This window comes from Streptomyces sp. NPDC107562, from assembly GCF_055657325.1.
In genome coordinates this window covers 792017-1020878 of the sequence record NZ_JBVKBE010000002.1, presented here as the reverse complement: position 1 = coordinate 1020878, position 228862 = coordinate 792017, and the positions used below count along the sequence as shown (strand labels likewise).

Here is a 228862-nt window from a genome sequence, read left to right as displayed (position 1 = left end):
ACGCCGCGCACGGCGCCGATCACACGGACGACGCCGGGCACACCGGCGACCACACCGACCTCGGCGACCACACGGGCCTCGGGGACGACGTCGTGGACGGCGCCGCACACCACGGCACCGACGCCCCGGGCACCCCGCCCCACCAGGGCACGGACCTCCCGGGCAGCGGCACGGGAGAGCCCTTCGAGTACAAGCCCGTCATGTCGGCGGACGACTTCGACAACTTGGCCACCGACGCGGAGCGGCACGCGGTGGCGACGGCGGAGCTGGAGCGGGGGACGAACCCGTACCCGAGCTCCAGCAACCGTGCCGGACAGGACTATGGCGACGCGTACTGGAACAACTACATCGACCAGCTCGACCCCGCCGCCAAGGATGCGCTGAACAAGTACAGCGACTTCTACTACACGCAGATCAACGGCCAGCTGCGGGACGGCACCGTACGGCCGCCGGTCACGGACATCGTCGACAACATGGACCGGGTGATGGGCACCCGCCCCGTACCCGAGGACATCATGGTCGTCCGCGGTACCCGGATCGACCACCTGGAACTGGACTCGCCGCTCGACATGCAGGGCGGGACCTACGGCGACGACGGCTACACTTCCACGTCGCTCGGCAAGGACCCGGCCTTCGAGCACCAGCCGGTGGTCATGCACTGGCGTGTGCCCAAGGGCACGCCCGCTCTGTGGATCGACTACATCTCCGCCAACAAGGGTGAGCGGGAGCTGCTGCTGGCGCGCGGCACGCAGTACAAGGTGACGCGAGTCTTCATGGACTCGGCGGGCAAGTGGCACGCGTACGGGGAGGTCCTGCCGAGGTCGCACTGATCGGCCCTTGACGAGGTGACGGGGCCGTCTTTGCGGATCGCGCAGACATACAGGAATGTGGACATCATGAGCAGCGAGCAACCACTCAACTCGCGTTTCGCGGAAGACCTGCAGATGAAGCAGGTGGCAGGTCCCGCGACGTACAACCGGAACACCGACGGACCGGTCGCGTACCTGGAGGTCGCCGACCGCGCCGGCACGGTCATCGGGTACGTGTGGGCGAACGACGAGGACGGCGCGGCCGGCTGGGTGGTGCCGCAGGGCCTTTCGCCGCAGGCCGTCAACGCCGGTGGGCGGTGGGTGCGGGCGTTGCGGGGTGGGCGGGCCCGTGAGCTGGCGCCGACCGCGCTGCTCACCGAGCTCGCGCAGGGCGCGAACGACAACGAGCACAGCCACGTCGTGCCGGGCTCCCGCACCGAGGCCCCGTCCCTGGCCGTGCTCAAGGAACTCGCTGCGGGAGGCTGAACCCGTGCCGCAGGGCCCGACCAGCACACCCGACCCCGTGCACTACGTCACCGTCACCACTCCCGACGGCGAAACCGCCGGGTACCTCTGGGGCGATGCCGCCAGTGTCGGCTGGGTGCAGCGCCCGGTGGACGGCCTCGCGGGAGCGGAGTGGCACGAGAGGGCGCGGGAACTGCACGGACGTGGCCTCGCCCCGCGCGGCGTCCTCAGCCTGCTCAGCCGTGAACCCGGTATCGGCCCGGTCGCGCAGGCCCTTGATGTCGCCGCGATCGAGGACATGGCCCGCCACCCCGCCGCCGCCCCGGACCACGATCGGCGTCCCCTCGACCAAGCCGACGACGAGGCCTCGCAGGACCGGCCGGAACCCGCCGGCGACCGCGAGGGTTCCCTCCTCATGTGCAGGTTCTGCGGAGGTTCCCCCGCCGTGGACGTAGCCTTCCGGGCGCACCGTGGGCTCGTCGTCCTCATGGGGTTCGAGAAGACGGCCGGACCCATGTGCATGACCTGCGGGCTGGCCGTGTACCGGGCCTACACCACCCACACCCTCTGCGTCGGCTGGTGGAGCCCCCTCTCGCTGTTCGTCTTCGCGCCGTTGACGCTGGTCCGCAACGTCCTCGCGGTGCGCCGGGTGAAGCGGCTGCCCGCCCCGGGCCCGGGGACCCTCGGCCCGCGTCACGACCCGGGCGTGCCGGTACGCCGGCGGCCGCGCGCGTACGTCGCTCTCGTCCCGGCCCTGTGGGTGCTCTTCATGATCGTCACAGGGCTGTCGGGAGGGGTGTGAAAAGCCGCGAGAGGCCGTCGCACCCCGGCTGTACGCATGGCGCGTCCATGACTTATGTTGCGGAAGCGAAGTCAGGGGGAACCGCATGCCGCAGGAGATGAGTCTCACCGAGGTCGAGGCCGTCGCCCGCACCGCGCACGACGGGCAGACGGACAAGGCCGGACGGCCCTACGCCGAGCACCTGTCGGCCGTCGCCGAAGGGGTGCGCGCACGGGGCGGGGAGGACGACCTCGTCGCCGCCGCCTGGCTGCACGACGCGGTCGAGGACGGGGTGCTCAGCGAGGAGTGGCTGACGCATGCCGCGCTGCCGCAGCGCACCAAGGACGTCGTACGGGCCGTGACCAAACGGCCGGGTGAGGAGCCGCAGGCGTACGCGCGCCGGATCCTCACCACCCCGGGGGCCCGGCTCGTCAAGGCCGCCGACCTCGCCCACAACGCGGACCCGGACCGTCTGGCCGTGCTCGACGAACACACGGCGCGGCGGCTGACGCAGAAATACGCCACCATGCGCGGCCTCCTCGGTCTCACCCCCGACGACTGACGCCCCCCGGCGCGCGCACCCTCGCACCAGACGGCGACGCGACGACCGACGACGCACGCTTGACGACGAACGAACGACGACGAACGAACGACGACGACCACTACGGCACGGGACGACGACTGAATGGCACGGGACTACGACAGCCAACTGCTGGAGTCGGTGGCGGTGCGCCGGCGCCGGATGCGCGACGCGCTGCTGTTCGGCGCGCAGCGCGCCCGGCGCACGGCCGACGAGCGGCTCGGCAAGATCTTCGCGGGCATCGCCATCGCCGCCGTCCTGTGCGCCGGCTGCATCGGCTGGTCCTTCATCCAGTCCACCCTCGCCAAGCAGCGGGCCGAGCAGGAGAAGCAGCGCCAGCAGCAGGAGCAGATGTACAACCCGTCGCCCGACAGGTCCGCCGCCGACGGTGGGGAGAAGCAGTGAACCCGGTGTGCGTGACTGACGTGAGCACGTCGGCCGACGCCGATGGCCGAAACGACACGATGATAGGTTCCGGTGAGTGGTGAGCACATCAACGACGTCCCGGACTCAACTGAGCCGGGTCACCCTGGTCGGTGAGCGGCGACGCGCCGACATCGTTCTGCCCTCGGACACGCCGATCGGCCAACTGCTCCCCGACATACTGCAGTTGCTCGACGACCGGGCCGCCGCCCGGCCGACCACACGGCAACTCATCAGCACCGACGGCTCGGTGCTCCCGCACGAGGCCACGCTGTCCTCGGCCGAGGTCCCGGACGGCGCCGTACTGCGCCTGGTGCGCGCCCACGCCGCTCCGCCCGCCCCGGTCGTGCACGACGTCACCGACCAGGTCGCCGACGACCTCGACCTGCGTGCCTGGCGCTGGCGTCCGGCCGCGCGCCGGGCCAGCGCCGGGGTGGCCACCTTCGCCTTCGCCGTGGCCGCGGCGGTGCTGGCCCGCCGGGAGTTCGGGCCGGAGTCCGTCGCGACCGCGCTGCTCGCCGTGACCGCCGTCTTCCTGATCGCCGGCGCGGTGGCGGCGAAGACCGGCGGCGGCAACGTGGCGCTCGCCAGCGCCCTGTTGATGGCGTCCGGCGGACTCGGCGTGCTCGCCGCCTGGACCACGGCCGACGCCTACGACTGGCCCGGCACCGCCCGGCTGGCCGGGGTCGTCGCCGCCCTGGTGGTCACCCTGGTCCTGTTGGCCTTCTTCTCGCCGCTGGGCCGCGGCGGACTCATCGGGGCCGGCGCGGCCGCCGTGATCACCGTCGTGTGGGAGGCCGTCGCCTCCGTGCAGGACCGGCCGGAGCGGCTCGGCGCCGTGATGGCGGTCTTCTCCGTGGTGCTGCTCGGCCTGCTGCCCCGGCTCGCGCTGATGGCCTCCGGGCTCACCGGGCTCGACGACCGCCGCTCCACGGGCACTTCCGTCAGCCGGCACGAGGTGGGCAACGCGCTCGCCGCCACCCATCGCGGCCTCGCACTCGCCACCGTGGTCACCGCCGCCTCGGCCGCCGCCGGCGGCTGGCTGCTGACCACCGGTGAGGACCCGGCCGCGTGGTCGGTGGTCCTGGCCTCGCTCACCGCGGTGGTCCTGCTGTCCCGGGCGCGGGCCTTCCCGCTGGTCGCCGAGGTCGTGGCGCTGTTCGGCGCCGCGGCGCTGCTCGTCGTACGGCTCGCGGTGCTGTGGCTGGACCACGCGGGCGGTGCCGGCGCGCTCGTCCTGCTGGCCGCCGCGGCGCTGCTGCCGCTGCTCGTCCTCGCGATCGAGCCGCCGGAGCACGTGCGGGTGCGGCTGCGGCGCGTGGCCGACCTGATCGAGTCCCTCGGTGTGATCGGGCTCTTCCCGCTCGCCGTCGGGGTGTTCGGCATCTACGGGCAACTGCTCAACAAGTTCTGAGGCTTCGAATACCAGACGCCGACGCGCGTCGCTCCGGGCGGGACGACGAAGCGGGAGCGCCGCGGGAGGGAAAGGGCGACATGCCGAGCGGGGACAACTGGCAGGGCGACGTCCTGCGCGACCTGAGGGCCGGCGCGGGCGGAGCGCGTGCCGCGCAGCCGGGCGCCCGGTCCGGGTCCGGGGAACAGTCCGGCGCGCAGCCGGACCAGCCGCATTCACCACAGGAGCAGCCGCAGCAGGGGTCCGCCGGGCAGCCGGGCCCCCAGCCCGGCCCCGCCCCGGCGTACGGCTACCCCCAGGCCCAGGCCCCACAGCCCGGTCCCGGCCCCGCCTACGGCTACCCGCAGCAGCCCACCCCGGACGTCCCGCAGCAGCAGACGCCGCACGGCCACCAGCCGCAGCAGACCCCGCACGGCCACCAGCCGCAGGCCGCCCCCGGCCCGCAGCAGGGACACCCCGGCCACGGCGGGCAGCACGCCGTCCCGGCACAGCAGTACTCCGACCAGGGCCAGGCCTACGCCGCCCACCCCCAGCAGCAGGCCCCGGCGCCCGCCTCCGCACGGCCCGCGCCCGCCCGCCGCGCCCCGGCCTCCCGCGCCACCCCCGACTCCCGCCCGGCCGTCGACAGACGGATCGCGGACACCGGCCTCAAGCCCCGCCGCGGCGAACCGTTCGCCGCCCGCGCCCTGCGCGCGGTACGCCGTACCGTCTCCTCCTCCGCCGCGCGCGAGGTCGCCGAGACGACCGCCACCGCCGAGGTGCTCCAGCAGGCCGTCACCACCGGCCGGCAGATCGCGGTCACCTCCATCCGCGGCGGCTCAGGAAAGACGACGGTCGCCGCCCTGCTCGGTACCACCTACGCGCACTACCGGCAGGACCCGGTCCTCGTCGTCGAGGCCGACCCGGCGCTCGGCTCGCTGCCGCTGCGGCTCGGCGCGGAGAACCTGCGCTGGACCACGGGCGACCTCGCCGACGTCGTCGAGCCGCAGATGTCGCTGCTCGACGTCACCGGCTACCTCGTCCAACTGCCCGACAACGCCTGGCTGCTGCCCGGCAGCCAGGGCCAGGTCGGCGCCATGCTCGACACCAAGGCCTACGAGCGCGTCATGGTCTCGCTGCGCCGCTATTTCGGGGTGACCGTCGTCGACTGCGAGACGCTGCCCGCCGAGGTGGCCCGTACCGCGCTGTCGGCCGCCCAGGCCCGGGTGCTGACCGTGCCCGCCACGCTGGAGGGCGTCGCCAGCACCCATGCCGTGCTCCAGTGGATGCGCGGACTGCCCCGGGACATCACCACCTCGACGGTCGTCGTGCTCACCGAGACGGTGCCGCACGCCGGCGTCGACCTCGCCAAGGCCGCCGAACCGCTGAAGGCGACCGGCGCGAACGTGCGGATCCTGCCGTACGACCGGCATCTCGCGGCGGGTGGTGCCATCCGCACCGACCTGCTCGCGCGGGCCACCCGGCAGGCCGCCGCCGGCCTCGCCGCGGAGGTCTTCCAGCTGTCCCAGAAGCGCCGTTGAGCTCCCCGGAAGGGAACCCGCAGAGGCACCGACGATGAGCACCCGACTGATCCACCGCCCGGCCCGGACCACCCGTCCCCCGGCCGCCCCCGCGTCGCGCACCATAGAGGCACCGCCCAACCTGCCCGACGGCAAGACGGGTTCGATCGCGACCTCGCTGCTGCCCGTCGCCGGTGTGATGTCGTCCGTCGTGATGATGACCGTCGTGCGCAACAGCCAGTTCGCGGCGCTGGGCGCGATCATCCTCGTCGTCACCATCATCGGCTCGCTGATCCTGGTGTTCTCCCAGCGCGGCAAGGCCCAGCGCACCCGCCGCACCCAGCGCGAGGCCTACCTCGCCTACCTGGAGGACCTGCGCGAGGAGCTGTCCACGGAGGAGCGCGAACGCCGGGAACGCGCCCAGGTCCTCAACCCGCCGCCGGACGCCCTGTACGACATCGTGCGCGACCCCGCCCGGCTGTGGGAACGGCGCCGCATGGATGGCGACTTCCTGCGCGTGCGGGTCGGCACCGGCGAGATGCCGGTCCGCGACCTGAAGGTCGGCGACCAGGGCTCCTCCGTGCTCACCCCGCCCGACCAGTTCATGCTGAACGAGGCCTCCGCGCTGGTCTCCCGCTTCGGCACCGGCACCGAACTGCCGCTCACCGTCCCGCTCGACCGGGTCGGCAACATCAGCGTCATCGGCCGCCGCGAGGACACCCTCCGGGTCGCCCGCGCCCTGCTCGCGCAGGCCGCCGCCACCCACGCCCCCGACGACGTGGCGATGGCGCTGGCCGCGCCGGGCGAGCGCATCGGCGACTGGGAGTGGGCCAAGTGGCTGCCCCACCTGCTCGACGGCGAGCAGTTCGACGGGCCCGTCGCCGCCCGCCGGATCGCCCCCTCCATGCCCCAGCTGGCCCGTCAGATCGGCCCTGAGCTGCGCCGCCGCGCCTCCTACGCCGCCGAGGTGCGCCGCGGTCTGTCCGGCCGCGACGCGCTCGCCATGTCCTCCCGGCTGATCGTCGTGGCCGACGCGCACGGCGACGACGCCGTGGACCTGCCGCGCCCCGACGACGCGGTCGGTCTGCGCGACATGGGTGTCAGCGTGCTCCACCTGCTCGACGAGCGGGTGCAGGAACCCGGCAGCGTCGGCGTCCGCATCACCGTCGAGGGCGAACGCGTCGTCATCGAGGACCTGCGCGAGAGCGAGCCGATCAGCGCCCACGGCACCGTCGACGAGGTCGGCACCGCCTTCGCCGAGGGCCTGGCCCGGATGCTGGCCCCGCTCAGGCTGTCCGCCGACTCCATGGGCGCCGACGCCCCGCTGACCGGACCCGTCGACTTCGCCGAGCTGCTCGGCATCGACGACGTGGCCCGCCTGGACCTGGACCGGCTGTGGGCGCCGCGCGGCGAACGGGCGTTCCTGCGCGTGCCGATCGGCATCAGCGACTCCCGTGAGCCCGTGCTGCTCGACCTGAAGGAGTCCTCCGAGCTGGGCATGGGCCCGCACGGCCTGTGCGTCGGCGCCACCGGCTCCGGCAAGTCGGAGCTGCTGCGCACCCTCGTGCTCGCGCTGGTCGCCACCCATCCGCCGGAGGACCTCGCCCTCGTCCTCGTCGACTACAAGGGCGGCGCCACCTTCGCCCCCTTCGCCGATCTGCCGCACGTGGCCGGCGTCATCACCAACCTGGAGAACCAGGCCGGCCTGGTCGAGCGCGTCCACTCCTCCCTGGCCGGCGAGGTCAAGCGCCGTCAGCAGGTGCTCAAGAACGCCGGCAACGTCGCCGACATCGGCCACTACGCCGCCCTGCGCGCCGAGAAGCGCCCCGACCTGGAGCCGCTGCCGCACCTGTTCGTGGTGATCGACGAGTTCGGTGAACTGCTCACCGCCAAGCCGGACTTCATCGACCTGTTCCTCTCCATCGGCCGGATCGGCCGCTCCATCGGCGTGCACCTGCTGCTGTCCAGTCAGCGCATCGAGGGCGGCAAGCTCAAGGGCCTGGACACCTATCTGTCGTACCGGCTGGGCCTGCGCACCTTCTCCGCCGACGAGTCCCGCACCGTGCTGGACACCACGGACGCCTTCCATCTGCCGCCGCTGCCCGGCTTCGGCTACCTCAAGGTCGACACCAGCCACTACGAGCGGTTCAAGGCGAGCTACGTCTCCGGCGGCTACAGCGGCCCCGTGCAGCGCGAGAGCGAGGACACCGGCCCGCTCGCCCTGGCCTACGACGCGTACAACTCGCTCGGCGAGGAGTCCGCCGCCGCTCCCGTGGAGCAGCCGCAGATGCGGCGCCGGGAGACCGGGCCCACCGAGATGGGCGTGATGATCGACCAGCTCGAAGGCGCCGGCGCCCGCCCGGTGCGGCAGATCTGGCTGCCGCCGCTGCCGGCCGCCGTCGCCCTGGACAAGGTCGCCGGCCCCATCGAGGTCGGCCCGCGCGGCATGCAGCTGGCCAAGCGGAGCGGCCCGCTGCGGGTGCCGCTCGGCGTGCTCGACGACCCCACCAAGCAGTGGCAGGGCCAGTGGTACCTGGACCTCACGCTGGCCGGCGGCCACGCGGCCGTCATCGGCGGGCCCGCGTCCGGAAAGACCACCCTGCTGCGCACCCTCGCCCTCTCCCTGGCGCTGACCCACACCCCGCAGGAGGTCGGCGTCTACGGCCTCGACCTGGTCGGCGGCGGTCTGCAGGCACTGTCCGGGCTGCCGCACGTCGGCGGCATCGCCGGCCGCGCCGACCGGGAGCGGGCCGCCCGCACCATTGACTCGGTGCGGGCCATGCTCGACCAGCGCGAGGAGCTCTTCCGCGTCCACTCCGTCGACTCGCTCGAACAGCTGCGCACGCTGCGCGCCGCGGGCCGGGTCACCGAGCTGGCCTCCACGGAGATCGTGCTGCTCATCGACGGCTTCGGCGCGCTGCGCGACGACTTCGAGGAACTGGACGACGCGGTCGCCGACATCCTCAAGCGCGGCAGCGGCTACGGCATCCACGTCGTCGCAGGCATGCTCCGCTGGAACGACGTGCGCATCGCCACCCAGTCCCAGTTCGGCACCCGCGTCGAGCTGCGCCTGAACGACCCCAGCGAGTCCAGCATCGAACGCAAGCTCGCCCAGACGCTCTCGCCCGAGGAGAAGGGCCGCGTCCTCACCGACGGCAAGCTGTTCGCCCAGGTCGCCCTGCCCCGCACCGACTCCCTCGCCGACACCGCCGACCTCGGTGCCGTCCTGGAGCGCACCGCCCGCACGGTCCGCGCCACCTGGACCGGTGAGGTCGCCCAGCCGGTGCGGGTGCTGCCGCACGTCCTGGAACCCCAGCAACTGCCCACTCCGGCGGCCGAGCCACGCCGCGTCCCCATCGGCCTGGACCAGACGCAGCTCGCCCCGGTCCTGCTGGACCTGTTCCACCACGACCAGCACCTGCTGATCATGGGCGACAGCGAGTGCGGCAAGACCAACCTGCTCAAGGTGATCACGCAGGGGCTGATGGAGCGGTACAGCGACGACGAGCTGGTCTTCGGCGTCTTCGACCCCCGCCGCGGCCTGCGCGGCGCCATCCCCGAGGAGTACCGGGGCGGTTACGCCTACAACGCCAAACTGTGCGCGGGCCTGGCCGCCGGCATCGCCTCCGAACTGGAGAAGCGGCTGCCCGACGAGGCCGCCGACGGCGCCGACCTGGAGCCCGGCAGCTTCTCGGGACCGCGGATCGTGATCCTCGTCGACGACTACGACGTCCTGACCACCGCCGGCCAGCAGCCGCTGGCGCCCTTCGTGCCGTACATCCCCTCCGCCGTCGACATCGGCCTGCACTTCGTCCTGACCCGGCGGGTCGCGGGCGCCTCCCGCGGCCTGTACGAGCCGATGCTGCAGAGCCTGCGCGAGTCCGGCGCCTCGGCGCTGGTGATGGCCGGCGACCGCAGCGAGGGCCAGCTCTTCCCAGGCGTGTACGCGAGCCAGCAGCCGCCGGGCCGGGGCACCCTGCTCCGCCGCGGCGAGGCCACCCGCCTCATTCAGACCGTCTACGCGGGGACCAGGTGAACCCATGACCAAGGACGTCATCGCCCTCACGAAGAAGATGCCCGACCCGCTGAGCGTGCTCGCGGGCCTGCTCTCCGGCGGCCCCGACAAGCTGGTGGGCGCCGAGGGCGACGGAGCCGTGGTGCGGCTCTGCGACGAACAGGGCCGCCCGCTGGTCTCCGTCGAGGCACCCCTGCTCGTGCAGGTCCGGGGCGAGGCCGAGCGGCTGCTCGGGGCGCGGGAGCCGGAGACGCCGTACTGGTGGACCGAGGCCCGCGCCACGACCGGCGTCAAGGAGGCCGAGGACCTCGCCGGGACGTTCGCCGCCCGGCTGGCCACGCTCGTCGGCGGCACCGCCTGGCCCCGGGAGGCCGCGCGGTCGATGGCCCTGGTCCGCACGGACGGCATCAGCGTCGTGCCTGCCCAGGCCGCCGCACAGCCCGCCGTCGACGTCCTCACCGACAAGGTCGCCGTCGTCATCCAGGACCGCCCCGTCGTGGCGATGACGGCATGGCTGGCGGACGCCTTCCGCGCCGCCGGGGAGGCCGGACGCGGCCTGCAGATCGTCACCCCCGCGGGCACACGCATGTCCCCGGCGGTGCGGAACGCCCTGCCGGGCTGGCCCTCGCGCTGGGTGGTGCAGGACGAGCGGGACGGCTACTACGACGGGCTGTCCGGGGCCGTCCTGCGCTGGGACAACGGTCTCTTCGTCACCGTCGACTCACCGGAGGCGACCCCCGAGGACCCGCGCACGCCGGTCGCCCGCACCTTCGGGGAGGGCGTCGAGGACACCGGCGAACGCCAACTGGCGATCTCCTTCCGCACCGTCCACCCTGCCGACGACCGTCTGGTGCTCGGCGGCGCCGTGGAGGCCGTGTGGCGGGCGGTCACCGGCGAGCCGCCGGCCGGCTGGGGCACCGAGGAACCCGCCAACCTGCCCTGGTCGCTGCGCCAGCTGACCGACGTCGCCCACGAGCGGACGCCCGCGTCGACCTGGCTGGTGGTCGTCGGCACACCCGAGCGGCCCGGCCTCGCGACCGTGCGCGTCACCCGCACCAAGGCCGGTGTGGAGGAGGACGTCACCATGGCGTTCGGCTACGGCGCGCACGAGCAGGTGCCGCACGACGCCGTGCCCGCCGCCGCGGAGGAGCTCGCCACCCGGCACGACCTGCAGTCCATGCTGGTGCAGATCCGCCGGGCCCGCCGCGACCTCTCGGTGCCGCCCCGCTTCGAGGGCCCGGGCGTGCCGTACGCCTTCGTGCTGGGCGCGGAGGAGGTCCGCACGATGCCCGGCGACCGGGCCCGGCGCACCCCGTTGCCGGAGCGCCCGCGTGAACTCGGCCCGCGCACCCGCCCGGCGCTGTACTACCCGCTGCCCGGCGACCCCTCGGACCTGTCGGGCTGGCAGGACTTCGAACGCCTCATGCGGCACCTGAAGGGCGCGTCCTGAACCGCGTGGGCTCCTGAAGCCGGTTCCTGAGCGGGGCCGGGCCGCCACCGCGCGCACAGCGGAGGCGGCCCGGCCCTGCGTCTTCATCCCATCGGGGACTTGTCCCGGCCCTGCGCCCTCATCCCACGGGAGACTTCTCCCGCCCCTTCTCCGCCCGGGCGTCCGGGGACCTCTCCGCGGCCTCGCGCGCCGCCTTCTCCCGCTCCCGCGCCCCCTGGGCCGGGTCCTGCCGGAACGCCCAGGCCATCTTCGGCTCCATGGCGAACCGGAAGGCGCGCTGCACCGGCCCGGTGCACAGCAGCGTCACGGCGACCGCCGCGAGCGCGCTGACGAGGATCTGGCCGGACGGCCGGTGCAGCCAGGCGGGCTCGAACCAGCCGCGGTACTCACCGGCCTTCACCAGGAAGCCGTGCAGCAGATAGCCGTAGAGGGTGCCCGCGCCCAGTGCCGTGAACCACATCCGCCGGCCCGGCACCCAGGCGAAGAAGCAGGCGGTCAGCAGCAGCGAGCAGCCGAACATCGCGAGCACCATCACCGGACCGACCCACCAGGGCGCGCCCATCTGCTGGGCGGCGTCCCGGTGGAAGAACCATCCGGTGCCCATCCGTGGCACCGTCCACCAGCCGACCGCGAGCGCGACCGCGAACACCGGCACCGCCAGGATCCGCACCGACCGCCGGCGCACCAGGTGGAAGTGCTCGGGCTTCATGCACAGGCCCAGCACGAAGTACGGCAGAAACTGGAGCACCCGCTGGAGGTCGAGGTCCTCCCCGATCGACGGGGAGAGGGAGGCCAGCATGGCGATGCCGAGCGCGAGGGGCAGCGGCCAACGCACCAGATTCCACAGGGGAGTGGTGAGCCGCCAGACGAACAGCGCGACCAGGAACCAGGTCAGATACCAGGGGTCCAGCAGACTGATGTCCTGACCCGGATCGTCGTCCACGACCCGCTTGAAGAGCGGATAAGCGGTCTCGAAGATGACATACGGCACGGCGACGCCGGTGACCAGTCTTTTCAAGCGGTCGGGGCGCATGTCGAAACTGCGCGAGAAATAGCCGGAGATGATGATGAACGCCGGCATGTGGAAGGCGTACACCACGTGGTACACGCCTTCCAGGACCCGGCTGTCCTCCTTCAGCGGCTCCCATGAGTGAGCCACCGCCACCAGGACGATCGCCAGGTATTTGGCGTTGTCGAAGAAGGCATCGCGCTGTGTGACCTGTGCCTGAGACATCTGAGGCACCCTAGCCCCGCCCCAGGGTTGCCGTAAAACTCTCCACGTCATTCCGGGTTCAGTCGCCGGTCACCTTCGTTTAGGTGCTGAGATACCTCGGAAAAACGAGAAATCGGGCAATTGGAAATAAGTGCGTGCGGGTTGTGGGTGACGTTGTGTGGGTGTGGAAACGATCAGGTTGAATTCCCGCGACGGCGGCTTGTCAATTCCCTTACGGGGCGCACGCGGTGGGCGTGCGGGGCATGGCGGAACACGCCGGGGTGCGGCGCGGCTGTGGTCTGCGTTACGTCACGCGCCGCATAGGGGAGGCCTGTTGGTGGCACGATGGTTCTGGCGGGGGTTGCGCGGGCACGTGGCCCCGGCCGGGAGAGCGGACCGACCGAGGGTGTGATCAGTTGTGGCCATTTCACTGTCAGTGGTGCTGCTGTTGGCGATCATCCTGGTGGTGATGATGCGAGGGGGCTCGATCAAGGCGGGACCCGCCGTAGTGGCGATCCTCTTCGGCTTCTTCCTCGCCTCGACCGGGATGGCCCCGTCGATCAACCGCTTTCTCGACTCGATAGCGGAGACGATCAACTCGATCAGCTTCTGACGTCGACCGGTGGTCGAGGAGCGGTCCGGGAACGCCTCAGGGCCCGGCAGGAGGGTGAACCTCCTGCCGGGCCCTGAGGCGACAGAGCGGGCGACGGGAATCGAACCCGCGTAGCCAGTTTGGAAGACTGGGGCTCTACCATTGAGCTACGCCCGCGCACAACGCGCCGCAGGTCAGTGGACCGCGGCACTGGAGGCATCCTAGCGGGTCGGCCCCCCTCGCCGCACACCCCGCTCCGCACGGACGCCGACATCGCACCGTGCCAGGGAAAGCGGCAGCTCCGCTGCCTGCGGGCATGTACCCTACGTGTCGCACCAGACGGGGTGTGGCGCAGCTTGGTAGCGCGTCCGCTTTGGGAGCGGAAGGCCGTGGGTTCAAATCCCGCCACCCCGACCAGTCACCCGATCACCACACGTGATCGCCTTTTGGGCCGTGTAGCCGCTGCCGTTACTATGCAAGCTGCACGCCCGTGCGTCTCATCACTGATGGTCCACTGATAGTCCTCCGGGCGGCCACATCCGCCGGGCCCGTCGGGCGCCGGCAGAACCCCAGAAGTCAGCCACAAGGAGACCGAACCGTGAAGAGCGCCGTGGAGAACCTGAACCCGACCCGGGTTCGGCTCACTGTCGAGGTGCCCTTCGAGGAGCTCAAGGACAGCCTCGACGCGGCGTACAAGAAGATCAACCAGCAGGTCACGGTGAAGGGTTTCCGCAAGGGCAAGATCCCCGCCCGGGTCATCGACCAGCGGTTCGGCCGCGGTGCCGTGCTGGAGGAGGCCGTCAACGACGCGCTTCCGAAGTTCTACACGGAGGCGGTCAACGAGGCCGAGCTCAACGTGCTGGGCCAGCCCGAGGTCGACATCACCGAGCTGAAGGACAACGAGCTGCTGTCCTTCACCGCCGAGGTGGACGTCCGCCCGGCCATCGAGATCCCGGACTACTCCGGCATCGAGGTCGAGGTCGACGCCGTCGAGGTCACCGAAGAGGACATCGACAAGTCGGTCGAGCAGCTGCGTGAGCGCTTCGCCTCCACCACCCCGGTGGAGCGCGCCGCCGAGGACGGCGACGTCGTCACCATCGACCTGGAGGCCAAGGTCGGCGGTGAGGTCCTGGAGGACGGCATCGCGAGCGGTGTCTCCTACACGATCGGCTCCGGTGAGCTGCTGGACGGCATCGACGAGGCCGTGACGGGCGTGGAGGCCGGTGGCGAGGCCACCTTCACCTCCGAGCTCAAGGGCGGCTCCGCGGCCGGCCAGGAGGCCGAGGTCACCGTCAAGGTCACCCAGGTCGCCAAGCGTGAACTGCCTGAGCTGGACGACGAGTTCGCGCAGCTCGCCTCCGAGTTCGACACGCTGGACGAGCTGAAGGCCGACAGCCGCAAGCGCCTGGAGAACATGAAGCAGTTCGACCAGGCCACGCAGGCCCAGGAGCGCGTGCTGGAGAAGCTGCTGGAGCTCGTCGAGGTGCCCGTCCCCGAGAAGCTGCTCGAGGACGAGATCAACACCCGCAAGCACAACCTGGAGCACCACCAGCTCGGCCAGATGGGCCTCGACCTCGACAAGTACCTGGAGATCCAGGGCAAGACCGCCGAGGAGTTCGAGACCGAGACCCGCGAGGCCGCGGTCAAGGGCATCAAGACCCAGTTCGTCCTCGACGAGCTGGTCAAGCAGGAGAAGCTCAACGTCAGCCAGGACGAGCTCACCGAGCACCTGATGCGCCGGGCCGCCTCCTCCGGCATGTCCCCCGACCAGTTCGCCCAGGCCGTCGTCGAGCAGGGCCAGGTTCCGCTCCTGGTCGGCGAGGTCGCGCGCGGCAAGGCCCTCGCGGTCGTCGTCGAGTCCGCCACGGTCAAGGACACCAACGGCGAGATCGTCGACCTGGACGACGAGGAGGACGAGGCCGGCGAGACCGCCGAGGCCGCCGAGTCCGAGTCCGCCGAGGTCACCGAGGGTGACAAGAAGGGCGACGAGGCGTAAGCAGTCGTAGCGAGGGCCCCGGGACGATCATGCCCGGGGCCCTTTGCCGTACGGCCGCCCCCCGGCCCGCGTCGCCACACCCCCGACGCGCGTCGCTACGCCCCCGGCGAACACTCCCGTCTCCGGGATTCCCCGAAGGGACCCGCGCGTTAGGGTCCATGAATACGACACGTGAGACGGCCCCGCGCCGTCGCAAGACGAGCAGGTGGATACGTGACGAATCTGATGCCCTCCGCCGCCGGCGAGCCCTCCATCGGTGGCGGCCTCGGCGACCAGGTCTACAACCGGCTGCTCGGCGAGCGGATCATCTTCCTCGGCCAGCCGGTCGACGACGACATCGCCAACAAGATCACCGCACAGCTGCTGCTCCTTGCCGCCGACCCGGACAAGGACATCTACCTCTACATCAACAGCCCCGGCGGCTCGATCACGGCCGGTATGGCGATCTACGACACCATGCAGTTCATCAAGAACGACGTGGTGACCATCGCCATGGGCCTCGCGGCCTCGATGGGGCAGTTCCTGCTCAGCGCGGGCACGCCCGGCAAGCGCTTCGCGCTGCCGAACGCCGAGATCCTGATCCACCAGCCGTCCGCCGGACTCGCCGGCTCGGCCTCGGACATCAAGATCCACGCCGAGCGGCTGCTGCACACCAAGAAGCGCATGGCCGAGCTGACCTCCCAGCACACCGGCCAGTCGGTCGAGCAGATCACCCGTGACTCGGACCGCGACCGCTGGTTCGACGCCTTCGAGGCCAAGGAGTACGGCCTCATCGACGACGTCATCCCCACGGCTGCCGGCATGCCGGGCGGCGGCGGCACCGGGGCGGCCTCCTAGCGGCCTACGGGGCCCTCCAGGGCCCCGTGAGCCGCCCAGCGCCCCAGCCATCGCCCCAGCCCCCTTCAGGAGACACCGTGAACGACTTCCCCGGCAGCGGCCTCTACGACCGTACGCGCGCCGAGTACACCGGCCCGCAGGCCGAGTCCCGCTACGTCATCCCGCGCTTCGTGGAGCGCACCTCCCAGGGCATTCGTGAGTACGACCCGTACGCGAAGCTCTTCGAGGAGCGCGTGATCTTCCTCGGCGTCCAGATCGACGACGCCTCCGCCAACGACGTCATGGCGCAGCTGCTGTGCCTGGAGTCGATGGACCCCGACCGGGACATCTCGGTCTACATCAACAGCCCCGGCGGTTCCTTCACCGCGCTGACGGCGATCTACGACACGATGCAGTTCGTGAAGCCGGACGTCCAGACGGTCTGCATGGGCCAGGCGGCCTCCGCCGCGGCCGTGCTGCTGGCCGCCGGTACACCCGGCAAGCGCATGGCGCTGCCGAACGCGCGCGTCCTGATCCACCAGCCGTACAGCGAGACCGGCCGGGGTCAGGTCTCCGACCTGGAGATCGCCGCGAACGAGATCCTGCGGATGCGCTCGCAGCTGGAGGAGATGCTGTCCAAGCACTCCACCCAGTCGATCGAGAAGATCCGTGAGGACATCGAGCGCGACAAGATCCTCACGGCCGAGGACGCGCTGGAGTACGGCCTGATCGACCAGATCATCTCGACGCGCAAGATGAACAACTCGACGGTCCGCTGACGCGGATCGGGTAATGTACGCCGCTCCTTGGCACGGTGTGACACTGTGCGTGGCAAGGTGCACGTCAAAGTGAACCGTGCCAAGGGGGGCCCGAACGGGGGGCTCGGCAAGGTACCGTCGGACATAAGGCAGCACCAGGAGACGCTGGACCAGGTGTCCAGTCGTCTCCCAGGCGAAGGGGAAGCACACCGTGGCACGCATCGGTGACGGCGGCGATCTGCTCAAGTGCTCGTTCTGCGGCAAGAGCCAGAAGCAGGTCAAGAAGCTCATCGCAGGCCCCGGTGTGTACATCTGCGACGAGTGCATCGATCTCTGCAACGAGATCATCGAGGAAGAGCTCGCGGAGACCAGCGAGGTGCGCTGGGAGGAGCTGCCCAAGCCCCGTGAGATCTACGAGTTCCTCGAGGGGTACGTGGTCGGCCAGGAGGCGGCGAAGAAGGCCCTCTCCGTCGCCGTCTACAACCACTACAAGCGCGTCCAGGCCGGGGAGAACGGCGGCGCCCAAGGCCGCGACGACGCCATCGAGTTGGCGAAGTCGAACATCCTGCTGCTGGGCCCGACGGGCTCCGGCAAGACCCTCCTCGCCCAGACCCTGGCGCGGATGCTGAACGTCCCGTTCGCCATCGCCGACGCGACGGCGCTCACGGAGGCGGGCTACGTCGGCGAGGACGTCGAGAACATCCTGCTGAAGCTGATCCAGGCGGCCGACTACGACGTCAAGAAGGCCGAGACCGGGATCATCTACATCGACGAGATCGACAAGGTCGCGCGGAAGAGTGAAAACCCGTCCATCACCCGGGACGTGAGCGGCGAGGGCGTGCAGCAGGCCCTGCTGAAGATCCTGGAGGGGACCACCGCCTCCGTGCCGCCGCAGGGCGGACGCAAGCACCCGCACCAGGAGTTCATCCAGATCGACACGACGAACGTGCTGTTCATCGTGGGCGGCGCCTTCGCCGGACTGGAGAAGATCATCGAGTCCCGGGCCGGCGCGAAGGGCATCGGCTTCGGCGCGACGATCCGCTCCAAGCGCGAGCTGGAGGCCAAGGACCAGTTCCAGGACGTCATGCCGGAGGACCTGGTCAAGTTCGGCATGATCCCCGAGTTCATCGGCCGGCTGCCCGTCATCACCTCGGTCCACAACCTCGACCGCGAGGCCCTGCTCCAGATCCTGGTCGAGCCGCGCAACGCCCTGGTGAAGCAGTACCAGCGCCTCTTCGAACTCGACGGCGTGGAGCTGGACTTCGAGCGCGAGGCCCTGGAGGCCATCGCCGACCAGGCCATCCTCCGCCAGACCGGCGCCCGCGGCCTGCGCGCCATCATGGAGGAAGTCCTGATGTCCGTGATGTACGAGGTCCCGTCCCGCAAGGACGTCGCCCGCGTCGTCGTCACGGCGGACGTCGTCCACTCCAACGTCAACCCGACCCTGATCCCGCGCGACGCGCGGGGGCGGGGCCCGGGCGAGCAGAAGTCCGCGTAGCCCGCGGAGCACGACACACGAGAAGGGGCCCCGGTCAACCGACCGGGGCCCCTTCTCGGTTGGGACGACGTCAGGCCTTGACGCGGATCTCGGGGCGCAGCTTCGAGGTGAGGTCGATCGCGATGTCCTTCGTCACGCCCTTGGTGGTGTCACCGGGGGAGACCATGACGATGGTGCTGTAGTCCGCCCAGGCGCAGAACCAGTCGGTCTTCTCCTTCTTGGTCGCCGGGTCGGTGCCCTTGGCCGCCTGGCACTTCATGTAGGCGCCGTCCAGGTCGGCCTCCTCGGGCTCCCCGACCAGTTCGGTCTTCGGGGTGCTCGGGTCGCTGGAGGTGTCCTCCTCGGCCGACTTCTTGAAGTTGGCGAAGAACGTGTCGAGGGCCTGCTCCGGGTCCGCGATGTCGCCGTAGGCACCGGCGAACGTGAGGCCCTTGGCGTTGGCGAGCTCGCTCGGGTCGGGCGCGGTGCTCGGGTCGGAGGGGTCGTAACCCGTCAGGTCCGCGGTCGAGTAGATGCCGAGCACCGTCTTGGCGTTCTTGACGCCGCTCTTCTCCAGCTCGGCCACCGAGTCGTCACCGGCGCTCGCGCCGTCGTCGGAGACGCGCTTGTAGTCGGAGAGCACGGTCTCCGGGGTCGCCACCTTGTGCGCGCCGTCGTCCTCGACGCCCGCGCCGCCGCCCCCGCCGATCACGAAGTACGCGCCCACCGCGATCGCCGCGACGACCGCGACGGCGCCGATGATGAGGCCGGTCTTCTTCTTGCCGCCACCCGGGGCCGGCGGCATCGGGGCGCCGTAGGGGGCCTGGCCGTAGGGCGGCTGGCCGTACGGCGGGGTCTGGGGCGGGACGCCCTGCGGAGGCTGCTGCGGGTAGCCGTACCCCGGCTGCGGCTGGCCGGGCTGCTGGGGGTAGCCGTAGCCGGGCTGGGGGGCCTGCGGCTGCTGGCCGTACGGACCCGGCTGGCCGTACGGACCGGGCTGCTGGGGCTGCCCGCCGTACGGGCCCGGCTGGTTGTAGCTCATTCCTGGGTTCCCCTCCAGATGCTTATGTGTTCACGACATCCTGGCGCAGTCACAGGAAACGCACCGCATCGGGGCCCTCACCGTTACACAAGAATCGTGTTTCGGGACCACCCGGTGACACCCCTAAACTGAGCGGGTGACCGAGAACGCTCAGCAGCAGCCACCAGCGCCCCACACCGAACTGCCGACCCAGTACGCGCCGGCCGACGTAGAGGGGCCGCTGTACGAGCGCTGGGTGGAGCGGGGTTACTTCGAGGCGGACGCGAAGAGCGACAAGCCGCCGTTCACCGTCGTCATCCCGCCGCCGAACGTCACGGGCAGCCTGCACCTCGGGCACGCCTTCGAGCACACCCTCATCGACGCCCTGACCCGCCGCAAGCGGATGCAGGGGTACGAGACGCTGTGGCAGCCCGGCATGGACCACGCCGGCATCGCCACGCAGAACGTCGTCGAGCGGGAGCTGGCCAAGGAGGGCAAGTCCCGGCACGACCTCGGCCGTGAGGCGTTCGTCGAGCGCGTCTGGCAGTGGAAGGCCGAGTCCGGCGGGCAGATCTCCGGGCAGATGCGCCGCCTCGGTGACGCCGTCGCCTGGTCGCGCGAGCGCTTCACCATGGACGAGGGCCTGTCGAAGGCCGTCCAGACCATCTTCAAGCGGCTCTACGACGACGAGCTGATCTACCGCGCCGAGCGCATCATCAACTGGTGCCCCCGCTGTCTGACCGCCATCTCCGACATCGAGGTCGAGTACCAGGACGACGACGGCGAACTCGTCTCCATGAAGTACGGCGACGGGGACGAGACCATCGTCGTCGCCACCACCCGCGCCGAGACGATGCTCGGTGACACCGCGGTCGCCGTCCACCCCGACGACGAGCGCTACAGGCACCTGGTCGGCAAGCTCATCAAGCTGCCGCTGACCGACCGTTCCATCCCGGTCGTCGCGGACGAGCACGTCGACCCCGAGTTCGGCACGGGCGCCGTCAAGGTGACCCCGGCGCACGACCCGAACGACTTCGAGATCGGCCAGCGTCACGACCTGCCCGCCATCACGGTCATGGACGAGCACGCCGTCATCACCGCCCACGGCCCCTTCCAGGGCCTGGACCGGCTGGAGGCCCGCTCCGCCATCGTCGCCGCGCTGCGCGCGGAGGGCCGGATCGTCGCCGAGAAGCGCCCGTACGTCCACTCCGTCGGGCACTGCTCGCGCTGCAAGACGACGATCGAGCCGCGCCTGTCCATGCAGTGGTGGGTCAAGGTCGGCCCGCTCGCCAAGGCCGCCGGTGACGCGGTCCGCGAGGGCAAGGTCAAGATCCACCCGCAGGAGATGGAGAAGCGGTACTTCGACTGGGTCGACAACCTCCACGACTGGTGTATCTCGCGGCAGTTGTGGTGGGGCCACCGCATCCCGGTCTGGTACGGCCCGCAGGGCGAGGTCGTCTGCGTCGGTCCCGACGAGGAGCCGCCGAGCGGTGCGGGCTGGCATCAGGACTCCGACGTCCTCGACACCTGGTTCTCCTCCGGCCTGTGGCCCTTCTCCACGCTGGGCTGGCCCGAGCAGACCGAGTCGCTCGCGAAGTTCTACCCGAACTCCGTCCTGGTCACCGGCTACGACATCCTCTTCTTCTGGGTCGCCCGGATGATGATGTTCGGGCTGTACGCGATGGACGGCACCCCGCCGTTCCACACCATCGCGCTGCACGGCATGGTCCGTGACCAGAACGGCAAGAAGATGTCGAAGTCCTTCGGGAACGTGGTCAATCCACTGGACTGGATGGACAAGTACGGCAGCGACGCCCTGCGCTTCACGCTGGCTCGCGGCGCCAACCCCGGCGTCGACGTCCCGATCGGCGAGGACTGGGTCCAGGGGTCGCGCAACTTCGCCAACAAGATCTGGAACGCCACGCGCTTCGCACTGATGAACGGCGCGACGGTGGATGGCCCGCTGCCGGACGCGTCGAGGATGTCCCCCACCGACCGCTGGATCCTCTCGCGCCTCAACTCGGTCGTCGCCGAGGTGGACGCGTACTACGAGGACTACCAGTTCGCGAAGCTGTCCGACGCCCTGTTCCACTTCGCCTGGGACGAGGTCTTCGACTGGTACGTCGAGCTGTCCAAGACCACCTTCCAGGCGGGCGGCGAGGTGGCCGAGGTCAGCAAGCGGGTCCTCGGCGAGGTCCTGGACGTCACCCTGCGGCTGCTGCACCCCGTCGTCCCCTTCGTCACGGAGACGCTGTGGACGACGCTGACCGGCGGCGAGTCGGTCGTCATCGCCGAATGGCCCGCCGACAGCGGCTTCCGTGACGCGGACGCGGAGCGGGAGATCGAGACGCTCCAGTCGGTCATCACCGAGGTCCGCCGCTTCCGCGCCGACCAGGGCCTCCAGCCCGGCCAGCGGGTGCCGGCCCGTCTCAGCCTCGGCAGCACGGCGCTGGCCCCGCACGAGCCGGCCATCCGCCAGCTGCTGCGACTCCAGCCCGAGGGCGAGAGCTTCGCGGCGACGGCGACGCTGCCGGTGGCGGGGGTCGAGGTCGCGCTGGACCTCTCCGGCGTGATCGACGTCGCGGCGGAGCGCAAGCGGCTCGCCAAGGACCTCGCCGCCGCCGAGAAGGAGAAGGCCCAGGCCACGGCGAAGCTCGGCAACGAGGCGTTCCTCGCCAAGGCACCGGACGCGGTCGTGGACAAGATCCGCACGCGGCTGGCCAAGGCGGACGAGGACATCGCCCGCATCCAGTCCCAGCTGGAACGCCTCCCGCAGCCGTGACGACCGAGGCTCCCGGCACCTTTCCCGCCGGGAGCCTCCCGCCGATTTCTGGGGCGCGGGGTTCTGCGAGGCGCCGGGTTCGTGTGCCGACTGCAGGGGCGCAAGGTTTTGTGAGGCGCTGGGTTCGTGTGCCGACTGCAGGGGCGCGGGGAACTGCGCGACCAGCCCCCACGACCCGCACCCGCACGACGACCCCGAGAGCGCGGGGCCTGTGCGGGGCGGGGGCCGCACGCCGACCTCTGGGGCGCGGGGTTCTGTGGGGCGCTGGGTTCGTGTGCCGACTGCAGGGGCGCGGGGAACTGCGCGACCAGCCCCCACGACCCGCACCCGCACGACGACCCCGCCCTCCCCCCGCCCCCGCAGAGCGCCCCCGCACGCACTGTCGGCCCCCCTCCGTAGACTGGGCCCCGTGAGTGAGCTCCCCCCGCACGACAGCGGCGACCAGTCCGACCCCGGCGAGTCGTTCGACGAGATCATCGCCGCCGAAACCGAGCGCGACCCCGACCTCGCGGTCATCGAGGCAGGCAGCCGCACCCTGCGCACCCAGGGCGGCCCGCCGGAGCCCGACGTACCGGCGCGCCCCGAGGACCCCGAGACGGACAAGGCGCTGCGTGAGGTCGAGGCGGAGCTCGCGACCCGCTGGGGCGAGACCAAGCTGGAGCCGTCCGTCACGCGCATCACCGCGCTGATGGACGTGCTCGGCGAGCCGCAGCGGGCGTACCCCTCGATCCACATCACGGGCACCAACGGCAAGACCTCCACCGCACGCATGATCGAGGCCCTGCTGGGCGCCTTCGAGCTGCGGACCGGGCGGTACACCTCACCCCACGTGCAGTCCGTCACCGAGCGGATCAGCCTCGACGGAGCGCCGATCGCCGCCGAGCGCTTCATCGAGACGTACCAGGACATCAAGCCGTACGTCGAGATGGTCGACGCCCAGCAGGACTACCGGCTGTCGTTCTTCGAGGTGCTGACCGGCATGGCGTACGCCGCCTTCGCCGACGCGCCCGTGGACGTCGCCGTGGTCGAGGTGGGCATGGGCGGCAGCTGGGACGCCACCAACGTCATCGACTCCGACGTCGCCGTCGTGACGCCGATCGACCTCGACCACACCGACCGCCTCGGCGGCACGCCCGGCGAGATCGCCGGTGAGAAGGCCGGGATCATCAAGTCCGGCGCCACCGTGATCATGGCCCAGCAGCCGGTCGACGCCGCTCAGGTGCTGCTGAAGAAGGCCGTGGACGTCGACGCGACCGTGGCCCGTGAGGGGCTGGAGTTCGGCGTCGTGTCGCGGCAGGTCGCCGTCGGCGGCCAGCTGCTGACGCTGCGCGGGCTCGGCGGCGAGTACCCCGAGGTGTTCCTGCCGCTGCACGGCGCCCACCAGGCGCACAACGCCGCCGTCGCGCTGGCCGCGGTGGAGGCGTTCTTCGGCGTCGGCGCGCAGCGGCCCGAGTCGCTGAACCTCGACACCGTGCGCAAGGCCTTCGCCGCCGTCTCCTCGCCGGGCCGCCTGGAGGTCGTACGGCGCTCGCCCACCGTCGTCCTCGACGCCGCGCACAACCCTGCGGGCGCCCGCGCCGTCGCCGAGGCGGTCGGTGAGGCCTTCCAGTTCAGCCGGCTCATCGGGGTCGTCGGAGCCAGTGGCGACAAGGACGTACGCGGGCTGCTGGAGGCCTTCGAGCCCGTGTTCGCGGAGGTCGTCGTCACCCAGAACTCCAGCCACCGCGCGATGGACGCCGACGAGTTGGCGGGCGTCGCCGTCGAGGTGTTCGGCGAGGACCGGGTCCAGGTGGAGCCACGGCTGCCGGACGCGTTGGAGGCCGCGATCACCCTGGCCGAGGAGGAGGGCGAGTTCGCGGGCGGGGGCGTCCTCGTCACCGGATCCGTCATCACCGTCGGCGAGGCCCGACTGCTGCTGGGAAGGGGCTGACCCTCGATGCGTACGCTCTGCGCCTCGACCCTCATCGGCGAGGTCTTCGTCATCGGCTTCGCCGGTCTGGTCGCGATGAAGGACCCCGATCTGGCCATGTCGACGGTCTGGACGGTCAGCGGCATCGCGATGTTCCTGTGCCTGGTCCTGTGCGGCCTGGTGACCCGGCCGGGCGGGGTGGCCATGGGCTGGGCGCTCCAGCTCGGACTCATTGCTTCCGGATTCTTCGTCCCCACGATGTTCTTTCTGGGGGCGATGTTCGCCGCGCTGTGGTGGGCTTCCGTCCACTACGGCAGGAAGATCGACGAGGCCAAGGCCCGATTCGCCGCCCAGGCTGACACTGCGTGACGAAGGCCCGGTCGGGCCCTGTAGCCTCATCACCCCGCACATCGCGTGATCCCAGAAGGAGCCCCGTCGTGACCCAGCGCACCCTCGTCCTGCTCAAGCCCGACGCCGTCCGTCGTGGCCTGACCGGCGAGATCATCAGCCGCATCGAGCGCAAGGCGGACTGGCGGATCACCGCGCTGGAGCTGCGCACCCTGGACCAGGAGACCCTGGAGCTGCACTACGGCGAGCACAAGGGCAAGCCCTTCTACGAGCCGCTGGTCGCGTTCATGGCGTCCGGCCCGGTCGTGGCACTGATCGTCGAGGGCGAGCGGGTCATCGAGGGGGTCCGCGCGCTGGCCGGCCCGACCGACCCGATCGCCGCCGCGCCCGGCTCGATCCGCGGGGACTACGGCGTCATCGTCCGGGAGAACCTGATCCACGCGTCCGACTCCGAGGAGTCGGCCGAGCGTGAGGTGAAGATCTTCTTCCCCGGGCGCGCCTGACACGCCGCCGCGGAAACGGAACGAATTCACCGCGCGTCCTTCTGAGGGACCGTCACCTTTTCAAACCGTCTGACCTGGGGCGGCCGCGCATTTCCGGCCGTCCCGCCGCATATCCGTGCCGATCGGGGGAACGAGTGCCCCCGATGGCCCGTCTCCACAAGCGAGGCGACGCGCCATCTGATGACAATGGCGAAGACCCTCGCGCAGTGTTCGCGAAGGCGCGTCTACGATGGAAGCCTTCACGTCACAGCACCCACCTCGCCGACCTGAAAAGCCCTCAAAAGCTCCGTGGGAAGGCCAGACGAATCCTGATGGGGAACTCAATGTCGTTCATCGGCCGTGACATGGCTGTCGACCTCGGGACCGCCAACACGCTGGTGTACGTCAGGGGTCGCGGGATCGTACTCAACGAGCCGTCCGTCGTCGCGATCAACACCAACACCGGTGGCATCCTCGCGGTCGGTGCCGAAGCGAAGAAGATGATCGGGCGCACGCCCGGCAACATCGTTGCCGTCCGTCCGCTGAAGGACGGCGTGATCGCCGACTTCGAGATCACCGAGCGGATGCTCCGCTACTTCATCCTGAAGATCCACAAGCGGCGTTATCTGGCTCGTCCGCGGGTCGTCGTCTGTGTGCCCTCCGGCATCACGGGCGTCGAGCGCCGCGCCGTCATCGAGGCGTCGTCCCAGGCCGGCGCCCGTCAGGTGCACATCATCGAGGAGCCCATGGCCGCGGCCATCGGCTCCGGCCTGCCGGTCCACGAGGCCACGGGCAACATGGTGGTGGACATCGGCGGCGGCACCACGGAGGTCGCGGTCATCTCCCTCGGCGGCATCGTCACCGCCCAGTCCATCCGGGTCGCGGGCGACGAGCTGGACAACGCGATCATCCAGCACATCAAGAAGGAGTACTCCCTCCTGCTGGGTGAGCGCACGGCCGAGCAGATCAAGATCACGATCGGTTCGGCGTACGACCTCGACTCCGACGAGCACACCGAAATCCGCGGCCGGGACCTCGTCTCCGGGCTGCCCAAGACCGTCGTCATCTCGGCCGCCGAAGTGCGCAAGGCCATCGAGGAACCCGTGAACGCGATCGTGGACGCGGTGAAGACGACGCTCGACAAGTGCCCGCCCGAGCTGTCCGGCGACATCATGGACCGCGGAATCGTTCTGACCGGCGGCGGCGCGATGCTGCGCGGCCTGGACGAGCGGTTGCGCCGGGAGACCGGAATGCCGATCCACATCGCCGAGGATCCGCTGGACAGCGTGGCGCTCGGGTCCGGCAAGTGCGTCGAGGAGTTCGAGGCACTCCAGCAGGTTCTGGACGCCCAGCCGCGCAGATGAGGTAACTCTTCGATTCCGCCGTACGAGACCATCGCCTCTCGTACGGCGGATCGTTGATATAGAGGCATAAGCTGCCACAAACAGCCCGTGGGAATCCGCCGTTCGGATTCCCGGCGGGCCACCCGATTTCCCGGATTCCTATGAGGAAGGGCACGGCCGCCGCACGTGAGGGACACACGAGAGAGCCGGCTGCTTCTGGTGCTGCTGGTCGCCATCGCGTTCGCGCTGATCACGGTGGACATTCGCGGCGGGGAGGATTCACCGGTCGACGGTGCCCGCGGTGCCGCGGCCGCCGCCTTCGGCCCGGTCGAGAACGGCGTGTCGTCCGCGGTCGACCCGGTGGGCAACGCGATCGCAGCGATCCGCGACTCCGGCGAGCGGCACGACCGACTCGCCGAACTGGAGCGGCAGAACGCCGATCTGAAGGCGAAGCTCGGCAGCGACGACCGTAACCGCAGCCGCCTGAAGCAGCTCGACAAGATGCTGAAGATCGCCGGTCAGGGGCAGTACGGCATCAAGGGCGCCGAGGTCATCGCCATAGGAGCGGCCCAGGGCTTCTCCTGGACCATCACCATCGACATCGGCGCCGACGACGGCATCAAGCGCGACATGACCGTCCTCAACGGCGACGGCCTCGTCGGCCGCGTCACCACCGTCGGCCCGAACACCGCGACCGTACTGCTCGCCAGCGACCCCGACTTCACCGTCGGCACCCGTATGGAAGGCAGCGACGAACTCGGCTTCGCCTCCGGCCAGGGCGACCGCCCGCTGCGCGTCGAACTCCTCAACGGCAAGGCCCAGATCAAGAAGGGCGACCGCCTGGTCACCTTCGGCTCGCAGGCCGACAAGCCGTTCGTGCCCGGCGTCCCGGTCGGCGTGGTCTCCCGCGTCGACCCCTCCGGCGGCGGCCTGACCCGCACCCTGTACGTCACCCCGTTCGTCGGCTTCAGCAAGCTCGACATCGTCGGCGTGGTCGTCCAGACGCCCGAGCGGGACCCGCGCGACACGGTGCTGCCGGCCAAGCCCAAGCCCACGCCGACGCCCACCGTCACGGTGACCGTGACCCCGGGCGCGGAGAACGCCGACGCGTCCGCCGACGGTGACGCGGCCACGGACGGCGACGCGGCGACCGACAGCGACTCGGCCACCGACGACCCGTCACCCGACGACGGCCAGTCCCAGCAAGAGGAAGACCAGTAGGGGGAGCTGTACCCATGCGCTTCAACAGGATTCTGCTCTCCTCCACACTGGTCGTCGTCGCCCTGGTGCTCCAGGTGAGCGTGCTGGCCCGGCTGCACCTCCCGGGCGCCGTCCCCGACCTGGTACTGCTCACCGTGCTGGCCCTCGCCCTGGTCTACGGACACGTCGGCGGCGCCCTGATCGGCTTCGGCGCCGGACTCCTCGCCGACCTGGCCCCGCCCGCCGACCACGCCGCCGGCCGCTACGCGCTGGTGCTCTGCGTCATCGGCTACCTCGCGGGCCTGGTCAAGCCGGAGAACGGCCAGCTCAAGTCGGCGACCGGCCCGATGGCCGTGGTAGTCGCCGCCGCGGTCGGCAGCACCCTGCTGTACGCCGGGGTGGGCGCACTCGTCGGCGACACCGCCGCCCGCCACGTCGGCCTGCCCGGACTGCTGTTCACCGCAGCCCTGTACGACCTGCTGCTCGCCCCCTTCGTCGTCCCCGGGCTGATGGCGCTCGCCCGGCGCGCGGACAACAACCCGCTGGAGGCCGGCTCGTCGGCCAAGGCGACCGACATCTCCAGCGGCTGGCTCTCCTCCGGGACCGGCCTGCGCATCGGAGGCCAGCGCGGCGGATTCGGGGGCCTGAAGGTGAAGGCGGCCAGAGCACGGGTGGCCCGGGCCGGGCGCATCAAGGGGGTCAAGCGGCTGTGAGGGCAGGTCAGTTCACCCGAACGGGGGAGCTCAGGAGGAACCCGGCCTCGCGGGTCGGCCGTTCATCACTCGTACCCGCACACGCGTACGCGCTCTGAGAGGGGGAGGCAGCCGCAGTGACCAACATTCCCGAGACCGGACGGACCCCACGGGTCCAGACCCGGCTCGTCGTGATCCAGATCCTCGTCCTCTCCCTCCTGGCCACCCTCGGCGGCCGGCTGTGGTACCTCCAGATCCGTGAGGGCGAGGCCTACGCCAAGGAGGCCTCGGGCAACCACGTCCAGCAGGTGGTCGAGCCCGCGGTGCGCGGCTCGATCCTGGACGCCCGCGGGGTGGCCCTCGCCGACAACGAGACCCGGCTGGTGGTCTCCGCCTCCCGCACCGAGCTGCTGAAGATGAAGGACGACGGCAAGGCCGTCCTCACCAAGCTGGCGGGCGTGCTCGGCATGGCGCCCAAGGACGTCATGGCCAAGGTGCGGCTGTGCGACTCCCAGACGCCGCAACCGTGCTGGAACGGCTCGCCCTACCAGCCGATCCCCATCACCGACGAGGCCACCGCGCGCCAGGCCCTGCAGATCCGTGAGCGTGCCGAGGACTTCCCCGGCATCACCGCCGAGCCGCAGGCCGTCCGCCGGTACGCGAGCCCCGGCGCGGCCAACAGCGCCCAGGTGCTCGGCTACCTCTCCCCGGTCACCGACCAGGAGATCCAGCAGGCCCAGGACACCGACTCGCCCTATCTGCGCTCCGACCAGGTCGGCCGCAGCGGTCTGGAGCGGACGTACGACAAGGAGCTGCGCGGCAAGGCCGGCGTCACCCGCTACGAGGTGGACAACCTCGGCCGGGTCATCGGCCAGGCCGAGGCGGACGCCGCCGAGCCCGGCTCCAACCTCGTCACCAGCATCGACGCCCGCGTCCAGCGGGTCGCCGAGTTCGAGCTGAACGAGGCGATGAAGACCGCCCGCAAGGAGTGGGACCGCAACACCAACGAGCGCTACAAGGCCGACTCCGGCGCGGTGGTGGTGATGGAGGCCAAGACCGGCCGGGTCGTCGCCATGGCCTCCAACCCGGCCTACGACCCGAACGCCTGGGTCGGCGGCATCTCCGCCAAGGACTACGCCCAGCTCACCGGCAAGAAGTCCAACTACCCGCTGCTCAACAGGGCCATACAGGGTCAGGCGGCACCGGGCTCCATCTTCAAGGTGGTCTCCACCGCGGCCGCGGTCCAGGCCGGCTACGCCTTCGACGGCCGCTACAACTGCTCCAGCGCCTACTCGGTCGGCGGCCAGGTCTTCAAGAACTTCGAATCGCAGAACCACGGCCCGATCAGCCTGGGCCGCGCCCTGGAGGTCTCCTGCGACACGGTCTTCTACCAGCTCGCGCACAACGAGTGGAAGAAGGACGGCGGCATCAACCCCAAGAAGGGCCAGCCCAAGGACCACTTCTACAAGGCCGCCCACCAGTTCGGCCTCGGCAAGGAGACCGGCATCGACCTGCCCAACGAGGTCACCGGCCGCGTCCCCGACCGCCAGTGGAAGCAGCAGTACTGGGAGGCCAACAAGGACGCCTGGTGCAAGACCGGCAAGAAGGACGGCGACTACGTCCAGCGCATCTCCTACGAGAACTGCCTCGAAGGCAACAAGATGCGCGCCGGTGACGAGATCAACTACTCCATCGGCCAGGGCGACACGCTGGTGACGCCGATTCAGATGGCGACGATCTACGCGGCCATCGCCAACGGCGGCACGCTCTACGACCCCTCCGTCGGCAAGGCGATCATCAGCCCCGACGGCAAGCGCGTCTCGGAGATCAAGCCCAGGTCGCACGGGAAGCTGCCGGTCACCCAGCAGACGCTGGCCCAGATGGACGAGGCCCTGGAGGGCGTGGCCACCCGGGGCACGGCGGCGTGGCGGTTCGGCGGCTGGCCGCAGGACAAGATCCCGATGCACGCCAAGACCGGTACGGCGGAGGTCTACGGCAAGCAGACCACCTCGTGGTTCGCGACCTACACCGACGACTACGCGATCGTGATGACCATCTCCCAGGGTGGTACGGGTTCCGGCGCCTCGGGCCCGGCCGTGCGCAACATCTACGACGCGCTGTACGGCGTCGCCGACGACGGCGCCATCAACCAGAAGAACGCCCTGCTGCCCACCCCGCAGAAGAACCTGCCGAAGATCCAGCCCGACGGCTCGATCATCGCGCCGAAGGTCTCCAAGGACCCGGCCAAGGACCAGCAGGCCAGCCAGAAGGCGCCGGTGGACGAGGGCGGGCAGGTACAGACGGCGGCGACCCTGCCGTCCTCGCCCGAGGGCAACCGCAACACCCGACGGCAGGGCCGCCGGGGCCCGCGCAACCGCCGTGGGTCGCTCAGCCGAAGGATGCTCACATGACGGGCGCGAACAGCTTCCAGGTCTCCGGTTACGGACCCGAGCGCGCGGGCTGGACCCGGCTGTTCGCCCGTGACTCGCTCGCCCGGCGGCTCGACTGGCCGATACTGCTGTCGGCGCTGACGCTGTCGCTGATCGGCGCGATGCTGGTGTACTCGGCGACCCGCAACCGCACCGAGATCAACCAGGGCGACCCGTACTACTTCCTGGTGCGCCACCTGCTCAACACCGGCATCGGCTTCGCCCTGATGATCGGCACGGTCTGGCTCGGCCACCGCACCCTGCGCGGCGCGGTGCCGGTCCTGTACGGAGCGTCGGTCTTCCTGGTCCTGCTGGTCCTGACCCCGCTCGGCACCACGGTCAACGGCGCCCACTCGTGGATCGCGGTCGGCGGCGGCTTCTCCCTCCAGCCGTCCGAGTTCGTGAAGGTCACGATCATCCTCGGCATGGCGATGCTGCTGGCGGCCCGGGTGGACGCGGGCGACAAGACGTACCCCGACCATCGCACGGTCCTTCAGGCGCTGGGCCTGGCCGCGGTTCCGATGATGATCGTGATGCTGATGCCCGACCTCGGGTCGGTCATGGTCATGGTCGTGATCGTGCTGGGTGTCCTGCTGGCGTCCGGCGCGTCCAACCGATGGGTGTTCGGACTGCTCGGCGCCGGCGCGATGGGCGCCATCGCGGTCTGGCAGCTGCACATCCTCGACGACTACCAGATCAACCGCTTCGCGGCGTTCGCCAACCCGGACCTCGACCCGGCGGGCGTCGGCTACAACACGAACCAGGCGCGCATCGCCATCGGCTCCGGCGGGCTGACCGGCTCGGGCCTGTTCCAGGGCTCGCAGACCACCGGACAGTTCGTGCCGGAGCAGCAGACGGACTTCGTGTTCACCGTCGCGGGCGAGGAGCTCGGCTTCCTCGGCGGCGGCCTGATAATCCTTCTGCTGGGTGTGGTGCTCTGGCGGGCCTGCCGGATCGCGCTGGAGACGACCGAGCTGTACGGCACCATCGTCGCCGCCGGGATCGTGGCCTGGTTCGCCTTCCAGGCCTTCGAGAACATCGGGATGACCCTGGGGATCATGCCGGTCACCGGTCTGCCGCTCCCGTTCGTCTCCTACGGAGGATCGTCGATGTTCGCGATCTGGGTGGCGGTCGGACTGCTGCAGTCCATCCGGGTGCAGAGACCCATGTCCGCGTAGACCCATGTGCCCGTTGTATCGGGGCCGCGTGAAGTTTCTCCCGATTCAACCCTCTGGTCACCTGCCGCTGTGCCCCGACGCACATTAGATTCGGGGCATGGCGGATACGAAGCGTGAGATCGAGCGCAAGTACGAGTCCGACGACAGCGGGCTGCCGGACCTGACCGGCGTCGCCGGCGTGAGCGCCGTCCTCGACCAGGGCGTCGCCGAACTGGACGCCACCTACTACGACACCCTCGACGAACGACTGGCGGACGCCTCGATCACCCTGCGGCGCCGCACCGGCGGCTCGGACGCCGGATGGCATCTGAAGCTCCCGGTCGCCACCGGCGTCCGCGACGAGATCCACGCGCCGCTCGCGGACCATGTGCCGTCCACCCTCGGCGCCCTCGTCCGCTCCCGGGTGCGCGACCACGAGCTCGCCCCCGTGGTCCGGCTGCGCTCGACCCGTGACGTACGCCACCTCGTGGACGCCGACGGGCAGCTGCTCGCCGAGGTCGCCCTGGACGCCGTACGGGCCGAGCGGCTCACCGGGAGCGGCGGGAAGGCCGAGTGGACCGAGATCGAGGTCGAGCTCGCCGACGGCGGCGACCCGGCGTTCCTCGACAAGGTCGACAAGCGGCTGCGCAAGGCCGGCGTACGCCCCTCCGAGGCCCCGTCCAAGCTGGCCAAGGCGCTGGCGGAGACCGGCGGCAAGGGAAGGCCCCGCAAGGAGGACCGGGCAGAGCCGGTCACCGCCGGTGACCATGTGCTCGCGTACGTGCGGGCCCAGCGGGACGTGATCGTCGAGCTGGATCCCGCCGTCCGCCGGGACGTCGAGGACTCGGTGCACCGGATGCGGGTCGCCACCCGCCGGATGCGCAGCACCTTCAGGTCGTACCGCAAGATCCTCGACCGGGCCGTCACCGACCCGATCGGGGCCGAGCTGAAGTGGCTGGCGGGCGAGCTGGGCGGCAGCCGGGACCACGAGGTACTGGCCGAGCGGCTGCGCGAAGCCGTGGCGGAGCTGCCCCCCGCCCTGGTCGTGGGACCCGTCCGCAACCGGATGCGGACCTGGTCCACGGCGCGGGCCGGCGACGCGAAGCGCGAGATCGTCGACGTGCTCAACGGGTCCCGCTACCTCGCGCTTCTCGACTCGCTCGACGCGTTCCTCGCGGACCCCCCGTTGCGCGCGGCGGCGTCCGGGAAGCCGTCGACGGAGCTGGCCAAGGCCGTGCACAAGTCCTACGACGTGCTCGCCGGACTGGTCGAGCACGCCTTGGCCACCCCGCCCGGCACCGACCGCGACCTGGCACTGCACGAGGCACGCAAGAAGGCCAAGCGGGTCCGCTACGCGGCGGAACTGGCGTCTCCCGCGCTCGGCAAGCCGGCCTCCAAGCTGGTGTCGTCGGTGAAGGACGTGCAGAAGCTGCTCGGCGAGCACCAGGACAGCGTGATGAGCCGGGAGACCCTGAAGGAGCTGGCCGAGCAGGCGCACGCGGCCGGTGAGCACTCGTTCACGTACGGCGTGCTGCACACGGCGGAAGCGCGGCGGGCCACCGAGGTGGAGGAGGAGCTGCCGGGCGTCTGGAAGGCGACGAGGGGGACGGCGGGGATCTGAGCGTGCGGAGGGGTGCCCCGGTCGCGTTAGGCTTGATGGTCACCCGCCCCCAGCCTCCGGCCGGGGGTACCCCCAGTCAGCTCACGAAAGTCCCACGATGTCTGCCGAGTCGGTTTTCCCGCAGCTCGAAGCCCTGCTCCCGCATGTGCAGAAGCCGATCCAGTACGTCGGTGGAGAGCTCAACTCCACCGTCAAGGACTGGGACGCCTGTGATGTCCGCTGGGCGCTCATGTACCCCGACGCGTACGAGGTGGGTCTGCCCAACCAGGGCGTCATGATCCTCTACGAGGTCCTGAACGAGCGTGCGGGCGTCCTCGCCGAGCGGACGTACAGCGTGTGGCCGGACCTGGAGGCGCTGATGCGGGAGCACGGCGTCCCGCAGTTCACGGTGGACGGCCACCGCCCCGTCAAGGACTTCGACGTGCTCGGCGTCAGCTTCTCCACGGAGCTGGGCTACACGAACCTGCTGACCGCGCTGGACCTGTCGGGGATCCCGCTGGAGGCCAAGCACCGCACCCTCGACGACCCGATCGTCGTGGCCGGCGGCCACGCGGCCTTCAATCCCGAGCCGATCGCCGACTTCATCGACTGCGCGGTGATAGGTGACGGCGAGCAGGCCGTCCTGGAGGTCACGGACATCATCCGGGCCTGGAAGGCGGAGGGCCGCCCGGGCGGGCGCGAGGAGCTGCTCTTCCGCCTGGCGCGGACCGGCGGCGTGTACGTGCCCGGCTTCTACGACGTGGAGTACCTGCCGGACGGGCGCATCGGGCGCGTCGTACCGAACAGGTCGGGCGTGCCGTGGCGGGTGTCCAAGCACACCGTGATGGACCTCGACGAGTGGCCCTACCCCAAGCAGCCCCTGGTGCCGCTGGCGGAGACGGTCCACGAGCGGATGTCCGTCGAGATCTTCCGCGGCTGCACGCGCGGCTGCCGTTTCTGCCAGGCCGGCATGATCACCCGCCCGGTGCGGGAGCGCTCGATCACCGGCATCGGCGACATGGTCGAGAAGGGGCTGAACGCGACCGGTTTCGAGGAGGTCGGCCTGCTGTCGCTGTCGTCGGCCGACCACAGCGAGATCGGCGACATCGCCAAGGGCCTCGCCGACCGCTACACGGACGACAAGATCGGACTGTCGCTGCCGTCGACCCGCGTGGACGCCTTCAACATCGACCTGGCCAACGAGCTGACCAGGAACGGCCGCCGGTCCGGCCTCACCTTCGCGCCGGAGGGCGGGTCGGAGCGCATCCGCAAGGTCATCAACAAGATGGTCTCCGAGGACGACCTGATCCGCACCGTCGCGACGGCGTACGGCAACGGCTGGCGGCAGGTGAAGCTGTACTTCATGTGCGGCCTGCCCACCGAGACCGACGACGACGTCCTCCAGATCGCCGACATGGCCACGCGCGTGATCCAGAAGGGCCGTGAGGTCTCCCGTTCGAACGACATCCGCTGCACGGTGTCGATCGGCGGCTTCGTGCCCAAGCCGCACACCCCGTTCCAGTGGGCGCCGCAGCTGTCGGCCGAGGAGACGGACGCCCGTCTCGAAAAGCTCCGGGACAAGATCCGCGGCGACAAGAAGTACGGCCGTTCCATCGGCTTCCGCTACCACGACGGCAAGCCCGGCATCGTCGAGGGCCTGCTCTCCCGCGGCGATCGCCGCATCGGCGCGGTCATCCGCGCGGTCTACGAGGACGGCGGCCGCTTCGACGGCTGGCGCGAGCACTTCTCCTACGACCGTTGGATGGACTGCGCGGACAAGGCGCTGCCGCAGTTCGGCGTCGACGTCGACTGGTACACCACCCGCGAGCGGACGTACGAGGAGGTCCTCCCGTGGGACCACCTGGACTCCGGCCTCGACAAGGACTGGCTCTGGGAGGACTGGCAGGACTCCCTCGACGAGACCGAGGTCGAGGACTGCCGGTGGACTCCGTGCTTCGACTGCGGGGTGTGTCCGCAGATGGACACGGCCATCCAGATCGGCCCGACGGGCAAGAAGCTGCTGCCCCTGACGGTGAAGAACGCGGCGCCGGCGGCGAGCGGTCACACGCACTGAGTGAGCGACCCGCACGGCGATGATGAGCCCTCTCTGACCTCAGAGAGGGCTCACTGCTGTCCGGGGCCGATGAGACGGCAGAACGAAGGGTGGCTTGCCTTTGGCACGGTGATGAGCAGCGCCAGAGGGAAGCCGAGGCGAGACAGCGCAGTACTGGGCTCCTTCCGGCGTAGCCCGAACGGTGACTGGGACTTCGTCCTCGGCGGAAAGGGCTGTCTCTCATGCGCAGGTGTTGTCGGGGGTCGGGGTCGGGGTGGGTGCGCAGCAGCCCTCGCCCTGCCGAGCGTTGCGGGCTTCCTTGACGGCGGTGGCCGCCTACCCCGCCGACCTCGTCGACGCACTCCGAGAATCGTAATCGAGGGGCAGAGGGGTGCAGCGGGGTGTGCGGGGAGGGCTTGTGGGGTGGAGGGGGTGCGCCGGGCGTGGGGGAGGGGTGAATTCGTGGAGCGGCAGTGATTCGTGCGCCGTTGTGGGATGCCTCAAGCTCACCGGTGCGGTCACCGATCCATGGGGCAGGAACGGTAATTCAAGAAAGGCTGGTTCCTGTGACGTCAGTTTCGGTGCCGCGTCCGGATGCGGGCTTCGGCACGGTGGCGGTCGCCATCGAGGAGTTGCGGGCCGGCCGGCCCGTGATCGTGGTGGACGACGCGGATCGTGAGGACGAGGGCGATCTCGTCATGGCGGCGCAGTTCGCGACCGCCGAGGCCCTGGCCTTCTTCGTGCGCTGGACCAGTGGACTGCTCTGCGTACCCATGGCGTCCGAGGTGGCAGACCGGCTGGAGTTGCCGCTGATGGTCCCGGCCGCCGACGGTGTGGAGGCGACCGCGTACACCGTCTCCGTGGACGCGGTCGGCGTCGGTTCCGGGATCTCGGCCGCGGACCGGGCGCTGACCGTCCGGACGCTCGCCGAACCCGGCTGCCTTCCGGACCGGTTGACGCGCCCTGGGCATGTGTTCCCGCTGCGTGCCCGCCCCGGGGGGATCGGGGAGCGGCGGGGGCACACGGAGGCGAGTGTCGACCTCATGCGCCTCGCCGGGTTGTCCCCGGTGGCCGTGATCAGCGAGGTCTGTGAGGACGACGGTTCGGTGGCGCGGCCCGATCGGCTGCGGGCGTTCGCGGACGAGCACGCGCTGGCGCTGGTGTCGATCGAGGAGCTCTCGGGGGCGCTGCCGCGGCGTCCGGACGAGGCCTCGGTGTGAGGGCCGCGCGGCGGGCGACGGTCTTCGACCTGGACGACACCTTGATCGACAGCGGTGCGGCGTGGGGGCGGGTGTGCGCCGCCTTCACCGCCCGTCACGGGCACCGGTGGCGGGCCGAGGACGACGTGGCGATCCATGGCAACGGCGCGTGGGCGTCGTATGTCGCGGGGCTGTGCCGCGACTCGGTGAGCGGTGCCGAGGTGGTGGAGGTCTGCACCGGCGCGATGGTCGACGAGTGCGTCGCCGGGCGGGTGCGGGCGCTGCCCGGGGCGGTGGAGCTGGTGCGCGAGGCGGCGCGGCACGGGCGCGTGGGTGTGGCCACCGCCAGTCCCCGCCGTTTCGTGCTCGCGGCGCTCCAAGAGCTCGGTCTGGCCGGGGAGATGAGCGCCCTCGTGTGCGGGGAGGACGTGGTCCGGGTCAAGCCCGCGCCGGACCCGTATCTGCGTGCCGCCGCCGAGCTGGGCGTTCCGCCGGAGCGGTGTCTGGCGGTCGAGGACTCTCCCGGTGGCATCCGCTCGGCCGCGGCCGCGGGGATGGCCGTCCTCGCCGTTCCCCGCGCCGGGGCGGAACTCCCCGCCGATGTCGCCGCGCTGTCCGCGGCGCAGGCCGTGACCGCGGTCGACGCCCTGCGCCTGCTGCCCGGCCTGCTGGCGCCTCGGCCCGCACAGCCGGTGTCCGGAGGCGATCATGACGAACTCGGTCCGTCTGCTGATCGAGATCCGGCCCTGGTGCTCAGGGCGGCGGGAGGAGGGGGCCGAGGGGGCCCAGGTCGAGGTTGAGGTCGTCCATGGTGAGGTCGTAGCGGCGGCACAGTTCCGTCATACGGTCGTGGAGGATCATCAGCGTCAGGCCCAGCCGCTCCTCCTGCTGCTCGCTGAGCCCGCCCTGGTCGACGCGGCGCAGCGCCTGACGTTCCATCAGCTGGCGGAGCAGTTCGACGATCGTGAGGACGAGCTTGACCAGGTCGCGTTCCACCGACTCCGGATCGGTGTTCAGGCGCCGGGCCACCGAGGACCCCTCGTCCTCGCCCAGCGGCGGCACCTCGTCCGGCCGCGCGGGCAGCAGCGCGAAGGCACGCGCGGCCGCGTCGGCGACCTCGTCGAGACGACCGGTGCGCGGGCCGTCGAAGGGCTCGCTCTCGGTGGGCGGGCCCCCGGAGTGCGGATCGGAGGGCCGGCGGTCAGCGGAACCCGTCATGGCCGCCGTCCTCGACGGGCGTCACTCCCGGCACCGCCGCGGCGCCGTCCGCCGGAAGCGCGACGTCCCACTGCTGCTCCTGCACGGCGACGATCACCGCGCGCAGCGAGATCCTGACCAGGTCGATGTCCGCGATCGACAGGATGACGTCGCCGGTGAGCACCACGCCGCCGCTCAGCAGCCGGTCGAGCAGGTCGATCAGGGCCACCTGACGCTGGGCGAGCGGAGGGTCGTCGTACGCGGTCACCGCTGTCCCGCCTCCTCCGGAGCCGGGTCATGCGGCACCTGGGCGAACGAGTACGGCACCCAGGGCCCTGTGACCTCCACACGGACGCCGTCGAGCCCTTCGGCCGCCCCCTGGACCCGCTCGCGGAACTCCTCGGCGCGGTCGCGCGGGACGAGATAGGCGTCGTTGGCGACGTTCTCCCCGGTGCCGCCGGCCAGTCGGCCCTGTTGCGGCCGGTGCCGCGCGTGCGCCACGGCGAGACTGCCGGCCTGTGCCTCGACCCGGCGTACGGCTTCGGCGGCGGACGACCAGGCGTCCTCCCGCGCGTGCCGCTGCCGTCGGCGTTGCCGCAGGTAGGCGCGGCCGGAATCGGGCGGCTCGGGGGCGTCGGAGGGCGCCTGCGGCCGGGCGGCGGCGGGGGCGGCGTCGGCGTAGACCTTCACACCCCACTCCACCTGGCCGGCGAGGCGGTCCAGGAGCTCGGTCAGGGTCCGCTCGCGCTCCTCCAGCATGTCGCGGACCCGGCTGTCGTCCAGGTAGACCGTCGCGAGGCGCAGCGGAAGCACTGTGGTGCGCGCTCCCAGCGCCGCCACGACCTCGTCGTGGGCCCTGGCGACGCCCTCCAGCCAGTCCAGGTCCTCCAGATGGGCCTTCAGGGCCGCCTCGGAGAAGTCCGACCTCGCGACGTGGCTGACCGCCGCCGCCATGCCGCCGTGCCGTACCAGCGCGACGGGTGCGTCCTCGACGCCGCGGACGCCGGGGGGCACGGCGTCTCCGGGGGAGGCGGCGTCGGGGCGCAGCACGCCGTACACGTAGCTGAGTCGGTCGTCCATGGGTCAACTCCGGCCGTCGTCGTCCTCGGCGCTCCTGCGCCGCCTGCGCCGGGGCTCGGCCTCGGGCTCACGGTCCCGATCAGCGTCCCGGTCACGGTCCCGGTCACGGTTTCGCTCACGGTCCTGATCGTCACGGTCACGGTCGCGTTCGCGGGCGCGGCGGCGTCCGCCGGGGGCGCCGGTGCCCTCCGCCAGTTCCCCCTGCGACTCCGCCATCTGCCTGCGCAACTCCTTTACCTCGTCGCGCAGGCGGGCGTTCTGTTCCTCCAGGTCGCGGGTGCCGTCGGCGCGCGACGACAGGGCCGGGTCGCGCTCCCACCAGTCGATGCCGATCTCCTTGGCCTTGTCCACCGAGGTGACCAGCAGGCGGAGCCGGATGGTGAGCAGCTCGATGTCGAGCAGGTCGATCTTGATGTCGCCGACGATGACGATGCCCTTGTCGAGCACGCGCTCGAGGATGTCGGCGAGGTTGGCACTCGTTCCCTGGTTGTACGGCTGCAGCGTCCGCGCAGGGGAGGGGCCGGCAGCTGGGGGCTCGGTCACGGTGTCCTCGACCTCGTTCCTGGAAGCGGCTCGGCGCGCCGGCTACCTGCTCCGCCGACGGCTCTCGGCCGGGGGTTCCTCTTCGTCGCGGTCCTCGGGCTCTTCGTCCTCCTCCTCGTAGTCGTCCTCGTCGTCGTAGTCGTCGTACGACGCCTGGTCCTCGTCGTCTTCCTCGTCCTCGTCGCGCTCTTCGTCCCCGTCCCGCTCCTCGTCCTCGTCCCGCACGTCGTAGCGGTCCTCCGGCTGTGCCTCGTCCTCCTCCGCGTCCTCCGCGTCCTCGCCCCGGGCCTCGCGGTCGTCGCGCTCCTCGCCCTCGGCCTCCTCGTCCGGGCCCCGGACCACCTCGCCCTCGCGGATCTCTCCGCGCCAGCCGCCGGTGGCCTCACCGCGCAGCATCACGAACTTGCGGAACAGCTTCAGGTCGAGCCGGGTACGGCGGCCCTGGGCCCGCCAGACGTTCGCGGTCTTCTCGACGAGACCCTTGGGGTAGTAGTCGAGGACCAGCAGGACCTTGGTCAGGTTCTCGGCCACCGGGTGGAAGGTGACCACGCCCCGTGTGGTGCCCTTGGCCCCCTCGGAGGTCCAGGCGATCCGCTCGTCCGGCACCTGCTCGGTGATCGTCCCGGTCCACGCCCGGCTCGCCTTGGCGATCTTGACCTGCCACTGGGTGGTGGTGTCGTCCTTCTGCTCGACGCTGACCACGCCCTTGGTGAACCGGCCGAACTCCGTGAACTGCGTCCACTGGTCGTACGCCTCGCGCACCGGGACGCCGACGTCGACGTCCTCGATGATGGTGATGCTCTTGCCTCCGCCGCCGTGCGAGGCCCCGTGCTTGTGCCCGGTCGCCTCCTTGAGCTTGTCCGTCACGGCGTCCTTGGCGTGCGCGGCGGTGTCCTTGGCCTGGGACGCCACCTGCCCGCCGAGCAGCTTGCCGCCCTTGCCGAGGGCGTGGACCAGCGGGCCCGGCCCCACATGGGCGGAGCCGATCCGGTTCGCCGCGGCGCCCATCTTGTGCCCCACGCCGGTCAGGGTGTGTTCCAGACGGGCCTCGGCGTAGTTGCCGAGTTCCTCGACCAGCTTGTTGGCGCCGGGGCTCTTCAGAAGTCCCGTACCGCCCTGCGAGCCACGTCCGGACGTCTTGCCGTCAGTCATCGTCGGACTCCCTCGCTCTCGAGGAACCGCCGGACCGTGAGGACGTCCTGCGCGGCGCCCCGCTGCCGGACTTCGACTGCGACGAGGGCCGGCGTGCCGTCTTCTTGGCCTTGGGCCGCGGCCGCCGCTCCTCCTCGCGCGGTTCCTCGTCGTCCCGTTCGTCGTGCGTGTCCTGCTCGTCGCGCTCGTCGTCGCGGTCCTCGTCCGCGTCCTGGCTCCGCTTGCCCTTCTGCCCCGTCTGCTCCGCCATCCCCTGCAGTCCTGCCGTGCGCTGGTGCAGGGCGTCGGCCAGGTGGCCGGCCTGGGCGTTCAGTACGGAGCCCACCGCGGCCTTGGTGGCACCGGCCAGTTCGTTGCGGGCCTGCTGGTTGAGGTTGCCGAGCACGGGTGCGAGGACCTCGGCGAGGTCTCCGGCCTTCGCCCGTTTCACGGCGATGGCCATGGCGAGCCCCAGGGCGGCCTTGGCGTTCTTGTTACGGCCCAGCAGGTAGCCGCCGACGAGGGCGGCTCCGATCTTGGCGTTGCTCATGATGCCGCCCTTCCGAGCTGGTACAGCCTGATCTCCTCCAGCCGCCCCAGCAGTTCCTCCTCGCGTGCCACGAAGTCCTCCTCGTCGATACGGCCCTCCGTGCGCGCCCGCTCCAGGTCGGCGAGTGCGGCCTGGATGGGGGTGGGGTCGTAGTACTCGTTCTCCGCGGCCTGAACGACCTTGTCGAGCACCCAGCCCACGCCTCGCACCGGTGCGAAGGGCAGTGCCAGGACCTCGAAGACCAGTCCCACGGTGCCTCCTTGTGTCGTGCGGCAAGCGCCGTCGTCGGGTGTCAGGCGAAGCTGTAGGGCGGCAGCGGGCCGCGCAGCCGTAGCTCGGCCCCCTCGGGCAGTTGCCCGGCGAGCTCCCCGCAGGCCTCGGTGAAGTCGTCGGAGCTCTCGTCGTCCACCAGGAACGAGGCGTTGACGAAGTACTGCTCCGAGGACGGGGACAGGCTCTCCGCCTGTGCCAACGGCCGCAGGGCGGTGACGACCTGGGTGGCGAGCGCCTCCTCGCGGGCCTGGACCTCCTGGGCCACGAGCTGGCCGAGTTCCATCCGCTCTTCGGGGCGCCCGCCCTCGCGGGTCGCCTCGTTCAACTCCCTTATCCGGTCGGAGTCCTCGATGATCCGCCGCAGCAGCGCGTCCTCGTCCTGCACGCCCTTGACGTTGAACTCCACCCGGTCGGCGAGTTCCGCCATCCGCTGGGCGTACTGGTCGGCGCCCTGCTCCAGGACGATACGTACCGCGTCGTCGTCCTGGGCGACGAACCCGAAGCCCAGCGGCAGCGAGACGCCGTCGGACCACAGTCGCTCCTGCACCGTGTGGTGCGCCTCCAGGTCCCGGCGGGCCACCGACAGGTCCGCGGGGGCCTCACTGACCACGGCGCACAGCGAGTCGCCGCGCACCACACGCAGTTCGGAGGGTCCCTCGCCGACGCCCTTGAGGCCGTCGAGGCGCAGGGGGTGCGACGCCTTGGTGATGGCGTAGACGTACAGGGACATCGCTCACTCCTCGCGGTCCTTGGAGGAACGGCGCTCACTCCGCTCGACCGGCTCGCGTTCCCGCTCCCGCCGCTCACTCCTGCCGCGCCGGGGTCGTTCGCCGCTCTCGATCTCGTCGCGGCCGCCCTGCAGGGACTCCGTGAAGGCTTCGACGGCGCCGGTCAGCGCGCCCTTGCTCTTGCCCTTGGCGCCGCCCTCGGTGACGCGCTCCACCACGTCGGGCAGCTGGGCCGGGGCCTTGCGGCCCGATTCCAGGTCCAGCCGGTTGCATGCCTCGGCGAAGCGCAGATACGTGTCCACGCTGGCCACGACGATACGGGCGTCGATCTTGGCTATCTCGATCCCGACCAGGGAGACCCGGACGAACGCGTCGATCACCAGACCGCGGTCCAGGACCAACTCCAGTACGTCGTAGAGGTTCCCGGAGCCCGAACTGGGGGCGGGCACCGCACCGCCGCCCGGGGTCACAGTCACGATCTGCTCCCTTCGTTACGGTCGAGCTGGGCGCGCGTGTAGCGGCGCCTGCGCTTGTAGGCCAGCAGCCGGCCGGCCGGGTCCATCGCCACCTCGTAGCTGGCCATCACGCTCGTCGTCTCGGGGATGCGCTCCAGTTCGAGGACCTCGACCTCGGCCTCCCAGCCGTCGTCGGTGGGCTTCAGCGCGGAGACGGACTCGGGTCGCCGGCCGAGCAGCTCCGCGAGTTGCTCGGACGCCTGCCGCATCGCTTCCGGTGCCGAGACCCTCTCGGTCACTGGCTCGTTGTCGGGCATATCATCACCAACCATCCTTAATCACCCGTGTCTCCCAAAACCTCCACCTGTATCGCTCCGGTCAGCAGGTTTTCGGGGCGCGACGCATCCGAAGGCCGTCCGGTGGCGTCCACAGGGGTATGGATCTGGAAAAACCGCCAGCTCAACCGCCGCCCGACGGGTGCCTCGCGGTCGCGATCCGGGTGCCGGTGCGGATCGTGATGCTCGTCCTCGTCCTGCCGGTGCGCATGGTCTGGGACGCACTGGTCGTCGCCGGGCGGTTCCTGAACGACACGGTGCTCAGGCCGGTGGGGCGGGCCTTGCTCTGGCTGGGGCGGGCGGTGTTCGTGTGGCCGTTCGTCGCGCTGTGGCGCTGGGTCCTGGTTCCCGCGGGCCGGGCGCTCGCCTGGCTCGCGAACGTGCTCGTCGTCCTGCCGTGCGCAGGGCTGTACCGGTACGTCCTGACCCCCGTCGGCCGGGTTCTCGCCGCCGGGTGTGCGTGGGTGTACGCGCGCGTGCTCACGCCCCTCGGACACGGGGTCATGTGGGTCCTGAGGGGCGTCGGGGCCGTGCTCGCCGCCGTGGGTGCGGGGGTGTTCACCGCCGTGGCGTGGCTGCTGCGCCACCTCCTGGTCGCGCCCGCCGTCCTGCTGTACACGTGGGTGCTCGCGCCGGTGGGGCGGGCGATCGCCTGGTGCCTGACGGGGCTCGTACGGCTCGTGGGCATGCTCCTCACGGGAGTCGGCACGGCCCTGTACTGGATCTGCCGGATCCTGTTCGTGCTGCCCGCCCTCGCGGTGTGGCGCTGGGTCCTGGTGCCCGTCGGTCACGTGCTCGCGGTCGTCGGGCGCGAGGTCGGGGCCGCCCTGGGGCATGCCTGGCGGGTGGCCGGGCACGTCTCGCGCGCCGTGGGCCGCTTCCTCGGGACGCTCCTGCGGTGGATCTTCGTGGATCCGGCGCGCTGGGTGTACGCGCGCGTGCTCACGCCCGCCGGTCATCTCGTCCGGGACGCGCTCCTGCGGCCGGTGGGCGAGGCGCTGCGCGCCGTGGGACGGGCCTCCCGGCAGGCCCTCGCGTCGGCGCGGGCGAGCGTGCGCCAGGCGCGGGCCGACTTGCGGCGCATCCTCCTCGGCGAGCCCCGGCAGCCGCAGGAGGTGGCCAGGCGGCCGCAGGAGGCGGCCCGGCATCCGCGAACGGTGGCCCGGCGGGAACCTGTGGCCGCCGAGCCACGTACTCTTGGTAGCAGTACGACCGCTCTCACGAAGGATTGAGACACTGGGCAAGCGACAGCCCGAAGGCCCGCCGCCGGCACCCGCGGTGCAGCGCGTCCGACTGCGCTACACCAAGCGCGGCCGCCTCCGGTTCACCAGCCACCGTGACTTCCAGCGCGCCTTCGAGCGTGCGCTGCGCCGCGCCGAGGTGCCCATGGCGTACTCGGCGGGGTTCACCCCGCACCCGAAGGTGTCGTACGCCAATGCCGCACCCACCGGCACGGGCAGTGAGGCGGAGTACCTGGAGATCGCGCTCACCGCGCCGCGCGATCCCGACAAGCTCAGGATCCTGCTCGACGAGTCGCTGCCCACCGGGCTCGACATCGTCGACGCGGTCGAGGCCCGTACGTCGGGCCTCGCCGACCGGCTGACGGCCTCCGTCTGGGAGCTGCGCCTGACCGGTGTGGACCCGGCCGAGGCCGCGCGTGCCGTGGCCGCGTTCAACGCGGCCGAGGCCGTCGAGGTGCAGCGGATGACCAAGAACGGCGTCCGTACCTTCGACGCCCGGCCGGCCGTCGTGAGCCTGGTGAGCGGTGACGGCGGTACGGCTTCGGAAACGCAGCCTTCGCAGGCTGATAGGCCGACCGACCAGCCCTGTGCGATACTGCGGCTGGTTGTTCGGCACGTGACGCCTGCCGTACGACCCGACGACGTCCTGTCCGGTCTCCGCGCCGTGGCCGACCTGGCGCCGCCGGTCCCCGCAGCGGTGACCAGGCTGGCGCAGGGGCTGTTCGATGAAGAGACCGGCACGGTGACAGACCCGCTCGCGCCTGACCGCGAGGCGGGTCCCGCGTAGGACGGACGTCGTAGCGCAGCCCTCGTACTCGGGAGCCACCTGGGTCGGGCAGCGCACCGACCAGAAGACTTTCGCCAGGCCGTACGCAACACGGCGTACGGAACCGGCGAGACAGGACAACAGAGAGCTCCCGTGCGGCGCCCGCGCCCCGGACGGCGGCAGTCGCGCATCGCGCGAGCCGCGGACGTCACCGGCACCACTGCCGGACCAGGTGCGGCGCCCGGGAGCCTGACGGGAGAAACGCCCGCATGCTCGAGCCGATCGAACCCGCCGAGGGTTCCGAACTCAATACACCCAGCGACACCCTGCCGCCGCGTCGTCGGCGCCGGGCCGCTTCCCGACCGGCGGGCCCGCCGGTCGACGCCTCCGGGACGCCCGCGGAGACGGTCGAGCCGGCCATACCGGCCGCCGAGGCCGCCGAGCTCGCCTCGGGCGACCTGCCCTCCGCCGAGGCCGACGCACTCGCCTCGACCGATCTCTCCTCCGCGGCTTCCGAGGAGGCAGGAGACGTCGAGGAGGCGCTGGAGGCCTCCGAGACCGAGGAGGCCGGGGCCGAGGCGGCCACCACACAGCCAGAGGCTCCCGAGGAGGCCGCGTCCGCCGGGCGTCCGCGTCGTCGCGCCACGCGCCGGGCGTCCGCGCCCGCCGGTGCGCCGGTGACCGCGGAGGCCGCCGAGACCGTGGTGGCGACCACCGCTCCCGCGGAGCCGGTTGACGAGAGCGCGGTCGCGCACGTCGTCGACGAGCCCGCGGCGCCGCGTCGCCGCCGTGCCACCCGCCGCGCGTCCGCGCCCGCCGGTGCCCCGGTGACCGTCGAGGGCGCCGAGCCCACCGAGTCCACCGCACCCGCCACGGCCGCCGCCGGGGAGTCCGCGCCCGTCGAGGAGCCCGCGCCCGCCGGACGCACGCGACGCCGGGCGAGCCGCCGCGTCTCCGCGCCCGCCGACGCTCCGGGCGCCGCCGAGACCGTGCCTCACGACGACGGCGTCGCACCCGTCGCCGAGACGCTCCCGCAGGACGACGTCGTACCCGCCGTCGAGGCCCCGGCCGCGACCGGCGCGCAGGAGTCCGCGCCGACCGACGAGGCCGCTCCGCGCCGCACCCGTCGCCGGGCCACGCGCCGTGTGACGGCGCCCGCCGAGACGACCGGCGGCTCCGCCGACGAGCCCGTCGAGCCGGCCGAGGCCGTCGAGACCGTCCAGGCCACCGGTGAGCAGGGCGCCGAGAGCGAAGGTGAGCAGGCCGACGAGGCCGCCGCGCCGCGTCGTACGCGCCGCCGCCGGGATGCCGCCGCCGAAGCCGCCGAGCCCACGCCCGCGGAGTCCCTCCCGTCCGCCGAGCACGGCGAGGCCGAGGCCGACCAGGGCGGTGCCACGCGTCGTGCGCGGCGGCGGGTGGTGCGCAAGGCGGCCACCGGCTTCGCCGCACCCGCGCAGTCCGGGGCCGGCGAGGGTGACGCGCTGCGTCCGCCGGCGCGCCCCGCGGTCGCGGTGTTCCAGCCGCCGGTGTTCACCGAGCCGAGGTTCCAGACGCCCGAGCGCGCCGCTGCCGAGGCCGCCGCCGAGGCGGCGGACGAGGTCCCCGAGGCCGAGGAGTTCCCCGAGGAGCCGACCGGGTCGCGGCGTCGCCGTCGGCGCCGGGGTGCCGGGCCCGCGGAGGAGCCCGAGACGCGGACCGCCGAGACCGTCGTGGACGACGAGACGGAGGAGCCCGAGGAGGGCGACGCCGAGAACGCCGTCGAGGACGACGAGGGCGAGGAGACCGGCTCCCGTCGCCGTCGTCGCCGGGGTGGCCGGCGCCGCCGCCGGGGCGAGTCCGGTGACTTCGCCGACGGTGACGGCGACGAACTCGCCGCCGAGCAGGCGGCGCAGGACGCCGAGGACACCGCCGAGCAGATCGAGGAGGACGCCGACGAGGACGACAGGTCCGCCGGTGACGGGGGTTCGTCCTCCAGCAGCCGTCGCCGTCGCCGTCGGCGTCGCCGTGCCGGTGACAGCGGTCCGGAAGCCGAGCCGTCCGCCGACGACCCGGAGCGCACGGTCGTCAAGGTCCGTGAGCCGCGCCCCGCGCGGGAGAAGGGCGAGCCGTCCGACGAGGTGCAGTCCATCAAGGGCTCCACGCGCCTGGAGGCCAAGAAGCAGCGCCGCCGTGAGGGCCGTGAGCAGGGCCGCCGGCGGGTGCCGATCATCACCGAGGCCGAGTTCCTGGCCCGCCGCGAGGCCGTCGAGCGCGTGATGGTCGTGCGCCAGCACGGCGACCGTACGCAGATCGGCGTCCTGGAGGACGGCGTGCTCGTCGAGCACTACGTCAACAAGGAGCAGTCGACCTCGTACGTCGGCAACGTCTACCTCGGCAAGGTGCAGAACGTACTGCCCTCGATGGAGGCCGCCTTCATCGACATCGGCAAGGGCCGTAACGCGGTCCTGTACGCCGGCGAGGTCAACTTCGAGGCGCTGGGCATGGCCAACGGGCCGCGCCGCATCGAGTCCGCCCTGAAGTCCGGCCAGTCGGTCCTCGTGCAGGTCACCAAGGACCCCATCGGCCACAAGGGCGCGCGTCTGACCAGCCAGGTCTCCCTCCCGGGCCGTTACCTCGTGTACGTGCCCGAGGGTTCGATGACCGGTATCAGCCGCAAGCTGCCCGACACCGAGCGGTCCCGGCTGAAGACGATCCTCAAGAAGATCGTCCCCGAGGACGCGGGCGTCATCGTGCGCACCGCGGCCGAGGGCGCGAGCGAGGACGAGCTGCGCCGTGACGTCGAGCGGCTCCAGGCGCAGTGGGAGGAGATCCAGAAGAAGGCGAAGAGCGGCAACGCGCCGACTCTGCTGTACGGCGAGCCGGACATGACCGTCCGCGTCGTGCGCGACATCTTCAACGAGGACTTCTCCAAGGTCGTCGTCAGCGGCGAGGACGCCTGGAGCACCATCCACGGCTACGTCGCGCACGTCGCGCCCGACCTGGCCGAGCGGCTGTCGAAGTGGACCTCCGAGGTCGACGTCTTCGCCACCTACCGGATCGACGAGCAGCTCGCCAAGGCGCTGGACCGCAAGGTCTGGCTGCCCAGCGGCGGTTCGCTGGTGATCGACCGGACCGAGGCGATGGTCGTCGTCGACGTCAACACCGGCAAGTTCACCGGCCAGGGCGGCAACCTGGAGGAGACGGTCACCAGGAACAACCTGGAGGCGGCCGAGGAGATCGTGCGTCAGCTGCGGCTGCGCGACCTCGGCGGCATCATCGTCATCGACTTCATCGACATGGTGCTGGAGTCCAACCGGGACCTGGTGCTGCGGCGTCTGCTGGAGTGCCTGGGCCGGGACCGGACGAAGCACCAGGTCGCCGAGGTGACCTCGCTGGGCCTGGTCCAGATGACCCGAAAGCGGGTCGGACAGGGCCTGTTGGAGTCGTTCTCCGAGACCTGCGTCCACTGCAACGGGCGCGGCGTCATCGTGCACCTGGATCAGCCGACGGCGAGCGCCGGCGGCGGCAAGCGCAAGAAGCGCGCCCGGGCCGGCGGCGAGCACCCGGAGCACACGCACGAGGTGGTGGCCGGCGGAACCGTCGAGGAGGAGGCGGAGAGCGAGTCCGAGGTCGCCGCCGAGGTCGCCGAGCCGCTGGCGCTGGCGTCGCCGGAGTTCGCGCCGGACGAGGAGCTGTACAGCAGCGTCGCCGAGGCCGAGGCCGCCGCGTCGCGCGGTCGTTCGCGCCGTCGTTCCAGCCGCCGGGCGTCCGCTCCGGCGGGCGCGCCCGCGCTGAAGAGCGAGGCCGGCGTGGAGGCGCCCACGGCCCAGGACGTGACGGCCGAGGAGGAGGTCGCGCGCCCGGTGCAGCCGGAGCCGGCCGCCGCGGCGCACGCCGAGCCGATGGCCGTCGAGGACCCGGTGGTCGAGGCCGCCCCGGCCTCGGCTCCCGCCGAGGAGGCCGCGCCCAAGGGCCGTACGCGCCGTCGCGCCACCCGCAAGGTGAGCGCACCGGCCGGTTCGCCCGCGTCGGCGTCGGCGGAGACGGTGGTGACGGTCGCCGAGACCGTGCCGTCGCCCGAGCCGGAGGCCGCGCCGGCGCCGGAGGTGGCGCGGCCGGAGGAGGACGGGACGCCCGCCGAGGCGGTCGCCCCGGCCCGTCCGCGCCGCCGTGCGGTCCGCAAGGCCACCGCGCCGACCGCGTCGGAGGAGACGGCCGTGCTGGTCGTCCCGTCGGCGGAGACGCAGGAGCCGGTCGCGCAGCAGGCCGCCCACGAGGCCGAGCAGGCCCTCGTGGAGGCCAGGGAGGCCGCCGCCGAGGCCGTCGCCGGGACCGAGGGCGACGAGTCCGCCCCGGCCAGGAAGACGGCCGCGCGCAAGACGGCGAAGAAGGCGACGGCCAAGAAGGCCGCCACCAAGAAGACCGCGGCCAAGAAGACGGTCGCGAAGAAGGCGACGGCCAAGAAGGCGGCGGCGAAGTCCACCGCCAAGTCGACCGCCGCCAAGGCCACCAAGGCGACGTCGAAGAAGACGGCGGCGGCCGAGCAGTCCCAGCCGACCGTGTCGGTCTCGACCGACGAGGGCTGACGCCGTGGGTGGGGTGGGCGTCCGGGTGACCGGCCGCACACCCCGCCCGACGGGGCCCGGTTTGACCCCCTCGGCCACCGCCCCGTAACCTTGACCGTCGGCGTGTCCATCGAACACGCCACATCCCCGTAAACCCTCTTCCTCCCGGGCACTCGGTTGGTCGGGAGAGGCTGCCGGTCGGTATGTCGGTGGCTGGACTGCGGGGGTGCCGTTCCCGAGCGAGAGAGTGAGATCCGCGTGTACGCCATCGTGCGCAGCGGTGGTCGCCAGCACAAGGTTGCTGTCGGCGACATCGTTGAGGTTGACAAGATTTCCACCGCCCAGGTTGGCGACACGGTCGAGCTCTCGACCCTGCTCGTTGTCGACGGCGACGCTGTGACCAGCGACCCGTGGGTGCTGGCCGGCATCAAGGTCCAGGCCGAGGTCGTGGACCACCACAAGGGCCAGAAGATCGACATTCTGCGCTACAAGAACAAGACCGGCTACCGCCGTCGTCAGGGCCACCGCCAGCAGTACACGGCGATCAAGGTCACTGAGATCCCCGCGGCTGCGAAGTAAGGGACTGAGGAGAGATGGCACACAAGAAGGGCGCATCGTCCACCCGTAACGGTCGTGACTCCAACGCTCAGCGCCTCGGCGTGAAGCGCTTCGGCGGTCAGGTCGTCAACGCGGGCGAGATCCTGGTCCGCCAGCGTGGCACGCACTTCCACCCCGGCGCCGGTGTGGGCCGTGGCGGCGACGACACGCTGTTCGCGCTGCAGGCCGGTTCGGTGGAGTTCGGTACCCACCGTGGCCGCAAGGTCGTGAACATCGTTCCGGTCGCCTGATCGGAAGCTTTCGCGAGGCGGGCCTCACTTCCCTCCGGGGAAGCGGGTCCGCCTTTCGCGTGTTGCACAAGAGACATTCCCGTACGTAACTGGAGGCACAGACCATGACCACCTTCGTGGACCGCGTCGAACTGCATGTCGCCGCGGGTAACGGAGGCCACGGCTGTGCCTCCGTCCACCGTGAGAAGTTCAAGCCCCTCGGCGGCCCCGACGGCGGCAACGGCGGGCGCGGCGGTGACGTGATCCTTACCGTCGACCAGTCGATCACCACGCTGCTCGACTACCACCACTCGCCGCACCGCAAGGCCACCAACGGCAAGCCGGGCGAGGGCGGCAACCGCTCCGGCAAGGACGGCCAGGACCTGGTGCTGCCGGTGCCGGACGGCACCGTGGTGCTGGACAAGGCGGGCAACGTCCTTGCCGACCTGGTCGGACACGGCACCGCGTTCGTCGCGGCGCAGGGCGGCCGGGGCGGGCTCGGCAACGCCGCGCTGGCCTCCGCCCGGCGCAAGGCGCCCGGTTTCGCGCTCCTCGGTGAGCCGGGCGACCTCCAGGACGTCGTGCTGGAGCTCAAGACCGTCGCCGACGTGGCGCTGGTGGGGTACCCGAGCGCCGGCAAGTCCTCGCTGATCTCGGTGGTCAGCGCCGCCAAGCCGAAGATCGCCGACTATCCCTTCACCACGCTGGTGCCGAACCTCGGTGTGGTGACGGCCGGTTCGACCGTCTACACCATCGCCGACGTGCCCGGCCTGATCCCGGGCGCGAGCCAGGGCAAGGGGCTGGGCCTGGAGTTCCTGCGGCACGTGGAGCGGTGCAGTGTGCTGGTGCACGTGCTGGACACCGCGACGCTGGAGTCCGACCGCGACCCGGTCTCCGACCTCGACGTCATCGAGGCGGAGCTGCGCGAGTACGGCGGCCTCGACAACCGGCCGCGGATCGTCGTCCTGAACAAGATCGACGTTCCGGACGGCAAGGACCTCGCCGAGATGGTGCGGCCGGATCTGGAGGCGCGCGGCTACCGTGTCTTCACGGTGTCGGCGGTGGCCCGGACCGGGCTGAAGGAACTGTCGTACGCGCTGGCGGAGTTGGTGGCGCAGGCGCGTGCCGCCCGGCCCAAGGAGGAGTCGACGCGGATCGTCATCCGGCCCAAGGCCGTGGACGACGCCGGCTTCACGGTGGTGCGCGAGGACGACGGTCTGTACCGGGTGCGGGGCGAGAAGCCGGAGCGCTGGGTGCGGCAGACCGACTTCAACAACGACGAGGCGGTCGGCTACCTCGCCGACCGGCTCAACCGGCTCGGCGTGGAGGACCAGCTGGTCAAGGCCGGAGCCCGGTCCGGGGACGGCGTGGCCATCGGCCCCGAGGACAACGCCGTGGTCTTCGACTGGGAGCCGACCGTCATGGCCGGTGCGGAGATGCTGGGCCGCCGTGGCGAGGACCACCGGCTCGAGGAGCAGCGCCCGGCCGTGCAGCGGCGCCGCGACCGGCAGGCCGAACGGGACGAGCTGCAGCAGGAGTTCGACGACTTCGAGCCGTTCTAGACGGCGGCCCCGAGGGGGCTTCTGAAGGTCTGCGGGCCCGTTGCGGCAAGGTGGCGTTCCACACGCCGTCGCCTTGCCGCAACGGGCCCCTTTCCGTCCGTCCAATTGTCATGCACGCGCTCCCCTGAGTTCAGCGGGCGGACCAACCGGACGTGGCCCAGGAACCCCGACGTCGTTCTCTTCGTCGGCGACTACATCTACGAGTCGGCACCCTCGGCGACGGGCCCGCGCAGGCACGAGGGCACCGGCGAGCCGTACACCCTCACGCAGTACCGCAACCGGTACGCGCAGTACCGCGCCGATCCCGACCTCCAGGCCATGCACGCGGCCGCCCCGTGGGTGGTCACCTTCGACGACCACGAGGTCGACAACGACTTCGCGGGTGAGATCCCGCAGGACCCCGACAAGCAGGCGCACGACGCGTTCGTGAGCCAGCTCACCGCCGCCTACCAGGCGTACTACGAGCACATGCCGGTCCGGGCGGGCGCCGTCCCCGACGGCCCCCACATCCGGATGTACCGCCGCCTGGAGTTCGGCACGCTGGCCCGGCTCAACGTGCTCGACACCCGCCAGTACCGCAGCGACCAGGCGACCGGCCAGGCCGCCGCGCTCAGCCCCGGGCTCACGATGCTGGGCGCCCGCCAGAAGCGGTGGCTGCTCGACGGGCTGCGCCGGTCGCCCGCGCGCTGGAACCTGGTCGCCTCGCAGATCATGATGGCGGAGACGGATCTGCTGGCCGGGGCCGGCAAGCAGTGGTTCTACGACGCCTGGGACGGCTACCAGGCCGAGCGCAACCGGTTCCTGGCGGAGTTCCGCCAGGTCAGCAATCCGGCGGTGCTCTCCGGCGACCGGCATCTGACGATGGTCAGCGACCTCAAGGAGGACTTCGCCGACCCGGCCTCCCGCGTCGTCGGCGCCGAGTTCGTGGGCACGTCCGTCTCCAGCAACGGCGACCAGGACCAGGCCGCGTTCCGCAAGGAATGGGACCCGCGCATGCCGGACAACCCGCACTGGAAGCTGCTCGACGCCCATCGCGGTTACCACCTGTTCGACATCGGCCGGGAGGGCATCGACGCGCCGGTGCGGATCGTGGACACCGTGCTCGGCCCCCGGGCGACGCCGAGCACGCCGGCGCGGCTGCGGGTCGACGCCGGACGGCCCGGGGTGCGGGTGGTCTGACGCCTTCCGGGGCCGGGGAACGCGCCCGAGGGCGGGGCTCGGAGCGGGTTGTCGTTGTGATGGTGAACGATTCGACGAGGACGGCCCGATGGGCATGTTCGAGACACTCCTCGGCCTTGCGGAGAAGTCGCTCCACTCCGTCGCGGATACGGCGAATCGCTCACCTCTGCTCGCCGGGACCGAAATGCCCCGCAATCCTCGGCAGTGAATTGCGGGCCAATGGGCTGCCTGGCGAGCTGTATTCCGGGATCTCCCGAAAGGAAGCCGTGACGCATATGAAGAACGCGTGCACTCCTTCTCCGCGGGCTGTGAAGATCGGCACCGGCCGCACCCGCCGAGTGAGCCATCTCTCCCGCCCTGCGCGGCCGACATGGAGGTGCGATACCGCGGCACCACCATGTCGCGTACGGATTCCCGCACTTCTTTCCGGGAATTGGTGAAGTTCCCCGCGTTCCTTGCGGAGAACGTGCGCGGAACCGGCGCGGCACCCGAAGGTCGCAAATCCTTGTGCGGTTACTCACAACATTTCCACGCATGTCCGGGGAACGTCGCGCGGGGCATGGGAAGTGCAAGGTGAATGGCAGGTTGCGTGTACATTTTCGGCCGCCGTCACTCGCCTTGCACAGCGGTAACCGCAAGTGCGACCCTTTGCGAGTTCCCAGTCGCCACAAGGTAGGTCACCTGTGTCACAGCACATAGCCAAGCCCCGAACCACCGCCGTGATCCTGGCCGGTGGTACCGGTCAGCGCGTGGGTCTGTCGATCCCCAAGCAGCTGCTGAAGATCGCCGGCAAGGCAGTCATCGAGCACACCCTGACCACCTTCGAGAAGGCCGACTCCATCGACGACGTCATCGTGCTGATGACACCGGGCTACGTACCCGACGTCGAGAAGATCGTCGCCAGGGCCGGGTTCACGAAGGTCTCCCGTGTCATCGAGGGCGGCTCCTCGCGCAACGAGACGACCGAGCGCGCCATCGCGGCGCTGGGCGAGGGCCTGGCCGAGGGCGAGGACCTCCACGTCCTGTTCCACGACGCCGTGCGCCCGCTGCTGTCGCGGCGCGTCATCGACGACTGCGTGGGCGCGCTCGACCGCTACCAGGCCGTGGACGTCGCCATCCCGTCCGCCGACACCATCATCGTGACGCGGACGCACGGCGAGGACGGCGAGTTCATCACCGAGATCCCGGACCGCGCCCGGCTGCGCCGCGGCCAGACCCCGCAGGCCTTCAGACTGTCCACGATCAGGCGCGCCTACGAGGTCGCGGCGGGCGACCCCAACTTCCAGGCCACGGACGACTGCTCGGTCGTGCTGCGCTACCTGCCGGACGTGCCGATCCATGTCGTCGCGGGTGACGAGTACAACATGAAGGTCACCCAGCCCGTGGACGTCTTCATCGCCGACAAGCTGTTCCAGCTGGGCTCCACCGCCGCGCCCGAGCAGATCGGCGCGGACGACTACCGCGAACTGCTCACCGGCAGGACCGTCGTCGTCTTCGGCGGCTCGTACGGCATCGGCAAGGACATCGCCGAACTCGCCGAGTCCTACGGCGCGCACGTGTACGCCCTCGGCCGCTCCACCACCGGCACGCACGTCGAGAACCCGCAGGAGGTCGACGACGCGCTGGCCCGGGCGTACGCCGAGACCGGGCGCATCGACTACGTCGTGAACACCGCCGGGGTGCTGCGCATCGGCAAGCTGGCCGAGACCGAGAACGCCGCCATCGAGGAGGCGCTGAAGGTCAACTACCTGGCGCCGGTGCAGATCGCGCGGGCGGCGTACAAGTACCTGGCCGAGACCGAGGGGCAGTTGCTCCTCTACACCTCCAGCAGCTACACCCGCGGCCGCGCCGAGTACTCCCTCTACTCCTCGACCAAGGCGGCCATGGTGAACCTCACCCAGGCGCTGTCCGACGAGTGGGCCGCCGACGGCATCCGCGTCAACTGCGTCAACCCGGAGCGGACCGCCACCCCGATGCGCACCAAGGCCTTCGGCGACGAGCCCGCGCATTCCCTGCTCTCCTCCGAGACGGTGGCGCGCACCTCGCTCGACGTGCTGCTGTCCGAGCTGACCGGCCACGTCATCGACGTCCGCCAGCAGGACCCGACGGCCGGCGCCGTCACGGCCTCCGGTTTCGAGCAGGCGCTGGCCACGGTCCTGGACCGCCAGGACGACGTGGCGTGATCACCCACCGGTAGCCGTACGGAACGCGCCGCCGTACGGAACGTCGACCAAGACCGGCCCCTTTCGACAGAGCAGGTTCTTCGTGATCTCCACCGCTGTACGCGTCGCCCGGGTGGGCAGCACGGCCGAGCTGGCCGCGGCGGCCCTCATGCTCCTCGGCTACCCCTGCCTCATGCTGGCCGCGCTCGCGCCGAGCGTCCCCGCCTTCGCCGTCGCGGCCGCCGTGACGTACCTGGCCGACCACTACCTGCACCGCCGCGGCAGCTACCTGGTCAACCGGCTCAGCAAGGTCCGGGCCGGACTGTCGATCCGCTTCCTGATCCGGCAGCTGCTGCTGGTTCTGCTGCTGGCCCGGCTCTCCCTCTCCGACAACCTGCTCTTCTACGGCGCGGTCGGTTGCTTCATCGCCTTCTACGGGCTCCAGGCCCCGCACGGCGCCCTGGTCACCCTGATCCGCAACCGCCGCCGGCTGCCGGTCGCCACCCGCAACGTCGACCTCGCGTCCCGCATCCGGGTCCCCGACGCCCCGCCGCGCCGCCTGCTGCACCGCTCGGCGGAGAAGATGCTGCACCTCGACCTCGCCGCGTTCGTCGGCGTGCTGATCTCCGCGGCCGCCGACTCGGCCGTGGCCGGCTTCGTGGGCATCGGCGTCACGCTGGTCCTGGGCTGCGGCTACGTCCTCGCCCTGGTGCCCTACGTGCGCGGGCGGCGGGTGCCGGCCCGTCCGGACGCCGTGCTGGCCGCCGTCGACGACTGGCTGCGCGCCCACCGGCCGGAGACGGTGCTGTACTTCTCCGGCTCCAAGGACTCGGCGTACCAGGTCAACATGTGGCTGGAGACCATGGAGCGGCTGGAGACCAGGCCGCTGGTCATCCTGCGGGAGCGGGTCGTCCTGCAGAACCTCGCGCCCACCACGGTCCCCGTGATCTGCGTGCCCGGCGGCGTGCATCTGATGAACATGGACCTGTCCACCGTGCGGGTCGCGCTCTACGCGGCGAACGTCGGCAAGAACATCCACATGCTGCGTGTCCCGACCATGCAGCACGTCTTCATCGGCCACGGCGACAGCGACAAGCTGGCCAGCGTCAACCCGTTCAGCAAGGTGTACGACGAGGTGTGGACCGCCGGCCGCGCGGGCCGCGACCGTTACGCGCTCGCCGACGTCGGTGTCCGCGACGAGGACGTCGTGGAGGTGGGCCGCCCGCAGCTGGCGCCGATCCGGACCGGGGAGGGCGTGCCCGACGACCGCGTGCCCACCGTGCTGTACGCCCCGACCTGGGAGGGCTGGGACGACAACCCGGGCAACACCTCGCTCCTGCTCGCGGGCGAGAACATCGTGCGGCGGCTGGTCACCGCCGACCCCCCGGTGCGCGTGCTGTACAAGCCGCACCCCTTCACCGGCACCCGCAGCGCCGAGGCCAAGGCGGCCCACCGGCGGATCACCGCGCTGGTCGCGGAGGCATCGGCGCTGCGCGCCGCCGACCCCGCCTTGACCGACCCCGCCGGCATCGCGGAGCGCAACGCCGCCCGGGCCGAGCTCGCCCGCATCGACGCCCGGCTCGCCGCACTGTCCGCCGGCACCGGCAGGACACGGGGCGACGAGGCCGAGGCCACGCGTGAGGGCAGCACCGACCTCGCGCGGCACCAGGAGGTCGCCCGGCTGCGCGCCGAGCGGAACGAGGCCTACTGGCGCTCCTTCCCGTCGTACGAGCACCGTGTCGTGACAGGCGCCGAGCCGCGTCTGTACGACTGCTTCAACGTCTCCGACGCGATGGTCTCCGACATCTCCAGCGTGGTCTCCGACTTCCTCGCGAGCGGCAAGCCGTACGCGGTGACGGACTCGGCCGGGCTGGGCGCCGAGGAGTTCCGGCGGCAGAACACCGCCGTGCGCGCCGCGGTGATCCTCACCAACGACGCCGCCGGGCTGGACGCGCTGCTGGCGGCGGTCCGCGACCCGGCGGCCGACGCGCCGGCCGAGGACCGCGAGGAGCTGAAGCGGTATCTGCTGGGGCCCGACGAGCCGAAGTCGATCGACCGGTTCAACACGGCGGTGGGGGATCTGGCGCTGAAGGCGCTGACCCGCAATCTCGGCCAGGAGTCGCGCGCCGCGGCCGGGGCCGTGGAGGAGGTCGAGCCGGAGGACGCCGGACAGCCGGCCGTCTAGGGCCGCTCCCGCTGTCCGGACGCTGGACCGATGCGCGGGGGGCGATCCGCTTCGCGTAGATTGCGAGCCGGGGCACACGTACCTACCCGAGGGGACGCGGAGCAAGGTGGCAGGGGCAAGGCAGGCCGTGCACGAGGCCCGCAGGATCGTCGTCAAGGTGGGTTCCTCGTCACTGACCACCGCCTCCGGCGGGCTGGACGCGGACCGGGTCGACGCCCTCGTCGACGTCCTCGCCAAGGTCCGCAGCGGTGGTGAGCGGGAGGTCGTGCTGGTCTCCTCGGGGGCCATCGCCGCCGGGCTCGCCCCGCTGGGCCTGCGCCGCCGTCCCCGGGACCTGGCCCGCCAGCAGGCCGCCGCCAGCGTCGGCCAGGGCCTGCTCGTCGCCCGCTACACCGCCTCCTTCGCCCGCTACGCCGTCCGCGTCGGGCAGGTGCTGCTCACCTCCGACGACATGAGCCGCCGCGCCCACCACCGCAACGCCTCGCGCACGTTGGACAAGCTCCTCGCGATGGGCGCCCTGCCCGTCGTCAACGAGAACGACACCGTCGCCACCGACGAGATCCGCTTCGGCGACAACGACCGGCTCGCGGCGCTCGTCGCCCATCTGGTCCACGCCGACCTGCTGGTCCTGCTCTCCGACGTGGACGGGGTCTACGACGGCGACCCCGGCAGGCCCGGCACCTCGCGGCTGGCGGAGGTGCGCGGCCCCGCGGACCTCGCTGGTGTGGAGATCGGCAGCAGCGGCAAGGCCGGTGTCGGCACCGGCGGCATGGTCACCAAGGTCGAGGCCGCCCGGATCGCCGCCGCGGCGGGCATCCCCGTGGTCCTCACCAGCGCGATCCACGCCGCCGACGCGCTGACCGGCCAGGACACCGGCACGTTCTTCCACCCCACCGGCAAGCGCTCCGCCGACCGGCTGCTCTGGCTCCAGCACGCCTCCGCCCCGCAGGGGGCACTGACCCTGGACGACGGCGCCGTGCGCGCGGTCGTGGAGCGCCGCACCTCGCTGCTGCCGGCCGGGATCGCCGCCGTCGAGGGTGAGTTCAGCGCGGGGGACCCGGTCGAACTGCGGGACACCGGCGGGCGCGCGGTGGCGCGCGGGCTGGTCAACTTCGACGCCAAGGAGATCCCCCTGCTGATCGGCCGCTCCACCCGGGAGCTGGCGCGCGACCTGGGCCCCGCGTACGAGCGGGAGGTCGTCCACCGCGACGACCTGGTGATCCTGCACCACTGACGCGGCCCGGCGCGCAGCCGAAAACGGGGGGAACGCCCCGCAAAAGCCGCCGCCCTGAGGTGGACGTTCCGCAAAACCGCCCCGCGATCCCGTGGGGCCTGCTCAACTTTGTCTCAGAGGCAGATTCCGCACGGGCATGGCTCGACCCCTGCTCGACCATCGTGTAAAGGAGGCCGTCGTGAGACGAGTGCGCCCTGGGACAGCGTCCCGCGGCGGTGCCGGTGGAGCCTCCTCCCGCCCCGTGGGCGAGGAGCGGGCCCTCACGAGCGTCGCCGCCGGTGACCGCTACCCGGGCGAGGAGCCGGAGAACGTGCCCCGGCTGTGGCACGTCACCCTCAGTGTCTCCGGCGAGGCGGCCCCGCTGCCGGAGCTCCGGCGCGCCCTGGAACAGCTCGCCCACGACCACCCCTTCCTGCTGACCAGCAGATACGCCGACGACCACGCGGAGATCCGGTACTGGGAGGAGGCCCGCGACCTGCACGACGCGGCCGCCGTCGCCCTGCGTCTGTGGGGCGAGCACCGCCAGACCGCGGGGCTGCCGGCGTGGGAGATCGTCGGCCTGGAGGTCATCGACCGGGTCACCTACCACCAGCGCATCTCCGAGGGCTATGGACCGCTGCCCGCGTCACCCGTGGGTGTGCACCCCTTTTGACGTTTTGACGACCGTGCGGGCGTGTCTCGGGGTGTGGGATGGCCCCCGGACCGGCCGGTGCGGCGCACTACGCTTCCCTCATGACCACGCTTTCGCCGTACGACTCCATGACCCCGGTCACCCGGGCCGCCTACCGCGCCAAGGCCGCCGCCGCCGACCTCGCGCCGCTGCCGCGGGCCGTGAAGGACGACGCGCTGCTCGCGGTGGCGGACGCCCTGGAGGTCCGTACGAACGAGATCGTCGAGGCCAATGCCAAGGACGTGGCGAAGGCACGCGAGGCCGGCACCAGTGAGGCCATTGTCGACCGGCTGACCCTCACCCCGGAGCGCGTGCGGGCCATCGCCTCCGACGTCCGGGACGTTGTCGCGCTGCCCGACCCGGTCGGCGAGGTGGTCCGGGGCTCGACCCTGCCCAACGGCATCGACCTGCGCCAGGTGCGGGTGCCGCTGGGCGTCGTCGGGATCATCTACGAGGCCCGTCCGAACGTCACCGTGGACGCCGCCGCGCTCTGCCTGAAGTCCGGCAACGCCGTCCTGCTGCGCGGCTCGGCCTCCGCCTACGAGTCGAACAGCGCGCTCGTGCGGGTGCTGCGCGACGCCGTGGGCGGCGCCGGGCTGCCCGCCGACGCGGTGCAGCTGGTGCCCGGCGAGAGCCGCGAGAGCGTGCGCGAGCTGATGCGGGCGCGCGGCCTGGTCGACGTGCTGATCCCGCGCGGCGGGGCCTCACTGATCCGCACGGTGGTCCAGGAGTCCACCGTCCCTGTGATCGAGACCGGCACCGGCAACTGCCACGTCTACGTCGACGCCGACGCCGACCTCGACACGGCCGTGGAGATCCTGATCAACTCCAAGGCGCAGCGGGTGAGCGTCTGCAACGCCGCCGAGACGCTGCTGGTGCACCGGGACATCGCCGACCGGTTCGTGCCGCGGGCCCTGGAGGCCCTCGCCGAGGCCGGGGTGACCGTGCACGCCGACGAGCGGGTGATGGCGTACGCGCAGGACAGCAAGGCGACCGTCGTGGAGGCGACCGCCGAGGACTGGGAGACGGAGTACCTGTCGTACGACATCGCCGCGGCGGTCGTGGACTCCCTGGACAAGGCCGTCGAGCACATCCGGCTGTGGACCTCCGGCCACACCGAGGCCATCGTGACCACCTCCCAGCAGGCCGCCCGCCGCTTCACCCAGCTGGTGGACTCCACCACGGTCGCGGTCAACGCCTCCACCCGTTTCACCGACGGGGGCCAGTTCGGCTTCGGCGCCGAGATCGGCATCTCCACGCAGAAGCTGCACGCCCGAGGGCCGATGGGGCTGCCCGAGCTGACCAGCACCAAGTACATCGTGACCGGGGACGGCCACGTACGGCGCTGAGGCGCGCGACCCCGGCGCGCGCCGCCGGGAGAGGTCCCGGCGGCCGGTTGAATTTCCATACCGTCTGCCCAAATTGACCCCCCAGGTCTACTCTGGACACGTGCCGGAGGACGTGGGGGGCACGCCGTTCCCTGACGGCTGGGAGCCCGACGACGACCACGACCGCGGGGTGTCGGACGAAGAGTTCGCCTCCGTGGTATTCGACGAGGCCTTCGTACGGGCGGCCGCGGTGCACGAGCCGACCGCCGTCGAACGCCTTCTGGCCGCGGCGCAGGCGAGGGCCGAGGCGTCCGAGGCGGAGGCCCGCAGGTCACACGGCCGGGGCGAGCGCTACGACGACGGGTACGACCCCGGTGACGACTCCCGCGGTCTCGGCCACGACCCGGACTTCGACGACCTGGACGACTTCGACGACGTCCTCGACGACCCCGACGGCGCCCCGGGGCCCTACGGGAAGCAGGTCCGCTGGCATCGCCCCGTCGCCTGGCTGCTCGCCTTCGTGATGGGTGTCGGCATGGTCGCGCTGGCCTTCGCCGCGGTCTACCGGGGCGCCTCGTCGCAGCGTCAGGACCCGGTCCCGCCGCCCGCCTCGACCGGCCTGGAGCACGGCACGTCGGCGGCGCCCTCCGCATCCGCCGGCCACTCCCGGCCGGCCGTCTCCGCGGTGCCGCGCACCCCCTGAGCGGCAGCTTCGTGAGACCGGCCGCGGGGCTACGGCGCAGGCCCGGACAGAGGCCCGCAGACATGGTGAGTACCTGTCAGAAGTTGTCGCGGGGCGCGGCGTTTATCGGGGCTTGCGGAGACCTACTCTGAAGATATGGGCGGGCCCGGAGAACCACCTGAGGGGACACCCGACGGCGCCTCCAACGGAGCGGACGACGAATACCGATCCGTCGTGTTCGACGAGTCGTTCGTCCGCGCTGCCCGCCTCCAGGAGTCCTCGGCCCAGGAACGCGTCGGCGACCACGCGCCCGCCGTGCGCCGCCGCCCGCCCCTGCGCCGGACCAGGAGACGGGGCCTGCCCCGACAGGCCCTGATCCTGGTGCTGCTGATCGCGGTGGCCTTCGGTACCGCCATCTACCTGGGCGTACGGCATCCCTACCAGGGCTCGGGGGGCGGTCGGCCCGCCGAACCGCTGCGGATGACCGTGATCCCGCTCTCCCCGCGGGGCAGGGTCCCCGGCGCCACCGATCCCGAACAGCTGTACGCCAACAGTCCCGCCGCGCAGTTCCGTGTCGGCGCCGACGGAATCGCGCTCCCGGCCGCACGGCGCACCGCGAACTTCTCCGACTCCCAGGTCGTCACCGCCCTGACCACGGCGAAGGACTACCTCGTCCGCTCCTCGCTCTATCCCGACGTGCTCACGGGCGGGCAGACCAGACCGGTGCGGGTGCTGCTCGACCCGGATCAGCTGGAGCAGTTCGACCAGAGCTTCGCGCTGCCGACCGCCGACGGCCGGCACGCCCCCCTCGGCTGGCTGGTGCGCTTCGACCCGACCCGGGCCGAGCTCGCCGACCGCAAGATCCGGGTGCGGGGCTCGCTGGAGGCCACCGAGGCCGACCCGTCCACCCTCGAAGTCAGCACGGACCACACGTTCGTGTACGCGCTGCGACCGGCCGGGGCCGGGGACGGGGCCGAGGCGTCGCTGTTCACCGTCCGGCGCGAGCTGCGCTTCCGCTTCGACCGCGAGGACCTGCGGCTGCACCAGGCCGAGCTGGTCGCCTCGATCCTCCAGGCCGGTCCGCTGTCCTGCGCGGACGACGCCACCAACCACCTGCGTCCGCTGCTCGCGGGCCGCACCGCCGAGGCGGGCGGCCCGGCCGGCACCGATCCGTACGCGCCCCAGGGCGCCGTGGCACTGTGCGGGACGCTGGCGGACAACGCGCAGCCCCGTACGTAGCGGGACGCGAGGGGTCAGTCCTCGTCGCGCGGCGGTTCCTTCGACGAGGGGTCGGCCGGCCCGCCGGACCCCGAGGAGCCGTTGGAGCCGCCCGCGCCCGGGGAGCCCGACGCGCCGGAGGGGCCCGCAAATCCGCCGAAGCCCCGCCGCACCCGGCTGCCGAGGTCGCCGGCGCCGCCCGCGAGGTCCGTGACCAGCTTCATCAGCGGGTCCTTGCTGTTGCGCACCTGCCCGGCGTAGCTGGCCGCCGACTCGCGGAAGGAGTCGGTGACCGAGGTGTCCTTGTCCTCGCCGCGCCGCGGGTAGTGACCGTCCATGATCCGCTGGAAGTCGCGGGAGGCCGCCCACTTCTTCAGCTCGGCCGCGCGGATCGTGGCGAACGGGTGGGAGCGGGGCAGCACGTTGAGGATCTTCAGCACGGAGTCGCGCAGGTCGCCGCCCGCCTCGTACTCGTCGGCCTGCTCCAGGAAGGCGTCCACGTTCATCTCGTGCAGATGGTTGCCGCCGGCGAGCTTCATCAGGCCGCGCATCGACGCCTGGAGGTCCTGCCCGACCAGCAGCCCGGCCCGGTCGGCGGACAGCTCCGACTTGCGGAACCACTCGCGCAGCGCGGTCACGATGGCCATGACCGCGACGTTGCCGAGCGGTATCCAGGCGACCCGCAGGGCGAGGTTGGTCAGGAACAGCAGCACCGTGCGGTACACGGAGTGGCCGGACAGGGCGTGGCCCACCTCGTGGCCGACGACCGCCCGCATCTCCTCCTCGTCGAGCAGCTCGACGAGCCCCGTGGTCACGACGATGATCGGCTCGTCCAGACCGATGCACATCGCGTTGGGCAGCGGGTCCTGGTTGACGTACATCGGCGGGACCTTCTTCAGGTCCAGGATGTAGCAGGCGTCCCGCAGCATGTCGTGGAGATGGGCGAACTGGCGGTCCGAGACCCGCACCGAGTCCGACAGGAACAGCAGCCTCAGACTCCGCTCGGGCAGCAGGCCGCTGAGCGCCTTGAAGACCGTGTCGAAGCCGCTCAGCTTGCGCAGCGCGACCAGGGCGGAGCGGTCCGCCGGGTGCTCGTACGCGCGCGAGGAGATGTCCGGGAAGCGCCTGCGCTGCCTGCTCGGCACCTTCTCGAAGCCGCCCTGCTGACTGCCGTCGTCGGACATGTGGTCCCCCATGTGCGTCGGTGTGCCCTGGTGTGTGCGCCGTGTTGCCGTACGCCCCCGAAGCAAGCTCCAGCCTAGGCGGAGATACCGTGGTCGGGCAGTACGACGAAGGAGTCCGCACCATGCAGTACATCGCCGCGACCGACTGGTTCAGCGCCGCTCAGGAACAAGGGGCGGGGAATCTCCTCCGGGTCGTACTGATCGTGATGGTCGTCGGCTGTGTGCTGACGGGGTGGTTCCTGCTTCGGGGCTACAGGCGGAAGGACGACTGAGGGCCCGGGAAGGTTGCCCGACGGCGGAGTCGGCGTGAGCGTGGCCGAGGCGCCCGCTTACGATGAGCCGACCGTCTTTATCCCGCCCACACGCGATAGGTTCTGCCGAAGATGAGCTTCCACAGCGCCGCTGCCCAGTTGGTCACTCTCGCCGCCGAGGGCGAGGAGCACGGCGGCAACCACGAGAGCCTCAGCCCTTTGCTCACCGGCGGTGGCGCCTTCATCGCCCTGTTGCTGCTGCTGTGGATCACCACGCGCTTCAACCGCGACCGCTGACTCCACGGACCGGGCCGGTAGGGTCTGCACGCATGGGAGAGCAGGACATGCCTACCGGCCCGTCGACCCCGGCCAAGCGCCGCCTCGGCGTCATGGGCGGGACGTTCGACCCGATCCACCACGGGCACCTGGTCGCGGCCAGTGAGGTGGCCGCGCAGTTCCACCTCGACGAGGTGGTGTTCGTACCGACCGGGCAGCCGTGGCAGAAGACCGACCGCAGTGTCTCCCCGGCCGAGGACCGCTATCTGATGACGGTCATCGCGACCGCCGAGAACCCGCAGTTCTCGGTGAGCCGTATCGATCTCGACCGCGGGGGCCCCACGTACACCGCGGACACCCTGCGTGACCTGCGCTCCCTCAACCCCGACACGGACCTGTTCTTCATCACCGGCGCGGACGCCCTCGCCCAGATCCTGACCTGGCGCGACAGCGAGGAGCTGTTCTCCCTCGCGCACTTCATCGGGGTCACGCGGCCGGGGCACGTCCTGACCGACGCCGGCCTCCCGGAGGGCGGCGTCTCGTTGGTCGAGGTTCCCGCCCTCGCCATCTCCTCCACGGACTGCCGTGCGAGAGTCGCCAAGGGCGATCCTGTCTGGTATCTGGTGCCCGACGGAGTCGTGCGCTACATCGCAAAGCGACAGCTGTACCGCGGCGAGTGAGCCGAGAGGGGCACCGGTGAACGACCGATACGACGCGGGGTACGGGGACGAGCAGTACGAACTCGTCGGCTACGACGAGTACGGCCGGCCCGTCTACCGGCAGGTGCCGGCCCAGCGGCAGGCACCGCAGCAGTACGACCCCTACGCGCAGCAGCAGGGCTACGGCTACGACCCGTACGCCACCGGACAGCAGCAGCCGGTGCCGCCGTACGACTTCGGCACCGGCCAGCAGCCGCCCGTGACCTCGTACGACACCTACGACGGGTACGACCCCTACGGGCAGACCGCCACCAGCGGGCAGCAGCCGCGCGTCGCCGAGCAGACGGCGTACATCCCGCAGCAGGCCCGGCCCGCCGACCACGGACAGCGCCAGGAGCCGGGGCCGGGCGCCCCCGGCCCCGGGGGCGGGTATCCCGGTCACGACGACCGCGATGACCGGGACTACCGGACGGAGCAGTTCGCCTTCGTCGAGGAGCCCGACCAGGACTCCGAGGACGTCATCGACTGGCTGGCGTTCACCGAGAACCGCACCGAGCGCCGCGAGGAGGCCAAGCGCCGCGCCCGCAGCCGCCTGACCGCCCTGGTCGTCGTGCTGGCCCTGGTCGCGGCCGGCGGAGTGGGCTACCTCTGGTACGCCGGGAAGCTGCCCGGCGTGTCCGCGCCCGCGGACAAGAAGGGCGGTACGACCTCCGTCGCGGCGCAGAAGCGGGACGTGATCGTCGTGCACCTGCACGACACCAAGAAGGGCGGCACCGCGACGGCGCTGCTCGTCGACAACGCCACCACCAAGCGGGGCACCACCGTCCTGCTGCCCAACTCGCTCGCCCTGTCCGGCGACGACGGCACGACGACGCTGGCGAAGTCGGTCGAGGACGACGGGTCCTCCGGCACCCGCGAGGCCCTGGACACCGTCCTCGGCACCTCCATCCAGGGCACCTGGCGCCTGGACACCCCCTACCTGCAGAACCTCGTCGACCTCGTCGGCAACATCGAGGTGGACACCGACGCCGCCGTGCCCGACCCGGCCGCCGAGAAGAAGGGCGAGGCGCCGCTGGTCGACAAGGGCGAGGGCCAGACCCTCAGCGGCAAGATGGCCGTCGCCTACGCCACCTACCGCGCCCCGGGGGAGCCCGCGAACGCGCAGCTGGAGCGGTTCGGACAGGTCATGCACGGGGTGCTGCGCAAGGTGTCGTCCGACACCCAGGCCGCCACGACCACCGTGCAGACGCTGGCGCAGATCCTCGACCCGTCGCTCACCGACAAGGACCTCGGCACCTTCCTCGCCAAGCTCTCCGACCTCGCCAAGAGCGGCGACTTCGAGACCGCCGTGCTGCCCGTGCAGAGCGACGGCACGCTCAGCGCCGAGGCGAGCGACAACGTGGTCAAGGACGTCCTCGGCGGCACCGCGAAGAGCCCCGACCAGGGCGCGGCCGTCCGGGTCTCGGTGCAGAACGCCACCGGAGTGAAGGACAACGCGGAGAAGGCCCGCGTGGTGCTCCTGAACGGCGGCTTCACCTTCCTGGAGGCCGGCGCGGCGAGCGCCGCCCTGTCCACGTCCGAGGTCACCTACGCGGACGCCGCCGACAAGCAGGACGCCGTCGAGGTCGCCAAGACCCTCGGCCTGCCCGACAGCGCGGTCACCAAGGGTGAGGTCAAGTCCAACGCGAACGTCTCCGTGGTCCTCGGCCAGGACTACGAGCCGGCCCCCGCCGGGTAATGCGTGGGGCGCCGTCGGCGGTCCGTGAGACCCTTGAGGTCAAGTGACCGCCGACGGAAAGCCATGCAGTGACCGCGACAGACCGTTCCCTCGATCTCATCAACACCGCCGCCCAGGCGGCCGCCGACAAGCTCGCGCACGACGTCATCGCCTACGACGTGAGCGACGTGCTGTCGATCACGGACGCCTTCCTGCTCGCGTCCGCGCCCAACGACCGCCAGGTCAAGTCGATCGTGGACGAGATCGAGGAGCGGCTCCAGAAGGAGCTGGGCGCCAAGCCGGTGCGCCGCGAGGGTGACCGGGACTCCCGCTGGATCCTGCTCGACTACGTCGACATCGTCGTGCACGTGCAGCACAGCGAGGAGCGCGTCTTCTACGCCCTGGAGCGGCTCTGGAAGGACTGCCCCGAGCTGGAGCTGCCCGCCGACGCCGAGGCCACCCGGGGCAAGGCCGCGGAGCACGCCCGGCTGAAGGCCGCCGAGGAGGCCGCCGAGACGGACGGTGACTGGCGGTGAGTGCCACCGGTGAGGTCGGCGCCGCGCGGCCCGGCAGAGGCCGCCGGATCATCCTGTGGCGGCACGGCCAGACCTCCTGGAACGTGGAGCGCCGCTTCCAGGGCTCCACGGACGTCGAGCTCACCGAGGCCGGCGTCGCCCAGGCCCGCCGCGCCGCCCGCCTGCTCGCCTCCCTCAAGCCCGACGCGATCATCGCCTCCGACCTCGTGCGCGCCACGCACACGGCCGCCGAGCTGGCCACGCTGACCGGCCTGGAGGTCCACCGCGACGAGGCGCTCCGCGAGACGTACGCGGGCGTCTGGCAGGGCCTGACGCACGACGAGATCATCTCCCGGTACGGCGAGGAGTACGCCGCGTGGAAACGCGGTGAGGCGGTGCGCCGCGGCGGCGGCGAGCTGGAGTCCGAGGTGGCCGACCGCGCCGCCCCCGTCGTGGTCGGGCACGCCGAGAAGCTGCCCGACGACGGCACCCTGGTGGTCGTCAGCCACGGCGGCACGATCCGCACGACCATCGGCCGGCTGCTCGGCCTGGAGCCCCATCACTGGGAGAGCCTCGGCGGCCTCTCCAACTGCTGCTGGTCCGTCCTCGGCGAGGGTGCCCGCGGCTGGCGGCTGCTGGAGCACAACGCCGGCACGCTCCCGGAGCCCGTCCTCGGCGACGACGACTGAGCGGGTGCGGACGCGGCGGGCATCCGGATTTCACTTTCCGGCAGGTCGCAGGCTAAAGTTCTTCTTGTTCGCCCCGCCGAGCGGGGCGAAACACCATGCGGCCGAGCCGCGTGGGGGCCAGGGGCTATAGCTCAGTTGGTAGAGCGCCTGCATGGCATGCAGGAGGTCAGGAGTTCAATTCTCCTTAGCTCCACGGACGAATCCCGTCCCCTTCGGGGGGGCGGGATTTTTCGTCTTCAGGCGTTTGAGCAGGACCGGCCCGGCAGGCGTATACCTCTGTGGAGGCGACCCGGGCTGCCCGTGGCCGGACTGGTACTCAGGCGTCGCTGACCGTATTGGTCCGGCCGTGGCAGAATCAAACGGCCGGAAGGGGGCGCGGCCCGACGGGAGGGAGTAGCGATGCCTGCGAGCATCCTGGGGGAGGTCGGCCACCTCCTTGGCGAAGCGGCGTTGATACGGGACACGACCACCCGGCTCAGCTGCCCTTCCTGCGGCTCCGCGCATGTCGCCCAGGTCCTCGGCGACAACGGCGGGATCTCCTACGTGTGCACGGCCTGCGGCCACAGCTGGAGCTGATCGATGGGTGCACACAGGCGGAAGTGCGACTGGTGTGGCAGCGGTACACCGATCGTCCGCGACATGGAACCGGTGAATCCCGACTACCAGTACTGGTGCGAGGAATGCGCACGGGCGCTGATCATAAAAGGCGACCCGATCGAGACCTACCGCGAACTGGAGGGTGAGCCGATCTACGGACGGCTCCTCGAGGAGCACTGCACGCTCAAGCGGTTCTACTCCTTCGTGACGGCCTGACCCTTTCGGGTGGTGGTGGCGGCGATCACCAGAAACAGGCAGCCGGTGGCGGCGTAGAGACCCGACAGGGTGAACTCGCCCGGGTTCTGCTGCAGTTCGGGCCGGCCGGGGGTGTGCGGCACCCACCACAGGGCGTACGAGCAGAAGACCAGGAGCGTGGCCGCGGCGGCCGCGCGGCGGTCACGGACCGCGAGGAGCAGGACCAGCGGCACGCACCAGACCCAGTGGTGCGACCACGACACCGGGCTGACGAGCAGCGCCGTCACGCCGCAGCAGACCACCGCCCAGGCCCGCTCGCCGCGCCACTCCGCCCGCACCGCCACCGCCAGCCCCGCCGCGGCCACGAGAGCCGCAACGACGGCCCACGGGGCCCCCGGGTCGGGAGTGTGCAGCAGCCGTGCCATGACGCCGCGCAGGGCCTGGTTGGCGGTCTCCTCGGCGTGCCCGGCACGGTCCGCCCGGAACACCACGTCGGTCCAGAACCCCCAGGAGTCGCGCGGCAGGACCACCGCCGCGAGAAGGGTCGCCGACAGGAAGCTGCCGACGGCACGCCGGCCGTGCCGCAGCCAGGGGCCGGCACGGCGGCCCCGGTGCGCCACGACGGCGGTGGCGAGCAGGAGGACCGCGAAGAGCGCCGGGGTCAGTTTCACGGCCGCCGCGACACCGATGCCGACGCCTGCCCAGCGGTCGCCCGGCCGCCGGGTGAGGTCCCACAGGACGAGCACCGCGAGCAGCAGGTTGACCTGGCCGTAGCGCAGGGTCGTCCAGACCGGCTCGCACCACACCGCCGCCGCCGAGGCCCACCAGACGGTCTCCACGCACGCGTGCCCCACCAGCCGCAGGGAGAGGTGCACGAACGCCACGAGCAGGGCGAGGTTCCCGGCGGTGGCCAGCGTGCGCAGGGAGCCCGTGTCGAGAAGCGTCAGCGGGGTGAACAGCAGGGCGGCGAAGGGCGGGTAGGTGGCGGGCAGTTGGGCGGCGGTCGCGCGCAGGCCGTACAGGTCGCCGCCCGCGAGCACGGCCGCGCCCTCGGCCCGGTACACCATCAGGTCGATCATCGAGACGTGCGCGGCCCGCTGGGCCGCCCAGAACGCCACGAAGGACAGCAGGCAGGCACCCAGGGCGACGGGCGGCCGGCGGTGGACTGCGGTGGACGTGATCACGGACACGAGGGCCGACGATATCGGTCGTTTCGGCTGTATCGGTTGTATCGGCGCAGACGGGAAACGATTTGGTGGAGTGCCCGGTCGACCGTGTAATGTTGGCGTCGCCGCCGGGGAGACCCGCCGGAACAACGCAAGGGGCTATAGCTCAGTTGGTAGAGCGCCTGCATGGCATGCAGGAGGTCAGGAGTTCAATTCTCCTTAGCTCCACACATGGATCCCACCTGGTCGAGATGACCGGGTGGGATTTTTTCTTTCCTCGGAGCCGTAGCCAAGGAGACAAGGGACAAGGCGACAAGGGGCAAGGGGAGTTGGGCCGCCTGATGTCAGGCGGCCCGTCGTCCGTGCGTCAGCGGCCGAGGGCGCGGCGGCCGCGGCCCTGGGAGAGGACCGGGAGGTTGTTGCGGGCCGGTGCCCGCTCCGCCTGCTCCTCGATGCGCAGGGCGAGGGCCGGGCAGCGGCGGACCGCGCGCAGCGCCTTCTCCTCCGCGCGGCGCGGCACCTGGGCCTGGGCGACGGTCGGGAAGCCGTCGGCGCCGAGTTCGAAGACCTCCGGGAGGATGTCGGCGCACAGGCCGTGACCCCGGCACAGCGTCCAGTCGACGAAGATCTTCTGGCGGCTGGGGCCGTTCTCGCCGCCCCCGCCCCCCGGGATGCCCGTCGGGGTCTGGCCGCCCTCGAAGAGGGGCAGCACGCCCTGCACCGGCCGTCCGCAGCCGTTGCCGAGGACATGGGCCGCCAGGTCGTCGGTGAAGGCCTTGACGGTCGATTCGAGGAACATCGCGGAGCCGTCGGGATGGGAGCAGGCGCCGCGTCGCTTGACGTTCTTGGCGACCTGTTTGACCGCCTCCAGAGCCGCGGGGCCGCCGCCGTTGAGGATGTCCTCCAGGCCGCGCGCGGCCGCCGGCAGACCGAGGTAGCAGGGGCCGCACTGGCCCGCGCTCTCCTCCGCCAGCCACTGGGCGACCCGCAGCGACTCGCCGAGGGGACAGGTCTCCTGGGTGATCGGCAGGATCGCGCCGGCGCCCAGCGAACCGCCCACCGCGTCCAGCGAGTTGCGGGAGACGATCGCCTCGTTGACCGTCGCCGCGTCGATCCACTTGCCGTGGTAGCCGCCGGTCAGCACGCCCTGCGGGACCGGCGGGGCGCCGGCGAGCTGGAGGACGTAGCGCAGGGGCACTCCGGTGGGCACCTCGATGACCATGGGGCGGGCGACGGCGCCGGAGACCGTCAGCATGACGGTGCCCGGCTCGTCGTACAGGCCGGTGTTGCCGTAGCGCTCCGGGCCGATGCGGGCGGCGATCGCCAGCTGGGCGAACGTCTCGGCGTTGGAGAGCAGGGTGGGGGCGCCGCCGACGCCGCTCTGCGAGGCGCTGATCTTGCGGCCGGGCGGGATCGCCGGGCCGCCGTCGATCGAGCGGATCAGGGAAGCGGCGGCACCGGTGACCATGCGGACCGGATTGCGCTGCACGCGGACGCGCAGTGCCGAGCGGCGGCCGTTGCTGAGGCCGCGTTCGGCGAGCGCGGCCTCCATGGAGCGCTGCGTGGACTCACGGGTGACCCCCACCACGAGCGTGCGGGCGCCCATCGCCTCGGCGCACAGCAGGGCACCGTCCAGGATCAGGTGCGGAGCGCGGTTGATCAGCACGGTGTCCTTGCGGCAGGCCGGTTCGTCCTCGCTGCCGTTGACGACGACGACCGGCCGGACGCCGCGCTTGATCGCCGTTTCGGCGACCGAGCGCAGCTTCTTGTGGAAGGGGAAGCCCGCGCCGCCGCGGCCCCTGAGGTTGATGCGCTCGGCGAGCTGCGCGAGCTGCTCGCCGCCCAGCGGTTCGAGCGGCCCGTGCACCTTGAGGTGCATGGGCAGATCGAGTCGTTCGACAAGGTCGAAGCCCGACGTGAGCTGAGGAAGCCCGACCACGCGGACTTCTGGGACGTCGGGCAGGGCCTCGTTCACTTAAAGCCTCCGGAAGGCGTGTTCCAAGGTTCGCCCGAACCCGGTGCGTCGAAGTCGTAGGACGCACCGGGCAGTGTTTCAGTGGCGGGACCGCTGTTGTTGTACGTGTCGTCCGGGTAATACGTGCCGAAGGCGGCGTTCATCTCACCGGTGTCGTACACGTCACTCGATCCGTAGCCGGCCGCGCCTGAATTGTCGTAGGTCGGGATGTTGTATCCCGTGTCCTGGAGCGGGTCGTAGGCCGACGGGGGCGCCTCGCCGACCGGCGGCGGGGACGGGATCGGCCATGAGCCGGAGGGGCTCTCCAGGCGCGGGAAGGCCTCCGTGGGCCGCTGGTCCGGGACCTCCATGCGGGCGTCCCGGCCGGCGAACGACTGCTGGGGCCGCGGGGTGTTGCCGACGGCCCGGTAGGCGGCCGCGAAGCCACCGGTGGTCTCCGCGGCGGACGGGCGGGCGGAGGCCTCGAAGGGGGCGTACGACGGGGTCGCGCCGCCGGTCGCGCGCTGCCTCTCGTAGCCGGGCAGCGCGTTCTCGTAGCCCGGCAGGGCGGACTCGCCGGCCGCCCGCGCGCGGCTCGCGTCCAGTTCCTCGCGGCCCGGCAGTCGCCGCTCGCCGAGGAGGTCGCCCAGCCGGTCGGCGACCTGGCGCTTGACCGAGCGGGGTGCCGAGCGCAGGGCGAGGGCGGCCATCACGGCGACCAGGGACAGGCCGTAGAGGATCACGAAGACCGGCTTCGCCTCGCGGCCCGCGAACAGTCCGTGGACCAGGGCCGCGCACCAGGCCGGGTAGGCCAGGGTGTGCATCGCCCGCCAGCGCGAGGCGACCGGCGCCGGGGAGGCGAAGGCGCCGCGCAGGGCTCCGGTGATGCCGACGAAGATCATCAACAGGCCGGCCGCGGAGCCGAGGCCGATCAGCCCGGCACTGCCGGTGACACCGAGTGAGAACGGGATGATCACGGCGAGGAAGCCGACGTGATCGAGGGCGAGCTTGGTCGTGATGTGCAGCAGCAGGAACGCGATCGAGGCGACCGCCAACGTCCGGTGCACCGCCTGTCCGAGGATGCGCTGACGCGCGTTGAGCAGGATCCGGTCCTGGGCGAAGAGGCCCCACAGCACCGAGCCGGTGAGGGTCACGAGGGTCAGGACGCCCGCGCCGAAGTCCAGGAACTGGCGGAACTGATCACCTCCGACCAGCACGGCCACGGGTATGAGCACAAGGGCGACAGCGGTCGCGACCCCATAGGCCGATCGGCCCGGCTGGGGGAGCGAGCTGGTACTACGTCGAGGGTTCATGGGGGCAACTCCGAGCGGATTCGGGAAAGCGGTCCCGCGCCGCACTCTAAGTCGCGCCCAAACCGATCGGTACGAGGTTTGAGTTATTGCGTTGTTATCAAACGACAATGCACTTGCAGTTCTGCCCCTTAGTGGCCGTTACGCGGAGTAATTTTTGACCGACGTTCAACTCCGTCGCGGCCAGGTCGGCGGCTGCGGTACCCTGACGCCATGCGTGCCGTACGCCTTCTGCTTAGCGGGCCGCGCTGATCAGTCCCGGCCACCGGGTGAGTCGAGTGGCCGGAGTCGGCGCGGCGTCCCCTCCTGTGTGAGGGGATTTTTCGTTTCCGAGGAATCACAGCCGCTGGCAGAGACGATCGATGGAGCTTTGAGGATCATGAGCGAGACGAACCCCGCAGCCGCCACTGGCATGCCGGCGGATGCCGCGCCGCACCGCTACACGGCCGCCATGGCAGCCGAGATCGAGGCACGCTGGCAGGACTTCTGGGACGCCGAGGGCACCTACGCGGCGCCGAACCCCAAGGGTGACCTGGCGGGCGACCCCGAGGTCGTCGCGCGACCCAAGAAGTTCATCATGGACATGTTCCCGTACCCCTCCGGTGCGGGCCTGCACGTCGGCCACCCCCTGGGCTACATCGCCACCGACGTCTTCGCGCGCTTCCAGCGCATGACCGGCCACAACGTGCTGCACACCCTGGGCTTCGACGCCTTCGGCCTGCCGGCCGAGCAGTACGCCGTGCAGACCGGCACGCACCCGCGGGTGTCCACCGAGGCCAACATGGAGAACATGAAGGTCCAGCTGCGCCGGCTGGGCCTGGGCCACGACAAGCGCCGGTCGTTCGCCACGATCGACCCGGACTACTACAAGTGGACCCAGTGGATCTTCCTGCAGATCTTCAACTCGTGGTACGACGACGAGGCGAACAAGGCTCGTCCGATCGCGGAGCTGGTCGCGCGGTTCGAGAGCGGTGAGCGCGCGCTGCCCGGCGGGCGCTCCTGGAACGAGCTGAGCGCCGGCGAGCGCGCCGACGTGCTGGGCGAGTACCGTCTGGCGTACGCCTCGGACGCGCCGGTCAACTGGTGCCCCGGCCTGGGCACCGTGCTGGCCAACGAGGAAGTGACCGCCGACGGCCGCTCCGAGCGCGGCAACTTCCCCGTCTTCAAGGCCAAGCTGCGCCAGTGGAACATGCGGATCACCGCCTACGCCGACCGGCTGCTGGACGACCTGGAGGCGCTGGACTGGCCCGAGGCCATCAAGCTGCAGCAGCGCAACTGGATCGGCCGCTCCGAGGGCGCCCGCGTCGACTTCCCGATCGACGGCGAGCACATCACGGTCTTCACCACGCGTCAGGACACCCTGTTCGGCGCGACCTACATGGTGCTGGCGCCCGAGCACCCGCTGGTCGAGAAGTTCACCCCGGACCAGTGGCCCGAGGGCACCCACCAGATGTGGACCGGCGGCCACCGGACCCCGGCCGAGGCGGTCGCCGCCTACCGCGCGCAGGCCGCCTCCAAGTCCGACGTCGAGCGGCAGGCCGAGGCGAAGGACAAGACCGGCGTCTTCACCGGTGCCTTCGCGACCAACCCGGTCAACGGCGAGCGCGTCCCGGTCTTCATCGCCGACTACGTGCTGATGGGCTACGGGACCGGCGCGATCATGGCCGTCCCGGCGCACGACAGCCGCGACTTCGCCTTCGCCCGCGCCTTCGAGCTGCCGATGCGATGCGTCGTCGAGCCCTCCGACGACCGCGGGACCGACGCCTCGACGTGGGAGGACGCCTTCGCCTCGTACGACGCGAAGATCGTCAACTCGTCCGGCGCGCACGTCTCCCTGGACGGGCTGGGAGTCGTCGACGCCAAGGCGCGCATCACCGAGTGGCTGGAGCGCGAGGGCATCGGCGAGGGCACCGTCAACTTCCGGCTGCGCGACTGGCTGTTCAGCCGCCAGCGCTACTGGGGCGAGCCCTTCCCGATCGTCTACGACGAGGAGGGCATCGCGCACGCCCTGCCCGAGTCGATGCTGCCGCTGGAGCTGCCGGAGGTGGAGGACTACTCGCCGCGCACCTTCGACCCGGACGACGCCGACACCCAGCCCGAGACGCCGCTGTCGCGCAACGAGGACTGGGTCAACGTCACGCTGGACCTGGGCGACGGTCCGAAGAAGTACCGCCGCGAGACCAACACCATGCCCAACTGGGCAGGTTCCTGCTGGTACGAGCTGCGCTACCTGGACCCGCACAACAGCGAGCGGCTGGTCGACCCCGAGATCGAGCAGTACTGGATGGGCCCGCGCGAGGGCCAGCCGCACGGTGGCGTCGACCTGTACGTGGGTGGCGCCGAGCACGCCGTGCTGCACCTGCTGTACGCCCGCTTCTGGTCCAAGGTGCTGTACGACCTGGGCCACGTCTCGTCCGCCGAGCCGTTCCACCGGCTGTTCAACCAGGGCATGATCCAGGCCTACGTCTACCGGGACGGCCGCGGCATCGCGGTGCCGGCCGCCGAGGTGGAGGAGCGCGACGGCGCGTACTGGTACGAGGGCGAGCAGGTCACCCGGCTGCTGGGCAAGATGGGCAAGTCCCTGAAGAACGCCGTCACTCCGGACGAGATCTGCGCCGAGTACGGCGCCGACACGCTGCGGCTGTACGAGATGGCCATGGGCCCGCTGGACGTGTCGCGGCCGTGGGACACGCGCGCGGTGGTGGGCCAGTACCGGCTGCTGCAGCGGCTGTGGCGCAACATCGTCGACGAGGACAGCGGCGACGTGACCGTGGTGGACGCGGAGCCCGACGACGACACGCTGCGCGCCCTGCACAAGGCCGTCGACGGTGTCCGCGGCGACCTGGAGGGCATGCGGTTCAACACCGCGATCGCCAAGGTCACCGAGCTGAACAACACGCTGACCAAGGCGGGCGGCGCGGTGCCCCGGCAGGTCGCCGAGGCGCTGGTCCTGATGGTCGCGCCGCTGGCACCGCACATCGCCGAGGAGCTGTGGCGTCGGCTGGGGCACAACGGCTCGGTGGTCCATGTGGACTTCCCCGTGGCCGACCCGGCGTACGTCGTGGACGAGACCGTGACCTGTGTGGTGCAGGTCAAGGGCAAGGTCAAGGCGCGGCTGGAGGTGCCGCCGTCGATCTCCGACGAGGAGCTGGAGAAGGTGGCGCTGGCCGACGACAAGGTGGTCGCGGCGCTGGGCGGCGCCGGGATCCGCAAGGTGATCGTGCGGGCGCCGAAGCTGGTGAACATCGTTCCGGCGTAAGGGCGGTGCCTTGCGGGGGCCTGCGACGGCTTGCAGGACCTGGGGTGCCTTCCGGGGTGTGCGGCCCGTCGCAGGTGTGGGGTGCATTGCGGGTGTGCGGCGCCTCGTAGGTGTGGGGTGCCTTCCGGGGTGTGCGGCCCCTCGCAGGTGTGGGGTGCCTTCCGCGTGGGGGCCGGGTTCCGGGCGGGCTGATGTCCGGGGGCCGGTGCGGGTCCTGCTCCGAGGCGTCCCCTACGGGACGGTTCAGGGTGTTGTGCGGGCAGGTTCGGGGTTCCTCCGGAACTCGGGGCCTGCCCGTTGCGTTTACCGTTGAAGAGGAGCGCGGCGTGTGCCGCGGCCGGTTCGGAGGAGGAGCGTCGTGGAAGCAGTGATCATGGTGTTCGCCCTGCTCTTCGTGCTCTTCCTGGGCCTGGGCGCGTACGCCACGGTCAAGGTGGTCGGCGCCGCCAGGCGCGGCGTGGACCGCACCCTCACGCAGGCCCGGCGCACCGTCGAGGACCACACCCTCCGGGCCAAGTCCTTCACCCAGCCCGGCCCCGTCGGTGAGATCGCCCAGCTCCGGCTGAAGCTGCGTACGTCGATGCGGGCCACGCAGGACACGCTGCAGGCGGGCGCCGCCGAGGACGAGTCCCTCAAGGAGGCGCTCGGCCTGTTCCAGCGCCTCAGCGCCCACGGACACGAACTGGACGCCGAACTCAGGCGCCTGGAGTCCGAGCCGGACCGCGCGACGCTGAGCGGGCGGCTGCCCGAGCTGCGCGACCGCACCGAGCGCATCACACACTCGGCGGAGTCGCTGCGCTGGGCCGCCCGGGACCGCGCCGGCCGCTTCGCCGACGACGACCTGGACGCGCTGAGCGCGCAGATCGACGTGGAGAGCGGGGCGCTGCGGCACTGGACGACGACGGACCCGACGGCCACGCCCCCCACCGCGACCGACTCCGCGCGCAAGGACTCCGCGACCCCTCCGCCGCCGTGGCCCGAGGCCCCGCCCGCCGACGCCCCCGGCACGCGGCAGACCTGGACGGACACACCGCGGTCGCGCACGGCCGAGGAGCCGACGCGGCCCGCCATCACCCCGCCGGGACCGCGCCCGACCTACCCGTGGCAGAAGAAGCCCCGCCCCGAGAGCACGACCTGAGCAGGCGGCGCCGGACCGGCGGCCGGTGCGGTGCGGTGCGCGCGGGCCGGGCGTGACATGCTCGCGGATGTGCCGGGCAGGGGAGAGGCCCGGGCTGCCGCCCGGACGCTACGGCAGGTAACCTCCAGCTCATGTCCCGCCATGTCGCGATCGTCACCGATTCAACGGCCTACCTGCCGCCCCGGACGATGGAGCGCCACGGCATCACAGCGGTTCCTCTGACGGTGGTCCTCGGCGACCGCGCGCTGGAGGAGGGCACCGAGATCTCGACACGCTCGCTGGCCCAGGCGCTGCAGAAACGACGCCCTGTCACCACCTCGCGGCCCAGCCCCCAGCTGTTCGCCGAGACCTACCGCAAGGCCGCCGAGGCGGGCGCCACGGACATCGTCTCCCTGCACCTGTCGGCCGAGTTGTCGGGGACGTACGACGCGGCTCTGCTCGCGGCCCGCGAGGCGCCGGTGCCGGTACGAGTGGTGGACACCGGCATGATCGCGATGGCCCTGGGCTTCTGCGCGCTGGCCGCGGCGGAGGTGGCGCGGTCGGGCGGCACGGTCGACGAGGCGGTCACCGCGGCGGAGAAGCGGGCCTGCGGCACCTCGGCCTTCTTCTACGTGGACACCCTCGACTATCTGCGGCGCGGCGGCCGGATCGGCACCGCCCAGGCGTTCTTCGGGTCCGCGCTCGCCGTGAAGCCGCTGTTGCAGCTGGACGGGGGCCGGATCGAACTCCTGGAGAAGGTCCGCACGGCGTCCAAGGCGATCGCCCGGCTGGAGGAGATCGTGGCCGACCGGGCCGGGGGTGCGGCCGTGGACATCGCGGTCCACCATCTGGCCGCGGCGGATCGTGCGTCGGCACTGGCGGACCGGGTGCGGGGGCGGGTGCCGGGGCTGGCGGACCTGCATGTGAGTGAGGTGGGCGCCGTGATCGGGGCGCATACCGGGCCGGGGTTGCTGGGGGTTGTGGTGTCGGTGCGGTGAGGCGACTCGCTTCTTGAGCGGCCGCACCCGTGTGGGTGGCGGAGTTTTCCACAACCGGGGGGTAGTCCCCGGGAATTGAGCATGATCATCGCGAGGGCGCGAGGTCGCCGCATCCTCGTCGCATGGCACTTCGATCACGCACACGCGCGGCATCCGTGACGAGCGGACCCGGCCGCGGACCCGCCTCCGACGGCCGTACGGCACATCGTCGGCGCCGCACTCCGTCCCTGACCCGCGCCCGGCACCGGCAGGCCGCGGCGCAGGACCTCCGACGCCGCGCGGAGGCGCTCTTCGGCGAACACACCGAGGAGTGGCGGGAGTCGGGGGCGGGGCCTCCGGAGGACGTGCGGCTTCCGGGGGAGGCGGGGCCTCGGGATGACGTGCGGCCTCCGGGGGAAGCGCGGCCTCCGACGGACGCGGGGCTTGCGCAGGACGCGGGCACTCCGGAGGGCGTGCGGCCTCCAGGGGAGGCGGGGCCTCCGGCGGACGTGGGGCTTGCGCCGGACGCGGGTATTCCGAAGGGCCCGGGGCTTCCGGGAGGCGTGGGGGCGCCTGCTGCCACGGACGTGTCTTCCGAGGCGGACGGCCGGCGGGATCGGGTCGCGCTCGCCGTGCGGGAGCGGATGCCGGTCTGGTTGCAGGCGCGGTGCGGTCTGGAGCGCAGGAGCGTGTTGGCGCTCGGCGTGCTGCTCGTCGTCGTCGCGGCGTTCGCCGTGCAGCACTTCTGGGCCGGGCGGACGCAGTCCGTGCGGGCGCCCGAGGTGGTCAGGGCGGCGGCGCCGTTCGCGCGGCCGGAGGGCGCGCCGCCGTCCGCCGCGGGCGTGGTGGCGGATCCCTCCGCCACCACCACCGGCCCGCCGGTCGCCGAGATCGTCGTGGACGTCAGCGGGAAGGTGCGCGAGCCCGGGATCCATCGGCTGCCGGCCGGTTCACGGGTCGCCGACGCGCTGAAGGCGGCCGGCGGTGTGCGGCCCGGCACGGACGTCGAGGGTCTGAACCGGGCACGGTTCCTGGTCGACGGCGAGCAGGTGGTCGTCGGTGCCCCGGTGACCGCGGCCGTCCCGGCGGCCCCGGCCGCCCCGGGCGGGGGAGTGCCGGCCGGCGGGGCGGGTGCGCCGGCGGCTCCCGTCTCCCTCAACACCGCCACCGCGGAGCAGCTCGACACCCTCCCCGGCGTCGGCCCCGTGCTGGCGCAGCACATCATCGACCACCGCACCCGGCACGGCGGTTTCCGCTCGGTGGACGAGCTGCGCGAGGTCGACGGGATCGGTGAACGGCGCTTCGCCGACCTGCGGGACCTGGTACGGCCATGAGGCGCTCCCAGGGCCTCCAGGGCGCGCGCCCCTCGGCGCACACGCCCGCCCCGGGCCGTCTCGGCGTTGCCCACCCCCGGCAGGAAGGACCGGCGGACCTGCGGCTCGTGCCGCCTGCTCTGGCCGCCTGGGCGACGGCGGCCACGGCGCTGGACGCCTCACCCGGGCTGCTCGTCGGCGTGGCCGCCACCTGCCTGGTCGTGGCGTGCGGACTGCTGCTCGGCGCCGTGCCCGGGGCGGTGGCCGCCCGGCCGCGTGCCCCCGTCGCCGCCGTGCTGCTCTGCGTCGCCGCTGCCGCCGTCTCGGCCGGGACGCACGGAGCCGATCTGCGCCGGGGACCGGTGCCGGGGCTCGCGGCTCGGCACGCCACGGTGACCGCGGAGGTCACGGTCACCTCCGACCCCCGGCTCACGCGGCCGAGGGTCACCGGGAACCACCTGGCCCCGGTGTCCGTGCTGGTGAAGGCGGAGGTCCGGGGGGTCGAGGAGACGGGTGGGGCGAGGGCGGTGACGCGGACCCCCGTGCTGGTGATCGTCGAGGCGGGGGCGGCCGGGCGGCGCGAGTGGCTCGGGCTGCTGCCCTCCACACGGGTCAGGGTCATCGGGCGGCTGGCACCCGCCCTGGTGGGCGGGGACCGGATCGCGGCGGTGCTGCGCGTACGGGACCGGGCCGGGCCGGAGGTGGTGGGGGAGCCGTCGCGGACACAGCGGTTCGCGGGACGGCTGCGGGCGGGCCTGCGCGAGGCCACGGACGGACTGCCGGCGGACGCGCGGGCGCTGCTGCCCGGGCTGGTCGTCGGGGACACCGCGCGGATCACCCCCGAGCTGGACGCGGCCTTCAAGGAGACCGATCTCGCCCATACGCTCGCCGTCTCCGGGAGCAACCTCACGATCATCCTCGCGCTGCTGCTGGGACCACCCGGTCTCGCGCAGCGCAGTGAGCGGCGTGGCCTCGCTCCCCGGCTCGGCATCTCACTGCGGACGACCGCGGTGTGCGGCGGAGCCCTCACCTTGGCGTTCGTCGTCGTATGCAGACCGGACCCGAGCGTGCTGCGGGCCGCGGCCTGTGGAGCCGTGGCGCTGCTGGCCCTCGCGACCGGCCGCCGCAAGTCGCTGATCCCGGCACTGGCGACGGCGGTGCTGCTGCTGGTGCTCCTCGACCCATGGCTGGCCCGCAGCTACGGCTTCCTGCTCTCCGTGCTGGCCACGGGCGCGCTGCTCACCGTGGCGCCCCGGTGGAGCGCCGCGCTGCGCCGGCGCGGGGTGCCGCCGCGGCCGGCGGAGGCGCTGGCGGCGGCGGGGGCGGCGCAGGCGCTGTGCGCGCCGGTGGTGGCGGTGCTGTCGGCGCGGGTGAGCCTGGTGGCGGTGCCGTGCAACCTGCTCGTGGAGTTCGCGGTCGCGCCGGCCACCGTGCTGGGCTTCGCGGCACTGGCGGTGGCGCCGCTGACGATGCCGGTGGCCAAGGCGCTGGCCTGGTGCGCGAGTTGGCCGGCCGGGTGGATCGCGGACGTCGCCCGGACCGGGGCGGCGCTGCCCGGTGCCGGGGTGGACTGGCCGGGTGGCTGGGGCGGGGCGGCGCTGCTCGCCCTCGTCACGGTGGCCGTCATGGTCGTCGGCCGGCGGCTGCTGCGGCACCCGTGGTGGTGCGCGGGCTGCGGAGTGCTGCTGGTGCTGGCGGTGGTGCAGCCGCCACCGCTTGCCTCCGTCGTCACCGGCTGGCCGCCCCGGGGTTGGCGGCTGGCGATGTGCGACGTGGGCCAGGGCGACGCGACCGTGCTCGCGGCCGGGCCGGGCGCGGGGGTCGTCGTCGACGCGGGGCCCGACCCGGGACTGGTCGACCGGTGCCTGCGCGACCTCGGCATCACCCGCGTTCCGCTGGTGGTCCTCACCCACTTCCACGCCGACCACGTGGCAGGGCTCCCGGGAGTGCTGCAGGGGCGGGCCGTGGGGGCGATCGAGACGACCGGTTTCGAGGAACCGGTGGACCAGGCGGAGTTCGTCCACAGACAGGCGGCGATGCGGGGCGTGCCGGTCACCCGCGCCCTGGCCGGAGAACAGCGCCGCACCGGGGACCTGTCGTGGCAGGTCCTGTGGCCGCCGGGACCGTCACGGGCGCCGGAGGGCGCGAACGACGCCAGTGTCACGATGCTCGTCCGGTCGGCGGGCCTGCGGATGCTGCTGCTCGGGGATCTCGAACCCCCGGCCCAGCAGGCGCTCTTGCGGTCACCGGGGGCGGCGCTGGTGGACGGCGTCGATGTGCTGAAGGTCGCTCATCACGGTTCCGCCTACCAGGATCCGGAGCTGATACGCCGGGCCGCGCCGCGGCTCGCGCTGATCTCCTGCGGTGCGGACAACCCTTACGGCCACCCGGCTCCCAGTACGGTCGCGGCGCTGCGCGACCGGGGCGCGACGGTGCTGCGGACGGATGTCGACGGCGCGATGGCGGTCGTGGGTGCGGGTCCGGGGTTGCGCGTGGCGCGAGACTGAGGGCATGAACTCCGCACAGGTCGACGCCTACCTCAGCCGCCTCGGGGTCCGGCCCCCGGCATGGCCCACCATCGACGTCCTGCGTGAACTGCAACTGCGGCATCTGCAGACGGTCCCCTTCGAGAACCTGGCGATCCATCTCGGGGAGGAGATCGTGCTGGAGGAGAAGCGACTGCTGGACAAGGTGGTGGGCGCGCGCCGGGGCGGGTTCTGCTACGAACTGAACGGGGCGTTCGGGGCGCTGCTCGCCGCGCTCGGGTACGACGTGTCGCTGCTGGCGGGGCGGGTCCACACGGAGGAGGGGCGACTCGGGATCCCCTACGACCACCTGGCGCTGCGGGTGCGCACGGTGGACGCGGGCGAGTGGCTGGCCGACGTCGGGTTCGGCGCGCTCAGCCACTACCCGCTGGTCTTCGAGGAGGGGCATGAACAGCAGGACCCCGGGGGCGCGTTCCGGATCACCCAGGTGCGGCCGGAACCGCCTGGCACGCGGGGGCCCGGGACTCCCGACGTGGACCTGGTGCGGGACGGCCGTCCCGTGTACCGGCTCGAGACGCGGCCGCGGGCGCTCGGGGACTTCGTGGCCGGGGCCTGGTGGCACACCACCTCGCCCCGGTCGCACTTCGTGCAGTCGCTGGTGTGCTCCCGGCTGACCGAGGACGGCGGACGGATCACGCTCAGCGGGCGGCAGTTGAAGGTGACGGCGCCGGACGGGACGCGGGACGCTCGGGAGCTGGAGACGGACGAGGAGGTGCTGGCGGTGTACCGGGAGCGGTTCGGGATCGTGCTGGACCGGGTGCCGGTGGTGCGGGGGAGCGAGGGCGGGGCGAGCTGACCTGGATGCTCGCGGGACCGGGCGGTGCCGGAAGATGGCTTGCGTGAGTGATGTGAGACATGTGCTGGTGCTGCCCGACCGTGATGCCGCGCAGGAGGTGGCGGAGGCGCTCGGGGAGCGGTTCGGGCTGCGTGAGGAGCCGCTGCTGGTGCGGGACGCGCTGGCGGGGGAGGACGACGCCGAGGACGCGCAGTGGCTGGTCGTCCTGCGGGACGAGGACGGGCGGCTGGACGCCGGGGAGCTGGACGCGTTCGCGGCGGAGTGGGAGGGATGGCGGGAGGAGCCGTAGGCCACAGGCCGGTCGCGGCGGGCGGTCGTGACCGCGATCGCGATCGTGGCTGTGGCTGCGGGCGGCGTCGTTGTCGGTGGTGCGTGGGATGCTGTGCGGGATGGCCAGGAAGACTGCTCAAGACGACCCTCTCGCCCCCGTGACGCTCGCCGTGGGCCAGGAGGACCTCCTGCTCGACCGTGCCGTGCAGGAGGTGGTGGCCGCCGCGCGGGCCGCCGACGCCGACACGGACGTGCGGGACCTGACGCCTGACCAGCTCCAGCCGGGCACGCTCGCGGAACTGACCAGTCCGTCGCTGTTCGCGGAGCGCAAGGTCGTCGTCGTGCGCAACGCGCAGGATCTGTCGGCCGACACGATCAAGGACGTGAAGGCGTATCTGGGGGCGCCGGCCGAGGAGATCACGCTGGTGCTGCTGCACGCCGGCGGGGCCAAGGGCAAGGGGTTGCTGGACGCCGCGCGCAAGGCGGGGGCGCGGGAGGTGGCCTGCCCGAAGATGACCAAGCCGGCGGACCGGCTGGCGTTCGTCCGGGGAGAGTTCCGCGCTCTGGGGCGGTCCGCGACGCCGGAGGCCTGCCAGGCGCTCTGCGACTCCATCGGCAGCGATCTGCGGGAGCTGGCGTCCGCCGTGTCCCAATTGTGCGCGGACGTGGAGGGCACGATCGACGAGGCGGTCGTCGGGCGGTACTACACGGGGCGGGCGGAGGCGTCGAGCTTCACGGTGGCCGACCGGGCCGTCGAGGGACGGGCGGCGGAGGCGCTGGAGGCGCTGCGGTGGTCGCTGGCGACCGGGGTGGCGCCGGTGCTGATCACCAGTGCGCTGGCGCAGGGCGTGCGGGCGATCGGGAAGCTGTCGTCCGCGCGGGGTGGGCGTCCCGCCGATCTGGCCCGCGAGCTGGGGATGCCGCCGTGGAAGATCGACCGGGTGCGGCAGCAGATGCGGGGCTGGACGCCGGACGGGGTGGCGATGGCGCTGCGCGCGGTCGCCGAGGCCGACGCGGGCGTGAAGGGGGGCGGCGACGACCCGGAGTACGCCTTGGAGAAGGCGGTCGTGACGATCGCACGGGCGGCGCGGTCGCGGGGGCGCGGCTAGGGCCTGTCCGGCGGATCATGCCGGAATCGAGCGCGTCGCCGTGCCGGACGTGGGAAGGTCCCGGTGGCCGCGTCGCCGTGCCGGACAGGCGAAGGCCCCGGTGGCCGCTCTGGGGAAGAGCGGACGCCGGGGCCTTCGACTTGAGCTGCTGGATTCGCGCCCGCGTGGCGAACGCAGGCCGCGCGCGAATCCGGGGTGCCGGGAGGGGGCGGATGAGAGAGGGCCCGCCCTGGATCCTGCCGGCGATTCAGATCAGTGCACGATCAGATCGGTGCAGGGGTTCAGCCCTTGAGCGCGGTGACCTTGGAAGCAAGCGCCGACTTCTTGTTGGCGGCCTGGTTCTTGTGGATGACGCCCTTGGAGACGGCCTTGTCGAGCTGACGCGCGGCAGCGCGCTGGTACTCGGTGGCCTTCTCGACGTCACCCGCGGCAGCTGCCTCACGGGCCTTGCGGATCGCGGTCTTCAGGGAGGACTTGACGGCCTTGTTGCGCAGCCGGGCCTTCTCGTTGGTCTTGATCCGCTTGATCTGGGACTTGATGTTCGCCACGAATGAGCCTTTTCAGGTTCAGGCGCGGGACCGGACTGACGCCGGGACCCGTGCCAGGTGATTTCTTGGGTCGCGCCTCGCGCTGAGAGGGCATGAGGCACAGCGACCCACGGTATCAGTGGCGCCCTCGGTGGCCCAAACCGGTCCCCGGTCGCCGCCCATGGGACCATGGAGGCTACGTAACGATCCGACCCGAGGCATAAGGCGCCTCAAGAGACAGGACCCTGCGTGCCCGCGACCCCTAACCATGTGCCCGAGCCGAGCCGTACCGACCCGGCTCTGATCCGCAATTTCTGCATCATCGCGCACATCGACCACGGCAAGTCCACTCTCGCCGACCGGATGCTCCAGCTCACCGGTGTGGTCGAGCAGCGGCAGATGCGTGCTCAGTACCTCGACCGGATGGACATCGAGCGCGAGCGCGGCATCACGATCAAGTCCCAGGCCGTGCGCCTGCCCTGGGCTCCCTCCCAGGACCCGGGCAGCACGCACATCCTCAACATGATCGACACCCCGGGGCACGTCGACTTCACCTACGAGGTCTCGCGGTCGCTCGCCGCCTGCGAGGGCACCGTCCTCCTCGTCGACGCCGCCCAGGGCATCGAGGCCCAGACCCTCGCCAACCTGTACCTGGCGATGGAGAACGACCTCACCATCATCCCCGTGCTGAACAAGATCGACCTGCCGGCCGCGCAGCCGGAGAAGTTCGCCGAGGAGCTGGCGAACCTGGTGGGCTGCGAGCCCGACGACGTGCTGCGGGTCTCCGCCAAGACCGGTCTGGGCGTGGACGCGCTGCTCGACCGGGTGGTCCGGGAGGTCCCGGCGCCGGTCGGCGTCAAGGACGCCCCCGCGCGCGCCATGATCTTCGACTCGGTCTACGACTCCTACCGGGGCGTCGTCACCTATGTCCGGGTCATCGACGGCCAGCTCAACAAGCGCGAGCGCATCCGGATGATGTCCACGGGCGCCACCCACGAGCTGCTGGAGATCGGCACCAACTCGCCCGAGATGCTGGGGGCCGACGGCCTCGGCGTCGGCGAGGTGGGCTACCTCATCACCGGGGTGAAGGACGTCCGCCAGTCCAAGGTCGGCGACACCGTCACCAGCCAGGCGAAGGGCGCGACCGAGGCCCTCGGCGGGTACAAGGACCCCAAGCCGATGGTCTTCTCCGGCCTGTATCCGCTGGACGGCTCGGACTACCCCGAGCTGCGCGAGGCCCTCGACAAGCTCCAGCTCAACGACGCCGCGCTGGTGTACGAGCCGGAGACCTCCGCCGCGCTCGGCTTCGGTTTCCGCGTCGGCTTCCTCGGGCTGCTGCACCTCGACGTGATCCGGGAGCGGCTGGAGCGCGAGTTCGGCCTCGACCTCATCGCCACCGCGCCGAACGTGGTCTACCGGGTGGTGATGGAGGACCGCACCGAGCACGTGGTCACCAACCCGAGCGAGTTCCCCGAGGGCAAGATCAGCGAGGTCTACGAGCCGGTGGTCCGGGCGACCATCCTGGCGCCGACCGAGTTCATCGGCTCGATCATGGAGCTGTGCCAGACCCGGCGCGGCAGCCTGCTCGGCATGGACTACCTCTCCGAGGACCGCGTCGAGATCCGTTACACGCTCCCCCTCGCGGAGATCGTCTTCGACTTCTTCGACCAGCTGAAGTCCAAGACCCGCGGCTACGCCTCCCTGGACTACGAGCCCACCGGCGAGCAGACCTCCAGCCTGGTCAAGGTCGACATCCTGCTGCACGGCGACAAGGTCGACGCCTTCTCGGCGATCACCCACAAGGACGCCGCGTACGCCTACGGGGTGCGGCTCGTCGCCAAGCTGCGCGAGCTGATCCCGCGCCAGGCCTTCGAGGTGCCCATCCAGGCGGCCGTCGGCTCGCGGGTGATCGCCCGCGAGACCATCCGCGCCATCCGCAAGGACGTCCTCGCCAAGTGCTACGGCGGTGACATCTCCCGTAAGCGGAAGCTGCTGGAGAAGCAGAAGGAGGGCAAGAAGCGGATGAAGATGGTCGGTTCCGTGGAGGTTCCGCAGGAGGCCTTCATCGCGGTGCTGTCCAGCGACGACAGCGCGGCGTCGGGCAAGAGCAAGAAGTAACCGCCGCCGACCTCCGTCGAGGGGTTACCTCACAATTCGCGCGAACAGGGGCCTGCCGTACGCCACGGCGGGCCCCTTCGGCGTGTGTACGACCGTCCTTCTGGAGGAAGTGACAAAGCGCGGACTCTTACGCAGTGGCCGGTAGGCATCTAACCTGATGCCTGCTCGATAGTTACTCGCGAGTTAAACAACGGCTCGCGAGTGAAAAAACTGCCGCATTGAAGGCGCTAGACGCCCTGAGCCAGCCGCACCGTCGCGGGCCCCGGAGGATGTCGTGAGCGACACACAGACTTTGATCGAGAACCGTCCGCCGTCCGTCGCGGGCCTCTTCCTGGAGCGCGTTTCGGCCACCCCGGACGCCGAGGCGTACCGCTATCCGGTGCCGTCGGCCTCGGGGCAGGGGCCGGACGACTGGAAGTCGCTGAGCTGGGGGCAGGCCGCCGAGCGGGTGTACGCGATCGCGGCGGGACTGATCGAGCTGGGCGTCGAGCCGGAGCAGCGGGTCGCGCTGGCCTCCGCCACCCGCATCGAGTGGATCCTCGCCGACTTCGGCATCATGTGCGCGGGCGCGGCCACCACCACGATCTACCCGCAGACCAACGCCGAGGAGTCGGCGTACATCCTCGCGGACTCCGGCAGCCGGGTGCTGATCGCGGAGAACGCCGAGCAGCTGGCCAAGGTGCAGCAGAGGCGCGCCGAGCTGCCCGACCTCACGCACATCGTCGTGGTCGACGCGCAGGGCGTGGAGAGCGGCGACGGGGTGCTCAGCCTGGCCGAGCTGGAGGCGCGGGGCGCGGCCCGGCTCCAGAAGGAGCCCAGCCTGGTCAAGGAGCGGGTCGGCGCGATCACCAAGGACCAGCTCGCCACCCTGATCTACACCTCCGGTACGACCGGCAGGCCCAAGGGTGTGCGGCTCCCGCACGACAACTGGTCGTACATGGCGAAGGCGATCGCCTCGACCGGGCTGCTCGGGCCGGACGACGTGCAGTACCTGTGGCTGCCGCTCGCGCACGTCTTCGGCAAGGTGCTGACCTCCGGGCACATCGAGGTCGGGCACATCACCGCCGTCGACGGCCGGGTCGACAAGATCATCGAGAATCTGCCGGTGGTGCAGCCGACGTACATGGCGGGCGTGCCGCGGATCTTCGAGAAGGTCTACAACGGCGTCGCGGCGAAGGCCCGTGCCGGTGGCGCCGCCAAGTACAAGATCTTCCAGTGGGCGGCGGGCGTCGCGCGCGAGTACGCCAAGGTCACCCAGGACAACTTCCGGCGCACCGGGACCGCGTCGGCGCCCTTCGCGCTGGCGTCGAAGCACAAGGTCGCCGACGCGCTCGTCTACTCCAAGCTGCGGGAGGCCTTCGGCGGGCGGCTGCGGGCGTGCGTGTCCGGCTCGGTGGCACTGGCGCCCGAGATCGGCTACTTCTTCGCCGGTGCCGGCATCCACATCCTGGAGGGGTACGGCCTGACCGAGTCCTCGGCGGCGTCCTTCGTGAACCCGGGTGAGGCGTACCGGACCGGCACGGTCGGCAAGCCGCTGCCCGGGACCGAGGTGCGGATCGCCGAGGACGGCGAGATCCTGCTGCGTGGGCCCGGGATCATGGAGGGCTACCACGGGCTGCCGGAGAAGACCGCGGAGGTGCTGGAGCCCGACGGCTGGTTCCACACCGGGGACATCGGGGAGCTGTCGCCCGACGGGTACCTGCGGATCACCGACCGCAAGAAGGACCTGTTCAAGACCTCGGGCGGGAAGTACGTCGCGCCCACCGAGATCGAGGGCGCGTTCAAGTCGGTGTGCCCGTACGTGTCCAACATCCTGGTGCACGGCGCCGACCGGAACTTCTGCGCCGCGCTGATCGCGCTCGACGAGGCGTCGATCACGCAGTGGGCCCAGGAGAACGGGCTGGGGGGCAAGCCGTACGCCGAGGTGGTGGCCGCGCCGGCGACCGTGGCGATGGTCGAGGGGTATGTGCAGCAGCTCAACGCCGGGCTGCAGCGCTGGCAGACGATCAAGAAGTTCCGGCTGCTGCCCCGGGACCTCGACGTGGAGCACGGGGAGATCACGCCGAGCCTGAAGCTGAAGCGGCCCGTGGTGGAGCGCGAGTACCAGCATCTGCTGGAGGAGATGTACGAGGGCACGCGCGAGGCGTAGGGGGCGCTGAGGGGCGCACGCGCGGTCGGCCGATCCTGGGCCGGTCGCGCGTCCGCGGTGTTGCGGTATATGGACACAGCCCCGTGCCTCAGGGGGCTGGTTCGCGCCCGCGCGGAAGCGCGACTGGCGTTTTCTGGTCGAAATTGGCCACTTCGGTAACTCCGCGCTGATGTGCGGGACCTGTCTGTCACCCTGTCGGACGTGATCGAGGCGTATGGGTCCGAGCCGCTCAGGGAGCCGTAGATGGGGGCCGTTCCGGCGCAGAGGGAGTCCGGGTCCCTCGCCGCCGTGCGCCCCGGCGCACAGGTGCGCGCCGCGCTGGGCGGAAGCCCGCTCGCGCCGGGCACCGCGCGGGGGCTGCTGCGCGCGGCGTTCCAGGAGTGGACCGCCCTCGGGCTGCCCGGCGCCGAACGGCTCACCGACCGGCTCGCCCATGACGCCATGGTCGTCCTCAGTGAGCTGGTCACGAACGCCGTCGTGCACGCGGGTACCGACGTCGAGCTGGTCTGCCGGCTGGAACCGGACACCGGTGCCGTCGTCGTCGAGGTCTGCGACCACCATCCCTCCCGGCCGCCCCGGGACGGGGACGGCACGGCGGCGTGCGACCCGCCCGAGTACGGCCGCGGGCTGCGGCTGGTCGCCGCGCTCTCCGAGTCCTGGGGCGTGACGTACCGGCGGGGCGCCAAGTCGGTGTGGGCGCGGATGTCCGCCGACGTGTGCCCGGACACGGAGGGGTACGACCCCGAGGAGACGGGGTTCTTCGGTGCCGAGCTGCTCGCGCCCGCGCCGCAGCGGGCGGAGCGGGACCGGGACTGGCTCGGGCGGGGCGCGCTGTCCTTCCTCGCCGAGGCCTCCGACCTGCTCGCCGGGCAGCTCGACGAGGACCTGGTCGCCGCGCTCACCGGACAGCTGATCGTGCCCCGGCTCGCCGACTGGTGCGCGGTCTGGCTGGAGGACGAGGCCCTGGGCGGCGGGGCGGGCGCACCGCGCCTGGCGCGCGTGTGGCACACCAGCGAGGAGCGGATCGAGGAACTCCGCAGCTGCCTGGAGAAGGAGCCACCGCGCCCCGCCGAGGGCCTCGCACCGTCGGGCCCGACGCCCTACCCCTGGCCGTCCGACCCATGGCCCACGGACCCCTGGCCCGGCGAGCCACGGGGAGACGGCATCCTGCCCGAGGGCACGCCGGCGGGCACGGCCCCCGCCGACGGGTCGTCTCCCGCGGCCCGTACGGCTTCCGGCCCCGGAGCGTCCCCGGCCGCCGCCGGTACGCCGCGCGGCTCCGGTGTCTTTGTGGGGCCCGGTCACGGGGTCGACGGCACGGGCGGTCCCGTCGGGGCCGGCGCGGCGGTGCGTGCGCCCGGTGTTTCCCCTGGTGCCGGTGTTCCCCCTGGTGCCGGTGCTTCCCGTCCGGGCGGGACGGACCACGGCGGCAGTGCCCTGGCGTACCGGCTCGTCGCCGGGGGGCGGCCGCTCGGGACCTTGGTCATCGGTCGGGCCGGCCTCCTCGGCTTCCCGGACGAGATCACCGGACTCGTCGAGGACCTGAGCCGGCGGGTGGCGCTGGCCATCGGCGCGGCCCGGCAGTACGCCCGGCAGGCCACCATCAGCGCCGTGCTCCAGCGCGGCCTGCTGCCCGGAGCGGTGGCGCAGATCCCCGGCGTGCGCAGCGCCCTGGTCCACGAGCCCTGCGACAAGGGCGGCCCCAGCGGCGACTTCTACGACCTCTTCCCGGCCGGTGACGGGCGCTGGTGCTTCGCCATCGGGGACGTGCAGGGCAAGGGGCCCGAGGCGGCCGTCGTGATCGGGCTGGCCCGCCCCTGGCTGCGGCTGCTGGCCCGCGAGGGCTACCGCGTCGCCGACGTCCTCGACCGCCTCAACCAGCTCCTGCTCGACGACGCCACGGAGGCCGCCGACGCGGCCGCCCGCGCCCTGGTGGGGCCCGTCGGCCCCGGCGAGGGCCCGCAGACCCGTTTCCTCTCGCTCCTCTACGGCGAGCTCGCCCCCTTCGACGGCGGCGTCCGCTGCACCGTCGCCTCCGCCGGGCACCCGCTGCCGCTGCTCCTCGGGCCCGCCGGCGACGTCCGCACGGCGGCGCGGCCCCAGACCCTGCTCGGGGTCGTGGAGGACGAGACGTACATCAGCGAGACCTTCGAGCTGCGGCCCGGCGACACGCTGCTGTGCGTCACGGACGGGGTGACCGAGCGCCGCAGCGGCTCGCGCCAGTTCGACGACGGGGACGGCCTGGCGGCGGCGCTGGCGGGGTGCGCGGGGATGAGCGCGGAGCTGATCGCCGAGCGGATCCGGCACCTGGTCCACGAGTTCGGCGGACGCCCGCCGGAGGACGATCTGGCGCTGCTGGTGCTCCAGGCGGAGTGACGCCCGGCGTACGGGACAATGGGGGACATGCCTTCCGCACTTCCCGACGGCGAGCCCGTCCCGCACGACGGCGCGCTGCCCCCGGCCGCGCTCGCCGGGGCGGCGGACCGACCCCTCGGGTTTTATCTGCACGTCCCGTACTGCGCCACCCGCTGCGGCTACTGCGACTTCAACACCTACACGGCCAACGAGCTGCGCGGCACGGGCGGCGTGCTCGCCTCGCGCGACAACTACGCCGACACCCTGATCGACGAGATCCGGCTCGCCCGCAAGGTGCTCGGCGACGACCCCCGCGAGGTCCGTACGGTCTTCGTCGGCGGCGGTACGCCGACCCTGCTGGCCGCGGACGACCTCGTCCGGATGCTGGGTGCGGTCCGGGAGGAGTTCGGGCTGGCACCGGACGCCGAGATCACGACCGAGGCGAATCCGGAGTCGGTCGACCCGGCGTATCTCGCGGCCCTGCGCGAGGGGGGCTACAACCGGGTGTCGTTCGGGATGCAGAGCGCGAAGCAGCACGTGCTGAAGGTCCTGGACCGCACGCACACCCCCGGCCGGCCCGAGGCGTGCGTCGCGGAGGCCCGGGCGGCCGGGTTCGAGCATGTGAACCTGGACCTGATCTACGGCACCCCGGGGGAGTCCGACGACGACTGGCGGGCGTCGCTCGACGCGGCGCTCGGCGCCGGGCCGGACCACATCAGCGCGTACGCGCTGATCGTCGAGGAGGGCACCCAGCTCGCCCGCCGGATCCGGCGGGGCGAGGTGCCGATGACGGACGACGACGTGCACGCCGACCGGTACCTGATCGCGGAGGACCGGCTGTCCGCGGCCGGGTTCGCGTGGTACGAGGTGTCCAACTGGGCCACCTCCGAGGCCGCGCGCTGTCTGCACAACGAGCTGTACTGGCGGGGCGCCGACTGGTGGGGCGCGGGACCGGGCGCCCACAGCCACGCGGGGGGCGTGCGCTGGTGGAACGTGAAGCACCCCGGCGCCTACGCCGCCGCGCTCGCGGAGGGCCGTTCCCCGGGCGCGGGCCGCGAACTGCTCACCGAGGAGGACCGCCGCGTGGAGCGCGTCCTGCTGGAGCTGCGCCTGTGCGAGGGTGTACCGCTGTCGCTGCTGCGGGAACAGGGCCGGGCGGCCGCCCGGCGCGCCCTGGCGGACGGCCTCCTCCAGGAGGCGCCGTACGCCGAGGGGCGTGCCGTGCTCACACTGCGGGGCCGCCTCCTGGCGGACGCCGTGGTGCGGGACCTCGTCGACTGATCGCCCGGTCGGCGCGGATCAGGGCGGATCAGCGCAGCGGCTGCGCCCCGATGACGGAGAGCAGCCGCAGCTTGTCGTGGCTCTCGGTCCCCGGCGCGGCGGTGTACACGAGCAGGTAGTGCGACTGGTCCGGGTCGAGCAGGGTCTGGCAGTTCAGCTCCAGCGGACCCACCTCCGGGTGGACGAAGCGTTTGACCTGACCGGGGTGGACACCGACCTCGTGCAGCTTCCACAGGCTTCGGAGGTCGGGCGCGCCGAGGACACCAGGCAGGTGCGGCTGATCCGCGCCCTGTCGTCGAGCGGCCTGCTCGTGGGCACGGTCCATACCGCTCCGCTGCCCGCCCTCCACGCCGCCACCTCCCCCGACGCCCGGCGCGGCGGGTTCTACGGGCCCACCTGGCCCGGGCGCATGGGAGGCCCTCCGGGGGAGCAGAAGCTGTACAGCCGGCTGCGCGGCACCGACGCGGCCGAGCGGGTCTGGCAGCTCTCCGAACGGCTCGTGGACGTTCCGTCCCTGGGGTAGCGCGGCGGACACGCGGTCCTGGTGAGGCCGCCGCGCGGGCCCTCGCTCAGGGCTGCGCCGTGACGAAGTCGATCAGTTCCTCCACGCGGCCCAGCAGCTCCGGCTCCAGGTCCTTGTAGGACCCCACCCGCTTCAGGATCGCCTGCCACACGGCCCCGGTGTTCTCCGACGGCCAGCCCAGGGCCCGGCACACCCCCGTCTTCCAGTCCTGCCCGCGCGGCACGGCCGGCCACGCGGGGATGCCCAGTGCCGACGGCTTCACCGCCTCCCACACGTCGATGTACGGGTGGCCCACCACCAGGGCGTGCTCGCTCGTCACCGACTCGGCGATGCGCCATTCCTTCGTGCCGGGCACCAGGTGGTCCACGAGCACGCCCAGCCGGGCGTCCGGGCCCGGCGCGAAGGACCGCACGATCGCCGGCAGGTCGTCCACGCCCTCCAGGTACTCCACGACCACGCCCTCGACGCGCAGGTCGTCGCCCCAGACCTTCTCGACGAGCTCGGCGTCGTGCCGGCCCTCGACGTAGATGCGGCCGGCGCGGGCCACGCGCGCGCGTGCGCCGGGAACGGCGACCGAACCGGAGGCGGTGCGGGTGGGCCGTTCCGGACCGGTGGCGGGCCGCACCAGGGTCACCACGCGGCCCTCCAGCAGAAAGCCCCGGGGCTCCAGGGGGAACACCCGGTGCTTGCCGAAGCGGTCCTCCAGGGTCACCGTGCCCGCCTCGCAGGCGATCACCGCGCCGCAGAAGCCGGTGCCGGGCTCCTCGACCACCAGACCGGGCTCCGCGGCGACCTCCGGCACGGGTCGGGGCTTCTTCCACGGCGGTGTCAGGTCCGGAGAGTACTGGCGCATTCGCATGACGATATGGACAGCTCGCCGGTCATTCGAGCGACACGCCGAACCGCGCGGCCAGTGCGTCGCGCTGGCGCCGCACGAACGCGGCGTCCACGACCGCACCGTGACCGGGCACGTACAGCGCGTCCTCGCCGCCGAGGCGCAGCAGCCGGTCGAGGGCGGCGGGCCAGTGGGACGGCACGGCGTCGGGGCCCGCCTGCGGCTCGCCCGACTCCTCGACGAGGTCGCCGCAGAAGACCACCTCGGGGTCGCCCGCGCCGTGCCCGGGGACCAGCACCACGAGGTCGTGGGCCGTGTGCCCAGGACCCACGTTGGCGAGCAGGACCTGACGGCCGGGGTCCAGATCGAGGGTCCACTCGCCGCTGACGAGATGGCGGGGCGCCACCAGCGTGTCCGTCGCCTCCTGGGCGGCCGCCGCGTCGAGGCCGTGGCGGACGGCGTCCGCGCGCACATCCTCCCGGCCGCGCCGCCCCCCGAGCACGGTGTCGGCGCCGACCGCGCCGAAGACCTCCGCGCCCGCGAACGCCGCGGCGCCGAGGACGTGGTCGAAGTGGGGGTGCGTGAGCGCGAGATGGGTCACACGCCGCCCGGCGAGTGCCTCCGCCCGCGCCCGCAGCGCGGCACCCTCCGCGAGGCTCGACCCTGCGTCGATCAGCAGCGCCGCGCCCCGGCCGGTCACCAGCCCCACCGTGCAGTCCCATCCCGGCAGCCGGCACCGCCCGACACCGCCGGCGAGCCGCTCCCAGCCCACCTCTTCCCAAGTCACGCTCATACGGCGACGCTAGGCCCTGTCGCGGTGTTCGCGCGCCCGGCGGCGAAGGTCCGGAATCGGGAGCACGGTGGCAGGGGCGAGGGGCCCGACGGGCCCGCCGTCCGCCCCCGTCCGGCACGACCTGGCAGGACGGGCCTTGCCCGGGGCGTACCCGACGGCCGTACACTGGGCCGGTAAGGCTGGCACTCGCGTCTGTCGAGTGCCAGGGGGAGCGCCCAGGGACGACGTACTGGAGGTGCGCGCGGATGCTCAGTGAACGACGGCTGCAGGTACTGCGCGCGATCGTCCAGGACTACGTGGGTACGGAGGAGCCGGTCGGTTCCAAGGCGCTCACCGAACGGCACAGTCTCGGCGTCTCCCCGGCGACGGTCCGCAACGACATGGCGGCGCTGGAGGACGAGGGGTTCATCGCCCAGCCGCACACCAGCGCCGGGCGGATCCCGACCGACAAGGGCTACCGGCTCTTCGTGGACAAGCTCGCCGAGGTCAAGCCGCTGACGGCGCCGGAGCGGCGCGCGATCCAGAACTTCCTCGACGGCGCCGTCGACCTGGACGACGTGGTCACCCGGACCGTGCGGCTGCTCGCGCAGCTCACCCGGCAGGTCGCGGTCGTGCAGTACCCCTCGCTGACCCGCTCCACCGTGCGGCACGTGGAGCTGCTGTCACTGGCGCCCGCGCGCGTGATGCTGGTGCTGATCACCGACACCGGGCGGGTCGAGCAGCGGATGGTCGACTGCCCGGCCCCCTTCGGCGAGGCGTCGCTGGCCGATCTGCGGGCGCGGCTGAACAGCCGGGTCGCGGGCCGCCGTTTCACGGATGTGCCGCAACTGGTGCAGGATCTGCCCGAGGCCTTCGAGGCGGAGGACCGCGGCACGGTCCAGACGGTGCTCGCCACGCTGCTGGAGACGCTGGTCGAGGAGACGGAGGAGCGGCTGGTGATCGGCGGTACGGCCAATCTCACCCGCTTCGGACATGACTTCCCCCTCACCATCCGGCCGGTGCTGGAGGCACTGGAGGAGCAGGTCGTGCTCCTCAAGTTGCTTGGCGAGGCGAAGGATTCGGGCATGACCGTGCGCATCGGGCACGAGAACGCCCATGAGGGACTCAACTCCACCTCGGTGGTGTCGGTGGGCTACGGTTCGGGCGGCGAGGCGGTTGCCAAGCTCGGCGTGGTCGGACCGACCCGCATGGATTACCCGGGAACGATGGGAGCGGTACGCGCAGTGGCACGGTACGTCGGACAGATCCTGGCGGAGTCGTAAGTGGCCACGGACTACTACGCCGTCCTCGGCGTGCGCCGCGACGCGTCGCAGGAAGAGATCAAGAAGGCCTTCCGGCGGCTCGCACGCGAGCTGCATCCGGACGTCAACCCGGATCCGAAGACCCAGGAGCGGTTCAAGGAGATCAACGCCGCCTACGAGGTGCTCTCGGACCCGCAGAAGAAGCAGGTCTACGACCTCGGCGGCGACCCCCTCTCGCAGGCCGGCGCCGCCGGTGGCGCGGGCGGCTTCGGCGCGGGTGGCTTCGGGAACTTCTCGGACATCATGGACGCGTTCTTCGGTACGGCGTCGCAGCGCGGGCCGCGCTCGCGCACCCGCCGGGGCCAGGACGCGATGATCCGTATCGAGGTCGAGCTGGACGAGGCGGCCTTCGGCACGACGAAGGACATCCAGGTCGACACGGCCATCGTCTGCTCCACGTGCAGCGGTGAGGGAGCGGCGCCGGGTACGGCGGCGCAGACCTGCGACATGTGCCGCGGCCGTGGCGAGGTGTCGCAGGTCACCCGGTCCTTCCTGGGCCAGGTCATGACCTCGCGCCCCTGCCCGCAGTGCCAGGGCTTCGGCACCGTCGTCCCGAACCCGTGCCCGGAGTGCGCGGGCGACGGCCGGGTGCGGTCCCGCCGCACCCTGACGGTCAAGATCCCGGCCGGCGTCGACAACGGCACGCGCATCCAGCTCGCCGGCGAGGGCGAGGTCGGGCCCGGCGGCGGTCCCGCCGGTGACCTCTACGTCGAGATCCACGAACTGCCGCACTCGACCTTCCAGCGTCGCGGTGACGACCTGCACTGCACGGTCACGATCCCGATGACGGCGGCGTCCCTCGGCACCAAGGTGCCGCTGGAGACCCTGGACGGCATGGAGGAGGTCGACATCCGCCCGGGCACCCAGTCCGGCCAGTCGATCCCGCTGCACGGCCGGGGCGTCACGCACCTGCGCGGCGGCGGTCGCGGCGACCTCATCGTGCACGTCGAGGTCCAGACCCCGACCAAGCTGGACGTGGAGCAGGAGCGCCTCCTGCGCGAGCTGGCCAAGCTGCGCGGCGAGGAACGGCCCACGGGCCAGTTCCAGCCGGGCCAGCAGGGTCTGTTCTCGCGGTTGAAGGACGCGTTCAACGGGCGCTGAGGCGTCGGGCGGCGCGGGTGCCGAGGCCGGCCGGGGGTCCGGGGGCGTCCCCCGGGCAGGCACGGTCAGCCGGGCCGGCAGGGTCTGTTCTCGCTCGGGCCGCTGTCGGCCCCTGCGGGGCGGCAGGGTCGATTCGGACTTGTTCGGAGGACGTGACAACATGCCGTCATGTCCTCCGCACTGACCGATCTCGTCCCGCTTCCGATCGTGCAGGCCCCCATGGCGGGCGGCGTCTCCGTACCGCAGCTCGTCGCGGCCGTGTCCGAGGCCGGCGGGCTGGGTTTCCTCGCGGCCGGCTACAAGACGGCCGACGGCATGTACCAGGAGATCAAACAGGTGCGGGGGCTGACGGGCCGCCCCTTCGGCGTGAACCTGTTCATGCCCCAGTCCGAATATGCCGAGCCCGCCGCCGTCGACGTCTACGCGCACCAGCTGGCGGGCGAGGCCGCCTGGTACGAGACCGAGCTCGGGGACCCCGACAGCGGCCGTGACGACGGCTACGAGGCCAAGCTCGCGGTGCTGCTGGACAACCCGGTGCCGGTGGTCTCCTTCCACTTCGGCGTCCCCTCCCGCGAGGTCCTCGACGCGCTGCGCCGGGCCGGAACGTTCACCCTGGTCACCGCCACCACCGCCGACGAGGCCCGGGCCGTCGAGCAGGCGGGCGCGGACGCCGTGATCGTGCAGGGCGCCGAGGCCGGCGGCCACCAGGGCACCCACCGGGACACCCCCGAGAACGACGGCTCGGCCATCGGTCTGCTCTCCCTGCTGGGCCAGGTCCGCGAGGCGGTCGGCCTGCCGCTGATCGCCGCCGGCGGCATCATGCGCGGCAGCCAGATCGCCGCCGTGCTGGCGGCCGGCGCGAGCGCGGCGCAGCTCGGCACGGCCTTCCTCGCCACCGCCGAGTCCGGCGCCAACGCCGTGCACAAGCAGGCGCTCACCAACCCGCTGTTCGTGCGGACGGCGCTCACCCGCGCCTTCTCCGGCCGCCCCGCCCGCGGCCTGGTCAACCGCTTCCTGCGCGAGCACGGCCCCTACGCTCCCGCCGCCTATCCCGAGATCCACCACCTGACCTCCCCGATCCGCAAGGCCGCCGCGAAGGCGGGCGACGCGCAGGGCATGGCGCTGTGGGCGGGGCAGGGGCACCGGATGGCGCGTGAGCTGCCGGCCGGGCAGCTGGTGGAGGTGCTGGCGGCCGAGCTGGCGGCGGCCGGGACAGCGTTGTCCGGCCGGGGCGGTGCCGGATGACGGCGCCGGTGTTCGTCGTCGCCCACTTCGACGCGGGAGGCGGCGGGCGGTACGTCCTGGACGGGCCCGAGGGACGGCACGCGGTCTCCGTGAAGCGGCTGCGGGCGGGTGAGGACGTGGTCCTCACCGACGGGGCCGGACGCTGGGCGGAGTGCGTGGTCGTGGACACCGAGGGCAAGGACCGGCTGATCGTCCACATGGACTCGGTGGCCGAGGAGCCGGTCGCGCAGCCGCGCGTCACGGTCGTCCAGGCCCTGCCCAAGGGCGACCGGGGTGAGCTGGCCGTGGAGACCATGACCGAGGTCGGGGTCGACGCGATCGTGCCCTGGGCCGCGTCGCGCTGCATCACGCAGTGGAAGGGCGACCGTGGCGCCAAGGCGCTGGCCAAGTGGCGGGCCACCGCGCGCGAGGCGGGCAAGCAGTCCCGGCGGGTGCGCTTCCCCGAGGTCGCGGACGCGGCGACGAGCAAGGAGGTCGCCGCACTGCTGGCGAAGGCCGGCTTCGCCGCCGTACTGCACGAGAGCGGTGAGGAACCGCTGGCCGCGGCCGAACTGCCCACCGAGGGCGAGATCGTGCTGGTCGTCGGCCCCGAAGGGGGCGTGGCCCCCGAGGAGTTGTCCCTGTTCGCCGAGGCCGGGGCACCCGCCTACCGCCTCGGGCCGTCCGTGTTGCGCACCTCGACGGCCGGTACCGCGGCGGCGGCCCTGCTGCTCGGCCGTACCGGACGCTGGTCCTGATCCCCACCCGGGAGGACGCCATGGAACTCGCCCACGTCAGGCTCCTGGTCAGCGACTTCGCCGCCTGCTACCGCTTCTACGCCGACGTCCTCGGCCTCAAGCCGCAGTCCGGCGCCGCCGAGGGCCCCTACGAGAAGTTCAGCCCCACGACCGGTGCCGCCGGCATCGTCCTCCAGGACCGCGCGACGATGGCGGGCCTGCTCGGCGAGGTGAACGACACCGTCTCGGGCCACCGTTCCCTCGTCGTCCTGCGGGTGGACGACCTCGACGCCACCTGCGACCGCGTCACCTCCCGCGGCGCGACCCTCCTGCACGGCCCGGCCGCCACGGCGGACCGCATGCGCACCGCCCACCTCAAGGACCCCGAGGGCAATCTGGTGGAGCTCCAGGAGTGGCAGCTCCTGAACGTCTGACGCGGGCCACGACGAACGGCTTCCCGGGGCCGGGGTCGCGCGGGACGGCCGTACGCGCTCTGTCGCGACGGACGGGAGGGTGGGACGCTGCCGTGCATGGGGGCCTTACGAGTGACTCGAAGCCGGCGCCGGACGCGGGCTGCCGGTGTGGTGGTGGGTTTCATGGCCGGTGCGGGCGCGCTGGTGGGCTGCGAGCCGGGGACGATGAGTTCCGCGACCGTGGCCTGGACGACCGACGAGCTGGTGACGCGGGAGCTGGAGCGGCGCGAGGTCGCGGTGCAGTGGCTCACCTGCACGGCGCATCTCGGGGAATCGAGCGCGTCGGCGCCGTCGGCGAGCGTGCGCAGCGTCGCGGACGTCGACTGCGAGGGCCGGACCACCGACGGCCGGGACATCACCGTCACCGGAGAGGTGACCCGTGCGGTCGGCGGCTCCTGTGTACGCGGAGACCTCACCGTGGAGGTCGACGGCAAGGAGCGGTTCCGGTTCACCGGGCTGGGGGACTGCGACGCCACCTCCGCCCCGCCGGTGGGCGGCGCACCGCCGGCCGGCCCCACCACGACGGTGACCGTCACCAAGACCGTCTACTGCCGCAGCGCACCCACGTGCTGGCCCGAGGGCAAATAGCAGGTGACGCAAGTGATCCAAACCCCTGTGCGCGGACCCCGGTGCCTGCGTAGGGTGACCTGGTGACCCAGTCCGCAGTGCCCGCGTATCTCCGGTTTCCGCATGTCCAGGGCGAGTTGGTGGCCTTCACCGCCGAGGACGACGTCTGGCTCGCGCCGCTCGACGGGGGACGCGCCTGGCGGGTCAGCGCCGACAACGTGCCGGTGACCCTGCCGCGCATCTCCCCCGACGGCACCACCGTCGCCTGGACCTCCACCCGCGACGGCGCCCCCGAGGTGCATGTCGCGCCCGTCGACGGCGGCCCCGCCAAGCGCCTGACGTACTGGGGCAGTTGGACGACCCGGGTGCGCGGATGGACCCCCGACGGGCGGGTCCTCGCCCTCACGACCCACGGCCAGGCCACCCTCCGCCGCACCTGGGCGCACGCCGTCCCGCTCGACGGCGGACCGGCCGAGCGGCTGCCGTACGGCCCGGTCGGCGAGGTCGCCCACGGCCCGCACACCGTGCTGCTGTCCGCGCCGATGGGCCGCGAGGCCGCCGCCTGGAAGCGCTACCGGGGCGGCACGGCGGGCAAGCTGTGGATCGACCCGGAGGGCGACGGGGAGTTCGTACGGCTGCACGCGGACCTCGACGGGAACATCGAGTTCCCGGTCTGGGCCGGCGACCGGATCGCCTTCCTCTGCGACCACGAGGGCACCGGCGCGCTGTACTCCTCCCTCGCCGAGGGCTCCGACCTGCGCCGGCACACCCCCCTCGAGGGCTTCTACGCCCGGCACGCGGCGGGGGACGGCACCCGCGTCGTGTACACCTCCGCCGGTGAGCTGTGGGTGCTGGACGACCTCGACGGGGCCGAACCCCGCCGTCTGGACATCCGGATCGGCGGGCAGCGCACCGACCGCCAGCCCTACCCGGTGAACGCCTCCCGCTGGTTCGGCTCGGCCGCCCCCGACCACACCGCGCGCGGCAGCGCGGTCGCCGTGCGCGGCGGCGTGCACTGGGTGACCCATCGCTCCGGGCCCGCCCGCGCCCTCGCGGTCGAACCCGGTGTCCGGGCCCGGCTGCCCCGCACCTTCCGCGCCGAGGGCGAGGAGTGGGTGGTGTGGGTGACGGACGCCGAGGGCGAGGACGCCCTGGAGTTCGCGCCCGCCTCCGGGCTGGCGCCGGGCTCGACCCCGCGCCGGCTCGCCGGCGGCCGGCTCGGCCGGGTCCTCGGGCTCGCCATGGCCCCCGACGGCAGCCGGGCCGCCGTCGCCTCGCACGACGGACGGCTGCTGCTCGTCGAGCGGGAGACCGGCGAGGTCCGCGAGGTCGACCGCAGCGAGAACGGCGACGTGCGCGGTGTGGTCTTCTCGCCCGACTCGGCCTGGCTCGCCTGGTCCCACCCCGGCCCGCGCCCGCTCAGCCAGCTGAAGCTCGCCAACACCACCGATCTGTCGGTCACCGAGGCGACCCCGCTGCGCTTCCAGGACTACGCGCCGGCCTTCACCCCCGACGGCAAGCACCTCGCGTTCCTGTCCAACCGCGCCTTCGACCCGGTCTACGACGAGCACGTCTTCGACCTGGCGTTCGTGGTCGGCGACCGGCCGCACCTGATCACGCTGTCGGCGACGACGCCCTCGCCGTTCGGACCGCAGCGGCACGGGCGGCCCTTCGAGACGCCGGACAAGGACGAGACGCCGGACAGCGAGGGCACGCCGACGACGCGCATCGACCTCGAAGGCCTCGCCGACCGGATCGTGCCGTTCCCGGTCGAGGCCGGGCGCTACTCCAACCTGCGCGCCGCGAAGGACGGTGTGCTGTGGCTGCGCCACCCCGTGCAGGGCGTCCTCGGCTCCGCCCGGGCCACCCCGGACGACCCCGACCCCAAGACCGAGCTGGAGCGCTACGACCTCGCCCAGCAGCGTCTGGAGCACCTCGCGGCCGACGCCGACCACTTCGCGGTCAGCGGGGACGGCAAGCGGGTGCTGCTGTGGACCGACGGCCGGCTGAAGGTCGTACCGAGCGACCGGCGCGCCTCGGGCGACGACGACAGCGACACCAACGTCACCGTCGACCTCACCCGCGTCCGCCAGACCGTCGAACCGGCGGCGGAGTGGCGGCAGATGTACGAAGAGACCGGCCGCATCATGCGCGACCACTTCTGGCGGCCGGACATGAGCGGTGTCGACTGGGACGGCGTCCTCGACCGCTACCGGCCCGTGCTGGAACGGGTCGCCACCCACGACGACCTGGTGGACCTGCTGTGGGAGGTGCAGGGCGAGCTGGGCACCTCGCACGCCTACGTCGTCCCGCGCGGCGGGCACGGCGACGGCGCCCGCCAGGGGCTGCTCGGCGCGGACATCTCCCGCCATCCGGACGGCAGCTGGCGCATCGACCGCATCCTGCCCTCGGAGACCTCCGACCCCGAGGCCCGCTCCCCGCTGGCCGCGCCCGGCGTCGCGGTGCGCGCCGGGGACGCGATCGTGGCGGTGGCCGGACGCGCGGTGGATCCGGTGACCGGCCCGGGGCCGCTGCTCGTCGGTACGGCGGACAAGGCGGTCGAGCTGACCGTGTCGCCGTCCGGCGGGGGCGAGGCGCGGCACGCCGTCGTCGTGCCGATCGCCGACGAGGAGCCGCTGCGCTACCACGCGTGGGTCGCGGACCGGCGGGCGTACGTGCACGAGCGGTCCGGCGGCAGGCTCGGCTATCTGCACGTGCCGGACATGCAGGCGCCCGGCTGGGCGCAGATCCACCGGGACCTGCGGGTGGAGGTGGGCCGCGAGGGGCTCGTCGTGGACATCCGGGAGAACCGGGGCGGGCACACCTCCCAACTGGTGGTGGAGAAGCTGGCCCGGCGGATCGTCGGCTGGGCGGTGCCGCGCGGCATGCGTCCCTACAGCTATCCGCAGGACGCGCCGCGCGGGCCCGTCGTCGCCGTCGCCAACGAGTTCTCCGGGTCGGACGGCGACATCGTCAACGCGGCGATCAAGGCGCTCGGGCTCGGGCCGGTCGTCGGGGTGCGCACCTGGGGCGGCGTGATCGGTATCGACAGCCGCTACCGGCTGGTGGACGGCACGCTGATCACCCAGCCGAAGTACGCCTTCTGGCTGGAGGGTTACGAGTGGGGCGTCGAGAACCACGGAGTGGACCCGGACGTGCAGGTCGTGCAGCGCCCGCAGGACCACGCGGCGGGGCGCGACCCCCAGCTCGACGAGGCGATAAGGCTGGCACTGGAGGCGCTGGAGGACACCCCCGCGAAGACACCCCCGGACCTGCCCGCCTAGGCCTGTCCGGCGGATCACGCCGGAATCGCGGTGCCTGTGCTGATGAGGCACCGTTGCCCGGAGCCGGCCCGATCCGCCGGACAGGCCCTGGTTCTGTGCCGCTGCGGGGCGCGGTCGCGGGGGCGGGAGCGGCCGCAATTCCGGCCCCCCGACGACGTACGATGCCCCCACACGATCAATCCGTTCGAGCCCCGGAGGGACCATGGCAGGGGAGCCGCAGGACGACTGCTTGTTCTGCAAGATCGTCGCGGGCCAGATCCCGGCGACGATCGTGCGCGAGACCGGGACCACCGTCGCGTTCCGGGACATCAACCCCCAGGCGCCCACCCACGTCCTGGTGATCCCCAAGGTGCACCACCGGGACGCGGCGGCCCTCGCCGCCGCCGAACCGGCGATCGCCGCCGACGTCCTGCGCGAGACGCAGGCGGTCGCCGACGACGAGAAGCTGGAGAGCTACCGCGTCGTCTTCAACACGGGAAGCGGAGCAGGCCAGACCGTCTGGCACGCGCACGCCCACGTCCTGGGCGGTCGCGGGCTGGAATGGCCGCCCGGGTAAGTCGTCGTGTCCGTACGTGAACTGGTGGTCCTCGGCACCGCCAGCCAGGTTCCGACCCGGCACCGCAACCACAACGGCTACCTGCTGCGCTGGGACGGTGAGGGCCTCCTCTTCGACCCCGGCGAGGGCACGCAGCGCCAGATGCTGCGTGCCGGGGTCGCCGCCCACGACCTGAACCGGATCTGCGTCACGCACTTCCACGGGGACCACTCGCTGGGCCTCGCGGGTGTCCTCCAGCGCATCAACCTCGATCAGGTGCCCCACCCGGTCACCGCGCACTACCCCCGCTCCGGGCAGCGCTTCTTCGACCGGCTGCGGTACGCCACCGCCTACCGCGAGACCGTCGGGATCACCGAGGCGCCGGTGGACCGGGACGGGGTCCTCGCCTCCTCGGCGTCCTACAGTCTTGAGGCGCGCAGGCTCTCCCACCCGGTCGAGGCGTACGGCTATCGCCTCATCGAGCCCGACGGGCGCCGCATGCTGCCCGAGCGGCTGGCCGCGCACGGCATCACGGGTCCCGACGTGGGCCGCATCCAGCGTGAGGGGGCGCTCGGCGGGGTCGCGCTGCACGACGTCAGCGAGGTGCGGCGCGGCCAGCGGTTCGCGTTCGTCATGGACACCCGGCTGTGCGACGGCGTCTACGCGCTCGCCGAAGGCTGCGACCTGCTGGTGATCGAGTCGACCTTCCTCGACGAGGACGAGGAACTCGCCGTCGAGCACGGTCATCTGACGGCAGGTCAGGCGGCGCGGGTGGCTGTGGAGAGCGGGGTGCGCCATCTCGTGCTCACGCACTTCAGCCAGCGCTACTCCGAGCCGGAGGAGTTCGAGCGGCAGGCGCGGGCGGCCGGCTTCGACGGCGAGCTGAGCGTGGCGCACGATCTACTCAGAGTGCCGCTTCCGAAGCGCAGGTGAAACGCCCGTACGATGAACTGATGCCCCTCCCGAAAGCCGAACTGCACCTTCATATAGAAGGCACCCTGGAGCCGGAGCTCGCCTTCGCGCTCGCCGCACGGAACGGCGTGACGTTGCCCTACGCGCACACCGACGCATTGCGCGAGGCCTACCGTTTCGAGGATCTCCAGTCCTTCCTGGACCTCTACTACGAGCTCATGGCCGTGCTGCGTACCGAGCAGGACTTCGCGGACCTCGCGAACGCCTACCTCGCCCGGGCCGCCGCGCAGGGGGTGCGGCACGCGGAGATCTTCTTCGACCCGCAGGCGCACCTCGCGCGGGGGGTCGGCATGGGCACGGTCGTGGAGGGCCTGTGGCGGGCGCTGGAGCACAGCGAGTCCGAGCACGGCGTCTCCACCCGGCTGATCATGTGTTTCCTGCGCGACGAGTCCGCCGGGTCGGCGATGGCGACGCTGGAGGCGGCGAAGCCGTATCTGGACCGGATCACGGGGGTCGGACTGGACTCCGCCGAGGTCGGGCATCCGCCGGCGAAGTTCCGCGAGGTGTACGAGGCCGCCGCCGCCCTGGGGCTGCGGCGGGTCGCGCACGCCGGTGAGGAGGGGCCGCCGGAGTACATCACCGAGGCCCTCGACGTGCTCGGCGTGGAGCGCGTCGACCACGGGCTGCGGTGCATGGAGGATCCGGCGCTGGTGGAGCGACTGCTGCGGGACCGGATCCCGCTGACGCTGTGCCCGCTGTCCAACGTGCGGCTGCGCGCCGTCGACGCCCTCGCCGACCACCCGCTGCCCGCCATGCTCGACGCCGGGCTGCTGTGCACCGTCAACTCCGACGACCCGGCCTACTTCGGCGGGTACGCGGGGGACAACTTCGACGCCGTGCGCGCGGCCCTCGGGCTGGGCGAGGAGCGGCTGCGCGAGCTGGCCCGCAACTCCTTCGTCGCCTCCTTCCTGGAGCACGACGAGGAGCGGCGGGCGCGGTACCTCGCGGAGGTCGAGGCGTACGAGTTCCCGTAGGGCTCAGGCGGTCGCCGCCCCGGGCGCGGCCGCTGCCTGGCGGGGTCCCGCGGTGCCGTAGGCGTGCTGCTGGGCGGGCATGGCCGAAAGGGCGTCCACGGGGATCTCCAGCACGTCGACGACCTGCGTGGGCCGCCGGGACGCGCGCACCGCCACCAGGGTCATCGGCACGGCGATCACCAGCAGCCCGGCGGCCAGCACCGCGCCCATCGCAGGGAACCCGGCCTGCGCCGACAGGAGACTGCCGGTCAGCGGACCCGCCGCCGTGCCGAGCGAGGACGCCGAGCCGACCAGCACCGCCCAGCGGCCCCGCGGGTCGAGGGAGGCGGCGAGGCCGATGACGTACGACAGGACGATCGGGTAGAGCGTGTTCCAGGCGATCTCGCCCGCCGCGAAGGTCGTCAGTCCGGTCGCGGACGCGCTGACCACGATGCAGCCCGCGATCAGGCCGGTGCCGACGCCGATGGGTGCGGCGTGCCCGAGCCGGGGGCCGAGGGCTCCGGCGCCGACGACGCCCAGCAGTCCCGCGCCGAGGGCGACGGCGAAGACCACACCGACGGTCGCCTCGCTCAGGTGCGCCTGGGTGAGGCCGATCCTGCCGCTGACGCCCCAGAGGGCGTTCTGGGCCATCGACCAGCAGGGCATCACGGCCGCCAGGAGCAGGCCGGAGCGCAGGTGGGGGAGCGGCTCGCGGGGGCGGCGCACGGCGGGCGCGGCCGCCCGGGCGTGGAGCCTGCCGGTGAGCGGCCAGACGGCGAGCGCGGTGAGGGCGATCGCGGCCAGCGGGAGTCCGTGGCCGGGACCGAGGTGCGGGACGGTCAGGTAGACGGCACCGGCCAGCGCGGAGACGCTGAGCAGGCCGAGCGTGGTGACCCGGTGCGGATCGCGCTGTGCGGCGATCCCGATGGCGGCGACCGCGGTCGCCGTACCCGAGCCGAAGCCGCCGGCCATCGCGCCGACGACGACGGCGGGGACGGTGGTCGTGAGGGTGGCGCCGCCGTAGCCGAGCACGGCGAGCGCCAGTCCGGCGCGGGCCAGAGCGCGCGGGCCGATCCGGTCGACCTGGGAGGCGAGCAGGAACCCGGCGGCCGCCGAACTCAGCAGCAGGGCACTGCCGATGGCGCCCGCCTCGGTGGCGGAGACGGGGAGACCGGAGTCCAGCCTGCCGACGACGGTCGGGAGCAGGTAGGGGGCGAGGTACCCGGCCGTGAAAAGGGCGACGAGGGGCCAGGGCGTGGTGGAGCGGGGGGCGAACACGGGCGTTCCCAGGGCATGCGAAAGGACGGCACAGGAAGGGGGATGGGGCGACGACCGTCGATGGACAGGAACGCGCGGGCAATTTGTATCAAGCGGGGGGAGGGCGACGGGAGGCCGGGGTTGGTGATCTGGATCACGTTCGGTTTGGGCTCGGGTCGGCCGGGTAAACGCGGGCCTTCTCGCGGGCTTCCGGCGGCTCTCCGGCGGGTTCGGTGGCCGCTTCCGGTCGGCCTGACACGGGCCCCATTGACGGCGGCTGTTCACCTATCTAATCTCCGTTCCCATACGTGGATAGGTGCGCGGGTGGGCGCATGGCTGAGCGCGTGGATGAGCAGGCGGACGAAGTCCGCCGGGGAGAGGGCGACGTGGGTCTCGACAACGACGTGACGGCGAGCCTGCGGGCGGGAATGGCGCGCGGCGTGCTCTCCTTCCCGCTCACCGCCTTCCACGACGACGGCTCCCTCGACCTCGACGGGTTCCGGGCCCACCTCGCCGGGCAGCTCGCCGCCGGGCCCGGCGCGCTCTTCCCGGCCTGCGGCACCGGCGAGTTCTTCTCGCTGGACGAGGACGAGTACCGGCAGGTCGTCACCGTCGCCGTCCAGGAGACGGCGGGGCGCCTGCCGGTCGTGGCCGGCGTCGGCTACGGCTGGGCGCAGGCCGTACGGTTCGCGCGCATCGCCGAGGAGGCGGGCGCGGACGCCCTGCTCGTGCTGCCGCACTACCTCGTCAGCGCGCCCCAGGAGGGACTGGTCGCGCAGCTGGAACAGCTCGCCGCCCGCACCCGGCTGCCCCTCGTCGCCTACCAGCGCGGCCAGGTCGCCTTCGGCACCGAGGCATTCCGCCGGATCACCCGCGTCCCCGGCGTCATCGGTCTCAAGGACGGCCACAGCGACCTCGACAGGCTCCGGCGCCTCACCCTCGCCGCCCCGGAGGGCTTCCTGTTCTTCAACGGCGCCGCCACCGCCGAGATCCAGGCCCGCGCCTACGCCGCCGTCGGTGTCCCCGCCTACTCCTCCGCCGTGCACGCCTTCGCGCCCGAGATCGCCGGCGCCTTCTTCACCGCCCTGCGTGCGGACGACGCCCTGGTGGAGAAGCTCCTGCGGGACTTCTACGTGCCGCTCGTGGAACTGCGTGACCGGACGCCCGGCTACGCCGTGTCGCTGGTCAAGGCCGCGGCCCGGCTGCGCGGACGACCGGCCGGACCGGTGCGCGCCCCGCTGACCGACCCCTCGGCGTCCGACCTCGCCGAGCTGAGGACCCTGCTCGCCTCCGGACTGGACCTCGTAGGAGCCACCCTGTGAACCTCACCGTCACGGATGTCACCCTGACCCCGATCCTGGTCGCCGACCCGCCGCTGCTGAACACGCAGGGCGTCCACCAGCCGTACACGCCCCGGCTGATCGTGGAGGTGGTGACGGCGGACGGGGTGACCGGCGTCGGGGAGACGTACGGGGACACCAAGTACCTGGAACTGGCGCGGCCGTTCGCGCGGAAGCTGAAGGGACGGCGGGTCAGCGACCTGAACGGGCTGTTCGCCGTGGCCGACGAGGTGTCCGTGGACGCCTCGCGGGTCTCCGAGGCGGTCGACGTCGGCGGACTGCGGGGCGTGCAGACCGCCGACAAGCTGCGGCTGTCCGTCGTCTCCGGCTTCGAGGTGGCCTGCCTGGACGCGCTCGGCAAGTCGCTCGGGCTGCCGGTGCACGCGCTGCTCGGCGGCAAGGTGCGGGACACGGTCGAGTACAGCGCGTACCTGTTCTACAAGTGGGCCGAGCACCCGGCGGGCGTCCCGAGCGAGCGGGACGACTGGGGTGCCGCGCTCGATCCGGCCGGGGTCGTGGAGCAGGCGCGGAAGTTCAAGGAGCGGTACGGGTTCTCCTCGTTCAAGCTCAAGGGGGGCGTCTTCCCGCCCGAGGAGGAGATCGCGGCCGTGCGCGCGCTGGCCGAGGCCTTCCCCGGGCATCCGCTGCGACTCGACCCCAACGGTGCCTGGTCCGTTCAGACGTCGGTCGAGGTGGCCGAGGAAGTCGGTGACCTCCTGGAGTACCTGGAGGACCCGGCGCTCGGCACGCCCGCCATGGCCGAGGTCGCCGCGCGGACCGGCGTACCGCTCGCCACCAACATGTGCGTGACGACGTTCGCCGAGATCGGGGAGGCGTTCACCCGGGGTGCCGTCCAGGTCGTCCTCTCCGACCACCACTACTGGGGCGGGCTGCGCAACACCCAGCAGCTCGCCGCGGTCTGCCGGACCTTCGGCGTCGGGGTGTCCATGCACTCCAACACCCACCTCGGGATCAGCCTGGCCGCGATGACCCACGTGGCGGCCACCGTCCCCGGTCTCCACCACGCCTGCGACTCCCACTACCCCTGGCAGTCGGAGGACGTGCTCACCGAACGGCTGGTCTTCGAGAACGGCTCCGTGCGGGTCCCGGACGCCCCCGGTCTGGGCGTCGAGCTCGACCGGGACCGGCTCGCCCGGCTGCACCGACGCTGGCTGGACGACGACGGCACGCTGCGCGACCGCGACGACGCGGCGGCGATGCGGACCACCGACCCGCACTGGACCACCCCCACGATGCCCCGCTGGTGATCTCGGCCCCATCGCACCCGCCGTTGCAGGTGCGGGTGCAGGCCGGGGGCTGGGCCATCGTCGTACTCACGTGGCTCGCTGGTGACGGCGGCGGTGTGGAACGTCCCCGGCGCGTCTCGCGGGGAGCCGGGGCGGGGGCCGGGGCCGGGGCCGGGGCCGGGAGCCGGGTTCGTGGCGGGTGCGTGAGGGCCCTCGTGCGCCTCCCTCGTGCGGTGGGCGCCGGGTTGCTCCGCGGCTGGGCGACAGGGCGTTGTCGGTGGCGTGGTGCAGACTGGCCGGGTCCGCACCACGTCAGGGAGCGCATTGTGATCGGGTCCGACGGAGAGGGGCCGCTGCCCGCCGCCAGGGCGATGCCGACCATGCGGGAGGGCCGGTACTGCCACGCCCATGTCGATCCCCTGGCCGCCCTGCGCGGTCCGGGCGAGCCCCCCTGGGACGTGTACCTCACCGGCACCGTCTTCCTCGACATCATCTTCACCGGGCTCGACTCCGCCCCGGTGCGCGGGACGGAGTCCTGGGCACGCGGGATGGGATCGAGCCCCGGCGGCGTCGCCAACATGGCCACCGCGCTCTCCCGCCTCGGCCTGAGGACGTCCCTCGCGGCGGCCTTCGGCGACGACCACTACGGCGACTACTGCTGGGACGCCCTGGAGCAGGGCGAGGGCATCGACCTCGCCCCGTCGCGCACGGTGCCCGGCTGGCACTCGTCGGTCACCGTCTCCATGGCCTACGAGGGCGAGCGCACCATGGTCTCCCACGGTCACGAGCCGCCCCCCGAGGAGCCGGCCCCCGACTGCCCGCCCCGCGCGCGTGCCGCCGTCGCCTCGCTCACCCCGGGCGAGCGCGCCCCCTGGATCGCGCAGGCCGCGCGCAACGGCACCCGCGTCTTCGCCGACGTCGGCTGGGACGACACCGGCGCCTGGGACCTGGCCGGCCTCGCCGACCTCGAACACTGCGAGGCGTTCCTGCCCAACGCCGAGGAGGCGATGCGCTACACCGGCACCACCTGCCCCCGCGCCGCCGCGCACGCCCTCACCGAACACGTGCCGCTCGCCGTGGTCACCCTCGGCGCCGACGGCGCGTACGCCGTGGACCGCCGCACCGGCGAGAGCGCCGCGGTCCCGGCGATCGCCGTGGAGGCCCTGGACCCCACCGGCGCGGGAGACGTCTTCGTCGCCGGCTTCGTCACCGGCACCCTGGCCGGCTGGCCCCTCGCCGACCGGGTCGCCTTCGCCGGCCTCACGGCCGCCCTGTCGGTCCAGGAGTTCGGCGGCTCCCTCTCGGCCCCCGGCTGGTCCGAGATCGCGGCCTGGTGGCGCAGGGTGCAGTCCTACGAGGACCAGGACCCCGCGGCCCTGCGCCGGTACTCCTTCCTGGAGGACCTGATCCCCGCCACCGCCCGGCCCTGGCCCCTGCGTCGCGCGGTCCCCACGATCGGCTTCGGCCGGTCCGCCTGAGGAGGCCTCCCGCGGCCCCGTGTGTTCGCACGGCGTAGCGAAAAGCCCTACGGCGATGTCAGTTCCGCGGCGTACCCTGGAACTCGCCAGGCCGCCCTTGTGGCAGGCGAGTCGTATCGAGGAGGACGAGCAGGCCTTAAGCGCCGGCCCATGACTCAGACACCCACAGCTCACACCCCCGCGCAGGGGCAGGCGAGAGCACATTTCACCGTCCCCGCCCAGCACCCCATGGTCACCGTCCTGGGGTCCGGCGATTCCCTGCTGCGCGTGATCGAGAAGGCCTTCCCGGCGGCCGACATCCACGTCCGGGGCAATGAGATCAGCGCGCTCGGGCCCGCGGCGGAAGTCGCCCTCATCCAGCGCCTGTTCGACGAGATGATGCTGGTGCTCCGCACCGGGCAGCCGATGACGGAGGACGCAGTGGAACGCTCGATCGCCATGCTCCGCGCGACGGAGAACGGTGAGGGCGCGGAAGAGACGCCGGCGCAGGTGCTCACCCAGAACATCCTGTCCTCGCGCGGCCGCACGATCCGCCCCAAGACCCTCAACCAGAAGCGGTACGTCGACGCGATCGACAAGCACACGATCGTCTTCGGCATCGGCCCCGCCGGCACCGGCAAGACCTACCTCGCCATGGCCAAGGCGGTGCAGGCCCTGCAGTCCAAGCAGGTCAACCGCATCATCCTGACCCGCCCGGCGGTCGAGGCCGGCGAGCGCCTCGGCTTCCTCCCCGGCACGCTCTACGAGAAGATCGACCCCTATCTGCGCCCGCTCTACGACGCGCTGCACGACATGATCGACCCGGACTCCATCCCCCGTCTGATGGCCGCCGGGACGATCGAGGTCGCGCCGCTCGCCTACATGCGCGGCCGCACGCTCAACGACGCCTTCATCATCCTGGACGAGGCCCAGAACACGAGCCCCGAGCAGATGAAGATGTTCCTCACCCGTCTCGGCTTCGAGTCGAAGATCGTGATCACGGGTGACGTGACCCAGGTCGACCTGCCCGGCGGCACCAAGTCCGGTCTGCGCCAGGTGCAGGAGATCCTGGAGGGCGTCGAGGACGTCCACTTCTCCCGGCTGTCGTCCCACGACGTCGTCCGGCACAAGCTGGTGGGCCGTATCGTCGACGCGTACGAGAAGTTCGACAGCCTGAACGGCACGGACGACGGCACGCACAAGGGCCGTGGCAGGACCGGCGCCAAGGGCACCAAGGGGAAGTAGACCAGCACGACCATGTCGATCGACGTCAACAACGAGTCCGGAACCGAGGTCGACGAGCAGGCGATCCTCGACATCGCCCGCTACGCGCTCGCACGGATGCGCATCCACCCGCTCTCCGAGCTCTCGGTGATCGTCGTGGACGCCGACGCCATGGAGCAGCTGCACATCCAGTGGATGGACCTGCCCGGCCCGACCGACGTCATGTCCTTCCCGATGGACGAGCTGCGCCCGCCGACGAAGGACGACGACGAGCCGCCGAACGGTCTGCTCGGCGACATCGTGCTGTGCCCGGAGGTCGCCGCCAAGCAGGGGGCCGAGGCCCCGACGCAGCACTCCATGGACGAGGAGCTCCAGCTGCTCACCGTCCACGGAGTGCTGCACCTGCTCGGGTACGACCACGAGGAGCCCGACGAGAAGGCCGAGATGTTCGGCCTGCAGGCGGCCATCGTGGACGGCTGGCGTGCGGAGAAGGGCCTCACCGGCCCCTCCCCGGCCCCCACCGTGTCATGAGCCTCCCGCTGGTCACCGGCGCCGTCGCACTGGTCGTCGTCGCCTGGCTCGCCGCCTGCGCGGAGGCGGGCCTCGCCCGCGTCTCCAGCTTCCGTGCCGAGGAGGCGGTCCGCTCCGGCCGGCGCGGGGGCGCGAAGCTCGCCCAGGTCGCCGCCGACCCCACCCGTTATCTCAACGTGGCACTGCTGGTCCGCGTCGCCTGCGAGATGGCCGCCGCCGCCCTCGTCACCTACGCCTGCCTGAACGAGTTCAGCAGCACCACCGAGGCGCTCCTGATCGCCATCGCGGTCATGGTCCTCGTCAGTTACGTCGCGGTCGGTGTCTCCCCGCGCACCATCGGCCGCCAGCACCCGCTGAACACGGCGACCGCGGCGGCCTACGTCCTGGTCCCGCTGGCCAGGATCATGGGCCCGATCCCGTCCCTGCTGATCCTCATCGGCAACGCCCTCACCCCCGGCAAGGGCTTCCGGCGCGGACCGTTCGCCTCGGAGGCGGAGCTGCGCGCCCTGGTCGACCTCGCCGAGGCGGAGTCCCTGATCGAGGACGACGAGCGCCGCATGGTGCACTCGGTCTTCGAGCTCGGCGACACCCTCGTACGGGAGGTGATGGTCCCGCGCACCGACCTCGTCGTCATCGAGCGCTACAAGACCATCCGCCAGGCCCTGACCCTCGCCCTCAGGTCCGGTTTCTCGCGCATCCCGGTGACCGGGGAGAGCGAGGACGACATCGTCGGGATCGTGTATCTGAAGGACCTGGTCCGCAAGACGCACATCAGCCGGGAGGCCGAGACCGAGCTGGTGTCGACGGCCATGCGGCCGGCCGTCTTCGTGCCGGACACCAAGAACGCCGGTGACCTGCTGCGCGAGATGCAGAAGGAGCGCAACCACGTCGCCGTCGTCATCGACGAGTACGGCGGCACGGCCGGGATCGTCACCATCGAGGACATCCTGGAGGAGATCGTCGGCGAGATCACCGACGAGTACGACCGCGAGCTGCCGCCCGTGGAGCCGCTCGGTGAGGGCCGTCACCGCGTCACCGCCCGCCTCGACATCGGCGACCTCGGCGAGCTGTACGGGCTGGAGGCGTACGACGACGAGGACGTGGAGACGGTCGGGGGACTGCTGGCGAAGGCGCTGGGCCGGGTCCCGATCGCCGGGGCCACGTCCGTGGTCGAGCTGCCGGACGGCCGGCTGCTGCGGCTCACCGCCGAGGCCGCCGCCGGCCGCCGGAACAAGATCGTGACCGTGCTCGTGGAGCCGGTGGCCGCAGCGGATCCACCGCAGGAGGCGAAGCCGGAGTGACGCCCGAGGAGCTGCGCGCCCTGTGCCTGACGTTCGACGCCGCCGTCGAGGAGTTCCCGTTCGGGCCGGAGGCCTCGGTGTTCAAGGTGGCGGGCAAGATGTTCGCGCTGAGCTCCCTGGGCGCCCGCCCGCTGACGGTGAACCTCAAGTGCGACCCCGAGGACGCGGTGCGCCTGCGCGCCGACCATCACGGTCTGATCTCTCCCGGCCGGCACATGAACAAGCGGCACTGGAACACCGTCACGGTGGACGGCTCGCTGCCCCGCCGTCTGGTCCGGGAGCTGATCGAGGACTCCTACGACCTGGTGGTGGCGGGCCTGCCGCGGGCCGAGCGGCTGCGGCTGGACCGCCCCTGAACCCGGCCGCCTGCCTCCGTATGCTCGGGACATGACCGAGAGCAACGCGCTGGATCCCGAGGACCGCAAGATCGTCACCCTGGCCCGCTCGGCCCGGGCTCGCAACGGCGTCCCGGAGGGTGCCGCCGTGCGGGACGAGACGGGGCGTACGTATGTCGCCGGGACCGTCGACCTGGATTCGCTGAGCCTCAGCGCCCTGCGGACCGCCGTGGCCATGGCGGTGGCGTCGGGCGCCAGGTCGCTGGAGGCGGCGGCGGTCGTCACGGAGGCCGCGTCCGCGTCCGCGGAGGACCTGGCGGCCGTGCGGGACCTGGGCGGCCCGGGGACGCCGGTGCTCGTCGCCGGACTCGACGGGACCGTACGGCTGACCGTCCCCGCGAGCTGAGGGGGCCCAGGGCCTGTCGTCGTGGCCTCTCGTCGAAGGCCGGAAATACGCCTTGCCGCCGTGCGCCACCGGCGTATCAATGGAATCGTAAGTTCCGACGGACCGTCAGATCCGAGCCCGCTCGCGTGTCCGCACCCCGCGGCGCGGGTGGTCCGCCGGTGCACCTCCCGCCCATCCCCCCACATGGCATTCCCCACCAGGGAAGGGAGCCCCCCATGAGAGGCAAGCGCATTGCGTCCGGTGCGGCACTGACGATCGGCGCCCTCGCGGTGACCGGAGTCCTCCTCGCACCCACGGCCCTCGCCGTCACGCCGGAGTCGGCGACCCTCACCGCCGACTGCGGCAGCTTCGGCGGCGGCGAGGGCACCCTCACCGCCACCCAGGACGGCACCGCGGCCACCATGACCCTCACGTCCACCGCGATCACCGCGCCCATCGGTCTCGGGGCGGACTCGATCGCCTCCACGCTCACCCTGGTCGAGGGCGGCGGCGGCACCACCGCCTTCACCGGCACGAAGAACCCGGCCATGGCGGCCGGTGACCCCGTCACCGTGGGCCCGCTCAGCGGCACCGTCGCCTCCGGCGACAGCCTGGAGGCCTTCGGCGGCTCGCTGCGGATGTCCGTCTTCGGCATCACCCTCACCTGCACGGCGACGGGGCCGCAGTCGCCGGGACCGTTCGTGTTCGACTGATCCACGCACCGTCGTGACCCCGGCCCGGTCGGTGCCGGGGTCACGCTGTGCGCCACGGCTCCGGCGATCAGGGAGAATGGGCGCCATGAGCGTTCGTACCCCGTCATCCGAGCAGCCGGCCGAGACTGTCCACAGGGCCGGCTTCGCCTGCTTCGTGGGCCGCCCCAACGCGGGCAAGTCCACCCTCACGAACGCACTGGTCGGGCAGAAGGTCGCGATCACCGCGAACCAGCCGCAGACCACGCGGCACACGGTGCGGGGCATCGTGCACCGGCCCGACGCCCAGCTGATCCTGGTGGACACCCCCGGGCTGCACAAGCCGCGCACCCTGCTCGGCGAGCGGCTCAACGACGTGGTGCGCACGACCTGGGCCGAGGTCGACGTGATCGGCTTCTGTCTGCCGGCGAACGAGAAGATCGGCCCCGGCGACCGGTTCATCGCCAAGGAGCTCGCGGGGATCAAGAAGTCGCCGAAGGTCGCGATCGTCACGAAGACCGACCTGGTCGACAGCAAGACCCTGGCCGAGCAGCTGATCGCGATCGACCAGCTCGGCAAGGAGCTGGGCATGGAGTGGGCCGAGATCGTGCCGGTCTCGGCGGTCGGGGACAAGCAGGTGAAACTGCTGGCGGACCTCCTCGTCCCGCTGCTCCCCGAGGGCCCGGCCCTCTACCCCGAGGGCGACCTCACCGACGAGCCCGAGCAGGTCATGATCGCGGAACTGATCCGCGAGGCTGCGCTGGAGGGTGTGCGCGACGAGCTGCCGCACTCCATCGCCGTCGTCGTCGAGGAGATGCTCCCGCGCGAGGACCGCCCGGCGGACAAGCCGCTCCTCGACATCCACGCCAACGTCTACATCGAGCGGCCCAGCCAGAAGGGCATCATCATCGGCCCCAAGGGCAAGCGTCTGAAGGAGGTCGGCATCAAGTCCCGCCGCCAGATCGAGGCGCTGCTCGGCACCCCCGTCTTCCTGGACCTGCACGTGAAGGTGGCCAAGGACTGGCAGCGCGACCCGAAGCAGCTGCGCAAGCTGGGCTTCTGAGCCGTCGGCCGCGGGGCGTGCTTCAGCGCCGGGCGCGGAGCAGCTCCCGGTACCAGTGGTACGAGGCCTTCGGTGTCCGTTCCAGCGTCGCGAAGTCCACGTGCACCAGCCCGAACCGGCGCGCGTACCCCTCGGCCCACTCGAAGTTGTCCAGCAGCGACCACACGAAGTACCCGCGTACGTCGACCCCTGCCGCGAGCGCCGCGTGCAGCGCGCGCACATGGCCGTCCAGATAGGCGATCCGCGCCTCGTCGTCGAGCCCCTCGTAGGAGCAGCCGTTCTCGGTGACGACCACCGGCGGCAGCCTGTCGCCGTAGCGGTCCCGGAAGCCGGTGAGCAGCTCGGTCAGCCCCTCCGGCACCACCGGCCAGCCGAAGTCCGTCACCGGCACGCCCTCGATCTCCCGCACCGAGAAGGGCAGTTCGGCCGGCAGCCGGACCCCGCCGAACTCGATCTCCGCGCCCTCCGGCGCCCCCACCCTGGTCGGCGCGTAGTAGTTGATCCCGTACCAGTCGAGCGGCTCGGCGATCACCTTCAGGTCGGACGCCACGTCCCCCGGCATCAACTCGCCGAGCCCCGCCGGGTATTCGCCCAGCAGCAGCGGGTCGGCGAACAGCCGGTTCAGCAGGACGTCGTAGAAGTCCGCCGCCTCGACGTCCGCGCTCTGCGCCGACGCGGGCCAGGTCGGTCCGTGCGAGTTGGCGATCCCGATGTCGGCGGCGCCGGCCGCGCGCAGCGCCTGTACGGCCAGTCCGTGCGCCAGCAGCTGGTGGTGGGCCACCGGCAGCGCGTCGAACAGCAGCCGTCCGCCCGGTGCGTGGACGCCGAGCGCGTGGCCCAGCAGGGTGTGTTCGGCGGGCTCGTTGAGCGTGATCCACTTCGTGACCCGGTCGCCGAGCCGCTCCGCGACCACCCCCACGTACTGCGCGAACCGGGCCGCCGTGTCCCGCTCCAGCCAGTCGAGTCCCACCGGAAGGTCCCAGTGGAAGAGCGTCGGGACCGGCCGCACGCCCGCCCCGCACAGCTCGTCCACCAGCCGGTCGTAGAAGTCGAGGCCCCCGGCCGAGCGCACCCGGGGCCAGGAGATCGAGAAGCGGTACGCGTCCACCCCGAGGTCCGCCAGGAGCGCCACGTCCTCGCGGTAGCGGTGGTAGTGGTCGCAGGCCACCGTGGCGGTGGACCCGTCCTTCACCCGCCCCGGCTCGGCCGTGAAGGCGTCCCACACGGACGGTTCACGCAGCTCGGTCGCGCCCTCGATCTGGTGCGCGGACGTCGAGACGCCCCACAGGAATCCGGCCGGGAACGGGGGTACGGGGTTCGTCGCCATGCGCGGATCATCGGCACCGGCGGTGATCCAAGTCAACGGCGCGGCCCGAAGCCGGAGTTACGCACCCTCCTTCAGGACCCGGGAGATCAGTCCGCGCTGTTCCTCGGTCAGCCGGGGGTCCGCGCAGTACACCGTCCTGCCGTCCACCGTGATCCGGTAGCTGAAGCCGTCCGGCACCCCGGTGGGCGGTGTGTTCCCGCCCGCCGTGAGCGCCCGCTCGGCGAGGGCGTGCCACTCGTGCGCGTCGGGCCGCCCCGAGGTGTCCACCTCGGCCTGCCGCTCGATGCCCGCGAACCCGCCCGTGCGCCGCACCTGAATACGCATGGGTCCCTGTCTAGTACGAACCTGCCCGGCGGGGAAACGGCGGGGCCTACAGCGTCCGCACCCCGACCTGCTCCCAGGCCTTGGCCACCGCTCGCAGCTCCTCGCTGCCGTCGCCGAACCTTGCCCTGGCGGCGGCGGCGGTCAGCGTGGCGAACTCGGCGAACATCGCGTCCTCCTTCAGCTCGCCGCCGGTCAGCACGTCGTACCAGATCTGCCCCGCCCGCTCCCAGGCGTGCCCGCCGAGGGCGGTGGCGGCCAGGTAGAAGGCGTGGTTGGGGATGCCCGAGTTGATGTGGACGCCGCCGTTGTCACGTCCGGTGCGGACGTAGGCGTCCATCGTCGCGGGCTGCGGGTCCTTGCCGAGGACGTCGTCGTCGTACGCCGTGCCCGGGGCCTTCATCGAGCGCAGGGCCACGCCGGACACGCGCGGGGCGAGCAGTCCCGCGCCGATCAGCCAGTCGGCCTCGGCGGCGGTCTGGCCGAGCGTGTACTGCTTGATCAGCGCGCCGAAGACGTCGGAGACGGACTCGTTGAGGGCGCCGGGCTGGCCGAAGTAGGTCAGGTTCGCCGTGTACTGGGTCACGCCGTGGACGAGCTCGTGGCCGATGACGTCGATCGGGAGGGTGAAGTCGAGGAAGATCTCGCCGTCCCCGTCGCCGAAGACCATCTGCTCGCCGTTCCAGAAGGCGTTGTTGTACTGCTCGTCGTAGTGCACGGTCGCGTCGAGCGGCAGTCCGGCGCCGTCGATCGAGTCGCGGCCGTAGGCGGCCAGGAACAGCTCGAAGGTGGCGCCGAGGCCCGCGTAGGCGCGGTTGACCGTGGCGTCCCGGCCGGGCTCGTCGCCCTCGGCGCGGACCTTCAGGCCGGGCAGGTCCGTGCGGTGCCGGGCGTCGTGGATCGTGCGGTGCGGGGTGCCTTCGGCGGCCCCGGCGGGCTGGGCGACCGCGGGGGCGCCGATGACCGTGGTGAGGCGGCGGTGGGTGCGCTCGTAGGCGTCGCGCTGGAGGGTCTGGCGGGCCGGGCCGGACAGCGCCGGGTCCTCGGAGCGGGCGAGCTGGTCGAGGACGTGCGGCGGGACGATGGTGCAGAAGGTCGCGGTCATGCCCGCACCTTTGCACCGAGTCAGTGGCCTGTCACCATCCGCAACCTCGATTGGTGAAATATGGGGATGTGGCGGCCGAGGCCGGTCGCGCTGTGTTATTCCGTGCGGCGGTGTGGGGGTTCTCGCGCGGTTCCCCGCCCCCGTTTCGGGCACGCGGTCCCGCATACTGATACAGGACCGCGCGATCCGGAAGGGCTCGACTAGCATGCTGCGCATCATGCGTTTCGGGCTGCTTCTTCTTAGCTGCCGCGGCGAGGGCCTGTAGTCGAGGCCGACCCCCTCCCCGCGGAGCTTGGTGTTGCGTCGTCGGCCGTCCTTCCGGACACCGGATTCCACCGGATTTCTCGAGGAGCCCACGCCACATGGCAAACCGCCAGCAGCCCAGTTCCCTGCCGATCCACAAGTACGGCCGGTACGACCAGGTCGACATCCCCGACCGCACCTGGCCGCAGAACCGGATCACCACCGCGCCGCGCTGGCTCTCCACCGACCTGCGGGACGGCAACCAGGCCCTGATCGACCCCATGTCGCCGGCGCGCAAGCGCGCGATGTTCGACCTGCTGGTCAGGATGGGCTACAAGGAGATCGAGGTCGGCTTCCCCGCCTCCGGTCAGACGGACTTCGACTTCGTGCGGTCGATCATCGAGGACGAGGACGCGATCCCGGACGACGTGACGATCTCGGTGCTGACCCAGGCCCGTGAGGACCTGATCGAGCGGACCGTGGAGTCCCTCAAGGGCGCCAAGCGCGCCACCGTCCACCTGTACAACGCCACGGCGCCGGTCTTCCGCCGGGTGGTCTTCCGCGGATCCAAGGAAGAGATCAAGCAGATCGCCGTCAACGGCACCCGGCTGGTGATGCAGTACGCGCAGAAGCTGCTCGACCCGGAGACCGAGTTCGGCTACCAGTACAGCCCGGAGATCTTCACCGACACCGAGCTGGACTTCGCGCTGGAGGTCTGCGAGGCGGTGATGGACGTCTGGCAGCCCGGCCCGGGCCGCGAGATCATCCTCAACCTGCCGGCGACCGTCGAGCGCTCCACGCCCTCCACGCACGCCGACCGCTTCGAGTGGATGGGCCGTCACCTGTCCCGCCGTGAGCACGTCTGTCTGTCCATCCACCCGCACAACGACCGCGGTACGGCTGTGGCGGCGGCCGAGCTGGCGCTGATGGCCGGCGCCGACCGGGTCGAGGGCTGTCTGTTCGGGCAGGGCGAGCGCACCGGCAACGTCGACCTGGTCACCCTGGGCATGAACCTGTTCTCGCAGGGCGTCGACCCGCAGATCGACTTCTCCGACATCGACGAGATCCGTCGTACGTGGGAGTACTGCAACCAGATGGAGGTCCACCCGCGCCACCCGTACGTGGGCGACCTGGTCTACACGTCCTTCTCCGGCTCCCACCAGGACGCCATCAAGAAGGGCTTCGACGCCATGGAGGCCGACGCGAAGGCCAAGGGCGTCACCGTCGACGACATCGAGTGGGCGGTGCCGTACCTGCCGATCGACCCCAAGGACGTCGGCCGCTCCTACGAGGCGGTCATCCGCGTGAACTCGCAGTCCGGCAAGGGCGGCGTCGCGTACGTGCTGAAGAACGAGCACAAGATGGACCTGCCGCGCCGGATGCAGATCGAGTTCTCGAAGATCATCCAGGCGAAGACGGACGCCGACGGCGGCGAGGTCACCCCGAAGGACATCTGGGCCGTCTTCGAGGACGAGTACCTGCCGAACCCGGACAACCCGTGGGGCCGGATCCAGGTCAGGACCGGCCAGTCGACCACCGACACGGACGGCGTGGACAAGCTCACCGTCGAGGCCACCGTGGACGGCACGGACACCGTCCTGTCGGGTATCGGCAACGGCCCGATCTCGGCGTTCTTCGACGCCCTGCAGTCGATCGGCATCGACGTCCGGCTGCTGGACTACCAGGAGCACACGATGAGCGAGGGCGCCTCCGCGCAGGCCGCCTCGTACATCGAATGCGCGATCGAGGACAAGATCCTCTGGGGGATCGGCATCGATGCGAACACGACACGTGCGTCGCTGAAGGCGGTCGTCTCGGCCGTCAACCGGGCGGCTCGCTGACCCCTCTGACCGGGCGTTTCGGGTCCCGTCCGCCGATTCTGTGGCGGGCGGGACCCCGTCGTTTACCAGCCAGGTCACGGAGAGGTCTCGTCCGGGGTGCTGACTCCACCTCACGGATGTGGCTAACATCACGCCAGCGCGGCGATGTTGCCGTGGGGTTACGGAGGTGCGACGTGCTGCCAGTCCGGGGACGAAACGGCCGTGCCGCCAGGCGTGCGCGCGTACTGGGCACCCGCACCGCGTGGACGGCCGTCGGGGACGGCGAGTTCTTCTGCCCCGGCTGCGGGGGCGACCGCAACTACCAGCGGCTGACCGGGCGTCGGCGCTTCACGCTGCTCGGCCTGCCCGTGCTGCCCCGCGGGGACACCGGGCCCGTCGTGGAATGCGCGGCCTGCCGCCGGCACTTCGGCACCGACGTCCTCGACCACCCCACCACGACGCGCTTCTCCGCGATGCTCCGCGACGCGGTGCACACCGTCGCCCTCGCGGTGCTGGCCGCGGGCGGCACGCGCACCCGCCCGTCGCTCACCGCGGCCGCCGGCACGGTCCGCGCGGCCGGGTTCGAGGACTGCACCGAGGAGCAGCTGAACGCGCTCGTGGAGGCGCTGGCCGCGGACACCGGCCGGGTCGCCGGCGCACCCTGCGGTCCGGGCCTGGCCATAGAGCTGCACGAGGCGCTCGACCCGCTCGCCCCGCATCTCGCCCCGGCGGGACGGGAGTCGATCCTCCTCCAGGGCGCCCGCATCGCCCTGGCCGACGGCCCCTACACGGCCGCCGAACGCGAGGTCCTCGCCACCGTCGGCGCCGCCCTCACCATCACCTCGGACGAGGTGACCCGCCTCCTGGCGACGGCCCGCACTCCCTCCTGACACCCACGCCGCTCACCGTGGCGTGCGCGAGCGGGGCGGTGACATTGGGGACGATGTGATCGGCATCCCGTCACCGACCCCGAGGGGCCCACCCGATGAGACCTCCCCGACGTGCCTTCCTGACCGCCGCGGCCGTCCTCGTCCCGCTCGTGTTCAGCCCGTTCACCGTCACCCTGCCGGCCTCCGCCGCCCGCTGCACCTCCTCGGTGCCCTACACCGCCGGGACGGGCGGCTACGCGGCCTTCCGCATCCCCGCGGCCGTGACGACCCGCGAGGGCACCGTCCTGGCCTTCGCGGAGGGCCGGCGGGGCGGTTCGAGCGACTCCGGCGACATCGATGTCCTCGTACGCCGCTCCCTGGACGGCGGCTGCACCTGGGGGCCGCTCACGGTCGTCGTCGCCGGGAAGGGGGACACCCGGGGCAACCCGGCGCCCGTCGTCGATCCCCGCACCGGTGCGGTCGTCCTGCTCACCTCCTACAACAGCGGCGCCGTGACGGAGGCGCAGATCATGCGGGGCGAGGTGACGCCCGCGCAGAGCCGCCGGGTGTTCGTGCAGCGCAGCACGGACGACGGCCGCACCTTCAGCGCCCCGCGGGAGATCACCGGCTCCGTGAAGCGGGCCGACTGGCGCTGGTACGCCACCGGCCCCGGGCACGCCGTCGCCCTCAGGCGCGGACCGCACGCCGGCCGCCTGGTGGTCCCCGCCAACCACTCCGTCGCCCCGCCCGCCGGTTCCCCCGACACCGGTCAGGAACCCCGCTACTACGGCGCCCACGCCCTCTACAGCGACAACGGCGGCGTTAGCTGGCGGCTGGGCTTCGTGGACGACTCCTACGACGGCCTGGACAACGCCAACGAGAGCACGGCCGCCGAACTCCCCGACGGCACGCTCTACTTCTCCGCCCGCGACCAGCACGGCACCAACGCCGGCCACCGTCTCGACAGCCGCTCCACCGACGGCGGCCGCACCCTCGACCGGCCCTACGCCGCCCAGTCCACCCTGAGCGACGTGCCCATCGTCCAGGCGAGCGTCCTCCAGCCCGACGCCCCGAACGCCCCGTTGCTCTTCTCCGGCCCGTCCGTGCCCACCGCCCGCCAGGCCATGGCGGTGTGGCGCAGCACGGACGCCGGCGCGACCTTCACCAAGGCGCTGACCCTGTCCGGGCAGCCGGCCGCCTACTCCGACCTGGTGCAGGTCGGTCCGGACACCCTCGGCGTGCTGTACGAGACGGGAGCACAGGGAACGCACGAGCGCATCGAGTTCCGGACGGTCCCGCTCGCCGACCTGACGGGTCTCTAGGGCCCGTCTCGCGTCTGCCGGACAGGCCCGTGGACCCGCCGTCAGAGCAGGCCCGCCGCCGCGAGGAACTTGCCCACCCGCTCCACCTCCTCCGGCGACAGCGGCACCTGGGGCTCCGCCGTCGCCGGGCAGTCGATGATCCCGCGCAGATGCAGCGCCGCCTTGAACGCGCCGAGCCCCGAGGAGCTCCCGCCCATCCGGGAGGGCGCACCGACGCCGACGAGGCCGAACAGGGCGCACAGCCGGTCCTGTTCGGCACGGGCGCGTTCCTGGTCGCCGGCCCGGCACAGCCGGTAGAGCCGTACGTAGCCGTGCGGGTCGACGTTCGCGAGGCCCGGCACGGCCCCGTCCGCGCCCATCGCCAGGGCCGCGTCCACGACGGTCTCGGACCCGGTCAGCACGCTGAAGCCGGAGGTGCCGGCGTGGGCCTGCAGGCCGGTGAGGACCTGACGGAAGCCGGTCATGTCCCCGCTGGAGTCCTTCAGCCCGGCCAGCACGCCGTCGGCGGCCAGCTCCAGGACCAGCTCCGCGGGCAGCTTGCTGTGGACGGCGACCGGGATGTCGTACGCCAGGACCGGGACGGGGGAGGCGGCGGCGACGAGCCGGTAGTGGCGGGCGATCTCCGCCGGGTGGGTACGGGTGTAGAAGGGCGCGGTGACGACGACGGCGTCCGCGCCCGCCGCCGCGACGGCCCGGACGTGGTCCAGGACGCGTGGGGTCGTCATGTCGATGGCGCCGGCCAGCAGCGGGAGCCGCCCGCCGAGGTGACCGGCGACGGCCTCCACGACGAGGGTGCGCTGCCGGTCGGTCAGATAGGCGGCCTCGGAGGTCGAGCCGAGGACGAACAGCCCGTGCACGCCACCGGCCACCAGATGGTCGACCAGCCTCAGCAGCGAGCGGACGTCCACCTCGCGCTCCGGTGTCAGGGGCGTGCAGACGGGCGGGACGACACCGGTGAGCGGAGAGGGGAAGGTCATGCGGGTTCCTTTGGTGCCTGGGCCTGGCCGACGAGTTCTCGGGTCGACTCTTCCTCTCCCACCGGATGGTGGCACCGGAAACGATGCGTCGGAGTGGCGGCCGCGGAAAATCCGGGCATCGACCCGGCGCACACCTCGTCCGCCTTCCAGCAGCGGGTGCGGAACGGACAGCCGCTCGGCGGCCGCGTCGCCGACGGGACCGGGCCGGCCAGCGGGATCGGGTCGACCGGGTCGAGCAGGCCGGGCGTCGCCGAGAACAGCGCCCGGGTGTACGGGTGCCGGGCGTGGTCGGTGACGCGGCCGGCCGGGGCCACCTCCACGATCCGGCCGAGGTACATGGTGATCACCCGGTCGCTCATCCGGCGTACCGTCTGGATGTCGTGCGACACGAACACCAGGGCCAGCCCCAGCCGCTCCTTCAGGTCCAGCAGCAGGTTGAGGATCTGGGCGCGCACCGAGACGTCCAGCGCGCTGGTCGGCTCGTCGGCGACCACCAGCTCGGGGTCGAGGGCGAGCGCGCGGGCGATGGCGACGCGCTGGCGCTGGCCGCCGGAGAGCTGGCCCGGCAGCCCGTCGGCCAGGGCCTTCGGCAGACCGACCAGCGCCATCAGCTCGCGTACCCGCTCCTCGCGCCCGGCGGTCGTGCCGCGCCCGTGCACGTCCAGCGGGTCGCGCAGGATCTGCCGTACCGTCAGCCGCCGGTTCAGGGCGGTCGAGGGGTCCTGGAAGATCATGCCGGTGTGGCTGCCGACGGCCGTGCGGCGCTCGCCGGGCGCCATGGCCCACAGGTCACGGCCCTGGAAGGACACCGTCCCGGACGTCGGCGGCTCGACGCCCACCAGCACCTTCGCCAGCGTCGACTTGCCGCAGCCGGACTCGCCGACCACGCCGACCGTCTCGCCCGGCGCGACGGACAGGTCGGCACCGGTCAGGGCGTACACCTTGTCGCGGGTCAGCAGCCCGCCGCTGCGGGCCTTGTGCACGACGTGCACGTCGGCGAGTTCCACCAGTGCGTTCACGTCACGACCTCGCTCTCCGCCTCGCCGCTGTTCACCAGCTGGATCGCCGGACGGTGGCAGGCGGCCGTGTGCGTCCGGGTGCCCGTCAGACCGGGGGCGGTGCTCCGGCAGATCTCGCCCGCCAGCGGGCAGCGGTCCGCGAACCGGCAGCCCGCCGGGAAGTCCGCCGGGGACGGTACGACGCCCTTGATCTGCGTCATCCGCTCGGCCGCCCCCTCCAGCGACAGCACGCTGCCGAGCAGTCCCCGCGTGTAGTGGTGGGCCGGCGCCTCGACGACGTCGGCGGTCACGCCGGTCTCCACGATCTGCCCGCCGTACATCACCACCACCCGGTCGGTGACGGCCGCGACGAGCGCCAGGTCGTGCGAGACCAGGATCAGGGCGAAGCCCAGCTCCTCGCGCAGCCGCAGCAGCAGTTCCATGATCTGCGCCTGCACGGTGACGTCGAGCGCGGTGGTCGGCTCGTCGGCGACGATCAGCTTCGGGTCGCGGGACAGGGCCATGGCGATCAGGACACGCTGGCGCTGGCCGCCGGAGAGCTCGTGCGGGTAGCTGCGCAGGGTGCGCTCGGGGTCGAGGCCGACCAGGGTCAGCAGCTCGGCGGGGCTGCGCCGGCCACCGCGCCGTACGAGCTGCCGGAGCTGGGCGCGGATGGTCATCGCCGGGTTCAGCGAGGAGAGCGCGTCCTGGTAGACCATGGCCATCTCGTGACCGAGCAGCCTGCGCCGGACCCGCATCGGCTCGCTGAGCAGGGGCCGCTGGTGGAAGCGGACCTCGCCGCGCACCCGGGCGCCCTTCGGCTGCAGTCCCATGACGGTGAGCGCGGTCAGCGACTTGCCGCAGCCGGACTCACCGACCAGGCCGAGCACCTCGCCCGCGCGCACCTCGAAGCTGATGCCGTCGACGATGTCCACGCCGTGGTGCCGGGCGGGGAAGCCGATGGCGAGGTTCTCGACGGCGAGCACCGGACCGCCGCCGGGCAGCGGGCGGGCGCGGGAGCGCAGCCGCAGGGCGGCCTGGGTGAGGCCGGGGAGCGGGGTGACCTTGCCGCTGCCGGGCTCGGGTGCCTCCAGCTGGTCCTGGGGGGTCTCGACCTCGCGGGGGGCCGGAGCCGCCCACGCGTCCGACACGCCCTCGGACAGGATGTTCAGCGACAGCACGGTCACCAGCATCAGCAGCCCGGGGAACACGGTGGCCCACCAGCCGCCGGTCAGCACCATGTTCTTGCCGTCCGCGATGACGCTGCCCCACGAGGGGTCGGGCGGCCGGACGCCGGCGCCGATGAAGGACAGCGAGGCCTCGAAGACGACGGCCTCGGCGACCTGCACCGTGCAGAACACGAGGACCGGCGCGGCGCAGTTGACGGCCACGTGCCTGATGACGATGTGCGGGGTGCGGGCGCCGATGACCCGTTCGGCCGTCACGTAGTCCTCGCCGTACTGGTCGAGGATGTTCGCCCGTACGACGCGGGCCACCGGCGGGGTGAACAGGAACGCGATCGCGCAGATCAGCACCGTGATCCCGCCGCCGAACACGGCGACCAGGACGGCGGCCAGCGCGATCCCCGGGAACGCCATCACGACGTCCAGGCAGCGCATCAGCGTCTCGTCCACCGCCTTGCGGGAGGTCGCCGCGACCGCCCCGATCAGCGAGCCCACCAGCAGCGCCAGCGTGGTGGCGCCGAGCCCGATGGCGAGGGACCAGCGGGCGCCGTGGATCAGCCGGCTGAGGATGTCCCGGCCGAGGCTGTCCTGGCCCATCCAGTGCGCGGCGGAGGGGTGCCCGGTGCCGTCGACGGGTGGCAGCTGCTCCAGCGGGTCGTAGGGCGCGACCAGCGGTGCGAACACCGCCACCAGCACCACCAGCGCGAGGAAGCACACGGCGACCTTCGACAGCAGCGGCAGCCGGCGCCAGCCGCGCAGCCGGACGCCGGGGCGGGAGAGCGCCTCGGTGAGGCTCTTGCGCGAGAACATCAGGCGGCATCCCTCAGTCGCGGGTTGACCAGCAGGTAGAGGATGTCGATGACGAGGTTGACGACCACGAAGCCGATCGCCGTGGTCAGGACGACGCCCTGGACGACGGCCGGATCGCCGTTCTTCACGGCGTCGATCATCAGCTTGCCCATGCCGGGCAGCGAGAAGATCGTCTCGATGACGACCGCGCCGCCGAGCAGGTAGCCCACGCGCAGCCCGAGGACGGTCAGCGGGTTGATGAGGGCGTTGCGCAGCACGTTGCGCCCGACCACCACCCGTGGCGGCAGCCCGCTGCCGATGGCGGTGCGGACGTAGTCCTTGTCCAGTTCCTCGACGACGGCGGTCCGCACGATCCGGGTCAGCTGCGCGGCGACCGGCAGGGACAGCGCGAGGGCGGGCAGCGTCATGGTCTGCAGCCAGCCGGTGACGGAGTCCCGCGGGTTGATGTAGCCGCCGGTCGGGAACCAGCCCAGGTCGACGGCCAGGTACTGGATCATCAGCAGCGCCAGCCAGAAGCCGGGCGCGGCGACGCCGGTCAGGGACACCACCCGGATGATCTGGTCCGGCAGCCGGCCGCGGTAGATCGCGGCGAGCACCCCACCGACCAGCGACAGCACCACCGCGATGCCGAGGCCCAGGAAGGTGAGCTGCAGGGTGAGCGGCAGCGCGGTCATCACCTGGTCGACGACCTCGCTCCGGGTGAGCGCGCTGGTGCCGAGGTCGCCGTGGAGCAGATCGCCGAGGAAGGCGACGTAGCGCACCGGCAGCGGGTCGAGCAGACCGTGTTCCGCGCGGAAGTCGTGCAGCTGCTGGGCCGTGGGGTTCGCGCCCTGGAAGAACGCGGACGCCGGGTCGACGTCCGAGAACCGCATCACCAGGAACACGAACAGCACGATGCCCAGCACCAGGGGCACGAGCAGCAGGACACGGCGGGCCAGGATCCTGACGACGGCGGCCACCGGCTAGGCCCACCTGGCCTGGAGGACGTTGATACCCGGGTACGGCTGGGCCCTTATCCCGGCCAGGTCGCTCGGGTCCCAGGCCGTCATCAGCTCGTTGTGGACGACCGGGTAGAGCACCGCCTGCTCGGCGACGACGTCGACGTAGTCCTGGATCATCGCCTTCTTGCGGGCCGCGTCGGGCTCCCTGGTGGCCCGGTCCATGTCCTTGAAGAGCTGCCGGGCGACCGGGTCGCCGGCCCAGCGGGCGTACCCCATCCAGAGGTTCTGGGGCCCGTAGTTGTAACGCATGATCAGGTCGGCGTCGAGACCGAACTGGTTGGGGTTCGAGGCCGCGGCCACCACCTGGTAGTCCTGCTTCTGGTCCATCTTGGTGAAGACGGCCGTGGTCTCCTGCGGCGACAGCGTGGTGCGCACCCCGATCGCGTCCCAGGACGACTTGATCGTCGGCAGGCAGTCGACGATCCAGCTGACGTTCACGGCGAGGATCTCGATCCGCAGCCCGCTGACCCCGGCCGCCTTCAGCAGCGCCCGCGCCCTGTCGGGGTCGTGGTCGTAGACGGTCCTGGCCCGCCGGTACGCGGGATTGGCCTCGTCGAGGAACGACGAGGACGGCTTGCCGTGCCCCTTGAGCGCGACCTCGACCATCTGCTCGGAGTCGATGGCGTAGTGCAGCGCCTGCCGGACCCGTACGTCGTCGAACGGCCCCCGCGCCGTGTTGAACATCAGGAAGAGGTTGTTCATCCCGAAACCGCCGGCCACCGTCAGGCCGCCGCTCTCCAGCACGCCGATGTTGGCGTAGGGGATGTTGTCCGCGATCTGCGCGCCCGCGCTGCCGCCGGAGATCTTGGCCACCCGGGGCGCGGCGTCGACGATCGTCAGCCAGTTCATCTTCTTGAAGGCCGCCCTGCGCGGCCCGTTGTAGCCCGCGTACGCCTCGAAGGTCGTGTTGGACTTCGGGTGGTGCGCGCTCTGCCGGTAGGGCCCGGAACCCACGGCCAGCCCCGCGATCGCGTCGTTCCAGGCGCCGGGCCGGGAGAAGACGTGCTTCGGCATGACCTTGGCCAGGGTGAGCCGGGCGGCCCCTTCCGGGAAGGGGAACTTCAGCAGCAGCTCGACGTTGCGCTCGTCGATCTTCCGTACGTCCTTCAGCCAGGGTTCGAAGAACCCCTTGACCAGGGTCTGGGTGTCCGGGTCGAGGATCCGGTCGAAGACGAAGACCACGTCGTCGGCGGTGACGGGCCTGCCGTCGTGGAACGTGGCGCCCGGGCGCAGGGTGAACCTCCAGGAAGTGGCGCCGAGGTCCGCGGGCACCCGGGTCGCCAGCGCGGGGTACGGCTCCCGGGAGATCGGGTCGGTGTCGAGCAGCCCCTCGTAGATGTGGTTGTTGGCCGCCATGCAGAACGCCGACGCCGTCTGCGTCGGGTCCCAGGTCCCGTCGTTCCCGTAGCCGATGACCGCCGTCAGGGTCCGGTTCGGGCCCTCGCCGCCGTCACCGGTGTCGTTCGTCGACTCGGGGCCCGCCGAGCAGGCCGCCAGCGACGCCGGGAGGGCGCAGGCGGCGGCGAGGGCGCCGGAGTGCTTCAGGAACGACCGGCGGTGCGGCGCCGGCACGTCGTGGGTCACGTCGCGCACGGGTCCTCCGAAGAGTGTGGGGGGAGGCGGTCGGATGAGTCCGCGTCACTCGGACGACGGGTCGGACGACGCGTCGGATGAGGGGGAGGTACGACGTCCTACGTCCCGCGGTGTGCGCGACGATAGGAGGGGCCGTGAGGGCGGTCAAGAGAGCGCACACGAATGGGGTATCCGCCACCGGCCGCGCCCATGGCGGCGCGGAACAGGGGGAGTTGACGCGACGCGGCGCACACCGCGACCGGACCGCCCGGCGCCCGCGACCGCCCGGACGGACCGCCCCCCGCGCTCACCGGTCACCGTCATCGCGCCATCATCACCGCGCCGCGCGCCCGCGACGTGGAGGGCGCGCAGCGCGTGACGGCAGTTCACTTCCGTGGCGGAGAGGGCCGGCGACCAGGTACCGGCCGCCGTCCAGGACCGACACGCCCCGTGGACCACCCCTCGCCCGGAACCGGTTGCCCCCGGGGAGGCGAAGAGGTTCGAATGACTCCATGACGACGGCGGGCGGGTGGGACGAGCGGATGCCGGGCGTGCTCCGGCTGCCCTCGGGCCGGCTGGTCCGGGGCCGGGGCCTGCGGCGCCCCCTCGATCCCGCGGCGCCCGCGCCGTCGTTCGGCCTGTACCTCCTCGGCGAGCCACCGCCCGCCTTCCCCTGGGAGTCCCGCTGGATCTCCTGGCCCGACTTCCGTCTTCCCCGGGACCGGACCGACGCGCGGGCGGCGCTGGCCGGCGCCTGGCGGCGGGCCGGCGGTGAGCGCGTCGAGATCGCCTGCGGCGGCGGACGCGGGCGCACGGGGACGGCGCTGGCCTGCCTGGCGGTCCTGGACGGCGTACCGCCGGAGGAGGCCGTGGCGTACGTCCGGGCGGGCTACGACCGCCGGGCGGTGGAGACGCCCTGGCAGCGGCGGTACGTGCGCGGCTTCGGCGCACGGTGAGGCCCCGCGTACCCCGGGCGGCCCGGGCGCCGGGGCGGTCGGCGGGCGGGGGGCGGGGCGCGGGGTGACCATGGGCGAGGAGGTGCGCGCATGGAATGGACCCTTGAGGTGATCGTCGTGCCGGTCACCGACCTGGACCGGGCCAAGGCCTTCTACCGGGACCGGTGCGGATTCCGCGCCGATGTCGACGCGCGGTCCTCCGAGGGTGCCGGCCGCTTCGTCCGGCTCACCCCGCCCGGCTCCCGCTGCTCGATCGTGCTGGAGTCCGGCGTGCCCGACTCGCCGGGACAGGCCCGGATGGCCCCCGGTGCCCTGCAGGGCCTCCAGCTGTGCGTCACCGACATCGAGGCGGCCCGCGCCGAGCTCGCCGGACGCGGGGTCGAGGTGACCCCGGTCCTGCACGTGACCGACTCGGGCTGGGCGCCCGGCCCGGGCGAGGAGCAGGGGAACGGCTTCCTCTTCTTCCAGGACCCGGACGGCAACGGCTGGGCGGTCCAGGAGGCCCCTCGATCCGCGGAGCGGCGCCGGGAGCCTGCCGAGTGTAGAGCCGGCGCGTGGCCGGGGAGTTGCAAAGAGTGAAACCCGACGGGGTCGGGGAGCCACACGGTGATGCACTGGCACACCGCACGGGAAAAGGCCGGAAGCCGATGAAGTCGAAGAAGCCGCCGCAGCCGCCGATCGGCTCGTACGTCGTGGACACCCACAGCGGAAAGGTGGGGATCGTCATGGGGCACGAGGGGCCGTACGTGCAGCTGAGAGCCGTGGGCGGCGGGAAGGAGTGGGACTGCGATCCGGAGGCCCTGCGCACCGCCACCGCGGCCGAGCGGCTCAGCGCGGCGACGGCCTACGCGAACGCCCGCAGCCGGGGCGAGGTCCCTTGAAGGAGGCCTCGCCGGCGTAGGGGACAATGTCGGCATGAGCCTGTTCCGCGACGACGGCATCGTGCTGCGCACCCAGAAGCTGGGTGAGGCCGACCGGATCATCACGTTGCTCACGCGGGGGCACGGGCGGGTGCGGGCCGTGGCGCGGGGCGTGCGGCGGACGAAGTCGAAGTTCGGGGCCCGGCTGGAGCCCTTCTCCCACGTCGACGTGCAGTTCTTCGCGCGGGGCAGCGAGCTGATCGGACGCGGGCTGCCGCTGTGCACGCAGAGCGAGACCATCGCACCGTACGGCGGCGGCATCGTGACCGACTACGCGCGCTACACCGCGGGCACGGCGATGCTGGAGACGGCGGAGCGCTTCACGGACCACGAGGGCGAGCCGGCCGTGCAGCAGTACCTGCTGCTGGTCGGCGCCCTGCGGACCCTCGCCCGCGGCGAGCACGCCCCGCACCTCGTGCTGGACGCCTTCCTGCTGCGCTCCCTCGCCGTGAACGGCTACGCCCCCAGCTTCGGCGACTGCGCCAGGTGCGGAATGCCCGGACCCAACCGGTTCTTCTCGGTGGCGTCCGGCGGCTCCATCTGCGTCGACTGCCGGGTTCCCGGCAGCGTCGTACCCTCGCCGCAGACCCTGGAACTCCTCGGGGCACTGCTTACGGGAGACTGGGAGACCGCGGACGCGTGCGAGCCGCGGCATGTGCGGGAGGGCAGCGGGCTGGTCTCCGCCTACCTGCACTGGCATCTGGAGCGCGGGCTGCGCTCCCTTCGGTACGTGGAAAAGTAAGAGCTGAGGGAGACGAGAAGCACATGGCCGTACGCGGGTTCCTGGGGCGCCAGCGGCGCGAGTACCTGACGCCCGAACCGCATCCGTCCGGTGCCCGCCCGCCGAGGCTGCCCGGCGAGCTGATCCCCCGCCACGTGGCGATCGTCATGGACGGCAACGGCCGCTGGGCCAAGGAGCGCGGGCTGCCGCGCACCGAGGGGCACAAGGTCGGCGCCGAGCGGGTGCTGGACGTGCTCCAGGGCGGGATCGAGATGGGCGTCGGCGCGATCTCGCTGTACGCCTTCTCCACCGAGAACTGGAAGCGCTCGCCGGACGAGGTGCGCTTCCTGATGAACTTCAACCGGGACTTCATCCGCAAGACCCGCGACCAGCTCGACGGGCTCGGTGTCCGGGTGCGCTGGGTGGGGCGGATGCCCAAGCTGTGGAAGTCGGTCGCCAAGGAGCTCCAGATCGCCCAGGAGCAGACGAAGGACAACGACCGTCTGACGCTGTACTTCTGCATGAACTACGGCGGCCGGGCCGAGGTCGCCGACGCGGCGAAGGCGATCGCCGAGGACGTGCGGGCCGGGCGTCTGGACCCGTCCAAGGTGACCGAGAAGACCGTCGCGAAGTACCTCTACTACCCGGACATGCCGGAAGTGGACCTCTTCCTGCGTCCCAGCGGGGAGCAGCGCACCTCGAACTTCCTGCTCTGGCAGAGCGCCTACGCGGAGATGGTCTTCCAGGACGTCCTGTGGCCGGACTTCGACCGCCGTGACCTGTGGCGGGCCTGCGTGGAGTTCGCGTCCCGGGACCGCCGCTTCGGCGGCGCGATCCCGAACGAGGAGCTGCTCGCCATGGAGGGCAGGCAGCCGTAGCGCGGCAGGCCAGAGGGCCGGGGCGCTCGGCGTCCCGGCCTCAGTTCTGCTCGGCCGCCCGGCAGTTCGCGCAGTCCGCGCAGGTGCCGAAGATCTCCACCGTGTGGGCCACGTTGACGTAGCCGTGCTCGGCGGCTATGGCCTCCGCCCAGGTCTCCACCGCGGGGCCCTCGACCTCGACGGCCTTTCCGCAGCCGCGGCAGACGAGGTGGTGGTGGTGTTCGCCGCTGGAGCAACGGCGGTAGACGGACTCGCCGTCGGAGGTGCGCAGGACGTCGACCTCGCCGGCGTCGGCGAGGGACTGCAGGGTGCGGTAGACCGTGGTGAGCCCGACGGAGTCGCCCTTGTGCTTGAGCATGTCGTGGAGCTCCTGAGCGCTGCGGAACTCCTCGACCTCTTCCAGGGCAGCCGACACAGCGGCGCGCTGCCGGGTGGCGCGGCCCTTCACGGGCGGTCCTGCGGTGGTCACCGGTTGCCTCCTTGCCTCTGTGTCTGCCGGGCCATTGTGCCAGCCCGGACCCCGCGCGGTCAGACGCCGATCCCGTCGCCGGCCCCACGGGTGGCCGGAATCGCGCACTCCGCCGGATCCCCGGCCGGCTGCGCCGCGGCCAGTGCCCGCGCGCGCCGCCGGGCCAGCGGCGCGGCCAGCCCGGTCAGCGCGACGAACGCGCCGATGGTCAGCAGCACGATGGTCGCGCCGGGCGGAACGTCCTGGTAGTACGAGGTGACGGTGCCCCCGAGCGTGACGGTCACGCCCAGGGCGACCGCGATCGCGAAGGTCGCCGCGAAGCTGCGGGTGAGCTGCTGGGCGGCGGCCACCGGGACCACCATCAGCGCCGACACCAGCAGCAGGCCGACCACTCGCATCGCCACGGTCACCGTCACCGCCGCGGTGATCGCCGTCAGCAGGTTCAGGGCCCGCACCGGCAGTCCCGTGACCCGCGCGAACTCCTCGTCCTGGCTGACCGCGAAGAGCTGCCGGCGCAGCCCGATCGTGACCAGGACCACGAAGGCCGCCAGCAGACAGATGGCGGTCACGTCCGACTCGCTGACCGTCGACAGCGAGCCGAAGAGGTACGAGGTGAGGTTCGCGTTGGAGCCGTTCGGCGCGAGGTTGATGAACATCACGCCGCCGGCCATACCGCCGTAGAAGAGCATGGCGAGGGCGATGTCGCCGCGGGTGCGGCCGTACCAGCGGATCAGCTCCATGAGCACCGCGCCGAGCACGGAGACCAGCGTCGCCATCCACACCGGCGACCAGGAGAGCAGGAAGCCGAGGCCCACGCCGGTCATGGCGACATGGCCGATGCCGTCGCCCATCAGGGCCTGGCGGCGCTGCACGAGGTAGATGCCGATCGCCGGGGCCGTGACGCCCACCAGCACCGCGGCGAGCAGGGCTCGCTGCATGAAGGCGTAGTCGAGGAAATCCATCAGCTCAGCAGTCCCGTGCGGATCGGTCCGGCGTCGTGCGCCGCGTGCGGGTGGACGTGGTCGTGGCCGGGCAGCGCGTGCTGGCCGACCGCCTTCGGGGGCGGGCCGTCGTGGGCCACACAGCCGTCGCGCAGGACGACGGCCCGGTCGATCAGCGGCTCCAGCGGGCCCAGTTCGTGCAGGACGAGCAGGACGCTCGCCCCGGCGGCGACCTGCTCCCGCAGGGTCCGCGCGAGCACCTCCTGGCTGGCCAGGTCGACGCCCGCCATCGGCTCGTCCATGATCAGCAGTTCGGGTGCGGAGGCGAGGGCGCGGGCGATCAGCACCCGCTGGTGCTGGCCTCCCGAGAGGGCGTCCACGGAGTCCTTGGCCCGGTCGGCCATCCCGACCAGTTCCAGGGCCCGGCGCACGGCCACGTGGTCCGCCTTGCGCAGCAGGCCGAAGCGGGCCCTGGACAGCCGGCCGGAGAGGACGACCTCCGTCACCGTCGCCGGCACACCGCCCGCGGCCGTGGTGCGCTGCGGCACGTACCCCACCCGGGCCCAGTCACGGAACCGGTGCCGCGGCGTGCCGAACAGCTCGATCGTCCCGGCGGCGACGGGCACCTGCCCGATCACCGTGCGCACCGCGGTCGACTTGCCCGAGCCGTTCGCGCCGAGCAGCGCGACGACCTCGCCGCGGCCGACGTCCAGGTCGATGCCGCGCAGCACCGGGCGCGAACCCAGTTCCGCGCGGACGCCGCGCAGGGATATGACGGACTCGCTCACGATGCGGCCTCCGTAACGATCACTTGGCGCCGAGGGCGGTCTTCAGCGCGCCGAGGTTGGACTCCATGACCTGGAAGTAGTCGTCGCCCTTGGACTTGTCGGTGATGCCCTCGAGGGGGTCGAGCACGTCCGTGCGCAGTCCGGCGTCCTTGCCGAGGGTCCTGGCGGTCCGGTCGCTCACCAGTGTCTCGTAGAACACGGTGGTCACGCCGTCGGCCTTGGCCTCCGACTGGAGTTCCTTGATCCGGGCCGGGCTCGGCTCGGACTCCGGGCTGATGCCGGAGATGGCCTCCTGGGTCAGGCCGTAGCGCTCGGCGAGGTAGCCGAAGGCGGCGTGGTTGGTGAAGAAGACCTTGGTGCGGGTGTTGCGCAGGCCGTCCTCGAACTTCGCGTCGAGCGCGTTCAGTTTGCCCACCAGCGCTTCCGTGTTCGCCTTGTAGTCGGCGGCGTGGTCCGGGTCGGCCTTCTCGAAGGCGGCGCCGACGCCCTCGGCGATCTCGGCGTACTTCACCGGGTCGAGCCAGACGTGCGGGTCGAGGGGGTGCTCGCCCTCCTCGGCGTGCTCCTCGCCCTCGTGCCCCTGCTCGCCCTCGTGCTCGTGCTCGACGTCGCCGTGGTCCTCCAGCGCGGTCAGGGAGGCGGCGTCGATCTTCGGGTCCACGTCGGCCTGGGCGACGGCCTCGTCGACGGTGGGCTGGAGGTCCTTGAGGTAGAGCACGGCGTCCGCCTCCTGGAGCTGCGCGGTCTGCTGGGCGCTGATCTCCAGGTCGTGCGGCTCCTGGCCGGGCTCGGTCAGGGTGGTGACGTTCACATGCTCCCCGCCGATCTGCTCGGCGAGGAACTGCATCGGATAGAACGAGGCGACGACGTCGAACTCGTCCGTGCCGCCCGCGGCCGCGCCGTCGCCGGAGCAGGCGGAGACGGCGGTGAGGCTGAGTGCGGCCAGCGCGGCCGTCGGTATGAGACGTCGTCGTATGTTCATGAGAGTCATTTTCAACAAAAGTGGAAACCGTTGTCAACAAACTTCTGATCCGGTTCCTGGGGAGCCCCGATTTGGTTCAGGGGGAGTGCGCGCCGGTAACCTGAATCATTCGCTGGAAGCATCTCGCTTCGTCGCCCGTCGTCGTAATGAAGAGAGCACCGTGGCCGCCGACAAGATCGACACCATCGTCAGCCTGAGCAAGCGCCGTGGCTTCGTTTTCCCCTGCAGTGAGATCTACGGCGGCCAGAAGGCCGCCTGGGACTACGGACCGCTGGGTGTCGAGCTCAAGGAGAACCTCAAGCGTCAGTGGTGGCGCTACATGGTGACGTCGCGCGAGGACGTCGTGGGTATCGACTCGTCCGTCATCCTGGCCCCCGAGGTCTGGGTCGCCTCCGGCCACGTCGCCACCTTCACCGACCCGCTCACCGAGTGCACCTCCTGCCACAAGCGGTTCCGCGCGGACCACCTGGAGGAGGCGTACGAGGAGAAGAAGGGCCGCGCCCCCGAGAACGGCCTCGCCGACATCAACTGCCCGAACTGCGGCACCAAGGGCCAGTTCACCGAGCCCAAGCAGTTCTCCGGTCTGCTGTCGACGCACCTCGGCCCGACCCAGGACAGCGGCTCCGTCGCCTACCTGCGCCCCGAGACCGCGCAGGGCATCTTCACCAACTTCGCCCAGGTGCAGACCACCTCGCGCCGCAAGCCGCCGTTCGGCATCGCGCAGATGGGCAAGTCCTTCCGCAACGAGATCACGCCCGGCAACTTCATCTTCCGCACCCGCGAGTTCGAGCAGATGGAGATGGAGTTCTTCGTCAAGCCGGGCGAGGACGAGAAGTGGCAGGAGTACTGGATGGAGCAGCGCTGGAACTGGTACACCGGCCTGGGCCTGCGCGAGGAGAACATGCGGTGGTACGAGCACCCGCAGGAGAAGCTCTCCCACTACTCCAAGCGCACCGCCGACATCGAGTACCGGTTCTCCTTCGGCGGCAGTGAGTGGGGCGAGCTGGAGGGTGTCGCCAACCGCACCGACTACGACCTGAACGCGCACTCCAAGGCCTCCGGCCAGGACCTCTCCTTCTACGACCAGGAGGCCCAGGAGCGCTGGACGCCGTACGTCATCGAGCCCGCGGCCGGTGTCGGCCGGGCGATGCTGGCCTTCCTGCTCGACGCCTACGTCGAGGACGAGGCCCCCAACGCCAAGGGCAAGATGGAGAAGCGCACCGTGCTGCGCCTCGACCACCGCCTCGCCCCGGTGAAGGTGGCGGTGCTCCCGCTGTCCCGCAACCCCGAGCTGTCGCCGAAGGCCAAGGGCCTCGCCCAGGCGCTGCGCCAGAACTGGAACATCGAGTTCGACGACGCCGGCGCCATCGGCCGCCGCTACCGCCGCCAGGACGAGATCGGCACGCCGTACTGCGTGACGGTCGACTTCGACACCCTGGACGACAACGCGGTCACCGTGCGCGAGCGCGACACCATGAAGCAGGAGCGGATCTCCCTCGACCAGATCGAGGGGTACCTGGCCACGCGCCTCATCGGCAGCTAGGTTCCGTCCGCGACACCGTCATTGGCCCCCGATACAGGTACCCGAGTGGTCCTGTATCGGGGGCCACGGCGTCGGCAGGGTGGGTCCATGACCCTCGCGTTCCTGCTGACCACCCTCGTTGTCGTCGTCACCCCCGGCACCGGCCTCGTCCACACGCTCGCCGCCGGGCTGTCCCGGGGGCGGCGGGCGAGTGTCGCGGCCGCCCTCGGGTGCACGCTCGCGATCGTCCCGCACGTGCTGGCCACCGTCACCGGCGTCGCCGCGCTGCTGCACGCCGGCGGCACCGCCTTCCAGGTGCTGAAGTACGCCGGGGTCGCCTATCTGCTGCACATGGCCTGGGTCACGGTGCGGGAGAAGGGCGCGATCGACCTCGGCGAGCGGGGCGCGGCGCCCCTCACCCAGGGGCGGGTGATCGTACGGGCCGTGCTGATCAATCTGCTCAACCCGAAGGTGACGATCTTCTTCCTGGCCTTCCTGCCCCAGTTCGTGAGCCCGGCCGAGCCGCACGCCGTGCCCCGGATGCTGGCGCTGGGCGGGGTGTTCATGCTGGTGACCTTCGTGGTGTTCGCCGCCTTCGGGCTGCTCGCGGCGTCCGTGCGCAGCCAGGTCGTGTCCCGGCCGCGGGTGATGACCTGGCTGCGCCGGACGTTCGCGGGCTCGTTCGTCGCGCTCGGCGCCCACCTGGCCTTCACGGCCCGCTAGGGCAGGCCCTGGGGTCGGCTCACCGGCCTTGCAGCGACCTGACGTTGTCGCCGAAGGTCCAGTTCTTCGAGCCGTCCCAGTTGATCGACCAGGTCATCAGGCCCTTGAGGCCGCCGTTGTAGTGCCGCCAGGCCTGGGCGACCAGGCTCGGTGACATGTGGCCGCCGCCCGCGCCGGGCTGTGCGGGCAGGCCGGGAACCTGCTTGTCGTAGGGCACGCGGACGGTCGTCCCCTGGATCACGAGTCCCCGGTCGAGGCAGTCGGTCTGCGCGACGAAGCCCTGGACGGTGCCGGCGGCGTAGGAGTCGCCGGAGCAGCCGTACATGCTGCCGTTGTAGTACTGCATGTTGAGCCACCACAGGCGGCCGTTGTCGGCGTACTTCTTGATGATCGGCAGGTACGCGCCCCAGATCGAGCCGTAGACGACGCTGCCGCCGGTGACGTACGCGGTCTCCGGGGCCATGGTCAGGCCGAAGTTCGACGGCATCCGCGCCAGCACCCCGTCGATGACGCGGATCAGGTTGGCCTGGGACGGGGACAGCTGGTTGATGTTGCCGCTGCCGACCAGGCCGGTCTCGATGTCGATGTCGATGCCGTCGAAGTTGTACTTCTTCAGGATGGGCACGATCGTCGCGACGAAGCGGTCGGCGACCGCCGTCGAGCTGAGGTCGATGCCGGCGGTGGCGCCGCCGATGGAGAGCAGCAGCGTCTTGCCCGAGGCCTTCGCCGCGCACATCTCCGCGGGCGTCGCGACCTTCACGCCCGTGTCCATGCCGTCCTCCCACAGCGCGGTGCCGTCGGAGCGGATCACCGGGAACGCCGCGTTGATCACGTTGTAGCCGTGCGCGCCGATCCGGGAATCGGTGATCGGGGTCCAGCCGAAGGGCGGGTGGACGCCGTTGGCGGCTCCGTCCCAGTTCTCCCAGTAGCCCTGCAGGACCTTGCCGCCGGGCTTCGACTTCACGGCGCAGGTGTCGGCCGCCGCGGCGGGGGGCGCGACGGGGAGCTGGGTGAGACAGGCGGTCGCCAGTGCGGCGGCCAGCAGGCGCAGGGCGCGGCGGATCATGCGGGGCCTCCCGGTGGGGGTCGGGGCGGGTGCGCGCAAGGTGTCGTAGGCATGACAGTGCTCGCGGTCCAGACCATTCGTCAAGAGGTCTGGACCAGAACCGGAGCCGCGCCCGAGGAGCGGCCCTGCGACGCATCTGACAAATGACAGCTGACAGATATTGAAATCTGTCAGCTGTCATGCCAAGGTGGAGCCATGACGATGCACACACGCACTCTCGGATCCACCGGCCCCCAGGTGTCCGCCCTCGGCCTCGGCTGCATGGGCATGTCCGCGCTCTACGGCGAAGCGGACCGGGCCGAATCCCTCGCGACCATCCACGCCGCCCTGGACGCCGGCGTCACCCTGCTCGACACCGGCGACTTCTACGGCATGGGCCACAACGAGATGCTGATCGGCGAGGCCCTGCGGTCCGCCCCCGCCGCTCAGCGCGAGCAGGCGCGGATCAGCGTGAAGTTCGGCGCCCTGCGCGGCCCCGCCGGCGACTGGCTCGGCTTCGACGCGCGCCCGGCCACCGTGAAGACCTTCGCCGCCTACACCCTCCAGCGCCTCGGCGTCGACCACATCGACGTCTACCGGCCCTCCCGGCTCGACCCGGACGTGCCGGTCGAGGAGACGGTCGGCGCCATCGCCGAGCTGGTCGAGCAGGGGTACGTCCGGCACATCGGCCTCAGCGAGGTCGGTGCCGACACCCTCCGCCGGGCCGCCGCCACCGCCCCGATCTCCGACCTCCAGATCGAGTACTCGCTGATCTCCCGGGGCATCGAGGCGGAGATCCTGCCGGCCGCCCGTGAGCTCGGCATCGCCGTCACCGCGTACGGCGTGCTCTCCCGCGGGCTGATCTCCGGGCACTTCACCGCCGACCGGCAGCTCCCGGCAGGCGACTTCCGGGCCGTCTCGCCCCGGTTCCAGGGCGAGAACCTCCAGCACAACCTGAACCTGGTGGAGGCGCTGCGCAAGATCGCCGAGCAGAAGGGCGTGAGCGTCGCCCAGATCGCCATCGCCTGGGTGCTCTCGCGCGGCGAGGACATCGTGCCGCTGGTCGGCGCCCGCCGCCGGGACCGGCTGGCCGAGTCGCTGGGCGCGCTGGACGTGCTCCTGGACGAGGCGGATCTGCGGGCGATCGAGGAGGCCGTCCCGGCGGACGCCGCCGCGGGCGAGCGCTACTCGTCGCAGCAGATGGCGCACCTCGACAGCGAACGCTGATCCGGGCTCAGGGTACGGTCACCCCATGTCCCCGACCAGCGAGACCCTGACCGCCGAGCGCGTCCTCGAAGCGACCGAGGAGGTGCTGCGCCGCCACGGCCCGGCCAAGGCCACCGTGGTCGACGTGGCCCGCGCGCTCGGCGTCAGCCACGGCAGTGTCTACCGGCACTTCCGCACCAAGGCGGCACTGCGGGAGGCGGTCACCAAGCGGTGGCTGGACCGTACGTCCGAGGCGCTGGCCGGGATCGTCGCCGAGGACCGGGACGCGGAGGGCCGGCTGCGGGACTGGCTGCGGGGGCTGTTCGACGCCAAGCGCCGCAAGGCGGGCGACGACCCGGAGCTCTTCGCGACGTACATGGTGCTGACCGGGGAGAGCGGCGAGGCGGTCCCGGAGCACATCGCGGAGCTCACCGCCCAACTGGCCCGCATCGTCGAGGCGGGGGTGGCGGCGGGAGCCTTCACCGCCACCGACCCGGAGATCACCGCGAGCGCGGTCTTCCAGGCCACCGGGCGCTTCCACGACCCCTGCTACGCCTCCGAATGGGCACTGCCCGGCGTGGAGGCGGACTTCGCGGCGGTCGTGGACCTGGTGGTGCGGGGGCTGCGCGCCTGAGCCCGGCGGGTCACGCCCCGGGGTCGACCGTGGCCTGGTGCGCCTCCTCCAGGTGCTCCTGCGCCTTCAGCCAGGGCAGGAACTGCGCGCCGCGGCGCCAGCCGCACGTGTCGCAGCTGATCGTGCGTTGCACCCCGGTGCGCTGCACCCGGACCACGTGCTCACGTCCGTGCTGATCCCACCGGCTGACCTTGCTCGTGTCGATCTGCGACATGACGCCTCCCGCGTCCGGTCCGGCGACCTGTTCGTCCGGCTGTCTCCTCGCGCAGCAAGGAGTGTGCAGCAGGATCAACATCAACGGGGATCTCTTCACGTCGAGTTGGCCAAGCTGTGCCCTGCGGTGCGGGGCCGCCGAGCGGGTTCAGGCCCGCTCGGCGGCCCCCACCGCCTGCCGGACCTCGCCCGACTCCAGGCGTTCGGCGGCCCGTTCGGCCGTCCTGCGGGCCCACCGTCCGCTGGTCAGCACCCCGAGGAACAGCACCGCCGCGCCGCACAGCACGAGCACCCACCACCCCGGCCGGGCGGCCGTGACGAACGCCTCCCGGTACGAGGACGTCCCGATCCCCGCCGCCAGCACCGCGCCCACCACCGCGACCCCCAGCGTCTGACCGAGCTGGCGGCTGGTGGAGGCGACGGCGGCGGCGACGCCGGCCTGGGCCCGCGGCATCCCGGAGACCGCCGTGTTGGTGATCGGCGCGTTCACGAACCCGAAGCCCACGCCGAACAGCACGTACCCGGCGAACAGCGTGGCGTCGGACGTCTCGCCCTCGAACCCGGCGAACAGCACCGCGCTCGCGGTCATCGCCAGCCCCGCGATCAGCAGTGGTATCCGCGGCCCCCGGCTGCCCACCAGCCGGCCGGCCAGCGGGGCGCACAGGAACGTCGGCACCGCCATCGGCAGCATCCACAGCCCGGCGTGCAGCGCGTCCAGCCCCCGGACGTTCTGGAGGTAGAGCGTCGACAGGAACAGGAACCCGCCCAGCGCCGCGAACGCGCTGATCGCTATCGCGGTCGCCCCGCTGAACGGCGCCGAACGGAAGAACCTCAGGTCGATCAGCGGCTCGGCGCGCCGGGGTTCGTAGGCGAGCAGCCCCAGCAGGGCGGCGAGGGCCACCGCAGCGAACGGCAGCACCGTCGCGAGCCCGGCGCTCGGCGCCTCGATGATCGCGTAGGTCAGCGCCCCGAACAGCGCGATCACCAGGAGCTGACCCACGGGGTCGGGCCGCCGGGCCTTCGGGGCGCGTGACTCGGGGACGAACCGCAGGGTCAGCAGCAGGGCGGCGGCGCCGACCGGCAGGTTGACCCAGAAGATCGCCCGCCAGTTCACCGCCTCCACCAGCAGGCCGCCGACCAGCGGGCCCATGGCCATCGAGATACCCACCACCGCGCCCCACGCGCCGATCGCGCGGGCCCGCTCGCGCGGGTCCGTGAAGGTGTTGGTGATGATCGACATGGCGACCGGGTTGAGCATCGAGCCGCCGACCGCCTGCACCATGCGGAAGATCACCAGCGTGTCCAGGCCGGGCGCGACCGAGCAGAGGGCCGAGCCGATGGTGAAGATCACCAGGCCCGCCATGAACACCCGCTTGCGGCCGATCCGGTCGGCGGTGGAGCCCGCGAGCATCAGCAGGGAGGCGAGGACGAGGGTGTACGCGTCGATCGCCCACTGGAGCCCCGACGTCCCGGTGTCCAGGTCCTCCTGCATGGAGGGCAGGGCCACGTTCAGGGCGGTGTTGTCCAGGCTCACGATCAGCAGGCTCATGCAGCAGATCGCGAGCACCAGCAGACGTCGGCGTGGGCTGAGCTCGGGCATGGTGTCCATCGTACGCCGATTTCGATAGTGCGGTTAACTAACGAATTTTACGAACTCATTGCACGGCACAATGGAGGAATGCCCACGCCCCTGCAGATCGGTCCGCACACCGTCCAGCCGCCCGTCGTCCTGGCCCCCATGGCCGGGATCACCAACGCGCCCTTCCGCACCCTGTGCAGGGAGTTCAGCGGGGGCAAGGGCCTGTTCGTGAGCGAGATGATCACGACCCGCGCGCTGGTCGAGCGCAACGAGAAGACCATGCAGCTGGTCCACTTCGACGCGAGCGAGCGGCCGCGGTCGATCCAGCTGTACGGCGTGGACCCGGCGACCGTCGGCAAGGCCGTCCGCATGATCGCGGAGGAGGACCTGGCCGACCACATCGACCTGAACTTCGGCTGCCCGGTACCGAAGGTGACCCGCAAGGGCGGCGGCTCCGCACTGCCGTACAAGCGCAACCTGCTGCGCGCCATCCTGCGCGAGGCGGTCAGCGGCGCCGGTGAGCTGCCGGTCACGATGAAGATGCGCAAGGGCATCGACGACGACCACATCACCTACCTCGACGCCGGCCGGATCGCCGTGGAGGAGGGCGTGACCGCCATCGCCCTGCACGGCCGCACCGCCGCCGAGCACTACGGCGGCACGGCCGACTGGGACGCCATCGCCCGGCTCAAGGAGCACGTGCCGGAGATCCCCGTGCTCGGCAACGGCGACATCTGGTCGGCCGAGGACGCGGTGCGGATGGTGCGGGAGACCGGCTGCGACGGCGTCGTGGTCGGGCGCGGCTGCCTGGGGCGGCCGTGGCTGTTCGCCGATCTGGTGGCCGCCTTCGAGGGGCGCGACGAGGACCTCGCGCGGCCCGGCCTGCGCGAGGTCGCCGACGTGATGGTCCGGCACGCGACCCTGCTCGGGGAGTGGATCGGCGACGAGGCACGCGGCGTCATCGACTTCCGCAAGCACGTCGCCTGGTACCTGAAGGGCTTCGCGGTCGGCTCCGAGATGCGCCGGCGCCTCGCCGTCACGTCCTCGCTCGCCGAACTGCGCGCGGGGCTGGACGAGCTGGACCTCGGCCAGCCCTGGCCGACCGGCGCCGACGGGCCCCGCGGCCGCACGTCCGGCAACAACCGGGTGGTGCTGCCGGACGGCTGGCTGAAGGACCCCTACGACTGCGCGGGCATCGGCGAGGACGCCGAACTGGACACCTCCGGCGGCTGATCAGCCGGTCTTCCGGGACGGCGTCGAGCCGTACGCCGTCAGGAAGCGGTCCCGGAAGTCGCTCATCTTCCACACCGGGGCGTCCTGCGCGGGCCGCAGCCCGTCCGTCCAGCCCCAGCTCGCGATCTTGTCCAGCACCTTCGGGTCCTTGGCGACGACCGTCACCGGCACGTCCCGGCTGGCGCGGTGGCCGCTGACCCGGGCGATGGGCTGGTGGTCGCCGAGGAAGACCATGACGGTGTCCTCGGTGCCGTACCGCTCCAGCCACTGGGTGAGGCTGGTGACGGAGTACTGCACGGACTTGCCGTACTCCTCCTTGGAGCGGTCGCTGTCCGCAATGATGTCGGAGGGCTGCGTGCCCGCCCGCTGGATCGGCCCGAAGAGCGAGCCGTCGCCGAGGTCGTCCCAGTCGACCATCTTCGGCAGCGGCGACCAGGGCTGGTGACTGGAGGTCAGGATGATCTCCGCCATCAGCGGCTTGTCGCGCTTCTTGCCGTGCTGGAGGCGCTGGAACGCCTCCAGGGCGTACTGGTCCGGCATGGTCGACCAGCTGAACTTCGGACCCTTGTAGCCGAGTTCGAAGGCGTCGTAGACGCTGTCCAGCCCGTAGAACTTCGCCTCCGGCCAGCCCTTGCGCACACCCGGCATCACCCCGACCGTCTCCCAGTCGCCGGTCTTCTGGAACGCCTTGGTCAGGGTGAGGTGGTCGCCGGAGGTGACGGTCCGGTAGCGCTGCTGGCTGTCGATCCACAGACCGGACAGGAACGTGGAGTGGCCGAGCCAGCTGCTGCCGCCGTAGGTCGCCGACGTCAGCCATCCGCTCTTCGAGGCGAAGCCGGCCTCGGTGAGCGACTCGGTGCCGGAGTCCAGGGTCCGGCGGACGCCGGGAGCGATGCGGGGGTCCTCGATCGCGCTGCGGCCGTAGCTCTCGATGAAGGCGAAGATGACGTCCTTGCCCCGCAGGTCCGGCACGAGTTGTTCGCCCGGCGTCCCGCCGAAGACGTCCGTCCGTGCCTCCCGCTCGAACGCCGCCTCGTCCCGCAGCGTCGCCTGCACCCGCCGCACCTGCACCTCCACCAGCACCGAGGCGTGGTCGGTCGCGAGCGGCAGCGAGCCCGTCTGGAGTCCCAGCGCGGACGTCAGCGTCCAGACGACGGCGGCGGCGAGCGTGGAGCGGACGGCGACCGCGCGGTGCCGGGCGAGCACATTGCTCAGCCGGACCGTGGCCAGGGTCATCGCCGCGAACACCAGGACGGCGAGCAGGATCGCGCCGACGGCGAGCGCCGTGGCGCCCGCGCCGCCCATCGCGTCCTCCATGTACGCCTGGGCGTCGTCCAGCAGGCCCCAGTCGAGGACCAGGTTGAAGCCCCGGCCGAGGTACTCGTAGAAGCCCATGTCGAGCACGTTCAGGGCGGTCAGCGCGGCGAGCCCGAGACCGCCCAGGACGGCCGCCACGAGTCGGGGGCGGCGCGGCAGCACCAGCAGGACGGCGGCGCCGATGATCGCCTCGACCGGAAGGCGCAGGAACTTGCCCGGGGTGAGGGTGTGCAGGGTGTTCGGCAGCAGCAGCGCGCCCAGCACCAGCAGCACGGAGACGGCGGTGACGAGGTGGCGCAGCACGCGCACGGCGGTGGGATGCGCGGCACGCCACCGTGTGAGGCGGCCGGACGGGGCGTCGGGCCCGGGGGGCTGCGCAGCGGTGTCCGACGGGCTCTGCGACGGGCCGTCCGCAGGGCCGTCCGGAGCGGTCTCCGGCGCGTCCTCGGTCGTGCGCGGTTGACGCGTGAAGACAGCCACCCCTGGGTCCTTCCGTACGAAAGCGCCGAAAAGTGGCGGACCCGGCGTGGGGGAACGGGTCCGCCACCCTCACGTACGGCCCGCCGCTCCGTCGCGTTCAGTGCACACCGAAATATCACCGCAGGCCGGTGAGTCGGCCGGTTCGCCCCCGCTACCGTAGAGTTACGTCTCTTCACCACGCAAAACTCATCGCGTAATGCAGGGTTGGGTCACACAAGGGGGTGCGCATGACCGGACGCAACACGGCCCAGGCCAGCGCGGGGGAGCTGCTCGGACTGGTCCGCAGTGGCCGCGCCACCACACGCGGAGCGCTCCAGCAGGCCACCGGCCTGTCCCGGGCGACCGTCGGCCAGCGCCTCGACCGCCTCTTCCGCGCCGGCTGGCTGCGCGAGGGCGCCGGCGGCCCGGTGGACTCCCCGCTCGGTGGACGTCCCGCCATCACCCTGGAGTTCGACGACGCGCACGCGGTCGTCCTCGCCGCCGACCTCGACACCCGCCACGCCCGCGCGGCGGTCCTCTCCCTGACCGGGGAGATACTCGCGGAGCACACCGGCACCCTGGTCATCGAGGACGGCCCGGAGCCGGTCCTCGGCGAACTCGGCCGGTGGTTCGCGCGGATGCTGCGGGAGGGCGGCCACCGCGCCGACCAGGTCTGCGGCATCGGCCTCGCGGTCCCCGGACCCGTCGACACCGACACCGGCCGGGTGGTCCAGCCCCCGATCATGCCGGGCTGGGACTGCTACGACATCCGCGGCCGGCTGGCCAGGGCGTTCTCCGAGCACTCGGGCGCCGGGCCCGTCCCGGTCCTGGTCGACAACGACGCGAACCTGATGGCCTACGGCGAACAGCGCACCGCGCACCCCGGCTGCTCGGCGTTCGTCCTCGTGAAGGTCTCCACGGGCATCGGAGCGGGCGTCGTCGTCGACGGCTCGGTCTACCGGGGCTTGGACGGCGGCGCGGGGGACATCGGGCACATCCGGGTGCCGGAGGGCGCGGACGCGCTGTGCCGGTGCGGTTCCCACGGCTGTCTGGCCGCTGTCGCGAGCGGAGGCGCCGTGGCCCGGCGGCTGGCCGAGGCGGGAGTGCCGGCGGCGTCCGGTTCGGACGTGCGGGAGCTGCTGGCGGCCGGGCACCCGGAGGCGGTGGGGCTGGCACGGGAGGCCGGGCGCCGGGTCGGCGAGGTGCTGGCGACCGTCGTGACGCTGCTGAACCCCGGGGTGCTGATGGTGGCCGGGGATTTGGCCGGAACTCCCTTCCTGACCGGCGTGCGCGAACTGCTCTACGAGCGGGCGCTGCCGCGCTCCACGGCCCGGCTGGAGATCGTGACCTCACGGCTCGGGGAGCGGGCCGGGCTGGTGGGGGCCGGTGCGCTGGTCGTGGAGCACCTGTACGCGCCGGAGCGGGTGGAGGAGCGACTGCGTGCGCTGGGCGTGTGACAGGCACGTTTCCGTCTCCCGACCACGTCCGCATGGTGAAATCCCGCCGCCTGTGGCAGCGTGATTCTCGCCACCCCTGATAAGGGTTGCGCTCAGATGAGCGAATCGTGGGCGACTGCACTTCTCCAAGGGGTGGCACTGAGTGCCACGCCTTGATCGTTCATCGATCGAAATCAGGCGTGGCGGATGCCGCTCAGATGAGCGGTTTCCGGGGCCCGCCGAGGCCGCCGCGTTCAAGAAGTGAAAACATGGGTCTGTCACCGCATACCAAGCCTTGACTTTCGATCTGGTGGCGGACGAGTGGTTACAGGCGCATGACGCACAAGTAGACGTACCCAGGCGCCTTCGATCTGGGTATGTTCCTCGCCGTCAGGGCAGCCACCGCGTCCTCGAGGAGTCGAGACCGTGTCGGAAAACAAAGATCCCCAGGTAGCCGAATCCGGCACCAGCGTTGAGGGCGTGAAGTTCGTTTACGACTTCACCGAGGGCAACAAGGACCTCAAGGACCTCCTCGGTGGCAAGGGCGCGAACCTCGCCGAGATGACCAACCTGGGCCTTCCCGTCCCCCCGGGCTTCACCATCACCACCGAGGCCTGCAAGGTCTACCTCGACAGCGGCGAGGAGCCCGCGGCACTGCGTGACGAGGTGAGTGCGCACCTCGACGCGCTGGAGCGGACGATGGGCAAGAAGCTCGGACAGGCCGACAACCCCCTCCTCGTGTCGGTCCGCTCCGGTGCCAAGTTCTCCATGCCCGGCATGATGGACACGGTCCTCAACATCGGTCTGTCGGACAAGTCCGTCCAGGGGCTGGCCAAGCAGGCCGGCGACGACCGCTTCGCCTGGGACTCCTACCGCCGCCTCATCCAGATGTTCGGCAAGACCGTCCTCGGCGTCGACGGCGAGCTGTTCGAGGAGGCGCTGGAGAAGGCCAAGGAGGCCAAGAAGGTCACGGTCGACACCGAGCTGGAGGCCGCGGACCTCAAGAAGCTGGTCACCGCCTTCAAGAAGATCGTCAAGAAGGAGGCCGGCCGGGACTTCCCGCAGGACCCGCGCGAGCAGATGGACCTCGCCATCCACGCGGTCTTCGACTCCTGGAACACCGACCGGGCCAAGCTCTACCGCCGCCAGGAGCGCATCCCGCACGACCTGGGCACCGCCGTCAACGTCTGCTCGATGGTCTTCGGCAACCTCGGCCCCGACTCCGGCACCGGCGTCGCCTTCACCCGCGACCCCGCCTCCGGCCACCAGGGCGTCTACGGCGACTACCTGCAGAACGCCCAGGGCGAGGACGTGGTGGCGGGCATCCGCAACACCGTGCCGCTCGCGGAGCTGGAGCAGATCGACAAGAAGTCGTACGACCAGCTGATGCAGATCATGGAGACGCTGGAGAACCACTACAAGGACCTGTGCGACATCGAGTTCACGATCGAGCGCGGTCAGCTGTGGATGCTTCAGACCCGCGTCGGCAAGCGCACCGCCGGTGCCGCCTTCCGGATCGCGACCCAGCTCGTCGACCAGGGCCTGATCGACGAGGCCGAGGCCCTCCAGCGGGTCAACGGCGCCCAGCTCGCCCAGCTGATGTTCCCGCGCTTCGACGACAGCGCCAAGGTCGAGCAGGTCGGCCGGGGCATCGCGGCCTCGCCGGGTGCGGCGGTCGGCAAGGCGGTCTTCGACTCGTACACCGCGGTGAAGTGGTCGCGCTCCGGCGAGAAGGTCATCCTGATCCGCCGGGAGACCAACCCCGACGACCTGGACGGCATGATCGCGGCCGAGGGCATCCTGACCTCGCGCGGCGGCAAGACCTCCCACGCGGCCGTGGTCGCGCGCGGCATGGGCAAGACCTGTGTCTGCGGCGCGGAGGAGCTGGAGGTCGACACCAAGCGCCGCCGGATGACGGTGCCGGGCGGCCATGTGGTGGAGGAGGGCGACCTCATCTCCATCGACGGCTCCTCGGGCAAGGTGTACCTCGGAGAGGTGCCGGTGGTCCCGTCCCCGGTCGTCGAGTACTTCGAGGGCCGGATGCACGCGGGCGCGGACGACGCCGACGAGCTGGTCGAGGCGGTGCACCGCATCATGGCGTTCGCGGACCGCAAGCGCCGGCTGCGGGTGCGGGCCAACGCGGACAACGCCGAGGACGCGCTGCGGGCCCGCCGCTTCGGCGCGCAGGGCATCGGCCTGTGCCGTACCGAGCACATGTTCCTCGGGGACCGCCGTGAGCTGGTCGAGCGCCTGATCCTGGCCGACACGGAGACGGAGCGCGAGGAGTCGCTGAAGGAGCTGCTGCCGCTGCAGAAGCAGGACTTCGTGGAGCTCTTCGAGGCGATGGACGGCCTGCCGGTCACCATCCGGCTGCTCGACCCGCCGCTGCACGAGTTCCTCCCCGACATCACCGAGCTGTCGGTCCGGGTGGCCCTGGCGGAGTCCCGCCAGGAGCCGCACGAGAACGAACTGCGCCTGCTCCAGGCCGTGCACCGGCTGCACGAGCAGAACCCGATGCTGGGCCTGCGCGGCGTCCGGCTCGGCCTGGTCATCCCCGGACTGTTCACGATGCAGGTCCGGGCGATCGCCGAGGCCGCGGCCGCGCGCAAGGCGGCGAAGGGCGACCCGCGCGCCGAGGTCATGATCCCGTTGGTCGGCACGGTGCAGGAGCTCGAACTGGTCCGCGACGAGGCCGACCAGGTCATCGCCGAGGTCGAGGCCGCGACCGACACGAAGCTGAAGCTGGCGATCGGCACCATGATCGAGCTGCCGCGCGCCGCGCTGACCGCCGCTCAGATCGCCGAGGCCGCGGAGTTCTTCTCCTTCGGCACCAACGACCTGACGCAGACGGTGTGGGGCTTCAGCCGGGACGACGTGGAGGCCTCGTTCTTCACCGCGTACCTGGAGAAGGGCATCTTCGGCGTCTCCCCGTTCGAGACGATCGACAGGGACGGCGTGGGTTCGCTGGTCGCGGCCGCCGCGAAGGCCGGCCGCGAGACCCGCCCCGACCTCAAGCTCGGCGTCTGCGGCGAGCACGGCGGTGACCCGGAGTCGGTGCACTTCTTCCACGAGGTCGGCCTGGACTACGTCTCCTGCTCGCCGTTCCGGATCCCGGTGGCGCGGCTGGAGGCGGGCCGCGCGGCCTCGCAGTCGACGGGCAGCGACCACCGCTGACCCAGGGCCCCGGAACCGCCGTTGATCCCCGACCCTCACGATCCGGCGGCGGCTCCGGCGTACCAGGAGAGGGCGGCACCCTTGTGCGGGGGCGCCGCCCTCTTCGGCGTGCCGGGGATGCCGGGTCCCGCGCGCTACCGCCCCTCGGCGGGGTCGTCGAGGTCGGCGGCGAGGCGGCGCAGGGGCGGGCCGTACTCGGGGTCGGCCAGGGCGGCGGCGAACTGGGCGGTGAGGTAGGCGAGCGGGTTGCCGGTGTCGTACCAGCGGCCCTGGATGACCTGCCCGTACACCGCGCGGCTGCCGGCGTAGGCGTTGATGGCGTCGGTCAGGTAGATCTCGCCGGTCCGGTGCTCGTACCAGCGCTTGGTCTGCTCCCGCAGTTCGTCCACGATCCCCGGGGTGACGACGTACCCGCCGATGGCCGCGTAGGCCGAGGGCGCGTCCTGCGGCTTGGGCTTCTCCACCAGGCCGGTGATGCGCAGCAGCCCTTCGTCCAGATCCTCCCTGACCACGGGCACGCCGTAGCGCTGGGAGTCGCCCGGGTCCATCGGCATCAGCGCGAGGACCGGGCAGCTGGTGGCCTCGTAGGCCCGGATCAGCTGCTGGGCCCGCGGCACCTCGGCGACGAACACGTCGTCCGGCCACAGCACGAGCATCGGCTCGTCACCGAAGTTGCGGGCGGCGCTGAGCACGGGCGTGCCGTTGCCGTACGGGCCGTGCTGGTCGAGGTAGGTGATGTGGCCGAGCCGGGACAGCTCGCCGACCTCCTCCACGGCATCCGCGTACGCCGCCTTGCCGTCGGCCCGCAGCTGCGCGACCAGCGCGGGGTTGGGCCGGAAGTGGTCCTGGATCAGGCCCTTGCCGCCCGAGACGACGATGGTGATGTCGGTGATGCCGGACGCCACGAGTTCCCGGACGGTGTGCTCGATGACGGGTTTGTCGCCGACGGGCAGCATCTCCTTGGGCGTGGCCTTGGTCAGCGGCAGAAGCCTGGAACCGAGGCCGGCGGCGGGAATGACTGCCCTGCGGATGGTCGTGGCCATGGAGCCCCCAGAGGCGGAAGTGGGTGTCGAGGAACGGGATGTGGTGGCGGTGAGTCTTCCACCCGGACGTGTACCGCCGAGGGACTGCGCATGCCCGTGGCGTGGAGGAGCGCCGCTCGAAGCCCGGGTCCGGGCGAGGGGCAACCGGGTGACGGATGTTGCCCGGGACCGGCGTGCGTCGTTAGGCGGGACATGATCAAGAAGCTCGTCTGTGTCTCCGTCATGGCCACCGCGCTCGTGGCCGCCGCCCCCGCCGCCCAGGCCGCCCCGGCTCCCGACCCCACCCAGGAGGTGCCCGCCACCGCCCTGTTGAGCGGCGTGCTCGGCGCGCTGGAGGTGGGACACCCGGTCACCTCCCTGAACACGATCCTCCCCAACGGCCTCACCGGCCACTGAGTCACGCGTCGCAGGCGACGCCGTCGCCGTCCCGGTCCAGGTGCGAGGCGTAGCCGGGTTCACCGCGATGGATCGGGGCGGCACCGGCCGCCCGTGCCTCGCTGCAGTTGCCGTAGGAGACGGTGCCGGCGCCGGACGAGTCGTCCGAGCCGCCTCCGGCCGCGGGCTCGGCGGTGACCGTCCGGGTCGCGGTGACCGTCTTCGTGACGGTCACCGTGGGCGCCGGTGCGGCCTCAGGGGTCCGCGTCACCGTCGCTGTCGCCGTCGCGGTGACGGTCTGCGTCGGTGCCGGCTCGGCGGCCGCCGGCTTCGCGTCGGTCGTCCTCTCGCCGTCGCCGCCGCCCGCGCCGATGCCGACGCCGAGGAAGAGGGTCAGGGCCAGGGCGGGCAGTACGTACCGTTTGCGGGCCCACCCGGGGGCGGGGCGAACGGCGGGTGGCGGCGGTGGGATGTACGGGTTGGTCATCTCGTCCCCCCAGACGTGTTACGTGAGGGGATGAACGTAATGCCGGGTCGCGTGACACACGGGCTATGTGGCCATTTCGTGACACTTGTGGGCGTCAGGTGGAGGTCCAGCCGCTCCACCGGGTGACCCGGACGGCGACCACGGGCCCTGGGGGAGGGGAGTCGCCGTACTGGTCGTCCCGGGCGTACTTGCCGCGCAGTGACGCGAGGGCGTGGCGGCGTTCCGCCCCGTCCTGAAGGATCTCCCCCCGGCCGTCGGCGCGGGCCCACCACAGTGCCGACCAGTCCTCGTCGTAGTGGTCGGCCAGCACCGCCACCGCGGGGTTCTCCCGGATGTTCTGCAACCGGCGCAGGTCCCAGGTGCTCTTGGGCTTGTGGTCCACGGCGAAGTACAGGACCTCGGCGACGACGACGAACGTCACCGGCACGAGGTGCGGCACCCCGCCGGCGCCGGCCGTCGCCAGCCGCGCGACGGGCGCGGTGACGAAACGCCGCCTGGCGTCGGCGGGTGAGAGCCTCATACGTCCACCGTGCCACGCGGCGCACCCGGGCGGCCCGGCGTCAGAGCCGCACGGCCACCCCGTTGAACGTCGTCTCCGGCGTCTGCGGGCTGGTGAAGCGGGCGTTGACCAGGTAGAGGCGGTCGCCGTGGCGGGCCGCGGTGGTGGGCACGTCGAACCGGGGGTCGGTGATCGTGCGGATCAGGGAGGCGCCGCGCAGGTCGCGGGAGAGCGACCAGACGCTGATCAGGTTGAGGCGGTTCTGGACGACGTACAGGGTGTGGCCGACGCGGACCAGGCCGTCGCCGTTCACGACCGAGTCCGCGCCCCGCAGGCGGATCCGCGTGGCGGACCCGGTGCGCAGCGACACGTGGTACAGCTCGCCCGGGGTGCTCTTCACGACGATCAGGCCACGCCCGTCGGGGGTCGCCACGAGGCCGTTGGCGTTGTTGACGTCGGGCGTCTGCGTCCAGTCGCCCGTCAGGGGCAGGGTGCGGACCTCTTCGCGGTCCCCTCCGCGGGCGCCGCGCGGGACGCCGTGCAGGACCGCCGCGCGGGAGTCCGTGAACCAGGCCCGGTCGCCGGTCAGGACGACGTCGTTGACGAACTGACCCGAGGTGGCGGTCAGTCGGTACGTCCGCAGGAGTTCGCCCGTGCGCGCGTGCAGCACGCGAGCCGTCCCGCCGCCGCCCCCGGCCACGTACAGCAGACCGTCGCGGTCCAGTTTCAGGCCGATGGACGCCGTGCCCGCCGCGCCGGGGTGGACGGTCTCGTAGGCGCCCGTGCGCAGGTCCGTGCGCAGGACGGCGCCGTCGGCGCGGGAGCCCATGTACGCGTACGGCCTGTCGCCGATGGTGATGCCCTCGGGGAGGAAGCCGTCGGGGAGCGGGAACTCCGTCGGCCACCTGCCCTTCGTGCCCGCCCGTGCCGGGCCGGCCGCGGTGGCCACCGTGAGCGCGGCGGCCATGCCGCCGAGCACGGCACGCCGGGACGGCTGGGGATGGTTCCGAGTCATGGATCGCGCCTCCGTGAGGGTGGGGCAGGAAGAGTCGGTGGGACTCGATGAAACCTCTCGTTCCGGCGTGTCTCGACCGCCTCGGCGAACTCGACAGGAACTCGACAGCGACCCGGCGGGCCGCCCTCCCGGGGCGTGACCGTGCCCCACCGACCTCTCACCAGCCCGTCAGGGCGCGTCAGGCGCGGAAGGGGCCCGTCACCTCGTACGTGATGCCGCCGGAGGAGCTGCCGCTCGTGCCGCGCTGGCTGGAGAAGTACAGGCGCCGCCCGTCGGGGGAGAACGCCGGTCCCGTGATCTCCGAGCCGGACTGGCCGTCGATCCGCAGGAACGGGGCGATCACGTCGTTGGGCGTGATCACGCAGATCTCCATGGTGCCGCCGTCCTCCGCGACGAACAGGTCGCCGGAGGAGCTGCCGGTGATGTTGTCGACGCCGGTGAGCGGGGCCGTGCCGGAGCTGACGAGGGAGTCGTCGTAGGCCAGCTCGTAGGTGTTGTTGGTCAGGTTGACCTGCCAGACGCGGTTGTCGCCCTTGGTGGTGAACCAGACCGTGTCGTCGGCGTAGTGGCAGCCCTCGCCGCCGTTGAAGGACTTCGAGCCGGACACCTGGGAGCGGGTGGCGGTCGGGGAGCCGTCCGGGTCGGGCACGTTCGCCCAGGTGAAGGAACCGGACGTGGCGGAGCCCGCGACCATCACCTGGAGCGTGCCCGAGGACAGGTCGCCCCAGGTCGCCGGGACGAACCGGTAGAAGCGGCCGTTGGTCTCGTCCTCGGTCAGGTAGACGACCCTGCGGACGGGGTCGGCGGCCGCCGCCTCGTGCTTGAAGCGGCCCATGGCGTCACGGCGCACCGCCGCCTTCACGCCCCACGGGTCGGTCTCGAAGACGTAGCCGAGGGACACCTCCTCGCAGGACAGCCAGGTGTTCCACGGGGTCTTGCCGCCCGCGCAGTTGGTGCGGGTGCCGGAGAGGATGCGGTACGCCCCGGTGACCGCGCCCGTCGAGGAGAACTTCACCGCGCTCGCGCCGCCGGAGGGGTTGATCTCCGAGTTGGACACGTAGATCCAGCCGCTGCCGTCGGCGTAACAGGCGCCGCCGTCCGGGGCGTTGTGCCAGGTGTAGGACGTGCCGGAGACACGCTGGCCGGAACGGGCGATCACCCTGCTGGTGAAGCCGTTGGGGAGTCTGATGCCGTTGGCGTCGGGCGAACCGAGCGCACCGTAGGGGCCTGTGCCCGGCTGGGCGGGGGCCGCGTACGCGGCGCCGCGCCACAGGCTGCCGCCGAGCGCTGCCGTAGAGCCGCCGAGGACGGCCGCACGCAGGAGGTTACGACGTTCCACTCTCACTCCAAGAGGTGCCGTGACCGGCCCCGCCACCGGTCGGCGGCGGGGCGTTGCGGTCAGGGACCCTAGGCGAGCGGGGTGGACACGCCGTGGACGGCCCGTGACGCGTCGGCGGCGTGCACACGGGCAGGCGGCGCGGCGTCCGTCCGCCTGGTCCATCTTCAAGTGCCGTGTGCGCACGACCTGTTGACTTCCTGTCGTCGCGTTGGTTGGGTGGCTCATCCACTGAGTCACCGGGTCACCGAGGCGCACCACGGAGGAACCGCATGGAGGCACTGCCCCGCGACACCGTCGTCGACGTCCTGGAAGGGCGGTTGCGCGAGGACATCCTCGCCGGGCGGCACCCCGTCGGCAGCTATCTGCCACCGGAACGCCGGCTCGCCGACGGCTACGGCGTCAACCGCACCACCCTCAAGCACGCCTTCGGCCGTCTCGTCCAGGCGGGCCTGCTGGAGACCAAGCACGGAGTGGGCACCCGGGTACGGGACTTCGCGCGCCTGGGCGGCGCCGACCTGCTGCCCATGCTGGTGCGGCACAGCCCGGACTGGGTGGGCGAGGTCTTCGAAGTACGCCGTGCCGTCGGCGGGTTGATCGCCGGCCAGGCCGCGGCGCGGGCCACCGCGCGGGACCGCGCCGCGCTGCGCGCCCTGCTCGACGCCGTGCGCGAGGCCGACGGGGGCGCGGACGTCCAGCTCGCGGACATCGAGGTGCACCGGGCCCTGGCCCGCGCGACCGGCAACCGCGTCTACGTCCTGCTGACCAACACCCTCTTCAACGCCTATCTGCCGGTGCGCGCCGCCCTGGTGGGGCCCTTCACCGACCCGGGGGCAGCCCACGCGCGGCTCGCACCGGTGGTGGACGCCGTGGCGGCCGGTGACGAGGACGGCGCACGGCGGGCGGCCGAGGCCTATCTCACCGCGACCGAGCGGATCATGCTGGAGGGACTCGCGTGACGGCCGGGACGGACACCCCCGCCGCGCCGGACACCCCCGCCGCGCCGGGCGCCGGCGCCCGGCGGGCACCGGGGACGCGGGGCACGACGTTCCGCGAGACGATGCTCGGCACGGTCCGGCTCGACGGCGAGGACCGCACCCGCCGGATCCGCCTGGACCTGCGCGTGACGGCGGACCGGGTGCTGCGGCCCCTCGCCACGACCCGGGCGGCCGCCACCGGACGCCTGCGGATCGCGGGCCTCGCCGACGACCCCGGGACCCGGGGCGAGCTGGAGATATCCCCCCTCGCCAGGCGCCGCATCCGCTACCGCCTGAGCTTCACCGCCGACGGCCGCCACCTCACCCTCGACGGCTGGAAGTCGGTGACCCCGCGCCGCCCGCTCACCTCGATGACCGTGCTGCCGTTCACCCTGTACGAGAACGGGACGCGAGCGGGCACCGGCACCCTGCGGTTCCCCCTCACCACCGGCCTCGCGCCGTTCCTCGCGAGCTTCCGCTTCCCCCGCCGTCAGGACGCGCACGCGCTCATGGCGCCCCGCTGGAACGGAGAGCCCGGACGCACCGAGGTCTGGTACACCACCCTCACCGACCCGGCCACCGGCACCGGACTCTGGCTCCACCACGAACTCACCGCGCCCGCCGACGGATCCCCGCCGTACGCGCACGGCTGGGCCGCCGCCTTTCCCGCGCGAGGACCCGTGCGGCACGCCCGCTTCGGCCCGGCGCCGTGGGACCGGCCAGGCGACGGATTCACGGCGGCGGGCGTCGCGGCCGGCCCCGGCCGGCTGACCGGAGCGGCGGACACGTTCCACTGGGACCTCACCGAACGGGCCGCCGACGAGCCGCTGTTCACCTTCCCCCGCTGGTCATGGCGCCGCCCCCTGCTCCCGGCCGCCCAGATCCTGCCCGCCGCGCGCGCCGCCTACGACGGGACCTTCACGTACGACGGCACCACCCTGACCCTCGACGGTGCCCCCGGCGGCTCGGCCCGCATCTACGGGCACGGCAACGCCCGTCGCTGGGCCTGGCTGCACGCCGACCTCGGCGACGGCGACGTCCTGGAGGTGGTCGCCGCGGTGTCCATGCGGCCCGTGCTGCGCCGGCTGCCCCCGCTGGTGTTCCTGCGGCTGCGGCGCGGCGCCGGGACCTGGCCGCGGCGCGTGGAGCGCGGCGCGATCGGCTGGGCGGGCCTGCGGCGGTTCCGCGCCGACGTCGGCCTGCCCACCTGGACCGTGACCGGCCGCGCCGGACTGCGGCGCATCCGTGTCGAGGTCACGCAGCCCGCGGACCGCACCCTCGCGCTCGACTACACCGACCCGGACGGCGCCCCCGCCGTCTGCCGCAACAGCGAACGCGCCGACGCCCACGTCCTGCTGGAACGGTGGTGGTGGCCGGGCGGCTGGCGTACCGAGGCCGAGTGGCACCTGGACGGGACCGCCCACGCGGAAGTGGGCACCCGATGAGCCTCACCGGACTCGTCGCCGCGCTGCTGGCCGACGACGGCACCGAACTCTGGCCCGCCCGGGTGCCCGCCCGCCTCGACCGCGTGCTCGACGCGATGCCGCTGCCCGCCCGTTCCGGCGTACGGGCCGCCGCGCTCGCCGTCGACGCCTACGCTCTGGCCCGCACGGGACGCGGACTCGCCCGCCTCACCCCCGCCGAGCGGGAGTCGGTCCTCGCGGGCCTCGGCGGACACCGTGCGCTGCTCCCGCTCCTGGACGTGCTCAAGGTGCCGGTCCTGCTGGCGGCCGGTACCGAACGCCTGCTCCAGGACGGGCCGAAGCCCGTCGCGCCGGCGCCCCCCGACCCCCCGCTCGACTGCACGCCCGCCGGAGCCTGGCCCGCCCGCTCCACCGCGGACGCCGTCGTCGTCGGCTCCGGCGCGGGCGGCGCCGTCGCGGCCCGCACCCTGGCCCGCGCCGGACTCGACGTCGTCGTACTGGAGGAGGGGCACCACCACTCCACCGCCTCGTTCGGCGGACGGGCCCCGCTGGACCGCTTCGCCCAGCTGTACCGCGACGGCGGCGCCACCGTCGCCCTCGGTGACCCCCCGTTGCTGCTGCCCGTCGGCCGGGCGGTCGGCGGAACCACCGTGGTCAACTCCGGCACCTGCTACCGCACCCCCGGCCACGTACTGGCCCGCTGGCGCGACGACTTCGGCTTCGCGCTCGCCGAGCGCCTCGGGCCCTGCCTCGACGAGGCCGAACGCACCCTGCGCGTCGCCCGTCAGCCCCTCGACGTGCTCGGCACCAACGGGCGGCTCGCGCTCGCCGGTGCGGAGAAGCTCGGCTGGCGGGCCGCGCCGCTGCGGCGCAACGCGCCCGGCTGCAAGGGGTCCTGCCAGTGCGTGGTGGGCTGTCCGACCGGCGCCAAGCAGAGCGTCCAGCTCTCCGTCCTGCCCGACGCCTGTGCCGCCGGGGCACGCATCGTGACCGGCGCCCGGGTACGCCGGGTCCTCGTGGACGGCGACCGGCCCGGCGGGCCGCGTGCGGCGGGCGTGCGGGTGCGACGGGACGGCGGCGGGGAGTTCGAGATCCTGGCGCCGCTCGTGGTGGTCGCCGCCGGCGCCCTCCAGTCGCCGCCGCTGCTGCGGCGCTCAGGACTCGGCGGTCATCCGCGGCTCGGCCGCAACCTCAGCGTCCACCCGGCCACCAGCGTCGCCGGGCGGTTCGCCGAACCGGTCGTCGCCTGGGAAGGCGTACTGCAGAGCGTCGGCGTCGAGGAGCAGCACGGCGAGGGCGTCCTGATCGAGGCCACGGCCACACCGCCTGGTATGGGGTCCTTCGTCCTGCCGGGCCTGGGCCGGCGGTTGCGCGGCGAGCTGGCCGACGCGGGGCACCTCGCCACACTCGGCGCGATGATCGCCGACCGCCCTTCCGGCCGGGTCCTGGGACGCGAGCGCACGCTGCTCCGCTACGACCTGGACCCCCGTGACGCGGGCCGGCTGACACGGGCCGTGCGCGCCATGGGCGAGCTGCTGTTCGCGGCGGGCGCGCGCGAGGTCCTCACCGGCATCCCCGCCGCTCCGCGCGCACGCACCCTCGCCGAACTCGACGCCGTCCTCGCCCGGGTGAGCGCGCGCAGCCTGCATCTGTCGGCCTACCACCCCACCGGCACGGTGGCGGCGGGCGCCGACGCGCAGCGCGCCCCGGCCGACCCGGTGGGACGGCTCCGGGGCGTGACGGGAGTGCTGATCGCCGACGCGTCCGTGCTGCCGAGCTGCCCCGAGGTGAACCCGCAGCTGAGCATCATGGCCGCGGCACTGGCGGTCACGGAGGCGCATCTGGAGCGGTGAGGCGGGTCCCCCGGAGGACCCGCCCTTCCCGTCCGGCCCGCTCAGGCCGCGCGCACCTCGTACGTGCGCACCCGTACGGTCTCGTCGTCCAGGCACTGCCCCGACAGCAGGTCGAAGCGCTGCTTGAGCAGGGGGGAGGCGACGAACGGGCGGCCCTGGTGGGTGCCGGTCAGGCCGCGGGAGAGGACCGCCGCGCCGGTGAACGGATCGCGGTTGCCGAGGGCGTACAGGCCGCCCGCGCGGTCGCGGAAGACGGCGACCTGGTCCCCGTCCGGCAGCAGCGCCGCCACTCCCCGGCCGGGCAGGAGCCGGCGCAGGTCGCAGACCGCGAACCAGCCGTCGGCCAGCTGGAGCTGGATCACGAGGTCGGTCGTCTCGGGTGCCAGGGTCATCGCTGAGCGGTTCCTTCCAGGACGTCTGCCGCACGGGGCAGGCCGATCGACAGCAGCGGCAGGTCGGGCTTGATCTGGTCGCGTTCGGGGACGAAGGCGACGACCGGGTCGGGGGTGTCGGGCGCGTTCACGAAGGAGACGAAGCGGGCCAGCTTCTCGGGATCGGCGATGGTCTCGGCCCACTCGTCGTGGTAGTGCGCCACGTGCGCCGCCATCAGGCGCTCCAGTTCCTCGCAGATGCCCAGGGAGTCCTCGACCACCACCTCGCGCACGTGGTCGAGGCCGCCGGGGACGCGCTCCAGCCATGTCGAGGTGCGCTCCAGGCGGTCCGCCGTGCGGATGTAGAACATCAGGAAGCGGTCGATCAGGCGGATCAGCTCGGCGTCCGACAGGTCCTGCGCCAACAGGTCCGCGTGGCGCGGCGTCGCCCCGCCGTTGCCGCCGACGTAGAGGTTCCAGCCGTTCGACGTGGCGATCACGCCGAAGTCCTTCGACCGGGCCTCGGCGCACTCCCGGGCGCAGCCGGAGACGGCCGACTTGAGCTTGTGCGGGGAGCGCAGGCCCCGGTAGCGCAGCTCCAGGTCGATCGCCATCCGGACCGAGTCCTGCACGCCGTAGCGGCACCAGGTCTGCCCCACGCAGGACTTCACCGTGCGCAGCGACTTGCCGTACGCGTGGCCCGACTCGAAGCCCGCGTCCACCAGGCGCGTCCAGATCAGCGGCAGCTGCTCGACGCGCGCGCCGAACAAGTCGATGCGCTGGCCGCCGGTGATCTTGGTGTAGAGCCCGAAGTCCCGGGCGATCTCGCCGATGACGATCAGCTTCTCCGGGGCGATCTCACCGCCGGGGATCCGGGGCACGACGGAGTACGAGCCGTTCCGCTGGAGGTTGGCGAGGAAGTGGTCGTTGGTGTCCTGGAGGGCCGCCTGCTCGCCGTCCAGGACATGGCCGCTCGCGCCGATCGCCGGGGCGAGCGAGGCGATGACCGAGGCGACCGCGGGCTTGCAGATCTCGCAGCCGTCGCCACCCCGGGCGCCCTGCCTGCCGTGGCGGTCGAGGAGGTCCTGGTACGAGGTGACGCGCAGCGCGAGCACGATCTCGTACAGCTCCTCGCGGGTCTGCGCGAAGCAGCCGCACAGCCCCTTGTCGACCTCGACGCCGCTCGCCTCCAGCTCGGCGGTGACCAGCTGGCCGAGCACCTTGACGCAACTGCCGCAGCCCGTCCCGGCCCTGGTGCACTTCTTCACCTCGGGGACCGTCACGCACCGGTGGTCCGTCACCGCGCCCCGCACGGCGCCCTTGGTGACGTTGTGGCAGGAGCAGATCACCGCGTCGTCGGGGAGCGCGGACGGCCCGAGCTGGGCACCGCCGCCGGAGCCGGCCGGCAGGACCAGGGACTCGGGGGCGACGGGCGGGACGGAGCCGGTGAGGGCGCGCAGGGTGCCGTACGCCTCCGCGTCACCCACGAGGACGCCGCCGAGCAGCGTGCCGTCGCGGCCGATGACGAGCTTCTTGTACAGGCCGCTGCGGGAGTCGGAGTAGACGACGTCGAGACAGTCGGCCGTGGTGCCGTGCGCGTCGCCGAAGGACGCGACGTCCACGCCGAGCAGCTTGAGCTTGGTGGAGAGGTCGGCGCCGACGAAGGACGCCTCGTCGGCGGCGATCGTCGCCGCCGCCGTCGCGGCCTGCTCGTAACCCGGGGCGACCAGGCCGTACACCCGGCCGTCCACCGCCTGGGCGCACTCGCCGATCGCGAACACGCGCGGGTCGGTGACCGTCCGGCACCGCTCGTCGACGGTGATGCCGCCGCGCTCGCCGACCGCCAGCCCGCAGTCGCGCGCCAGCTGGTCGCGGGGGCGGACGCCGGCGCTGAACACCACCAGGTCGACGGCGAGTTCGCCGCCGTCGGAGAGCCTCATGCCGCTGACGCGGCCCGCGGCGTCCGTGACGATCTCCTGTGTGCCCGTGCCGGTGTGGACGCTCAGGCCCATGCCCTCAATGGTGCGCAGCAGCGCCGCGCCGCCGCCGTCGTCGACCTGCACCGGCATCAGGCGCGGGGCGAACTCCACGATGTGGGTGGACAGGCCGAGGCCCTGGAGGGCGCCCGCCGCCTCCAGGCCGAGCAGGCCGCCGCCGACCACCGCGCCCACCCGGGCCCCGTCCGCGGCGCGGGCCTCGATGGCGAGCAGGTCCTCGATCGTGCGGTACACGAAGCAGCCGTCCGCGTCCTTGCCGGGGACCGGTGGGACGAAGGGGTACGAGCCGGTGGCGAGGACCAGGACGTCGTAGGCGAAGACCTCGCCGGAGCGCGCCGTGACCGTGCGGGCCGCGCGGTCGATCCGCTCCGCCGGGTCACCGAGGCGCAGGTCGATGCCGTGCTCGGCGAGGAACGCCTCGTCGGTCAGGGAGAGGTCCTCGGGGGTGCGGCCGGAGAAGTACGAGGTGAGCTGGACGCGGTCGTAGGCGGGACGCGGCTCCTCGCAGAGCACGACCACGCGGTGCGTCCTGGTCAGGCCGCGCTCGGCGAGCGCTTCGAGGAAGCGCTGGCCGACCATGCCATGGCCGACGAGCACGATCGTGGGGGTGTCTGCGGACATTCAGGAGCCTCCGTCGTGGGTGAGCAGGTGGAGCAGGGGGCCGTCGGCGGGGAGCGGCTCCGCCCCCTCCCAGGCGCGGGCGAGGGCGCCGACGGTGCCGAGCTCGCCGACGAGCAGCCCGCCGACCAGCCGGTCGTCGCGGACGACGACCTTCCGGTAGGTGCCCCGGGTGGCGTCGGCGAGCTGCACGACGTCGTCCCCCGGGCGGGGCTGGGTCTCGCCGAACGCGGCGAGGTCGAAGGGGGCCAGGCCCGCGGGGGCCCGGCCGGCGAGGGTGAGGCGGGTGAGGGCGCGGGTGCCGGTGTAGCGGGCGGTGGCGCTGCCGGCCAACAGCGCGGCGAGGGTGTCGGCCTGGTCGAGCGCGGGGGCGGCGAGGCCGTAGAGGGTGCCGTCGTGCTGGGCGCAGTCGCCGATCGCGTGGATGTGCGGGTCGGAGGTGCGCAGCTCGTCGTCGACGAGGACGCCCTCGCCGACATTGAGCCCCGCCGTCCGGGCCAGCCCCACACGGGGGCGGACACCGCAGGCCAGCACCAGGAGGTCGGCGTCGAGGGTGTAGCCGTCGGCCAGCTCGACGGAGCGGACGGCACCGGCGACGACCCGCACGCCGCGCACCCGGCACTCGGTGTGCACCTCGACGCCGAGGTCCTTCAGATGGCGTCCGACCAGCCGGGAGGCGGCCGGGTCGAGCTGCCGCTCCATGAGCCGCTCGGCCTGCTGGGCGAGCACGACCTGCGCCCCGCGCACCGCGAGCGCACGGGCGGCGGAGACCCCGAGCAGGCCGCCGCCGATGACGACGGCGCGTGCCGAGGGGCGGACCGCCTTGGACAGGCCCAGGCAGTCGTCCATGGTGCGGAACGCGTGGACGCCCTCCGGCAGCTCCCGGCCGCCGGGGGTGAACAGGCCGCGCAGGGGCGGCAGCACCGGGTTGGAGCCGGTGGCCAGGACCAGCGTGCCGTAGGGAACCACCGAGCCGTCCGCGCAGCGCACGGTCCGCGCCTCGCGGTCGATGCCGGTCACCCGTGCGCGCAGCGGCTCCGCCGGGGCGGTGAGGCCCGGCAGGGCGATCACGTCCGGTTCGTAGCGCCCGGCGAGCACCTCGGCGAGCAGGACCCGGTTGTACGGGCGGTGCTCCTCCTCGCCGACGAGCAGCGCGGGCGTGCCGAGCTCGCCGAGCCGCCGGGCGAGCCGTGCGCCCGCGAGGCCGGAGCCGATCACCACCACACGCGTATCCGAGGTCATGCCTCGCAGCGTGCGGGGCGGGTGTTACCCGGCGACATCACCGCTGTTTCCCACCGGGAACGCTGCCCTCAGCGGGGACGGGGACCGGCTGTGAGGGCCCCGCCGGTGGGGCGGGAGCCCCGGGATAGGGTCGCGATCATGCCCGACATACCCCTTGCCATGGTCGTCGCCCTGTGCCTGGCCGCCCTCGCGGCCGGCTGGATCGACGCCGTGGTCGGCGGGGGAGGCCTGGTGCTCCTGCCCGTCCTGCTGCTGGGGCTCCCCGCCGGCACCCCGGCCGCGTACGCGCTCGGCACCAACAAGGCCGTCGCCATCGTCGGCACGACCGGGGCCGCCGTGACGTACGCCCGCAAGGCCCGCGTGGACGTCCCGATGGCGATCCGTATCGGCCTCGCCGCGCTCGCGGGCTCCTGCGGCGGGGCCTTCTTCGCGGCCGGGATGAGCACGGAGGTGCTCAAGCCGCTGATCATGGTGGTGCTGCTCGCCGTGGCCGCCTTCGTGATCCTCAAGCCCGCCTTCGGCACCGCCCCGGCGCCGGGCCCCGTCACCCGGCGCCGCGTCCTCGCCGCGATCGGCCTCGCGGGTCTGGGCATCGGCTTCTACGACGGCCTGATCGGCCCCGGGACCGGCACCTTCCTGGTCCTGGCCCTGACCGCCGTGCTCCACCTCGACCTGGTCACCGCCTCCGCCACGGCGAAGATCGTCAACTGCTGCACCAACGCCGGCGCCCTGGCGACCTTCGCCTGGCAGGGCACCGTGCTGTGGCAGCTGGCCGCGGTGATGGCCGTGTTCAACCTCGCGGGCGGCACCCTGGGCGCGCGCACCGCGCTGAAGAAGGGCAGCGGATTCGTCCGGGTGGTGCTGCTGACGGTGGTGTTCGCCCTGGTGGCGAACCTGGCGTACGAACAGTGGCTGGCTTAGCCGGCGTTGCCGGTGACGAGCAGTTCGATCACCCCCGTGGTGTCCTCGGCGCCGTGCCCGGCGGCCAGCCGGCGCTCCATGAGCCCCATGAACGGCGTGAGCAGCTCCGTGCTGACGCCCTGCTCCTCGGCGGTGCGCAGCAGCGTGGCGTTGGCGGCCACCTGCATGGCGAGGTCGGACACCACGTCCTTGGTGCAGTCGCCGCCCGCCAGCCTGTCGGCGGTGTCCAGCGCGGCCGGTGCCATCGCGGTCAGCCAGGACACGAGCAGCGGGGCGAACTCGCGCGGCGCGATGTCCTCCCCGCGGATCAGCGCGAAGGCGTGCGTGATGCCCGCGAACATGCCGTCCATGGCGCTGAGCAGCGCCACGTCGTGCAGCGCGGCGAAGCCCGGGTCCGGGCCGACGTAGCGGACGCCGGCCGGGACCGCCAGGGTGTCGCGGTGCTCCTCGAACAGCCCGGACGAGCCGCTGTACAGCACATAGGCCCCGGACGCCGGGTCGCCGACCATCGGCGGAACGGCCATGACGCCCGCGTCCAGGAACCGGGCGCCGCGCTCCTTCGCCCAGGCGGCGCGGGCGCGGCCCTGGCCCGGCGTGCCGGTGGTGAGGTTGACGAGGTCGCGGCCGGACAGGTCGGCGCCCGACAGGGCCTCGCCGACCGAGGCGTCGTCCAGCAGACAGGCGATCACCAGCCTGTTCGCGGCCACCGCCGCGGCCGCGCTCCCGGCGACGGCGGCGCCCTCGGCGGCGAGGGGCTCGGCGCGGGCGGCGGTACGGTTCCAGACGGTGACGGGGTGGCCGGCGGCGAGCCAGGCGCGGGCCAGGGCGGTGCCCATGGCGCCCGTGCCGAGGAGGGTGAGCGGGGTCGGGGAAGAGGTGTCTTCGGTCATGGCGTTCAGCCTCGGTGAGGGGAAACGGCCTGCTCAAGTACGTACTTGCGAGTGGGTGGTTACCTGGGGGGAAGCGTGCAGGCAGCGGGAGGACGGGGTGGGGCGGGCATGACGGTGGGACGACGGCCGGGCGCGTACGTGTGCGGGATCGACGCGGCGATGGAGGTGATCGGCGGGAAGTGGAAGGTGCTCGTCCTGTGGGCGCTGCACGTGCGGCCGCACCGCTTCGGCGAGCTGCGCCGGGAACTGCCCGGGGTGACGGAGAAGGTGCTCGCGGCGCAGCTGCGGGAGCTGGAGGCGGACGGGATCGTGCACCGCGAGGTGTACGAGGAGGTGCCGCCGAGGGTGGAGTACTCACTGACCCCCCGGGGTGCGGCGCTCAACGAGGCGCTGGAGCCGCTCGGCGCGTGGGGGAGCGCCCATGTGCTCGCACGGTCCCCGGAAGGCGTCACGCGCTCCCCGTGAGATGGGCGAACACCACGACGTTGCCCTGGTAGCCGGTGCTGCGCGAGTAGCCGCCGCCGCAGGTGATCACCCGTAGCTCGGGCCGGGCCGCCGCGCCGTACACCTTCTCGTCGGGGAAGTCCTCGGCGTCGTAGACCTCGATCGCGTCCACCAGGAACCGGGCCACGCTGCCGTCCCGACGGTCCACCTCGATGGCGCTGCCGCGCTTGAGGGCGCCGAGGCGGAAGAAGACGGCGGGGCCCTCGGTGTTGTCGACGTGCCCGGCGACGATGGCGGTGCCGGTCTCCCCGGGCGTGGTGCCCGCCTCGTACCAGCCGGCGAGGTTCTTGTGCGCGGCGGGCGGCACGTCGAGGCTGCCCGCGCGGGTCAGGCCGAGGCCCATCAGGGGCGCGTCCACGCGGATCTCGGGGATCCGGATGCGGTCGGGCGGGGACGGCGGCAGCCCCGGCGCCGCCTGCTGCCGCAGGGCCGTGCCGACCCGCGCCTCGGCGGCCGACGGCTGCGGGGGCGCGTCCCCGCCGGTCAGCAGCCACGCGCCGGCGCACAGGGCGAAGACGGTGACGCCGGCTATCGCGACGTCGCCGGTGTTGCCGTACCTGCCCATGTCGGCCTCCCAGCTCGACTGTTCCACCCGTTCCCCCTCCGGGCCGCGAGGGGCGTCGCGCCCGGAGGGGGTGGGGACTTGCGGTACCGGCGGACGGACAGCGGAGGGTGTCCGTCAGATCCCGTCGCCTCTCGCCCGGCGATGCAGGAGCCAGGTACCGCCCGCGCCGGCGACGGCGAGAGCCGCCACGCCGGCCGCGGTCTGCACGGGGTCGGAGCCCAGAGCGCCGCCGACCCCCGTCTTCACAATGCCCTTCGGGTGCACATAACCCCGCGCCGACTCCATGACGACCACCAGGTCACCGCGGACCTCCGGCCCACCCCCGGGGCACTTCGCGACGATCTCGTACGTCCCCGGCTGCGCGCTGGCCGGCACCCGGAACTGCCCGATCGCGTCGCCCTCGTGCGTGCTGGGCGCGAGCGTGAAGCGCCCGGCGCCCACCGCGCTGGCGTCGCCCTCGGCCGTGCCGTCCTTCCCGCAGGCCGTGGTGTTCACGGTGACGTCACCGCCGGGCACCGCGGTGGACGGGAAGACCTCCAGGCCCGAGCCGTCCGCGGCGTACCCGGGCGCGTCGAGCGACCCCGCGGTGGCGACCGCGAGTGCCGTACCGATCAGCAGACGGGCGGTGCGTCGCATCGATGCTCCTCACGAGCGTCTCCGGCGGGCAACGGCCCGCGGCACCCCCATGTGCCGCCGTCGGTCGCCCCTGCACTTCCGAGGTAAAGGGCAGGACGACGAGCCCGCTTGCTGAGGGGCCGTCAGATTTGGGGTGAACGGGTGCCCCCGGCCCCCCGCGAGGTGCGCACTCCCGCGCGTTTCAGCAGGTCAAGGGCTTCTGGAAGGGAGGGCGGGGAAAAGTATCCGAAGGGGCGAGAGGGAGGTGTGAACGGGTGACCCCGCCTCGGGGGCACGGCGAGGCCGGCCGTCTCCGGGGTGCGTCGGGGCGACGCGGAGACGACCGGCCTCGGGGCGGGTGCGCTGCTCAGCCCACGTTCACCGCGCTCCAGGCCGCCCCCACGGCCGCGTGCTCCACGCTGTCGGCCCCGTACAGGTCCGCCGCGGCCTTCAGGGTCGCGGTGCGCGCTCCGGCGTAGTCCGTCGACGAGGTCATGTACACCGTCAGCGCCCGGTACCAGATCGCCCCCAGCTTGGCCCGGCCGATGCCCTCGACCGCGGAGCCGTCGCAGGTGCGGGAGTCGTGGGCCGCGCCGTTGATCGTCTTGGCGCCGCTGCCCTCCGCCAGCAGATACGCGAAGTGGTTGCCGATGCCGGAGGAGTAGTGGACGTCGAGGCTGCCGGCGGTGGAGCTCCAGCAGTCGGCCGAGAGGCCGTCGCGCGAGGGGCGGTCCATGTACCGCAACGCGCTCCGCCCGAAGCCCTCGCGCACGATCTCCTCGCCGATCAGCCAGTCGCCCTTGTCGGACGCGTTGCCCGCGTGGAACTCCACGAGGGTGCCGAAGATGTCGGAGGTGGACTCGTTGAGCCCCCCGGACTCGCCCGAGTACGTCAGCGCGGCGGTCTTGGAGGTCACGCCGTGCGCCATCTCGTGGCCCGTGATGTCGAGGGACACCAGCGGTCCCATGTTCGTGCCGTCACCGTCGCCGTAGGTCATGCAGAAGCAGGTGTCGTCCCAGAACGCGTTGTTGTACCGGGTGCCGTAGTGGACCCGGTTGTACGAGCCCTTGCCGTCGCCCGCGATGCCGTTGCGGCCGTGGACGTCGTGGAAGTAGTCCCAGGTGGTGTCGGTGCCGTACTGGGCGTCCACCGCCGCCGAGACCCGGTCCGTCGTCGTGCCGTCGCCCCACTGGTTGTCGGCGTCCGTGAAGACGGTCGAGGGGGCGCGCACGACACAGATGGTGCCGAGGAGACACAGGTCGGAGCGGTTCGCGGCGTCACCGGTGTACGTGCCGCCCCGTGTCGGGTCCGTGAGCCGGTACGACGATCCCGTGGCCGTCGTCTCCAGCGGCACCGTCCCGCCGTACAGCGAACTCCCCTTGCCCTCCGCCGACTCCAGGGTGTCCCAGGCGTCGATCTGCGCGCCGCTGCGGGCGTCCGTCAGCACCGTGCGCGCGAGCGGGTTGCCCCGGCCGTCCAGCGCCACCGCCTCGGTCCGCCACGCCAGCCTCGGTGTGCCGTGCAGGGCGTCGACGACCAGTTCCGGCTTGGCCGTCAGCCGCTTCAGCGCCTCACCGAGACGCGTGGCGCGCAGGGAGTTGGCGGCGTGGTCGGCGGCCTTCGGCGCGGAGAGCAGGGGCGTGACCGACGGCAGGGACAGGGCGGCGCGGGTGGCCCGGCTCGCCCCGCGGTAGCTGCCGTCCGGGGCCAGGTGGACGACGAAGTCGCCGCCGGGGACCGGGAGTCGTTCGTAGGTGCGGTCGTAGCGGACGTGCTGGGTGCCGTCCTGGTCGACGATCACGTCCCGGACCTTCGTGCCCTGGGCGGCGGTCAGGCCCAGGGCGTCGGCCTGTCGCGCGAGCGCCGCGGCCGCGTTCTCGACCGCCTGGTCCCGGGTCGGCCGCTCGGCCGCGCCCGCGGCGGTGGGGGAGAGGGCGGCGGCCAGCAGCGCGGCGGTGGTGGCGGTGACGGCGAGACGGGAAGCTCGCGCGTGCCGTATTCGACTCATCGGTCTCCTCGGGAAGGCGCCGAAGTGGGGGGCGGCGCAGACGTTCACCGAGGTTTACGCGATCATGACTTGTCATGTCCATAGACGTCAGGTGTGGGTGTGTGAGGGGTGAGAATCGTTTCTGTGACCCTCCCGTTCTTCGTCTACGGCACCCTCCGCCCGGGTGAGCCCCACCACGACACGTTCCTGCGCGGCCGCACCCGGACCGAGGAGGCGGCCCGCCTCACGGGCGCGGTGCTCTACGAAGGACCGGGCTATCCGTACGCCGTGGAGGAGCCCGGCGCGGTGGTGACCGGCGAACTGATCACGCCGCTGCCGGACGCCTACGGCGAACTCCTGGCCGCGCTCGACCGGTTGGAGGAGTACGCGCCCGGAGACGCCCGCAACCTCTACGAGCGCGTCGCCCGCGAGGTCGTCCGGGACACCGACGGCGCGACGCTGCGGGCCTGGGTGTACGTCGCCGCCCCCGCGGTCGCCGCCCGGCTGCGGGCCGGGGGCGAGCGGATCGAGGGCGGGGACTGGCGGGCGCGCAGGTGAGTTCCGCGCGGCCCGCGCCGTGGCCGTGCGGTCTACGCTGTGGCGGCCTCGCTCACCTGCGGCGCGGGCGCCGGCTCCGACACGACCTCCAGGGCGTTCACGGCTTCCGGGCCTACCGCGGCTTTCCCGCTTTCCTCGGCTTCCACGCCTTTCACGGCTTCCGCGGCTTCCACGGCTTCCACGCGCACCGCGCACACCTTGAACTCCGGCATCCGCGAGACGGGGTCCAGCGCCGGGTTGGTGAGGGTGTTGGCGCGCCCCTCGCCGGGCCAGTGGAACGGCATGAAGACCGTGTCCGGGCGGATGGACGGCGTGATCCTGGCCGGTGCCACCGCCCGCCCCCGCCGGGACACGACCGCCACCGGGTCGCCCTCGGCCGCGCCCAGCCGCCGCGCCAGGTGCGGGTGCAGCTCGACGAAGGGTCCGGGCGCGGCGGCGTTCAGCTCGTCGACGCGGCGGGTCTGGGCGCCGGACTGGTACTGGGCCACCACCCGCCCGGTGGTCAGCACCACCGGGTACGCGTCGTCGGGTTCCTCGGCGGCGGCCCGGTGCGCGACGGACACGAAGCGGGCCCGGCCGTCGTCGGTGGCGAAGCGGTCGAGGAAGAGCCGGGGAGTGCCGGGGTGCACGCCCACGGGGGCGCCGGGCCGACGTCCGCCGGACGCGGGGGCCGCCCCCGCCGCCCCCGGCGCGCGGACAGGGGCGGCCGGGTCCTCCGCGCCCGCCGGGCACGGCCAGAACACCCCGTTCTCCTCGACGAGACGGCGGTAGGTGATGCCGGAGTAGTCCGCGGGACCACCCGCGGACGCGCGGCGCAGTTCCTCGAAGACCTCCTCGGGGTCGGTCGGGAACCCCTTCTCGACGCCCAGCCGCGCGGCGAGTTCGTGCAGGACCTCCAGATCGCTGCGCACCCCCTGCGGCGGGGTGATCGCCCGCCGGCGCAGCAGCACCCGGCCCTCCAGGCTGGTCGTCGTGCCGCTCTCCTCCGCCCACTGCGTCACGGGCAGCACGACGTCCGCGAGGGCCGCCGTCTCCGACAGCACCACGTCGCACACGGCGAGGAGGTCGAGGGACCTGAGGCGTTCCTCCACATGCGCGGCGCGCGGGGCGGACACCACCGGGTTGGAGCCCATCAGCAGCAGCGCCCTGACGTCACCGCCGAGCGCGTCCAGCAGCTCGTACGCGCTGCGGCCGGGGCCCGGCAGGCTGTCGGGGTCGACGCCCCACACCCCGGCCACATGCCGCCTCGCCGCCGGATCGGTCAGCTTGCGGTACCCGGGCAACTGGTCGGCCTTCTGCCCGTGTTCGCGTCCCCCCTGGCCGTTGCCCTGGCCGGTGAGGCAGCCGTACCCGGACAGCGGTCGGCCCGCCCGCCCGGTCGCCAGGCACAGGTTGATCCAGGCGCCCACCGTGTCCGTGCCCTTGGACTGCTGCTCCGGCCCGCGCGCGGTGAGCACCATCGCGGCCTCCGGCTCACAGAACAGCCGTACCGCTGCCCGCAGTTGCGGTACCGGCACCCCGGTGATCCGCTCGACGTACTCCGGCCAGTGCGCCATCGCCGCGGCACGCGCGTCCTCCCAGCCGCTCGTGCGCTCCCGGATGAACTCCTCGTCGGTCCGCCCCTCGGCCACGACCAGGTGCAGCAGGCCCGCGGCCAGCGCGAGATCGGTACCGGGCCGGGGCGCGAGGTGCAGGTCGGCCTGCTCGGCGGTCCTGGTGCGGCGCGGGTCGACGACGATCAGCGTGCCGCCGTTGTCCTTCAGCTCGGTCAGGTACCGCAGCGCCGGCGGCATGGTCTCCGCGAGGTTCGAGCCGACCAGGATCACGCACCCGGTCCTCGGGATGTCCTCCAGCGGGAACGGCAGCCCCCGGTCCAGCCCGAACGCCCTGGTACCGGCCGCCGCGGCGGACGACATGCAGAACCGCCCGTTGTAGTCGATCTGCGAGGTGCCCAGCACGAGGCGGGCGAACTTGCCGAGCGAGTACGCCTTCTCGTTGGTCAGCCCGCCCCCGCCGAACACGCCCAGCGCGTCGGGTCCGTGCGCCGACCGGACCGAGGACAGCCCCTCGGCGATCCGGCCGAGCGCCTCGTCCCAGGTCGCGGGCGTCAGCACGCCCTTCTCGCGGACCAGCGGCGAGGTCAGCCGCACCCGCGAGGACAGCACCGCGGGCGCCGTCCTGCCCTTGCCGCACAGCGCCCCCCGGTTCACCGGGAAGTCCGGACGCTCACCGACCTCGACGGTCCCGTCCGGGGCGGGCGTGAGAGTCATCCCGCACTGCAGGGCGCAGTACGGGCAGTGCGTGGGCGTCGCGGAGGGGTCCATGCGGGCCAGCGTGCGTGGCCGGTGTTACGTGCCGGGACGGCTCCTTGTTACACGGGCGCGACGGTGATCTCCCCGTCGGGCCCGGTCCGCCGTGAGGTGCCGAGGTGGCTCAAAAGGGCGCAGGTCTGCGACCAATTCCGGTCAAGATTCAGTCGCCTCTTGTCACTCCTCCTCCGCCGCGAGCGCGCGTTCCACCCCCCGTTCGCGGGGCCCGAGGAACCGCGGATCCGGCTCCAGGACGACGTCCAGCGCGGCCTTCCCCGCCGCGAGGATCTCCCGGACGCCCCCGTAGTACCAGGTCGCGTCGTGCCGCTCGTCCACTCCGACGCCGTACGACGTGACCCCCGCCGCCTCGCACAACGCGACCGCGCGCCGGATGTGGAAGCCCTGGCTGATCAGCACCGCCTCGTCGACGCCGAAGATCTTCCGGGCCCGCACGCAGGAGTCCCAGGTGTCGAAGCCCGCGTAGTCGCTGACGATCCGGGCGTCCGGGACGCCGTGCCGGGTGAGATAGGCGCGCATCGCGTCCGGCTCGTCGTAGTCCTCGCGGCTGTTGTCGCCGGTGACGAGCACCGCCCGCACCCGCCCCTCGCGATACAGCTCGGCGGCCGCGTCCAGACGGTGGGCGAGGTAGGGCGACGGCTCGCCGTTCCACAGACCGGCGCCGAAGACGACCGCGACCCCGGTGCGGGGCGCGTCGGCGGTCGTGCGCAGCCGGTCGTCCGTGCTCACGTACATCCACGTCGACGGCAGCAGCGCGAGCACGCACCCCGCGAGCAGCGCCTGCACCAGTCGTCGCTGCCCGGTCCGGGTGCGCGGCGGACGTGGTCGGCGGATCTTCATGGGATGCCCTCCCGGTCGGCTCCGACACGTCGGCGACACATCGGTTCGACACGAAGAGACGCTCCGCGAGGCCCGAGGGTTCCGTGGCCGTCGTCACGCCCGCCGCCGAAACCCCAGGTCACCCCGCCTCACACCGCTCCGGTCCCGCACGGTGAGCCTGGCGAAAACACCCGTGACGCCCGCGCAACGGGGCGGCAACGTCGGGGCGCAACGATCGGTTCATGACCGCGTTGCTCCCGCTTCACGACGAGTCCGGCCAGGGCCCCGGGTCCCCGGCGCTGGTCCTGGTGGCCCACGGCAGCCGCGACCCGCGCACCCTCGCCACGGTCCACGCCCTGCTCGACCGCGTCCAAGAGCTGCGCCCCGGCCTGCGGGTGCACCTCGGCCACATCGAGCTGAACGAGCCCCTGCTGCCCGACACCCTCGCCGCCCTCGGCGACGACGACGCGATCCTCGTACCTCTCCTGCTCAGCCGCGGCCACCACATCAAGCGGGACGTCCCCGAGATGGCCGCCGCCGCGCGGGCCCGCACCCGGGTGGCCGCGCCGCTCGGCCCGCACCGCCTCCTCGTGGAGACCCTGTGCGCCCGCCTCGCCGAGGCGGGCTGGCGCGGCCCCGTGACGGAGTCCGAACGCCGCTCGACCGCCGTGGTGCTCGCCGCGGCCGGCTCCCGCGACCCCGACGCCGCGACCGACACCGGCCGCACCGCGCGGCTCCTCGCCGCGCGCCTCGGCGTCCCGGTCCTCGCGGCCTACGCCTCGGCCACCTCCCCCACGGTGGCGCAGGCGCTCGGCGCCCTCAGGTCGCAGGGCCGTCGGCGCACGGCCCTGGCCTCGTACTTCACGGCGCCGGGCCGCTTCGCGCGGGAGTGCGCGCAGGCGGCGCCGGGCATCACCGCGGCCCCCTTGGGAGCCCACCCCCTGATGGCCCACCTGATACTCACCCGCTACGACGAGGCAAGCTCCCCCACCCGCCCCCTCCTCCACCACCCGACCCCGGCCTGACGCCCTTGGGCGCGCCCCGACGGCCCTCCACCAACCGACCCCGGCTTGACGCCGTTGGGGGCGCGGGGAACTGCGCGACAAGCCACGATCCACCCGCACCCGCCCCCCACCCCGACGGCCCTCCGAAAACTGGCGCTGGCCCGACGTCCTTGGGGGCGCGGGGAACTGCGCGACAAGCCACGATCCACCCGCACCCGCCCCATACCCCGACGGCCCTCCGAAAACTGGCGCCGGCCCGACGCCCTTGGGGGCGCGGGGAACTGCGCGACAAGCCACGATCCACCCGCACCCGCCCCCACACCCCGACGGCCCTCCACCCACCGACCCCGGCCCGACGCCCTTGGGGGCGCGGGGAACTGCGCGACAAGCCACCAACCACCCGCACCCGCCCCAACACACCACGACCCGGCAGACGCGTACGCGTTTGTCACCCCCTGCACTTACTGTCGAGTCATGGAAGGCACCGCACAGCAGCCGCACGAGAACCACATCCCTCCCCCCGGCTACGACCCGACGTCGGTCGAACGCTATGCCCCCGAGCCCGACAAACGCCCCGGCCGCACAGCCTTCCAACGAGACCGCGCCCGCATCCTGCACTCCGCCGCCCTGCGCAGGCTCGCCGGCAAGACCCAGGTGGTGACCCCCGGAGGGACCGGCGCGGCCTGGGACCCCAGCCCCCGCACCCGCCTGACCCACTCGCTCGAATGCGCCCAGGTGGGCCGCGAACTCGGCGCGGCCCTCGGCTGCGACCCCGACCTGGTCGAGGCCGCCTGCCTCTCCCACGACCTCGGTCACCCGCCCTTCGGGCACAACGGCGAACAGGCACTCAACGAATTCGCCGAGGACTGCGGCGGTTTCGAGGGCAACGCCCAGTCCCTCAGGCTCCTGACCCGCATCGAGCCCAAGCGCTTCACCCCGGACGGCTCCGTGGGCCTCAACCTCACCCGCGCCGCCCTCGACGCCGCCACCAAGTACCCCTGGCCGCGCGGCGCCCACCCCACCGACCCGGCCTCCCCGAAGTTCGGTGTGTACGAGGACGACCGCCCGGTCTTCGACTGGGCCCGCAAGGACGCCCCCGGCACCCGCATCTGCTTCGAGGCCCAGGTCATGGACTGGTCGGACGACGTGGCGTACTCGGTCCACGACGTCGAGGACGGCCTGCACGCCGGCCACATCGACCCCAACTGCCTGCACGCGGAGCCGGAACGGCAGGCGGTGTTCGAGGTCGCCGTCGGCCGGTACGTCCCGGCGGACACCGACCCGGCCGAACTCGCCGCCGCCCTCGACCGGCTCCTCGACGAGGAGTGGTGGCCGCACGGCTACGACGGCACGGCCCAGGCGCAGGCCCGGCTCAAGGACGCGACCAGCCAGCTCATCGGCCGCTTCTGCCTGGCCGCCGAGACCGCCACCCGCGAAGCGTTCGGCGCCGGCCGGCTCACCCGGTACGTCGCCGAACTGGTCGTCCCCCGCGAGACCCGGATGGAGTGCGCGGTGCTGAAGGCGGTCGCCGACCGGTACGTCATGCAGCGTGCCGAACAGGCCCGGCTGCGCGCCGATCAGCGGGTGGTCGTCGCCGAGCTGGCGGAGGCACTCACCGCCCGCGCGCCGGACGGACTGGACCCGCAGTTCCGCGCGTTGTTCGACCGGGCGCCCGACGACCGCGCCCGCAAACGGGTGATCGTCGACCAGATCGCGTCCCTGACGGACGTCTCCGCGCGCTCGCTCCACGTGCGGCTGACGGCGCACCTGTGAGACCAACGCGCCACGGGGACCCCCACCAGGCGCCGAAGGTGACCCTGCGTGGCCTGATCGGGGCACCCCCTCTTCCCGCATCACGCTGCGTGCGGGACGCTCGCATATGACCGCACGTTGAACTTGCACGGGGCGGCACGATTAAGAGGAGGCATCAAGTGGTCGACGCGGATCAGACGTTCGTCATCGTCGGAGGAGGGCTCGCCGGTGCGAAGGCGGCCGAGACGCTGCGGGCGGAGGGCTTCAGCGGCCGGGTGATACTGATCTGCGACGAACGCGACCACCCGTACGAGCGCCCGGCCCTCTCGAAGGGCTATCTGCTCGGCAAGGAGGAGCGCGACAGCGTCTTCGTGCACGAGCCCGCCTGGTATGCGCAGAACGACGTCGAACTGCATCTCGGCCAGACGGTCGACGCCATCGACCGCACGGCGAAGACGGTCCGCTTCGGCGAGGACGGCACCGTCGTCCGCTACGACAGGCTGCTGCTGGCCACCGGTTCCGAGCCCCGCCGCTTGGACGTCCCCGGCACCGACCTGGCCGGCGTGCACCATCTGCGCCGCCTCGCGCACTCCGAGCGGCTGCGCGGCGTCCTGCAGTCGCTGGGCAGGGACAACGGCCATCTGGTCGTCGCCGGCGCGGGCTGGATCGGCCTGGAGGTCGCGGCGGCGGCCCGGGAGTACGGCGCGGAGGTCACGGTCGTCGAACCGGAGCCGACCCCGCTGCACGGTGTGCTCGGCCCGGAGCTGGGCGCCCTCTTCGCCGAGCTGCACCAGGACCACGGTGTCCGGTTCCGCTTCGGGGTCCGGCTGACCGAGATCGTCGGCCAGGACGGCATGGTGCTGGCCGCCCGCACGGACGACGGCGAGGAGCACCCCGCGCACGACGTGCTGGCCGCGATCGGCGCCGCCCCCCGGACCGGGCTGGCCGAGGCGGCGGGCCTGGAGATCGCGGACCGGGCGCACGGCGGGGGCGTCGTGGTCGACGAGCGGCTGCGCACCTCCGACCCGGACATCTTCGCCACCGGCGACGTCGCCGCCTTCCCGCACGCCCTCTTCGACACCCGCATCCGCGTCGAGCACTGGGCGAACGCGCTGAACGGCGGCCCGGCAGCGGCGAGGGCGATGCTGGGCCGGCCGGTGACGTACGACCGGGTGCCCTACTTCTTCTCCGACCAGTACGACCTCGGCATGGAGTACTCCGGGTGGGCGCCGCCGGGGACGTACGACCAGGTGGTGATCCGCGGGGACGCGGGCAAGCGGGAGTTCATCGCGTTCTGGCTGGCCGAGGGCCGGGTGCTGGCCGGGATGAACGTGAACGTGTGGGACGTCACAGAGCCCATCCAGAACCTGATCCGCTCGCAGGCGCCCCTGGACGCCGACGCCCTGGCCGACCCGCACGTCCCGCTGGACAGTCTGCTCCCGTAGCCGACGGGACTGTCGTTCCGTCCCCGTAGAATCACCTCGTGGCAGGACGGATCAACGACGAGGACGTGAAGGCGGTACGGGACGCGGTCCCGATCGACGCCGTCGTGTCCGAGTACCTCCAGCTGCGGAACGCGGGCGGCGGAAACCTCAAGGGGCTGTGCCCCTTCCACGACGAGAAGTCGCCGTCCTTCCAGGTCAGCCCCAGCAAGGGACTCTTCCACTGCTTCGGCTGCCAGGAGGGCGGCGACACCATCACGTTCGTGATGAAGGTCGACCACCTCTCCTTCTCGGAGGCCGTGGAGCGCCTCGCCGCCCAGGCCGGCATCACCCTGCGCTACGAGGAGGGCGGCTACAACCCCGCCCACCAGCGCGGCGAGCGCATCCGCCTGGTCGAGGCCCACAAGATCGCCGCCGAGTGGTACGCGGAACAGCTCGCCACCGGCCCGGAGGCGGAGACCGGCCGGGTCTTCCTCGCCGACCGCGGCTTCGACCAGTCGGCGGCCGTCCACTTCGGCGTCGGCTACAGCCCCCAGGGCTGGGACCACCTCACGCGTCACCTCCGCGGCAAGGGCTTCACCGACAAGGAGCTGCTGCTCTCCGGCCTCTCCCAGGAGGGCCGCCGCGGCCCCATCGACCGCTTCCGCGGCCGGCTGATGTGGCCGATCCGGGACATCGGCGGCGAGGTCGTCGGCTTCGGCGCCCGCAAGCTCTACGAGGCGGACAACGGCCCGAAGTACCTCAACACGCCCGAAACGGCGATCTACAAGAAGTCCCAGGTCCTCTACGGCATCGACCTGGCCAAGAAGGAGATCGCCAAGACCAGCCGCGCGGTGGTCGTCGAGGGCTACACGGACGTCATGGCCTGCCACCTCGCCGGTGTGACCACGGCCATCGCCACCTGCGGCACGGCGTTCGGCGGCGACCACATCAAGATCCTCCGCCGCCTCCTCATGGACAACGGCTCGGCCCGCGTGATCTTCACCTTCGACGGCGACGCGGCCGGCCAGAAAGCGGCCCTGCGCGCCTTCGAGGACGACCAGAAGTTCGCCGCCGAGACCTACATCGCGATCGCCCCGGACGGCATGGACCCCTGCGACCTGCGGCTCGCCAAGGGCGACGACGCGGTGTCCGACCTGGTCGAACCCCGCACGCCGCTCTTCGAGTTCGCCCTGCGCCAGATCGTCGTCCGCTACGACCTCGACACCCCGGCCGGCCGGGCCGCCGCCCTCGACGAGGCCGCCCCGATCGTCGCCCGGATCAAGAACAGCGGCGCCCAGCACGAGGTCGCCGTCCAGCTCGCCGGCATGCTCGGCATCCTGGACACCCAGTTCGTGGTCAAGCGCGTGGCGCAACTGGCCCGCTGGGCCCGGGACCGCGGCGGCAAGGGCCCGGCCCCGACGCGACCGCAGCAGCCGTACGACGCCGCCCCCGCCCCCCGGACGTCGGGCCCGGCCCTGACACTGCGCAACCCGGTGTACGCCACCGAGCGCGAGCTCCTCAAACTCGCTCTCCAGCGACCCGAGTTGGTCTCCCCGGCCTTCGACGCCTACGGCGTCGACGAGTTCACCGCCGCGCCCTACGCCGCCGTACGCCAGGCGGTCCTGGACGCGGGCGGCGCCGAGTACGGCGTGCAGGACCCGCAGCAGTACCTGATCCGGGTCCGGGAGGCGGCCCCGGACGACGCCGTCCGCGCGATGGTCACGGAGCTGGCGGTCGAGGCGATCATGCGCCGCACGGTCGACGAGGCGTACGCGGGGGAGCAGCTGGTCTGGGTCCGCCGCCGCGCCGTCGACCGCCGCATCCAGGACGTCCAGAGCGCCCTGGCCCGCCTGGGCAGCAGCGGCGACGCGGCCCAACTCGCGGCCGTGCAGAACGAGTTGTGGGTGCTCCAGCAGTACGGGCAGGCACTGCGGGAGCGCGGCGCCGCCGCTCTGTGACCCCCGGGCGGATCGCCCCCGGGGTCCCGTGATGACCGCCCCGTCACGGGCCGGACGCAAAAAGTCACCGCACGCCCCTCGTGGCGGCGATGTGTCGTACCCCACACTGGGTCCCGGTGCCTGAGTCCTCGGAGCGCGGCCGATCCGTCCTCGACGGATCCCTCGCCCACGCTGTTCCGCCCGTCGCGTGCGGGACGGACAGCGGCGAGGCCGCCGACTCCGTCCCCCGAGCAGCGCTGCCGCACGTCTCAGCAGCGATCATCCTGGAGGTCGCCCCCGTGCAGACCCAGACCCTCATCCAGACCGACGCCGGCAGTGCCACCGGCGCTGACGGCACCGCGCCGGACGCGGAGCCCGGAGTACTGGTGGCCGTGCCGCCGCAGGGCCGGGCCGCGCGCCACCCGGAGACGGAACCGCCCGAGGTCACGGAGGCCGCCGGGCACCCCGAGGAGGCCGCCGACGCGCCCGGCCCCGGCGAGCCGGCCGACGCGGAACCGGTGATCCAGGACGAGCCGGTGGAACCGCCCGTGCCCAGCCGGGCCGACACCGGCGGCCCGTCCTCGGACCTGTTCCGTCAGTACCTGAGGGAGATCGGCCGCATCCCGCTGCTCAGCGCGGCCGAGGAGGTCGAACTCGCGCGCCGGGTCGAGGCCGGCCTGTTCGCCGAGGCGAAGCTGAGCGGCGCGGCCGACCTGGACTCCCAGCTGGCGCTGGACCTGGACCGCCTGGTCGTCATGGGCAGGATGGCCAAACGCCGGCTCATCGAGGCGAACCTGCGGCTCGTCGTCTCGGTCGCCAAGCGGTACGTCGGCCGTGGCCTGACCATGCTGGACCTGGTGCAGGAGGGCAACCTCGGCCTCATCCGCGCGGTCGAGAAGTTCGACTACGCGCGCGGCTACAAGTTCTCCACGTACGCGACCTGGTGGATCCGCCAGGCCATGTCCCGCGCCCTGGCCGACCAGGCCCGCACGATCCGGGTCCCCGTCCACGTGGTGGAGTTGATCAACCGCGTGGTCCGGGTGCAGCGCCGGATGCTCCAGGAGCGCGGCTACGAACCCACTCCCGAAGAGGTCGCCGCCCATCTCGACCTGCCGCCCGAGCGGGTCGGCGAGGTGCTGCGCCTCGCCCAGGAGCCGGTCTCCCTGCACGCCCCCGTGGGCGAGGAGGACGACGTGGCCCTCGGCGACCTGATCGAGGACGGCGACGCGGCCAGCCCCGTGGAATCGGCCGCCTTCCTCCTCCTTCGGGAGCACCTGGAGGCGGTCCTGTCGACCCTGGGCGAGCGGGAGCGCAAGGTCGTCCAGCTCCGCTACGGCCTGGACGACGGCCGCCCCCGCACGCTGGAGGAGATCGGCCGGATCTTCGGCGTCACCCGCGAGCGGATACGCCAGATCGAGTCGAAGACCCTGAACAAGCTGCGCGACCACGCCTTCGCGGACCAGCTGAGGGGCTACCTGGACTGACCCGTGACCCGGGGGTGCCGCCGTGGCAGTGGCGGCGGCACCCCCGGACGGGCCACCGGCTCAGTCGACCTCGGCCACCGCCTCCGCGAACTGCGCCTTGTACAGGCGTGCGTAGGCACCGCCGGCGGCCAGCAGCGCGGAGTGCGCCCCCTGCTCGACGATCGCCCCGTTCTCCATGACCAGGATCGTGTCCGCGTCCCGGACGGTCGACAGCCGGTGCGCGATCACGAACGAGGTCCGGCCGTGCGCGAGCTTCGCCATCGCCTTCTGGATCAGCACCTCGGTGCGGGTGTCCACGGAGGACGTCGCCTCGTCCAGCACCAGGATCACCGGGTCGGACAGGAACGCCCGCGCGATCGTGATGAGCTGCTTCTCACCCGCGCTGACCCCCGCCCCGTCGTCGTCGATCACCGTGTCGTAGCCGTCGGGCAGCGTACGGATGAAGCGGTCGGCGTGTGCCGCCCGCGCCGCCTCCTCGATCTCGCCCCGGGTGACCTCGCGGGCCGCCCCGTACGCGATGTTCTCGGCGATCGTCCCGCCGAACAGCCAGGTGTCCTGCAACACCATCCCGATCCCGGCCCGCAGTTCGTCGCGGGACATCCGCGCGATGTCGGCCCCGTCGAGCGTGATCCGGCCCCCGGACACCTCGTAGAACCGCATCAGCAGATTGACCAGCGTGGTCTTGCCCGCCCCGGTCGGTCCGACGATCGCGACCGTCTGCCCCGGCTCCACCGCCAGCGTCAGATCCTCGATCAGCGGCTTGTCCGGGTCGTACCGGAAGGACACGCCCTCCAGCGCCACCCGGCCCCGCAGCTTCGGCGGTCGCAGCCCCGGCACGGGGTCCGCCGACTGCTCCGGCGCGTCCAGGAGTTCGAAGACGCGCTCGGACGAGGCCACCCCGGACTGCACCAGGTTCGCCATCGAGGCGAGCTGCGTCAGGGGCATCGAGAACTGCCGCGAGTACTGGATGAAGGCCTGCACGTCACCGATCGACAGCGAGCCGGAGGCGACCCGCAGCCCGCCGACCACCGCGACCAGCACGTAGTTCAGGTTCGACACGAACAGCATCAGCGGCTGCATGACCCCGCTGTTGAACTGCGCCCGGAACCCGGCCTCGTACAGCGCCTCGTTCTGCTCGGCGAACTGCCGTGCCGACTCCTCCTGCCGCCCGAACACCTTCACCAGCGTGTGCCCGGTGTACATCTCCTCCACATGCGCGTTCAGCTGACCCGTCGAGCGCCACTGCTGCACGAAGTGCGGCTGCGACCGCTTGCCCACGTACGTCGCCACGGACAGCGACAGCGGGACCGTCACCAGCGCCACCAGCGCCAGGATCCAGGACACCCAGAACATCATCGCCAGCACGCCGATGATGGTCAGCAGCGAGTTGATCAGCTGGCCCATCGACTGCTGGAGGGTCTGGCCGATGTTGTCGATGTCGTTGGTCGCCCGGCTCAGCACCTCACCGCGCTGCCGCTTGTCGAAGTACGACAGGGGCAGCCGCGACAGCTTCGTCTGCACGTCCTCGCGCATCCGGTACATCGTCCGGTTGACGGCCCGGTTCACCAGCCGCGTCGCCACCGCCATCAGCAGCCCCGCGACCACGAACACCACCAGCGCCAGCAGCAGTACGTTGCCCACCGCGTCGAAGTCGATGCCCTGGCCCGGCGTGAAGTCCGTGCTGCGGAGCATGTCGGCCACGGCGCCGTCACCGCGCTCGCGCATGGCGTCGAGCGCCTGCTCCTTGCTCGTCCCGGCCGGCAGCTCCCGGCCGACGATCCCCGCGAACACCAGATCGGTGGCGTCGCCCAGGATCTTCGGCCCGATCACCGACAGCCCCACGCTCACCACCACGCACAGCAGCAGCGCCCCGATGGTCAGCCGCTCGTGCCGGAACCGGCCGACCAGCCGGCGTCCCGACACCCGGAAGTCCATCGAGCGATGGTCGGGGCCGGTCCCGGCCATCATCCGCCCCATCGGACCGGCCATCAGGCAGCCTCCGCTTCCGTCAGCTGGGAGAGCACGATCTCCCGGTAGGTCTCGTTGTCCGCCATCAGCTCGCGGTGCGTCCCGGTGCCCACCACCCGGCCGGCGTCCAGCACGACGATCCGGTCGGCGTCCCGGATGGTCGCCACCCGCTGCGCGACGATCACCACGGTCGCCCGCGCGGTCTCCCGGGTGAGCGCCGCGCGCAGCGCGGCGTCGGTGGCGTAGTCGAGGGCGGAGAAGGAGTCGTCGAACAGGTAGATCTCGGGGCGCTGCACCAGCGTCCGCGCGATCGCGAGCCGCTGTCGCTGACCGCCGGAGACGTTGGTCCCGCCCTGCGCGACCGGCGCGTCAAGACCGCCCTCCAGCTCCTCGACGAACGCCTTGGCCTGCGCCACCTCCAGCGCGTGCCACAGTTCCTCGTCGGTCGCGTCGGGATTGCCGTACCGGAGGTTGGTCGCGACCGTGCCGGCGAAGAGGTACGGCTTCTGCGGCACCAGCCCGACGGTGCGGGCCAGCACCCTCGGGTCGATCGTCCGGACGTCCACCCCGTCGACCAGCACCTGTCCGTCGGTGACGTCGAAGAGCCGGGGCACCAGCCCGAGCAGCGTGGACTTGCCGCTGCCGGTCGAGCCGATCACGGCGGTGGTCTCACCGGGCCGGGCGACCATCTCGATGCCCCTCAGCACCGGCTCCTCGGCACCCGGGTAGCGGAAGCCGGCCCCGCGGATCTCCAGATGCCCGTGCCGGTGCAGTTCGCGCACCGGCGCCACCGGCGGCACGACGCTGGAGCCGGTCTCCAGCACGTCCTGGATCCGTTCGGCGCACACCTCGGCGCGCGGCACCATCATGAACATGAAGGTGGCCATCATCACGGACATCACGATCTGCAGCAGATAGGCGAGGTACGCCGTCAGATCGCCGATCTGCATCCCGCCGCTGTCGATGCGGTGGGCGCCGAACCACACCACCGCGATCGACGAGACGTTCACGACCGTCATGACGATCGGGAACATCAGCGCGAGCAGCTTGCCGGTGCCGAGCGACACCTCCGTCAGGTCGGCGTTGGCCTTCCGGAAGCGGTCCTGCTCGTACCCGTCGCGCACGAAGGCGCGGATCACCCGGTTGCCGGTGATCTGCTCGCGCAGCACCCGGTTGACCGTGTCCAACCGCACCTGCATCGACCGGAACAGCGGCCGCAGCGACCGCACGATCAGGGTCACGGTGAGGCCCAGCACCGGCACCACGGCGACCAGTACCCCGGACAGCGGCACGTCCAGGCCGAGTGCCAGCACGATGCCGCCGACGCACATGATCGGTGCCGACACCATCAGGGTGAAGGTCATCAGGCACAGCATCTGCACCTGCTGCACGTCGTTCGTGGTCCGCGTGATCAGCGAGGGCGCGCCGAAATGGCCCACCTCACGCGCGGAGAACGACTGCACCCGGTCGAAGATCGCGGCGCGCACGTCCCGGCCGAGCGCCGAGGCGGTACGGGCGCCGTAGTAGACGGCACCGATGTTGCACACCACCTGGACCAGCGAGACGCCGATCATCACGGCGCCGAAGGACAGGATCCGACCGGTGTCGCCGAGGACGACACCGTTGTCGATGATGTGGGCGTTCAGCGTGGGCAGGTAGAGGGTCGCGCAGGTCTGCAGGAACTGGAGCAGCACCAGCACGGCGATAGGTCTCTTGTAGGGCCTGAGGTAGGTCCGCAGCAGTCGTATGAGCACGCTGTTCTCTCGGAGTCGGCGACAGGGGGTGAATGGTTGCCCCTGGCCCCTATCGTCGGACACTCCACCCGCGTTACCTCAACCCGTGCGGCCCGACGGCCGCTAGACGTGGAACGCGCCCGGATGGGTCTGCTCCCGCACCGAGACGTACTGCTGGCGCACCGCCTGCCCGACCGCCAGGTCCTCGCCGGGCTCCAGCACCTGCGCGACCGCGCCCTGCCAGGCCGGCGGCGTGCGCGGATCGAGGGTGCCCTGGGACGCACCGAGCGCCCATGCCGCCTGCCGGGCCGCCCCGATCGCCGCGTAGTCCGCGGGCTGGGGTACGACGACCTGCGCCCCGAACAGCGAGGGGGCCGAGGCCTGGACGGCCGGCAGCTCGGCCGCCGCCCCCAGCAGGAAGACCCGTCGCACCTCCACCCCGCGCCCGCGCAGGACGTCCAGCGCGTCGGCCAGGCCGCAGAGCATGCCCTCGAAGGAGGCCCGCGCCAGATGCTCCGCCTTCATCGACTCCCGCCGCAGCCCGGTCAGCGTCCCCGCGGTGTGCGGCAGCGCGGGCGTGCGCTCGCCCTCCAGATAGGGCAGCAGCACGAGACCGTGGGAGCCGGGTGTCGACTTCATCGCGAGGTCGGACAGGCTCTCCAGATCGGGCAGCCCGAGCAGCTCGGCGGTGCCGCGCAGGGTGCGCACCGCGTTCAGCGTGGTGACCACGGGCAGGTGCATGCCGGTGGCGTCGGCGAGGGAGGTGATCATCCCGGAGCCGTCCTGGAGCGCCTCGGGGTGCACGGCCATCACGGAACCGGAGGCACCGAGCGAGACGACCGCGTCCCCGAAACCGAGGCCCAGCCCGAAGGCGGCGGCCATGGTCTCGCCGGTCCCGGCGGAGATCAGCAGTCCCTCCGGCGTCGTGCCGGCCGCCTCGGACGGCCCGATCACCTCGGGCAGCATGACCTGGTGACCGAGCGCCAGCTCCACCAGGTCGGACCGGTAGCCGCCGGTGGCGGGGGACCAGTAGCCGGTGCCCGAGGCGCCACCCCGGTCGGTGGTCCGCCGGACCGGGCGGCCCAGCAACTGCCACACCAGCCAGTCGTGCGCCTGCATCAGCAGGGCGACCCGGGCCGCGTTCTCGGGTTCGTTGCGGGCGAGCCAGCGCAGCTTGGTCACCGGCTGGGCGGCCTGCGGCACGCAGCCCACGGCCTGCGCCCACGCCTCACGCCCGCCCAGCGCGTCGATCAGATCGGCCGCCGAGACCTGCGCCCGCTTGTCGCCGCCGACCAGCGCGGGCCGTACGGTGCCGCCCTGCGCGTCCAGCGGCACGACGGCGTTCTGCTGGGCGGAGACCCCGATGGCCTGCACGCCTTCCAGCAGTCCGCCGCCGGCGGCCTCGCCCAGGGACAGCAGCCACGCCTGTGGATCGACGTCGCTGGGCCGCCCGCCGCCCTCGGCGCCCTCCACCGGATGCGGCGCGTAGCCCTGCCGCAGCACGGCTCCGGTGTCCGCGTCGCAGACGACGATACGAGTGAAATCGGGCGAACTGTCCAACCCGGCGACTATCCCCATGGCTCAAATTCTGCCGCAGTACCGCGCATGCTCGGGCCGGGGGCGCCCTCTCAGGTGTTGCTCGTGCCCCAGTCGTCCTCCGCCGAGCCGTTGACGTTGCGCTCGCGCAGGGAGCGGACGCGGTGGGCGACCGAGTCGGGCATACGGTCGCCGACCTTCTCGCTCACCGTGTGGAACGCCTTGCCCGCGAACTGGCGGCCCTGCAGCGCGGCCGTCTCGGCGGTGTTGCGGACGGCGGGGTTCTGCGCGACCTGCCGCGCGGTCTTCTTCAGTTGCTCGTAGCGTTCGCGCCCGGCCCGTGTGCCCAGCACGTAACCCAGAGCGAGTCCGACGACGAACGTGAGCCGGTAACGCATGGCGGCCACCCTTCCCTTGCGTAGGTCCTCTGGCGCGGCCTCGAGCCGGGAGTACCGATTGGCGAAGCACCCCCCTGCTTGCGCTAATGTATGTGTCGCAGCGAGCGCGCGCCCCCTGGCGGATACCCAGGTGAGTACGTTCGATGCAACGAGGCATTCCTCCGTAGCTCAATTGGCAGAGCAGCCGGCTGTTAACCGGCAGGTTACTGGTTCGAGTCCAGTCGGGGGAGCTCGGTCCTCCGTAGCTCAATTGGCAGAGCAGCCGGCTGTTAACCGGCAGGTTACTGGTTCGAGTCCAGTCGGGGGAGCAGCCTGAAGAGGACCCCGTCGGGGTCCTTTTTCATGTCCGGCGGAACCGCCCGGGCCATGGGGAAGTCCTCAAGGTCATGTGAAGCCGACCATCCGGAGCAGGAGATCGTATGAGCGGCTATGCTGCGGCAGACGGCGCGTACAAATGTGCGCGACACGCCGCTATGGGGCGGTAGCTCAGCCGGTTAGAGCAGCGGACTCATAATCCGTCGGCCGTGGGTTCGAGTCCCACCCGCCCCACCACCCACCCCGGGTGCAGAAGCGTTTCTGGTCCATCGGGCCGCCGGGTTCAACGAGCGTGGGGCTCCGAGGACACCCACGTGGGTGATCGTCCCCTTCGCCGCGCCGGGGCCGGGCATGTCTGGGCGTGCGGCTGACGATGATGCGGGCGTGACCGCCGCGATCCTTCGCCCCCTGGTGTCGGCACTGCTGATGTCGACCACGCTGCTGATGCCCGCGCCCGCCCAAGCGGCCTCCCCGCCACGGCCGGTGTCCGCGGCGGAGCGCGGTACGGACGCGTATCTCGACGCCGTCCGGGACGACCCCCGGCTCCTGGCCGCATTCTTCCGCCGGCTGCCCAAAGGGGCCGACCTGCACCATCACCTCTCCGGTGCGGCCGCCACGGAGTATCTGATCGAGCTGGCCGCCGAGGACGGGCTGTGCGTCGACACCGCGACGACGACCGCCGTCGCGCCGCCGTGCGGGCCCGGGACCCGCCCGGCCGCCGACGCCCGTACCGACCGGGCCTTCCACGAGGTGATCCTGCGCGCCTGGTCCATGCACGGCTTCCCGCCCGGCGGGAGGGGCCACGACCACTTCTTCGCCACCTTCGGCAAGTTCGCGGCGGTGAGCGAGCCGCACCGCGGCAAGCTGCTGGCCGAGGTCGCGGACGACGTGGCCGCGCAGCAGCAGTTCTCCTTGGAGACCATGGTCACCCCGGCCGCCGCGGCGGCCGAGCGGCTCGCCGACGAGGTCGGCTGGGACAGCGACCTCACACGGATGTTCGCCGGACTCACGGCCGGGGGCGGGCTGGACCGGCTGGTGGCCGAGGCCCGCGCGGAGGCCGACGCCGCCGACGCCGAGTTCCGTACGGCCGCCCGCTGCGACACCGGTCGTCCGCGGCCCGCCTGCGCGCTGCCCGTCCGGTTCATCTCCCATGTGCTGCGCGGCGGTTCACCGGAGCGGGTGTTCACCCAGATCGCGCTCGGCATGCGCCTGGCCGAGGAGGACCCCCGTTTCGTCGCGGTCAACCTCGTCCAGCCCGAGGACGGGGAGGTCGCCCTGCGCGACTACCGCCTCCACATGCGCATGCTCGACCACCTGCGCCGCCTCCACCCCCGCGTGCACCTCACGCTGCACGCCGGAGAACTGGTGCCGGGGCTGGTCGAGCCCGAGGACCTGACGTTCCACATCCATGACGCCGTCCACGTCGCCGGCGCCGAGCGCGTCGGCCACGGGGTCGACCTGCTCCACGAGCACGACCGCCGGCGCACCCTGCGCACCATGGCCGCCCGCGAGATCGCCGTGGAGGTGCCCTTCACCAGCAACGCCCAGGTCCTCGGGGTGCGCGGCGACGACCATCCCTTCGACGTCTACCGCCGCCACGGCGTCCCCGTCGTGCTCGCCACCGACGACCCCGGCGTCAGCCGCACCGACATCGGCGCCGAGTACCGGTACGCGGCCTTGACCTACGGGTTGTCGTACCCGGAGCTGAAGGATCTGGCGCGGGCCTCGCTGGAGTACGCCTTCCTGCCGGGTCGGAGCCTGTGGCTCGGGAGCCCGGCGCGGGACGGATACCGGCCGGTGACCGCCTGCCGGGGACAGCGTTCCGGGGAGCCCGCACCCGGGACGGACTGCCGCCGGCTGCTGGAGCGCAGCTTCAGAGCCCGACTCCAGTGGCGGCAGGAGGCCGCCTTCGAGCGGTTCGAGGAGGCCTTCGGCGGCGGCGGGAAGCGGGGGACCGGCTTGTAAAGGGCCCGCTCATCGGCCCCTTCGCGCCAGGGCCCGGCGCAGCGCCTCGCGTACCTCGCCGGGCGGGGGCGGGGCCTTGCTCTCCGCGCCGGAGGTGATGGCCGCGGCGACCGTGTGGAGCTTGGTGTTGGACAGCTGGGAGGCCTCGCGCAGGATGTGCCAGGCCTCGTCGGAGGTGCAGGAGTGCGTGGCCATGAGGATGCCGCGGGCCTGGTCGATCACCGGGCGGGAGGCGATGGCCCGGCGCAGGTGCTCGATCTCCTCGCGCAGTTCGTGGAGCTGTTCCGCGCGCTCCAGGGACACGGAGGAGGACAGGGGGGCGCGCGAGCGCAGGCCCTGCGGGTTCGGGTCCACGGGGCGCAGGGGGTCGGAGGTGTCCAAGCCGATCAGCTCCAGGATGCGGCGCGGCTGGCCGTGCCAGTTGGTGGCGGAGACCGCGATCAGGTGTCGTTGCCCGTGGTCGCGCAGGGTGTCCAGGAAGTGTTGTCCCGCCGTGTCCATGAAGATCACGCCGGTCATGTCCAGCTCCACCCGCCGGGTGGAGGCGGGGAGTTCGGCGAGTGCCGCGGCCAGGACGGCATCGCATCCGTGGACGATCTCACCCCGCGCGCGGAGCACGGCCCGGTCACCGCCGTCCGCGCCCCCGTCGATGGTGAGTGGATACGACCGCTCCGCGAGAGAGGGTGGTGCCACTGGGGTCATGTCACCGCCTTCGTGGTCCCCTGAAGCCCTGGGCGGCCGTCGACGTCCTGGCGCGACGTCACTTCCGCCCACGGCTCTTCACGTTTCCCGATGTCGTGTGGAGCCCCCCGCCGCCCCGATGCTGAACGTGCGCCTGCCCGGGGTGCGGCGCCCTACACCCCTGGTCGCCGAACTTCCTGGATTGACCGGATCGCGTCGGGGTACGAGCGACGGTGACCAGGAGGAGGGGGAGTCGGCAGTGACCATCCGGTACCGCGTCACGCACCGTCCCGGCGGCACGGCGGCGGCGCTGACCGTCGCACCGCTGGCCGAGCGGTGCGGCGTGCGCGCGGTGGGCGAGGTGGGGCTGACCACGCGACGGATCTGGCAGAGCGCGCTGGAAGAGGTGGTGCGCGACGGCCGGGACGTGTGCCATCTGGAGCTGTCCGCCGTGACGTTCGTGGACGTCGGGGGCGCCGACGTGCTCGTGGACGCCGCGCGGCGGCTGCCCGACGGCCGGCGGATCGTGCTGCACCGGCCGCCGCGGGCCCTGTGCCGGACACTGGAACTGTTCTGGCCCGATCTGTCGGCGATCGAGGTGACGACGTCATGAGCGCACCGGCCGAGTCCTTCGACTCCGTCGGGTCCGCCGACCGTCCGGCCCGGTCCGAACCCTTCGCGCACCCCGCCCTGTTCTACGCCGGCGAGACCGAGTACCTCGACGGCGTCCTCCCTTTCGTCCGCGCGGGCCTCGCCGCCGGGGAGCCGGTGGCGGTGGCCGTGCCCGGCCGGAACCTGACCCTGATCCGGGACGGGCTCGGCGACCTGGCCGACGCGGTGCGACTGCTCGACATGCGCGAGGCCGGGCGCAACCCCGGCCGCATCCTCCCCGGTGTGCTCCACGCGTTCGCCGACGCCCAGCCGGCCGGCCGCCGGGTACGGATCGTCGGCGAGCCGATCTGGGCCGGCCGCACGCCCGCCGAGCAGCCCGCCTGCGCCCAGCACGAGGCCCTGATCAACGCCGCCTTCCGCGGCCGCCGGATGACCGTGCTGTGCCCGTACGACACCGCTGCCCTGGACGACGAGGTGCTCGCCGACGCCCGCGCCACCCATCCCACGGTCGTCACCGGGGGCCGGGAGCGGAGCAGCGCGGAGTACGACTGGGAGGGCGTCGCCCGCCGCTGCAACCTGCCCCTGCCCGTCGTGCCGGACGCGCCCGCCTTCCACTTCACCGCGGACACCCTGCCGGCCGTCCGGCACACCGCAACCGCCGAGGCGGCGCGGTGCGGGCTGGCCGGCATCCGGCTGGAGGACCTGGCGCTGGCCACCGCCGAGCTGACCACCAACAGCGTGGTGCACGGCGGCGGGTCCGGCGTGCTGCGGCTGTGGGCCGAGGACGGGCACGTGGTGTGCGAGGTGCGCGACGAGGGACGGCTGACGGATCCGCTGGCGGGCCGCCGCCCCGCCTCCCGTGACCAGCGCGGCGGTCGGGGGCTCCTGCTGGTGAACATGGTCGCCGATCTCGTCCGGGTGCACGCGGACGAGGCGGGCACGACGGTCCGCTGCTGGTTCTCCCGCTGAGGCGGCTACGCCGGGGGCTGCTGGAGGGTCAGGATCGTCGCGCGGACCTCCTCGATGGTCGCGTGGAGTTCGTCCACCGCCCGTCCGAGCCGCTCGTGGACGGCGCCGGCCTCGGCGCGGCGCTGCGCGCCCTCCAGCATCAGCGCGGTGGCGAACAGGCGTTGCACGACCAGGTCGTGCAGATCGCGGGCGATGCGGTCGCGGTCCTCGTAGACCGCGAGGCGGGCCCGGCTGTGCCGGGCGTCGGCGAGGACCAGGGCGAGCGCGGCCTGGGAGGCGAACTGGCCGGCCAGCAGCCGCTCCAGGGGTGTGTACGGGCGGTCGCCGCGCAGCCGGGGCAGGGCGAGGGTGCCGATCAGCCGGCCGCCCGACTGCAACGGCAGCAGCATGCTGGGGCCGAACCGGTGCCGCACCCGCGTCGTCATACGCGGGTCGGTCGCCGAGTCGTCGACGAAGACCGGCTCACCGCCGAGGAGTTGTTCGAGGACGGGGCTGCCGGGCGCGATGGTCGTGCCGACGAGGTCGGCGGGGTCCTCGTGGGCGGCGGCGACGATCTCCATGCCGCCCGCCGCGGTGGGCAGCAGGATGATGCCGGCGGCGGCGTCGGCGAGGAGCCGGGCCCGTTCGGCGACCGTCCTCAGGGCGTCGTCGGCGCTCTCACCGCCGAGCAGCGCGGTGGTGACGGCGGCCACGCCCTCGATCCAGCGCTCCCGCTGCCGGGCGGCCTCGTACAGCCGGGCGTTGCCGAGGGCGATGCCGGCCTGGGCGGCGAGGACGTGCAGCAGTTGCTCGTCCTCCGTGGTGAACGGCCCGCCGCCGTCCTTGCCGGCCAGCCGGAGATGGCCGAACTCCTCGTCGTCGACGTGGATCGGAACGTCGAGGGTGGGGGTGCGCGGGGGTGTGGTGGGCGAACCCGCCCCGCGGATCTCGTCCAGGCCGTCCTGGCCCGGGTCGCGCGGGCGGAGGGCGGCGTACCGGGCGCCGGTCAGTTCGGCCGCGCCGTCGACGATGCGCTGGAGGGTGGCGCGCAGACCCAGGTCGGCGCCGACGCCGAGGACGGCCCCGAGGAGGAGGGCGGGGAGGCGGGGTGCGTCGGGCATGTCGGCCCGGGGCCCGTGCGGCGCCTCAGCTGCCCAGCGGGTCCAGCTCCAGCGGTTCGATCCGGCCCTCCAGCATGGTGCCGAGGCCCTGCACCGCGCAGACGTCGGGCCGCTCGGCGATGTGCACGGGCATGCCGGTGGCCTGCCGCAGCATCTGGTCGAAGCCGGGGAGCAGGGCGCTGCCGCCGACCATCATGATCCCCCGGTCGGCGAGGTCGGCCACCAGGTCCGGCGGGCAGTCCCGCAGCACCTTGCCGATGCCGTCGAGCACCGCGGTCAGCGGCGTCTGGATGGCCTCCCGCACGGCGGCGGTGTCGATGCGCACGCTGCGGGCGAGACCGGTGGCCACGTCGCGGCCGTGGATCTCCGTGGAGGCCGGCCCCTGAGGGGTGAGCCCGTTGCCCGAGAGGGCGATCTGCAGGGGTCGCACCGACTGGCTGGGCAGCACCAGTTCGTGTTCGTGCCGCAGGTGCTGCACGATCGCGTGGTCCACGGCCTCGCCGCCGACCGGGATCCGCACGGCGGTGACGATGGAACCGAGGGAGAGCACCGCGACCTGCGTGGCGGCGGCCCCGCACACCAGGACCATCGTCGCCTCGGGCTGCTCGACCGGCAGTCCGCAGCCGACGGCGGCCGCGATCAGCGTGTCGACCAGTTCGACGCGCCGGGCCCCGAGGCCCACGAGGGTCTCGATGGTCGCGCGCTGGGCGAGCGGATCGGCGTCGTGCGGGGTGCACGCGGCGGCCCGCAGCCGGGGCTTGCGGCGCAGGTGCCGGCGCATCTTGTCGCCGAGCAGATGGCGCAGCATCCGCTGGGCCATCTCGATGTCGACCACCGTGCCGCCGGACACCGGCCGTACGACCCGGATGTAGTCCGGGGTGCGTCCCGTCATCTGCTCGGCGAGCTCACCGACCGCGATCAGTGCTCCGCTACGGGTGTTGACGGCGGCCGCCGACGGCTGGTCCACGACGAGCCCGGCGCCCCTGACGTACACCCGCGTCCGCGCCGCCCCCAGGTCGACGGCGAAATGGCAGCGCCGCAGCTGTTCCAGACTGGCGGTCATGGCGGTCCTCCCGGGCCTGCGAGCCGAGGTGCCGCCGGTCGGCGGGCCCTCTTCTGCATCGTGCGGGGGGTCGGACGGGGGCCGCCTTCTGGAGGGGGCCGGGCGGGGTGCGGCCGTACGGGTGGTCGTTCGGAGCGCCGCGCCCGGGACGCTTGACGCGGACGGCGCCGCCCCCCTGGGACGGGGAGGCGGCGCCGTCGTGCTGCTCGGACCGTCAGACCAGCCGGCCGACGAGGTGGACGATGCCGGCGAGGATGTCGGTGAGAAGGTTCATGAGCGTGACCTCTGTATCGGCCGCCACGCCTGCCCCACTCGCCCTCATGAGTGACGATCACCTGTTCCAGGGAACAACTGCTCGCTTGTTCGGGCCATGCCCAGATCCACCAAGTCCTGCGGCCGGAGCCGGAGTTGGTCGGCCGTCGACTCCACCTCCTGCGGCGGCCGCTTGAGGATCGCGGCGGCCGGCTCGGGGGCTATGACCGAGAAGTAGCTGTCGGGCGTCGCCCAGGTACTGCCCGGGGCGGCCAGGGCGAGCGCGCCGCCGGAGCCGCCCTCGCCGATCACCAGGGTCGTGACCGGGGTACGGGCCGCGGCCACCGCGGCGAACACGTCGGCGATCGCCGCCCCCGCGCCCTGCCGCTCCGCCTCCGCGTCGTTCGCGGCGCCCGGGGTGTCCACCAGCGTCAGCACCGGGATGCCCAGCCGGTCCGCGAGCCGGATCAGCCGGGCCGCGGTGCGGTAACCGGCGGGGCGGGTCGCCGTCCCGGTCTGGGCCGCGTACGCGACGGTGCGGCCCGCGTGGACACCGAAGCCGCACAGCATTCCCTCGTCGGTGCCGCCGCACCGGTCGCCGCTGATCGCGACCCGCTCGGTGAAGTAGGCGTCCAGATAGCTCCGTGCGCGCGGGCGCCGCGGCGAGCGGGCGCGCAGGACCGCCTCCCAGCCGGTGGCGGGCAGGCCGGTCGCGCCCAGGGGGCCGGGCGGGGGCGCCGGTGCGGTGGACGGCGCGGTCAGCAGCCGCAGCCAGCGCCCGAGCTCCGGCCGCAGTTCCTCCGGGGCCACGACCGCGTCGGCGGCGCCCGCCGCCACCTGGGCCTCCGCCGTGTACGCGGCGGGGTCGGCGTCGGCCGGGCGGACCCGGGAGCCCGCGAACCCGACCTGGGCGCCGGGCAGCGCGAGGATCACGTCGGCGCCCGCGCCGAGGGTGGCCCAGCCACCGCCGGTGGTCGGGTCCCGGACGACGGCCAGCTGCGGCAGCCCGGCCTCGCGGGTGAGCGCCGACTGCCGTGCCACGCGCTGGAGCTGGGTGAGCGCGACCATGCCCTCCTGCATACGGCTGCCGCCGGTGGCGATCAGCGCGACGACCGGCAGCCGGTGGGCGCGGGCGTGGCCGTACGCCGCCTCCAGCCGGTCGCCGGAGCGTTCGCCGAGCGAGCCGCCGAGGAAGCCGAACTCGAAGGCGACGAGGACCGCTTCGGTGCCCTCGACATGGGCGGTGCCGCAGACGACGGACTCCTCCTCGCCGGTGCGCTCGGCGGCGCGGGCGCGAGAGGCGTCGTAGCCCTGCCAGCTCAGGGGGCCGTCGGGTGCGGACCGCCGTGCCGGGTGGGGCAGTTCGGTGAAGTCCTCGGTGACGAGGGCGAGGGCCGCGCGGGCCGAGGGGCGCTCAGGCATGGCTGCCCAGGGACCGCTTCATGATCTTCCCCATGTCGTTGCGGGGGAGCGCGTCGAGGTGGTGGACGACCCGTGGCCGCTTGTGCGGGGCGAGCCGGCGGGCGACGTGATCGGCCAGTTCCTCGACACCGGGCGGGAAACGGGGGTCCGCCGGGACGACCCAGGCGACGATCCGCTCGCCGAGGTCCGGGTCGGGCTCCCCGGTGACGGCGGCCTCCCGCACCCCGGGATGCTCCAGGAGCGCGTTCTCGATCTCACCGGCGCCGATCTTGTAGCCGCCGCTCTTGATGAGGTCGGTGGCCTTGCGGCCGACGATGCGGACCTGGCCGTCCGGATCGCGCACCGCCATGTCGCCGGTGCGGAACCAGCCGTCGGCGGTGAAGGCGGCGGCGGTGGCGTCGGGGCGGTTGAGGTACTCGGTGAACAGGTTCGGACCGCGCACCTGGATCTCGCCGACGCTCTCCCCGTCGTAGGCGGCCAGCGGTGTCCCGTCGTCCTCCACCAGCCGCAGTTCCACGCCGGGGAGCGGAACGCCGACGGTGCCCGCGCGGGCCTCGCCGTCGGCGCGGACGGCGGTGTTCATCAGCGTCTCGGTCATGCCGTAGCGCTCCACGACCCGGCGGCCGGTGGCCGACGCGATCCGCTCGTGGTCGTGCACGGGCAGGGCGGCCGAGCCCGAGACCAGCAGGCGCGCCCCGGCCAGCGCCTTGACCAGCTCCGGGTCGGTGGAGAGGGCCTCGGCGATGCGGTGGTACATCGTCGGGACGCCGAAGAGCATGGTCCCGCCGGTGCCCAGCTCCCGGGCCACGCCCTCGGGGCTGAAGCGGCCCAGGTGGCGGACGGATCCGCCGCGCCGGAGCGGGCCGAGGACTCCGAGGACCAGTCCGTGCACATGGAACAGCGGCAGCCCGTGCACCAGCACGTCGTCGCCGGTCCACTGCCAGGCGTCGGCCAGCGCGTCGAGGGTCGAGGCGATCGCGCGGCGCGGGATCACGGCGCCCTTGGGCGGGCCGGTGGTGCCGGAGGTGTAGACGATCAGGGCGGGCGTGGCGTCGTCGGCGTCCTGCGCCGGGGCGGTGCCGGTGGCCCGGACGTCGACGTCGACGCGCGGCAGGCCCGCGAGCGCGGCGGGGAGTTCGGCGCCGGGCGCGGTGAGGACCAGGTCCGGGGTGCTGTCGGCCAGGATGTGGCCGAGTTCCTTCTCGCCGGACTTCGGGTTCAGCGGCACCGCGGCCACCTGGGCGGCCAGGGCGCCGACGGTGGCGACGGCGGTCTCCAGGTCCGGGGTCGCCCAGACGGCGACGCGGCCGGCGGCACCGATCCGCTCGGCGACGGCACCGGCCGCGGCGGCCAGCGCCGCGTACGTCAGGGAGCGGTCGCCGAAGGCCAGGGCGGGCAGCTCGGCCGGCCCTTCGGCGAGGGCCGGAAAGAGTGGGGACACGCGGCGTACTCCTTGGTGATCGGGCGTCGGGGTCGGGGTCGGGGTGGACGTCGAGGGCCGGGGGTCAGGCGTCGGTGGTCGGGGTCGGGCGTCTGGCGTCGGGGGCGGGGGTCGGGGGTCGTGGGTCAGGCGTCGGTGGTGGGTGGTCGGTGCCCGGTGCCGGTTGCCGTCGTCGGGGGTCGGTGCCCGGCGTCGGTTGCGGTCGTCGGGGTCGGGGTCGGGCGGCGGGGGTCGGGCGTTGGTGGTGGGTGGTCGGTGCCGGGTGCCGGTTGCGGTCGTCGGGGTCGGGGGTCGGTGCCCGGCGTCGGTTGCGGTGGCCGGGGTCGAGGTCGGGCGGCGGGGGCGGGCGTCGGTGGTGGGTGGTCGGTGCCCGGTGCCGGTTGCGGTCGTCGGGGGTCGGTGCCCGGCGTCGGTTGCGGTCGTCGGGGTCGGGGTCGGGGTGTCGGGCTTGTGGTGGCGGCGGGTTTCGTCGGTGGACGGTGAGTCGGAGCGGGGGGTCTCGAGGTGGGTGGGTGAGGTGGGCCTCGGGGTGCGGGCCGGGCGGTGGGGTCGGGGTCATCCGAAGCCCGGTACGACCATCACCAGCCACACCACCGCGGGAACGACGGCCACCACAACTCCTCCGTACACCATCAGCTGCCGGAAGAAACGCTCACGGTCGACGTCCGGCGCCGCGGCCAGCACCAGCGCCCCGTTCGTCGAGAACGGGCTGACGTCCACGACCGTCGCCGACACCGCCAGCGCCGCCACCATGCCGACCGCCCCGATCTCGCCCTGGGCGAGGAAGGGGACCGCCAGCGGGATCAGCGCGCCCATGATGCCGACGGAGGAGGCGAACGCCGAGACGATCGCGCCGATGTAGCAGAGCAGCACCGCGGCCAGCAGCGGTACACCGATGCCGCCGACGCCCTCGCCGGCCCAGGTGATGGTGCCCATCTCCTCGAGGACACCGACGTAGGTCAGGACGCCGCAGATGAGCAGGACGGTGGGCCAGGCGATCTGGCCGACGGCGGCGCGGCTGTCGTCGGGCCATGCGGCGCTCAGGACGACGGCCAGGGTGATCGCGGTCAGGCCCGCGTCGAGGTCGAAGGCGAGGACCGCGACGACGAGGGCGACGAGGGACAGCAGGGTGGTGATGCGGGCGGGGGTGAGTGGGGTGGGCGACTCGACGGGCTGGTCGGTGCGGGTGGCCACCGCGGTGGCGGAGCCGAGGGTGCCCGGTTCCGGCGTCGGTTCGGTGCGGGTCCGTCGTGGCTGTTCGCGCGGTTCCCCGTGCCCCCCGGCGGCGTCCGCGTCGCCCTTGCGCCCGAGGCGCAGGCCGCCGCACACGACGTACACCACACCCGCGATGACGAGGTTGGCGACGAGCGAGGCGAGGAAGAGGACGACCTCGTTGCCGGGGAGCTTCTCGCGCTCCACGATGCCGTTGACGATCGTGCCGTAGATGCTGATCGGCGAGAAGCCGCCGGCCTGCGCGCCGTGCACGACCATCGCGCCCATCAGCAGGGGGCTGATCCGGTAGCGGGCGGCGAAGCTCAGGGCGACCGGCGCGACGATGGCGACGGCGGCGGGGCTGACCGCGCCGATGGCGGTGAGGGCGCCGGTGAGGGCGAACATCACCCAGGGGATCAGGGCGACACGGCCCCCGACCAGCCGCACGGCGGCGTGCACCAGCCAGTCGGTGGTGCCGTTGGCGCGGGCGATCGCGAAGAGGTACGTGACGCCGACCAGGACGACGAACAGATCGCCGGGGAAGCCGGCGAAGATGCCGTCCGCGTCGAGGTCGGCGACCAGGGTGCCGACCCCGAATGCGGCGGCGAAGGACAGGGCGCCCATGTTGATCGAGCGGGTGGTGGCGATGACGAACACCACCACGAGGACGAGGATGGAGATCAGTTCTGGGGACATACGGGCTCCCGTCGTTGGGCCCCGGAGTGGACGAGTGGCTGAGCCAATGGGGGGATCGAGCGGCTGGCTGGCCAGCGTGGTGGCGGCAGCGGGGCGCGTCAAGGGGTCGCGCGGGAATTGGCTGAGCCACTTAACCACTTGTCGGCCCGGTGCTACGCTCCCGCCGTGACCGACGCCCTGCGCCCGATGGCGAAGCAGCAGCGCCTCTACGAGCAGGTGCTGGACCGGCTGCGCGACTACGTCACCGAGGGCGGCCTGCGCGCCGGCGACCGGCTGCCGCCCGAACGGGACCTGGCCGCCCGGCTCGGGGTGAGCCGGGCCTCGGTGAAGCAGGCGATCGTGGTGCTGGAGGTGCAGGGCCTGGTGGAGGCCCGGCACGGCGGCGGTACGTACCTGGTGCGCGACACCCTCGAAGTGGAACCGGTCGAGCGGATGGTGGACCGGCGCCGGCGCCTGCCCGACGTGCTGGAGGCCCGCGAGGCGCTGGAGACCAAGCTCGCCGAACTCGCCGCCGAGCGGCGCGAGGAGGACGACCTGACGGCGATGCGCGCGGCGCTGGAGCACATGGCCCAGGAGATCGAGCGGGGCGGGCACGGCGTGGAGGGCGACCGTCTCTTCCACGCGGCGGTCACCGAGGCCGCGCACAGCGCCCTCCTCGCGGAGTTCATGCGTTCCATCGCCGACCAGATCGCGGAGAGCCGCACCGAGTCCCTGCGCCAGCCGCACCGTCCCGCCCGTTCCCTGGCCCAGCACCAGGCGATCCTGGACGCCGTCGAGGCGCGGCGGCCCCGCCAGGCGGCGGCCGCGATGCGCCGCCACGTCCGCACGGTCGCGAAGGTCCGCCTGCTGTCCTGGGACCCGGCCGAGGACCACTGACCGTCCCGGTTGTTAGCCTGCGGGCGACCGGCCGCGCGAACGCGTGTGCCGGCCACGTCCGTACGAGGAGGGAGGGCGCCGTGGCACGGATAGCCCTGGCCACCTGCCGCCCGGGTCCCGAGGTCAGTGCTGACCCGGATCTGCCGGGGCTGGTGGCGGCGTTGGGGGAGGCGGGGGCCGACGCGGTCGCCGTGGAGTGGGACCGGGACGACGTCGACTGGGGCGGGTTCGATCTCGTGCTGATCCGGTCGACCTGGGACTACAGCTGGCGGTCCGCGGAGTTCCTGGAGTGGGTGGCGGCCTGCGGCAAGGCCACGCGGCTGGCCAATCCGGCCGACGTGGTGCGGTGGAACACGGACAAGCGGTATCTCGGGGAGCTGGCGGCGGCCGGCGTGCCGGTGGTGCCGACCCGGTACGTCGCGCCGGGGGAGGCGGCCGAGCTGCCGCACGACCGGGAGTTCGTCGTCAAGCCGACCTCGGGGGCGGGGGCGCGGTTCGCGGCCCGGTACACGCCCGACCAGCACGGGAGTGCCGTACGGCATCTCGACCGCCTGCACGCCGAGGGCTTCACCGCGATGGTGCAGCCCTACGTCGCGGGCATCGACGTCAGCGGGGAACGGGCGCTGCAGTTCTTCGGCGGGCGTCTGCTGCACGCCAGCCGCAAGGGTGCCGTGCTGGCCCGGGGCACGGCGTACGACGCGCGCAAGGTCGCCCATCCGGGGCTGGAGGTCTGGGAGCCGACGCCGGACGAACTGGCCGTCGCCGAGCGGGCGCTGGGTGCCGTGCCCGGTGCGCCCGAGCTGCTCTACGCCCGTGTCGACCTGGTCGACGGCGAGGGCGGGGAGCCACGCGTGATGGAGCTGGAGCTGGTGGAGCCGAACCTGTTCCTGTCGCTGCACGGCGCTTCCGTGCCGCGGGTCGTCGAGGCGGTGCTGGCGGCGGCCGGGCGGTGACGGGGCGGGCGTGCCGGTGGGACCGCCGGCCCGCCCCGGGACCGCGTTCACAGGACCCGGCGGCCGCCGATCATCGTGCGCTGGAGCAGGCCCCAGGTGAACTCCGCCGTGACCTCGTGGCGCCGGCCGTCGGTGTCGTCGGCGCTGAAGGCGAGGCCCCAGCGGGTGGGCGCCGTGCCCTCCAGCGGGCGGGCGGGCGCGAAGGCGCGGGCCGCGTCGTCGACCGTGCAGGACCAGGGATAGAGGTCCTCGACCGTGTGCAGCTCGGCGGGTTTGGCGTCGGGGGCGCGGACCAGCCATTCGTTCCAGACCGCGCCCCCCGGGGCGAGCAGCACCTCGAAGCGCAGGTCGGGCCAGAGCGGGACCGGCCACTGCCAGGCCTCGCAGTCCAGGTCGCCGATGCGGCGGGAGATCGTCCACTCCGGGGCGCCGAGGATCGACCGGTGCCTGCTCTGGGCGGCGCGGACGCGCGGTGAGCGCAGCAGCATCTGCCAGCGCCGGTTCGCGTCCTGCATGCGGTTGACGGAGACGCCCAGCTCTCGGCGGGCGTCCTCGACGAGGTCGGGGTTGTGGTCGGCCATGCGGCGCAGCAGGACCACTTGGAAGTCGACGGGGGTGAAGGAGCTAGTGGGGTTCTCTGCGGAGGACGGCATGCGGACCATCGTCGCCCATTCGGCCCCTTCCCGGGCGCCGTCCGTCCGGAAGGAACAGTACGGAGTTGACGTATCTGATCCGGTCGTGTAATGGGAGCACGCGCCGAACCAGGCCGTGCGCGGCGACGTGCGAGGTGGCTGCCTGGTGTTCCTCCAGGGGGAAGTCGGCGAGCGGGATCCACCGGTCCTCGGGGAGCACCCAGCCGTCATATCCGAGTGCTTTCAAATACGTCAGGACGGGCGAGATCGGCTGGATGCGGGACTCCAGTTCGACGAACAGGGCCGGGCGGTCGCGGGTCAGCAGGGCCCTCCCGCCGCGCAGGACCGCCAGTTCGCTGCCGTCCACGTCGATCTTCACGAAGCCGACGTCCCGCAACTCCAGGTCGTCCAGCGCCACGCACCGGACGTCCACGGCGTGGGCGTGGATGTCCCGCCGGACGAGGGACGAGACACCCCGGTTCCCCGTGTCGTCGGCCGGCAGCCACAGCCGGGCCGAGCCCGGGCCGTCCGAGGCGGCGGCCTGGATCACCCGGACGTTGCGCGGGGCGGTCGCCGTGAGCAGGCGGGCCAGGTGCGGGACCGGTTCGACCGTCACCACCCGGCGGGCGAGTCCGGACAGGCGGTGGGTCCAGGGGCCGTACCAGCCGCCGATGTCCACCGCCGTGCCGCAGCCGGGCGGGCACAGTTCGGCGATCCTGGCCAGCTCCGGTTCGAAGCGCGGGTAGACCGCGCGGGCGGTCGCCGCGACGAGGCGGGCCGGCAGGAAGGGGGCGAGGCGGGCGGCGAGCGTGGTCATGGAGCCATCCGTTCCGGGTCGAGGGGGCCTGGGCGCCGAGCGGTCCCGGGGCCTTCGGTCAGGGGGCCATGCGCTTGAGGAGCTGTTCGTGCTCGTGGTCGGAGACCTGTTCGCCGGAGGACGGCAGCAGTTGCGGGATGCCGTCGACGATCGGATAGCGGCGGCGCAGGCGCGGGTTGTAGAGCGCCTGGGCCGGCGGCACCGACCCGTCCGGCGGCAACAGGTGCAGCGGCCCCTTGTCGAGGGGGCACGCGAGGATCTTCAGCAACTGCTCGTCGGGGCCGGTGGAGGGGCTCATGGCGGGGTCAACTCCTTCGCGGGGACGGGGGCTCGGGGCGCCTCGTCGTGCTTGGGCATGGCCAGCAGCACGGCGACCGCGAGGGCCGTGCCCGCCAGCCGCAGTCCGAGCCGCAGCGGGTGGTCCGGCAGCGCCTCGCCGAACGAGAGCGTGCCGAGCACCGCCGTGTACAGGCTGGTCACCGTCGTGCACACCGGCACGATCAGCGAGGCCCGGCAGCATTGCAGTGCCGCCTGCGACATGACCAGGCCGAACGCGCCGGTGAACACGAGCAGATACGGATACGGCGAGCGCAGCACGGCGAGCAGCGCGCCGCCGACGTCGCTGCCCGCCCAGTAGCCGGAGACGCCCTTGATGGCGAGCGAGCTGACCCCGTAGAGCAGGCCCACCGCCACCCCGTACTCGACGCCCGCCGTCGGCATCCGGTGCCGGCGCAGCGCCCGGCGCTCGGCGGCGCGGTACAGCCACACGCCGCACCCGAGCGAGGGCACGCACAGCAGCCAGACGAGCGGGTAGGGCGCCGCGCGGCTGACGGTGTCCGCGGACTCGTCCAGGGAGAGCACGACCATCAGCAGCGCGGCGAGGATCGCGGCGAGCGCGTACCGCTCGCGCCCGGTCGTCTCCTCGCCCAGCAGCCGGGCCGAGAGCAGGACGAGCAGGACCAGGCCGGAGACGAAGATGCCCTGCGCGGCGGCGATCGGCAGGGTGCGGTAGACGACGAGCTGGGCGGCGAATCCGGCGCCGAGGGCGAGGGAACCGCCGATCCACAGCGGGCTGCCGAGCACCAGGCGCAGCAGCCGGCCCGGACGGCGCACGGTGACCTCGGGCAGCGCGGCCAGCGCCCGCTTCTCCAGGACGAACCCGCCGCTGTACAGGACGTTCGCCAGCAGGGCCGCGGCCACTCCCCACCACACGGCCTACGACCTTCGCGCGTGCAGCAGCAGGATCGAGGCCAGGCCCGGCCGGGCACAGGCGAGCCGGTCCAGCGCCCGCAACGGGCGCGGTACGCCGTGGAAGGGGGCCCCTTCGAGCCGTACGACCTCGAAGCCTGCGGCGGCGACGAACTCCCGCAGCGCGCGGGCGGTGTACAGCCGCAGATGTCCCACCACCTCCCGGCCCGGCCGGCCGTGGATCGCGCGCAGGCTCACCTCGGAGAAGACGGGCTGCACGCCGGCGAGCAGCAGGGCGCGGTTGTACCAGGCGGCGAGGTTGGGCGTGGAGAGCATCAGGTGGCCGCCGGGGCGCAGGACCCGGCGCAGTTCGTCGAGGGCGGCGTCCGGGTCGACGAGGTGCTCGATCACCTCGCTGAACAGGACGGCGTCGGCGGCCCCGGTGCGCAGGGGCAGCCCGCCGCCGGTGAGTTCGCCGCGCACGGCGTACGCCAGCCGCGGCCGGGCCCGCCGCAGGGCGTCCTGGGACCAGTCCACGCCGACGACGCGGTGGCCGGTGAGCAGGGGGGCGGCGGTCGCGGCGGCGGTGCCGTCGCCGCAGCCGATGTCGAGCACGAGGCCCGCCGTGGTGCTCCCGCGCAGGGCGGCGGCGAGCATGCGGGCCTGGCGGAGGCTGCGGGGGGCGCCGGAGGCCACCGGGACGGCGGGGTTCTCGTAGAAGTCGCGCAGGCCTCCCGGCGGTGCGGTGGCCGTCATCGGGGCGCCTCCGTCGCGTGCAGGTGGTGCGCGAACAGGTCCCGCAGACGGGCGCCGTCGCCGGGCCCGAGCAGGGCGTGCGACCAGCGCAGCGACAGATGGAGGCGGCCCGCGGTGGAGGCCGTGGTGAACGTCAGGCCCCGGGGCATGCGGGCCGGCGCCGAGAACCAGACCGCGTGCGCGCGGCCGGCCTCGTCGCCGAAGTCCAGCGGGTACGGGATGCGGCCGATGTTGCTCAGCAGCGTGGTCGACGTCCAGGGGGCGGCGGCCCTGCGCAGCGTGCGGGCGACTCCGGCGCGCCACGGCACGGGGAGCACGGGTGCCGCCAGGAGGGCGGCACCGCGGCCCAGCGGGGGGCGGGGCATGGACTTCAGGGCACGGGTGCGGCCGGCCGTGCCGTGGAGCAGGGCGGGCATGTCGGTCGTGGCCCGGCCCAGCTCGTCGGGGGTGAAGGGGACGTCGACCAGGCGGGTGCCGTTGCCGATGGGCATGGTGGTGTCGCGGGGGCGGTCGTCGACCGGCATGGTGATGCGCAGCGGGCGGGGGCGGGCGCCGTGCTCGCGGTTCCAGTGGGCCACGGTCAGGGCGGTGGCGACCATCAGCTGGTCGTTGACCGTGTAGGGGGAGCCCTTGGGGCGGTGCGGCAGCGGCAGTTCGGTGACGAGCACGCCGTTGCCGGGGGAGGGGCCCGGCGTGCCGGGGGCGACGCGGGCCGGCGGGGACCACGGGGAGGGGGCGGGCTCGGCGGGCGGTGCGTCGGTGGCCGTGCGCACGGGCGGGGCCGCGGGGGAGTTGTCTTTGCCGCCGTACAGCTCCGCGGCGGTGGCCAGGACGCGCAGGCAGGCCGGTCCGTCGAGGGCGGTGTGGTTGACGGTGAGGACGAGGGCCGTTTCCTCGCCCGGCAGGCCCGGGACGACCTCCAGGCGGATCGGCGGGGACAGCGAGAGCGGCGGCGCCTCGGCCAGCGCCCGCGTCCGCGCCTCCCGCAGCGCCTCACGCCCCGGTCGCGCGAACCGGACCACCTCCACGTCCGGGTCCGCCGTCAGCTCCCACTCGTAGCGACGGCGCCACCACGGGCCCGGGGCCTCGCGCATCAGGACGCGCGGGTGCCGGTGCAGGGCCGCGGCCAAGGCCCTGCGCAGGCGCGCCGGGTCCAGCGGGCCGGGCAGGCGGACCTCGATGTGCACCGTCTCCGGTTCCGCGTCCTGCTGGCAGTGCCGGGCCACCTCGTCCACGACCGGGAACGGAATGCGGCCCGCCGGGCGGGGTGTCACGTCGTCCAGTGCGGTCATCGGCTGTCGTCTCCCCCCTGGGGTTCCGGGCTGCCGGGACCGCGTGCCGTCAGGGGCGGCCCGGCCTCGGCGCGCGGGAACGGGTCCTGCGCGGGCCTTCGGCGCCGGGGCAGCGGTCGTGTCGCAGCGGTCTCCGGGGCCGTCGGCGGGCCCGCCGCCGTGGCCGGCCCCGGAGGCCGTACGGGGGGCGGCGCCGCGGTGGTACCCGGCTCCGCGGGCACCGGTGGCAGCACCGCCGTCGTGCCCGGGTCGCCGGCCCGCTCCCGCACGCCCACCAGTGCGGCGAACAGGCCGATCAGCGCGAACAGTTGGGCCACGGGGGAGAAGGCGCCCGCACCCTGCCCGGGCGGCTCGCCCGCACCGGTCGCCGCCACCGCACCCGCCGCCGCGAGCGCCCCGAACGCGATCGGCACCAGCAGCGCGCGCCGCCGGTACGCCAGCACCGCGAGCGCCGGCACCAGCAGCGCGAACCACCCGGCGATCACCACGCCCACCAGCGTCAGCGCCACCGCGCCCAGCCACGGCCCGGGCGCCGGGGGCGCCGGCTGCGGGACGTCGGGGTTGGGCGCGCGGCGCCGCCACACCACCAGGCCCGCGAGCACGGCCAGTCCGGCCCCGCTGCCGAGGAGCCCCGCCTCGTACGTGGTGGCCGGCTCGTACGACAGCTTGATCGTGCCGCCCGGCCCGGCCGGGACGCGCCAGCCCTGCTGCCAGCCGTCCAGCCGGACCGGCGTGAGCTCCGCGCCGTTCAGCGTGGCCCGCCAGCCGTCGTTGTGGTTCTCGTACGTCGTCAGGTACGAGGCGGCGCCGCTGCCGGCGCTCACCTCGCGGCGGTCGCCGAGCCAGTCCCGTATCCGCAGGTCACGGTCCTGCGACACCGGGTCGGTCACGGTGCCGCGCGTCAGCCGCACGTCCGTCAGGACCAGCGGGCCGGCGTCGCCCGCCTCGACGCGGTGCGCGCCCTGCGACAGTTCCAGGCCGCCCTGCGGGCAGAGGGTCACCGCCACCGGCCGGCGTTCCGTCAGGTCGCGCACCGTGCCCGTGACGCCGGTCCGGTACAGCTCGCCGTCGACCGCCAGCAGCGGGCCCCGGCCGCACGGCAGGGAGAACTCCCTCTCGGGGCGGGGCTGCGGGGTGCGGTAGCTGTCGAGGGCGGGGAGATAGGCCTCGGTCAGACCCACCGGCAGTTGCAGGTCCTCGTCGACGACGGGGTGGTGGAGCGTGAGCGGCGCCGTCGCGGTGACCGTGATCTCCAGGCGGTCGGTCGTGATCGCCGGGAAGCGCACCCAGCCGTTCTCGTCCACGCCGGCGCTCGCCGCACCGTCGGGGGAACTGACGCGCACCTGGGTGGGCCGGCTGGACAGCCCGCCGGCCGCGGCCAGCACCAGCTCGCTCACCGGCTGCCTGCCCTCCCAGCGCAGCCGGACCGTGGGCCGGTCGCCCGCGATCCACGCCGTCGTCAGATCGCCGTCGGTGAGGTTGCGCGCGCCGAGGCCCGCGCCGAGCCGGGCCGTGGAGTCGGCGGTCGCGGTGATGCGCTGCCGCTGGTCGGGCGCGATCTCGTAGAGCAGCCGGTCCAGTTCCTCACCGGGCACCGCCACCGCGCTCGCCGTCACCTCGTACGTGCCGGCGGCGGTCGTCTCGAAGCGGCGGTGCAGACCCGTCTCGGTACCGGTGGGGGACAGGCCGGTGGGGTCGGCCGCGCGGTGCAGGGAGACGATCTCGGAGGCCGCCTCCGTGACGTCCGACGGCAGCCGCAGCAGGCGCGTCACCTGCACGTCCGGCAGCCGGATCTCGGCGAAGCCCGCCCCGGTCAGCCCGGTCCTGCGCGCCACCGATTCGACGATCGTCAGCTTCATCCAGCCGGTCTCGCCCGCCGGTGCCCGCACCCGCTGCGGCATGCCGTTCGGCTGGAGGAAGCTGGTCACCGCGCCGCGTTCGGTCTCCACCCGCACCCGGGTTGCGGCCGCCCGCACGCTCTCCTGCGGCAGCGGCGTCACCTCGAACGACGACGGCATGTCGTACGCACCGTCGCCGTCGCCCGGGCCGGCGAACCCGATCCGCAGCCACTGCCCGTTCGGCGACCCGGCCGACCCCTCCGTCCACGCGGTGGCGGGATCGCCGTCGAAGGCGTTCACGGGGTCGAACTGCGGCAGATGGAAGAACCAGCCGCCGTACGAGGACGCCGTCACGGACCGCGCCCCGCGCAGCTCCGCCACCGTCTGATGGCGCACACCGGTCACCGGCAGGATCTGGTGCGGCGGCTCACCGGCGTCCTGCTCGGCGTCCGGCGCGTTGCGCTCGTCCCGGGTGTACGGGTACGAGGTGTTGGCGTGGACGAGACCGAACCGCGTGTCGGCGCGCCGCAGTCCGTCGCCGGTCACCTGGAGCTGCGGCCGGCCGAGCCCGGGGTGGTGGTCGCCGGACAGCACGGTCGCCCGGCCGCGCAGCGCCGAGGCGAGCGGCAGCAGCGACTCGGGGCCGCCGGAGACGACGGCCGTGTCCGCGATCGGGTGGAGCGCGGCCTGTCCGGGCCGGGTGACGCCCTCGCCGCCCGGCCGGTAGACCTCCACCGCCCGCTGCCGCGGGTAGAGGCCCTCGACCTGGAGCGGGGTGTCGTCCGCGATCCGGCCACCGGTCATGACCGGGCCGAGCCCGGTGACCCGCTCGTACCCGGACTGCTCCAGCGCGCGCTTGACGGTCGTGGTCGGGACGGCGCCGATCTGGTCGGGGTCGAGGTCGTTGCGTACGACGACGTAGTGGATGCCCGCGCGGCTCAGGAAGTCGGCCAGGCCCGGCACTTCGGCGCCGGTCAGCAGGGCCTGCTCCACCGCGTCCATGGCGCGCCGGTTGCCGGGGGTGCCGAAGGGGACGTGGTCCCGCTGGGCCCAGCGGGACTCGGCGAGGACGTCGAGGGGCTGGTCGACGGTGGAGCCCCAGGTGTGGATGCCGTGCGCGGTGGCCGGCACGACCAGGGCGCGGGAGTCGGGGGAGTACTTCTCCAGCCAGTCGGCGGTGGCCTTCCAGTACGTGGGGATCTCCTGGAAGGAGCCCGCGTTGAGGAGCGAGCCGTTGACGTACGGCAGGGCGAGCCCCGGCAGTACCAGCACCGCCGCGGCCAGCGGGGCGAACCGGCGGCCCCGCACCGGCCGGGCGCCGCGCGGCTCGGCGGCCACCGCCCCCAGGTGGGCGAGCCCGAGGACCAGGGCGAGGGCCAGGCCCGTCTGGAACTTGTAGATGTTCCTGAACGGCGCCAGCGGGCCGTCCAGCCAGGTCTGCACGGTCTCGTGGAAGGGCGCCCCGAACGCGCCGCCGTACCCGGCGAGCAGGACCAGGCCGGTCACCAGCACGGTCAGCACCAGCCACCGCCGCTCCGGCATGTCCCGCCGGGCCAGCCCGGCCAGTCCCAGCCCGGCGGCGAGCGCCGAGCAGACCACCACGAGCGCCGAGGACACCACGGTCCAGCCGGCCGGCAGCCACGCCTCGCCGAAGTGCAGGTACGCCACCCAGTTCCCGGCGCCGCGCAGCGCCTCGGTGGCCGCCATGGTGTCGGTCGTCGTCCGCGCGCTCTCGATGTAGGGGAGGAAGTTCTCGCCGTAGGCGCCGAGCAGCAGCAGCGGGATCCACCACCAGGCGGTCGCCACGAGCACGCCCGGCACCCACCAGGCGATCAGCTTGCGCTGCCGGGGCCCGGCCGGGCGGGAGAGCAGATACAGGCCCACCGGGAGCAGGGCCGCCAGCGTCGAGGCCGCGTTCACCCCGCCCATGAACGGGATGATCAGCGCCGACCGCAGCGCTGCCACGCGGGCGCTGTACCGCTCGTCGGTCAGCGGCAGCAGTACCCACGGCAGGAACGCGCCGGGCAGCGCGGCGGCCGACGTCGAGCCGACCACGATCGTGAACAGCGGCCACAGCGCGTACGCCACCGCGGCCGGCAGCCGGGAGGCCGCGTTGCCGACGCGCAGTCGCTCGGCCAGCCGCAGCGCGCCCCAGAACGCGACGGACACGACCAGCGACATCCACAGGCGCTCCGCCAGCCACACGGGCAGGTCGACCGCGCGGCACAGCCAGTGGAAGGGGAGCATCGGCCACAGATAGCCGGCGTACTGGTCCTGGATGCCGCCGAAGCCGGCCCGGTCGTGCCACAACTGGCCGAGGTCGGCGAGGAACCGGCCCGGGTCGACGGTGACCCCGAGCTTGGTGTCGAAGGTCTGCCGGCCCGGCCGCACCGCCAGGAACAGCACGAGGACCACGGCCCAGAACCCCAGCAGCCAGCGCCGCGACCGCGGGCCCTCCGGGGGGCCCGCGGCGGTCGCGGTGGTGGGGACGGCTGCCGGGGGAGGAGCCTGGACCGTGGTCGTCATGGGGGACACCGCCGGAGGATGAGGAGAAGGTTCCAGGTGGCCACCTCGCGGATGCCGGGCGCCTTGACGACGGCCCCCGGGAGGAACGGCCAGTAGCGGGAGCGCGCCGTGACGAGCGTGACGTCGCCGCGGGCGCGCACCTGCCGCAGGGTGGGGCCGATGTGCACGGCGAAGAGGTTCTCGCCGAGGGTGTGCTTGGCGGGCCTGCCGGTACGGCGGCGGTAGCGGGCGCGGGCCCGTTCGGCGCCGAGGTAGTGCCAGGGCGCCCACTCGTGGCCGCCCCACGGGGACAGCCAGTTGGTGAACGACACGTAGATCAGGCCCCCGGGCCGGGTCACGCGTGCCAGCTCGCTGAGGAAGGTCTGCGGATCGGCCACGTGCTCCAGGACGTTGGAGGAGAACGTGACGTCGGCGGCCCCGTCGGGCAGCGGCAGCAGATAGCCGTCGGCGAGCACCGTGCCGTCGGGCGGCTGCCCGCCCAGTTCGCGCGCGTCGGGCTCGAAGAGGTAGGCGTGCGCGCCGCGCCGCCGGAACTCCGCGGTGAAGTGCCCGCTGCCGCCGCCGACGTCGACGACGACCCGCCCGGCGACGGGACCGTCGTACGCCTCGACCTGGTCGGCGGCGTCCCGGGCGAGCAGCGCGTAGCAGGCGTCGGGGTCGTCCCGCTCGTGCAGGAACGCGCGGAAGAGGGCGAGGGAACGCCGGAACGACGGATCCTTGAAACCCCGGTGAGGTGACACCGTGGAGGGGCGCGGGGAACTGCGCGATCGACCGGGGCCGACCCGCAGTCGCCGGTCGGCCGCGGGCGTACGGCGAGGCGCCGTCATGGCGTCCAGCCCCGCACCGCTTCCGCGGCGACCGCCCGGAACTGCCGCACCGTACGGTCCCACCGGTACCGGGCGGCGTGTTCGAGGGCCGCCTTGCCCATGAGCTCGCGGCGGTGTCCCGACAGGGCCAGCGTGCACCAGGCCGCCGCGAAGGAGGACTCGCCGGTGGCCAGCACGCCGGTCTCGCCGTCGACGACGGAGTCGCGCAGCCCCGGCACGCAGAAGCCGATCGCCGGGGTCCCGCGGGCGGCGGCCTCCGTCACCACCAGGCCCCAGCCCTCCACCGCCGAGGGGTGCAGCAGCAGCCAGGCCGCGCACAGCAGGCGGTGCTTCTCGGCCTCGCCGACCCGGCCCGCGAACTCGACGCCCGGTCCGGCCAGCGCGGTGAGCCGCTCCCGCTCGGGGCCGTCGCCCACGATCACCAGACGTCCGCCGGTGACGGGGCGGACCCGCTCCCACAGCCGCAGCAGCAGATCGACGCGCTTGTACTCGACGAGCCGGCCGACCGCCACGAACAGCGGCTCGGAGGAGCGCGGGACGCGCGGGCCGGGCTCCTCGACGCCGTTGTGGACGACCCGGATGCGCTCGCGGGGCACGCCGATCGCGCGCAGGGCGTGGGCGGTGGAGGGGGAGACGGCGACCACCAGGCCGCGGGAGCGCGCGCCGGTCAGCGCCCAGTGTTCGAGCCGCCGGCCGACGCGCGCGGCGGGCGCCAGCGGGCCGCCGAAGCGCATCCGCCACAGGTCGGAGTGGACGTGGTTGACCAGGCGCAGGGTGGGGCCACGGTGCCACAGCGGGGCGAGGTAGGGCATGCCGTTGCACACCTCGACCAGCAGGTCGCAGTCGCCGACCTGGCGCGCGAAGGCGGAGCGGGCGCGCAGATAGTGGCCGTAGGGGCCGCCCGCCGAGACGACCCGGTAGTCGCGGAAGGCCGCCGGGCCGCCGCACAGGAGCGTGACCTGGTGGCCGTGGCGGGTCAGGCCCTCGGCCAGCCGGTCGACGAGCAGTTCGGAGCCGCCCGCGGCCGGGTTGCCGAGGTCACGGTGCGCGAGGAAGACGATGCGGCGCGGGGGCGGGGGGAGCGCCGGGGGGTGCTGCTGCGGCCGGGGGAGAGCGGTGCGCAGCGGCGGTACGTGCTGGGGCATGGGTGCTCCAACTCGTCTCGGGGTGCGGTACTCGATGTGGGGGAGTTGCCGGTGGGGTGGGGAGGGTTGCCGGTGGGAAGGAGGGTTGCCGGTGGGGCGGTCGGGGTTTCCGTGCCTGTCCTGGGCGGGGCCTGTGGACGGGATGTGTGCGGGGTGGGGTGGACAGTTTTCGCCGAGGCGTTCGTCACGGCTACTCACGCGCATGACAATTTCGGGGCTTGTTGTACCTGACGTCACGTCACAACGTGAGCGTCGGTCCGACTCCGGGCCTTGACGGCTTCCCGGGCCGCGCCGACACTGGGCCGACGGGCAGGGGCGGGCACCGGGGTGGGACGACCTCCGGAGCAGAGAGGCTGACCCCGTATGTCCAGACTGATCGCCGCCACCGTGACCGTCGTGGTCGCGGCGGCCCTCGCCGTGGGCACCGCGCTCGGCGTCGTCGCCCTGCTCGAGGCCACTCCCGAGCAGCCCAACAGCCCGTTGGTCACCTACGGACGCGCCGGCCAGGGGGGTTGACGGTGAGTGCCCACCCGGCAACCGTCACCCCGCCCGCCGCCACCGGGGCGTCCCGTTCCGCGTGGCACGAGGTGCCCCGGCTCCAGGTGCGCCGGTTCGCGGCGATCGCCAAGGCGGAGGCGCCCGAACTGGCCGAGGAGATCCTGCGCGAGATCCGCCGCGAGCACCCCCACCTGCCGCTCGTGCTGGACGAGAGCGGTGAGCCGATGGCACTGGTCGGCATCCGGCGGGCCATCGAGGTGTTCGTGCAGCACCTGGAGCACGCCGACTACTCGACCGGCCGCCCCACCGTGCCGCCCGGCGTCTTCCAGGACTTCGGCCGCGGCGAGGGGCTCAACGGCCGCACCCTGGACTCGCTCCAGGCGATCTACCGGATGGGGGTACGGCTGGCCTGGCGCCGCTTCGCCGACATCGGCCAGCGCGTGCAGATCCCGCCGCCCGCCATGTACGAACTGGTCGACGCCGGCTACGAGTACCTCGACGGCCTGGTCGAGCAGTCCGTGCGCGGTTACGCCGAGGCCGCCGCCCGCCAGGCCGGGGAGCGGCTGCGCCTGCAACGCCGCCTGATGGAACTGCTGCTCGCCGAACGCCACCGCGCCGACGCGGCCGACGCCCTCGCCGAGCGCGCCGCGCGGATCGGCTGGCACCTGCCGGACAAGGTCGCCGTCGGGGTGCTGCTGCGCCCGGCGCGGGAGGCGGTCGCGCCCGCCGTCGGGCAGGGCGTGCTGCTCGACCTGGAGGGTGAGCAGCCCCGCATGGTCGTGCCCGAACCGGACGCCGCCGGGCGCCAGGAGCTGCTGCAGCGCGCGCTCACCGGCTGGGCGGGGGCCATCGGTCCGCCGGTGCCGCTGACCGACGCCGCGAAGTCGCTGCGCTGGGCCGAGGCCGCCGTGCGCCTGATGGAACGGCGGCTGCTGCCCGCCGGGGAGGTGCTGTTCTGCACCGAGCACACCGAGGCGCTGGTCCTGCTCCAGCCCGAGGAACTCCTCGACGACCTGGCGCTGCGCTGCCTCGCCCCGCTCGCGCACTGCGGGCCCGCGCACGCGCGCCGGCTGGCGGAGACCCTGCTGGCCTGGCTGGAGACGCGGGGCGGGGCGCCCGAGGTGGCGGAGCGGCTCGGCGTGCATCCGCAGACCGTCCGGTACCGGTTGCGGCAGATCCGGGAGCTGTGGGGCGACGAGGTCGACGACCCCGACCGGCGCTTCGAACTGGAACTGGTGCTGCGTGCCCAGCGGTTGCGCGGGGAGATCGGGCAGAGCGGCGCGCCGTCGCGTCAGGCGGCACCGGGCGGCGGACGGGCCAGGTCGCGGCGCCCGACGACCCGGCCGCGGTAGCCGCGCTCGCGGGCCGGGTCGTTCCCGCGCGACCCGGCCCCGGCAGGACCATGGGGCCCAGCGCGACCATGGGCCGCGGCAAGACCATTGCCCCGGCAAACACTCCATGAGTAGCCTGTGTTCGCCATTCCGACCGCGTGTTGAAATCTCGAACGTGGCGGACGCCGTAAGCCGCAGACGCAAGTCTCAGAACGCAAGGAGGGGGCCGGCCGTGGGACGCCTCGTACCTGCCGTGACCCGGGCTCTCGACATCCTGGAGCTCTTCCTCGACGGGGACGGCACGCTCTCCGCCCCCGACATCGTGCGCAGGCTCCAGCTGCCGCGCACCACCGTGCACGAACTGGTCACCACGCTCGCCGCCCGGTCGTACATCGTCCAGGTCCCCGGCCAGCCCGGCCGCTACCGGCTCGGCGTCCGGCCGTACCAGCTCGGCAGCCGCTACGCCGAGCAGCTCGACCTCGCCGCCGAGGGCCAGCAGGTCGCCCGGTCCGTGGCCGAGACCTGCGACGAGACGGTGCACGTGGCGATCCTGGAGGGCACGGACGTCATCTACATCGCCAAGGTCGACTCCACGCACGCCGTGCGGATGGTCTCCGCGGCCGGCCGTCGTCTCCCCGCCCACTGCACCTCCGTCGGCAAGATGCTGCTCGCCTCCCTGCCCGGGCCGGAGCTCGCGGCCCGGGTCCCCGACGGCGCCGAGCTGACCGCGATGACGGGGAACAGCATCACCGACCCGGCGGCCCTGCGCGAGGCCCTCGCCGGGATCCGGCAGCGGGGCATCGCAGTGGAGAGCCGGGAGTCCAACCCGGACGTCTCCTGCGTCGCCGCGCCGGTCCGGGACCGTACCGGTCAGGTGGTGGCCGCCCTGTCCATCTCGGTGCCGATGATCCGCTGGAGCGACGCGCGCCTCGCCGAGCTGGAGCAGCTCGCCGTGAAGGGCGCGGCCGAGCTGTCGGAGCGGCTGGGCCACCGGAGCACGGTATGACGGCCTACGAGGTGGCCGTACGAGCCGAGGCGGCGCTCGGCGAGGGCCCGACGTGGGACGCGCGGGACGGCCGGCTGATCTGGATCGACATTCTGGGCGGCCGGCTGCACACCTACGACCCCGCCACCGGCCACCGCACCACCCGCACCGTCCACCAGCACATCGGCGCGGCCAAGCCCCGCGCCGGCGGCGGCCTGGTCCTCAACCTCCGGGACGGGGTGGCCCTGCTGGACCCGGACGGCACCCTCCGCCCGCTGCACCACGACCCGGTCCCCGGCCGGCGCGCCAACGACGCCGCCGTGGCACCCGACGGCTCGCTGTGGGCGGGCACCATGCGCTACGACGAGGCGCCGGGCGGCGGCACGCTGAGCCGCGTCACACCTGACGGCACGGTGGAACTCGTCCTCGGCGACGTGACGGTGAGCAACGGCACCGGCTGGAGCCCCGACGGCCGCCTCATGTACTACGTCGACTCCCCGACGCGCCGGATCGACGTCTTCGACCACGCCGACGGCCGGGTGTCCCGCCGCCGCACCCTGGTGGAGATCGAGGAGGGCGCCGGATTCCCCGACGGCCTCACGGTCGACGCCGACGGCTGCGTCTGGGTGGCCCTGTGGGACGGGGGCGCGATACGCCGCTACACGCCGGCCGGCGCCCTGGACCGTACCCTCCGGCTCCCCGTCCCCCGCCCCACGGCCTGCGCCTTCGGCGGCCCCGACCTGAGGGACCTGTACGTCACCACGGCCCGCACCGGCCTGACGACCCCATCCCCCCTCTCCGGCTCCCTCCTGGTCCTCCCCACCACCGGCACCGGCCTGCCCCAACCGGCGTTCGCGGGCTAGGGCGTCCGGCGGGCCCTTGGTGGGAGTGGGGGTTTCTGTGAGGGTGGGGGGATGACGATCTCGTCGGAAGGGGAGCGGCGTTCCGTCGCGTTGTGGGGCGCGATCGACGGCTACGACGCGGCAGACTTCCGCGCCGAGGTCGGGGCGTTCGCGGACGAGCTTCCGGCGGGTCATCCGGTCGCGTACTGCGAACGCGCCTGCGCCGACGACTCGACCGGTGTCGGCGAGGAAGCCGTTCCGCTGTACCGGCGCGCCCTGGACGCGGGGCTGACCGGAGAGCGACGGCGCCGGGCCGTGATCCAGATGGCGAGCACGCTGCGTGCCCTGGGCGAGGCCGGGACCAGCGTCGAACTGCTCACCGCGGAACAGGACAACGGCTCCGACCACCTCGACGACGCCGTGACCGCGTTCCTGGCGCCGGCGCTGATGGACGTCGGCCGGGAGCGCGAGGCCGCCGCGCTGGCGCTGGGGGCCCTCTCCAAGCACCTGCCGCGCTGCAACCGTTCCCTCGCGAACTACGCCGGCATCGCGATCGGCGAGGAACCGAGCGCCTGACGAATGGCAGGCAGGGCCGCCCGGCCGTCGGCGTGGTAGCCGCGGTCACGGTGGCGGCGACGTCTGGAGCTGCGCCGGTGGTCGGCCGGCCACCGGGCGTCCGCCGATGACGCGGTACATGCCGATCGAGTGGTGGGTGGCGGTGTCGGCGAAGCCGAACTTCTCGTAGAGGTGGCGAGCCGGGCCGTCGGCGATCAGGGAGACGTATGCGGTGGCGGGCGCCCGGCGTTCGAGTTCCGAGGTGAGCGCGGCCATGATGCGCCTGCCGAGGCCGCGGCCTCGGTGGGCGGGGTGGACGCACATGTCGACGATCTGGAAGGCGGTGCCGCCGTCCCCGATGATCCGTCCCATGCCGATGGGAACCCCCTCGTGGAGGAGGACCACGCCGTGCCAGGTGTTGGGCAGGGCGAGCGCGACCGCTTCGGGGTCCTTGTCGGAGAGGCCTGCGTCGGTGCGCAGGCGGCGGAAGACCTCGACGCAGGGCACACCGCTGCTCAACTCGTACCGGTCGTTCACGGTCGGTGGCCGGTCTCGGCGTGGTCGCCGTGGTCGCCGACCTGGGCTCGGAACCACTCGTGCAGGGCGTCGACCAGCTCGGGCTCGTCGGTGGAGTACGTCAGGGTGGCTCCGTCGGTCCGCTCCTCGTAGCGGACGTCGACGCGCTCGTAGCCCTTCTCCAGTGCGGCCAGTCCCGGCATGGTGTCGCCGTGGATCCGTGCGGGGTCGCCGAAGTCGCCCTGCCCGAACGCTTTGGCCTCCTGCCGCAGGTGGCGGCGGACGAGGGCGACCTGCCCGGCGTCGTCCGGCTGGTCGGCGACGACGTCCTGGACGCCGCCGGTGTCGGTCGGGGTGAAGTGGTGGGTGGTCTCCTCGAGGTCGAAGGGCATCACGGTCCGGCCGCGTGCGGCGACCGCTTCCTGCCGATCGGACCGCCCGTCGCGGCCCTGCTGGGAGCCGCCGATCCAAACGGCTGCGGCGAGAGCCGCGCCGATTCCGGCCGTGCTGATGCCGACCGTCAGCAGGCGGCGCTGTGCGAGGTTCATCGGGTGCCTTCCGTGAACATGTCGAGGGCGGGTGGGGGGCCGGTTCCGTCGCGACCGGGACCCGGTGCCGGGCCTGGGCTCATTGCTGTTCGGCGGGGATCAGCCACCGGACGATGAAGGCGGAGAGCGCGGCCATTGCGGTGGCGACGAGGAACGCGTCGTCGAAACCGGAAGCGGTTCCGGCGCCGGTGCGGGAGGCGATGCTCGTGGCGGCTGCGCTGGAGACGGCCGCGGCGCCGGCGGAGGCGCCGAACTCGTGGAAGGTGCTGACGATGCCCGACGCGATGCCGGCCTCGTGCGGGGCGACGCCGCCGAGCGCGGTGGCGGAGGCGACGACGAACAGGCCGCCCAGTCCCGCCGCGGCCACGCTCACCCCGGTGACCATCGCGGCCGTTGCGGACCACAGCACGGGCACGAGGAAACCTGCGGCCGCCACGGTCAGCGAGATCACCGCCAGCAGCCTGGCCCCCAGACGGCCGATCACACGGCCGGCGGCTGCGGCGGCGGCCATGGTCAGCAGCGCGACCGGCAGGAACAGCACACCGGTCATCAGCGCTCCGTGGCCCTGGAGGTTCTGCAGGTAGAAGGAGCCGAGGAAGAAGACGTCCACCATGAGCGCCGTGGTCACGGCGATGACGAAGGTGCCCGCCACGACCGGCCGCCGACCGAGGAGGCGCAGGTCCATCAGCGGCGCCGCCGCCCGACGCTGCCACAGGGCGAAGACCGCGTAGCCGGCTGCCGCAGCAGCCAGCAGGGTCACGGTGACGAGGTCGAGCCAGCCGTGGTCGCCGGCACGGATCAGGGCGTAGATGAGCGTGCCGGTCGCGCCGGCGACCAGGACGGCGCCGGGTATGTCGAGGGAGCCGGTGGCCGCGCGGGGCAGGCGGGGCAGGATCCGGGCGAGCGAGACGAGGACGGCCAGGCCGACCGGGACGTTGACGAAGAACACCCAGGCCCAGCCCGGACCTGCCGTGATCAGCCCGCCCAGCAGTACGCCGAGGGCGGCGCCCCCGCCGCCGAGTGCGGACCAGATACCCAGCGCCCGGTTGCGCTCGTCGCCGTCGAACAGCCGCACCACCACCGACAGAGCGGCAGGCGAGAGCAGCGCGGCGCCCGCCCCCTGGGCGATGCGGGACGTGAGCAGCAGCGGGGCGCCGGTGGCGAGCCCGGCGGACAGGGACGCGGCGGTGAACACGGCGAGCCCTGCCAGGACCACCCGCCGAGGGCCGAACAGGTCCGCGGCCCGGCCGCCGAGCAGCATCAGGCTCCCGAACGTCAAGGCGTAGCCGCTGACCACCCAGGTCAGTTCCGCTCGGTCCAGGCCCAGTTCGGCGCCCATGTCCGGCAGGGCGATCGCCACCACGGTGATGTCGAGGATCAGCATCAGCTGGGCCAGCCCCAGCAGTCCCAGGGCCGTCCAGCGCAGCGGATGCGGTGCATCCGGGGCATGGGTGGTGCTGGTTCCCGTGTCGCTCATGACGTTCACCCCTCCTCTCGCTAAGTCATACAGGACTGTTCACGTTATACGTCCGAGGGGTATAAGCCAAACAGTGCTGTACGAGTTGAAGAGGTAGGATGGGCGCATGGCGAGCAAGAACCCCACGGTCACCAAGCGGGCGGACGCGCTGCGCAGCATCGAGGCGATCGTGCAGGCCGCGACCGAATGCCTCACGCGGAACCCGGAGGCGAGCCTGAGCGAGATCGCGCGGGCCGCGGGCGTGGGCCGGGTGACGCTGTACGGCCACTTCGCCTCCCGGGCGGAGGTCGTCGACGCGGCGATGAGCCGCGCGCTCGACCGGGGCAACGCCGTCCTGGACACGGTCGACATGACCGGTGACCCGCGGCTCGCCCTGGCCCGGTACGTCGAGGCCGGCTGGCATCTGGTCGACGAGGCACGGGCGCTGCTCGCGGCCGCACAACGGGAACTGACGGCCGGACGCATCCTCGAACTGCACGCCGGACCCGCCGCCCGCGTCGAAGCACTGGTCGCCCGCGGCCGCGCCGAGGGGGTCTTCCGGACCGACCTGCCGATCGCCTGGATGGTCAACGTCCTGCACGCGGTCATGCACAGCGCGGCAGAAGAGATCCGCGCCGGCCGCCTCACCTCCGAGCACGCGGCGGACCACATCACCGCCACGGTGCTCGCCGCCTTCACCCCGCCGGGCGCACCGGTGCCCGAGACCGGCGGCGGGGCCCGTCCGTCATCCGCACGGACGAAGCCGTGATCCGCGAGGCGCCCTCGTCCGCGAGGGCGGTCAGGGGAGGAGGGGCGTCTCGCGCGGGGCGTCCGGCCGGAGGGGACGGAACCACAGCTCCCCGGCGGCGCTGAAGTGCCGCCCGTGCCGTGGGCGTTCGGATCCTGTGGATGCCGGCCGCCGGCCCACGTCGCGCCGGGCCGCGCTCGTCACCCGGGTGTTGCGGGCGACCGTCCGCAGGTCGCCCGCTTCGACGTAGCGGCCCGGCCAGGCTCTACGCGAGCCCCGCGGCCTTTCGTTCCTCGGGGGTCAACGGGGGGCCGGGCAGCGCCGGCTGGAGCGGTCCCAGCGCCGCCGCCAGCAGCACCGAGGGGGTCAGCAGCACCTCCGAGCGCCGCTCCAGCGACGTCACGTCGGTCACCCGGCGGGCGATCCGGCCGTTGCCGGTGGCCGTGTACATGAGCCGGTCGACGTACGAGGCCACGAGCCGGTCCCGGAGGGTGGGGCCGTCGGGGGTGGCCCCGGGGTAGAACACGTCCTGTCCGATGGCCAGGTCCCAGGCCGCGCCGACCGGTCGTGCCAGCGCCTTCTGGATCCGGCGGGAGAGCCCTCGTGCCGCCCAGCCGTGGCGCCGCGTCAGATCGCGCAACGTCAGCGCGCTCTGCGCGGCGGCCGCCAGGCCGTGCCCGTAGACCGGGTTGAAGGAGGCGAGCGCGTCGCCGAGGACGGTGAAGTTCTCGGGCCAGGCCGGCATCCGCTCGTAGTAGTGGCGGCGGTTGACGGTGGCGCGGGTGAACGACACCCCCGACAGCGGCTCGGCCCGCTCCAGCAGCTCGCCGATCAGCGGGTGCCGCAGGTCCTCGCGGGCGAACCGCTCGAAGTCGCCGGTGTCGGAGGAGGGTTCGCCGCCCCGGGTGCCGGACAGCGTGACGATCCACCTGCCGTCCTCGATGGGCAGCAGGAAGCCCGCCCGGCCCGGCCCGCCGTCCCGGGGGTCGGACTGCACGTTGACGACCGGGAAGCCGCAGCGGGCGTCCTCGGGGGCGAGGTAGAGCCGGCTGGCGTAGGCCAGACCGGGGTCGACCTTGCGGTGCGGGGCGGGCGGAAGCCCCAGCTCCGTCAGCCAGTGGGCGGCCGTGGAGCCGCGCCCGGTGGCGTCGACGACCATGCCCGCCCCGACGACCCGCTCGTCACCGGTGTCCCGGCTCCGCACGCGGACCCCGGTGACGGCCGCCGCGGTGCCTTCGAGGCCCAGTCCCTCGGTGCCCTGGAGGACCTCGATCCGCGGGTCCGCGAGCACCTGCGCCCGGATCGTGGCGTCCAGCAGGTCGCGGCCGGCCAGGAGCACGTGGTGGGACTCGGGCCAGCGGCGGAACCAGCCCTGCCGGGACAGGGCGACCATGTCCGTGGTGACGGGCAGCCGGCGCGCCCCGGCCTCCCGCAGCGCCTCGGTGACGCCCGGCACCAGATCCTCCACCGCTCGCGCGCCGCCCGACCACAGCATGTGGGCGTGCCGTGCCTGCGGCAGACCCTTGCGGGGCGCGGGCCCCTCGGGCAGCACGTCCCGCTCCACCACGACGACCCGGTCGGCGAACTCCGCCAGCGCGCGCGCCGCGAGCATCCCGGCGTGGGATCCGCCGAGGACGACGGCGGTTCTGGCGGGGAGGGACGGTTCAGTCATGCGCGGACACACTCTCTGCCGGGGCGGCGGCGCGGGCGCGGACCGCCTTGATCTCGTCGGAACTGCGAAGGGCCTGGGCTACCGCGTGGATCTCCCGCAGGAGGTAGGTGTTGTCCGGCTCCGAGGCCGGCTCCGAGGCCGACACGGAGGCCGACACGGAGGGCGCGGCGCTCCGGCCGTCCCGGGACCGTTCCCGGGCGGCGACGGCGTCCAGGATCGTCACGCCGGCGGCGAGGGCCTGCGCCCGGCCGCGCTCGAATCCGAGGTCGAGGGCCGCCTCGTACGCCCGGCCGCGCAGGTCCTCGTCGAGATGGCGGGAGAGCTGCAGCAGCGCGTCACGGATGAACGTCTCCCGGCGGATCAGGCGCAGTTCGGCGGGGGCGTGCGGGGCGAAGGGCTCGCGGCCGTCGGTGACGGAACGCATCAGCAGGGCGAGGGGGCGCAGTTGCCGGTGGCGGGCGCGGACCCGCCAGTGCTCCTGGAGGTACTGGCCGGCGTGCGGGACGATGAATCCGATCGCGACCAGGGTGGCGGAGACGCAGGCGGCCACCGGCGCGACGTCGGTGCTCAGCCAGTCCAGGTCGTGGCCGGTCCAGCGGGCGACGATGGCGGTGAGCTTGGACGCGTCGAAGAACAGGTTCGTCGCGTAGCCGACGCCCAGCAGCCGCAGGCCCCAGCGCAGCCAGGCGTCGAGGCCGTCGGTGCGGATCCAGTTCCAGATCAGCCGGGCCGTGATCGCGCAGGCCACGGTGTGCGCGGTCAGGTAGAGCATGATCTGCTCGCGCATGAAGGGCGTGGTGGCGTAGTACGTGTCCAGGTCGCGCAGGCGTTCCACGGGCGCGTCGGCCAGCCAGAAGAGCACCCACAGGGTGACGATCACGCCCGCGTAGACGGCGACGACCAGGCGGACCGCGCGGCGGGTGCGGTTCGCGCGGTCGGTGAGGCCGTTGCGCCAGGCGATGATCAGCAGCAGCCATGACGCGCACAGCGCGGTGAGCAGGGAGTACACCCAGGGCGCGGAGATGTTGGGCACCCCGGTGACCCGGTTCGTCCACGCGATGGTCCCCGGGGCGGCGAAGACGAACACGGCGCAGGCGAAGAGCAGCAGACCGCCGACGGCCCGCAGCAGCGGGTCCCGCCACATCTTGATGATGCTGGGCAGTTTGATCGCCAGGGCCGCGGTCAGTACGAGGGCCGGCAGCCAGAAGGTCATGTGCACCTCGCTGAAGAGATCACCGGCGGCGTCCGCGGTAGCCCATGGAACGCTGTACGGGGTCGAGGGAGCGCTGGACGGGGTCGAGCGAGCCGTCGTGGCCCAGGCCGCCCCCGTCGCCCGCGGCCAGGGGCCGGAACAGCGCGGCGAGTCGGTGGCCGAACTCGTCGGCCTCGGCCTCCTCCCGCCGGCGCGAACCGTTGCGGGCGGCGACGGCGAGGGCGGTGCCCGGACGGCCGGAACGGTCCGCGAGGGCGTGCGCGGCGGCCGTGCCGACGACGTGCTGATGACCGTGTCCCGCGTACATGTGCCACAACTCGTGGCCGAGGATGACCAGTTGCTGCACCGCCTCGGCGCGCTCCTCGACGATGACGAGGTCGAAGTCCTCGAACTCCACCCACAGACCGGTCACTTCGATCTCGTCGGGGAACCGCTCGAAGCGCAGCTCGACCGGGCGTCCGCCGCGCAGCGTGCTCATCGCCTCGCACAGGGCCCGGCACAGTTCGCGCAGCCCGGCGGGGGGCCGGGGGCGGGTCCGCAGGGCGGTGCCGAGCTCGGCGACCAGCGCGCGCATGGCCGAGCCGCGCCGGCGGCGCCGTAGCACAGCGAGATCCATCGCACCCCCCTCACCACCGACCGAAGACCGGTTCGAGACTACGCGGCCGGATGTGTCCGCGTCATGTGGTCCCGCGACCGTAGTTCAACCGAGAACGATCACCTCGTGCGGCAGCGCGCGGGCGCCTTTCCCGTGTGCCGGATGGCCGCGGATTTCGGCCGCCCGTCCTGTCGGCCCACAATGGGCGCATGAGGATCTCGGCACGGGCGGACTACGCGGTACGGGCGGTGCTCGAACTCGCCGTACGGCAGGGCGGCGAACCGGTGAAGGCGGAGGCCGTCGCCGCCGCGCAGGACATCCCGCACAAGTTCCTGGAGGGGATCCTCGGCGATCTGCGGCGCGGCGGGATCGTCGACAGCCGGCGCGGCGGGAGCGGCGGCTACCGGCTGGCGCGCGAGGCGTCGGCGATCACGGTCGCCGACATCATCCGGACCGTCGACGGACCGATCGTCTCGGTGCGCGGCGAACGCCCGACCGGGTTGGCGTACCAGGGCTCGGCGGAGCCGCTGCTGCCGCTGTGGATCGCGCTGCGGGCGAACGTGCGCAAGATCCTCGAAGGGGTCACCGTCGCGGACATCGCGGCGAACGCGCTGCCGGAACCGGTACGCGCACTCGCGGCGGAACCGTCGTCCTGGGAGAACCCCACCTGACCCCACCTGACCCCACCTGACCCCACCTGACCCCACCTGACCCCACCTGACCCCACCTGACCCCGCCCGGCCACGGCACCTGACGGCAGCGCCTAATACCCCCCGCACACCAGCTCCAGCGCCTCGTTCAGTCCGCTCGGTCTCGGCATGCCCGACGGGGCGGAGCCGGACCATCCCGTGCCGCCGAGCACGACCAGCGGACGGCGGCGTGCGCCCCGGGCGCCCCAGCGGGCGCCGGCGACGTGCGCCGCCAGGGGCGCGCTCGCCGTGCTGCGGGCCTGCGCCCACAGGACGACGACCGCAGGGCCGAGCCGTCGCACCGCCGCGGTCAGCGCCTCCGCCGGCACGGCCGCGCCGAACATCCGGGTGGGCACGCCGCGTTCGCTCAGCGCCGCGGTGAGGGCTTCGAGGGCCAGGGTGTGCTGCTCCCCGGGCACGCAGGCCAGCACGACCGGACCGGGGGTGGTCGCGGGGGCCTGTTCCGGCGGCGGGGCGGGCTGGTCCACCCGCCGGGTGGCCCGGCGCAGTGTGGTCGAGACATGCCAGGACAGCAGATGCTCGACCTCGACGTAACGGTCGCCCGACGTCTCCCACTTGCGGCCCACGGCGTGCAGCACCGGCATCATGACGTCGTGCCAGGCGCCGACGACACCATGGCGGTCCACGGCGGCGGTGAGCAGGTCGTCCACCGCCGGGGCGTCCAGCCGTACGGCGGCCCGGGCGAGGCCGCGGCACTCCTGGCGCACGTCGCCCAGCGGGAGCGCACCGGCCGCGTGGGAGCGGCCGTCGCCGTCGAGGCCGCCGCCGTCCGGGCCGTCCTGCGCCGCGGACACGTCGACGCCGGCGCGCGCGGCACGGGCCGCCTCGGCCGGCGGCACCCCCGCCGACGTCAGCCGGCACATCGCCTCCAGCACCGCCACGTCCCGCGGCGACCAGCGGCGGTGCCGTCCCTCGGTGCGGACCTCCGTGCCGACCCCGTAGCGGCGGTCCCAGGAGCGCAGCGTCGTGGGCGAGACCCCCAGCCGCCGGGCCAGGGCACCGGTCGTCAGACCCACCTCGGAGACCGGCTCCCTCTCCCGTGCCATGCGCAGACTCTACGGCGGTGACGCCGGGTCAGCCCGGGAAACGGCCGGTCGAACGCAGGAGCCAGCGGCGCTCGGCGTACGCCAGGTCGTCGCGCCACAGGCGCCCGGCGGCGGCGCGCACCAGCGGACGCAGCGCGGGCGACAGCGCGCGGGCCACGGCGAAGCCGCGGCGGTCCGAGGCGGCCACGACCGCCTCGATCACGGCGGTGCGCGGCCTGCCCCCCTCGTCCGTGCCGAGCGGCGTGGCATGGGTCTCGACGACGGAACCCTCGCCCTCGCCCGCGACGATGCGCATCACTACGGTGCGGGGCCCCGGCGCGGTGAACACGGCCCGTACCGGCACCACCAGCCGCCCGGCGACCTTGAACGACACGTCGACGGCGAAACCGTCGCCGTCGTCGCCCGCCCGGTCCGGGCCCGGCACGTCGAGGACGGTGAGGTCCACGAAGGAGTACGGGTGGAACCAGGCGCCGTGCCACGGGTCGAGCCGGTTGGCGACCACGTCCTCGGGCTCGCAGACACCGCTCCCCGTGTACACGGCGTGCAGGGCGCCGGGGAGCGCCGGCCGGGCGGGCACCACGGGGGCGTCGAGCGGCCTCTCGCCGCCGACGTCGTCCAGCCGGACCCAGACGAGAACGCCGTCGTCGTGCGCGGGCAGCGGCTCCCAGCCCGCCGCCGCGCTGCCGTCCAGGGCCATGCCGTGCCAGTGGCAGATCAGCGTGCCGCAGCGCACCGGGCTGTCACCGAGCGGCGCCCCGAGGTGGGGGCAGCTGCCGGGTCCGGCCACCAGCCGCCCCGCGCGGTCGCGCCAGACGACCACCTCCCGCCCCGCGACCGTCCGCGCGAGCGGCCGGTCGCGGGGAAGGCCGGCGGTGGCGCCGACGACGTACCAGTTGCCGGACGGCCGCGCCTGCGCCCGTTTCAGCGCGCCGGCGATCACGGCCGGGCGGGCTTCCCGCCAGGTGGGCCGCTGGTGGGTCCAGGCCACCGGGTTGCGGCGCAGCCGCAGCGGGAACCGGCCGCGGCGGCCCGCGGTCACCGGGTCTCCTCGGGGACCACGGCGGCCGGCACCCCCATGTCCGCGGGCGGCCGCGGAGCGGCGGCGCCCGCGGCCACCCGGGCCCGCAGCACCCGCACGAGACCGTCGCCGGCCACCGTCAGCCTCCTGCGCAGCGGGACCACCGCTCGCCGGTGGACCACCGCGTACCCGTCCTCGGCGATGGCGTCGAGGATCCCTCCGTAGAGCACGAACGCGGTGCGGATGCAGGGGCGTGACACCGGGTCGAGCATGGCGATACCGGGCGCGGCCTCGCGGTAGACGCCGCGGGTGAGGTCCTCGGCGGCCCGCAGCGCGGCGGTGATACGGCGGTCGGCGCGGCCGGTGCGGCGGCTCCAGAGCAGCAGTTCGCGGTCGGCGCCGTGCGCGGCGAGCAGGTCGGCGGGGAGGTAGACCCGGCCGCGGTCGAGGTCCTCGCCCACGTCCCGCAGGAAGTTGGTGAGCTGGAAGGCCACGCCGAGGGCCGCGGCGTGCGGGGCGGCCTCGGCGCGCGGTACGACGGTGCCGAGGACGGGCAGCATCTGCAGCCCGATCACGGCGGCGGAGCCGTGCATGTAGGCGCGCAGGTCGGCGTAGTCGGCGTAGTCCGTGACCTCCAGGTCGCTGCGCATGGCGGCCATGAAGTCCGTGAAGTGCTGGTGGTCGATGGCGTGGCGGCGGGCGGTGTCCGCGAGGGCGTGGACCACGGGCTCGGTGCTGTGCCCCTCCCGCAGCCCGCGTTCCAGCCGGGCCCGCAGCAGCGCGAGCCGTCGTGCCCGGTCGCCCGGTGTGTCGCCGGTGCCGAGGGCGTCCACGATGTCGTCCGCCCAGCGGGCGAACCCGTACAGGGCGTGCACGGCCGGCCGGCGCGCCACGGGCAGCAGCCGGGTGGCGAGGAAGTACGTCTTCCCGTGCCGGGCGTTGAGGGTGCGGCAGTGGGCGTAGGCGGCGCGCAGGTCCGGGTCGGCGATGCCCGCCGCGTCGAGCTCTCGGCCGGTCATGACGTGATCCCTTCGGTTGCCTGGCGGTCGGTACGGGGCCCGGGGCGGGGGCCCGGCGCGGTGCCCCCGGTGACGCGGGCGGCGGCGAGCTTGCCGGACAGCAGCACCGTGGGGACGCCGACGCCGGGCGTCGTGCCGCAGCCCGCGAGGACGGCGTTGTCCGTGCCGCGCACGAGGTTGCGGGGCCGGAACGGGCCGGTCTGGCGGAAGGTGTGGGCGGCCGAGAACGGCGTGCCGGCCGCGTGCCCCTGCGCCTCCCAGTCGGCGGGCGTGACCAGGCACTCCTCCTCGATGGCCGCGGCCAGGCCGGTCAGCCCCCGGCGTTCGAGCTCGGCGAGCAGCCGGTCGCGGTAACGGGGCGCCAGATCCCGCCAGTCGGTCGCGTCCGGCCCGATGTCGGTGTTGGGGCACGGGGCGAGCACGTAGTGCAGATGGCGGCCGGCCGGCGCGAGACCCGGGTCGGTCGTGGTGGGGCGGGTGATCAGCAGCGACGGGTCCGACATGAGGCTGCCGGTGCGGGTGAGTTCGTCGAAGGTGTCGTGCCAGCGCGCGCCGAAGGACAGGGTGTGATGCGCGAGCCCGGGCCAGGTGCGGTCGGTGCCCGCGTGCAGGACGACGGCCGACGGGGCGTGCGTCAGCCGCGCCGGACGGCGGGGCGTGCGCCCCAGCAGCCGGTAGGCCACGGGCAGGTCGGGGGTGAGGACGACGGCGTCGCAGGGGATGCGGTCGTCGGCGGTGACCACCGCGCTCACCCGGCTGCCGCGCCGCTCCAGCCGGACGACCTCCTGGCCGTGCCGGAACGAGGCGCCCGCGGCGGCCGCCGCGTCCGCCATGGCCTGCGGCAGGGCGTGCATCCCGCCGCGCGGGAAGTACACGCCGGCCACGGTGTCCATGTAGGCGATCACCGCGTACGCGGCGAGGGCGCGCCGGGGCGGGACACCGGCGTACAGCGCCTGGAACGAGAACACCCGGCGCAGCCGCTCGTCGCGCAGGAACCGGCCGATGGCCGGCTCCAGCCTGCCGAAGCCGCCCAGCGCCGCGAGCCGCGCCAGGTCCCCGGTGAGCAGCTCGAACGGCGAGTCGAAGTTGCGGTCGATGAAGCGCCGCATCTGGGCCCGGTACACCTGCTCCAGCCAGTGCCGCAGCCGCCGGTAACCGGCCGCCTCGGCGGCGCCCGCGAAGCGCTCGACCTCGGCCTCCATCGCCGGCCCGTCCGTGTGCACGTCCAGGGCGCTGCCGTCGGCGAAGCACGCCCGGTAGGCGGGCCGCAGCTCGATCAGCTCGACCCGGTCGGCCAGGCGCTCCCCGACCGCCGCGAAGGCCTCGTCCGCGAGGTGCGGCATCGTCAGCACCGTGGGGCCCGTGTCGAAGCGGTAGCCCGCGCGGGTCAGGCGTCCGGCGCGTCCGCCGGGCAGCGCGTCGCGCTCGACGACGGTGACCCGGCGCCCGGCGCCGAGGAGGTGCAGGGCGGCCGACAGACCGGACAGGCCGGCGCCGACGACCACGACGTGGTCGGTGCGTCCCGGTACGGTGCGGCTCATCGGCCGGCCCCCTCGGTCTCGGCGACGGGGGCGGCGCGCTGCGGCCCGGCGGCCGGCCGCGCCGTGGGCAGCCCCGCCACGCGGAGCAGCAGCCGCTCCAGTTCGGCGCCGCCCGCCGGGTCCAGGCGGGCACTTCTCAACTGTCCGACGGCGCACCGCGCCAGCCGCCCGATCCGGTCCTCCACGGCCTGCAGCGCACCCGTGGTGACGAGGACCCGCCGCACCGCGTCGAGGGCGCGATCCGGCAGGTCGGCGCGGCCGTAGGCCTCGTCGAGCACGGCGAGGGCACCGAGGTCACCGGCCGTCTCGGCCCACGCGCGGGCGACGGTGAAGACGTACGTGGGCTTGCCGTTGCGGATGTCGCCGCCCGGCGGCTTCCCGGTGCGGTCCGGGTCGGCGAACAGGTCGTCGAGGTCGTCGCGCAGCTGGAACGCGAGGCCCGCGCAGCGTCCGGCGGCACACAGCGCCGTCGTCGTGGCCTGGTCGGCGCCCGCGAGCGCGGCGCCCAGCGCCATCGGCCGTTCCACCGAGTACAGGGCGCTCTTGAGGGTGGCGGCCCGGACCGCCTGCGGCACGGCGTGCGAGCGGGTGGCCTGCCCCTGGACGTCGAGGTACTGGCCGGCCACCATCTCGGTGCGCATGTCCCGCCACAGCTCCCGCACCCGGCGGTTGGCGCGCTGCGGCACCACGGTTTCGGCGATCAGGTCGTCCGCCCAGGCCAGCGCCAGGTCCCCGGC

Annotated in this window: 199 protein-coding genes, 7 tRNA genes and 3 pseudogenes (2 of these 209 cut by a window edge); 127 read left to right on the top strand and 82 right to left on the bottom strand. The window is 72.7% G+C overall.

Annotated elements, in window-relative coordinates; all coding sequences use genetic code 11:
* From ACZ7LV_RS10405 to ACZ7LV_RS10365, 9 genes are all read left to right on the top strand, one after another.
* On the top strand, positions 1-830 hold the end of the coding sequence (locus ACZ7LV_RS10405) for an ADP-ribosyltransferase (RefSeq protein WP_471937742.1). 1675 nt of this gene lie to the left of the window's left edge; the window shows 830 of its 2505 coding nt (coding positions 1676-2505); its start codon lies off the left edge, out of view; it ends in the stop codon at positions 828-830.
* 66 nt (positions 831-896) lie between these two features.
* Complete coding sequence (locus tag ACZ7LV_RS10400; RefSeq protein ID WP_471937740.1) at positions 897-1295, top strand: hypothetical protein; 399 nt, start codon at positions 897-899, stop codon at positions 1293-1295.
* A 4-nt stretch (positions 1296-1299) separates the two neighbouring features.
* Positions 1300-2076 carry a hypothetical protein gene (locus ACZ7LV_RS10395; RefSeq protein ID WP_471937738.1) on the top strand — a complete coding sequence of 259 codons (777 nt, stop codon included), beginning with the start codon at positions 1300-1302 and terminating at the stop codon, positions 2074-2076.
* Between the two features lie 85 nt (positions 2077-2161).
* Complete coding sequence (locus ACZ7LV_RS10390) at positions 2162-2617, top strand: HD domain-containing protein (RefSeq protein WP_471937736.1); 456 nt, start codon at positions 2162-2164, stop codon at positions 2615-2617.
* A 123-nt stretch (positions 2618-2740) separates the two neighbouring features.
* Entirely contained in the window at positions 2741-3040 is a 300-nt protein-coding gene (locus ACZ7LV_RS10385; RefSeq protein WP_471937734.1) for a hypothetical protein, read from the top strand.
* 76 nt (positions 3041-3116) lie between these two features.
* The gene (eccD, locus tag ACZ7LV_RS10380; RefSeq protein WP_471937733.1) at positions 3117-4472 is read left to right on the top strand and encodes a type VII secretion integral membrane protein EccD; all 1356 of its coding nucleotides are present in this window, start codon (positions 3117-3119) and stop codon (positions 4470-4472) included.
* Between the two features lie 80 nt (positions 4473-4552).
* Positions 4553-5992 carry a MinD/ParA family ATP-binding protein gene (locus ACZ7LV_RS10375; RefSeq protein ID WP_471937731.1) on the top strand — a complete coding sequence of 480 codons (1440 nt, stop codon included), beginning with the start codon at positions 4553-4555 and terminating at the stop codon, positions 5990-5992.
* Between the two features lie 34 nt (positions 5993-6026).
* The gene (gene eccCa, locus ACZ7LV_RS10370; RefSeq protein ID WP_471937729.1) at positions 6027-10007 is read left to right on the top strand and encodes a type VII secretion protein EccCa; all 3981 of its coding nucleotides are present in this window, start codon (positions 6027-6029) and stop codon (positions 10005-10007) included.
* 4 nt (positions 10008-10011) lie between these two features.
* Positions 10012-11436 carry a DUF6177 family protein gene (locus tag ACZ7LV_RS10365; protein ID WP_471937727.1) on the top strand — a complete coding sequence of 475 codons (1425 nt, stop codon included), beginning with the start codon at positions 10012-10014 and terminating at the stop codon, positions 11434-11436.
* A 118-nt stretch (positions 11437-11554) separates the two neighbouring features.
* On the opposite strand, the gene ACZ7LV_RS10360 is transcribed toward ACZ7LV_RS10365, so the two are convergent.
* Positions 11555-12670, bottom strand: coding sequence for an acyltransferase family protein (locus ACZ7LV_RS10360; protein WP_471937725.1), 1116 nt, complete (start codon positions 12668-12670; stop codon positions 11555-11557).
* 397 nt (positions 12671-13067) lie between these two features.
* Between ACZ7LV_RS10360 and ACZ7LV_RS10355 the strand changes: the two genes are divergently transcribed.
* A complete protein-coding gene (locus tag ACZ7LV_RS10355; protein WP_189698436.1) occupies positions 13068-13262 on the top strand; it encodes a hypothetical protein in 195 nt (64 codons plus the stop codon).
* Positions 13263-13347: 85 nt separating this feature from the next.
* On the opposite strand, the gene ACZ7LV_RS10350 is transcribed toward ACZ7LV_RS10355, so the two are convergent.
* Positions 13348-13418: transfer RNA gene (locus ACZ7LV_RS10350), tRNA-Gly, on the bottom strand.
* 163 nt (positions 13419-13581) lie between these two features.
* Between ACZ7LV_RS10350 and ACZ7LV_RS10345 the strand changes: the two genes are divergently transcribed.
* The 5 genes from ACZ7LV_RS10345 to clpX all read left to right on the top strand — a co-directional run bounded on the left by ACZ7LV_RS10345 (position 13582) and on the right by clpX (position 18309).
* Positions 13582-13658: transfer RNA gene (locus ACZ7LV_RS10345), tRNA-Pro, on the top strand.
* A gap of 181 nt (positions 13659-13839) precedes the next feature.
* Positions 13840-15237, top strand: coding sequence for a trigger factor (gene tig / locus ACZ7LV_RS10340; protein WP_471937723.1), 1398 nt, complete (start codon positions 13840-13842; stop codon positions 15235-15237).
* A gap of 225 nt (positions 15238-15462) precedes the next feature.
* A complete protein-coding gene (locus ACZ7LV_RS10335) occupies positions 15463-16074 on the top strand; it encodes an ATP-dependent Clp protease proteolytic subunit (protein ID WP_365452364.1) in 612 nt (203 codons plus the stop codon).
* 77 nt (positions 16075-16151) lie between these two features.
* Positions 16152-16832 (top strand): ATP-dependent Clp protease proteolytic subunit, encoded by a 681-nt coding sequence (locus ACZ7LV_RS10330; protein WP_401677208.1) that lies wholly within the window; start codon positions 16152-16154, stop codon positions 16830-16832.
* A 190-nt stretch (positions 16833-17022) separates the two neighbouring features.
* Positions 17023-18309 carry an ATP-dependent Clp protease ATP-binding subunit ClpX gene (gene clpX / locus ACZ7LV_RS10325; RefSeq protein ID WP_401677206.1) on the top strand — a complete coding sequence of 429 codons (1287 nt, stop codon included), beginning with the start codon at positions 17023-17025 and terminating at the stop codon, positions 18307-18309.
* Positions 18310-18379: 70 nt separating this feature from the next.
* Here the strand turns inward: clpX and ACZ7LV_RS10320 are convergent, their stop codons facing one another.
* On the bottom strand, positions 18380-19330 hold the full coding sequence (locus ACZ7LV_RS10320; protein WP_471937721.1) for a hypothetical protein: 951 nt from the start codon (positions 19328-19330) through the stop codon (positions 18380-18382).
* A gap of 136 nt (positions 19331-19466) precedes the next feature.
* On the opposite strand from ACZ7LV_RS10320, the gene ACZ7LV_RS10315 reads away from it, so the two are divergent.
* The 13 genes from ACZ7LV_RS10315 (at position 19467) to ACZ7LV_RS10255 (ending at position 37303) form a co-directional block, all read left to right on the top strand.
* Positions 19467-22091 carry a valine--tRNA ligase gene (locus ACZ7LV_RS10315; RefSeq protein ID WP_471937719.1) on the top strand — a complete coding sequence of 875 codons (2625 nt, stop codon included), beginning with the start codon at positions 19467-19469 and terminating at the stop codon, positions 22089-22091.
* Positions 22092-22500: 409 nt separating this feature from the next.
* A complete protein-coding gene (gene folC, locus ACZ7LV_RS10310; RefSeq protein ID WP_471937717.1) occupies positions 22501-24021 on the top strand; it encodes a bifunctional tetrahydrofolate synthase/dihydrofolate synthase in 1521 nt (506 codons plus the stop codon).
* Positions 24022-24027: 6 nt separating this feature from the next.
* Complete coding sequence (locus ACZ7LV_RS10305) at positions 24028-24369, top strand: DUF4233 domain-containing protein (RefSeq protein WP_365452308.1); 342 nt, start codon at positions 24028-24030, stop codon at positions 24367-24369.
* 68 nt (positions 24370-24437) lie between these two features.
* Positions 24438-24851, top strand: coding sequence for a nucleoside-diphosphate kinase (ndk, locus tag ACZ7LV_RS10300; protein WP_401677198.1), 414 nt, complete (start codon positions 24438-24440; stop codon positions 24849-24851).
* Positions 24852-25174: 323 nt separating this feature from the next.
* Entirely contained in the window at positions 25175-26194 is a 1020-nt protein-coding gene (locus ACZ7LV_RS10295) for a rod shape-determining protein (protein ID WP_365452312.1), read from the top strand.
* A 165-nt stretch (positions 26195-26359) separates the two neighbouring features.
* Entirely contained in the window at positions 26360-27394 is a 1035-nt protein-coding gene (mreC, locus tag ACZ7LV_RS10290; protein WP_471937714.1) for a rod shape-determining protein MreC, read from the top strand.
* Positions 27395-27408: 14 nt separating this feature from the next.
* Positions 27409-28086, top strand: a complete 678-nt coding sequence (mreD, locus tag ACZ7LV_RS10285; RefSeq protein WP_471937712.1) for a rod shape-determining protein MreD — start codon at positions 27409-27411, stop codon at positions 28084-28086.
* Positions 28087-28202: 116 nt separating this feature from the next.
* Complete coding sequence (gene mrdA, locus ACZ7LV_RS10280) at positions 28203-30476, top strand: penicillin-binding protein 2 (RefSeq protein ID WP_471937710.1); 2274 nt, start codon at positions 28203-28205, stop codon at positions 30474-30476.
* Complete coding sequence (gene rodA / locus ACZ7LV_RS10275) at positions 30473-31672, top strand: rod shape-determining protein RodA (protein ID WP_401677190.1); 1200 nt, start codon at positions 30473-30475, stop codon at positions 31670-31672. Before mrdA ends, rodA begins: the two co-directional genes overlap by 4 nt.
* A 97-nt stretch (positions 31673-31769) precedes the next feature.
* Positions 31770-33272, top strand: a complete 1503-nt coding sequence (locus ACZ7LV_RS10270) for a CYTH and CHAD domain-containing protein (protein ID WP_471937707.1) — start codon at positions 31770-31772, stop codon at positions 33270-33272.
* Positions 33273-33369: 97 nt separating this feature from the next.
* Positions 33370-35325: a TIGR03960 family B12-binding radical SAM protein gene (locus ACZ7LV_RS10265; protein ID WP_471937705.1), complete on the top strand. Its 1956-nt coding sequence runs from the start codon at positions 33370-33372 to the stop codon at positions 35323-35325.
* 545 nt (positions 35326-35870) lie between these two features.
* Entirely contained in the window at positions 35871-36524 is a 654-nt protein-coding gene (ribB, locus tag ACZ7LV_RS10260; protein ID WP_471937703.1) for a 3,4-dihydroxy-2-butanone-4-phosphate synthase, read from the top strand.
* Entirely contained in the window at positions 36521-37303 is a 783-nt protein-coding gene (locus ACZ7LV_RS10255; protein ID WP_471937701.1) for an HAD family hydrolase, read from the top strand. Before ribB ends, ACZ7LV_RS10255 begins: the two co-directional genes overlap by 4 nt.
* Here the strand turns inward: ACZ7LV_RS10255 and ACZ7LV_RS10250 are convergent.
* Genes ACZ7LV_RS10250 through ACZ7LV_RS10205 form a run of 10 tightly spaced genes read right to left on the bottom strand, consistent with a single transcriptional unit; the run spans position 37257 to position 42777 of the window.
* On the bottom strand, positions 37257-37721 hold the full coding sequence (locus ACZ7LV_RS10250; RefSeq protein ID WP_471937699.1) for a gas vesicle protein K: 465 nt from the start codon (positions 37719-37721) through the stop codon (positions 37257-37259). The two genes, ACZ7LV_RS10255 and ACZ7LV_RS10250, sit on opposite strands and share 47 nt — an antisense overlap.
* Entirely contained in the window at positions 37705-37968 is a 264-nt protein-coding gene (locus ACZ7LV_RS10245) for a gas vesicle protein (RefSeq protein WP_471937697.1), read from the bottom strand. Before ACZ7LV_RS10245 ends, ACZ7LV_RS10250 begins: the two co-directional genes overlap by 17 nt.
* Entirely contained in the window at positions 37965-38780 is an 816-nt protein-coding gene (locus ACZ7LV_RS10240; protein ID WP_471937695.1) for a GvpL/GvpF family gas vesicle protein, read from the bottom strand. The genes ACZ7LV_RS10245 and ACZ7LV_RS10240 overlap by 4 nt, the downstream gene beginning before the upstream one ends.
* Positions 38781-38783: 3 nt before the next feature.
* On the bottom strand, positions 38784-39323 hold the full coding sequence (locus ACZ7LV_RS10235; protein ID WP_471937693.1) for a gas vesicle protein: 540 nt from the start codon (positions 39321-39323) through the stop codon (positions 38784-38786).
* A 42-nt stretch (positions 39324-39365) separates the two neighbouring features.
* A complete protein-coding gene (locus ACZ7LV_RS10230; RefSeq protein WP_471937691.1) occupies positions 39366-40475 on the bottom strand; it encodes an SRPBCC family protein in 1110 nt (369 codons plus the stop codon).
* Complete coding sequence (locus ACZ7LV_RS10225; protein ID WP_471937687.1) at positions 40468-41004, bottom strand: ABC transporter substrate-binding protein; 537 nt, start codon at positions 41002-41004, stop codon at positions 40468-40470. Before ACZ7LV_RS10225 ends, ACZ7LV_RS10230 begins: the two co-directional genes overlap by 8 nt.
* Complete coding sequence (locus ACZ7LV_RS10220; RefSeq protein ID WP_471937685.1) at positions 41001-41255, bottom strand: gas vesicle protein GvpG; 255 nt, start codon at positions 41253-41255, stop codon at positions 41001-41003. The genes ACZ7LV_RS10225 and ACZ7LV_RS10220 overlap by 4 nt, the downstream gene beginning before the upstream one ends.
* 41 nt (positions 41256-41296) lie before the next feature.
* A complete protein-coding gene (locus tag ACZ7LV_RS10215; protein ID WP_471937683.1) occupies positions 41297-42007 on the bottom strand; it encodes a GvpL/GvpF family gas vesicle protein in 711 nt (236 codons plus the stop codon).
* Between the two features lie 3 nt (positions 42008-42010).
* Positions 42011-42481 carry a gas vesicle structural protein GvpA gene (locus tag ACZ7LV_RS10210; RefSeq protein ID WP_471937680.1) on the bottom strand — a complete coding sequence of 157 codons (471 nt, stop codon included), beginning with the start codon at positions 42479-42481 and terminating at the stop codon, positions 42011-42013.
* Positions 42478-42777 (bottom strand): gas vesicle protein GvpO, encoded by a 300-nt coding sequence (locus ACZ7LV_RS10205; protein WP_471937678.1) that lies wholly within the window; start codon positions 42775-42777, stop codon positions 42478-42480. The genes ACZ7LV_RS10210 and ACZ7LV_RS10205 overlap by 4 nt, the downstream gene beginning before the upstream one ends.
* Before the next feature lie 119 nt (positions 42778-42896).
* Between ACZ7LV_RS10205 and ACZ7LV_RS10200 the strand changes: the two genes are divergently transcribed.
* The 14 genes and pseudogenes from ACZ7LV_RS10200 to ACZ7LV_RS10135 all read left to right on the top strand — a co-directional run bounded on the left by ACZ7LV_RS10200 (position 42897) and on the right by ACZ7LV_RS10135 (position 62414).
* On the top strand, positions 42897-44027 hold the full coding sequence (locus ACZ7LV_RS10200; protein WP_471937675.1) for a hypothetical protein: 1131 nt from the start codon (positions 42897-42899) through the stop codon (positions 44025-44027).
* Between the two features lie 46 nt (positions 44028-44073).
* Complete coding sequence (locus ACZ7LV_RS10195; protein ID WP_471937673.1) at positions 44074-44823, top strand: TIGR03936 family radical SAM-associated protein; 750 nt, start codon at positions 44074-44076, stop codon at positions 44821-44823.
* Between the two features lie 248 nt (positions 44824-45071).
* On the top strand, positions 45072-49367 hold the full coding sequence (locus tag ACZ7LV_RS10190; protein ID WP_471937671.1) for an Rne/Rng family ribonuclease: 4296 nt from the start codon (positions 45072-45074) through the stop codon (positions 49365-49367).
* Positions 49368-49604: 237 nt separating this feature from the next.
* Positions 49605-49925 carry a 50S ribosomal protein L21 gene (gene rplU, locus ACZ7LV_RS10185; protein ID WP_007449531.1) on the top strand — a complete coding sequence of 107 codons (321 nt, stop codon included), beginning with the start codon at positions 49605-49607 and terminating at the stop codon, positions 49923-49925.
* Between the two features lie 14 nt (positions 49926-49939).
* Positions 49940-50194: a 50S ribosomal protein L27 gene (gene rpmA / locus ACZ7LV_RS10180; RefSeq protein ID WP_356180782.1), complete on the top strand. Its 255-nt coding sequence runs from the start codon at positions 49940-49942 to the stop codon at positions 50192-50194.
* A gap of 104 nt (positions 50195-50298) precedes the next feature.
* Entirely contained in the window at positions 50299-51735 is a 1437-nt protein-coding gene (gene obgE / locus ACZ7LV_RS10175) for a GTPase ObgE (RefSeq protein WP_471937669.1), read from the top strand.
* 159 nt (positions 51736-51894) lie between these two features.
* Positions 51895-52914 (top strand): annotated as a pseudogene (locus ACZ7LV_RS10170) (alkaline phosphatase D family protein); the annotation flags it as partial.
* Between the two features lie 683 nt (positions 52915-53597).
* Positions 53598-55097 carry an SDR family NAD(P)-dependent oxidoreductase gene (locus ACZ7LV_RS10165; RefSeq protein ID WP_471937666.1) on the top strand — a complete coding sequence of 500 codons (1500 nt, stop codon included), beginning with the start codon at positions 53598-53600 and terminating at the stop codon, positions 55095-55097.
* An 82-nt stretch (positions 55098-55179) separates the two neighbouring features.
* Complete coding sequence (locus ACZ7LV_RS10160) at positions 55180-57261, top strand: hypothetical protein (protein WP_471937664.1); 2082 nt, start codon at positions 55180-55182, stop codon at positions 57259-57261.
* A 127-nt stretch (positions 57262-57388) separates the two neighbouring features.
* Positions 57389-58495, top strand: coding sequence for a glutamate 5-kinase (gene proB, locus ACZ7LV_RS10155; RefSeq protein ID WP_471937812.1), 1107 nt, complete (start codon positions 57389-57391; stop codon positions 58493-58495).
* A gap of 136 nt (positions 58496-58631) precedes the next feature.
* The gene (locus ACZ7LV_RS10150; RefSeq protein ID WP_471937662.1) at positions 58632-59147 is read left to right on the top strand and encodes a hypothetical protein; all 516 of its coding nucleotides are present in this window, start codon (positions 58632-58634) and stop codon (positions 59145-59147) included.
* 80 nt (positions 59148-59227) lie between these two features.
* On the top strand, positions 59228-60514 hold the full coding sequence (locus ACZ7LV_RS10145; RefSeq protein WP_471937661.1) for a glutamate-5-semialdehyde dehydrogenase: 1287 nt from the start codon (positions 59228-59230) through the stop codon (positions 60512-60514).
* A 100-nt stretch (positions 60515-60614) separates the two neighbouring features.
* Positions 60615-61196 (top strand): SCO2584 family spore wall biosynthesis protein, encoded by a 582-nt coding sequence (locus tag ACZ7LV_RS10140; protein ID WP_471937659.1) that lies wholly within the window; start codon positions 60615-60617, stop codon positions 61194-61196.
* Positions 61197-61331: 135 nt separating this feature from the next.
* A complete protein-coding gene (locus ACZ7LV_RS10135) occupies positions 61332-62414 on the top strand; it encodes an SCO2583 family membrane protein (RefSeq protein ID WP_471937657.1) in 1083 nt (360 codons plus the stop codon).
* Positions 62415-62428: 14 nt separating this feature from the next.
* Here the strand turns inward: ACZ7LV_RS10135 and ACZ7LV_RS10130 are convergent, their stop codons facing one another.
* The gene (locus ACZ7LV_RS10130; protein ID WP_471937810.1) at positions 62429-63577 is read right to left on the bottom strand and encodes a M48 family metallopeptidase; all 1149 of its coding nucleotides are present in this window, start codon (positions 63575-63577) and stop codon (positions 62429-62431) included.
* 122 nt (positions 63578-63699) lie between these two features.
* Between ACZ7LV_RS10130 and ACZ7LV_RS10125 the strand changes: the two genes are divergently transcribed.
* The 9 genes from ACZ7LV_RS10125 to ACZ7LV_RS10085 all read left to right on the top strand — a co-directional run bounded on the left by ACZ7LV_RS10125 (position 63700) and on the right by ACZ7LV_RS10085 (position 68497).
* Positions 63700-63849, top strand: coding sequence for a hypothetical protein (locus ACZ7LV_RS10125; RefSeq protein WP_401677136.1), 150 nt, complete (start codon positions 63700-63702; stop codon positions 63847-63849).
* A 111-nt stretch (positions 63850-63960) separates the two neighbouring features.
* Entirely contained in the window at positions 63961-64125 is a 165-nt protein-coding gene (locus ACZ7LV_RS10120; RefSeq protein ID WP_401677134.1) for a hypothetical protein, read from the top strand.
* A 32-nt stretch (positions 64126-64157) separates the two neighbouring features.
* Positions 64158-64784 carry a nicotinate-nucleotide adenylyltransferase gene (gene nadD, locus ACZ7LV_RS10115; protein ID WP_471937655.1) on the top strand — a complete coding sequence of 209 codons (627 nt, stop codon included), beginning with the start codon at positions 64158-64160 and terminating at the stop codon, positions 64782-64784.
* Between the two features lie 16 nt (positions 64785-64800).
* Positions 64801-66501, top strand: coding sequence for a LytR C-terminal domain-containing protein (locus ACZ7LV_RS10110; protein WP_471937653.1), 1701 nt, complete (start codon positions 64801-64803; stop codon positions 66499-66501).
* Between the two features lie 68 nt (positions 66502-66569).
* A complete protein-coding gene (gene rsfS, locus ACZ7LV_RS10105) occupies positions 66570-67016 on the top strand; it encodes a ribosome silencing factor (protein WP_471937651.1) in 447 nt (148 codons plus the stop codon).
* On the top strand, positions 67007-67684 hold the full coding sequence (locus ACZ7LV_RS10100) for a histidine phosphatase family protein (RefSeq protein WP_471937808.1): 678 nt from the start codon (positions 67007-67009) through the stop codon (positions 67682-67684). Before rsfS ends, ACZ7LV_RS10100 begins: the two co-directional genes overlap by 10 nt.
* Before the next feature lie 120 nt (positions 67685-67804).
* Positions 67805-67877 (top strand) — tRNA-Ala (locus tag ACZ7LV_RS10095).
* Between the two features lie 206 nt (positions 67878-68083).
* Entirely contained in the window at positions 68084-68260 is a 177-nt protein-coding gene (locus ACZ7LV_RS10090; RefSeq protein ID WP_189698385.1) for a hypothetical protein, read from the top strand.
* Between the two features lie 3 nt (positions 68261-68263).
* Positions 68264-68497 carry a hypothetical protein gene (locus ACZ7LV_RS10085; protein WP_003976229.1) on the top strand — a complete coding sequence of 78 codons (234 nt, stop codon included), beginning with the start codon at positions 68264-68266 and terminating at the stop codon, positions 68495-68497.
* Here ACZ7LV_RS10085 and ACZ7LV_RS10080 read toward each other — a convergent pair.
* Positions 68476-69666: a glycosyltransferase 87 family protein gene (locus tag ACZ7LV_RS10080; protein ID WP_471937649.1), complete on the bottom strand. Its 1191-nt coding sequence runs from the start codon at positions 69664-69666 to the stop codon at positions 68476-68478. The genes ACZ7LV_RS10085 and ACZ7LV_RS10080 overlap by 22 nt on opposite strands.
* A gap of 131 nt (positions 69667-69797) precedes the next feature.
* Between ACZ7LV_RS10080 and ACZ7LV_RS10075 the strand changes: the two genes are divergently transcribed.
* Positions 69798-69870 (top strand) — tRNA-Ala (locus ACZ7LV_RS10075).
* Between the two features lie 139 nt (positions 69871-70009).
* Here the strand turns inward: ACZ7LV_RS10075 and ACZ7LV_RS10070 are convergent.
* Positions 70010-71617 carry an NADH-ubiquinone oxidoreductase-F iron-sulfur binding region domain-containing protein gene (locus ACZ7LV_RS10070; protein ID WP_401677123.1) on the bottom strand — a complete coding sequence of 536 codons (1608 nt, stop codon included), beginning with the start codon at positions 71615-71617 and terminating at the stop codon, positions 70010-70012.
* The gene (locus tag ACZ7LV_RS10065) at positions 71614-72909 is read right to left on the bottom strand and encodes a cytochrome b/b6 domain-containing protein (protein WP_471937647.1); all 1296 of its coding nucleotides are present in this window, start codon (positions 72907-72909) and stop codon (positions 71614-71616) included. The genes ACZ7LV_RS10070 and ACZ7LV_RS10065 overlap by 4 nt, the downstream gene beginning before the upstream one ends.
* A 376-nt stretch (positions 72910-73285) precedes the next feature.
* On the opposite strand from ACZ7LV_RS10065, the gene leuS reads away from it, so the two are divergent.
* The 8 genes from leuS (at position 73286) to holA (ending at position 84293) form a co-directional block, all read left to right on the top strand.
* A complete protein-coding gene (gene leuS, locus ACZ7LV_RS10060) occupies positions 73286-76165 on the top strand; it encodes a leucine--tRNA ligase (protein WP_471937645.1) in 2880 nt (959 codons plus the stop codon).
* A gap of 358 nt (positions 76166-76523) precedes the next feature.
* Positions 76524-77303 (top strand): hypothetical protein, encoded by a 780-nt coding sequence (locus ACZ7LV_RS10055; protein WP_471937643.1) that lies wholly within the window; start codon positions 76524-76526, stop codon positions 77301-77303.
* A gap of 131 nt (positions 77304-77434) precedes the next feature.
* Positions 77435-78280, top strand: coding sequence for a DegV family protein (locus tag ACZ7LV_RS10050; protein WP_471937641.1), 846 nt, complete (start codon positions 77435-77437; stop codon positions 78278-78280).
* Positions 78281-78402: 122 nt separating this feature from the next.
* Complete coding sequence (locus ACZ7LV_RS10045; protein ID WP_471937639.1) at positions 78403-79593, top strand: ComEA family DNA-binding protein; 1191 nt, start codon at positions 78403-78405, stop codon at positions 79591-79593.
* The gene (locus ACZ7LV_RS10040; protein ID WP_471937637.1) at positions 79590-82079 is read left to right on the top strand and encodes a ComEC/Rec2 family competence protein; all 2490 of its coding nucleotides are present in this window, start codon (positions 79590-79592) and stop codon (positions 82077-82079) included. The genes ACZ7LV_RS10045 and ACZ7LV_RS10040 overlap by 4 nt, the downstream gene beginning before the upstream one ends.
* A 4-nt stretch (positions 82080-82083) precedes the next feature.
* Positions 82084-82914: an arylamine N-acetyltransferase family protein gene (locus ACZ7LV_RS10035; RefSeq protein ID WP_471937635.1), complete on the top strand. Its 831-nt coding sequence runs from the start codon at positions 82084-82086 to the stop codon at positions 82912-82914.
* A 43-nt stretch (positions 82915-82957) separates the two neighbouring features.
* Positions 82958-83203: a hypothetical protein gene (locus ACZ7LV_RS10030; protein ID WP_471937633.1), complete on the top strand. Its 246-nt coding sequence runs from the start codon at positions 82958-82960 to the stop codon at positions 83201-83203.
* Between the two features lie 100 nt (positions 83204-83303).
* Entirely contained in the window at positions 83304-84293 is a 990-nt protein-coding gene (holA, locus tag ACZ7LV_RS10025) for a DNA polymerase III subunit delta (RefSeq protein ID WP_471937631.1), read from the top strand.
* Between the two features lie 281 nt (positions 84294-84574).
* Here the strand turns inward: holA and rpsT are convergent, their stop codons facing one another.
* Entirely contained in the window at positions 84575-84841 is a 267-nt protein-coding gene (rpsT, locus tag ACZ7LV_RS10020; RefSeq protein WP_019074070.1) for a 30S ribosomal protein S20, read from the bottom strand.
* A gap of 228 nt (positions 84842-85069) precedes the next feature.
* Between rpsT and lepA the strand changes: the two genes are divergently transcribed.
* From lepA to hemW, 4 genes are all read left to right on the top strand, one after another.
* Positions 85070-86938 (top strand): translation elongation factor 4, encoded by a 1869-nt coding sequence (gene lepA, locus ACZ7LV_RS10015; protein ID WP_471937629.1) that lies wholly within the window; start codon positions 85070-85072, stop codon positions 86936-86938.
* A gap of 274 nt (positions 86939-87212) precedes the next feature.
* Positions 87213-89087 carry an AMP-dependent synthetase/ligase gene (locus ACZ7LV_RS10010; protein ID WP_471937627.1) on the top strand — a complete coding sequence of 625 codons (1875 nt, stop codon included), beginning with the start codon at positions 87213-87215 and terminating at the stop codon, positions 89085-89087.
* Between the two features lie 243 nt (positions 89088-89330).
* A complete protein-coding gene (locus ACZ7LV_RS10005) occupies positions 89331-91463 on the top strand; it encodes a SpoIIE family protein phosphatase (protein ID WP_471937625.1) in 2133 nt (710 codons plus the stop codon).
* Between the two features lie 27 nt (positions 91464-91490).
* Positions 91491-92723 carry a radical SAM family heme chaperone HemW gene (hemW, locus tag ACZ7LV_RS10000; RefSeq protein WP_471937622.1) on the top strand — a complete coding sequence of 411 codons (1233 nt, stop codon included), beginning with the start codon at positions 91491-91493 and terminating at the stop codon, positions 92721-92723.
* Positions 92724-92751: 28 nt separating this feature from the next.
* Here hemW and ACZ7LV_RS09995 read toward each other — a convergent pair.
* Positions 92752-92970 (bottom strand): annotated as a pseudogene (locus tag ACZ7LV_RS09995) (MmyB family transcriptional regulator); the annotation flags it as partial.
* Between ACZ7LV_RS09995 and ACZ7LV_RS09990 the strand changes: the two are divergent.
* On the top strand, positions 92902-93246 hold the full coding sequence (locus tag ACZ7LV_RS09990; protein ID WP_471937814.1) for a hypothetical protein: 345 nt from the start codon (positions 92902-92904) through the stop codon (positions 93244-93246). The pseudogene ACZ7LV_RS09995 and the gene ACZ7LV_RS09990 sit on opposite strands and share 69 nt — an antisense overlap.
* Before the next feature lie 46 nt (positions 93247-93292).
* On the opposite strand, the gene ACZ7LV_RS09985 is transcribed toward ACZ7LV_RS09990, so the two are convergent.
* A complete protein-coding gene (locus ACZ7LV_RS09985) occupies positions 93293-94099 on the bottom strand; it encodes a DUF3097 domain-containing protein (protein ID WP_471937620.1) in 807 nt (268 codons plus the stop codon).
* Between the two features lie 28 nt (positions 94100-94127).
* On the bottom strand, positions 94128-94874 hold the full coding sequence (locus tag ACZ7LV_RS09980) for an MBL fold metallo-hydrolase (RefSeq protein WP_471937618.1): 747 nt from the start codon (positions 94872-94874) through the stop codon (positions 94128-94130).
* Positions 94875-95119: 245 nt separating this feature from the next.
* On the opposite strand from ACZ7LV_RS09980, the gene hrcA reads away from it, so the two are divergent.
* From hrcA to ACZ7LV_RS09930, 10 genes are all read left to right on the top strand, one after another.
* Complete coding sequence (gene hrcA, locus ACZ7LV_RS09975; protein ID WP_471937616.1) at positions 95120-96136, top strand: heat-inducible transcriptional repressor HrcA; 1017 nt, start codon at positions 95120-95122, stop codon at positions 96134-96136.
* Complete coding sequence (dnaJ, locus tag ACZ7LV_RS09970; RefSeq protein ID WP_471937614.1) at positions 96137-97276, top strand: molecular chaperone DnaJ; 1140 nt, start codon at positions 96137-96139, stop codon at positions 97274-97276.
* Positions 97277-97444: 168 nt separating this feature from the next.
* Positions 97445-98521: a nitronate monooxygenase gene (locus tag ACZ7LV_RS09965; protein ID WP_471937612.1), complete on the top strand. Its 1077-nt coding sequence runs from the start codon at positions 97445-97447 to the stop codon at positions 98519-98521.
* Complete coding sequence (locus ACZ7LV_RS09960) at positions 98518-99258, top strand: 16S rRNA (uracil(1498)-N(3))-methyltransferase (protein ID WP_471937610.1); 741 nt, start codon at positions 98518-98520, stop codon at positions 99256-99258. Before ACZ7LV_RS09965 ends, ACZ7LV_RS09960 begins: the two co-directional genes overlap by 4 nt.
* Before the next feature lie 20 nt (positions 99259-99278).
* Positions 99279-99671, top strand: coding sequence for a VOC family protein (locus ACZ7LV_RS09955; RefSeq protein WP_471937608.1), 393 nt, complete (start codon positions 99279-99281; stop codon positions 99669-99671).
* A 162-nt stretch (positions 99672-99833) separates the two neighbouring features.
* Positions 99834-100298, top strand: coding sequence for a hypothetical protein (locus ACZ7LV_RS09950; RefSeq protein ID WP_471937606.1), 465 nt, complete (start codon positions 99834-99836; stop codon positions 100296-100298).
* A 62-nt stretch (positions 100299-100360) separates the two neighbouring features.
* The gene (locus tag ACZ7LV_RS09945; RefSeq protein WP_471937604.1) at positions 100361-103561 is read left to right on the top strand and encodes a S41 family peptidase; all 3201 of its coding nucleotides are present in this window, start codon (positions 100361-100363) and stop codon (positions 103559-103561) included.
* A gap of 202 nt (positions 103562-103763) precedes the next feature.
* Complete coding sequence (locus ACZ7LV_RS09940) at positions 103764-104117, top strand: histidine triad nucleotide-binding protein (protein WP_471937602.1); 354 nt, start codon at positions 103764-103766, stop codon at positions 104115-104117.
* Between the two features lie 6 nt (positions 104118-104123).
* On the top strand, positions 104124-105029 hold the full coding sequence (locus ACZ7LV_RS09935) for a ribonuclease Z (RefSeq protein ID WP_471937600.1): 906 nt from the start codon (positions 104124-104126) through the stop codon (positions 105027-105029).
* 20 nt (positions 105030-105049) lie between these two features.
* On the top strand, positions 105050-106042 hold the full coding sequence (locus ACZ7LV_RS09930; RefSeq protein WP_471937598.1) for an adenosine deaminase: 993 nt from the start codon (positions 105050-105052) through the stop codon (positions 106040-106042).
* A gap of 3 nt (positions 106043-106045) precedes the next feature.
* On the opposite strand, the gene ACZ7LV_RS09925 is transcribed toward ACZ7LV_RS09930, so the two are convergent.
* A complete protein-coding gene (locus ACZ7LV_RS09925) occupies positions 106046-107299 on the bottom strand; it encodes an MFS transporter (RefSeq protein ID WP_471937596.1) in 1254 nt (417 codons plus the stop codon).
* Positions 107300-107610: 311 nt separating this feature from the next.
* Here ACZ7LV_RS09925 and ACZ7LV_RS09920 point away from each other — a divergent pair, with 311 nt between their 5' ends.
* From ACZ7LV_RS09920 to era, 10 genes are all read left to right on the top strand, one after another.
* Complete coding sequence (locus ACZ7LV_RS09920; protein ID WP_471937594.1) at positions 107611-108600, top strand: 5-dehydro-4-deoxyglucarate dehydratase; 990 nt, start codon at positions 107611-107613, stop codon at positions 108598-108600.
* Positions 108597-109886, top strand: coding sequence for a glucarate dehydratase family protein (locus ACZ7LV_RS09915; RefSeq protein WP_471937592.1), 1290 nt, complete (start codon positions 108597-108599; stop codon positions 109884-109886). Before ACZ7LV_RS09920 ends, ACZ7LV_RS09915 begins: the two co-directional genes overlap by 4 nt.
* Before the next feature lie 350 nt (positions 109887-110236).
* On the top strand, positions 110237-111343 hold the full coding sequence (locus ACZ7LV_RS09910) for a carbohydrate kinase family protein (protein WP_471937807.1): 1107 nt from the start codon (positions 110237-110239) through the stop codon (positions 111341-111343).
* 150 nt (positions 111344-111493) lie between these two features.
* Complete coding sequence (locus ACZ7LV_RS09905; protein WP_471937590.1) at positions 111494-112567, top strand: PhoH family protein; 1074 nt, start codon at positions 111494-111496, stop codon at positions 112565-112567.
* Between the two features lie 12 nt (positions 112568-112579).
* Entirely contained in the window at positions 112580-113077 is a 498-nt protein-coding gene (gene ybeY / locus ACZ7LV_RS09900) for an rRNA maturation RNase YbeY (RefSeq protein WP_471937588.1), read from the top strand.
* A complete protein-coding gene (locus ACZ7LV_RS09895; protein WP_471937586.1) occupies positions 113074-114378 on the top strand; it encodes a hemolysin family protein in 1305 nt (434 codons plus the stop codon). The genes ybeY and ACZ7LV_RS09895 overlap by 4 nt, the downstream gene beginning before the upstream one ends.
* Positions 114375-114734, top strand: a complete 360-nt coding sequence (locus ACZ7LV_RS09890) for an MmcQ/YjbR family DNA-binding protein (RefSeq protein WP_471937584.1) — start codon at positions 114375-114377, stop codon at positions 114732-114734. Before ACZ7LV_RS09895 ends, ACZ7LV_RS09890 begins: the two co-directional genes overlap by 4 nt.
* A 31-nt stretch (positions 114735-114765) precedes the next feature.
* Positions 114766-115119, top strand: coding sequence for a cytidine deaminase (locus tag ACZ7LV_RS09885; protein WP_401677060.1), 354 nt, complete (start codon positions 114766-114768; stop codon positions 115117-115119).
* Positions 115120-115334: 215 nt separating this feature from the next.
* On the top strand, positions 115335-115811 hold the full coding sequence (locus ACZ7LV_RS09880) for a hypothetical protein (protein WP_471937581.1): 477 nt from the start codon (positions 115335-115337) through the stop codon (positions 115809-115811).
* An 85-nt stretch (positions 115812-115896) separates the two neighbouring features.
* Complete coding sequence (gene era, locus ACZ7LV_RS09875; protein ID WP_401677056.1) at positions 115897-116850, top strand: GTPase Era; 954 nt, start codon at positions 115897-115899, stop codon at positions 116848-116850.
* Between the two features lie 22 nt (positions 116851-116872).
* On the opposite strand, the gene ACZ7LV_RS09870 is transcribed toward era, so the two are convergent.
* Genes ACZ7LV_RS09870 through ACZ7LV_RS09860 form a run of 3 tightly spaced genes read right to left on the bottom strand, consistent with a single transcriptional unit; the run spans position 116873 to position 119603 of the window.
* On the bottom strand, positions 116873-118177 hold the full coding sequence (locus tag ACZ7LV_RS09870) for a GH1 family beta-glucosidase (protein ID WP_471937579.1): 1305 nt from the start codon (positions 118175-118177) through the stop codon (positions 116873-116875).
* 57 nt (positions 118178-118234) lie between these two features.
* The gene (locus tag ACZ7LV_RS09865; protein ID WP_471937576.1) at positions 118235-118501 is read right to left on the bottom strand and encodes a protealysin inhibitor emfourin; all 267 of its coding nucleotides are present in this window, start codon (positions 118499-118501) and stop codon (positions 118235-118237) included.
* Between the two features lie 46 nt (positions 118502-118547).
* On the bottom strand, positions 118548-119603 hold the full coding sequence (locus ACZ7LV_RS09860) for a M4 family metallopeptidase (RefSeq protein ID WP_471937574.1): 1056 nt from the start codon (positions 119601-119603) through the stop codon (positions 118548-118550).
* 362 nt (positions 119604-119965) lie between these two features.
* Between ACZ7LV_RS09860 and leuA the strand changes: the two genes are divergently transcribed.
* The 3 genes from leuA to ACZ7LV_RS09845 all read left to right on the top strand — a co-directional run bounded on the left by leuA (position 119966) and on the right by ACZ7LV_RS09845 (position 123857).
* Positions 119966-121687, top strand: coding sequence for a 2-isopropylmalate synthase (leuA, locus tag ACZ7LV_RS09855; protein ID WP_471937572.1), 1722 nt, complete (start codon positions 119966-119968; stop codon positions 121685-121687).
* Positions 121688-121860: 173 nt separating this feature from the next.
* Entirely contained in the window at positions 121861-122556 is a 696-nt protein-coding gene (locus ACZ7LV_RS09850) for a TerB family tellurite resistance protein (protein ID WP_401677047.1), read from the top strand.
* A gap of 95 nt (positions 122557-122651) precedes the next feature.
* The gene (locus ACZ7LV_RS09845) at positions 122652-123857 is read left to right on the top strand and encodes a sialidase family protein (protein WP_471937570.1); all 1206 of its coding nucleotides are present in this window, start codon (positions 122652-122654) and stop codon (positions 123855-123857) included.
* A 41-nt stretch (positions 123858-123898) separates the two neighbouring features.
* Here the strand turns inward: ACZ7LV_RS09845 and ACZ7LV_RS09840 are convergent, their stop codons facing one another.
* The 5 genes from ACZ7LV_RS09840 to ACZ7LV_RS09820 are packed head-to-tail and all read right to left on the bottom strand — an operon-like array spanning position 123899 to position 130420.
* On the bottom strand, positions 123899-124834 hold the full coding sequence (locus ACZ7LV_RS09840; RefSeq protein ID WP_471937568.1) for a dihydrodipicolinate synthase family protein: 936 nt from the start codon (positions 124832-124834) through the stop codon (positions 123899-123901).
* A complete protein-coding gene (locus ACZ7LV_RS09835) occupies positions 124831-125853 on the bottom strand; it encodes an oligopeptide/dipeptide ABC transporter ATP-binding protein (RefSeq protein WP_471937566.1) in 1023 nt (340 codons plus the stop codon). Before ACZ7LV_RS09835 ends, ACZ7LV_RS09840 begins: the two co-directional genes overlap by 4 nt.
* The gene (locus ACZ7LV_RS09830; RefSeq protein WP_471937564.1) at positions 125850-127826 is read right to left on the bottom strand and encodes a dipeptide/oligopeptide/nickel ABC transporter permease/ATP-binding protein; all 1977 of its coding nucleotides are present in this window, start codon (positions 127824-127826) and stop codon (positions 125850-125852) included. Before ACZ7LV_RS09830 ends, ACZ7LV_RS09835 begins: the two co-directional genes overlap by 4 nt.
* Positions 127826-128785: an ABC transporter permease gene (locus ACZ7LV_RS09825; protein ID WP_471937562.1), complete on the bottom strand. Its 960-nt coding sequence runs from the start codon at positions 128783-128785 to the stop codon at positions 127826-127828. The genes ACZ7LV_RS09830 and ACZ7LV_RS09825 overlap by 1 nt, the downstream gene beginning before the upstream one ends.
* Positions 128786-128788: 3 nt before the next feature.
* Entirely contained in the window at positions 128789-130420 is a 1632-nt protein-coding gene (locus ACZ7LV_RS09820) for an ABC transporter substrate-binding protein (RefSeq protein WP_471937560.1), read from the bottom strand.
* 491 nt (positions 130421-130911) lie between these two features.
* Here ACZ7LV_RS09820 and ACZ7LV_RS09815 point away from each other — a divergent pair, with 491 nt between their 5' ends.
* The 5 genes from ACZ7LV_RS09815 (at position 130912) to ACZ7LV_RS09795 (ending at position 133874) form a co-directional block, all read left to right on the top strand.
* Entirely contained in the window at positions 130912-131355 is a 444-nt protein-coding gene (locus ACZ7LV_RS09815) for a protein-tyrosine phosphatase family protein (RefSeq protein ID WP_471937558.1), read from the top strand.
* 90 nt (positions 131356-131445) lie between these two features.
* Positions 131446-131934, top strand: a complete 489-nt coding sequence (locus ACZ7LV_RS09810; protein ID WP_471937556.1) for a VOC family protein — start codon at positions 131446-131448, stop codon at positions 131932-131934.
* Between the two features lie 68 nt (positions 131935-132002).
* The gene (locus tag ACZ7LV_RS09805; protein ID WP_471937554.1) at positions 132003-132236 is read left to right on the top strand and encodes a hypothetical protein; all 234 of its coding nucleotides are present in this window, start codon (positions 132003-132005) and stop codon (positions 132234-132236) included.
* 34 nt (positions 132237-132270) lie between these two features.
* Entirely contained in the window at positions 132271-133017 is a 747-nt protein-coding gene (recO, locus tag ACZ7LV_RS09800) for a DNA repair protein RecO (RefSeq protein ID WP_471937551.1), read from the top strand.
* Positions 133018-133040: 23 nt separating this feature from the next.
* On the top strand, positions 133041-133874 hold the full coding sequence (locus tag ACZ7LV_RS09795) for an isoprenyl transferase (protein WP_471937549.1): 834 nt from the start codon (positions 133041-133043) through the stop codon (positions 133872-133874).
* Between the two features lie 40 nt (positions 133875-133914).
* Here ACZ7LV_RS09795 and ACZ7LV_RS09790 read toward each other — a convergent pair whose 3' ends face one another.
* Genes ACZ7LV_RS09790 through ACZ7LV_RS09775 form a run of 4 tightly spaced genes read right to left on the bottom strand, consistent with a single transcriptional unit; the run spans position 133915 to position 137054 of the window.
* Positions 133915-134343, bottom strand: a complete 429-nt coding sequence (locus ACZ7LV_RS09790) for a Fur family transcriptional regulator (RefSeq protein ID WP_471937547.1) — start codon at positions 134341-134343, stop codon at positions 133915-133917.
* Positions 134344-134402: 59 nt separating this feature from the next.
* Positions 134403-135305 carry a metal ABC transporter permease gene (locus ACZ7LV_RS09785; RefSeq protein WP_471937545.1) on the bottom strand — a complete coding sequence of 301 codons (903 nt, stop codon included), beginning with the start codon at positions 135303-135305 and terminating at the stop codon, positions 134403-134405.
* Positions 135305-136075, bottom strand: a complete 771-nt coding sequence (locus ACZ7LV_RS09780) for a metal ABC transporter ATP-binding protein (RefSeq protein ID WP_471937806.1) — start codon at positions 136073-136075, stop codon at positions 135305-135307. The genes ACZ7LV_RS09785 and ACZ7LV_RS09780 overlap by 1 nt, the downstream gene beginning before the upstream one ends.
* Positions 136076-136091: 16 nt before the next feature.
* Positions 136092-137054 carry a metal ABC transporter solute-binding protein, Zn/Mn family gene (locus tag ACZ7LV_RS09775; protein WP_471937543.1) on the bottom strand — a complete coding sequence of 321 codons (963 nt, stop codon included), beginning with the start codon at positions 137052-137054 and terminating at the stop codon, positions 136092-136094.
* Between the two features lie 160 nt (positions 137055-137214).
* Here ACZ7LV_RS09775 and ACZ7LV_RS09770 point away from each other — a divergent pair, with 160 nt between their 5' ends.
* Positions 137215-138597, top strand: coding sequence for a glycine--tRNA ligase (locus tag ACZ7LV_RS09770; protein ID WP_471937541.1), 1383 nt, complete (start codon positions 137215-137217; stop codon positions 138595-138597).
* 87 nt (positions 138598-138684) lie between these two features.
* Complete coding sequence (locus ACZ7LV_RS09765) at positions 138685-139299, top strand: LysE family translocator (RefSeq protein WP_471937539.1); 615 nt, start codon at positions 138685-138687, stop codon at positions 139297-139299.
* A 19-nt stretch (positions 139300-139318) separates the two neighbouring features.
* Here ACZ7LV_RS09765 and ACZ7LV_RS09760 read toward each other — a convergent pair whose 3' ends face one another.
* Positions 139319-140365: a chitinase gene (locus ACZ7LV_RS09760; protein WP_471937537.1), complete on the bottom strand. Its 1047-nt coding sequence runs from the start codon at positions 140363-140365 to the stop codon at positions 139319-139321.
* A gap of 195 nt (positions 140366-140560) precedes the next feature.
* Between ACZ7LV_RS09760 and ACZ7LV_RS09755 the strand changes: the two genes are divergently transcribed.
* Positions 140561-141571, top strand: coding sequence for an aldo/keto reductase (locus ACZ7LV_RS09755; protein ID WP_471937535.1), 1011 nt, complete (start codon positions 140561-140563; stop codon positions 141569-141571).
* Between the two features lie 25 nt (positions 141572-141596).
* Entirely contained in the window at positions 141597-142184 is a 588-nt protein-coding gene (locus tag ACZ7LV_RS09750; RefSeq protein WP_471937533.1) for a TetR/AcrR family transcriptional regulator, read from the top strand.
* 10 nt (positions 142185-142194) lie between these two features.
* On the opposite strand, the gene ACZ7LV_RS09745 is transcribed toward ACZ7LV_RS09750, so the two are convergent.
* Together ACZ7LV_RS09745 and ACZ7LV_RS09740 are read right to left on the bottom strand one after the other, a co-directional pair.
* Positions 142195-142398 (bottom strand): hypothetical protein, encoded by a 204-nt coding sequence (locus tag ACZ7LV_RS09745; protein ID WP_401677008.1) that lies wholly within the window; start codon positions 142396-142398, stop codon positions 142195-142197.
* 147 nt (positions 142399-142545) lie between these two features.
* A complete protein-coding gene (locus ACZ7LV_RS09740; protein ID WP_471937531.1) occupies positions 142546-143997 on the bottom strand; it encodes an MFS transporter in 1452 nt (483 codons plus the stop codon).
* Positions 143998-144075: 78 nt separating this feature from the next.
* On the opposite strand from ACZ7LV_RS09740, the gene dusB reads away from it, so the two are divergent.
* Positions 144076-145209 carry a tRNA dihydrouridine synthase DusB gene (dusB, locus tag ACZ7LV_RS09735; RefSeq protein ID WP_471937530.1) on the top strand — a complete coding sequence of 378 codons (1134 nt, stop codon included), beginning with the start codon at positions 144076-144078 and terminating at the stop codon, positions 145207-145209.
* Here dusB and ACZ7LV_RS09730 read toward each other — a convergent pair whose 3' ends face one another.
* On the bottom strand, positions 145210-147006 hold the full coding sequence (locus ACZ7LV_RS09730) for an LTA synthase family protein (protein ID WP_471937528.1): 1797 nt from the start codon (positions 147004-147006) through the stop codon (positions 145210-145212). It lies immediately after the preceding gene.
* Between the two features lie 227 nt (positions 147007-147233).
* Here ACZ7LV_RS09730 and ACZ7LV_RS09725 point away from each other — a divergent pair, with 227 nt between their 5' ends.
* Positions 147234-148442: an ROK family protein gene (locus ACZ7LV_RS09725; RefSeq protein WP_471937526.1), complete on the top strand. Its 1209-nt coding sequence runs from the start codon at positions 147234-147236 to the stop codon at positions 148440-148442.
* 405 nt (positions 148443-148847) lie between these two features.
* Positions 148848-151595 carry a pyruvate, phosphate dikinase gene (ppdK, locus tag ACZ7LV_RS09720; protein WP_471937524.1) on the top strand — a complete coding sequence of 916 codons (2748 nt, stop codon included), beginning with the start codon at positions 148848-148850 and terminating at the stop codon, positions 151593-151595.
* Positions 151596-151729: 134 nt separating this feature from the next.
* On the opposite strand, the gene ACZ7LV_RS09715 is transcribed toward ppdK, so the two are convergent.
* Entirely contained in the window at positions 151730-152638 is a 909-nt protein-coding gene (locus tag ACZ7LV_RS09715) for a UTP--glucose-1-phosphate uridylyltransferase (protein ID WP_471937522.1), read from the bottom strand.
* A 192-nt stretch (positions 152639-152830) separates the two neighbouring features.
* On the opposite strand from ACZ7LV_RS09715, the gene ACZ7LV_RS09710 reads away from it, so the two are divergent.
* On the top strand, positions 152831-153034 hold the full coding sequence (locus ACZ7LV_RS09710) for a hypothetical protein (RefSeq protein ID WP_401676995.1): 204 nt from the start codon (positions 152831-152833) through the stop codon (positions 153032-153034).
* 1 nt (position 153035) lies between these two features.
* Here the strand turns inward: ACZ7LV_RS09710 and ACZ7LV_RS09705 are convergent, their stop codons facing one another.
* From ACZ7LV_RS09705 to ACZ7LV_RS09690, 4 genes are all read right to left on the bottom strand, one after another.
* Entirely contained in the window at positions 153036-153500 is a 465-nt protein-coding gene (locus ACZ7LV_RS09705) for an excalibur calcium-binding domain-containing protein (protein WP_471937519.1), read from the bottom strand.
* Between the two features lie 94 nt (positions 153501-153594).
* Positions 153595-154020, bottom strand: coding sequence for a TIGR03668 family PPOX class F420-dependent oxidoreductase (locus ACZ7LV_RS09700; RefSeq protein ID WP_471937517.1), 426 nt, complete (start codon positions 154018-154020; stop codon positions 153595-153597).
* A gap of 40 nt (positions 154021-154060) precedes the next feature.
* Complete coding sequence (locus ACZ7LV_RS09695) at positions 154061-155014, bottom strand: SMP-30/gluconolactonase/LRE family protein (RefSeq protein WP_471937515.1); 954 nt, start codon at positions 155012-155014, stop codon at positions 154061-154063.
* 178 nt (positions 155015-155192) lie between these two features.
* Complete coding sequence (locus tag ACZ7LV_RS09690; protein WP_471937512.1) at positions 155193-156353, bottom strand: alkaline phosphatase PhoX; 1161 nt, start codon at positions 156351-156353, stop codon at positions 155193-155195.
* Positions 156354-156622: 269 nt separating this feature from the next.
* Here ACZ7LV_RS09690 and ACZ7LV_RS09685 point away from each other — a divergent pair, with 269 nt between their 5' ends.
* From ACZ7LV_RS09685 to ACZ7LV_RS09675, 3 genes are read left to right on the top strand one after another with little or no spacing between them, the layout of a single operon-like run.
* Positions 156623-157309, top strand: coding sequence for a FadR/GntR family transcriptional regulator (locus ACZ7LV_RS09685; RefSeq protein WP_471937509.1), 687 nt, complete (start codon positions 156623-156625; stop codon positions 157307-157309).
* Positions 157306-158772 carry a hypothetical protein gene (locus ACZ7LV_RS09680; protein WP_471937507.1) on the top strand — a complete coding sequence of 489 codons (1467 nt, stop codon included), beginning with the start codon at positions 157306-157308 and terminating at the stop codon, positions 158770-158772. The genes ACZ7LV_RS09685 and ACZ7LV_RS09680 overlap by 4 nt, the downstream gene beginning before the upstream one ends.
* The gene (locus tag ACZ7LV_RS09675; protein ID WP_471937505.1) at positions 158769-160604 is read left to right on the top strand and encodes a GMC family oxidoreductase; all 1836 of its coding nucleotides are present in this window, start codon (positions 158769-158771) and stop codon (positions 160602-160604) included. Before ACZ7LV_RS09680 ends, ACZ7LV_RS09675 begins: the two co-directional genes overlap by 4 nt.
* A gap of 41 nt (positions 160605-160645) precedes the next feature.
* On the opposite strand, the gene nirD is transcribed toward ACZ7LV_RS09675, so the two are convergent.
* The 3 genes from nirD to ACZ7LV_RS09660 are packed head-to-tail and all read right to left on the bottom strand — an operon-like array spanning position 160646 to position 164832.
* Positions 160646-160996: a nitrite reductase small subunit NirD gene (gene nirD / locus ACZ7LV_RS09670; RefSeq protein WP_471937503.1), complete on the bottom strand. Its 351-nt coding sequence runs from the start codon at positions 160994-160996 to the stop codon at positions 160646-160648.
* Positions 160993-163593, bottom strand: a complete 2601-nt coding sequence (nirB, locus tag ACZ7LV_RS09665; RefSeq protein WP_471937500.1) for a nitrite reductase large subunit NirB — start codon at positions 163591-163593, stop codon at positions 160993-160995. The genes nirD and nirB overlap by 4 nt, the downstream gene beginning before the upstream one ends.
* A complete protein-coding gene (locus ACZ7LV_RS09660; RefSeq protein ID WP_471937498.1) occupies positions 163594-164832 on the bottom strand; it encodes an NAD(P)/FAD-dependent oxidoreductase in 1239 nt (412 codons plus the stop codon). It abuts the gene before it with no gap.
* A gap of 138 nt (positions 164833-164970) precedes the next feature.
* Here ACZ7LV_RS09660 and ACZ7LV_RS09655 point away from each other — a divergent pair, with 138 nt between their 5' ends.
* Positions 164971-165753: a sulfite exporter TauE/SafE family protein gene (locus ACZ7LV_RS09655; RefSeq protein ID WP_471937496.1), complete on the top strand. Its 783-nt coding sequence runs from the start codon at positions 164971-164973 to the stop codon at positions 165751-165753.
* Here the strand turns inward: ACZ7LV_RS09655 and ACZ7LV_RS09650 are convergent.
* Positions 165750-166643 (bottom strand): NAD(P)-dependent oxidoreductase, encoded by an 894-nt coding sequence (locus ACZ7LV_RS09650; protein WP_471937494.1) that lies wholly within the window; start codon positions 166641-166643, stop codon positions 165750-165752. The genes ACZ7LV_RS09655 and ACZ7LV_RS09650 overlap by 4 nt on opposite strands.
* 108 nt (positions 166644-166751) lie before the next feature.
* Between ACZ7LV_RS09650 and ACZ7LV_RS09645 the strand changes: the two genes are divergently transcribed.
* The gene (locus ACZ7LV_RS09645) at positions 166752-167108 is read left to right on the top strand and encodes a winged helix-turn-helix transcriptional regulator (protein ID WP_471937492.1); all 357 of its coding nucleotides are present in this window, start codon (positions 166752-166754) and stop codon (positions 167106-167108) included.
* Here the strand turns inward: ACZ7LV_RS09645 and ACZ7LV_RS09640 are convergent.
* The 3 genes from ACZ7LV_RS09640 to ACZ7LV_RS09630 form a co-directional block, all read right to left on the bottom strand.
* A complete protein-coding gene (locus tag ACZ7LV_RS09640; protein WP_471937805.1) occupies positions 167092-167712 on the bottom strand; it encodes a class F sortase in 621 nt (206 codons plus the stop codon). The two genes, ACZ7LV_RS09645 and ACZ7LV_RS09640, sit on opposite strands and share 17 nt — an antisense overlap.
* Before the next feature lie 114 nt (positions 167713-167826).
* Positions 167827-168348, bottom strand: a complete 522-nt coding sequence (locus ACZ7LV_RS09635; protein ID WP_471937491.1) for a hypothetical protein — start codon at positions 168346-168348, stop codon at positions 167827-167829.
* A 346-nt stretch (positions 168349-168694) separates the two neighbouring features.
* Entirely contained in the window at positions 168695-170335 is a 1641-nt protein-coding gene (locus tag ACZ7LV_RS09630) for a M4 family metallopeptidase (RefSeq protein WP_471937489.1), read from the bottom strand.
* Between the two features lie 123 nt (positions 170336-170458).
* Here ACZ7LV_RS09630 and ACZ7LV_RS09625 point away from each other — a divergent pair, with 123 nt between their 5' ends.
* Positions 170459-170872, top strand: a complete 414-nt coding sequence (locus ACZ7LV_RS09625) for a gamma-glutamylcyclotransferase family protein (protein WP_471937487.1) — start codon at positions 170459-170461, stop codon at positions 170870-170872.
* Between the two features lie 32 nt (positions 170873-170904).
* Here ACZ7LV_RS09625 and ACZ7LV_RS09620 read toward each other — a convergent pair whose 3' ends face one another.
* A complete protein-coding gene (locus tag ACZ7LV_RS09620; RefSeq protein WP_471937485.1) occupies positions 170905-173196 on the bottom strand; it encodes a molybdopterin oxidoreductase family protein in 2292 nt (763 codons plus the stop codon).
* A 162-nt stretch (positions 173197-173358) separates the two neighbouring features.
* Positions 173359-174039, bottom strand: a complete 681-nt coding sequence (locus tag ACZ7LV_RS09615) for a SanA/YdcF family protein (protein ID WP_471937483.1) — start codon at positions 174037-174039, stop codon at positions 173359-173361.
* Positions 174040-174260: 221 nt separating this feature from the next.
* Here ACZ7LV_RS09615 and ACZ7LV_RS09610 point away from each other — a divergent pair, with 221 nt between their 5' ends.
* The 5 genes from ACZ7LV_RS09610 to ACZ7LV_RS09590 all read left to right on the top strand — a co-directional run bounded on the left by ACZ7LV_RS09610 (position 174261) and on the right by ACZ7LV_RS09590 (position 181619).
* Positions 174261-175043 (top strand): sirohydrochlorin chelatase, encoded by a 783-nt coding sequence (locus tag ACZ7LV_RS09610; RefSeq protein WP_471937481.1) that lies wholly within the window; start codon positions 174261-174263, stop codon positions 175041-175043.
* 453 nt (positions 175044-175496) lie between these two features.
* Positions 175497-176795: a deoxyguanosinetriphosphate triphosphohydrolase gene (locus ACZ7LV_RS09605; protein WP_471937479.1), complete on the top strand. Its 1299-nt coding sequence runs from the start codon at positions 175497-175499 to the stop codon at positions 176793-176795.
* 158 nt (positions 176796-176953) lie between these two features.
* Positions 176954-178219: an NAD(P)/FAD-dependent oxidoreductase gene (locus ACZ7LV_RS09600; RefSeq protein WP_471937477.1), complete on the top strand. Its 1266-nt coding sequence runs from the start codon at positions 176954-176956 to the stop codon at positions 178217-178219.
* A 38-nt stretch (positions 178220-178257) separates the two neighbouring features.
* Positions 178258-180156 carry a DNA primase gene (gene dnaG / locus ACZ7LV_RS09595; protein WP_471937475.1) on the top strand — a complete coding sequence of 633 codons (1899 nt, stop codon included), beginning with the start codon at positions 178258-178260 and terminating at the stop codon, positions 180154-180156.
* 116 nt (positions 180157-180272) lie between these two features.
* Entirely contained in the window at positions 180273-181619 is a 1347-nt protein-coding gene (locus ACZ7LV_RS09590; protein ID WP_471937473.1) for an RNA polymerase sigma factor, read from the top strand.
* 60 nt (positions 181620-181679) lie between these two features.
* On the opposite strand, the gene ACZ7LV_RS09585 is transcribed toward ACZ7LV_RS09590, so the two are convergent.
* The 4 genes from ACZ7LV_RS09585 to ACZ7LV_RS09570 form a co-directional block, all read right to left on the bottom strand.
* A complete protein-coding gene (locus ACZ7LV_RS09585; RefSeq protein WP_471937471.1) occupies positions 181680-183608 on the bottom strand; it encodes an ABC transporter ATP-binding protein in 1929 nt (642 codons plus the stop codon).
* Entirely contained in the window at positions 183608-185341 is a 1734-nt protein-coding gene (locus ACZ7LV_RS09580; protein ID WP_471937468.1) for an ABC transporter ATP-binding protein, read from the bottom strand. Before ACZ7LV_RS09580 ends, ACZ7LV_RS09585 begins: the two co-directional genes overlap by 1 nt.
* A 102-nt stretch (positions 185342-185443) precedes the next feature.
* Positions 185444-186898, bottom strand: coding sequence for an FGGY family carbohydrate kinase (locus ACZ7LV_RS09575; RefSeq protein ID WP_471937465.1), 1455 nt, complete (start codon positions 186896-186898; stop codon positions 185444-185446).
* Between the two features lie 50 nt (positions 186899-186948).
* A complete protein-coding gene (locus ACZ7LV_RS09570; RefSeq protein ID WP_471937462.1) occupies positions 186949-187254 on the bottom strand; it encodes a YtxH domain-containing protein in 306 nt (101 codons plus the stop codon).
* A gap of 157 nt (positions 187255-187411) precedes the next feature.
* Between ACZ7LV_RS09570 and ACZ7LV_RS09565 the strand changes: the two genes are divergently transcribed.
* The 4 genes from ACZ7LV_RS09565 to ACZ7LV_RS09550 all read left to right on the top strand — a co-directional run bounded on the left by ACZ7LV_RS09565 (position 187412) and on the right by ACZ7LV_RS09550 (position 189534).
* Positions 187412-187484, top strand: a tRNA-Asn gene (locus tag ACZ7LV_RS09565).
* 5 nt (positions 187485-187489) lie between these two features.
* Positions 187490-187562, top strand: a tRNA-Asn gene (locus tag ACZ7LV_RS09560).
* 167 nt (positions 187563-187729) lie between these two features.
* Positions 187730-187806 (top strand) — tRNA-Ile (locus ACZ7LV_RS09555).
* A gap of 114 nt (positions 187807-187920) precedes the next feature.
* Positions 187921-189534 carry an adenosine deaminase family protein gene (locus ACZ7LV_RS09550; protein ID WP_471937460.1) on the top strand — a complete coding sequence of 538 codons (1614 nt, stop codon included), beginning with the start codon at positions 187921-187923 and terminating at the stop codon, positions 189532-189534.
* 9 nt (positions 189535-189543) lie between these two features.
* Here ACZ7LV_RS09550 and ACZ7LV_RS09545 read toward each other — a convergent pair whose 3' ends face one another.
* Positions 189544-190236, bottom strand: coding sequence for an ANTAR domain-containing response regulator (locus ACZ7LV_RS09545; protein ID WP_471937457.1), 693 nt, complete (start codon positions 190234-190236; stop codon positions 189544-189546).
* A gap of 238 nt (positions 190237-190474) precedes the next feature.
* On the opposite strand from ACZ7LV_RS09545, the gene ACZ7LV_RS09540 reads away from it, so the two are divergent.
* Both ACZ7LV_RS09540 and ACZ7LV_RS09535 read left to right on the top strand, forming a co-directional pair.
* Positions 190475-190828 carry an STAS domain-containing protein gene (locus ACZ7LV_RS09540; protein WP_471937454.1) on the top strand — a complete coding sequence of 118 codons (354 nt, stop codon included), beginning with the start codon at positions 190475-190477 and terminating at the stop codon, positions 190826-190828.
* Positions 190825-191796: an anti-sigma factor RsbA family regulatory protein gene (locus ACZ7LV_RS09535; protein WP_471937452.1), complete on the top strand. Its 972-nt coding sequence runs from the start codon at positions 190825-190827 to the stop codon at positions 191794-191796. The genes ACZ7LV_RS09540 and ACZ7LV_RS09535 overlap by 4 nt, the downstream gene beginning before the upstream one ends.
* 8 nt (positions 191797-191804) lie before the next feature.
* Here the strand turns inward: ACZ7LV_RS09535 and ACZ7LV_RS09530 are convergent.
* The 5 genes and pseudogenes from ACZ7LV_RS09530 to ACZ7LV_RS09510 form a co-directional block, all read right to left on the bottom strand.
* A pseudogene (locus ACZ7LV_RS09530) lies at positions 191805-192896 on the bottom strand (GAF domain-containing protein); the annotation flags it as partial.
* Positions 192897-192921: 25 nt separating this feature from the next.
* The gene (locus ACZ7LV_RS09525; RefSeq protein ID WP_401676935.1) at positions 192922-193959 is read right to left on the bottom strand and encodes a rod shape-determining protein; all 1038 of its coding nucleotides are present in this window, start codon (positions 193957-193959) and stop codon (positions 192922-192924) included.
* 318 nt (positions 193960-194277) lie between these two features.
* Positions 194278-195633: a carboxyl transferase domain-containing protein gene (locus ACZ7LV_RS09520; RefSeq protein ID WP_471937449.1), complete on the bottom strand. Its 1356-nt coding sequence runs from the start codon at positions 195631-195633 to the stop codon at positions 194278-194280.
* On the bottom strand, positions 195626-197074 hold the full coding sequence (locus tag ACZ7LV_RS09515) for an acyl-CoA synthetase (RefSeq protein WP_471937447.1): 1449 nt from the start codon (positions 197072-197074) through the stop codon (positions 195626-195628). The genes ACZ7LV_RS09520 and ACZ7LV_RS09515 overlap by 8 nt, the downstream gene beginning before the upstream one ends.
* A 555-nt stretch (positions 197075-197629) precedes the next feature.
* The gene (locus tag ACZ7LV_RS09510) at positions 197630-198982 is read right to left on the bottom strand and encodes an SLC13 family permease (protein ID WP_471937445.1); all 1353 of its coding nucleotides are present in this window, start codon (positions 198980-198982) and stop codon (positions 197630-197632) included.
* A 165-nt stretch (positions 198983-199147) separates the two neighbouring features.
* On the opposite strand from ACZ7LV_RS09510, the gene ACZ7LV_RS09505 reads away from it, so the two are divergent.
* Together ACZ7LV_RS09505 and ACZ7LV_RS09500 are read left to right on the top strand one after the other, a co-directional pair.
* Complete coding sequence (locus ACZ7LV_RS09505) at positions 199148-199858, top strand: FadR/GntR family transcriptional regulator (protein WP_471937443.1); 711 nt, start codon at positions 199148-199150, stop codon at positions 199856-199858.
* 80 nt (positions 199859-199938) lie between these two features.
* Positions 199939-200811: an ATP-grasp domain-containing protein gene (locus ACZ7LV_RS09500; RefSeq protein ID WP_471937441.1), complete on the top strand. Its 873-nt coding sequence runs from the start codon at positions 199939-199941 to the stop codon at positions 200809-200811.
* 47 nt (positions 200812-200858) lie between these two features.
* Here the strand turns inward: ACZ7LV_RS09500 and ACZ7LV_RS09495 are convergent, their stop codons facing one another.
* The 9 genes from ACZ7LV_RS09495 to ACZ7LV_RS09455 are packed head-to-tail and all read right to left on the bottom strand — an operon-like array spanning position 200859 to position 211832.
* Positions 200859-201473, bottom strand: coding sequence for a hypothetical protein (locus ACZ7LV_RS09495; protein ID WP_401676923.1), 615 nt, complete (start codon positions 201471-201473; stop codon positions 200859-200861).
* Positions 201436-202260, bottom strand: coding sequence for an FkbM family methyltransferase (locus ACZ7LV_RS09490; RefSeq protein ID WP_471937439.1), 825 nt, complete (start codon positions 202258-202260; stop codon positions 201436-201438). Before ACZ7LV_RS09490 ends, ACZ7LV_RS09495 begins: the two co-directional genes overlap by 38 nt.
* Before the next feature lie 58 nt (positions 202261-202318).
* On the bottom strand, positions 202319-202558 hold the full coding sequence (locus tag ACZ7LV_RS09485; RefSeq protein WP_401676919.1) for a Trm112 family protein: 240 nt from the start codon (positions 202556-202558) through the stop codon (positions 202319-202321).
* The gene (locus ACZ7LV_RS09480) at positions 202555-203460 is read right to left on the bottom strand and encodes a hypothetical protein (protein WP_471937804.1); all 906 of its coding nucleotides are present in this window, start codon (positions 203458-203460) and stop codon (positions 202555-202557) included. The genes ACZ7LV_RS09485 and ACZ7LV_RS09480 overlap by 4 nt, the downstream gene beginning before the upstream one ends.
* 15 nt (positions 203461-203475) lie before the next feature.
* Entirely contained in the window at positions 203476-204204 is a 729-nt protein-coding gene (locus ACZ7LV_RS09475; protein WP_471937437.1) for a class I SAM-dependent methyltransferase, read from the bottom strand.
* Complete coding sequence (locus ACZ7LV_RS09470) at positions 204201-205496, bottom strand: condensation protein (RefSeq protein WP_471937436.1); 1296 nt, start codon at positions 205494-205496, stop codon at positions 204201-204203. Before ACZ7LV_RS09470 ends, ACZ7LV_RS09475 begins: the two co-directional genes overlap by 4 nt.
* Complete coding sequence (locus tag ACZ7LV_RS09465; protein ID WP_471937434.1) at positions 205493-209860, bottom strand: alpha-(1->3)-arabinofuranosyltransferase domain-containing protein; 4368 nt, start codon at positions 209858-209860, stop codon at positions 205493-205495. The genes ACZ7LV_RS09470 and ACZ7LV_RS09465 overlap by 4 nt, the downstream gene beginning before the upstream one ends.
* Positions 209857-210687: a class I SAM-dependent methyltransferase gene (locus tag ACZ7LV_RS09460; protein WP_471937432.1), complete on the bottom strand. Its 831-nt coding sequence runs from the start codon at positions 210685-210687 to the stop codon at positions 209857-209859. Before ACZ7LV_RS09460 ends, ACZ7LV_RS09465 begins: the two co-directional genes overlap by 4 nt.
* Complete coding sequence (locus ACZ7LV_RS09455) at positions 210684-211832, bottom strand: glycosyltransferase family 4 protein (protein ID WP_471937430.1); 1149 nt, start codon at positions 211830-211832, stop codon at positions 210684-210686. The genes ACZ7LV_RS09460 and ACZ7LV_RS09455 overlap by 4 nt, the downstream gene beginning before the upstream one ends.
* 363 nt (positions 211833-212195) lie before the next feature.
* Between ACZ7LV_RS09455 and ACZ7LV_RS09450 the strand changes: the two genes are divergently transcribed.
* The 5 genes from ACZ7LV_RS09450 (at position 212196) to ACZ7LV_RS09430 (ending at position 216064) form a co-directional block, all read left to right on the top strand.
* Positions 212196-212348: a hypothetical protein gene (locus ACZ7LV_RS09450; RefSeq protein ID WP_471937428.1), complete on the top strand. Its 153-nt coding sequence runs from the start codon at positions 212196-212198 to the stop codon at positions 212346-212348.
* A gap of 2 nt (positions 212349-212350) precedes the next feature.
* The gene (locus ACZ7LV_RS09445; RefSeq protein WP_471937426.1) at positions 212351-213682 is read left to right on the top strand and encodes a PucR-like N-terminal domain-containing protein; all 1332 of its coding nucleotides are present in this window, start codon (positions 212351-212353) and stop codon (positions 213680-213682) included.
* Positions 213683-213893: 211 nt separating this feature from the next.
* Positions 213894-214667, top strand: coding sequence for an IclR family transcriptional regulator (locus ACZ7LV_RS09440; protein ID WP_471937424.1), 774 nt, complete (start codon positions 213894-213896; stop codon positions 214665-214667).
* Complete coding sequence (locus ACZ7LV_RS09435) at positions 214664-215509, top strand: SMP-30/gluconolactonase/LRE family protein (RefSeq protein ID WP_471937422.1); 846 nt, start codon at positions 214664-214666, stop codon at positions 215507-215509. The genes ACZ7LV_RS09440 and ACZ7LV_RS09435 overlap by 4 nt, the downstream gene beginning before the upstream one ends.
* 51 nt (positions 215510-215560) lie before the next feature.
* Complete coding sequence (locus ACZ7LV_RS09430; RefSeq protein WP_471937420.1) at positions 215561-216064, top strand: tetratricopeptide repeat protein; 504 nt, start codon at positions 215561-215563, stop codon at positions 216062-216064.
* A gap of 45 nt (positions 216065-216109) precedes the next feature.
* Here ACZ7LV_RS09430 and ACZ7LV_RS09425 read toward each other — a convergent pair whose 3' ends face one another.
* The 3 genes from ACZ7LV_RS09425 to ACZ7LV_RS09415 form a co-directional block, all read right to left on the bottom strand.
* Positions 216110-216580, bottom strand: coding sequence for a GNAT family N-acetyltransferase (locus ACZ7LV_RS09425; protein WP_471937418.1), 471 nt, complete (start codon positions 216578-216580; stop codon positions 216110-216112).
* Entirely contained in the window at positions 216577-217107 is a 531-nt protein-coding gene (locus tag ACZ7LV_RS09420; RefSeq protein WP_471937415.1) for an aspartate carbamoyltransferase, read from the bottom strand. Before ACZ7LV_RS09420 ends, ACZ7LV_RS09425 begins: the two co-directional genes overlap by 4 nt.
* A 79-nt stretch (positions 217108-217186) precedes the next feature.
* Positions 217187-218584 carry an MFS transporter gene (locus ACZ7LV_RS09415; protein WP_471937413.1) on the bottom strand — a complete coding sequence of 466 codons (1398 nt, stop codon included), beginning with the start codon at positions 218582-218584 and terminating at the stop codon, positions 217187-217189.
* A gap of 106 nt (positions 218585-218690) precedes the next feature.
* Here ACZ7LV_RS09415 and ACZ7LV_RS09410 point away from each other — a divergent pair, with 106 nt between their 5' ends.
* Entirely contained in the window at positions 218691-219332 is a 642-nt protein-coding gene (locus ACZ7LV_RS09410) for a TetR/AcrR family transcriptional regulator (RefSeq protein ID WP_471937411.1), read from the top strand.
* Positions 219333-219576: 244 nt separating this feature from the next.
* Here the strand turns inward: ACZ7LV_RS09410 and ACZ7LV_RS09405 are convergent, their stop codons facing one another.
* The 3 genes from ACZ7LV_RS09405 to ACZ7LV_RS09395 are packed head-to-tail and all read right to left on the bottom strand — an operon-like array spanning position 219577 to position 222812.
* Positions 219577-220983, bottom strand: a complete 1407-nt coding sequence (locus ACZ7LV_RS09405; RefSeq protein WP_471937409.1) for an NAD(P)/FAD-dependent oxidoreductase — start codon at positions 220981-220983, stop codon at positions 219577-219579.
* Positions 220976-222196, bottom strand: a complete 1221-nt coding sequence (locus ACZ7LV_RS09400; protein ID WP_471937407.1) for an MAB_1171c family putative transporter — start codon at positions 222194-222196, stop codon at positions 220976-220978. The genes ACZ7LV_RS09405 and ACZ7LV_RS09400 overlap by 8 nt, the downstream gene beginning before the upstream one ends.
* Before the next feature lie 19 nt (positions 222197-222215).
* A complete protein-coding gene (locus tag ACZ7LV_RS09395) occupies positions 222216-222812 on the bottom strand; it encodes a toxin-antitoxin system, toxin component family protein (protein WP_471937405.1) in 597 nt (198 codons plus the stop codon).
* Between the two features lie 188 nt (positions 222813-223000).
* Between ACZ7LV_RS09395 and ACZ7LV_RS09390 the strand changes: the two genes are divergently transcribed.
* Positions 223001-223462, top strand: a complete 462-nt coding sequence (locus tag ACZ7LV_RS09390; protein WP_471937403.1) for an RrF2 family transcriptional regulator — start codon at positions 223001-223003, stop codon at positions 223460-223462.
* A gap of 92 nt (positions 223463-223554) precedes the next feature.
* Here ACZ7LV_RS09390 and ACZ7LV_RS09385 read toward each other — a convergent pair whose 3' ends face one another.
* The 5 genes in view from ACZ7LV_RS09385 to ACZ7LV_RS09365 are tightly spaced (at most 28 nt apart) and all read right to left on the bottom strand, a layout consistent with a single transcriptional unit that may run on beyond the window.
* Entirely contained in the window at positions 223555-224547 is a 993-nt protein-coding gene (locus tag ACZ7LV_RS09385) for a MerR family transcriptional regulator (RefSeq protein WP_471937401.1), read from the bottom strand.
* Positions 224548-224575: 28 nt separating this feature from the next.
* Positions 224576-225586, bottom strand: coding sequence for a DUF5914 domain-containing protein (locus tag ACZ7LV_RS09380; RefSeq protein WP_471937399.1), 1011 nt, complete (start codon positions 225584-225586; stop codon positions 224576-224578).
* Positions 225583-226584 carry a phytoene/squalene synthase family protein gene (locus tag ACZ7LV_RS09375; protein ID WP_471937397.1) on the bottom strand — a complete coding sequence of 334 codons (1002 nt, stop codon included), beginning with the start codon at positions 226582-226584 and terminating at the stop codon, positions 225583-225585. Before ACZ7LV_RS09375 ends, ACZ7LV_RS09380 begins: the two co-directional genes overlap by 4 nt.
* Positions 226581-228125 (bottom strand): phytoene desaturase, encoded by a 1545-nt coding sequence (locus tag ACZ7LV_RS09370; protein WP_471937395.1) that lies wholly within the window; start codon positions 228123-228125, stop codon positions 226581-226583. The genes ACZ7LV_RS09375 and ACZ7LV_RS09370 overlap by 4 nt, the downstream gene beginning before the upstream one ends.
* Positions 228122-228862, bottom strand: partial view of a polyprenyl synthetase family protein gene (locus ACZ7LV_RS09365; protein ID WP_471937393.1) — the 3' portion only. The gene runs 519 nt beyond the window's last position; the window shows 741 of its 1260 coding nt (coding positions 520-1260); its start codon lies beyond the right edge, outside the window; the stop codon is at positions 228122-228124. The genes ACZ7LV_RS09370 and ACZ7LV_RS09365 overlap by 4 nt, the downstream gene beginning before the upstream one ends.

Excerpts from the sequence above, each read along its gene's own strand:
- nirB (WP_471937500.1), bottom strand. The coding sequence starts at position 163,593 with ATGTCCGCAGACACCCCCACGATCGTGCTCGTCGGCCATGGCATGGTC.
- ACZ7LV_RS10145 (WP_471937661.1), top strand. The coding sequence starts at position 59,228 with ATGACCACGCTTTCGCCGTACGACTCCATGACCCCGGTCACCCGGGCC.
- ACZ7LV_RS10005 (WP_471937625.1), top strand. The coding sequence starts at position 89,331 with ATGGGGGCCGTTCCGGCGCAGAGGGAGTCCGGGTCCCTCGCCGCCGTG.
- ACZ7LV_RS09710 (WP_401676995.1), top strand. The coding sequence starts at position 152,831 with ATGATCAAGAAGCTCGTCTGTGTCTCCGTCATGGCCACCGCGCTCGTG.
- leuA (WP_471937572.1), top strand. The coding sequence starts at position 119,966 with ATGGCAAACCGCCAGCAGCCCAGTTCCCTGCCGATCCACAAGTACGGC.
- ACZ7LV_RS09940 (WP_471937602.1), top strand. The coding sequence starts at position 103,764 with ATGGCAGGGGAGCCGCAGGACGACTGCTTGTTCTGCAAGATCGTCGCG.
- obgE (WP_471937669.1), top strand. The coding sequence starts at position 50,299 with ATGACCACCTTCGTGGACCGCGTCGAACTGCATGTCGCCGCGGGTAAC.
- ACZ7LV_RS10050 (WP_471937641.1), top strand. The coding sequence starts at position 77,435 with ATGTCCCGCCATGTCGCGATCGTCACCGATTCAACGGCCTACCTGCCG.
- ACZ7LV_RS09795 (WP_471937549.1), top strand. The coding sequence starts at position 133,041 with ATGGCCGTACGCGGGTTCCTGGGGCGCCAGCGGCGCGAGTACCTGACG.
- ACZ7LV_RS09865 (WP_471937576.1), bottom strand. The coding sequence starts at position 118,501 with ATGCGTATTCAGGTGCGGCGCACGGGCGGGTTCGCGGGCATCGAGCGG.
- ACZ7LV_RS09725 (WP_471937526.1), top strand. The coding sequence starts at position 147,234 with ATGACCGGACGCAACACGGCCCAGGCCAGCGCGGGGGAGCTGCTCGGA.
- ACZ7LV_RS09775 (WP_471937543.1), bottom strand. The coding sequence starts at position 137,054 with ATGAACATACGACGACGTCTCATACCGACGGCCGCGCTGGCCGCACTC.
- ACZ7LV_RS09985 (WP_471937620.1), bottom strand. The coding sequence starts at position 94,099 with ATGCGCCAGTACTCTCCGGACCTGACACCGCCGTGGAAGAAGCCCCGA.
- nadD (WP_471937655.1), top strand. The coding sequence starts at position 64,158 with ATGGGAGAGCAGGACATGCCTACCGGCCCGTCGACCCCGGCCAAGCGC.
- dusB (WP_471937530.1), top strand. The coding sequence starts at position 144,076 with ATGCCCACGCCCCTGCAGATCGGTCCGCACACCGTCCAGCCGCCCGTC.
- ACZ7LV_RS09675 (WP_471937505.1), top strand. The coding sequence starts at position 158,769 with ATGAGCCTCACCGGACTCGTCGCCGCGCTGCTGGCCGACGACGGCACC.
- ACZ7LV_RS09830 (WP_471937564.1), bottom strand. The coding sequence starts at position 127,826 with ATGTTCTCGCGCAAGAGCCTCACCGAGGCGCTCTCCCGCCCCGGCGTC.
- ACZ7LV_RS10270 (WP_471937707.1), top strand. The coding sequence starts at position 31,770 with ATGGCGGATACGAAGCGTGAGATCGAGCGCAAGTACGAGTCCGACGAC.
- ACZ7LV_RS09885 (WP_401677060.1), top strand. The coding sequence starts at position 114,766 with ATGACCGAGAGCAACGCGCTGGATCCCGAGGACCGCAAGATCGTCACC.
- ACZ7LV_RS10240 (WP_471937695.1), bottom strand. The coding sequence starts at position 38,780 with ATGGACGACCGACTCAGCTACGTGTACGGCGTGCTGCGCCCCGACGCC.
- ACZ7LV_RS10390 (WP_471937736.1), top strand. The coding sequence starts at position 2,162 with ATGCCGCAGGAGATGAGTCTCACCGAGGTCGAGGCCGTCGCCCGCACC.
- ACZ7LV_RS09905 (WP_471937590.1), top strand. The coding sequence starts at position 111,494 with ATGACTCAGACACCCACAGCTCACACCCCCGCGCAGGGGCAGGCGAGA.
- ACZ7LV_RS09910 (WP_471937807.1), top strand. The coding sequence starts at position 110,237 with ATGCCGACCATGCGGGAGGGCCGGTACTGCCACGCCCATGTCGATCCC.
- ACZ7LV_RS09880 (WP_471937581.1), top strand. The coding sequence starts at position 115,335 with ATGAGAGGCAAGCGCATTGCGTCCGGTGCGGCACTGACGATCGGCGCC.
- ACZ7LV_RS09575 (WP_471937465.1), bottom strand. The coding sequence starts at position 186,898 with ATGGGGATAGTCGCCGGGTTGGACAGTTCGCCCGATTTCACTCGTATC.
- ACZ7LV_RS10040 (WP_471937637.1), top strand. The coding sequence starts at position 79,590 with ATGAGGCGCTCCCAGGGCCTCCAGGGCGCGCGCCCCTCGGCGCACACG.
- ACZ7LV_RS10120 (WP_401677134.1), top strand. The coding sequence starts at position 63,961 with ATGAGCTTCCACAGCGCCGCTGCCCAGTTGGTCACTCTCGCCGCCGAG.
- ACZ7LV_RS09860 (WP_471937574.1), bottom strand. The coding sequence starts at position 119,603 with ATGACCGCGACCTTCTGCACCATCGTCCCGCCGCACGTCCTCGACCAG.
- ACZ7LV_RS09510 (WP_471937445.1), bottom strand. The coding sequence starts at position 198,982 with ATGTCCCCAGAACTGATCTCCATCCTCGTCCTCGTGGTGGTGTTCGTC.
- ACZ7LV_RS09435 (WP_471937422.1), top strand. The coding sequence starts at position 214,664 with ATGACGGCCTACGAGGTGGCCGTACGAGCCGAGGCGGCGCTCGGCGAG.
- ACZ7LV_RS09930 (WP_471937598.1), top strand. The coding sequence starts at position 105,050 with ATGCCCCTCCCGAAAGCCGAACTGCACCTTCATATAGAAGGCACCCTG.
- ACZ7LV_RS09605 (WP_471937479.1), top strand. The coding sequence starts at position 175,497 with ATGGAAGGCACCGCACAGCAGCCGCACGAGAACCACATCCCTCCCCCC.
- ACZ7LV_RS10090 (WP_189698385.1), top strand. The coding sequence starts at position 68,084 with ATGCCTGCGAGCATCCTGGGGGAGGTCGGCCACCTCCTTGGCGAAGCG.
- ACZ7LV_RS09750 (WP_471937533.1), top strand. The coding sequence starts at position 141,597 with ATGTCCCCGACCAGCGAGACCCTGACCGCCGAGCGCGTCCTCGAAGCG.
- ACZ7LV_RS09615 (WP_471937483.1), bottom strand. The coding sequence starts at position 174,039 with ATGAAGATCCGCCGACCACGTCCGCCGCGCACCCGGACCGGGCAGCGA.
- ACZ7LV_RS09815 (WP_471937558.1), top strand. The coding sequence starts at position 130,912 with ATGACGACGGCGGGCGGGTGGGACGAGCGGATGCCGGGCGTGCTCCGG.
- ACZ7LV_RS09700 (WP_471937517.1), bottom strand. The coding sequence starts at position 154,020 with ATGAGGCTCTCACCCGCCGACGCCAGGCGGCGTTTCGTCACCGCGCCC.
- ACZ7LV_RS09920 (WP_471937594.1), top strand. The coding sequence starts at position 107,611 with ATGGCTGAGCGCGTGGATGAGCAGGCGGACGAAGTCCGCCGGGGAGAG.
- ACZ7LV_RS10365 (WP_471937727.1), top strand. The coding sequence starts at position 10,012 with ATGACCAAGGACGTCATCGCCCTCACGAAGAAGATGCCCGACCCGCTG.
- ACZ7LV_RS09420 (WP_471937415.1), bottom strand. The coding sequence starts at position 217,107 with ATGAACCTCGCACAGCGCCGCCTGCTGACGGTCGGCATCAGCACGGCC.
- ACZ7LV_RS09410 (WP_471937411.1), top strand. The coding sequence starts at position 218,691 with ATGGCGAGCAAGAACCCCACGGTCACCAAGCGGGCGGACGCGCTGCGC.
- ybeY (WP_471937588.1), top strand. The coding sequence starts at position 112,580 with ATGTCGATCGACGTCAACAACGAGTCCGGAACCGAGGTCGACGAGCAG.
- ACZ7LV_RS09715 (WP_471937522.1), bottom strand. The coding sequence starts at position 152,638 with ATGGCCACGACCATCCGCAGGGCAGTCATTCCCGCCGCCGGCCTCGGT.
- ACZ7LV_RS10150 (WP_471937662.1), top strand. The coding sequence starts at position 58,632 with ATGGCTCGACCCCTGCTCGACCATCGTGTAAAGGAGGCCGTCGTGAGA.
- ACZ7LV_RS09785 (WP_471937545.1), bottom strand. The coding sequence starts at position 135,305 with ATGGATTTCCTCGACTACGCCTTCATGCAGCGAGCCCTGCTCGCCGCG.
- ACZ7LV_RS10385 (WP_471937734.1), top strand. The coding sequence starts at position 2,741 with ATGGCACGGGACTACGACAGCCAACTGCTGGAGTCGGTGGCGGTGCGC.
- ACZ7LV_RS09495 (WP_401676923.1), bottom strand. The coding sequence starts at position 201,473 with ATGGTCCGCATGCCGTCCTCCGCAGAGAACCCCACTAGCTCCTTCACC.
- ACZ7LV_RS10205 (WP_471937678.1), bottom strand. The coding sequence starts at position 42,777 with ATGCCCGACAACGAGCCAGTGACCGAGAGGGTCTCGGCACCGGAAGCG.
- ACZ7LV_RS10400 (WP_471937740.1), top strand. The coding sequence starts at position 897 with ATGAGCAGCGAGCAACCACTCAACTCGCGTTTCGCGGAAGACCTGCAG.
- ACZ7LV_RS09545 (WP_471937457.1), bottom strand. The coding sequence starts at position 190,236 with ATGACCCCAGTGGCACCACCCTCTCTCGCGGAGCGGTCGTATCCACTC.
- ACZ7LV_RS10125 (WP_401677136.1), top strand. The coding sequence starts at position 63,700 with ATGCAGTACATCGCCGCGACCGACTGGTTCAGCGCCGCTCAGGAACAA.
- ACZ7LV_RS10085 (WP_003976229.1), top strand. The coding sequence starts at position 68,264 with ATGGGTGCACACAGGCGGAAGTGCGACTGGTGTGGCAGCGGTACACCG.
- hrcA (WP_471937616.1), top strand. The coding sequence starts at position 95,120 with ATGCTCAGTGAACGACGGCTGCAGGTACTGCGCGCGATCGTCCAGGAC.
- ACZ7LV_RS09395 (WP_471937405.1), bottom strand. The coding sequence starts at position 222,812 with ATGGATCTCGCTGTGCTACGGCGCCGCCGGCGCGGCTCGGCCATGCGC.
- ACZ7LV_RS09645 (WP_471937492.1), top strand. The coding sequence starts at position 166,752 with ATGACGGTGGGACGACGGCCGGGCGCGTACGTGTGCGGGATCGACGCG.
- nirD (WP_471937503.1), bottom strand. The coding sequence starts at position 160,996 with ATGACCCTGGCACCCGAGACGACCGACCTCGTGATCCAGCTCCAGCTG.
- ACZ7LV_RS09520 (WP_471937449.1), bottom strand. The coding sequence starts at position 195,633 with ATGCCTGAGCGCCCCTCGGCCCGCGCGGCCCTCGCCCTCGTCACCGAG.
- ACZ7LV_RS10320 (WP_471937721.1), bottom strand. The coding sequence starts at position 19,330 with ATGAGCTACAACCAGCCGGGCCCGTACGGCGGGCAGCCCCAGCAGCCC.
- ACZ7LV_RS09630 (WP_471937489.1), bottom strand. The coding sequence starts at position 170,335 with ATGAGTCGAATACGGCACGCGCGAGCTTCCCGTCTCGCCGTCACCGCC.
- ACZ7LV_RS09960 (WP_471937610.1), top strand. The coding sequence starts at position 98,518 with ATGACGGCGCCGGTGTTCGTCGTCGCCCACTTCGACGCGGGAGGCGGC.
- ACZ7LV_RS09550 (WP_471937460.1), top strand. The coding sequence starts at position 187,921 with ATGTCTGGGCGTGCGGCTGACGATGATGCGGGCGTGACCGCCGCGATC.
- ACZ7LV_RS10250 (WP_471937699.1), bottom strand. The coding sequence starts at position 37,721 with ATGACGGGTTCCGCTGACCGCCGGCCCTCCGATCCGCACTCCGGGGGC.
- ACZ7LV_RS10190 (WP_471937671.1), top strand. The coding sequence starts at position 45,072 with ATGCTCGAGCCGATCGAACCCGCCGAGGGTTCCGAACTCAATACACCC.
- recO (WP_471937551.1), top strand. The coding sequence starts at position 132,271 with ATGAGCCTGTTCCGCGACGACGGCATCGTGCTGCGCACCCAGAAGCTG.
- ACZ7LV_RS09415 (WP_471937413.1), bottom strand. The coding sequence starts at position 218,584 with ATGAGCGACACGGGAACCAGCACCACCCATGCCCCGGATGCACCGCAT.
- ACZ7LV_RS09370 (WP_471937395.1), bottom strand. The coding sequence starts at position 228,125 with ATGAGCCGCACCGTACCGGGACGCACCGACCACGTCGTGGTCGTCGGC.
- ACZ7LV_RS09430 (WP_471937420.1), top strand. The coding sequence starts at position 215,561 with ATGACGATCTCGTCGGAAGGGGAGCGGCGTTCCGTCGCGTTGTGGGGC.
- ACZ7LV_RS09490 (WP_471937439.1), bottom strand. The coding sequence starts at position 202,260 with ATGACCACGCTCGCCGCCCGCCTCGCCCCCTTCCTGCCGGCCCGCCTC.
- ACZ7LV_RS10230 (WP_471937691.1), bottom strand. The coding sequence starts at position 40,475 with ATGACTGACGGCAAGACGTCCGGACGTGGCTCGCAGGGCGGTACGGGA.
- ACZ7LV_RS09525 (WP_401676935.1), bottom strand. The coding sequence starts at position 193,959 with ATGACCGCCAGTCTGGAACAGCTGCGGCGCTGCCATTTCGCCGTCGAC.
- ACZ7LV_RS09655 (WP_471937496.1), top strand. The coding sequence starts at position 164,971 with ATGCCCGACATACCCCTTGCCATGGTCGTCGCCCTGTGCCTGGCCGCC.
- ACZ7LV_RS09870 (WP_471937579.1), bottom strand. The coding sequence starts at position 118,177 with ATGGCGACGAACCCCGTACCCCCGTTCCCGGCCGGATTCCTGTGGGGC.
- leuS (WP_471937645.1), top strand. The coding sequence starts at position 73,286 with ATGAGCGAGACGAACCCCGCAGCCGCCACTGGCATGCCGGCGGATGCC.
- ACZ7LV_RS10045 (WP_471937639.1), top strand. The coding sequence starts at position 78,403 with ATGGCACTTCGATCACGCACACGCGCGGCATCCGTGACGAGCGGACCC.
- ACZ7LV_RS09965 (WP_471937612.1), top strand. The coding sequence starts at position 97,445 with ATGTCCTCCGCACTGACCGATCTCGTCCCGCTTCCGATCGTGCAGGCC.
- ACZ7LV_RS09650 (WP_471937494.1), bottom strand. The coding sequence starts at position 166,643 with ATGACCGAAGACACCTCTTCCCCGACCCCGCTCACCCTCCTCGGCACG.
- ACZ7LV_RS10360 (WP_471937725.1), bottom strand. The coding sequence starts at position 12,670 with ATGTCTCAGGCACAGGTCACACAGCGCGATGCCTTCTTCGACAACGCC.
- ACZ7LV_RS09485 (WP_401676919.1), bottom strand. The coding sequence starts at position 202,558 with ATGAGCCCCTCCACCGGCCCCGACGAGCAGTTGCTGAAGATCCTCGCG.
- ACZ7LV_RS09635 (WP_471937491.1), bottom strand. The coding sequence starts at position 168,348 with ATGCGACGCACCGCCCGTCTGCTGATCGGTACGGCACTCGCGGTCGCC.
- ACZ7LV_RS09980 (WP_471937618.1), bottom strand. The coding sequence starts at position 94,874 with ATGAGCGTGACTTGGGAAGAGGTGGGCTGGGAGCGGCTCGCCGGCGGT.
- ACZ7LV_RS09460 (WP_471937432.1), bottom strand. The coding sequence starts at position 210,687 with ATGACGGCGCCTCGCCGTACGCCCGCGGCCGACCGGCGACTGCGGGTC.
- ACZ7LV_RS09585 (WP_471937471.1), bottom strand. The coding sequence starts at position 183,608 with ATGGCCGGTCCGATGGGGCGGATGATGGCCGGGACCGGCCCCGACCAT.
- ACZ7LV_RS09765 (WP_471937539.1), top strand. The coding sequence starts at position 138,685 with ATGACCCTCGCGTTCCTGCTGACCACCCTCGTTGTCGTCGTCACCCCC.
- ACZ7LV_RS09455 (WP_471937430.1), bottom strand. The coding sequence starts at position 211,832 with ATGCCCCAGCACGTACCGCCGCTGCGCACCGCTCTCCCCCGGCCGCAG.
- ACZ7LV_RS09465 (WP_471937434.1), bottom strand. The coding sequence starts at position 209,860 with ATGACGACCACGGTCCAGGCTCCTCCCCCGGCAGCCGTCCCCACCACC.
- ACZ7LV_RS09695 (WP_471937515.1), bottom strand. The coding sequence starts at position 155,014 with ATGACTCGGAACCATCCCCAGCCGTCCCGGCGTGCCGTGCTCGGCGGC.
- ACZ7LV_RS09610 (WP_471937481.1), top strand. The coding sequence starts at position 174,261 with ATGACCGCGTTGCTCCCGCTTCACGACGAGTCCGGCCAGGGCCCCGGG.
- ACZ7LV_RS09660 (WP_471937498.1), bottom strand. The coding sequence starts at position 164,832 with ATGACCTCGGATACGCGTGTGGTGGTGATCGGCTCCGGCCTCGCGGGC.
- ACZ7LV_RS09620 (WP_471937485.1), bottom strand. The coding sequence starts at position 173,196 with ATGGACCCCTCCGCGACGCCCACGCACTGCCCGTACTGCGCCCTGCAG.
- ACZ7LV_RS10065 (WP_471937647.1), bottom strand. The coding sequence starts at position 72,909 with ATGAACCCTCGACGTAGTACCAGCTCGCTCCCCCAGCCGGGCCGATCG.
- ACZ7LV_RS09810 (WP_471937556.1), top strand. The coding sequence starts at position 131,446 with ATGGAATGGACCCTTGAGGTGATCGTCGTGCCGGTCACCGACCTGGAC.
- ACZ7LV_RS09845 (WP_471937570.1), top strand. The coding sequence starts at position 122,652 with ATGAGACCTCCCCGACGTGCCTTCCTGACCGCCGCGGCCGTCCTCGTC.
- ACZ7LV_RS09740 (WP_471937531.1), bottom strand. The coding sequence starts at position 143,997 with ATGCCCGAGCTCAGCCCACGCCGACGTCTGCTGGTGCTCGCGATCTGC.
- ACZ7LV_RS10130 (WP_471937810.1), bottom strand. The coding sequence starts at position 63,577 with ATGTCCGACGACGGCAGTCAGCAGGGCGGCTTCGAGAAGGTGCCGAGC.
- ACZ7LV_RS09390 (WP_471937403.1), top strand. The coding sequence starts at position 223,001 with ATGAGGATCTCGGCACGGGCGGACTACGCGGTACGGGCGGTGCTCGAA.
- ACZ7LV_RS10265 (WP_471937705.1), top strand. The coding sequence starts at position 33,370 with ATGTCTGCCGAGTCGGTTTTCCCGCAGCTCGAAGCCCTGCTCCCGCAT.
- rodA (WP_401677190.1), top strand. The coding sequence starts at position 30,473 with ATGACGGGCGCGAACAGCTTCCAGGTCTCCGGTTACGGACCCGAGCGC.
- ACZ7LV_RS09385 (WP_471937401.1), bottom strand. The coding sequence starts at position 224,547 with ATGGCACGGGAGAGGGAGCCGGTCTCCGAGGTGGGTCTGACGACCGGT.
- ACZ7LV_RS10305 (WP_365452308.1), top strand. The coding sequence starts at position 24,028 with ATGCGTACGCTCTGCGCCTCGACCCTCATCGGCGAGGTCTTCGTCATC.
- ACZ7LV_RS09570 (WP_471937462.1), bottom strand. The coding sequence starts at position 187,254 with ATGCGTTACCGGCTCACGTTCGTCGTCGGACTCGCTCTGGGTTACGTG.
- ACZ7LV_RS09470 (WP_471937436.1), bottom strand. The coding sequence starts at position 205,496 with ATGACCGCACTGGACGACGTGACACCCCGCCCGGCGGGCCGCATTCCG.
- hemW (WP_471937622.1), top strand. The coding sequence starts at position 91,491 with ATGCCTTCCGCACTTCCCGACGGCGAGCCCGTCCCGCACGACGGCGCG.
- rpmA (WP_356180782.1), top strand. The coding sequence starts at position 49,940 with ATGGCACACAAGAAGGGCGCATCGTCCACCCGTAACGGTCGTGACTCC.
- ACZ7LV_RS10200 (WP_471937675.1), top strand. The coding sequence starts at position 42,897 with ATGGATCTGGAAAAACCGCCAGCTCAACCGCCGCCCGACGGGTGCCTC.
- ACZ7LV_RS09895 (WP_471937586.1), top strand. The coding sequence starts at position 113,074 with ATGAGCCTCCCGCTGGTCACCGGCGCCGTCGCACTGGTCGTCGTCGCC.
- ACZ7LV_RS09685 (WP_471937509.1), top strand. The coding sequence starts at position 156,623 with ATGGAGGCACTGCCCCGCGACACCGTCGTCGACGTCCTGGAAGGGCGG.
- ACZ7LV_RS10035 (WP_471937635.1), top strand. The coding sequence starts at position 82,084 with ATGAACTCCGCACAGGTCGACGCCTACCTCAGCCGCCTCGGGGTCCGG.
- ACZ7LV_RS10225 (WP_471937687.1), bottom strand. The coding sequence starts at position 41,004 with ATGAGCAACGCCAAGATCGGAGCCGCCCTCGTCGGCGGCTACCTGCTG.
- eccCa (WP_471937729.1), top strand. The coding sequence starts at position 6,027 with ATGAGCACCCGACTGATCCACCGCCCGGCCCGGACCACCCGTCCCCCG.
- era (WP_401677056.1), top strand. The coding sequence starts at position 115,897 with ATGAGCGTTCGTACCCCGTCATCCGAGCAGCCGGCCGAGACTGTCCAC.
- ACZ7LV_RS09705 (WP_471937519.1), bottom strand. The coding sequence starts at position 153,500 with ATGACCAACCCGTACATCCCACCGCCGCCACCCGCCGTTCGCCCCGCC.
- ACZ7LV_RS09745 (WP_401677008.1), bottom strand. The coding sequence starts at position 142,398 with ATGTCGCAGATCGACACGAGCAAGGTCAGCCGGTGGGATCAGCACGGA.
- holA (WP_471937631.1), top strand. The coding sequence starts at position 83,304 with ATGGCCAGGAAGACTGCTCAAGACGACCCTCTCGCCCCCGTGACGCTC.
- ACZ7LV_RS09755 (WP_471937535.1), top strand. The coding sequence starts at position 140,561 with ATGACGATGCACACACGCACTCTCGGATCCACCGGCCCCCAGGTGTCC.
- ACZ7LV_RS09950 (WP_471937606.1), top strand. The coding sequence starts at position 99,834 with ATGGCCGGTGCGGGCGCGCTGGTGGGCTGCGAGCCGGGGACGATGAGT.
- ACZ7LV_RS09535 (WP_471937452.1), top strand. The coding sequence starts at position 190,825 with ATGAGCGCACCGGCCGAGTCCTTCGACTCCGTCGGGTCCGCCGACCGT.
- ACZ7LV_RS10335 (WP_365452364.1), top strand. The coding sequence starts at position 15,463 with ATGCCCTCCGCCGCCGGCGAGCCCTCCATCGGTGGCGGCCTCGGCGAC.
- ACZ7LV_RS09450 (WP_471937428.1), top strand. The coding sequence starts at position 212,196 with ATGTCCAGACTGATCGCCGCCACCGTGACCGTCGTGGTCGCGGCGGCC.
- ACZ7LV_RS10295 (WP_365452312.1), top strand. The coding sequence starts at position 25,175 with ATGTCGTTCATCGGCCGTGACATGGCTGTCGACCTCGGGACCGCCAAC.
- ACZ7LV_RS09840 (WP_471937568.1), bottom strand. The coding sequence starts at position 124,834 with ATGACCTTCCCCTCTCCGCTCACCGGTGTCGTCCCGCCCGTCTGCACG.
- ACZ7LV_RS09640 (WP_471937805.1), bottom strand. The coding sequence starts at position 167,712 with ATGGGCAGGTACGGCAACACCGGCGACGTCGCGATAGCCGGCGTCACC.
- mreD (WP_471937712.1), top strand. The coding sequence starts at position 27,409 with ATGCGCTTCAACAGGATTCTGCTCTCCTCCACACTGGTCGTCGTCGCC.
- ACZ7LV_RS10215 (WP_471937683.1), bottom strand. The coding sequence starts at position 42,007 with ATGTCCCTGTACGTCTACGCCATCACCAAGGCGTCGCACCCCCTGCGC.
- ACZ7LV_RS09805 (WP_471937554.1), top strand. The coding sequence starts at position 132,003 with ATGAAGTCGAAGAAGCCGCCGCAGCCGCCGATCGGCTCGTACGTCGTG.
- ACZ7LV_RS10135 (WP_471937657.1), top strand. The coding sequence starts at position 61,332 with ATGGGCGGGCCCGGAGAACCACCTGAGGGGACACCCGACGGCGCCTCC.
- ACZ7LV_RS09955 (WP_471937608.1), top strand. The coding sequence starts at position 99,279 with ATGGAACTCGCCCACGTCAGGCTCCTGGTCAGCGACTTCGCCGCCTGC.
- ACZ7LV_RS09760 (WP_471937537.1), bottom strand. The coding sequence starts at position 140,365 with ATGATCCGCCGCGCCCTGCGCCTGCTGGCCGCCGCACTGGCGACCGCC.
- ACZ7LV_RS09475 (WP_471937437.1), bottom strand. The coding sequence starts at position 204,204 with ATGACGGCCACCGCACCGCCGGGAGGCCTGCGCGACTTCTACGAGAAC.
- ACZ7LV_RS09400 (WP_471937407.1), bottom strand. The coding sequence starts at position 222,196 with ATGACCTTCTGGCTGCCGGCCCTCGTACTGACCGCGGCCCTGGCGATC.
- ACZ7LV_RS09405 (WP_471937409.1), bottom strand. The coding sequence starts at position 220,983 with ATGACTGAACCGTCCCTCCCCGCCAGAACCGCCGTCGTCCTCGGCGGA.
- ACZ7LV_RS10375 (WP_471937731.1), top strand. The coding sequence starts at position 4,553 with ATGCCGAGCGGGGACAACTGGCAGGGCGACGTCCTGCGCGACCTGAGG.
- ACZ7LV_RS09375 (WP_471937397.1), bottom strand. The coding sequence starts at position 226,584 with ATGACCGGCCGAGAGCTCGACGCGGCGGGCATCGCCGACCCGGACCTG.